General features: G+C 46.9%; 233 protein-coding genes, 6 tRNA genes, 1 other RNA gene and 1 riboswitch (2 of these 241 cut by a window edge). Of the genes, 99 read left to right on the top strand and 141 right to left on the bottom strand.

Going from position 1 to position 227,700, the window contains the following annotated elements:
• The 3 genes in view from ACZ5PW_RS11450 to ACZ5PW_RS11440 are tightly spaced (at most 9 nt apart) and all read right to left on the bottom strand, a layout consistent with a single transcriptional unit that may run on beyond the window.
• Positions 1-4,967, bottom strand: the 5' portion of a protein-coding gene (locus ACZ5PW_RS11450) for a PLxRFG domain-containing protein (protein ID WP_464553562.1). The gene continues 2,221 nt to the left of window position 1, outside the view; only the first 4,967 of its 7,188 coding nucleotides appear in the window; the start codon lies at positions 4,965-4,967; its stop codon lies off the left edge, out of view.
• Entirely contained in the window at positions 4,967-6,109 is a 1,143-nt protein-coding gene (locus tag ACZ5PW_RS11445; protein WP_464553558.1) for a hypothetical protein, read from the bottom strand. Before ACZ5PW_RS11445 ends, ACZ5PW_RS11450 begins: the two co-directional genes overlap by 1 nt.
• A gap of 9 nt (positions 6,110-6,118) precedes the next feature.
• Positions 6,119-7,006, bottom strand: a complete 888-nt coding sequence (locus ACZ5PW_RS11440) for a hypothetical protein (protein ID WP_464553556.1) — start codon at positions 7,004-7,006, stop codon at positions 6,119-6,121.
• A 137-nt stretch (positions 7,007-7,143) separates the two neighbouring features.
• On the opposite strand from ACZ5PW_RS11440, the gene ACZ5PW_RS11435 reads away from it, so the two are divergent.
• Complete coding sequence (locus tag ACZ5PW_RS11435; RefSeq protein ID WP_464553552.1) at positions 7,144-7,410, top strand: hypothetical protein; 267 nt, start codon at positions 7,144-7,146, stop codon at positions 7,408-7,410.
• A 47-nt stretch (positions 7,411-7,457) separates the two neighbouring features.
• Here ACZ5PW_RS11435 and ACZ5PW_RS11430 read toward each other — a convergent pair whose 3' ends face one another.
• The 3 genes from ACZ5PW_RS11430 to ACZ5PW_RS11420 all read right to left on the bottom strand — a co-directional run bounded on the left by ACZ5PW_RS11430 (position 7,458) and on the right by ACZ5PW_RS11420 (position 9,434).
• The gene (locus ACZ5PW_RS11430; RefSeq protein WP_464553551.1) at positions 7,458-8,549 is read right to left on the bottom strand and encodes a tetratricopeptide repeat protein; all 1,092 of its coding nucleotides are present in this window, start codon (positions 8,547-8,549) and stop codon (positions 7,458-7,460) included.
• Between the two features lie 163 nt (positions 8,550-8,712).
• Entirely contained in the window at positions 8,713-9,096 is a 384-nt protein-coding gene (locus tag ACZ5PW_RS11425; protein WP_464553550.1) for a hypothetical protein, read from the bottom strand.
• Complete coding sequence (locus ACZ5PW_RS11420) at positions 9,093-9,434, bottom strand: hypothetical protein (RefSeq protein ID WP_464553548.1); 342 nt, start codon at positions 9,432-9,434, stop codon at positions 9,093-9,095. Before ACZ5PW_RS11420 ends, ACZ5PW_RS11425 begins: the two co-directional genes overlap by 4 nt.
• A 204-nt stretch (positions 9,435-9,638) precedes the next feature.
• Here ACZ5PW_RS11420 and ACZ5PW_RS11415 point away from each other — a divergent pair, with 204 nt between their 5' ends.
• From ACZ5PW_RS11415 to ACZ5PW_RS11405, 3 genes are all read left to right on the top strand, one after another.
• Positions 9,639-9,800 (top strand): hypothetical protein, encoded by a 162-nt coding sequence (locus ACZ5PW_RS11415; protein ID WP_464553546.1) that lies wholly within the window; start codon positions 9,639-9,641, stop codon positions 9,798-9,800.
• A gap of 78 nt (positions 9,801-9,878) precedes the next feature.
• Positions 9,879-10,730: a phage antirepressor KilAC domain-containing protein gene (locus tag ACZ5PW_RS11410; RefSeq protein ID WP_464553543.1), complete on the top strand. Its 852-nt coding sequence runs from the start codon at positions 9,879-9,881 to the stop codon at positions 10,728-10,730.
• A gap of 1 nt (position 10,731) precedes the next feature.
• Positions 10,732-10,929: a hypothetical protein gene (locus ACZ5PW_RS11405; protein ID WP_464553541.1), complete on the top strand. Its 198-nt coding sequence runs from the start codon at positions 10,732-10,734 to the stop codon at positions 10,927-10,929.
• Positions 10,930-11,049: 120 nt separating this feature from the next.
• On the opposite strand, the gene ACZ5PW_RS11400 is transcribed toward ACZ5PW_RS11405, so the two are convergent.
• From ACZ5PW_RS11400 to ACZ5PW_RS11300, 21 genes are all read right to left on the bottom strand, one after another.
• Positions 11,050-12,210 (bottom strand): hypothetical protein, encoded by a 1,161-nt coding sequence (locus ACZ5PW_RS11400; RefSeq protein WP_464553540.1) that lies wholly within the window; start codon positions 12,208-12,210, stop codon positions 11,050-11,052.
• A complete protein-coding gene (locus ACZ5PW_RS11395; RefSeq protein WP_464553538.1) occupies positions 12,211-12,513 on the bottom strand; it encodes a hypothetical protein in 303 nt (100 codons plus the stop codon).
• Positions 12,500-14,293 (bottom strand): hypothetical protein, encoded by a 1,794-nt coding sequence (locus ACZ5PW_RS11390; RefSeq protein WP_464553535.1) that lies wholly within the window; start codon positions 14,291-14,293, stop codon positions 12,500-12,502. The genes ACZ5PW_RS11395 and ACZ5PW_RS11390 overlap by 14 nt, the downstream gene beginning before the upstream one ends.
• Positions 14,294-14,297: 4 nt before the next feature.
• Positions 14,298-16,634 carry a hypothetical protein gene (locus ACZ5PW_RS11385; protein WP_464553534.1) on the bottom strand — a complete coding sequence of 779 codons (2,337 nt, stop codon included), beginning with the start codon at positions 16,632-16,634 and terminating at the stop codon, positions 14,298-14,300.
• A 14-nt stretch (positions 16,635-16,648) separates the two neighbouring features.
• A complete protein-coding gene (locus tag ACZ5PW_RS11380; protein ID WP_464553532.1) occupies positions 16,649-17,374 on the bottom strand; it encodes a hypothetical protein in 726 nt (241 codons plus the stop codon).
• An 8-nt stretch (positions 17,375-17,382) separates the two neighbouring features.
• On the bottom strand, positions 17,383-17,682 hold the full coding sequence (locus ACZ5PW_RS11375) for a hypothetical protein (protein ID WP_464553530.1): 300 nt from the start codon (positions 17,680-17,682) through the stop codon (positions 17,383-17,385).
• A 6-nt stretch (positions 17,683-17,688) separates the two neighbouring features.
• Positions 17,689-18,111, bottom strand: coding sequence for a phage tail fiber protein (locus tag ACZ5PW_RS11370; protein WP_464553528.1), 423 nt, complete (start codon positions 18,109-18,111; stop codon positions 17,689-17,691).
• 12 nt (positions 18,112-18,123) lie between these two features.
• Entirely contained in the window at positions 18,124-18,789 is a 666-nt protein-coding gene (locus ACZ5PW_RS11365) for a hypothetical protein (protein ID WP_464553527.1), read from the bottom strand.
• Positions 18,789-19,460 (bottom strand): phage adaptor protein, encoded by a 672-nt coding sequence (locus ACZ5PW_RS11360; RefSeq protein ID WP_464553523.1) that lies wholly within the window; start codon positions 19,458-19,460, stop codon positions 18,789-18,791. The genes ACZ5PW_RS11365 and ACZ5PW_RS11360 overlap by 1 nt, the downstream gene beginning before the upstream one ends.
• A gap of 3 nt (positions 19,461-19,463) precedes the next feature.
• Positions 19,464-19,952: a hypothetical protein gene (locus tag ACZ5PW_RS11355; protein ID WP_464553520.1), complete on the bottom strand. Its 489-nt coding sequence runs from the start codon at positions 19,950-19,952 to the stop codon at positions 19,464-19,466.
• 59 nt (positions 19,953-20,011) lie between these two features.
• Complete coding sequence (locus tag ACZ5PW_RS11350; protein WP_464553515.1) at positions 20,012-20,932, bottom strand: phage major capsid protein; 921 nt, start codon at positions 20,930-20,932, stop codon at positions 20,012-20,014.
• Positions 20,933-20,967: 35 nt separating this feature from the next.
• A complete protein-coding gene (locus ACZ5PW_RS11345) occupies positions 20,968-22,143 on the bottom strand; it encodes a hypothetical protein (RefSeq protein WP_464553512.1) in 1,176 nt (391 codons plus the stop codon).
• A gap of 175 nt (positions 22,144-22,318) precedes the next feature.
• A complete protein-coding gene (locus tag ACZ5PW_RS11340) occupies positions 22,319-22,573 on the bottom strand; it encodes a hypothetical protein (protein ID WP_464553509.1) in 255 nt (84 codons plus the stop codon).
• 3 nt (positions 22,574-22,576) lie between these two features.
• Complete coding sequence (locus tag ACZ5PW_RS11335; RefSeq protein ID WP_464553507.1) at positions 22,577-24,778, bottom strand: portal protein; 2,202 nt, start codon at positions 24,776-24,778, stop codon at positions 22,577-22,579.
• Complete coding sequence (locus ACZ5PW_RS11330; RefSeq protein WP_464553506.1) at positions 24,778-26,286, bottom strand: hypothetical protein; 1,509 nt, start codon at positions 26,284-26,286, stop codon at positions 24,778-24,780. Before ACZ5PW_RS11330 ends, ACZ5PW_RS11335 begins: the two co-directional genes overlap by 1 nt.
• Positions 26,267-26,713: a terminase small subunit gene (locus ACZ5PW_RS11325; RefSeq protein WP_464553505.1), complete on the bottom strand. Its 447-nt coding sequence runs from the start codon at positions 26,711-26,713 to the stop codon at positions 26,267-26,269. The genes ACZ5PW_RS11330 and ACZ5PW_RS11325 overlap by 20 nt, the downstream gene beginning before the upstream one ends.
• Positions 26,713-27,171 (bottom strand): hypothetical protein, encoded by a 459-nt coding sequence (locus ACZ5PW_RS11320; protein WP_464553504.1) that lies wholly within the window; start codon positions 27,169-27,171, stop codon positions 26,713-26,715. The genes ACZ5PW_RS11325 and ACZ5PW_RS11320 overlap by 1 nt, the downstream gene beginning before the upstream one ends.
• Entirely contained in the window at positions 27,172-27,465 is a 294-nt protein-coding gene (locus tag ACZ5PW_RS11315) for a phage holin family protein (protein ID WP_464553503.1), read from the bottom strand.
• A 5-nt stretch (positions 27,466-27,470) separates the two neighbouring features.
• Positions 27,471-27,665 carry a hypothetical protein gene (locus tag ACZ5PW_RS11310; RefSeq protein ID WP_464553502.1) on the bottom strand — a complete coding sequence of 65 codons (195 nt, stop codon included), beginning with the start codon at positions 27,663-27,665 and terminating at the stop codon, positions 27,471-27,473.
• Positions 27,665-28,069: a hypothetical protein gene (locus tag ACZ5PW_RS11305; RefSeq protein ID WP_464553501.1), complete on the bottom strand. Its 405-nt coding sequence runs from the start codon at positions 28,067-28,069 to the stop codon at positions 27,665-27,667. The genes ACZ5PW_RS11310 and ACZ5PW_RS11305 overlap by 1 nt, the downstream gene beginning before the upstream one ends.
• Positions 28,066-28,233, bottom strand: coding sequence for a hypothetical protein (locus ACZ5PW_RS11300; RefSeq protein ID WP_464553499.1), 168 nt, complete (start codon positions 28,231-28,233; stop codon positions 28,066-28,068). The genes ACZ5PW_RS11305 and ACZ5PW_RS11300 overlap by 4 nt, the downstream gene beginning before the upstream one ends.
• A gap of 419 nt (positions 28,234-28,652) precedes the next feature.
• Between ACZ5PW_RS11300 and ACZ5PW_RS11295 the strand changes: the two genes are divergently transcribed.
• Positions 28,653-30,062, top strand: a complete 1,410-nt coding sequence (locus ACZ5PW_RS11295; protein WP_464553497.1) for a KAP family P-loop NTPase fold protein — start codon at positions 28,653-28,655, stop codon at positions 30,060-30,062.
• On the opposite strand, the gene ACZ5PW_RS11290 is transcribed toward ACZ5PW_RS11295, so the two are convergent.
• The 8 genes from ACZ5PW_RS11290 to ACZ5PW_RS11255 form a co-directional block, all read right to left on the bottom strand.
• Positions 30,046-30,267: a DNA-binding protein gene (locus ACZ5PW_RS11290; RefSeq protein ID WP_464553495.1), complete on the bottom strand. Its 222-nt coding sequence runs from the start codon at positions 30,265-30,267 to the stop codon at positions 30,046-30,048. The genes ACZ5PW_RS11295 and ACZ5PW_RS11290 overlap by 17 nt on opposite strands.
• The gene (locus tag ACZ5PW_RS11285; protein ID WP_464553494.1) at positions 30,267-30,671 is read right to left on the bottom strand and encodes a DUF5675 family protein; all 405 of its coding nucleotides are present in this window, start codon (positions 30,669-30,671) and stop codon (positions 30,267-30,269) included. Before ACZ5PW_RS11285 ends, ACZ5PW_RS11290 begins: the two co-directional genes overlap by 1 nt.
• Complete coding sequence (locus tag ACZ5PW_RS11280) at positions 30,671-30,838, bottom strand: hypothetical protein (RefSeq protein WP_464553492.1); 168 nt, start codon at positions 30,836-30,838, stop codon at positions 30,671-30,673. Before ACZ5PW_RS11280 ends, ACZ5PW_RS11285 begins: the two co-directional genes overlap by 1 nt.
• A complete protein-coding gene (locus ACZ5PW_RS11275) occupies positions 30,832-31,047 on the bottom strand; it encodes a hypothetical protein (protein ID WP_464553490.1) in 216 nt (71 codons plus the stop codon). The genes ACZ5PW_RS11280 and ACZ5PW_RS11275 overlap by 7 nt, the downstream gene beginning before the upstream one ends.
• Positions 31,044-31,487: a RusA family crossover junction endodeoxyribonuclease gene (locus tag ACZ5PW_RS11270; RefSeq protein ID WP_464553488.1), complete on the bottom strand. Its 444-nt coding sequence runs from the start codon at positions 31,485-31,487 to the stop codon at positions 31,044-31,046. Before ACZ5PW_RS11270 ends, ACZ5PW_RS11275 begins: the two co-directional genes overlap by 4 nt.
• A 213-nt stretch (positions 31,488-31,700) precedes the next feature.
• The gene (locus ACZ5PW_RS11265; RefSeq protein ID WP_464553486.1) at positions 31,701-32,111 is read right to left on the bottom strand and encodes a hypothetical protein; all 411 of its coding nucleotides are present in this window, start codon (positions 32,109-32,111) and stop codon (positions 31,701-31,703) included.
• Complete coding sequence (locus tag ACZ5PW_RS11260; RefSeq protein ID WP_464553484.1) at positions 32,071-33,195, bottom strand: hypothetical protein; 1,125 nt, start codon at positions 33,193-33,195, stop codon at positions 32,071-32,073. Before ACZ5PW_RS11260 ends, ACZ5PW_RS11265 begins: the two co-directional genes overlap by 41 nt.
• A 10-nt stretch (positions 33,196-33,205) precedes the next feature.
• Positions 33,206-33,742 carry a hypothetical protein gene (locus tag ACZ5PW_RS11255; RefSeq protein WP_464553483.1) on the bottom strand — a complete coding sequence of 179 codons (537 nt, stop codon included), beginning with the start codon at positions 33,740-33,742 and terminating at the stop codon, positions 33,206-33,208.
• Positions 33,743-33,790: 48 nt separating this feature from the next.
• Here ACZ5PW_RS11255 and ACZ5PW_RS11250 point away from each other — a divergent pair, with 48 nt between their 5' ends.
• On the top strand, positions 33,791-34,024 hold the full coding sequence (locus ACZ5PW_RS11250; protein ID WP_464553482.1) for a hypothetical protein: 234 nt from the start codon (positions 33,791-33,793) through the stop codon (positions 34,022-34,024).
• A gap of 78 nt (positions 34,025-34,102) precedes the next feature.
• Here ACZ5PW_RS11250 and ACZ5PW_RS11245 read toward each other — a convergent pair whose 3' ends face one another.
• Complete coding sequence (locus ACZ5PW_RS11245) at positions 34,103-34,276, bottom strand: hypothetical protein (RefSeq protein WP_464560395.1); 174 nt, start codon at positions 34,274-34,276, stop codon at positions 34,103-34,105.
• Between the two features lie 137 nt (positions 34,277-34,413).
• On the opposite strand from ACZ5PW_RS11245, the gene ACZ5PW_RS11240 reads away from it, so the two are divergent.
• On the top strand, positions 34,414-34,986 hold the full coding sequence (locus ACZ5PW_RS11240) for a helix-turn-helix domain-containing protein (RefSeq protein ID WP_464553479.1): 573 nt from the start codon (positions 34,414-34,416) through the stop codon (positions 34,984-34,986).
• A 94-nt stretch (positions 34,987-35,080) separates the two neighbouring features.
• On the opposite strand, the gene ACZ5PW_RS11235 is transcribed toward ACZ5PW_RS11240, so the two are convergent.
• Positions 35,081-35,215 (bottom strand): hypothetical protein, encoded by a 135-nt coding sequence (locus ACZ5PW_RS11235; protein WP_464553477.1) that lies wholly within the window; start codon positions 35,213-35,215, stop codon positions 35,081-35,083.
• 365 nt (positions 35,216-35,580) lie between these two features.
• Between ACZ5PW_RS11235 and ACZ5PW_RS11230 the strand changes: the two genes are divergently transcribed.
• From ACZ5PW_RS11230 to ACZ5PW_RS11120, 23 genes are all read left to right on the top strand, one after another.
• Complete coding sequence (locus ACZ5PW_RS11230) at positions 35,581-35,790, top strand: hypothetical protein (RefSeq protein ID WP_464553476.1); 210 nt, start codon at positions 35,581-35,583, stop codon at positions 35,788-35,790.
• Positions 35,783-35,986: a hypothetical protein gene (locus ACZ5PW_RS11225; protein WP_464553475.1), complete on the top strand. Its 204-nt coding sequence runs from the start codon at positions 35,783-35,785 to the stop codon at positions 35,984-35,986. Before ACZ5PW_RS11230 ends, ACZ5PW_RS11225 begins: the two co-directional genes overlap by 8 nt.
• Complete coding sequence (locus ACZ5PW_RS11220) at positions 35,974-36,237, top strand: hypothetical protein (RefSeq protein WP_464553473.1); 264 nt, start codon at positions 35,974-35,976, stop codon at positions 36,235-36,237. The genes ACZ5PW_RS11225 and ACZ5PW_RS11220 overlap by 13 nt, the downstream gene beginning before the upstream one ends.
• A gap of 1 nt (position 36,238) precedes the next feature.
• Positions 36,239-36,877: a lambda-exonuclease family protein gene (locus ACZ5PW_RS11215; protein ID WP_464553472.1), complete on the top strand. Its 639-nt coding sequence runs from the start codon at positions 36,239-36,241 to the stop codon at positions 36,875-36,877.
• An 11-nt stretch (positions 36,878-36,888) separates the two neighbouring features.
• Complete coding sequence (locus tag ACZ5PW_RS11210) at positions 36,889-37,812, top strand: DUF1351 domain-containing protein (protein WP_464553470.1); 924 nt, start codon at positions 36,889-36,891, stop codon at positions 37,810-37,812.
• A 12-nt stretch (positions 37,813-37,824) separates the two neighbouring features.
• Entirely contained in the window at positions 37,825-39,033 is a 1,209-nt protein-coding gene (locus ACZ5PW_RS11205; protein WP_464553468.1) for a recombinase RecT, read from the top strand.
• Positions 39,034-39,045: 12 nt separating this feature from the next.
• Positions 39,046-39,270: a hypothetical protein gene (locus ACZ5PW_RS11200; protein WP_464553467.1), complete on the top strand. Its 225-nt coding sequence runs from the start codon at positions 39,046-39,048 to the stop codon at positions 39,268-39,270.
• Between the two features lie 75 nt (positions 39,271-39,345).
• The gene (locus ACZ5PW_RS11195) at positions 39,346-40,470 is read left to right on the top strand and encodes a hypothetical protein (RefSeq protein WP_464553466.1); all 1,125 of its coding nucleotides are present in this window, start codon (positions 39,346-39,348) and stop codon (positions 40,468-40,470) included.
• 2 nt (positions 40,471-40,472) lie between these two features.
• Positions 40,473-40,685 carry a hypothetical protein gene (locus ACZ5PW_RS11190; RefSeq protein ID WP_464553464.1) on the top strand — a complete coding sequence of 71 codons (213 nt, stop codon included), beginning with the start codon at positions 40,473-40,475 and terminating at the stop codon, positions 40,683-40,685.
• Positions 40,686-40,687: 2 nt separating this feature from the next.
• Positions 40,688-40,945 (top strand): hypothetical protein, encoded by a 258-nt coding sequence (locus ACZ5PW_RS11185; RefSeq protein ID WP_464553463.1) that lies wholly within the window; start codon positions 40,688-40,690, stop codon positions 40,943-40,945.
• Positions 40,946-40,948: 3 nt separating this feature from the next.
• Positions 40,949-41,239: a hypothetical protein gene (locus tag ACZ5PW_RS11180; RefSeq protein ID WP_464553462.1), complete on the top strand. Its 291-nt coding sequence runs from the start codon at positions 40,949-40,951 to the stop codon at positions 41,237-41,239.
• Complete coding sequence (locus tag ACZ5PW_RS11175; protein ID WP_464553459.1) at positions 41,232-41,516, top strand: hypothetical protein; 285 nt, start codon at positions 41,232-41,234, stop codon at positions 41,514-41,516. Before ACZ5PW_RS11180 ends, ACZ5PW_RS11175 begins: the two co-directional genes overlap by 8 nt.
• Positions 41,509-42,528, top strand: coding sequence for a phage Gp37/Gp68 family protein (locus ACZ5PW_RS11170; protein WP_464553456.1), 1,020 nt, complete (start codon positions 41,509-41,511; stop codon positions 42,526-42,528). The genes ACZ5PW_RS11175 and ACZ5PW_RS11170 overlap by 8 nt, the downstream gene beginning before the upstream one ends.
• Positions 42,521-43,072, top strand: a complete 552-nt coding sequence (locus ACZ5PW_RS11165; protein WP_464553453.1) for a hypothetical protein — start codon at positions 42,521-42,523, stop codon at positions 43,070-43,072. Before ACZ5PW_RS11170 ends, ACZ5PW_RS11165 begins: the two co-directional genes overlap by 8 nt.
• Positions 43,065-43,787 (top strand): GIY-YIG nuclease family protein, encoded by a 723-nt coding sequence (locus ACZ5PW_RS11160; protein ID WP_464553450.1) that lies wholly within the window; start codon positions 43,065-43,067, stop codon positions 43,785-43,787. Before ACZ5PW_RS11165 ends, ACZ5PW_RS11160 begins: the two co-directional genes overlap by 8 nt.
• Positions 43,788-44,645, top strand: coding sequence for a hypothetical protein (locus ACZ5PW_RS11155; protein ID WP_464553447.1), 858 nt, complete (start codon positions 43,788-43,790; stop codon positions 44,643-44,645).
• Positions 44,645-44,986, top strand: coding sequence for a hypothetical protein (locus ACZ5PW_RS11150; RefSeq protein WP_464553444.1), 342 nt, complete (start codon positions 44,645-44,647; stop codon positions 44,984-44,986). The genes ACZ5PW_RS11155 and ACZ5PW_RS11150 overlap by 1 nt, the downstream gene beginning before the upstream one ends.
• Positions 44,987-45,007: 21 nt before the next feature.
• Positions 45,008-45,208 carry a hypothetical protein gene (locus ACZ5PW_RS11145; RefSeq protein WP_464553441.1) on the top strand — a complete coding sequence of 67 codons (201 nt, stop codon included), beginning with the start codon at positions 45,008-45,010 and terminating at the stop codon, positions 45,206-45,208.
• Positions 45,209-45,211: 3 nt separating this feature from the next.
• On the top strand, positions 45,212-45,373 hold the full coding sequence (locus ACZ5PW_RS11140; protein ID WP_464553438.1) for a hypothetical protein: 162 nt from the start codon (positions 45,212-45,214) through the stop codon (positions 45,371-45,373).
• Positions 45,352-45,585 carry a hypothetical protein gene (locus ACZ5PW_RS11135; RefSeq protein WP_464553435.1) on the top strand — a complete coding sequence of 78 codons (234 nt, stop codon included), beginning with the start codon at positions 45,352-45,354 and terminating at the stop codon, positions 45,583-45,585. Before ACZ5PW_RS11140 ends, ACZ5PW_RS11135 begins: the two co-directional genes overlap by 22 nt.
• Positions 45,582-45,803 (top strand): hypothetical protein, encoded by a 222-nt coding sequence (locus ACZ5PW_RS11130; protein WP_464553432.1) that lies wholly within the window; start codon positions 45,582-45,584, stop codon positions 45,801-45,803. Before ACZ5PW_RS11135 ends, ACZ5PW_RS11130 begins: the two co-directional genes overlap by 4 nt.
• Before the next feature lie 4 nt (positions 45,804-45,807).
• Entirely contained in the window at positions 45,808-46,179 is a 372-nt protein-coding gene (locus ACZ5PW_RS11125; RefSeq protein ID WP_464553429.1) for a hypothetical protein, read from the top strand.
• A gap of 156 nt (positions 46,180-46,335) precedes the next feature.
• A complete protein-coding gene (locus ACZ5PW_RS11120; RefSeq protein WP_464553426.1) occupies positions 46,336-47,457 on the top strand; it encodes a tyrosine-type recombinase/integrase in 1,122 nt (373 codons plus the stop codon).
• A 554-nt stretch (positions 47,458-48,011) separates the two neighbouring features.
• Here ACZ5PW_RS11120 and ACZ5PW_RS11115 read toward each other — a convergent pair.
• The 15 genes from ACZ5PW_RS11115 to ACZ5PW_RS11045 form a co-directional block, all read right to left on the bottom strand.
• Entirely contained in the window at positions 48,012-48,977 is a 966-nt protein-coding gene (locus ACZ5PW_RS11115) for an MDR/zinc-dependent alcohol dehydrogenase-like family protein (protein ID WP_464553423.1), read from the bottom strand.
• Between the two features lie 113 nt (positions 48,978-49,090).
• Positions 49,091-50,086 carry a DUF6976 family protein gene (locus tag ACZ5PW_RS11110; protein ID WP_464553420.1) on the bottom strand — a complete coding sequence of 332 codons (996 nt, stop codon included), beginning with the start codon at positions 50,084-50,086 and terminating at the stop codon, positions 49,091-49,093.
• Positions 50,087-50,094: 8 nt separating this feature from the next.
• The gene (locus tag ACZ5PW_RS11105) at positions 50,095-50,328 is read right to left on the bottom strand and encodes a hypothetical protein (protein WP_464553417.1); all 234 of its coding nucleotides are present in this window, start codon (positions 50,326-50,328) and stop codon (positions 50,095-50,097) included.
• 148 nt (positions 50,329-50,476) lie between these two features.
• Entirely contained in the window at positions 50,477-50,722 is a 246-nt protein-coding gene (locus ACZ5PW_RS11100; protein WP_464553412.1) for a hypothetical protein, read from the bottom strand.
• Between the two features lie 152 nt (positions 50,723-50,874).
• Complete coding sequence (gene hpnA / locus ACZ5PW_RS11095; protein ID WP_464553409.1) at positions 50,875-51,867, bottom strand: hopanoid-associated sugar epimerase; 993 nt, start codon at positions 51,865-51,867, stop codon at positions 50,875-50,877.
• A gap of 196 nt (positions 51,868-52,063) precedes the next feature.
• Positions 52,064-55,030, bottom strand: coding sequence for a diguanylate cyclase (locus ACZ5PW_RS11090; protein WP_464553407.1), 2,967 nt, complete (start codon positions 55,028-55,030; stop codon positions 52,064-52,066).
• 22 nt (positions 55,031-55,052) lie between these two features.
• Entirely contained in the window at positions 55,053-56,117 is a 1,065-nt protein-coding gene (locus tag ACZ5PW_RS11085; RefSeq protein WP_464553403.1) for an ABC transporter substrate-binding protein, read from the bottom strand.
• 671 nt (positions 56,118-56,788) lie between these two features.
• Positions 56,789-57,991: a [FeFe] hydrogenase H-cluster maturation GTPase HydF gene (gene hydF / locus ACZ5PW_RS11080; protein WP_464553399.1), complete on the bottom strand. Its 1,203-nt coding sequence runs from the start codon at positions 57,989-57,991 to the stop codon at positions 56,789-56,791.
• Positions 57,981-58,988 (bottom strand): [FeFe] hydrogenase H-cluster radical SAM maturase HydE, encoded by a 1,008-nt coding sequence (gene hydE / locus ACZ5PW_RS11075; protein ID WP_464553394.1) that lies wholly within the window; start codon positions 58,986-58,988, stop codon positions 57,981-57,983. The genes hydF and hydE overlap by 11 nt, the downstream gene beginning before the upstream one ends.
• The gene (locus tag ACZ5PW_RS11070) at positions 58,969-59,574 is read right to left on the bottom strand and encodes a hypothetical protein (protein WP_464553391.1); all 606 of its coding nucleotides are present in this window, start codon (positions 59,572-59,574) and stop codon (positions 58,969-58,971) included. Before ACZ5PW_RS11070 ends, hydE begins: the two co-directional genes overlap by 20 nt.
• Entirely contained in the window at positions 59,571-61,010 is a 1,440-nt protein-coding gene (locus ACZ5PW_RS11065; protein ID WP_464553388.1) for an aspartate ammonia-lyase, read from the bottom strand. The genes ACZ5PW_RS11070 and ACZ5PW_RS11065 overlap by 4 nt, the downstream gene beginning before the upstream one ends.
• 18 nt (positions 61,011-61,028) lie before the next feature.
• Positions 61,029-62,453 carry a [FeFe] hydrogenase H-cluster radical SAM maturase HydG gene (hydG, locus tag ACZ5PW_RS11060; protein WP_464553383.1) on the bottom strand — a complete coding sequence of 475 codons (1,425 nt, stop codon included), beginning with the start codon at positions 62,451-62,453 and terminating at the stop codon, positions 61,029-61,031.
• A gap of 14 nt (positions 62,454-62,467) precedes the next feature.
• Positions 62,468-62,710 (bottom strand): TM1266 family iron-only hydrogenase system putative regulator, encoded by a 243-nt coding sequence (locus ACZ5PW_RS11055; protein WP_464553379.1) that lies wholly within the window; start codon positions 62,708-62,710, stop codon positions 62,468-62,470.
• Between the two features lie 217 nt (positions 62,711-62,927).
• Positions 62,928-63,266, bottom strand: a complete 339-nt coding sequence (locus tag ACZ5PW_RS11050; protein WP_464553377.1) for an iron hydrogenase small subunit — start codon at positions 63,264-63,266, stop codon at positions 62,928-62,930.
• A gap of 12 nt (positions 63,267-63,278) precedes the next feature.
• Entirely contained in the window at positions 63,279-64,535 is a 1,257-nt protein-coding gene (locus ACZ5PW_RS11045; protein ID WP_464560393.1) for a [FeFe] hydrogenase, group A, read from the bottom strand.
• 796 nt (positions 64,536-65,331) lie between these two features.
• Here ACZ5PW_RS11045 and ACZ5PW_RS11040 point away from each other — a divergent pair.
• Positions 65,332-67,065, top strand: a complete 1,734-nt coding sequence (locus ACZ5PW_RS11040) for a methyl-accepting chemotaxis protein (protein ID WP_464553374.1) — start codon at positions 65,332-65,334, stop codon at positions 67,063-67,065.
• Positions 67,066-67,360: 295 nt separating this feature from the next.
• Positions 67,361-69,142, top strand: a complete 1,782-nt coding sequence (locus tag ACZ5PW_RS11035) for an SLC13 family permease (RefSeq protein WP_464553372.1) — start codon at positions 67,361-67,363, stop codon at positions 69,140-69,142.
• A 54-nt stretch (positions 69,143-69,196) separates the two neighbouring features.
• Here the strand turns inward: ACZ5PW_RS11035 and ACZ5PW_RS11030 are convergent, their stop codons facing one another.
• The 10 genes from ACZ5PW_RS11030 to ACZ5PW_RS10985 are packed head-to-tail and all read right to left on the bottom strand — an operon-like array spanning position 69,197 to position 76,742.
• Positions 69,197-70,957, bottom strand: a complete 1,761-nt coding sequence (locus tag ACZ5PW_RS11030; RefSeq protein WP_464553370.1) for a Na(+)/H(+) antiporter subunit D — start codon at positions 70,955-70,957, stop codon at positions 69,197-69,199.
• Positions 70,947-71,192 carry a hypothetical protein gene (locus tag ACZ5PW_RS11025; protein ID WP_464553369.1) on the bottom strand — a complete coding sequence of 82 codons (246 nt, stop codon included), beginning with the start codon at positions 71,190-71,192 and terminating at the stop codon, positions 70,947-70,949. The genes ACZ5PW_RS11030 and ACZ5PW_RS11025 overlap by 11 nt, the downstream gene beginning before the upstream one ends.
• Positions 71,193-71,206: 14 nt before the next feature.
• Positions 71,207-72,673, bottom strand: a complete 1,467-nt coding sequence (locus ACZ5PW_RS11020) for a monovalent cation/H+ antiporter subunit D family protein (RefSeq protein WP_464553366.1) — start codon at positions 72,671-72,673, stop codon at positions 71,207-71,209.
• Positions 72,674-72,682: 9 nt separating this feature from the next.
• A complete protein-coding gene (locus ACZ5PW_RS11015) occupies positions 72,683-74,158 on the bottom strand; it encodes a proton-conducting transporter transmembrane domain-containing protein (RefSeq protein WP_464553362.1) in 1,476 nt (491 codons plus the stop codon).
• Position 74,159: 1 nt separating this feature from the next.
• Positions 74,160-74,540: a cation:proton antiporter subunit C gene (locus ACZ5PW_RS11010; protein WP_464553357.1), complete on the bottom strand. Its 381-nt coding sequence runs from the start codon at positions 74,538-74,540 to the stop codon at positions 74,160-74,162.
• A complete protein-coding gene (mbhE, locus tag ACZ5PW_RS11005; RefSeq protein ID WP_464553354.1) occupies positions 74,541-75,302 on the bottom strand; it encodes a hydrogen gas-evolving membrane-bound hydrogenase subunit E in 762 nt (253 codons plus the stop codon).
• On the bottom strand, positions 75,299-75,544 hold the full coding sequence (locus ACZ5PW_RS11000) for a hydrogenase subunit MbhD domain-containing protein (protein WP_464553351.1): 246 nt from the start codon (positions 75,542-75,544) through the stop codon (positions 75,299-75,301). Before ACZ5PW_RS11000 ends, mbhE begins: the two co-directional genes overlap by 4 nt.
• A 4-nt stretch (positions 75,545-75,548) precedes the next feature.
• Positions 75,549-75,872, bottom strand: coding sequence for a monovalent cation/H(+) antiporter subunit G (mnhG, locus tag ACZ5PW_RS10995; RefSeq protein ID WP_464553348.1), 324 nt, complete (start codon positions 75,870-75,872; stop codon positions 75,549-75,551).
• Positions 75,872-76,174, bottom strand: a complete 303-nt coding sequence (locus ACZ5PW_RS10990; RefSeq protein ID WP_464553345.1) for an MrpF/PhaF family protein — start codon at positions 76,172-76,174, stop codon at positions 75,872-75,874. Before ACZ5PW_RS10990 ends, mnhG begins: the two co-directional genes overlap by 1 nt.
• A gap of 7 nt (positions 76,175-76,181) precedes the next feature.
• Positions 76,182-76,742: a Na+/H+ antiporter subunit E gene (locus ACZ5PW_RS10985; RefSeq protein ID WP_464553341.1), complete on the bottom strand. Its 561-nt coding sequence runs from the start codon at positions 76,740-76,742 to the stop codon at positions 76,182-76,184.
• Between the two features lie 326 nt (positions 76,743-77,068).
• Here ACZ5PW_RS10985 and ACZ5PW_RS10980 point away from each other — a divergent pair, with 326 nt between their 5' ends.
• From ACZ5PW_RS10980 to ACZ5PW_RS10970, 3 genes are all read left to right on the top strand, one after another.
• Positions 77,069-77,581, top strand: a complete 513-nt coding sequence (locus ACZ5PW_RS10980) for a hypothetical protein (protein WP_464553337.1) — start codon at positions 77,069-77,071, stop codon at positions 77,579-77,581.
• A gap of 379 nt (positions 77,582-77,960) precedes the next feature.
• Positions 77,961-78,266, top strand: a complete 306-nt coding sequence (locus ACZ5PW_RS10975) for a hypothetical protein (protein WP_464553334.1) — start codon at positions 77,961-77,963, stop codon at positions 78,264-78,266.
• Positions 78,267-78,366: 100 nt separating this feature from the next.
• On the top strand, positions 78,367-79,581 hold the full coding sequence (locus tag ACZ5PW_RS10970; protein ID WP_464553331.1) for an ISL3 family transposase: 1,215 nt from the start codon (positions 78,367-78,369) through the stop codon (positions 79,579-79,581).
• Between the two features lie 279 nt (positions 79,582-79,860).
• Here the strand turns inward: ACZ5PW_RS10970 and ACZ5PW_RS10965 are convergent, their stop codons facing one another.
• The gene (locus ACZ5PW_RS10965; RefSeq protein ID WP_464553328.1) at positions 79,861-80,040 is read right to left on the bottom strand and encodes an ATP-binding protein; all 180 of its coding nucleotides are present in this window, start codon (positions 80,038-80,040) and stop codon (positions 79,861-79,863) included.
• A gap of 78 nt (positions 80,041-80,118) precedes the next feature.
• On the bottom strand, positions 80,119-80,367 hold the full coding sequence (locus ACZ5PW_RS10960) for a hypothetical protein (RefSeq protein WP_464553325.1): 249 nt from the start codon (positions 80,365-80,367) through the stop codon (positions 80,119-80,121).
• A 176-nt stretch (positions 80,368-80,543) separates the two neighbouring features.
• On the opposite strand from ACZ5PW_RS10960, the gene ACZ5PW_RS10955 reads away from it, so the two are divergent.
• The gene (locus ACZ5PW_RS10955; RefSeq protein WP_464553322.1) at positions 80,544-80,747 is read left to right on the top strand and encodes a hypothetical protein; all 204 of its coding nucleotides are present in this window, start codon (positions 80,544-80,546) and stop codon (positions 80,745-80,747) included.
• Between the two features lie 206 nt (positions 80,748-80,953).
• Here ACZ5PW_RS10955 and ACZ5PW_RS10950 read toward each other — a convergent pair whose 3' ends face one another.
• Positions 80,954-81,175 (bottom strand): Nif11-like leader peptide family natural product precursor, encoded by a 222-nt coding sequence (locus ACZ5PW_RS10950; RefSeq protein ID WP_464553318.1) that lies wholly within the window; start codon positions 81,173-81,175, stop codon positions 80,954-80,956.
• Between the two features lie 693 nt (positions 81,176-81,868).
• On the opposite strand from ACZ5PW_RS10950, the gene ACZ5PW_RS10945 reads away from it, so the two are divergent.
• Positions 81,869-83,473, top strand: coding sequence for a SulP family inorganic anion transporter (locus tag ACZ5PW_RS10945; protein WP_464553314.1), 1,605 nt, complete (start codon positions 81,869-81,871; stop codon positions 83,471-83,473).
• A 155-nt stretch (positions 83,474-83,628) separates the two neighbouring features.
• Here the strand turns inward: ACZ5PW_RS10945 and ACZ5PW_RS10940 are convergent, their stop codons facing one another.
• Positions 83,629-84,219, bottom strand: coding sequence for a hypothetical protein (locus ACZ5PW_RS10940; RefSeq protein WP_464553310.1), 591 nt, complete (start codon positions 84,217-84,219; stop codon positions 83,629-83,631).
• 271 nt (positions 84,220-84,490) lie between these two features.
• Between ACZ5PW_RS10940 and ACZ5PW_RS10935 the strand changes: the two genes are divergently transcribed.
• Both ACZ5PW_RS10935 and brnA read left to right on the top strand, forming a co-directional pair.
• The gene (locus tag ACZ5PW_RS10935; RefSeq protein WP_464553306.1) at positions 84,491-84,751 is read left to right on the top strand and encodes a BrnT family toxin; all 261 of its coding nucleotides are present in this window, start codon (positions 84,491-84,493) and stop codon (positions 84,749-84,751) included.
• The gene (brnA, locus tag ACZ5PW_RS10930) at positions 84,741-84,977 is read left to right on the top strand and encodes a type II toxin-antitoxin system BrnA family antitoxin (protein WP_464553303.1); all 237 of its coding nucleotides are present in this window, start codon (positions 84,741-84,743) and stop codon (positions 84,975-84,977) included. The genes ACZ5PW_RS10935 and brnA overlap by 11 nt, the downstream gene beginning before the upstream one ends.
• Before the next feature lie 21 nt (positions 84,978-84,998).
• Here brnA and ACZ5PW_RS10925 read toward each other — a convergent pair whose 3' ends face one another.
• From ACZ5PW_RS10925 to ACZ5PW_RS10915, 3 genes are read right to left on the bottom strand one after another with little or no spacing between them, the layout of a single operon-like run.
• Entirely contained in the window at positions 84,999-85,673 is a 675-nt protein-coding gene (locus tag ACZ5PW_RS10925) for a hypothetical protein (RefSeq protein ID WP_464553299.1), read from the bottom strand.
• Positions 85,666-87,129: a phage portal protein gene (locus tag ACZ5PW_RS10920; RefSeq protein WP_464553295.1), complete on the bottom strand. Its 1,464-nt coding sequence runs from the start codon at positions 87,127-87,129 to the stop codon at positions 85,666-85,668. The genes ACZ5PW_RS10925 and ACZ5PW_RS10920 overlap by 8 nt, the downstream gene beginning before the upstream one ends.
• Positions 87,126-87,329 (bottom strand): hypothetical protein, encoded by a 204-nt coding sequence (locus ACZ5PW_RS10915; RefSeq protein ID WP_464553293.1) that lies wholly within the window; start codon positions 87,327-87,329, stop codon positions 87,126-87,128. Before ACZ5PW_RS10915 ends, ACZ5PW_RS10920 begins: the two co-directional genes overlap by 4 nt.
• 185 nt (positions 87,330-87,514) lie before the next feature.
• Here ACZ5PW_RS10915 and ACZ5PW_RS10910 point away from each other — a divergent pair, with 185 nt between their 5' ends.
• Together ACZ5PW_RS10910 and ACZ5PW_RS10905 are read left to right on the top strand one after the other, a co-directional pair.
• Positions 87,515-88,735, top strand: coding sequence for a DUF4145 domain-containing protein (locus tag ACZ5PW_RS10910; protein ID WP_464553290.1), 1,221 nt, complete (start codon positions 87,515-87,517; stop codon positions 88,733-88,735).
• Between the two features lie 14 nt (positions 88,736-88,749).
• A complete protein-coding gene (locus ACZ5PW_RS10905; RefSeq protein ID WP_464553286.1) occupies positions 88,750-89,160 on the top strand; it encodes a hypothetical protein in 411 nt (136 codons plus the stop codon).
• Positions 89,161-89,214: 54 nt separating this feature from the next.
• On the opposite strand, the gene ACZ5PW_RS10900 is transcribed toward ACZ5PW_RS10905, so the two are convergent.
• From ACZ5PW_RS10900 to ffs, 10 genes are all read right to left on the bottom strand, one after another.
• Positions 89,215-89,454 carry a hypothetical protein gene (locus tag ACZ5PW_RS10900; RefSeq protein WP_464553282.1) on the bottom strand — a complete coding sequence of 80 codons (240 nt, stop codon included), beginning with the start codon at positions 89,452-89,454 and terminating at the stop codon, positions 89,215-89,217.
• On the bottom strand, positions 89,447-90,019 hold the full coding sequence (locus ACZ5PW_RS10895) for a hypothetical protein (protein WP_464553279.1): 573 nt from the start codon (positions 90,017-90,019) through the stop codon (positions 89,447-89,449). Before ACZ5PW_RS10895 ends, ACZ5PW_RS10900 begins: the two co-directional genes overlap by 8 nt.
• A gap of 101 nt (positions 90,020-90,120) precedes the next feature.
• Complete coding sequence (locus ACZ5PW_RS10890) at positions 90,121-90,555, bottom strand: hypothetical protein (RefSeq protein WP_464553275.1); 435 nt, start codon at positions 90,553-90,555, stop codon at positions 90,121-90,123.
• Positions 90,556-90,966: 411 nt separating this feature from the next.
• Positions 90,967-93,333, bottom strand: coding sequence for a phage/plasmid primase, P4 family (locus tag ACZ5PW_RS10885; protein ID WP_464553271.1), 2,367 nt, complete (start codon positions 93,331-93,333; stop codon positions 90,967-90,969).
• A gap of 2 nt (positions 93,334-93,335) precedes the next feature.
• Positions 93,336-93,686, bottom strand: coding sequence for a phage regulatory CII family protein (locus tag ACZ5PW_RS10880; protein ID WP_464553267.1), 351 nt, complete (start codon positions 93,684-93,686; stop codon positions 93,336-93,338).
• Between the two features lie 507 nt (positions 93,687-94,193).
• A complete protein-coding gene (locus ACZ5PW_RS10875; RefSeq protein WP_464553263.1) occupies positions 94,194-95,600 on the bottom strand; it encodes a tetratricopeptide repeat protein in 1,407 nt (468 codons plus the stop codon).
• Positions 95,601-95,892: 292 nt separating this feature from the next.
• Positions 95,893-95,969: transfer RNA gene (locus tag ACZ5PW_RS10870), tRNA-Arg, on the bottom strand.
• A 140-nt stretch (positions 95,970-96,109) separates the two neighbouring features.
• On the bottom strand, positions 96,110-96,523 hold the full coding sequence (locus tag ACZ5PW_RS10865) for a MauE/DoxX family redox-associated membrane protein (protein WP_464553259.1): 414 nt from the start codon (positions 96,521-96,523) through the stop codon (positions 96,110-96,112).
• Positions 96,523-96,993: a rhodanese-like domain-containing protein gene (locus ACZ5PW_RS10860; RefSeq protein ID WP_464553255.1), complete on the bottom strand. Its 471-nt coding sequence runs from the start codon at positions 96,991-96,993 to the stop codon at positions 96,523-96,525. The genes ACZ5PW_RS10865 and ACZ5PW_RS10860 overlap by 1 nt, the downstream gene beginning before the upstream one ends.
• A 185-nt stretch (positions 96,994-97,178) precedes the next feature.
• Positions 97,179-97,274, bottom strand: an RNA gene (gene ffs / locus ACZ5PW_RS10855) — signal recognition particle sRNA small type.
• Positions 97,275-97,491: 217 nt separating this feature from the next.
• Here ffs and ACZ5PW_RS10850 point away from each other — a divergent pair.
• Positions 97,492-97,896 carry a cupin domain-containing protein gene (locus ACZ5PW_RS10850; RefSeq protein WP_464553251.1) on the top strand — a complete coding sequence of 135 codons (405 nt, stop codon included), beginning with the start codon at positions 97,492-97,494 and terminating at the stop codon, positions 97,894-97,896.
• A 55-nt stretch (positions 97,897-97,951) separates the two neighbouring features.
• Here ACZ5PW_RS10850 and ACZ5PW_RS10845 read toward each other — a convergent pair whose 3' ends face one another.
• Positions 97,952-98,665 carry a glycosyltransferase gene (locus tag ACZ5PW_RS10845; RefSeq protein ID WP_464553247.1) on the bottom strand — a complete coding sequence of 238 codons (714 nt, stop codon included), beginning with the start codon at positions 98,663-98,665 and terminating at the stop codon, positions 97,952-97,954.
• A 190-nt stretch (positions 98,666-98,855) separates the two neighbouring features.
• Positions 98,856-99,509 (bottom strand): 3,4-dihydroxy-2-butanone-4-phosphate synthase, encoded by a 654-nt coding sequence (gene ribB / locus ACZ5PW_RS10840; RefSeq protein ID WP_464553242.1) that lies wholly within the window; start codon positions 99,507-99,509, stop codon positions 98,856-98,858.
• Between the two features lie 109 nt (positions 99,510-99,618).
• Positions 99,619-99,772, bottom strand: a riboswitch (FMN riboswitch).
• Between the two features lie 304 nt (positions 99,773-100,076).
• Between ribB and ACZ5PW_RS10835 the strand changes: the two genes are divergently transcribed.
• Complete coding sequence (locus ACZ5PW_RS10835) at positions 100,077-101,930, top strand: methyl-accepting chemotaxis protein (protein WP_464553238.1); 1,854 nt, start codon at positions 100,077-100,079, stop codon at positions 101,928-101,930.
• A gap of 83 nt (positions 101,931-102,013) precedes the next feature.
• Here ACZ5PW_RS10835 and ACZ5PW_RS10830 read toward each other — a convergent pair whose 3' ends face one another.
• Positions 102,014-102,565 carry a hypothetical protein gene (locus ACZ5PW_RS10830; RefSeq protein ID WP_464553234.1) on the bottom strand — a complete coding sequence of 184 codons (552 nt, stop codon included), beginning with the start codon at positions 102,563-102,565 and terminating at the stop codon, positions 102,014-102,016.
• Between the two features lie 536 nt (positions 102,566-103,101).
• Between ACZ5PW_RS10830 and ACZ5PW_RS10825 the strand changes: the two genes are divergently transcribed.
• On the top strand, positions 103,102-103,275 hold the full coding sequence (locus tag ACZ5PW_RS10825) for a hypothetical protein (protein WP_464553231.1): 174 nt from the start codon (positions 103,102-103,104) through the stop codon (positions 103,273-103,275).
• Between the two features lie 80 nt (positions 103,276-103,355).
• On the opposite strand, the gene ACZ5PW_RS10820 is transcribed toward ACZ5PW_RS10825, so the two are convergent.
• Positions 103,356-104,771 carry an alpha/beta hydrolase family protein gene (locus ACZ5PW_RS10820; RefSeq protein ID WP_464553227.1) on the bottom strand — a complete coding sequence of 472 codons (1,416 nt, stop codon included), beginning with the start codon at positions 104,769-104,771 and terminating at the stop codon, positions 103,356-103,358.
• 197 nt (positions 104,772-104,968) lie between these two features.
• Here ACZ5PW_RS10820 and ACZ5PW_RS10815 point away from each other — a divergent pair.
• Positions 104,969-105,045 (top strand) — tRNA-Pro (locus ACZ5PW_RS10815).
• 193 nt (positions 105,046-105,238) lie between these two features.
• Here ACZ5PW_RS10815 and ACZ5PW_RS10810 read toward each other — a convergent pair.
• From ACZ5PW_RS10810 to ACZ5PW_RS10800, 3 genes are all read right to left on the bottom strand, one after another.
• Positions 105,239-105,508 carry a hypothetical protein gene (locus ACZ5PW_RS10810; protein WP_464553223.1) on the bottom strand — a complete coding sequence of 90 codons (270 nt, stop codon included), beginning with the start codon at positions 105,506-105,508 and terminating at the stop codon, positions 105,239-105,241.
• A 357-nt stretch (positions 105,509-105,865) separates the two neighbouring features.
• Positions 105,866-105,955, bottom strand: a tRNA-Ser gene (locus tag ACZ5PW_RS10805).
• A 562-nt stretch (positions 105,956-106,517) separates the two neighbouring features.
• Entirely contained in the window at positions 106,518-107,438 is a 921-nt protein-coding gene (locus ACZ5PW_RS10800; RefSeq protein ID WP_464553220.1) for a phospholipase D family protein, read from the bottom strand.
• Positions 107,439-107,815: 377 nt separating this feature from the next.
• Here ACZ5PW_RS10800 and ACZ5PW_RS10795 point away from each other — a divergent pair, with 377 nt between their 5' ends.
• A complete protein-coding gene (locus tag ACZ5PW_RS10795) occupies positions 107,816-108,001 on the top strand; it encodes a hypothetical protein (protein WP_464553216.1) in 186 nt (61 codons plus the stop codon).
• 104 nt (positions 108,002-108,105) lie between these two features.
• Here the strand turns inward: ACZ5PW_RS10795 and ACZ5PW_RS10790 are convergent, their stop codons facing one another.
• The 5 genes from ACZ5PW_RS10790 to ACZ5PW_RS10770 all read right to left on the bottom strand — a co-directional run bounded on the left by ACZ5PW_RS10790 (position 108,106) and on the right by ACZ5PW_RS10770 (position 110,773).
• Positions 108,106-108,288, bottom strand: a complete 183-nt coding sequence (locus ACZ5PW_RS10790) for a hypothetical protein (protein WP_464553212.1) — start codon at positions 108,286-108,288, stop codon at positions 108,106-108,108.
• A gap of 239 nt (positions 108,289-108,527) precedes the next feature.
• Positions 108,528-108,827 carry a hypothetical protein gene (locus ACZ5PW_RS10785; RefSeq protein ID WP_464553208.1) on the bottom strand — a complete coding sequence of 100 codons (300 nt, stop codon included), beginning with the start codon at positions 108,825-108,827 and terminating at the stop codon, positions 108,528-108,530.
• A gap of 49 nt (positions 108,828-108,876) precedes the next feature.
• Positions 108,877-108,966, bottom strand: a tRNA-Ser gene (locus ACZ5PW_RS10780).
• 94 nt (positions 108,967-109,060) lie between these two features.
• Entirely contained in the window at positions 109,061-109,978 is a 918-nt protein-coding gene (locus ACZ5PW_RS10775; protein WP_464553204.1) for a dihydroorotate dehydrogenase, read from the bottom strand.
• A gap of 3 nt (positions 109,979-109,981) precedes the next feature.
• Complete coding sequence (locus tag ACZ5PW_RS10770) at positions 109,982-110,773, bottom strand: iron-sulfur cluster-binding protein (protein WP_464553199.1); 792 nt, start codon at positions 110,771-110,773, stop codon at positions 109,982-109,984.
• 56 nt (positions 110,774-110,829) lie between these two features.
• Here ACZ5PW_RS10770 and ACZ5PW_RS10765 point away from each other — a divergent pair, with 56 nt between their 5' ends.
• Positions 110,830-112,806 (top strand): peptidase U32 family protein, encoded by a 1,977-nt coding sequence (locus ACZ5PW_RS10765; RefSeq protein WP_464553195.1) that lies wholly within the window; start codon positions 110,830-110,832, stop codon positions 112,804-112,806.
• 147 nt (positions 112,807-112,953) lie between these two features.
• Here ACZ5PW_RS10765 and ACZ5PW_RS10760 read toward each other — a convergent pair whose 3' ends face one another.
• Positions 112,954-113,298, bottom strand: a complete 345-nt coding sequence (locus ACZ5PW_RS10760; RefSeq protein ID WP_464553191.1) for a phenylpyruvate tautomerase MIF-related protein — start codon at positions 113,296-113,298, stop codon at positions 112,954-112,956.
• Between the two features lie 11 nt (positions 113,299-113,309).
• A complete protein-coding gene (locus ACZ5PW_RS10755) occupies positions 113,310-114,197 on the bottom strand; it encodes a helix-turn-helix domain-containing protein (RefSeq protein WP_464553187.1) in 888 nt (295 codons plus the stop codon).
• Positions 114,198-114,532: 335 nt separating this feature from the next.
• Between ACZ5PW_RS10755 and ACZ5PW_RS10750 the strand changes: the two genes are divergently transcribed.
• The 6 genes from ACZ5PW_RS10750 to ACZ5PW_RS10725 all read left to right on the top strand — a co-directional run bounded on the left by ACZ5PW_RS10750 (position 114,533) and on the right by ACZ5PW_RS10725 (position 120,587).
• Positions 114,533-115,552 (top strand): TRAP transporter substrate-binding protein, encoded by a 1,020-nt coding sequence (locus ACZ5PW_RS10750; RefSeq protein ID WP_464553182.1) that lies wholly within the window; start codon positions 114,533-114,535, stop codon positions 115,550-115,552.
• Between the two features lie 61 nt (positions 115,553-115,613).
• Positions 115,614-116,132, top strand: coding sequence for a TRAP transporter small permease (locus ACZ5PW_RS10745; RefSeq protein ID WP_464553178.1), 519 nt, complete (start codon positions 115,614-115,616; stop codon positions 116,130-116,132).
• A 20-nt stretch (positions 116,133-116,152) separates the two neighbouring features.
• The gene (locus ACZ5PW_RS10740; protein WP_464553176.1) at positions 116,153-117,430 is read left to right on the top strand and encodes a TRAP transporter large permease; all 1,278 of its coding nucleotides are present in this window, start codon (positions 116,153-116,155) and stop codon (positions 117,428-117,430) included.
• Between the two features lie 18 nt (positions 117,431-117,448).
• A complete protein-coding gene (locus tag ACZ5PW_RS10735; RefSeq protein ID WP_464553173.1) occupies positions 117,449-118,780 on the top strand; it encodes an allantoate amidohydrolase in 1,332 nt (443 codons plus the stop codon).
• Entirely contained in the window at positions 118,780-119,823 is a 1,044-nt protein-coding gene (gene pyrC / locus ACZ5PW_RS10730; protein WP_464553170.1) for a dihydroorotase, read from the top strand. The genes ACZ5PW_RS10735 and pyrC overlap by 1 nt, the downstream gene beginning before the upstream one ends.
• Positions 119,824-119,891: 68 nt before the next feature.
• The gene (locus tag ACZ5PW_RS10725) at positions 119,892-120,587 is read left to right on the top strand and encodes an orotate phosphoribosyltransferase (protein ID WP_464553166.1); all 696 of its coding nucleotides are present in this window, start codon (positions 119,892-119,894) and stop codon (positions 120,585-120,587) included.
• A 233-nt stretch (positions 120,588-120,820) separates the two neighbouring features.
• Here ACZ5PW_RS10725 and uvrC read toward each other — a convergent pair whose 3' ends face one another.
• A complete protein-coding gene (gene uvrC / locus ACZ5PW_RS10720) occupies positions 120,821-122,623 on the bottom strand; it encodes an excinuclease ABC subunit UvrC (RefSeq protein WP_464553163.1) in 1,803 nt (600 codons plus the stop codon).
• A 301-nt stretch (positions 122,624-122,924) separates the two neighbouring features.
• Here uvrC and ACZ5PW_RS10715 point away from each other — a divergent pair, with 301 nt between their 5' ends.
• From ACZ5PW_RS10715 to ACZ5PW_RS10650, 14 genes are all read left to right on the top strand, one after another.
• Positions 122,925-124,322: an outer membrane homotrimeric porin gene (locus tag ACZ5PW_RS10715; protein WP_464553160.1), complete on the top strand. Its 1,398-nt coding sequence runs from the start codon at positions 122,925-122,927 to the stop codon at positions 124,320-124,322.
• A 191-nt stretch (positions 124,323-124,513) separates the two neighbouring features.
• Positions 124,514-125,821 carry a histidinol dehydrogenase gene (gene hisD, locus ACZ5PW_RS10710; RefSeq protein WP_464553155.1) on the top strand — a complete coding sequence of 436 codons (1,308 nt, stop codon included), beginning with the start codon at positions 124,514-124,516 and terminating at the stop codon, positions 125,819-125,821.
• Positions 125,822-125,959: 138 nt separating this feature from the next.
• Positions 125,960-126,862, top strand: a complete 903-nt coding sequence (locus ACZ5PW_RS10705) for a phosphoribosylaminoimidazolesuccinocarboxamide synthase (protein WP_464553152.1) — start codon at positions 125,960-125,962, stop codon at positions 126,860-126,862.
• A 138-nt stretch (positions 126,863-127,000) separates the two neighbouring features.
• The gene (locus tag ACZ5PW_RS10700; RefSeq protein ID WP_464553148.1) at positions 127,001-127,765 is read left to right on the top strand and encodes an enoyl-ACP reductase FabI; all 765 of its coding nucleotides are present in this window, start codon (positions 127,001-127,003) and stop codon (positions 127,763-127,765) included.
• Positions 127,766-128,061: 296 nt separating this feature from the next.
• Positions 128,062-128,373: a 30S ribosomal protein S6 gene (gene rpsF, locus ACZ5PW_RS10695; protein ID WP_464553144.1), complete on the top strand. Its 312-nt coding sequence runs from the start codon at positions 128,062-128,064 to the stop codon at positions 128,371-128,373.
• Between the two features lie 2 nt (positions 128,374-128,375).
• Positions 128,376-128,636: a 30S ribosomal protein S18 gene (gene rpsR / locus ACZ5PW_RS10690; RefSeq protein ID WP_464553140.1), complete on the top strand. Its 261-nt coding sequence runs from the start codon at positions 128,376-128,378 to the stop codon at positions 128,634-128,636.
• Between the two features lie 9 nt (positions 128,637-128,645).
• Positions 128,646-129,179 carry a 50S ribosomal protein L9 gene (gene rplI, locus ACZ5PW_RS10685; protein WP_464553136.1) on the top strand — a complete coding sequence of 178 codons (534 nt, stop codon included), beginning with the start codon at positions 128,646-128,648 and terminating at the stop codon, positions 129,177-129,179.
• A complete protein-coding gene (gene dnaB, locus ACZ5PW_RS10680) occupies positions 129,157-130,578 on the top strand; it encodes a replicative DNA helicase (protein WP_464553133.1) in 1,422 nt (473 codons plus the stop codon). Before rplI ends, dnaB begins: the two co-directional genes overlap by 23 nt.
• Before the next feature lie 53 nt (positions 130,579-130,631).
• A complete protein-coding gene (locus tag ACZ5PW_RS10675; protein ID WP_464553129.1) occupies positions 130,632-131,930 on the top strand; it encodes a phenylacetate--CoA ligase family protein in 1,299 nt (432 codons plus the stop codon).
• 3 nt (positions 131,931-131,933) lie between these two features.
• A complete protein-coding gene (locus tag ACZ5PW_RS10670; protein ID WP_464553127.1) occupies positions 131,934-132,437 on the top strand; it encodes a DUF456 domain-containing protein in 504 nt (167 codons plus the stop codon).
• A 318-nt stretch (positions 132,438-132,755) separates the two neighbouring features.
• Positions 132,756-134,207: a threonine synthase gene (gene thrC / locus ACZ5PW_RS10665; RefSeq protein WP_464553123.1), complete on the top strand. Its 1,452-nt coding sequence runs from the start codon at positions 132,756-132,758 to the stop codon at positions 134,205-134,207.
• Positions 134,208-134,951, top strand: coding sequence for a TlyA family RNA methyltransferase (locus tag ACZ5PW_RS10660; protein WP_464553120.1), 744 nt, complete (start codon positions 134,208-134,210; stop codon positions 134,949-134,951).
• A 464-nt stretch (positions 134,952-135,415) separates the two neighbouring features.
• A complete protein-coding gene (locus ACZ5PW_RS10655) occupies positions 135,416-136,702 on the top strand; it encodes an OmpP1/FadL family transporter (RefSeq protein ID WP_464553117.1) in 1,287 nt (428 codons plus the stop codon).
• A 219-nt stretch (positions 136,703-136,921) separates the two neighbouring features.
• Entirely contained in the window at positions 136,922-137,317 is a 396-nt protein-coding gene (locus ACZ5PW_RS10650) for a hypothetical protein (RefSeq protein WP_464553113.1), read from the top strand.
• Positions 137,318-137,545: 228 nt separating this feature from the next.
• Here ACZ5PW_RS10650 and ACZ5PW_RS10645 read toward each other — a convergent pair whose 3' ends face one another.
• Positions 137,546-139,090 carry a DUF4139 domain-containing protein gene (locus ACZ5PW_RS10645; protein WP_464553110.1) on the bottom strand — a complete coding sequence of 515 codons (1,545 nt, stop codon included), beginning with the start codon at positions 139,088-139,090 and terminating at the stop codon, positions 137,546-137,548.
• Between the two features lie 363 nt (positions 139,091-139,453).
• Between ACZ5PW_RS10645 and larC2 the strand changes: the two genes are divergently transcribed.
• Complete coding sequence (larC2, locus tag ACZ5PW_RS10640) at positions 139,454-140,671, top strand: nickel pincer cofactor biosynthesis protein LarC2 (protein ID WP_464553108.1); 1,218 nt, start codon at positions 139,454-139,456, stop codon at positions 140,669-140,671.
• A 17-nt stretch (positions 140,672-140,688) separates the two neighbouring features.
• Here the strand turns inward: larC2 and ACZ5PW_RS10635 are convergent, their stop codons facing one another.
• From ACZ5PW_RS10635 to ACZ5PW_RS10600, 8 genes are all read right to left on the bottom strand, one after another.
• Entirely contained in the window at positions 140,689-141,423 is a 735-nt protein-coding gene (locus ACZ5PW_RS10635; protein WP_464553106.1) for a class I SAM-dependent methyltransferase, read from the bottom strand.
• A 12-nt stretch (positions 141,424-141,435) separates the two neighbouring features.
• Positions 141,436-142,182: a DsbA family protein gene (locus ACZ5PW_RS10630; protein ID WP_464560391.1), complete on the bottom strand. Its 747-nt coding sequence runs from the start codon at positions 142,180-142,182 to the stop codon at positions 141,436-141,438.
• Positions 142,183-142,340: 158 nt separating this feature from the next.
• Positions 142,341-142,775, bottom strand: coding sequence for an exosortase system-associated protein, TIGR04073 family (locus ACZ5PW_RS10625; RefSeq protein WP_464553103.1), 435 nt, complete (start codon positions 142,773-142,775; stop codon positions 142,341-142,343).
• Positions 142,776-142,943: 168 nt separating this feature from the next.
• On the bottom strand, positions 142,944-146,525 hold the full coding sequence (locus tag ACZ5PW_RS10620; RefSeq protein ID WP_464553101.1) for a PEP/pyruvate-binding domain-containing protein: 3,582 nt from the start codon (positions 146,523-146,525) through the stop codon (positions 142,944-142,946).
• Positions 146,526-146,827: 302 nt separating this feature from the next.
• Positions 146,828-147,751 (bottom strand): biotin--[acetyl-CoA-carboxylase] ligase, encoded by a 924-nt coding sequence (locus ACZ5PW_RS10615; protein ID WP_464553099.1) that lies wholly within the window; start codon positions 147,749-147,751, stop codon positions 146,828-146,830.
• 115 nt (positions 147,752-147,866) lie between these two features.
• Positions 147,867-149,006: a cyclic nucleotide-binding domain-containing protein gene (locus tag ACZ5PW_RS10610; RefSeq protein ID WP_464553097.1), complete on the bottom strand. Its 1,140-nt coding sequence runs from the start codon at positions 149,004-149,006 to the stop codon at positions 147,867-147,869.
• A 39-nt stretch (positions 149,007-149,045) separates the two neighbouring features.
• Complete coding sequence (locus tag ACZ5PW_RS10605; protein ID WP_464553095.1) at positions 149,046-150,221, bottom strand: cyclic nucleotide-binding domain-containing protein; 1,176 nt, start codon at positions 150,219-150,221, stop codon at positions 149,046-149,048.
• A 48-nt stretch (positions 150,222-150,269) separates the two neighbouring features.
• Positions 150,270-150,950, bottom strand: a complete 681-nt coding sequence (locus ACZ5PW_RS10600) for a TVP38/TMEM64 family protein (protein ID WP_464553093.1) — start codon at positions 150,948-150,950, stop codon at positions 150,270-150,272.
• A gap of 126 nt (positions 150,951-151,076) precedes the next feature.
• Between ACZ5PW_RS10600 and ACZ5PW_RS10595 the strand changes: the two genes are divergently transcribed.
• The gene (locus ACZ5PW_RS10595; RefSeq protein WP_464553091.1) at positions 151,077-152,204 is read left to right on the top strand and encodes an HD domain-containing protein; all 1,128 of its coding nucleotides are present in this window, start codon (positions 151,077-151,079) and stop codon (positions 152,202-152,204) included.
• On the opposite strand, the gene ACZ5PW_RS10590 is transcribed toward ACZ5PW_RS10595, so the two are convergent.
• Both ACZ5PW_RS10590 and ACZ5PW_RS10585 read right to left on the bottom strand, forming a co-directional pair.
• Positions 152,193-152,681 carry a hypothetical protein gene (locus tag ACZ5PW_RS10590; protein WP_464553089.1) on the bottom strand — a complete coding sequence of 163 codons (489 nt, stop codon included), beginning with the start codon at positions 152,679-152,681 and terminating at the stop codon, positions 152,193-152,195. The genes ACZ5PW_RS10595 and ACZ5PW_RS10590 overlap by 12 nt on opposite strands.
• 9 nt (positions 152,682-152,690) lie before the next feature.
• Positions 152,691-153,464, bottom strand: a complete 774-nt coding sequence (locus tag ACZ5PW_RS10585; RefSeq protein ID WP_464553087.1) for a hypothetical protein — start codon at positions 153,462-153,464, stop codon at positions 152,691-152,693.
• 411 nt (positions 153,465-153,875) lie between these two features.
• On the opposite strand from ACZ5PW_RS10585, the gene sucD reads away from it, so the two are divergent.
• The 3 genes from sucD (at position 153,876) to ACZ5PW_RS10570 (ending at position 157,881) form a co-directional block, all read left to right on the top strand.
• Positions 153,876-155,972: a succinate--CoA ligase subunit alpha gene (sucD, locus tag ACZ5PW_RS10580; RefSeq protein WP_464553084.1), complete on the top strand. Its 2,097-nt coding sequence runs from the start codon at positions 153,876-153,878 to the stop codon at positions 155,970-155,972.
• Positions 155,965-157,056 (top strand): glycosyltransferase, encoded by a 1,092-nt coding sequence (locus ACZ5PW_RS10575; protein WP_464553081.1) that lies wholly within the window; start codon positions 155,965-155,967, stop codon positions 157,054-157,056. The genes sucD and ACZ5PW_RS10575 overlap by 8 nt, the downstream gene beginning before the upstream one ends.
• 105 nt (positions 157,057-157,161) lie before the next feature.
• The gene (locus ACZ5PW_RS10570) at positions 157,162-157,881 is read left to right on the top strand and encodes a 4Fe-4S double cluster binding domain-containing protein (protein WP_464553077.1); all 720 of its coding nucleotides are present in this window, start codon (positions 157,162-157,164) and stop codon (positions 157,879-157,881) included.
• Between the two features lie 160 nt (positions 157,882-158,041).
• Here ACZ5PW_RS10570 and ACZ5PW_RS10565 read toward each other — a convergent pair whose 3' ends face one another.
• From ACZ5PW_RS10565 to ACZ5PW_RS10550, 4 genes are all read right to left on the bottom strand, one after another.
• Entirely contained in the window at positions 158,042-158,497 is a 456-nt protein-coding gene (locus tag ACZ5PW_RS10565) for a metal-dependent hydrolase (RefSeq protein ID WP_464553073.1), read from the bottom strand.
• A gap of 241 nt (positions 158,498-158,738) precedes the next feature.
• Positions 158,739-159,191, bottom strand: coding sequence for a YaiI/YqxD family protein (locus ACZ5PW_RS10560; RefSeq protein WP_464553070.1), 453 nt, complete (start codon positions 159,189-159,191; stop codon positions 158,739-158,741).
• Between the two features lie 150 nt (positions 159,192-159,341).
• Positions 159,342-160,502, bottom strand: coding sequence for a SufB/SufD family protein (locus ACZ5PW_RS10555; protein ID WP_464553067.1), 1,161 nt, complete (start codon positions 160,500-160,502; stop codon positions 159,342-159,344).
• Positions 160,503-160,526: 24 nt separating this feature from the next.
• Positions 160,527-161,291: an ABC transporter ATP-binding protein gene (locus tag ACZ5PW_RS10550; RefSeq protein ID WP_464553065.1), complete on the bottom strand. Its 765-nt coding sequence runs from the start codon at positions 161,289-161,291 to the stop codon at positions 160,527-160,529.
• 365 nt (positions 161,292-161,656) lie between these two features.
• On the opposite strand from ACZ5PW_RS10550, the gene ACZ5PW_RS10545 reads away from it, so the two are divergent.
• Both ACZ5PW_RS10545 and ACZ5PW_RS10540 read left to right on the top strand, forming a co-directional pair.
• Positions 161,657-162,409 carry a Smr/MutS family protein gene (locus ACZ5PW_RS10545; RefSeq protein ID WP_464553063.1) on the top strand — a complete coding sequence of 251 codons (753 nt, stop codon included), beginning with the start codon at positions 161,657-161,659 and terminating at the stop codon, positions 162,407-162,409.
• Positions 162,409-163,434 carry an STAS domain-containing protein gene (locus ACZ5PW_RS10540; RefSeq protein ID WP_464553061.1) on the top strand — a complete coding sequence of 342 codons (1,026 nt, stop codon included), beginning with the start codon at positions 162,409-162,411 and terminating at the stop codon, positions 163,432-163,434. Before ACZ5PW_RS10545 ends, ACZ5PW_RS10540 begins: the two co-directional genes overlap by 1 nt.
• A gap of 14 nt (positions 163,435-163,448) precedes the next feature.
• On the opposite strand, the gene priA is transcribed toward ACZ5PW_RS10540, so the two are convergent.
• The 8 genes from priA to ftsH are packed head-to-tail and all read right to left on the bottom strand — an operon-like array spanning position 163,449 to position 173,429.
• Positions 163,449-165,791 carry a replication restart helicase PriA gene (gene priA, locus ACZ5PW_RS10535; RefSeq protein ID WP_464553059.1) on the bottom strand — a complete coding sequence of 781 codons (2,343 nt, stop codon included), beginning with the start codon at positions 165,789-165,791 and terminating at the stop codon, positions 163,449-163,451.
• Positions 165,791-166,561, bottom strand: a complete 771-nt coding sequence (locus tag ACZ5PW_RS10530) for a hypothetical protein (RefSeq protein WP_464553057.1) — start codon at positions 166,559-166,561, stop codon at positions 165,791-165,793. The genes priA and ACZ5PW_RS10530 overlap by 1 nt, the downstream gene beginning before the upstream one ends.
• A complete protein-coding gene (gene galU, locus ACZ5PW_RS10525) occupies positions 166,552-167,421 on the bottom strand; it encodes a UTP--glucose-1-phosphate uridylyltransferase GalU (RefSeq protein WP_464553055.1) in 870 nt (289 codons plus the stop codon). Before galU ends, ACZ5PW_RS10530 begins: the two co-directional genes overlap by 10 nt.
• 54 nt (positions 167,422-167,475) lie before the next feature.
• Positions 167,476-168,825, bottom strand: a complete 1,350-nt coding sequence (gene glmM, locus ACZ5PW_RS10520; RefSeq protein WP_464553053.1) for a phosphoglucosamine mutase — start codon at positions 168,823-168,825, stop codon at positions 167,476-167,478.
• A gap of 34 nt (positions 168,826-168,859) precedes the next feature.
• Positions 168,860-169,780 (bottom strand): CdaR family protein, encoded by a 921-nt coding sequence (locus ACZ5PW_RS10515; RefSeq protein WP_464553051.1) that lies wholly within the window; start codon positions 169,778-169,780, stop codon positions 168,860-168,862.
• A 1-nt stretch (position 169,781) separates the two neighbouring features.
• Positions 169,782-170,528 (bottom strand): diadenylate cyclase CdaA, encoded by a 747-nt coding sequence (gene cdaA / locus ACZ5PW_RS10510; RefSeq protein WP_464553049.1) that lies wholly within the window; start codon positions 170,526-170,528, stop codon positions 169,782-169,784.
• Positions 170,528-171,370 carry a dihydropteroate synthase gene (folP, locus tag ACZ5PW_RS10505; RefSeq protein ID WP_464553047.1) on the bottom strand — a complete coding sequence of 281 codons (843 nt, stop codon included), beginning with the start codon at positions 171,368-171,370 and terminating at the stop codon, positions 170,528-170,530. Before folP ends, cdaA begins: the two co-directional genes overlap by 1 nt.
• Before the next feature lie 7 nt (positions 171,371-171,377).
• Complete coding sequence (ftsH, locus tag ACZ5PW_RS10500) at positions 171,378-173,429, bottom strand: ATP-dependent zinc metalloprotease FtsH (RefSeq protein ID WP_464553045.1); 2,052 nt, start codon at positions 173,427-173,429, stop codon at positions 171,378-171,380.
• Between the two features lie 191 nt (positions 173,430-173,620).
• Between ftsH and ACZ5PW_RS10495 the strand changes: the two genes are divergently transcribed.
• Together ACZ5PW_RS10495 and ACZ5PW_RS10490 are read left to right on the top strand one after the other, a co-directional pair.
• Positions 173,621-173,714 (top strand) — tRNA-Sec (locus ACZ5PW_RS10495).
• Between the two features lie 160 nt (positions 173,715-173,874).
• Complete coding sequence (locus tag ACZ5PW_RS10490) at positions 173,875-174,255, top strand: bacteriohemerythrin (protein ID WP_464553042.1); 381 nt, start codon at positions 173,875-173,877, stop codon at positions 174,253-174,255.
• Between the two features lie 47 nt (positions 174,256-174,302).
• On the opposite strand, the gene argH is transcribed toward ACZ5PW_RS10490, so the two are convergent.
• From argH to putP, 8 genes are all read right to left on the bottom strand, one after another.
• Positions 174,303-175,691, bottom strand: coding sequence for an argininosuccinate lyase (gene argH, locus ACZ5PW_RS10485; RefSeq protein WP_464553040.1), 1,389 nt, complete (start codon positions 175,689-175,691; stop codon positions 174,303-174,305).
• Between the two features lie 304 nt (positions 175,692-175,995).
• Positions 175,996-177,231 carry an argininosuccinate synthase gene (locus ACZ5PW_RS10480; RefSeq protein WP_464553038.1) on the bottom strand — a complete coding sequence of 412 codons (1,236 nt, stop codon included), beginning with the start codon at positions 177,229-177,231 and terminating at the stop codon, positions 175,996-175,998.
• 177 nt (positions 177,232-177,408) lie between these two features.
• Positions 177,409-178,386, bottom strand: coding sequence for an ornithine carbamoyltransferase (argF, locus tag ACZ5PW_RS10475; RefSeq protein ID WP_464553036.1), 978 nt, complete (start codon positions 178,384-178,386; stop codon positions 177,409-177,411).
• Positions 178,387-178,592: 206 nt separating this feature from the next.
• On the bottom strand, positions 178,593-179,051 hold the full coding sequence (gene ybeY, locus ACZ5PW_RS10470) for an rRNA maturation RNase YbeY (protein ID WP_464553034.1): 459 nt from the start codon (positions 179,049-179,051) through the stop codon (positions 178,593-178,595).
• Between the two features lie 2 nt (positions 179,052-179,053).
• Entirely contained in the window at positions 179,054-180,031 is a 978-nt protein-coding gene (locus ACZ5PW_RS10465) for a PhoH family protein (RefSeq protein ID WP_464553032.1), read from the bottom strand.
• Positions 180,032-180,118: 87 nt separating this feature from the next.
• Complete coding sequence (locus ACZ5PW_RS10460; protein ID WP_464553030.1) at positions 180,119-180,487, bottom strand: response regulator; 369 nt, start codon at positions 180,485-180,487, stop codon at positions 180,119-180,121.
• A 129-nt stretch (positions 180,488-180,616) separates the two neighbouring features.
• On the bottom strand, positions 180,617-181,780 hold the full coding sequence (locus ACZ5PW_RS10455) for a THUMP domain-containing class I SAM-dependent RNA methyltransferase (protein ID WP_464553028.1): 1,164 nt from the start codon (positions 181,778-181,780) through the stop codon (positions 180,617-180,619).
• A gap of 429 nt (positions 181,781-182,209) precedes the next feature.
• Positions 182,210-183,682 carry a sodium/proline symporter PutP gene (gene putP / locus ACZ5PW_RS10450; protein ID WP_464553026.1) on the bottom strand — a complete coding sequence of 491 codons (1,473 nt, stop codon included), beginning with the start codon at positions 183,680-183,682 and terminating at the stop codon, positions 182,210-182,212.
• A gap of 420 nt (positions 183,683-184,102) precedes the next feature.
• On the opposite strand from putP, the gene ACZ5PW_RS10445 reads away from it, so the two are divergent.
• The gene (locus ACZ5PW_RS10445; protein ID WP_464553024.1) at positions 184,103-184,468 is read left to right on the top strand and encodes a hypothetical protein; all 366 of its coding nucleotides are present in this window, start codon (positions 184,103-184,105) and stop codon (positions 184,466-184,468) included.
• Between the two features lie 96 nt (positions 184,469-184,564).
• Here the strand turns inward: ACZ5PW_RS10445 and ACZ5PW_RS10440 are convergent, their stop codons facing one another.
• On the bottom strand, positions 184,565-184,768 hold the full coding sequence (locus tag ACZ5PW_RS10440; RefSeq protein ID WP_464553022.1) for a hypothetical protein: 204 nt from the start codon (positions 184,766-184,768) through the stop codon (positions 184,565-184,567).
• Between the two features lie 129 nt (positions 184,769-184,897).
• On the opposite strand from ACZ5PW_RS10440, the gene ACZ5PW_RS10435 reads away from it, so the two are divergent.
• Positions 184,898-185,110, top strand: coding sequence for a hypothetical protein (locus ACZ5PW_RS10435; protein WP_464553020.1), 213 nt, complete (start codon positions 184,898-184,900; stop codon positions 185,108-185,110).
• Entirely contained in the window at positions 185,091-185,918 is an 828-nt protein-coding gene (locus tag ACZ5PW_RS10430; RefSeq protein WP_464553018.1) for a hypothetical protein, read from the top strand. The genes ACZ5PW_RS10435 and ACZ5PW_RS10430 overlap by 20 nt, the downstream gene beginning before the upstream one ends.
• A gap of 96 nt (positions 185,919-186,014) precedes the next feature.
• On the opposite strand, the gene ACZ5PW_RS10425 is transcribed toward ACZ5PW_RS10430, so the two are convergent.
• Positions 186,015-186,098: transfer RNA gene (locus tag ACZ5PW_RS10425), tRNA-Leu, on the bottom strand.
• 142 nt (positions 186,099-186,240) lie between these two features.
• The gene (gene thiD, locus ACZ5PW_RS10420) at positions 186,241-187,605 is read right to left on the bottom strand and encodes a bifunctional hydroxymethylpyrimidine kinase/phosphomethylpyrimidine kinase (RefSeq protein ID WP_464553016.1); all 1,365 of its coding nucleotides are present in this window, start codon (positions 187,603-187,605) and stop codon (positions 186,241-186,243) included.
• Positions 187,606-187,813: 208 nt separating this feature from the next.
• On the opposite strand from thiD, the gene ACZ5PW_RS10415 reads away from it, so the two are divergent.
• From ACZ5PW_RS10415 to ACZ5PW_RS10405, 3 genes are all read left to right on the top strand, one after another.
• Positions 187,814-189,754 (top strand): YgiQ family radical SAM protein, encoded by a 1,941-nt coding sequence (locus ACZ5PW_RS10415; protein WP_464553014.1) that lies wholly within the window; start codon positions 187,814-187,816, stop codon positions 189,752-189,754.
• Positions 189,755-189,791: 37 nt separating this feature from the next.
• The gene (locus ACZ5PW_RS10410; protein ID WP_464553012.1) at positions 189,792-191,231 is read left to right on the top strand and encodes a DNA integrity scanning protein DisA nucleotide-binding domain protein; all 1,440 of its coding nucleotides are present in this window, start codon (positions 189,792-189,794) and stop codon (positions 191,229-191,231) included.
• Positions 191,232-191,684: 453 nt separating this feature from the next.
• On the top strand, positions 191,685-192,614 hold the full coding sequence (locus ACZ5PW_RS10405; protein ID WP_464553009.1) for a hypothetical protein: 930 nt from the start codon (positions 191,685-191,687) through the stop codon (positions 192,612-192,614).
• A gap of 231 nt (positions 192,615-192,845) precedes the next feature.
• On the opposite strand, the gene ilvN is transcribed toward ACZ5PW_RS10405, so the two are convergent.
• The 5 genes from ilvN to ACZ5PW_RS10380 all read right to left on the bottom strand — a co-directional run bounded on the left by ilvN (position 192,846) and on the right by ACZ5PW_RS10380 (position 197,504).
• Positions 192,846-193,115: an acetolactate synthase small subunit gene (gene ilvN / locus ACZ5PW_RS10400; RefSeq protein ID WP_464553006.1), complete on the bottom strand. Its 270-nt coding sequence runs from the start codon at positions 193,113-193,115 to the stop codon at positions 192,846-192,848.
• Complete coding sequence (gene ilvB, locus ACZ5PW_RS10395; RefSeq protein ID WP_464553002.1) at positions 193,115-194,776, bottom strand: biosynthetic-type acetolactate synthase large subunit; 1,662 nt, start codon at positions 194,774-194,776, stop codon at positions 193,115-193,117. Before ilvB ends, ilvN begins: the two co-directional genes overlap by 1 nt.
• 303 nt (positions 194,777-195,079) lie before the next feature.
• A complete protein-coding gene (locus tag ACZ5PW_RS10390) occupies positions 195,080-195,532 on the bottom strand; it encodes a GNAT family N-acetyltransferase (RefSeq protein ID WP_464553000.1) in 453 nt (150 codons plus the stop codon).
• Between the two features lie 96 nt (positions 195,533-195,628).
• A complete protein-coding gene (locus ACZ5PW_RS10385; RefSeq protein ID WP_464552997.1) occupies positions 195,629-196,387 on the bottom strand; it encodes a class I SAM-dependent methyltransferase in 759 nt (252 codons plus the stop codon).
• The gene (locus ACZ5PW_RS10380; RefSeq protein WP_464552994.1) at positions 196,350-197,504 is read right to left on the bottom strand and encodes a glycosyltransferase; all 1,155 of its coding nucleotides are present in this window, start codon (positions 197,502-197,504) and stop codon (positions 196,350-196,352) included. Before ACZ5PW_RS10380 ends, ACZ5PW_RS10385 begins: the two co-directional genes overlap by 38 nt.
• A gap of 251 nt (positions 197,505-197,755) precedes the next feature.
• Between ACZ5PW_RS10380 and ACZ5PW_RS10375 the strand changes: the two genes are divergently transcribed.
• From ACZ5PW_RS10375 to ACZ5PW_RS10315, 13 genes are all read left to right on the top strand, one after another.
• On the top strand, positions 197,756-198,931 hold the full coding sequence (locus tag ACZ5PW_RS10375) for a glycosyltransferase family protein (RefSeq protein WP_464552992.1): 1,176 nt from the start codon (positions 197,756-197,758) through the stop codon (positions 198,929-198,931).
• Entirely contained in the window at positions 198,921-200,186 is a 1,266-nt protein-coding gene (locus ACZ5PW_RS10370) for a glycosyltransferase family 4 protein (RefSeq protein WP_464552989.1), read from the top strand. Before ACZ5PW_RS10375 ends, ACZ5PW_RS10370 begins: the two co-directional genes overlap by 11 nt.
• A 421-nt stretch (positions 200,187-200,607) precedes the next feature.
• A complete protein-coding gene (locus ACZ5PW_RS10365; protein ID WP_464552987.1) occupies positions 200,608-201,714 on the top strand; it encodes a glycosyltransferase family 4 protein in 1,107 nt (368 codons plus the stop codon).
• 12 nt (positions 201,715-201,726) lie between these two features.
• A complete protein-coding gene (locus ACZ5PW_RS10360) occupies positions 201,727-202,344 on the top strand; it encodes a histidine phosphatase family protein (protein ID WP_464552985.1) in 618 nt (205 codons plus the stop codon).
• Between the two features lie 164 nt (positions 202,345-202,508).
• Positions 202,509-203,684 (top strand): glycosyltransferase family protein, encoded by a 1,176-nt coding sequence (locus tag ACZ5PW_RS10355; RefSeq protein WP_464552982.1) that lies wholly within the window; start codon positions 202,509-202,511, stop codon positions 203,682-203,684.
• A gap of 3 nt (positions 203,685-203,687) precedes the next feature.
• Positions 203,688-204,476 carry a polysaccharide deacetylase family protein gene (locus ACZ5PW_RS10350; protein ID WP_464552979.1) on the top strand — a complete coding sequence of 263 codons (789 nt, stop codon included), beginning with the start codon at positions 203,688-203,690 and terminating at the stop codon, positions 204,474-204,476.
• 348 nt (positions 204,477-204,824) lie between these two features.
• The gene (locus ACZ5PW_RS10345; RefSeq protein ID WP_464552976.1) at positions 204,825-205,502 is read left to right on the top strand and encodes an ABC transporter permease; all 678 of its coding nucleotides are present in this window, start codon (positions 204,825-204,827) and stop codon (positions 205,500-205,502) included.
• Between the two features lie 44 nt (positions 205,503-205,546).
• Positions 205,547-206,281, top strand: a complete 735-nt coding sequence (locus tag ACZ5PW_RS10340; protein ID WP_464552974.1) for an ABC transporter ATP-binding protein — start codon at positions 205,547-205,549, stop codon at positions 206,279-206,281.
• Between the two features lie 17 nt (positions 206,282-206,298).
• Positions 206,299-211,158, top strand: a complete 4,860-nt coding sequence (locus ACZ5PW_RS10335) for an FtsX-like permease family protein (protein ID WP_464552971.1) — start codon at positions 206,299-206,301, stop codon at positions 211,156-211,158.
• A gap of 16 nt (positions 211,159-211,174) precedes the next feature.
• Complete coding sequence (locus ACZ5PW_RS10330; protein WP_464552969.1) at positions 211,175-213,148, top strand: DUF6785 family protein; 1,974 nt, start codon at positions 211,175-211,177, stop codon at positions 213,146-213,148.
• A 273-nt stretch (positions 213,149-213,421) separates the two neighbouring features.
• Positions 213,422-215,383, top strand: a complete 1,962-nt coding sequence (locus tag ACZ5PW_RS10325; protein WP_464552966.1) for a peptide transporter — start codon at positions 213,422-213,424, stop codon at positions 215,381-215,383.
• Positions 215,384-215,571: 188 nt separating this feature from the next.
• Positions 215,572-216,468 carry a hypothetical protein gene (locus ACZ5PW_RS10320; RefSeq protein ID WP_464552963.1) on the top strand — a complete coding sequence of 299 codons (897 nt, stop codon included), beginning with the start codon at positions 215,572-215,574 and terminating at the stop codon, positions 216,466-216,468.
• Between the two features lie 22 nt (positions 216,469-216,490).
• Complete coding sequence (locus tag ACZ5PW_RS10315) at positions 216,491-216,874, top strand: PqqD family protein (RefSeq protein WP_464552960.1); 384 nt, start codon at positions 216,491-216,493, stop codon at positions 216,872-216,874.
• 10 nt (positions 216,875-216,884) lie between these two features.
• Here ACZ5PW_RS10315 and ACZ5PW_RS10310 read toward each other — a convergent pair whose 3' ends face one another.
• Positions 216,885-217,313: a hypothetical protein gene (locus tag ACZ5PW_RS10310; protein ID WP_464552957.1), complete on the bottom strand. Its 429-nt coding sequence runs from the start codon at positions 217,311-217,313 to the stop codon at positions 216,885-216,887.
• 100 nt (positions 217,314-217,413) lie between these two features.
• A complete protein-coding gene (locus ACZ5PW_RS10305) occupies positions 217,414-218,355 on the bottom strand; it encodes a MerR family transcriptional regulator (RefSeq protein ID WP_464552954.1) in 942 nt (313 codons plus the stop codon).
• A gap of 423 nt (positions 218,356-218,778) precedes the next feature.
• Here ACZ5PW_RS10305 and ACZ5PW_RS10300 point away from each other — a divergent pair, with 423 nt between their 5' ends.
• Complete coding sequence (locus tag ACZ5PW_RS10300; protein ID WP_464552951.1) at positions 218,779-219,924, top strand: HD-GYP domain-containing protein; 1,146 nt, start codon at positions 218,779-218,781, stop codon at positions 219,922-219,924.
• A 9-nt stretch (positions 219,925-219,933) separates the two neighbouring features.
• On the opposite strand, the gene ACZ5PW_RS10295 is transcribed toward ACZ5PW_RS10300, so the two are convergent.
• From ACZ5PW_RS10295 to ACZ5PW_RS10285, 3 genes are all read right to left on the bottom strand, one after another.
• Complete coding sequence (locus tag ACZ5PW_RS10295) at positions 219,934-220,236, bottom strand: Hpt domain-containing protein (protein WP_464552949.1); 303 nt, start codon at positions 220,234-220,236, stop codon at positions 219,934-219,936.
• Positions 220,237-220,410: 174 nt separating this feature from the next.
• Positions 220,411-221,346, bottom strand: a complete 936-nt coding sequence (locus ACZ5PW_RS10290) for a Tim44 domain-containing protein (RefSeq protein ID WP_464552946.1) — start codon at positions 221,344-221,346, stop codon at positions 220,411-220,413.
• A 97-nt stretch (positions 221,347-221,443) separates the two neighbouring features.
• The gene (locus tag ACZ5PW_RS10285; RefSeq protein ID WP_464552943.1) at positions 221,444-221,854 is read right to left on the bottom strand and encodes a response regulator; all 411 of its coding nucleotides are present in this window, start codon (positions 221,852-221,854) and stop codon (positions 221,444-221,446) included.
• A gap of 161 nt (positions 221,855-222,015) precedes the next feature.
• On the opposite strand from ACZ5PW_RS10285, the gene ACZ5PW_RS10280 reads away from it, so the two are divergent.
• The 3 genes from ACZ5PW_RS10280 to ACZ5PW_RS10270 all read left to right on the top strand — a co-directional run bounded on the left by ACZ5PW_RS10280 (position 222,016) and on the right by ACZ5PW_RS10270 (position 224,125).
• Entirely contained in the window at positions 222,016-222,342 is a 327-nt protein-coding gene (locus ACZ5PW_RS10280; RefSeq protein ID WP_464552940.1) for an SHOCT domain-containing protein, read from the top strand.
• A gap of 4 nt (positions 222,343-222,346) precedes the next feature.
• Positions 222,347-223,108 (top strand): HD domain-containing protein, encoded by a 762-nt coding sequence (locus tag ACZ5PW_RS10275; RefSeq protein WP_464552938.1) that lies wholly within the window; start codon positions 222,347-222,349, stop codon positions 223,106-223,108.
• Between the two features lie 105 nt (positions 223,109-223,213).
• On the top strand, positions 223,214-224,125 hold the full coding sequence (locus tag ACZ5PW_RS10270) for an NAD(P)/FAD-dependent oxidoreductase (protein ID WP_464552935.1): 912 nt from the start codon (positions 223,214-223,216) through the stop codon (positions 224,123-224,125).
• Between the two features lie 283 nt (positions 224,126-224,408).
• On the opposite strand, the gene ACZ5PW_RS10265 is transcribed toward ACZ5PW_RS10270, so the two are convergent.
• The 3 genes from ACZ5PW_RS10265 to ACZ5PW_RS10255 all read right to left on the bottom strand — a co-directional run.
• The gene (locus ACZ5PW_RS10265) at positions 224,409-225,092 is read right to left on the bottom strand and encodes an HAD family acid phosphatase (RefSeq protein WP_464552932.1); all 684 of its coding nucleotides are present in this window, start codon (positions 225,090-225,092) and stop codon (positions 224,409-224,411) included.
• 180 nt (positions 225,093-225,272) lie between these two features.
• On the bottom strand, positions 225,273-226,397 hold the full coding sequence (locus ACZ5PW_RS10260; RefSeq protein WP_464552929.1) for a YibE/F family protein: 1,125 nt from the start codon (positions 226,395-226,397) through the stop codon (positions 225,273-225,275).
• An 84-nt stretch (positions 226,398-226,481) separates the two neighbouring features.
• Positions 226,482-227,700, bottom strand: the 3' portion of a protein-coding gene (locus tag ACZ5PW_RS10255) for an alkaline phosphatase (protein WP_464552926.1). The gene runs 287 nt beyond the window's last position; the window shows 1,219 of its 1,506 coding nt (coding positions 288-1,506); its start codon lies off the right edge, out of view; it ends in the stop codon at positions 226,482-226,484.

Raw genomic sequence — 227,700 nt, 5'->3', positions numbered from 1 at the left:
ACTTGGATAAAAGTCTTTTCTGCCTTATCACTCATGCCCTGAGTTTTGAGCCACTTTTCAAACTGCTCATAGAATTCAGGATTGGATTCCAGTACAACCCGTCCATTTTCACGTATCTTCTTGCCATCCTTATCCGTGGAAGCCACAAACTTGCTTTCAGAGACTTCCTTGATCTTTTCGCCGTCAAGCTTCCAGATCATATCAGTTACTTCCTGAAGTTCCGTCTTCTTGAGGTCGGTAAAAAAGTCCTCAACCTCCGCAAGGGAATCGCTAAACATGGCCGATCGTTTTTCCATGCGGCCAAGTTGAACTTCGTAGATTCTCTTAAACTCAGGGAACCGCTTTGCAATCCAGTGCGGCAAGCTGGTTACCTCCTGCAATCCAGACAAATCCTTCTCGTTTAAAAAATTGCGAATTTCAGGTTCGTTAACCGATTCAAGAACTTGCTGTACTGTCATCTCTCCACGGGAAAAACGTAGCGCGTCACCGGGCAAAACAGGCTTGACAATGTCTTTGTCTGTAATTATTTTCTTTCTAGAGCTTCTTGAGTGCATCTCCCCAGACAATTGGAGTCTGGATTGATCTCTGCCTCTTGAGGCTGAAAAGCTCCGCAGCCATGCGGGGCTTCTTTTTTTGTCCAGATACCTGAGCCTGCCTTCTTCCGCTTGCCGTCTTGCCCATGCTCCGGGATTGCCGTCCTTGCCATAAACACTGGCAACATCATTTACATTGATGCGCCCTTCATGAACGTCCATGTGAACCGCAACGACAAGCGGCTTTCCTTCATGCTGCATCTCGGTGATGACTACCAGACTGTTCGCCATGGTTGCAGAATCAAAAACCATGACCGGGGTAGCCATATGGCGAGGCAACTCTTTAAGTATGTCGATGGGGATATCGCGTTTTCCGCCGGTGATTTTTTTTACTATTTTCTGTCTCATAGACATAGGGAGATCTTTTGCCCCCAGTTTTCTCAAAACTTCCGGCGTCTGTCCGACATGAAGAATGTCGCGAGGCTTCAGCTTCCCAGCTTTAAAGTCATCAAGCTGACGCCCCCACTCTTCCATGTCTTCATGCAGCACTCTCCCCGCTTCAAGCTGTTCTTCAGTTACTTTTTTGGAGTATGCAACAGCCTGACTCGCGGTAAAATCATACTGACCTGCAGTTCCATGCACGGTCCATGAAATGACGTCTGCCACGGTCTGTTCAATTTCTTCATAAGTAAGTGTGGCATCCTTAGAAAATCCAAGCTGGTTAAGCCAACGGCGGAACATTTCAACTACCCGTTGCCAGATAGTTTTTTCCTGGCCGCTGAGGACTTCGCCGGAGCTAACCTTCTCTCCAATATGAGCAAGGTACTCTTCTGCCGCGATTTCACGATCCTGCGCTTTACTTATGTCTAACCCATAAAGGTCGACAATTGCCTTATACATAGGAGTCTTAGCTGCACTAAGGTGGACCTTGTTAAAGAGTTGCTTTAACTCTTTGGAGCTGAAGAAACCGCGTAAGCCATGGTGTACCCCCTGTTCATGCAGCCAAAGCTGAACAGCTCGCTTGTTGCTGTGGATGCTGTCGGACACCAAGTAAACTTTACCTTCAGAGTATGCCGCCTCAAGTGTTCCGCCACCCTGTTCATTAAATTCATCCTGGATATACTGGGGCAGATCCTTAATAGATTGCACAACCTCAGTTCGGCCGGAGTTGACTGCAGCGGCTTCCAGTTCGGCAATGGCAGACTGTACTTCGGATACGGTTGAGCCTGTGGAGGATTTGCTCTTGGAGAAGGATAAGCGGATTTTAGCCTGTTCAGATTTACTTACTTTCTTGTGAAAGTCGGACGGTGTCTCGTTTTCTCTTTCTTTGTTAGCCCCAGTGATATCCTCAGCAAGCCACATGGCCTGATTGCTTCGATGCCTCTGCCATGCTTTAGAGCTCCTTGCCCATTTAAAACCACTACGCTTCAACCGAGTTCTGATTTCCTCAGACGGCTTGTCATCAAAGAAAATTTGAAGCCTGTTCTCTTCTGCGTTGTCTACTATTCTTCCACCATTAAATCTGGTTTCGCTGGTAGTCACTGAGTCTTGAGCCTGCATCTGCTCAAGACGCTTTTTGGTGTTTCTGATCTTGGCAGCATTGTTGGTTAAAGAATAAGAAGGAAAACCGATTCGCCCGGCATAATCCGGTTTAAGAAGAGACCTGGCTTCTGACTCAGAGAATCCTTGTTCTACAAGTTGCTTGATCTTGATTGTGTCATCATGTTTCTTGCTGCGTAGAACCTTGTTAGCTGCTTTCATGCGCTCCTGAGCCTGCTCAAGACCCGAAATCTTCTCCTTAAGCTTAACTACAGCTTCAGGGTCGTCAGAGAAAATTGCTGTGCTTGATTTTGCGGACTCAGCTCTTTGTTCAAGTGTGTCCGCCTTCTTTCTTTCAGCTACAGATTGATCCATTTTACGGTGAGCACGCTCAATGGCTCTTCGATGTTTCCCCTCAGAATGATGTCCAACAAGAATAGGCTGCCCGAAAGGAATGCCCGAAACATCCTCTCTCAAGTCAGATTCATGAAAAAGACGCTCGGATTTAGCTCTTGATTTTGCTGCTCTTGATTCAAGACGATCAATCCGTGACTCTCTTCTTTGTTGAAAGTCAGCTCTTCCCCTTGAGGTTTCAGCTTCTTTGGATTTTTCTACTTCCTCCTGTATGCCCCACTTTCCCGGTTCATATTCCACTGGAACATACGGCTTACCTTCTTTGCGACTTCTCGCAGTTGCAGCAATCTTCGCCCCCTTGGGAGCAAAAGGTAACCCTTTATGACTAAGGATGATTTTGGATTTGCTAGTCTGACCTTTATACCCCACAGCCCGCTTAGTGTTCCCTTTCTTAATCCACTCCTTGAACTTTTCAGGCGACATTTCGGTAATTGCGCCAAGACCGTTCCAGTCTTCCTCGTAATTAGAAAGGTATCCTGCCCGGGCTTCCTGCTCGTTCTCAAATCCGGCCATGATTTTATGCTCATCAAAGGAGCCGTCTTCATTGATCTGGTCCACCACATAAACAGGCTTGCTTTCAAGCTGATCCGCTTCAATCCCATCCTTGATGAAAAGATCAAGGTGATCCTTGTCTTTACCCTCAGTGCCCTTGATGTAGCCGTAATGGTGCTGCATCTGAACAGACCAGCCTTTCCCTGACTCATCCTTACCGGAACGTTCGGAGCCTGCAGGGTTCTCGATGGTGATGTCCATTCCCAAAACACGGGCATGTCCCTTTTTATAGTTCCCGGCTTCCTTCTGGGCCTGAGTAGGTTCAGGCAGATTATTGACCGGGGAAGTTGCAGCTTCATGGGCGGCTGAGGAAAGGCTGTTAATGCGAGAGCGCTCCCTTTCATTCCACTCAGCTTCGAGAGGATCAAAATTAGGGTGTTCCCGTACTTCCGGAGCTTGTTCATCAAACATGCCGGAAGACTCACGGAACCGCTGCTCACGGTACTTGTCACCGAAACCGGGAATATTAATTGCTCTGGGGCTGCCGGGTTCAACATAGGCATCAGGGCCGGACAGAGAATAAGTCTCTTCTGCCGGAGTAGGGGCAAGATGCTCTACAGTCTTAGGAGACAAAGACTCTGCATCCTCAAAGCTTTCCGGCCTCCAACCACCTCGGAATTTCATTTCCTGTTCAATGCGCCCTTGCAAGGCAGAATCAGGACGGAACCGAGAGGAAGCGGGCGGTTCCTCAACAAAAGCCCTCGGTGCGCCACGGTCTGAAACAAAATTATCTATCCCTTGTTTTTCCTTTTCCCTTGCTGCCCACTCTGCTGCAAGCGGATCATAATCAGGGTGCGACTGAAATTCTCCGGCAGGCATGCCGAAAGAATCGGAAGCAGAAGCAAAGCTTTCAGGATTGATAGCCTGCACTGGTTTCTCTTCCAGTTTTTCAAGGTCTTCATTCAGCAGGTCGGTGGGCTTGTCCTGAGGGATGGGCTTGTGCCTTCTGGATAAAGTTCCGGCTCCGGCAAAGCCGACACCGGAGAACAGTGTGGGACGAATTGAAGCCTTAGCCGCCTCCCACGGACTTTGCTCTTTGAAGCCCGCCTTATTGCGTATAGCAACCCCTGCTGCGGACTGGGTCATTTCCGTGGGCACTTCAGACGCTACGGTGTTAACGTAGCTGGTAGCAAACTGCTTCAGGCGATTTGCGGCCGCGCTGGTGATGGGCTTACCGACTTTCATTAAAGCCATGTCCAGCAGATTGGAGACTCCTTCAAGCCCGCCTTCGGTTACCGCTGCGAGAATAGCTTCGTCTTTCACATCATCAGGGTTCAGGCCTGCATTCTTGGCTTCTTCCATGAAGCGGTCATATTCAGCCAGGCCATAGATAGTTCCGCCGGAAGTAGCATAGCCGGTAGCCATGCCCACCGGGCCACCAACGGCCCCGGCAGCAAGTCCCGGTATGCCAGTTACCATGCTTGCGGCGCTGGAGCTTGCCCCCTCTGTCATATCTCTGCGTAAAGGCTGGTTTAAGGCTTGAAAAGACTGCGGGAAGTTGCGTTTGCTGAAATCCTGTACTGCTTCAATTTCATCGTCCGTATCAAGTCCCAATGTACGGCCAGCGCGTAACATAGTTTCAGGAGCATCAGCCAATGCGCCACGAGTAAAGTTCAAAGCGACATCAGCTATCACGTTCCTATCAGGCCCCATAAACTCGTGAGGTCTGCGTCCTTGGTCTTCTGCGTTGGTGACGGCAATGGCGGATTGTGCGCGTTCTTTGTCGGAAAGCCCGGTATCAAAAAAGCCTGTGACCTTATCCAGTAACGACTGTTCAGGGGCCTGCTGAATAGTAGGAGGTGAGGGTACTAGAGTTTTCGAGACCTGCGCTCCATCCCAATACTTTCGCGAAGCCATCTGCATATCATGTTCGGACATCCCATCAGGAAACTCTAAAACAACACCGTCAGGCATTTCAACTTCATACATTATTCAAACTCTCCAGTTTGGAGGTTGTACTTAAACCTTTTCTTTACGGGTCCGTAATTTGATTTTTCTCCGGACTGCTGAAAGTTGCCGTCAGACCTCTTTCCATAGCCGTCAGCTTCAGGCGCGCCATATTTTGCGTCAATCAAAGCAAGTACACGGTTAGCATATCTCTGCGCACGGGGATTGCTTTCATCTGCGGCGACCTCTTCAACGTACTGAATAAGTCGCTGCCCTTTTTCGTCCTTGAAAAGATCATCAGGGTTGATCTGTCCTCCTCTAGCCATGGTAAACATCTCGGCAAGCCCCTTGTTATTGCTGCCTTCTTTGATGAACTTCAGTAGTTCAGGGATCTCTTTGTCGGCCTGTTCGCGGGGAACCTTTTCGCCCCAAGGAAGAACAAGTGTATCCTTATCGCTGCTGTCCATGCCCTTCAACGCGCGTTGGTTTGCACCTTTCTGTTTCTCAACTGCAATCTTGCCTTCATTCTCCTTACCTACCTTGTCCATGGCATTTTTGTGTTTGAGTATTTCGAGGTTGATAGCTGAACGCTGGGCCTTCCGGGCTTTCAGGTAGTTTGCAGGATCGGAAAGACCAGTGATGAGCATATCCTGAAGTTTGTCCATCATATCTTCGTGGGTCTGGCCTTGTGCTCTGAGGATCACTTTCCCATCACGGTTGATAATGGAAAAAGTCTTTTTCTCTTTATCCCACTGAGGAGTGTAGCTTTTGCCTTTCCCCAAAAAGGTTTGCCCCATAGCCCCGGTAAGAAAATTCGGATCGCCAGAGCTTTCGAACTGAAAAAAACCACGCGCCATAAGAGCCATGTCCTGCTGACGTTCACGCTCTTTCTGTGCATCAGCACGAGCGTCGTTTTCCTTCTGCGCCTGCATCTTGCCGGGGGATATATTTAAAGCCCCTCGGTATTCTCGGTCGTCGTTTTCTGCCCGCTCAAGGGCCCTGTTTTCAAGACCTCTGCGGGTCTGCAAAGCCTGATGAGTCTGCCCTGCCCAATTATGACGATCCCCGGCGCGGACATTCTCATCCCGAGCCCAATCGTGCTTTTCTTCAATACGCGCATCCTGATCATAAAGACGCTGCCCTTGTACAAATCCGTTTAGTGCTGATCCTGTAAAAGTTCCCATGATTCCCCCTTAGACCTGAAATGTAGGAACGGTCTGAATTGCTTTTTGTGATGCTCCTGAACTGCCACCCGAGAACATTCCGCTGATACTGCTTCCGATACGGCCCCAATCAACATTGCCGAGCGCGTTCGTTCCACGGTTAAACATATAACCCGCGGTCTGATTACTGGCCGTGGCAGCATTCGCAGCAGTTCCGGCAAGAGCCGCTGTGTTAGCCACTCCAGAGGAAAGGCCGGAGAGTGCAGAATTAAGAGTCGCGTTACCACTGGGGGTCTGCATCTGAGCCATAGGAGTGCCACGGCGATAGTTCAGAGCGTTAGTCTTACGGTTGTAAGCTGTCTGGTCACCCTGCCTGAATGCATCAGTGCGCCCCCCTGCAATTGCAAGGGCCTGCGAGTTGTTTGTGGATTTGTTGGTATTGGCAAATTTGCCGGAATTGGGATTGATACCCATACGGCCAAGGCTGCGTGTATTGATAGCCTGAACCTTTCCGAAAGACTGGTTTACATCAGCATTGGACCGGGCCGCGTATTCCTGCCCGAATTCCGCACCGGTCCGCTCAGCGTCCTCAACAATCTGATCTTCAATGGGGCGGTACAACTCAATGTTTCGCTGAGTCTCGTCAAGAATTGCGGCTTTGACAGGGCGGTAGGCCTCAATATCAAGCAAAGCCTCTTTGATCTGCGCCTCCTCAAGTGGGCCGTATACATCTTTGTATCGGGCCCACTGAGCCTTGCTCAGAGCGACCTGATCTTTTGCGGCATCTCCGGCTGCATTATAGTACTGTGCTGCGGTATCATTGGCTTGAGAGCCCTGATACATTTGGTAGGCGGTTCCGGCTAGGTCGGCAGCTCCAGAAAGGAGGCTACCCCAACTGCCAAGACTGTCCCATCCCATGATTCCTCCGGGGTTCGGATTATTGTGGAATCAAATAGGGGGTGTTTTTGATGAGGGGTTGCCTTTCGGCAGAAAAGGATACATATTTGTTTCGGATATAATAAAAACTAATCAAACATGATATTCGAGAGGCTTAAATGACATTGCTTTTTGATGATGCAAAAAAGCTTGAAAAGGCTATAGGTGAAGAAGCCGCTGAAGTTATTGCTCATGTATTGGAGAGACAGGACGAAGAATACAAAAAATCTCTTGCAACAAAAGCTGATCTTTTTGAAATGGAATCAAGACTTGATGTTAAGCTTGAAGCCAAGATCAATGCAGCTAAAGCAGATATTATTAAATGGATTGCAGGACTGTTGATTGTCCAGGCTGCTTCGATTGCCGCTCTGGTTAAACTGCTTTAGTCGTTAGCATAAAATGTTTGTTTGAATAACCCCGCTTAGGCGGGGTTTTATTTTTGGTGCTTGGAGATCCAGTCTCGGGCCATTTGCTGAGCTTGGGCGATTTGGGCGGGGGTCATATATCTTTTAGCTATTTCCATAGAAGACAATGCCTCATTGACTCCTTGGGAGTATGCTATAAAACTCCAATAGTAAGAAGAGGAATTGTCCTGTTTGACTCCGTCCCCTATAAAATACATGCAGGCAAGCATGTACTGGGCTTTTGCATACCCCTGTTCGGCTGACTGTTTAAGCCAATTACAGCCAAATTCAGAATCATAATATTCACTGTTTTTTGTTAAAAGTATTCCGCCCAACTCGCATTGACCTCGCGGGTCGCCTTGCACGGCAGATGCCATAAGCCAATAGATTGATTTTTTTATGTCTTTAGGTACACCGTACCCAAATTTAAACATATATCCGACGGCAAATTGTGCCCCAGAATCCCCCGCTTGCGCAGCCTCGTAGTACCATGCAAAGGCTTCTTCCATGTTTTGTTCCACGCCGTTACCTTCAAGCAGCATGGTTCCTAACTGAACTTTAGCCTGAACATTTCCCTGTGTCGCAGCTTTATGGAAATTAACAAATGCACTTCTAAGCAAGCGGGTCCGAACATACTCTGGGACTCCATCTTTCAGCTCATTATAAATAGTCATTAAAAGCTGCCCAAGGCTTAACTGGGACTCCATATCGCCGCTTTCCGCCTTCTCAACCAGCTTATAAAATTCATGATTTCCAGCAGAAGATTTTTGGTGTTGAGTTTTGTCTGATTTTTTAGAAGAGGGATAAGTATTCCTTTTCTGTTGTAGAGCAAAAACAATTTTCTCTAGCTTTTCTAGCCTTTTTTGCTGTTTAATAATCTCCTTTTTGGCAGCGCTGTCCTTCTGAATCTCCCCCAACCGCTTCTTAATGTCATCATAATCCAGCACAGCTCTTACTGTCATAGTTACAGCCATAGACCCGGACTCGTTAAAACGCCATTTCTCACCGGCACTCTCGACCTTGATCAAAGCCGCCGTGTAGCTATTAATCTCGTCCTTGGTCAGCATGCCCATATCCGCTTGGGTATGGCTCATGACCAGTGTCCCGGCTTTTTCCAGCATCTTGCGTTTAGCCTCAAGGAAACACATAGCCCGGGCGTCGTTCTTGGAGTCGTTGTCACCGAGAACGTAGGTGTGGGTTTCCGTTACCACCTGTGGGGTCGCTAGGGCCGAGGTAGCGAGGAGAAATATTGCCAGTATGGGGAGGAGGATTTTTTTCATGTTCTTATTGAATGTAAAGTTTGTGGCTTAAGAGTTCTGACTTAGTTTGATCAAGTTCATTTAAAGCTTTCGTAGATTCATTAGAGATGCCCTCTTCTACTGCACGCAAAAGGGTTCTTGCATCGTCATCCCCTTCTCTTTGGATACATTGCAGATAATCCTCAACTTCTCCTACGTAACTATTGAACTGCTGAACCGCCATATTATAAGATTCTACATCCGAGACATAGAAATATGGCCTTGAAGGTTTATAGCACTCTGTTTCCCAGTCCGTGAAAGAGTTTACAGAAGCCATACCGTATGATCCCGCATTGACTTGTGTAGACATTGCCAAAATAAAAACAACTACCAAAAGGATCTTTTTCATAATTAATTCTAACAGAGTCATTGTTGTGGATATCCCCATGTCTTCATTAGCTCTTCTATACATCTAGTAGAGGCTTTGTCTCTTTTGTCTAACAAAGACTTTGGGTAGCTCTTTTTCTTCACGAACGCTCTAATATCGTCATAGGTCAACATATCCCCAGTAAACATGGCACTACACTTACAAAATTCTTTTTTTTGCCAATCTTCAAAACCGTAGTCTTCTTTTTCGAACCCTTTCAAACAGCTTCTCACAAAAGATTTTTCAAACTCAACTCTATCTTTATATGACAACTCTCCCGCTACTGCCGAAATCGGCAAAATTAAAGAGAGTAAAACAAAAGCGACAACATTCTTACCCATTATCCTGCAATCCTTGTTTTTAAATTGATGATCAAGTTGGGTTATATCATCAACTATTATGAAGAAATTTATCCCAAAATCACAATTCCAGATAAAAAATTCGTACATCAATATATACAGAATCACAAGAAAGCTTAAATAAAAACTTGATGTAAATTTAGCTTTGGGGTTGACATTCAATACGTACATGAGTATGTACACAACATGCCCAAACAGCAGACAGCAGTATCAATACGATTGGATAAGGAAGATCACCGCAGATATAAAATGTATCTGGCAGAATTCGAAACAACCTTTAAAGCTATTTTGGTCGAGGAGATGGAAAAACGGATCAAAGAAGCCGAGAAAAAGAAGAAAGAAAAGTAAATTTCAGAAATTCGGCCCGGAAAGGTGCGCCAACACCCAACCGAGCCTAACCTTTAACAACCTACGACGGAGGTTGCCATGGCTGGACAGAACGTAGCCAATTCACCCACTTCTGACAATAGTTCAGTTGTCACCTTTTCATTTGAGTCTCAGGACCTGAGAGTTATCACTCTCAACGGCGATCCTTGGTTTGTTGCCAAAGACATTTGTAATTCACTTGGAGTCGATACCCGGAACTTGCGTCGGGACCTAGACGAAGAAGAAATCCAAACTCTCAATTTGAGAGGTTCGGGAAGAGATTCTTTAATCATCAACGAATCCGGCCTCTATTCCCTGATTCTTCGTTCCCGCAAGCCGGAGGCGAAGCGTTTCAAGAAGTGGGTCACTTCCGAAGTCCTCCCTTCCATCCGCAAGCACGGCGGCTACATGACGCCGGAGAAGGTAGAAGAGGTGCTTTCCGACCCTGATACCATCATCAAACTTGCGACCAACCTTAAGGAAGAACGGGCCAAACGGATTGAAGCTGAACAACGCATCGAGCAGGACCGGCCGAAGGTTGTGTTTGCCGAATCCATTGAGACTGCCGAGACCACTATCCTGATCGGCGAACTTGCCAAGCTCATTCAGCAGTCTACCCAGTACAAAATCGGCCAGAACCGTCTTTTCGATTATCTTCGCCAGAACGGTTACCTGCATAAGGGCGGATCAAGTCGCAACATGCCCACACAGCGTTCCATGGACTTGGGCCTGTTCGAGATTAAGGAAACTGCTATTTCGCGCTCAAACGGCACTCACATTGCCAAAACCACCAAGGTCACAGGCAAGGGGCAGCTCTACTTCGTCAAAAAGTTTTGCGATAAGATGAAGCTTAGGCGCATGGCTGCCGGAGAGCTCAATACCGGTGAAGACTGCTGCAAGGAGGCAAGCTGATATGCCTGAAACCAACTACACCGCCCATGTAACGGACATGTTCTGTGCACGGGATGCGCTGACAATAGTGATTGAAAGGCTGTGGGACGATGAAAAAAGCGGGGAGGCTTTTCTCCTTGAAAGGGTCAGGGAAGTTATGGGCAAGGGAGCGTCCGCCATGGACGAGCTCATATACTCCTGCAACAAGCAGAATGCATAATGTGATGATGGATTAGCCAAAAATTATTCAAAGGGCTGGCCCGGGCAATCCGGACCGGCCCTTTGTTTTTCTCATTCAAAAACACTCACTATTTGATTTTCAAAGACCAATTGTCGAAATTTAAAGCAGTGTATATCCGTATGCGCTGCGGGGAGAGTAGAATCCTCCGCCGCCGGTAACGGATGAAATAGCCCGTGAAATTGATGATGCAGGCGAAGACGACACCGATGCGGTCTGCAAAGTCTGGACAGGCAGAACACCGCCGGATTCAGTTCCGGCATCAAAGGTGTTTCGCTCCGGGGCTGCAACTCCTGCCACATGAGCGGTACGAGCCAGATCAAAAACGCCCCACATAGTGCTGAGGGCATTACCCGGAGTGAATGCGCTAGTTAACATCCCCTTCCCTAACGCTTGAGTAATTTTGCCGGGAAGTCCTGTCATACTCTGACCTGTGAGCATTGCCGCCGTGCCGAGTCCAGCTCTGGCGGGAACTTCATACCCTCTCTTTCCGCCAAAAATTTTGCCGAAAACACTGCTTGGTTTCAGCCCCATATCTCCACCCTTTTCAGGAAGGGTTTGCCCGTCTTCGTGATAATTATCCCCGAGGTTTACTCCTTCCAGATTGGAGAAGGTCAGGTCCCGGGCAAGGTCATTGGTCGCCTCGTATGGAGTCTGAGCCAGTCCTAAAGCTGACGAAAGGGGGTCATTCAATGCATCCAACGCAGACTGTGCCGCACTCTTTGCGCTGGGACTCAGGACGGAATCCGGAATTTGATCAAACCGCCCATGATCAAAAGCTGTTTGATATACGTCCCTCATGTGATGTGGCATGTTCTGATCAAGCATACTTTGCTGAAGCCCCGGACGAAGAACGTCATTCCACTGGCTAAGCGCATTGCTGCGACTCACCCCCCGGTAGTAATCCCGCTCCCGCTCATAAGCGTCAAAGTTTTTCCATCCATAGGGGGTTGCCATGCGTCCATTGCCGAACAGGCTGGGCTTGCTGAGCTGAGTGTTTACATCATGCCAGCCGTCAACGAGGTTCCAGGACCGTTCTGTATCGCCACCGCTGCCTCCACCGCTCCAGTTTCCATTAGCAATGGAATGCATATCGTCTTGAGCATGGGCCAGCCCTGAATGGCGAGTTTCCCCTCCCTTGGTGTCGGTTTTGCTTTTCGAATAATCTCTACCGCTATGTGTATTGGTCTTTGCGCTGGACCCTCCCAGAGAATCAAGGCCCTGCCCGCCTGCTCCACCATATGAAGAGTTGCCAAAACTCATTTACACACCCCACTCAGATTCAGAGGCTTTAACGATCCTGCCCGCCTTAACATCCATGGTCAGCATCTTCTTTTCGAGAACATCATCGACCAACCGGACATCAGCCACAGCCGAAACAGTGCCGGACTTCCCGGTCTCGATCTCACTTATGGCCGTAAACAAGTCCTTCTTCAGCGCGACCTGTTCGCCTCTGTCGAGACTGCCGTAAAAACGGATGCGAACCACGCCAATGAGCGCGGACAAAACCCGATACAAAGCCCGGTTGTCCATTTTGGGAAGAGAGGGAAGATCAGGAATACGCACGGTTTATCTCCTCGGTAGAAGTAGCAATGTGAATCTCTTTAACAGGCAGGGAACCGATCACTTCCAATTCCCACGACTGGGCCTCGTAGCCTTTGGGGAGCCTGAAAGGTGCAGCGTCCACAACTTCACGGGCATGGCGGAGAACGCCATTACCGTAGAGCCGGAATATGGTCGGGGTCGGAGGGCTGTAAGTTACGTCGATCAAGTCAAGCTGATTCCCGTTAATCGGGTACTGCCCCAGAACTCCGTCATTGAAAAAACCGCCAAGGCCGTACTCTTCAATCTCCCTGTCGTATTCCTCCAGTATCTCCATGCGCTGTTCTGCCCACTCTTCAGCGGTCAATAGATCCGGAGGGTCACACATAACCTTGGCAACAGAAAAATTAAGCGGCTGCGGGGTTCTGAAGTCCTTCGATCTCCATTGCAGCACATGGGGAGAAAGGGAGTTCCGGGCCCAGCTCAAGATGGTGTGGTCAGTGCCGGTCCGTACTGCCAGACAAAGATCATCATGAGGACGAACGCAACACGCATCAGCGTAGGTGGAAATATCAATGAGTCGCGCAGTAGGCTCTGCAGGGTCAAATATGAACCCTTTTCCACCGGAGTCCGGCTTATGGAACCCAATGTACTTATCAGCATGAATATAACCGTGCAGAGTTTCAGGCTTCATTGCCTCCCACTTTTTGCGGGTAAACAGATCACGGGTAGCCAGTTCAACACTGGAGAGGGTGACGCCAACGAGGCCTTGAGTAGAAGGATACAGGACGCCCCACTGGGTTGAGACAATGCCTCTCTTGCTTACACAGGGAGAGACGTCATCGAACGAATCCATGGTTGCAGAGTCAGGATCAGGACAGGACACCAGATAAACAAGAGCCGTGGTCAGCACCACCAGAGTTGAGCCAATATGTCCCAGCCCTACAATGTCATAATTAGTGGTCAGCTGGTATTTTCCCGGCCATGCGTATGGATGGTATGGCTCACAAAAACAAACGGTCTTGCCTGTGAATCCGGCCATGATTCCGCCGGGCAGCCCAATCAGTCCCTGCATATCCTCTGGCGGAGGAATAAACCCCTCAGTTGCCAGAGTTTCACCCAGATCAGCGGATGCAATTGAATCTGAATACCCCCCTGCACTAGCTTCAACCTCGGCAACAAACTGGAATTCTGTGGAGCTGCTGCCGGTATTGGAGCGGTATACTCTGATCTTCTCGATATGCCGCCCTGCCGGAGGAGCGGATAACCCGGAGACAGAAACGGTATCATCACTTTTCACGTCAATAACTGCCGATGCAGGAGATATGTCTCCCTCCTCGCCGAGGTCAGTAACATAGGTGTATCCGTAGGTACGGCCTTCGCTCACGTCCCCGGAACCTCCGGAAGCCGAGACAACCGGAGCGGAGACAGGAGCAGGAACACCGAGAGTGCGCAGTTCAACAGTCGCATTGCCGTTATCGTCGATGGAAAGTGAATCGTTTTTGAACATGGCCGGTGCTTGTGACTCAAAAGAGCAATACACCCGATTCATTGTGTCGTCGTAGATAGGGCCTTGCACAAAATCAGCATCCTCGTTGAAGCCCAGCCACTTGCCCTGATATGGATAGATCGACTTGATCTGTGCGGTGTTAACGAGCTTGCCGATTGAGGCGGTTCGAGCCATAGGCTGCAACTCACCGGAATACAGATCGCAGTTACTGGCAATCTGCGCCTGTTCAGCGCGTAGTCGCTGCGGTGCTAGTCGAGGAGCCTTCCCCATGAATGTTGTGATAGAGATACGCATGACATCACCCCATCCGTTCGGGAGATATCTTGAAATCACGCAGAACTGTTTCAGCCGGGGCTTTAACCGCCATGCACATTGCCTTGATATCTGGATTATCTTCAAAGATTATCTTCTCCCCGGTCAACTTTAGCCCTTCGGAAACGACTTCTGCCGAGATTGCACACTCCAGATCCAGCAACCTGGAAGGGATACAGACACTTTCTGTACCGGTGGGGGCTTGAGGGAGAGGATTCACGAGGGTTGCTGTGGTGGTGTATGAAGTCCCGTCAGACTCTTCGACTACCTGTGAGACCTTATGTCTAACACCATCCATCTGGATATCGTTGTGCTGTGAGGCGGGGTCGGCAGTGTACGTCAGAGAGGAAGCTTCCTCGAACTGTATCTTGTGTATGACGTTGTCTCGGTTCATCCACAAACGCCACTCTTTATAAGTAGCTATATCTGAAAGCGGATACCGGAATTCCTGCCAGTCGGAAGTCCACCTGTTTTCGGTGATATTCAAGACTTCTATCCAGGATGAACCATCAAAACCGTATAAAACCACCTGATCTGGAGCTGTGCAGTTCAGCCCGCCTGGATTCCCTCCAGCTAGAACTAAAGCTCCAACTGCAACAGGCTCCGGAGCAGTTATTTCTGCATAGCCTGCACTGGACCCCGTGGCCCATGAGGGCAGATAGCCGGGGACTACTGTTGCATTATCATTCTGCCTGGTTTTAAAGGCAGGGTAATTTTGGTTGATGCATTCCGTCTGACCGATTACCCATCCGTCAACTGTGGCGGTATCTGTTATCTCATCGTAGGTTGCACCTACAAATGAAGGGATAAGAGCAGCACCAGTGCCACCAACAGGCGGGCCGTCTGGCTTGATGATCTTTTCGGCTATTGATTCAGAGGATTCAAAGACGAGATCAGAAGTGGTCGATAATCCCGGGGCAAGAATCTCAATAGTATTACAACCTACATAATTACCCTCCAATGAATTTGAACAGGAGAGCTTCAACGTGCTGAATCTTTTTGTGCTGCTGAATGAAAATTCTTTTGTCTCCCCATTTACTGCATCCCAGTCACCTGTCAGCCACGTATCTTCCAAAGCCCCATCAAGATAAATACCGATCGTTCGGGGTTGGTAAGCAGAGGTATTTCCTCCGGAAGGAGCCGTTAAACGCAGTCTTGATGCTGTCTGCTCTGAAATAAAAGAGATAGTCAAATCGGCAGAGGGGGTAATGACGCTGGTATCCACAATCCACCATCCTCCCCCTCCGGCCCCAACATTCCATGCCGGGTAGGTATTGTGAAAACTGGAAGCAGTTATAGTACAGCCTGCTGTTGTTTGTGCATCCATTACCGGAATAATATTTTCACCCTGAGACAGGGTCAGCCCAACTTCCGGCCCCAGATACTCACCAGTTGCACCCGCACCCAACTTAAGAGCAAGACCGGTGGACTTTTTAAAAACTTTTGTTGGAGTTGTAGAAAAAGGCGGATTTACTGTAACGGCATACATACTCCCGTATTGATAACCTGTTACAGGAGCTACCGTGGTTGCAGCAAAAGTAAGAGTTTCCCCTACAACAGCGTCAACAGGATTGGCCCGTAGAGCTGAGGTGTCATACATATAAGCGCCTGCAGTATTAAAATTAGCTCCTGCAACATAGAAAACCCCTGTAGAGGGCACGTCATATGGGGTGTCTAACTCAGCGTATTCCAAAAGGCCGGAGCCGGAATGGGTTAGTTCCACTCGGGCAACACATGTGTATTCCGTTGCAGAATCCTGTCTGTAGACAAACAGAAATCCGGTCTGAGCCGAGGAGCTCTTCAATCCTAGAGCCTTTATCCTTTCCCCGTTCGGGAGGGGATATTTGTTATTCATAAAAGTGGCACCAAAACTATTACTGCCTCCAGCCTCGGAAGTCTCCACTGTGGTAGCACCTCCGCCCGACACACTGGCTACTGACGAGGACCCCACTTCCGCCACAACCACATCCCCAGCCTCAAGCGGGCTAGTGGTGTCAAATCCACTGACTGAAACGTTAGATAGATTCTCAAGTTCTCCACTGACCTGCACAACCTCAGGAACACCGCTGACGAGTTGCTTGCCTTCAGCATGTGCCAGACTCTTTGTGGCTATCCATGTATTAGCATCCTGCGAGACAACAGTATCCCCGACCACAATATACCCGTCAGACGGTTCCATTTCGTCCGGAATCAGAAAAGACATGACCACGCCAAAGACAATGACCAGAAAATCAATACTGATAATTCTGTTAATCCGGGACACATTGCAGATAGAAGCTATGCGCTCCTTCGCGATTCCGCACACTCTTACGACTTCAGCCATGTCTTACCTCTCTCTTACGCTGCGGACTTGGTTTCGATGGTGATCAGTGACGGATCAAAATCAATAACATTGGAAGCTATCGCCAGGCCAATGGGCTGCACGTATTGATTATCCGCATCTGGCGCAGTCTGAGTAAGTTCCCCGGTGGTCAGCGACAGAAAGACCATGCCTCCGGTCCAGTTCCAAGCCGGGCTGCATATGGTTCCCTCCTTTAAGAATTTACCTTTCTGACCTGCTGTCAGCCCCCCGGGCTCTGCGCAGGCGTAGAAACCAGGTAAAGAGCTTGCCACATCGGCATCAGCCTTGCGGATTTTGAAATCAATGGTGATATACCCTATCTCACCGAAACTCATGTCTTCATCGGCTTCCAGATAGAAAGTTCTTCCGGAGACAGTCCCGGGAGCAGGCGAGGAATCTATTTCAGCAATCGCCGCCAGAGATTCTGCGGGGAATCCCAGTAATACAATATCACCTGCGGCAAAGGCCTTTGCCGGATAATCCGAGCTGTGCCCACGCTCAACGGTCAGCACATCGCCCATTCTTTCCGTGACCTTGACAACCTCTTTTTCATACGTTGCCGCAGACACCTTGTGCATAATGGTAACAAGCATGTAGTCGTTGCTATTTGGCAAGGGTGGAAACTTATCCCCCTGCCCCGCGGAAAGCGAGATACTGGTCTGTGTATTATCAATGGCTCCGGACAGAGTCCCGATTGCATCATTTTTAAATTTAATGCCCATAATGACTCCTAGTAAAAGTCTGTTTGAAAATTAATCGGGATAGCCCCGTCTGCACCCTTTCTAAGGCCATCGGCAGACAGTGAACCACTGACCTTAATCTCGACCTGCCCCCCATGAAATGCATGCACACCGAGCCCTAGTACAACAGCGGTTTCCGTAATTTCAGAAGATCCGCAAGCAACAAGGTAACCTGCACAGTCAGCAGTGGAAGCTCCTGTAACGGAAGCACTCCCGATAAACTCACGATGGAAAACACCGCACAGCTCCGGCCATTCATCAACAGTTAATCCGACACCAAGACAAGGCATGACCGACTAACCCATAATCAGCCGAAGTTGCTCATCCCCGATCACGAACCCCAACGAAGCTTCAATAGGCCTCGAACCGCCAAGCATGGATAACGGGCCATAGGCGATCACATTCCCGTTTTCAGCCGCGTCCAGCAGCGCCGCATGAGTGGGAGTTCCTCCGGGTGTAGTAGCCATAGGAAAACTGTACGGGGTTTCGTTGGTGGCCTGCCCGTCAACCGCTGCAACGATGGACTGAAACTCCCCTTCGCGGACCTTGACTCGAGCATAGTTGCCGTAGGAGCACTCCTGAGCTGCAGCCAGATCATTTGCCGACAATCCGGCGTCCGAGGTGAACAGTCCCAGATAAAGAGCCGCAGGCGGAATAAAATCAACACCTCTTGCGATAGAGTCGCAAATCTGTGTGCCGATATATGAGGAAAAAGGCATATGTCACCCTCCTTAGAACCGCTTCCGGCGAACAGAGAGCCCTTTGCGAGATTGCGCTGTGTTCTGTCCGCGCTTAACGGCATTTATTATGTTTTGGAATTCTCCCCGGTAAAACTGCACCATGGACGGATTCGACCAGGTCTTGTTGGGGATTGCCGCCAACTTGGCCTTGGCTCCGTATCCGATTGCCTCCGCATAAGAGGAAAGTATAAATTGAGGACAAAACTTGGCATTGTATGCAGGTTTAACGGCCACACTCATCATCAACGAGTCGCTGATGGTTTCCGTGGGCGCTGGAATCAGTTGAACCCTATGCGGCTCATAAACCCTGTAATAGCGAGGAGTTCTGTCACGCAGAGTTTCCCAGTTGCCCATTCTGGCCAGATCGGAGTCATTAAGAGGCAGAAGCTCAACTCTGCTGTACTCATTGCCCTGCGCATCTCTCTGGATGAAATGGGCCTTGATGATTGCGGACACTTCAACGCCGTCCGGAACATCCGGGGTATAAATGGCATGATCAGCAAGGATTGCATTCTCCTCGCTGGTCATCACCCACAGCTGTGTCGCCTGGCAGAACTTAATAGCCGCGCTACGAGCTGCGTCCTGGATCGAACCCAGCGGACAGCCGGGCATGTCAGGAAGGATATGGTTTTGAAACTCACGCCACCGAACAGCCATTATACACCGCCTTGCCCGTAACCGGGCTGCAGTTGTCTGTTAGGAGTAAAAGCTATTTTAGCTTTGGCTTCCTCACCGAGAGACAGATAAAACTGGCTGAGGTAACTGGAAGCTTTATTCATGCCGTTTGAGTCAGCGTGATCCATGCTGAAGGCCAGATACATCATGTATTTGCGGATAGTTTCTTCAAATGCCTCGTCCACCTCGATAATCGCGTCCATAGATTCGATCTTGGCCGGAGCCTTGGAGTAGACCATCTCTACAAACACAGATTCCGCCGGGGGCGGAGTTACATAGAAAACAGTGGGATTGGCCTCGTCAAAGCTGAAATTATCAATTTCATCGGCAGGATCGTCCATGTGCCAGGAAGCATTTGAATCATCGAGGTCGTCACGGCCGGTAACCTTGACAGGATAACCCGGTGTGTTGCCGTCACTGCCCATGTTGCGCACTATATCCAGCAATCGAAATCCACCATCCGGAATGCTCTGGCGGGTAGAGTTATCTACCAGTTTGACTGACTCAGTCACCGCCCTTGTGTCCGGACGCAGGTTAACTACCTCCCTGCATGCAGCTGTCAGATAGTCGTACATATCACTGTCCTTCCACCTGACAGCATCTTCATCATGCAGGTCTTTGCGGACCCGGTTTATGATGTCACCGGCAATCATGGGTTACACGCCGTTAGCCATAGCTGACTTGATCTGGGCAATGGCTTCAACTTTCTTAATTGTGTTAGGCATGGTGATATTGAACCGGGCTTTTGCATGGCTACGAAGTTCCGGCACAGACATGGCTTCCAGATTGGCAAGATCGGCTTCATCAGCTTCGGAGCCTTCTTCGATTTCGCCTTCCTCGGTCTTCCTCACCCGCTTTGCAACTTCGGCCTGAGCCATAGTAAGAATGATAACCGTGTCTCTGGCGCAGACTTCCGGAGTCTTTTCGTAAAGCTCACCGTCAGTCAGATCGAGCGCAATATCAGACTCGGCCAGTTCTGCGGCATCGGCTGCGGAAGGGTCAGGAACGAACTTCTTACCGTCAGGCTTGAGGCTACCCATGTAACGGACCGCTTCTTCCTTGGACATAAGGCGCATGTCTTTGCGTTTGGCCGTTCTTTCATCAAAAGGGAAAACCGAGCCATCCTCGCGAATGAGATATTCCATATTTGCTCCTATGAACGGGAACCGGAATGAACCGGCTCCCGTTGTTAATTCTGAATCAATTATTTTCCGGTTGCGTAAAGAACGCCCAAGGCTTCGGGTTTGATCACCTCAAAGCCATAAACCTGCAGGCCGCGGAGGATATCACCGAAATCAGTGGGGTTTTTCAGGGTTTCGTTTTTGACCAGTTGAGAAGCGAAGGTCAGCGCACTTTTATGCCCGAATGGGATAGACGCGCACTGGTCAGTGCCGTCAGTAACGTGCTTGATGTTCAGAGACTCGTAGAGTTCAAAGTTTCCGATCATGCCCAGACGACCGGAACGCAGGGTTGACCTTCCGTCTCCGGTAAGGGAAGCATCTTTAAGTTCGGAAAGCAGGGCACGACTTACCATCCAGGGAGGAACTCCCATCCACCGACCTGTCGCGGGAATTTTCTGCTCAGACAGGACTTGTCCGCAGTAGACAATATAGTCGAGCACATTAGCTTTGGTAATTTCGACAGGAGCACCGGCAGTGCCAAGGTTGATATTACCGCACTGCGCACCTGCTGTTGCCCCCATGTTATTGGCGTGGGCATCTGCAGGAATTGCAGAGAGAACATCAGAGTCAACAACAATTTTCATTTGTTCACTGCCGTCCTCTGCCCACTCGTCCATAAAGGCAAAATCAGACTGGACCTTGTCCACATCGAAGATATTGACCCCGTAATACTTACCCTGATCAATATTCAGGGTTACAGTTGAAGAGGTCGGATTTTCGTAAACAAGCGGAGTTCCTTTCTCATAGTCGTTGATGGTGATGTCGGGGCGAACCCTGATTTCAACTTTATCTCCTTTATCCTTAATCTCGCCTTCATAATCAGTGTTGGCGATATGAGTAAGAATCGAAGCTTCGTAAAACTTTACGAGCAATTTGCCCGAAAAGATTACCGGGATATTGGTTCCGCTATGAGAGGGAACACCTGCGTTAGTAGGGAAAGCCATATATTACCTCTTTTGAGGGCCGCGAAATAGAAAGGCTAGCGAATTCGCCCTTCCTCGTTTGCGCGGGCTATGTCGTATTCAAGCTGGACCGCATCGTCTTTGGACTTGATTAACCGTCCGCATGCCTCAAACGGAAACCTGTTGTTTGAAGAGGCTTGGGCTAGGTCCTGATAAAAGAACTGCACTTCATCTCGGGTAAAGGAGGGTTCTGCCACAGGCACTTCTCCACCGCCTCCATTAACCTGTGGAGCCAGATGCTCTTCAAGATTGGGCTGATGAGGCTGCGGATTGACCGGAGATTCAGCCGGAGGAGTTTTCGGAGTATTTGCAGGAGATTCAGGGCTGGTTCCGGACTCCTTGAGGTAACGATTGAAAAAACTAGCAGTCTTTTCTACGTCGCCTTTCTGAGCATTGATATTCAGGGCTTCAAAAAAACCGTTGCCGTGCAACCAGTCGTTGAAGTCCCGATCATTATTCAGCCGAGCCCACTCCGGGCAAGCCTTGGTAAGCTTATCCTCAAAGGACATAGCTACCTGTTGCGTCTGCTTCTCCTGAACCCCCTGCACCTGTGCTGCGGTGTTCTTCAGTTGCTCTTTCAGATCCTCGATAACCGAGGCCTGTTTTTTGACGATGTTCGCCACTTCCACAAACTCCGGTCCGAAATCCTCAAGGGCTTCCGGGTCGAAATCAAAGGAAGACGCGGTCTGTCCATCCGGGGCATTCTGCTGCTGATTCTGGATCTGTCCTTCCAGATTCTCTACTTTCTGATGAAGGGAATTAATCTGGTTGTTCAGCTCCCGATTCTCAGCATGAAGCCTCGGAACCTCAGAGTTATACTTCCCCTGAAGCGTATAAAACTTCTGCTCCCAGTTCTCACCGGGCTCATTCTGCGGGGCAGGCTGGTCCTGCGGGGTCGGCTTAGGTTGCGGTTTAGCGTCAGGCTGGTCCTGCGGATGATTTTCTGGAGCCTGGTCAGGAAGAATGTCTTCCCCGGTCTTCCCGTTCTCACGCATCTGCTTTTCCAAAGCGTCAGCCTGTTCGCCCATTTTACGAACCTGATCCGGTAATCCTGCATATCTGTTCTCGTCAGCCATAAGTACAAACTCCTTCGGGAGCCATTCAGTCTGTCCGATCATTTTGCAGAGCCTGCCCGGATAGGTGTTCGGCGTTGGCGTGCCGAGCCTTCCGGTTAGTGCAGGTATTCCACTCAAAGTTCTTTCAGTTCTGTCCGGTATTCCCGGTCATGAGGGTTAATGTGAACCCTGAGCATGGAGATTGACTTGCGGGTGCGGGTATTGGATAGTTTAGGTTGCCACACCGGGCTACCCAGCCCGAACCGCGCAAGGCTCTCTAACACATGTGTTCAGGGGGCCTTGCCATTGAAATTTATTCTTTCAGCCTGCTGACTGTCTCTCTTGCCTTCTCCAGAGACTCAATGATCTCAAGCAGGCATTGAGCCCTGCCCTGCTTGGCCTGAACGGTTTCCATTTCCGCTATAGCCAAAAGCCCAAGGGTTTTAGCAACCTCTTTGTTCAGCAGTTCTAAAAATTCCTTCCCCTCGGAAGACTCCGCAACTCTTGCCAGCGTAATCGCCACCTGTAGCCGCTCATGCTTGTCAGTTCTGCTTTCCGGGTAAAACATCCATCAGCCTCCGGGAAAAAGGTTTGCGTCCATGCCGCCTTGAACCGCTCCGACCTCATTCACAGCTCTTCCCAAGGAGATCTGCTGCGGCTGCTCTTGCTGTATGTTCTGCTGCTGTCCGCCTCCAAGCATCTGCTGGAGCTGCTGTAATTGCATTGTCAGCTGCTGAATAATCATGTCTTTGTTGTTCTGGGCGGCTATCTCTTCCTTACGAGGAACAATGTCGTCAGCCCCGATATCCAGCGACTGAAAGAACTTGCGCAGGAACTCGGCCAACCCTTCAGGTCCAATCATTTGCAGTACCGGCGGGCTGTTAAGGACAATCTGCATGGCTTCATTGCGACGTACTGCCTGCTGCTCCTTGGCGACCAGTGCGGAAGATCCGCGGGCGACAACCTTGCAATCTCCCTGCAAGGCCGGATCAGGCTGATAAAGCATCACCCAATCATAAAGAGCTACAACCGGGGGCCTGATTACACCTTTATCCATGTTCCGGATTACAGCTTTGATTCCACGGGCAGCGTTACTGATCAGCATGGCAAGCCCCGAGCTTGTACCTGCTGCACCTTGAGTCTTGCCTGTGCCATAGGAATATTTTGGAACGCCCGACTGACTGTCGGCCTGCCCTGAATAGAACTCGTAAACCTTCATCAACTCAGAAACATTTGAATTCGGCTGAAAAAACCAGATAGGAGCCCGCCCGGTGGGGACATTTTTCATGTTGAACTGAAAGATTTTCCACGGATGCATGTCGGTGATGTCTTCGCCTTCGGGCATAGCGCCAACGTCAACCCCAGCCATGGGACCGGATGCCAGTCCCATATTATCGACCATGTTTCGCACGGCAGAGTTAGCTATACGCTGGCAGTCCTCGATCATCTCCGGGACACCCCGGCCCCAGAACGAACCTGCAACGTTTTCAAATGATGCCTTGTAAAGCGGCTTGCGGCCCAGAGGATCACCATTAAGAGTAGCCTTGAGTACGTAGGAACCACACAGCCACACTTCAGCGTCATACTCGGCCAGAGGATCAGGAACCCGCTCTATCGGTACGCCGTGCTGAATCAGCAGACGCCCCTGCACTGACCCGAAATATTGAAGGACATCTATTTTACCGGACGGATCAGAGACAACCTGCCCACGATCCTCAAGTCTTTCCCGGGTCTGTTCATTGTCCATGGCCAGCCAGTTGGTCATTCCATGGCCGTAGTTGTTAAGGACATTCCTGATTGCGCCGTCATCAAAGGACTTGACCCCGATCATGGCCGTCAATGCCTTGCGGGTCATACGGTGCTTGATAATGATATCCCCGTCCTCGATGCTGGTTGCAGAGGGTGACGGATACACATCAAAGGGAGAAATGCGCCGGAAGGTCATCACCAGCTTTTCAGTGACTTCGGCACGGGATTGCCCTGAGCCGTCCTGCTTCCAGTTCAACTGCTTCTTCTTGACCACCAGAGGTCCGTAGACGAACCCGGCCAGAGACCCGGTGATGTCGTCTATGGCTTCGTCCAGAGCATCGGAAAAATTGCTTTCGACCGCGATGTCCTTCATCCTGGCTTCCGCTCTGTTGGCGCGAAGCTTGGCCTCCTTGGTCATGGCCTGAAGCTGCTCATCATAAATAGTCTTGAACCGCTCCATAATCTGTGGCTGAACTTCTGCCAGATACTCCTCTACGTCCTGATGAGTAGCAGCCTGACCTGTGACCTGCTGGAACATCTGAACGTCCTGCTGAAGCAGACTCAAAGCCTCCATCTGGACACGCCGGGCAACGTCCTCGGCCACTTCGGGAGGAAGGTCCGGCATGGGAGTCGGGTCAATCCCCCAAGGCTCTTCGCCGGGCTGCATAAGAATGTCACGAATCCATGAAGAGGCCGCGCGACATTTCTCAGCAGTCAACATCATGTAAACCTCAGCGCCGCCCACCTCTTTGATATCCGCCAGAACCTCAGGTTCATATTCGCCCTTGATGGCACGGGCACATTTCAGCATGCGCTTTTCGATGGGCTGTTTTGCTTGTTTGGCGGCCTGCCAGCACGACTGAACATGAGCAGCCAGACCGACTATTTCAGGTCTGTTCTGGCGTATATCCGCCCTGCGCTGTGCTTCTGCCTGCTCCTGTTCAATGAGTACGGAGTTCGGCACAACGTTGAGCATGCCAAGCTTAAGCGCCTGCGGGGGATTCGTACTTCTTTGCTGTTGCATTATGTCCAGCCTCTCCGTGATTTTTTGACGACCTTACGGGCCATGCCTTTCGTCCCCTTCACCCCGAACACCGGGCAAGCCATTGCAAACTGCTGAAAGGCGTCTGCCCCGTTTGAGCAGATGTCATGCAGGGGGCTCGATGAATAAGTCCCGAGCACGTCGTTAAATTTCTTTCTGTATCCTTCGAGTCTCTGGAGCCCTAAAGAGCAATGCTCTTCATCAAACCAGCAAAGACTCAGGGCGTTACGGGCAGCCTCAATGGAGTCCGCCTTATTGCTGACCCGCTCAACCACTTCAAAGTCATATCCGAGCTGTTTCCACCGGGCGACTCTGCTAATCCCTGAATTCATCCCTTGAACTGCCAAGTCGTGAGGCCCGTAGTGGGTTCCGTAGAAGAAGTCTCTTTCGATTCGCTTCTCCTGAAGAACCCTTGCATAAAACTCCAAGCCTTCTCCGGAATTCTCGTAGTAATCAATGAACCTGCATTCCCTGCCTACGACCTGGACAAACCAGACTGCCATCAAGTCGTTCATTCCCAAGTCCCAGTAAGTATCAACGGCCACACCACCCTGAACAGGAACCCGACAAATCCGCCCTTCTTTCCGAATTTTCCTGAACTGACTGGTGAAGTAGGCGCCTTCAATGGTCTGCTCAAAAGCCTCTTCAGGAGTGGACGGAAACTCCTGTTTCATGTCGTCGCCAAGAATGCTGTATCGCTTGATGTACCAAGCCTTTTGTTCCGGACTCAGGGTTATGCTGGTCTTGCCTTCGATTTTCTCGAAGTAGTCCTGCATCTCTTTGGTTATCTGAACCCCTTTAGGATCCAGCCGATATTCGGGATGCTGGAACCAAGGGAAAAACCAGAACTTGAAATCCTCATCAGTCAATCTGCCGCCGGAAAGCTGGAGGTTTTCAGCCTCGGTGCAAAGCTCATAAAACTTACCGAGTCTCCCTTCAGCTGTAGACTCAATGTCCACCCGCATCCCGGTATGGACGGCGTTCAAAGCCCCGGTGATGATTTCCTTGGCCTTCTTGGGATACTTGGCGCAAATCTTACCGAACTCAGAGACATGCAGCCGTTGCAGTGTCCCTGAACGGAAAGAGGTCGAAACCCTGATCGAGGAACCGTTTGCAAAAGCCAGCTTCCCAGCCTTGTCCGTTGTTGCCGGATTTGCCGCCCTTATTTCTGCGGGCAGCTTGTCGTAGGCAAACTGGATCTTGTCTTCAAAGAACTCGTGGGCATCTTCCTTTATATGGGCGATGATCCCAGCCTTGAAATTTTTGGTGAACAGGCAGTCGTCTAAAGCGTCGATACAAGCAAAGGTTGTTAATCCGAGCTGCCTTGCTTTGAGGATGATGTTTCGGGAATGAGCACCGTTATTGAAACGGTTTTGCGCCCAGTTGGGCTTAAACTTGACCTCCTGCCCCTTTACGTCCTTGATGTAGTAAAGGTTCTCAAGTCTCCATTTCTTGCTCTGAACGTTCTGTTTAATCTCCTCCAGGGTCATCAGTAACCCCCATCATCCTTTCGAAGAATCCGACCACTGCTTCATCCTCAAATTCAATTTTCTTTTTCTCCGGCGCATAAAGGCCTTTCATTTTCAAAGCCATGTCCAACGCCTTTTGCTGAATAGCTAGATTCTCCACCTCAACTGTTGTTTTAACGAGACCATCCTTTTGAAAAAACTTTGTTTCTTTCGCCTCGAGCAGTGAAACAAGCTTTAGCTTTAAAGCACTCTCGGAAAGACCTGCATCATCAAGCCAGTCAGTGATTTGCTTCTCGCATTCCCGGCGGTTGATGTAGCCGATCTTCTTAAAGTTCTCCTTGGCGCACTTGTACCCGGCAGCCCTCGCAGACTCTGCGGCGTTGAGGTATGTGTCCGGGTTGCCCTGGTCGAGGTAGTGACCAAGCCATATTTCTCGCTTACTTGCCATTACTCAGCCTTCCACCAGTCAGCTTTAACCAGCCTTCCGCTAGTCCCTTTTTCAATCAGAAAATTAATGCCGTAGTCATGGGCAACAAGCTGACCGTCAAGCCAGCCGAAATTCTGTATTTTCAGATCAGTGAAAAAGTGCGGCATTTTTGCCGGCGCTTCGTTTAATCCAAGCGGCTCAGTCTTCTTCATGATGAGAACCTTGCCGTTATCGCTGATGCGCAGAACCGGAGCGAACCACTTGGCCGCTTCGGTGTCTTTAACCGTGCTCCAGATTTCGAACTCAAAAGCATTCTGGAAATAACCGGCTGTGGTTTCAAACTTGATGACAAGCGAAGGATCTGGACCGAACTCGAAAACCTCTCGACTCATGCCTGTGCCGACCTTGCGGCCTACGCACATATCCAGCAGGTCACGAGAAATGTTGTTGCCGAAATGGCCCCAGACGTTGATTGCCATCTATTCCCCCTTAGCTATTTTGCATGCCTTGTTTGAAAGCTCTCTGAGCAGGTCACCACCAGCAAAACTACTGATGCCAACGATCCCGGCTTTCACTGCGTCGGAAAGGTCCACCCCATCAAGGAGGAAATGGACACAAATGCCGGTGAAACATGATGTAAGGGTCCCGACGGCCAGAGACTTCCACGAACAATCACTGCTGCGCTGGAGGGACCGAACGATCCCCCCAAGCACAGATATGAGGATGGGTATGGACATTTTTATCCAGAAAGCGGCGGACGTTATTTTTTCCACCAGAACTACTTCCTTTCGATCCCGTGCGCGGCAAGAATCTCTTCGGTGCTGCGGTGGTCATCGATAAGCTGCTGTATATCGGCAACAGTGATAGGTTCTGCCTTTTCTTTCATAGCTTCGCAGTATGCTTCCAATCCTTCCTGGCCGAGTTTAACAACAGCCCTTCCGATGAGAATTGCTTCAGGTGCGCTAATGACCATCAGACTCCTCCTTGCAGTTCGAGCAGGACTTCATCCAGTTTTTTGAGGGCCGTTTCGACGAGGGATTTGTCAGGATTTTCGCCGCGATCAATAGCCAGTCGGTAGTCCATCAGGGCTTCACCGGCCTTATCGAATGCAAGATCAAAACTTTTGCTGGCCTTGATAGCGGTAGCAAAATCGTCCTCGGAAACTTCACCGGCCTTATAAAGACCGATAACGGTTTCAAAGGCGATATCCCTTGCGGAATCAGCCTTATCGAGAGTGATCTGGCTTGTACGGATAAAGCGCTCGGTTTCCTGCATCTCCGGGGAAACACCAATGATGTGAACAGGCTTGCTTGAGCAACCTTGGGCGAACATGGCAATAAGCAGGAGCAGCGTCAGAATGGAGTATTTACGCATCATTTATCTCCTTTATTCTTGGCCTTGCCTACATTTGCCCCGATCATGTTCACGATCTGCCAGACAGTGCGGAGTACAGGATTCTTGGGTTCAGGCCAGACAGCAGACACAACAGCGCAAATGGCGATTGCGGCTCCGGCAGCCTCTGCAACGTTAATTTCACTCACTTTGCCTTCTCCTGTAGATCAGGGGATGGACAGCCCGTTCCCATTTCGGAGCAAACCACGCAACAAAGCCCGGCCTGAATCCCCAATCGAGGAGTCGGGCCGAGACATGTAAGGCGTTGCAATGGTGCTGGAGGATGGACCGCATGTTATCCCCGCTAAATGTTTTCCAAGTTGCCCGTGCCGTTATCGTGGTCGGAACAGGTAGCCGGATGGAGAAGCCACCCAGAGCGAACCAGAGGAGGGTCACGGGCCTCTTGGATGTGTAGCGAAGATTATAACCTGTGGTTTAGGGACAAAGCGGAGAATTACCTTGTAAGGGTGGATAGTTACCTTGTGAGGACAACCATTTACCCTTGACAGCTATCGTGCTAAGTGAACCTTTGATTAAAAGATTAGCAACACTACAAGGAAGAGCAATAATGTTTGGAAGAAAAAATAAAGAACTCGACCCAACAAGAGATGACCCTTTTGGTGGAGATATGCTTGATCGAGAAGCTGACATCCGGAGGATTACCGAATTCACAGACCTCATTCGTAATCCATATGTTTTGACACTTAATTCACCGTGGGGATCAGGTAAGACATCGTATGTACGGATGTGGCACAACTATCTCCAAAGTCCATTTGAAAAAATTGCTAAGCCCAAAGAAAAAGACAAAACAGATGAAAAGTATCAGAGGGCAAGCGTGTTCTTTAATGCCTGGAAACATGACTTCTCAGGTGTACCAATGGTTTCACTCTTTGCAGAGATAGAAGATGAATTAAAAAGATTTGCAAAACTAACTACTGATGATTCGCCTATCTCTGATAAACTTAAAAAACTTAAAGATAAGTTTACATCGTTTTGCTCTAGAAACACCAAATCAATAACACCATATATAACTCCATCTGTAGCAGGAATATCAGAATGTTTTTTGCCTGGATCTAGCTCTATTAGTACCCCAGCGACGAAGATAGTCGAAAAGACAATCAACTCATTTACGACAAGCAAATCAGAATTAGAAGACTTTCGGACTCAACTTGCAGACATTGCAACAGAATTAAGAGGAGGTGAAGACACTCCTCCGTTGTACATATTTATAGACGAACTTGATAGGTGTCGTCCTACATATGCAGTAGAACTTCTGGAGTCTATAAAACATTTGTTCGATGTTGATGGAGTTATCTTTGTTCTTTCAACTGACAGAGAACAATTGTGTAACACAGTAAAGGCTCTCTACGGAGAAATCGATTCAGAAGGTTATCTACGAAGATTTATCGACTATGAATATTCTTTGCCCGATCCAGATAACAAAAAATTTATAAAATTCCTAGCAAAGTCAGTTTTTAGTGTAGTAGAAGAAAACTGCTATGTTAATCATGGTAACGTAAAGCCTTCTTCTTTCGAATTAGGACAAAGAAAATTTATAGATGAATTTTCAAAACTTGCGATCCTAAAACAACTGAGACTGCGTGATATCGAAAAAATATTTCAATCATCATCAATCTTATTTAGAAAAATAGAGTTCACCAGCTTCCCAATATCTATAATTGTTTTTATATGCGTAACCAAGCATACAGATCCTGCAAAATATTGTGACCTTAAAAAAGGGGCACTTTTAGAAGTTCCATCTGGAGAACTCAACCAAAGAGGAAATTTAAATGGCCTACTTTCTTTTTGTGAAGGCATCAAAAATAAAAATGTGCATACCACATATACTTTGAATGACAAACAACATGGAGATGCAGGTCCTTTCTATAGGCAATTCTACACCAATAACAAAGTAACATTCCAAGACTTTGTATTTAAAAATCTAGATTTGACGGATGAGTTTAAAAAGATTGAATAGCCCCCAAATACTTCCTTTCTTGCTCCTCAACCCAATCCCGAAGAGCCTCCGGTCTAGCTCTCCATGAATCCTTATCCGACCTACGCCAAGCAGGTAGCCCCTCATTTTTCACGAGGCAGGCTATCTGCTTGGGGTTCTCGTCTACCGCTTCACATATAGCTTTTGCCCCTTTTAGGACGAGAGGAAACGTTATGTTGTCAGTCATCACGCCACCTTCCGCACCAGAATTTCAGCTTCTTTCTCGTCTGCCATTCCACTCATGAACCGGATAAAAGCCTTCCTGCTGCCAAGTACCGCCCTTTTCCCGTTCAGTACACCGGGAGTTGATCCGGTCAGCGGACAGCCCTCGGTGTCGTCCACGGTGTTTCCCCGGTGGATTCTTACGTATGACCTGTCCGGAACGTCCTTGATCGTCCATAGCTTCTGCCTCTTGCTGGGGGAATATTCCAACACCAACGGATAGCGGCCTATAGGGATGCAGGAGACGTTCTGCTTGTTCTGTCGCCATGGTTCTTCAAGGGTCCAGCAGATGCTCTCCCCGTCAACAACAAGTACGCCTATGGTCGCCTCTTCAGTCTGCTCAACTCGGATTAATTCAACTCTCCGCATTACTTCCCTTCCTCCAAAACTTCCAAAACAGTTTCCCGAACCTGGTTCTCGAACATGACCTTGTAACTCACGATCCTAACGCCGTAGGTTGCGGACAGACAGAGCACGGCAGTCATTACCAGCAGCGTTATGTTGTGCAGGGTGTTAGGCATACGACCGCCTAGCACGGGTATCCTTCCCGCAGATCGTCCTCACGGTCCCGGAAGGTGTAAAAAGACCCTGCAGAATGGCATTCCGAATCGCAAGATCCGTCCTGTTCTGCTCCATTCGGGCATATATAAATATCGCCGAGGACTTTGCCGTCCTGATGACTGGCAATTCTGCCGAAGCTGTCATGGTGCTCAAGCTCTGCATCGCAATAAGGACATTCCATCACGCCACCTCCAGTAATCCCATCTCAGGAATCCACGGCCTCAATTCAATCTCCCACCTTGGATTGTCCGAGTAATATTTCCCAGTCTCCGGCAGGTAGCCAACGATCTGCATATCATTGCCGAAGAAGCCCATTTGCTCCATACAGTCCTTGAGATGCTTCATGGCATTGTCCAGATCCGGCTTTACAACGGGGCGAATAAGTCCCGCACGGGCCTGTTCTTTCCATTTCTTGGTTTTAGACTTAGGGATCGGAAGATAAACACGTGCCCCCATCAGCAAGGGGCCTTTCAAGGGCTCTGGAGGGCGATAGCGCTTGATAAGCAAATTTAAATGCTCTTCTCGCTGACGCTGCTTCGGGTCTTTGTATGTGCCTCTTCTCGAATGCCGTGCTCTCATTTGGCCCACTGGGGTTATGGGGATAGTGAATTTTAAAACTTGCATCTAATCGGCCTCCTAAGTTCAATCCGCTTTTCGCAGAGATATTTCGTTATCGCTTTCCGGCTCCAGCGACACTGATCTGCGTGTCTGTCCACTCCGTAACACCAAGGCCTGCCCTTAAAGCCTTTATTCCAGCAACAGCAATATTTCTCGCAAAAATCCGGATGTCTGGTTTTCATCTCCTCGACAGTCATGGTCTACAAAAGTCTAGCGGGACTAGGCCGCAGGGTAATCCCGACGGTCCCTCTTCTGCTCCGGTGACTTAAAGTCATTCTTCAATGCTTCCAACAGATTTCGGCAATGCTGAGCATTCCGTTTCCGCTGCTCTTCGCTGATCTGTGGCACAGGAAGCTCTTTCGGTTTGTTCACCGATCTTGACCCCGCCATGAGCTCACGGTGAGCTTTCACGACCTTGCCGACAGTGGGAAACGTGGGGCTGCTCCTGCGGGCCATAGAACAAGCGTCTTCAAAGTCTTTTCCGCTCATTCCCTCGTCCCGGCAGTCCTTGAGCCACATAGGAGCAGTGATTTCAATTGTCGCTGCAGTGATTTGCGAATGAGGATACATGAGCTTCATGTTCTCCAGCTCATCCCTGACCTTGTCCAATAGCAACGGTGCTTCCGTCATTTTGCTGTCTCCTGAGTTTTTCAAGTTTTCGCCTTGCTATCGCGTCATTCTCTGCCGTGAGGCCTTGAGCTACGCTGTTAATCCTCATGCCGTTGTACGTAGGACCGTCTCCTCCTTGCTGAACAACCTCACACGCCTTTGGTAGCTTGTCGGCCCACTTGCCCTTTTTTAGCCAATTCTCAGCCGAGGGAATGAATTGCCCTCCCTGTTTGGTCCACTGGTGGGACTCGGAATGGTTCATCAATCCGTCCATGAGGTCAGACAAGCCGGGGAGCTGTCGAAACTTCTCCCTTTCAGCCCAAACGAGCCAAGCAGCCTCCTTGCCTTCGTCCTTGCCTGATCCGTCAGGTCGATTCATTGCTGCTGCGGTAGCCTGTAGCCACACATCCCAAAACTGCTCGAAAGAGCTATTCGGATTCATCTGCACGATTCCCTGCGGATGCCCTTCACGGGGGACAACTGCAGGCTGTAAATTTCTTGGATTGGTTCCCTGTTGCCTCGGAGACTGCCCTTGGGCGCGAGGATTCGTTCCGCCTTCACGACTTCCAGCGAGAGAGGAATCTTCTCCCCCTCCCCCACAAAAATCTTTGTCGGTTGAAGGAGGTGGTATTTCCCGCGAACTCTGGGGACTATAGGGGTTCTTATTCTTAGTTCTTATATTCTTATCTTCTTGTTCTGTTGTTACAGTGGTTGCCCGGTGGTTGCCCACTGGTTGCCCGCTGGTTGGTTCATCGGTTGTTACAGTGGTTGCCCGACCGCCTGCTTTTGACTCTTGATAACTGTCCCAATTTAAAACACTTATTATTGAAAATCGGTTGCTCACGTTTTTGACTGAAATAAAGCCATCTTCGACAAGTTGGTTGCTCATTCTCTGGAGCTTCTGCCGACTTAGGCCTAATTCCTCACACCATGTGGACATAACGGTTCCGAACTGACCTGGCTGAATATCTTCACCTCGGAAAGCGGTCTTCTTGCGACTGGTTCTCACCAGAATTGAGCAGATCAGACCCCGATATTCGAGTCCGCGACTCCATGAAACGGAGTCCTCGATTTTACGCCAGAGCTTCAGGTAACCGCGATACATACCATCACCCCTATAAAAACCACGTTTTGATTCTCTGCCAGCGCGTGAGCGTCTTTTTAGTTCTGGAAAACCGCACATTGCCTCCACGCTTCTGGTAGTCAGCCATATAACGCACAAGAAAAGCCGACAGGGTATTAGCGACCTTGTCGGCATATGCTTCCACCACAAGTGGATCTTCATGATTCTGAGCGGCGGCCTGGAGTTCGTGCAGGCGATTGAAAAGCTCAAGAAATTCGGCACGAGGGCTGTCTGTTGCGGGCTCAGACTGCTCAATATCCACAACCTTGAAGCCGCAGTTGCTCCCCATGATATTAAGGGCAATGCGGGCAAGCTGACGCCCTTCTTCCTCGCCAGCCTCAGATATCGCGGAAAGCATGGCTGATACAGTGTCAATGGGATTACGTCTGGCATCATCGTAAATGGAAGGATCCTTACCCCATCGGTAAATCTGGGCGTGTTCAACGTTAAAGATCCGGTTCATTCCCGGCACGGACAGTAGTCCACGCGCAAATGTAAAGATTTCCCACGACTTGGAGGGTAGTTTCATATTCATCATATCCTCGTAAAATAGTTTGTGGTCACATATGTCTTAATCATGGACCGCAATCCAAAACCCGCAGCCTCAGCGCGGGTGCGACTGGTCCGGCAAAAGGATCAATCACTTCTGCTAACGGTTGCCATCATCCACAACGGCCAGCTTGACTGGCATCGAGAGCGTGTAAGCTCCACTTTATCGCTGTCTGATTCCCACGACCTTGCAATTTCAAATGCTGCGAAACGTTTTGGTTTGCAGGGCGTGCGGAGTCAGGCAGTTCTGCCGGGATTGTAGCAGGTGAATCTGCCGGAAAACTTTTGAATTGAGGCGACATTTGCCCCTATTTCGAGCAAAACTATGCAAAATTTTATGTTATGCCGCCTCGTCGTGGTTGTGGTCATGATCTGGATTCTCTGCAGGTTCGTCGGGGTAAAGAAAGGGAGCCAGTCTTTCTACTGTGTTAGAGTGACACCCTCTTCCCCTTGTTATTTTTGATAAAGAAGTTTGTGCAACCCCAGACAATTCTGAAAGCCTCTTCTGAGTCATTCCAGTTCTTGCAAAAAATTTCTTTAAATCTTCTTGAATGTTCATTTCACAATAATATTCCAGTTAGACTTTATACGTCAACATAAAAGTCGAACCAGACTGTGACACAAACTAGAACTTGGAGTAGTCTAAAGAGAATGAGTAGTTACGAAAAATTTATTCAAGACTTAGGGGTCTTTGCAAAGAAGTACTATGGGACACCATCCAAGATGGCTGACCAAATAGACTACTCACAGTCAACTTTGTCTAAAATTCTTGGGAAAAGATCGCGACCGAGGATAGACACAATCTGCGAGCTCCTAGACAAACTTGGCGCTCACATCGTTTTCCCTGGCCTTGAAGTGTATTCTCCCGCTAAAGAAGAAAAGGAAAGCCAAAGTGAAGAAGAGAGCTCTAAGATAGAAGATCTGCTAAAAAGAAATGCAGAACTGGAGAAAGAGTTGATCGAAGAACGCAGACTCTCCCGAGAACTGATGAAAGACAACAGGCAGCTGATGTGGGACTTGCGGGCAGCAGAGCAAAACATCCCGCTCCCATCTTCTCGTCAAGAAGAAAAAGACAAGCAAGCCGTAAAAGAAGGAAAAGCCTGCTTCCTGACGACCACTGTAAGCAAAAACGGTGTAGAATCAGACATTGTAGAGCTGGAGGACTGCAACACTCCCACCCAAACACTTCAAGACAAAAAAGCCCCCAAGTACAAACACTCCTGACAAAAAATATTTCCACCCTAAAACCGCCGCCTTGGCGGTTTTTTTTGTTCAATTTAATTCTAATTAGACTTTTTAGCTTGCACAACAAGTCTAGTTAGACTATTCTGTTTTCAACGACAGCGAGAAACGCCACCGCCGAAAGCTCTGCGGCATAGGACCAGACAGTAAGCGGAACGTTCTTGGCAGTTGAAATGACGGATAGCGGACCAGTCAAAAGAAAACCAACCAACTAAACACTTTAAAACAATTATCTTGTTTTTCTTGATCTTTGATTTTCTCCAGTAAGCACATTTCCCATTACGCAAAACTGGAAAACGCTTCGAACTCTGTGAAGGTGTACCCATCATCACACCTGACCCCACTCCCCTTGATTATGGGTTTCGGCGGGAATCTCCCCTTCCCGCCACCCTCTCAGGGTTCGAAGCAATCAACTGAGGCCCGGAGGACGGGTTTCGCATAATTTCCCGTCCTCCGTTTAAACCCGGCTACCGAGGACAGCATTATGAAAGGCGGACTTCATCTACTTATATCAATCTGGCTGCTTTTTCAGCTTCTCGTCTACGGTTTTGCTTTCGGGGCCTTGTGTGGAGGGTGATGAAGATGGATGCACTTGAAAAATTTTCAGTTCGCTACCTGCGGGCAGAGACAGAGATTGCAGTTCTCAACTGCGTTGTTGAGCCTACGCAGGGCAACAAGAATAGGGCCAATGACTACTGCGAACGCCTGGCCGGATACATCCTGAGCCAGTTCGGAGCTAAGTTTGCCGGACCTCAGACGGGCCCACGGAGGGACAACAATGGATAACCTGATGACATACGCAAACCTCAGACGGGACAACTACACCAAAGAGGTGTGTTTCAAAGGCCGTTGGTACACCGAAGAGGAATACTTTGAACTCCGCGAAGACATTGAGCACGACGAATCCCATCGCGACAAAGAAGCGGAAGAACGTGCGGAAGCCCGCGCAGAAATGGAAAGGGAGGAATCATGGGCGGCATAATTGATATTTTCAGTAACGGATTAGTAGAGCGCTACTGCGACGAATGTCAGAATTTTCGCGGCGCGTGTGGCGGAGGTCAGAAAGGCCAGTGTTTCGCACTGAATACAGTCATGAAAAAGGTCGGCGCCCCTGCAGTGCCAGCGGTTTATGCTCATTCTCGCGCTGACAACTGCAAATTCTTCACCCCCCTTGAGTTTGTTGACTACGCAGAGCGGGCCGTTGTGTCCGGCGAAGGTTTGGGGGCGGCTTAAGATGTCCACCCCATCCCGCAAAGAATGGCTTGAAGCCCGCAAAAAAGGACTTGGTGGCAGTGATGCTTCCAGTGTGCTGGGCCTTAATCCTTGGAAAACCAACGTCGAGCTATGGGAAGAGAAAACCGGCCGCAGAGAAGACGATGATATTTCCGACAAGGAATGCGTCAAGTACGGCGTGGCCTGTGAGCCTCTTATGCGGGAGATGTTCAAGCTGGATTACCCGGATTTTAAGGTTGCTCATGAAGAGAATGTCGTTCTGCAGCACCCTGAACACCCCCAATTACAAGCCTCACTAGATGGTCGTCTCTGGGACCAAACCGGAAGGCTCGGCATTCTGGAGATCAAAACAACTACCGTCCAGCGAGGATCTGACTACGACAAGTGGAAAGATCAGGTTCCACAGAATTATTTCATTCAGCTGCTTCATTACATGCTGGTTACTGGCGCAGAGTTCGCCATGCTTAAGGCCAGATTAAAAAATGAATGGGGCAGTGAAATCAGCATTACTGAAAAGCATTACCGGTTCGAAAGATCGGACCACACAGCTGACCTTGAATACCTGCTTCATGCTGAACTGGAGTTCTGGGAATACGTTTTATCAGACACAAGGCCGAATTTGATTCTGCCGGAAATATAAGGAGATTTCTTATGACTATGGAAATAAAAATCCTCAGTCCGAAAGAGGATGGATTCGTCAAGAAGATCGACTTCAACTTTGATGATCTTAAGACCGAAATTCAAGTCAAACTCGAAAAGTATCAGGGCCTTGCCTATACCGATGACACTATCAAGGATGCAAAGGCAGACCGGGCAACTTTGAATAAGTTCACCAAGGCTTTGAACAGCAAGAAACAGGAAATCAAAAAACAGTGTCTTGCTCCATACACCGACTTTGAAGCCAAAATCAAAGAGCTGACCGGACTCGTTGACGAACCTCTCCAGGCTATCGACGCTCAGGTAAAGGGCTACGAAGAGCGCAAGAGACAGGAAAAACAGGCTGCAATTGAAGAGTTCTGGGACAAGTTCGAATCAAACGTAAAAACCCTGGTTCCTCTGAACCGTATCTTCAATCCTAAATGGACTAATGCAACTTATGCCATGTCCAAAATTGAAGACGAAATCGAAACATTCTTCAAAAACACCGAAACTGAACTCGCCACCATCGAAGAACTGGAAACCGAATTCGAAGATCAGGTCATTCGTGTTTATCTGAACAGCTTCTCCATTGCCGCGGCTCTGGCTGAAAACAAAAAGCTTCTTGAGCAGAAGGCCAAGCGCGAAGCCTACGCCGAACAGCAGCGCCTCAAAAGAGAGGCTGAAGAAAAGGCCCGTCAGGAGGCAGTTGCAGCACAACCTACACCGGAACCAAAGCCGGATCCCGTTCAGCAGCCCGCGTCTCCGTTGCAGGAAGAACAGCGTCGTACTGTAAAAGTTCAGCGCAAACCGGAGATAGTTGAAGTAGACTTTCGTGTCCACGCTACCCGTGAACAGCTTCAGCTGCTGAAATCATTTCTTGCTGACAACGGTATCACCTTCGGTCCCGTTCCCTCTGAAACTAAAGAAGCAGCTTAAGGAGTATAGATTATGACTCGCCCTACTAATTCACTGGCCCCGCAGGGAAATGGAAACTCCCCGGCCAAGAGCAATACTTTTTCCGGATTTATGACTGGCCCGGCCATTAAGAGCCGTATCAACGAAATGATTGGCAGCAAGGAAGGCCCTCGCTTCATTTCTTCTATTGTTTCAGCGGTCAGTACCAACCCCGCGCTACAGGCATGTGAACATGGAAGCATTTTCAGCGCGGCCCTGCTCGGTGAAAGTCTCGGCCTTTCTCCCTCACCTCAGCTCGGCCAATACTACATGGTCCCTTTTAAGGACCGGAAAAACAATCGAACAGTCGCCACCTTCCAGCTCGGCTACAAAGGTTACATCCAGCTTGCAATCCGCTCGGGTCAATACAAAAAACTGAACGTAGTCGCAATCAAAGAAGGTGAGCTTGTACGCTATGACCCTCTTTTCGAAGAAATTGAGGTTCAGCTTATCCAGGATGATTCTGTAAGGGAAAACACCCCGACAATTGGTTACTATGCCATGTTCGAATACCTCAATGGTTTTCGTAAGACCATGTACTGGACCAAAGAAAAAATGGAAGCTCACGCCGACAAATACAGTATGGCTTTCAAGTTGGCGGATTATCGCCGCCTCCAGAACGGCGAAATAAATCCACGTGATATGTGGAAGTTCAGTTCCTTCTGGTACAAAGATTTTGACGGTATGGCCTTCAAGACAATGCTTCGCCAGATCATCAGTAAATGGGGAATCATGTCCATTGAAATGCAGCAGGCTATGGCTGGCGACAACGCAAGAATCCTCAATGACGGAACACCTCAGTATATCGATACCGATCCGATTCCAGGCGAACCAACTCAGGCTGAGCAGCCGGAGCACCCCGCAATGGACGTTGAGTCGAAACAACCTCAGAGCGAACAACCTAAGCAGCCGTCCGCAGAAGAAGAATTCTTCGATCAGGACAACTCTGTCGAGCCCAAGGAAGAAGCCCTCTCTCCCAACCTCGGCGACAAAGCCGAGGAATACGAAGCTTCTCAGGCATCCGTCCGGAACACAATCCTCGTGGACGTCATGGGGCCCTGGGGCGGGACTCTGAAAGACATGGAACGTCTAGTCGGCAAGGGTCAGAACCAGTGGACCAAGAAGGACCGCGCAAAGCTGCTTGAAGCTTATACCAAGCTGGCAAACGGTGCGGAGCCATCTGAAGTGTTTCCCACCAACTAACAGGGCGCAACCATGACCAGTCAGCAGCGCAAAACAATATTCCCAATGCTCCAAGAGTGCGGATGTCCCAAGGATAGAGATCAGCGCATAGCGTGGGTAAACGGGTTGTTGTGTGCTTTCAAGGCAAACATGGTCATCGCCAGTCTGAACGACCTGAACGACACCCAAGTGAGCTGGCTGATCGGGATATTGGGCCAGCGCATTCAGGAGGCAGGCGGATACAGAAACGCCGCCTAGCCCCACCAACTAAGTCAAGTCATCACACCCAACATATACAACAGGGGCGGGAAACCGCCCCAAGGATGGAACCCCATGGGCCGTTTATTCAAAGCACACCCCCTGACCATATGGAAGGTCGTCCCCGAAGAGCAGACATCTTTGCTTGAGGAAGAAAGGACCTACGACCTGCTGAAAAACGTATCTTTCCAGTCCATCGACAAAGAAGCGATTCAGAAAACATACGGAGCAGTAACATTTGAAGACTACCGCTCAACCGACTTCGGGCCGAGCACCACAGAATTTGGCGAATACGTTGTATTTTCTGTTCGCATCGACGAGCGCAAAATTCCCAACGCCGCCCTTCAGCGTCAGGTAGACGATGCTATTGATGAAGAAATGAAGCAGGCTAAAAAAGAAGGTAGAAACTTCTTAGGAAAAGAGCGCAGGAAAGAAATCAAGGATCAGATCAGGCTCAAGCTGCTGGCAATCACCCCGCCTTCCCCTTCTGTTGCGGACGTTTGGTGGAACACCAAAACAAACCTGCTGTTCCTGACCGACAAGAGTAAAGGATTTGTCGAAGCCTTGGAAAGAATGTGGAAGATCGCTTTTGGGATCAACTACCGCCTTGAGAAATTAGAGCTTGGCCTTGACGAAGAAAAAAATATTTTAGGACGGAACTTCCTTACCCGCATCTGGAATTCATTTGAACCCACTTTTGAATCCGCAGAAGGTTATAGCGCAACAGTCTGGTTTTCCGACAAGGTCAAAGCTGCTGATGCGCAGGAAACCATCATTGCGAATAAGATCGGCCAGCAGTCCGATTTTGACGACATCCGCCGCGCAGTGATGGATGGTAAGGTCATTATCGGCGGGGTTCTCACTTTTTCCAGTATGGATACTGTCTATGAAGTCGAAGTTGACCATCTGCTTACCCCTATCTCCAAAATATCCGTTCCCCCGGTAACCCATCACGAAGAAGACGACATTTACGGCGCCACGATGCTTCAGATTGATCGCGTTGAAACTGCCTTTGGTCTGCTCGTGAGTTTGTTCCAGTGGTGGAAGCAGCAGGATGATCTTGATGTGGATTCCGAGGAATTCAAGAGACGGTTGAAGGCTGGCGCCAGACAAGCAGCCGAAGACCTCAAAGGAACTCTTCCCGAAGGCACCACCATGACTATCGAAACCTCTGACGGCGAAAAGGTGGAGGTGGCGTAGTTATGAACGACACACTCGAAAATTTCGCCCGCAACGAACTCAAAAAAGGCTTGGCTCATTGCACTGAGGCAGAACAACTTCTTTTCAAGCGCATGTACGCAAACGGCAACCTTGAAATGGAGATAAATGGTCTCGTCGACACCATGCCCGAAGATAAGTTGGATTGGGCCATGCAACAGGTTGAACGCACTTTAGCTAAAAAGCAGGAGTCCTAACCATGCCCTTACTCACTGAAGCAGAAGCAAAAGAGAAATGGTGTCCGCAAGCGAGGGTTTTATCCATTGGGGTCTGTTGTAACCGTAGTCCAGGAGGGGAAGGAGATCGAAACAGCTACTGCCTCGCCTCCGGCTGCATGAGCTGGAGATGGAAGGATAAAGAGACTGAAAAGATGGTTTACCGCTACAAAGAAGATCATCCCGAAATGATGGAACACTATAAAGGTTACTGCGGCCTTGCCGGAAAACCGGAGGAATAGAAAATGAGCAATGACACTCCCGAATTCTGGCCCGAACGCACCGAAAGCCCTTGCACCTGCTCATGCGGCGGAATGCCCACAATGATTCTGGTGGGCACAGCTGGTGGTGAAGACAAGCGTCAGGTCATTTGCACCGTGTGCGGGACATGCGGACCGAGAAGCAGCAAAAAGGCCGCAGCTATCAACGAATGGAATGTGCAAGTTGAAGCCCTGACTACACACCGGGCGGTTGTAGAAATCATCCGTAATCGTGTTGAGATTGCGAAGGCCAAGCAGGAGGCGGACAATGTCTAAAATCGTAACCAAAGTAACTTGCCCTCATTGCGGACTTAAATTCAACAAATCCGTACTCGCTCCTGATTCCACAGACAAGGAACAGCTCACCCCTTTAGAGCTGATTTACTGCGATTGCGAAGAAGGCGGCTGTGGAGATGGTTTTCTCTTTAGGGCCGTTGTTACTGCGACCGCAGAAGTGGAAGTATGCAAACCCGGTGAGTTGATCAATCAGGAAGATATAGAAATCAAGCCTGAGGACCGCTGGGATTACAATGTGGAGGCTGACAATGTCTAAAATCCAATGGACCCAGCAGACATGGAATCCCATTATCGGCTGTAGCAAGAAAAGCCTTGGCTGCGAGAATTGCTATGCCGAGAAAATGGCCGCACGTCTGGCACGGATTGGAAAGACTGCCTACTACGGGGAAGTTGTGCAGGATGAAAAGTGGAACGGAAACATAAGTCTCATTGGCTCTCAGCTTAAAAAGCCAATGGAGCGCAAGAAACCGACTACCTACTTTGTAGGCTCCATGACCGACCTATTCCACAAAGCAACACCTATTCAGCATGTAAATAAGGTCTTTTTTATAATGGGCTTTTGCTCCCAACACCGTTTCATCGTTCTGACTAAACGGCCCGAAATGATGCAAATGTACATGGGCTTCCAGAAAGATTTTTGTGAACGCCATAATTTTACTTACCCCCTCCCTAACGTAATCCTCGGCGTAACAACCGAGAACCAAGAGCAGGCGGACAAGCGTATCCCTATACTGTTGGAGACTCCGGCGGCGGCGCGGTTTGTAAGTATAGAGCCTATGTTGGGGGCGGTGGATTTGACAGAAATAGCAATGTGGAACGGAACTAGAGAATCTGTTTTAGACCGTGAGTGCTGGGGAAATTGTGCCTGTGGGCTTACTAAGCTCGGTGACGAACCAGGATGCAAAAGAAACGGCGGAGACGGGAAATTAGCTAACCTTGACTGGGTAATCTGCGGAGGCGAGTCCGGTCCCGGTGCGCGGCCCATGCATCCGGATTGGGTGCGGAGCTTGCGAGATCAATGCAAGAGTGCCGGGGTTCCGTTCTTTTTTAAGCAGTGGGGGGAATGGAAACCATGGTCGAGAAAGCAGGCATCCCACATGATTCGCAGTGATTCGGGACATGTGATGAACTATGTCACCCCGGCAAAGACTACCGACGATTTCTGGGAGCCTGTTTCCCGTGTCGGAAAAAAGAAGGCAGGCAACCTGCTCGATGGTCAGGTGTACGAGCAGTATCCGGCGATTTTGCGGGAGGTGCAGGATGGTTAGCCTCTACTACATTCAAGATTCCCGCAAATGGGACGGCAACAACATGGTGTTCTGGAAGAAGAACGAGAAGGGATACACCATGCATTTGGATGAGGCCAAGCTGTGCAGCAAGGAAGAAGCCGACAGAATCCACGCAAACAGGAAAACCGACATCCCCAGACTGAAAGAAGACGTGGAAGAGTGCGCAAGTATGCAGGTCGACATACAAAGATTTAATAGCTCTGAAGACACAGAAAAGCCTCTCTTCATCCCCCTGAAGACCGAATTCTATAACATGTTTATCAGTGGCGAGAAAGGCGACGAGCTACGCAAATATGGCGCCCGCTGGAATGAAAAGACTTGCCGCGTAGGTCGTCCGGTCCTGCTTTCCAAGGGCTACGGCAAACACAGCCGCGCTCGCAGCAAAGTTACATCTTTCAAAAAGCAGCACGGCTCTCTCTTTGGATCGGGCTATCAGGGTCAGATTATGAAATGCTTCGGAACCCTTGATCTTGAGATTGCTGTGATTGGGTTGGAGCAGCCGGTGGAGACTCCAAATGTCTAAAGACTTCTATTACCAAATCAAGGGCCTCGCCACCGATCAAAACACCGGTTGTGAAAAATGGTCATGGCCTCCGCTATTCTCAGGCAAGGTTGAAGCCGCAAACAGCAAGGAAGCCCGTGCCGCTCTCGAAGGAATGTTCAAGCATAAGCTTCCGGGGAGCATCAAACGTGCCGATTTTTCACAGCCCTTCCTGATGCGACTTACCGAGATTACCGACGATCAGCCCTACCTGAAAAGGCTGTTCGAACTCAAAGAGTGCGAGGAATGCGGGAACCCGTTTCGCCAGATCGACCTCTATAACGATCCTCACGAAACCTACAAAGGTCCCCGGTTCTGCTGTCAGGTTTGCGCGAATAAGGCCAAGGCCGCCGAAATCATGGCGGGGCCGGATGATCCTTATGGAAACAAGTCTATCCCCTGCATTTACCGCATCACCAACAAGCGCACTAAAATGGTCTACATCGGCCAGACCACTCAAGCTTTTACCCTGCGTTGGTGGCAGCACATCAAATGGGGCGAGTCCGGTTGCAAATTTCATCAGGCCATGCGCAACAGTGAGCTTACAGATTGGACCTTCGAAGTCCTCGAAGTCTGCAAGGCCGAAGAACTGGACCAGCGTGAAGCCTACCATATCGCCGCTCATGATTCAGTTGAGCGTGGGTATAACAGTTTGAAAGGTGTGAAAAGCGCGGAACTGGAACGGGAGGCGGTTTAAGTGGGTAGCGACTGGCCCAAAGGCCCCACGTACTGGACTGAACACGGCATCCCACACGTATCCATACCGTTTACGTGGAGCCTGCCCGAAGTCCGTAAATGGCTGACCGGAAACCTGTTTCCAGAGGTCCGTATCGGTGGACCCGGTGCATACCTCATGCCTGATTTTTTCGCAGACATGCCAAATGTCACCATCGAATACAGTCACGCCGGGGTGCTTCAGCGAGTAAACCCCATGGCTACCCGCACAACAACCGGCTGCGTGAATAAGTGTAAATTCTGCGCGATTGGTGAAGGACTGGTGGAACCCGGTGGGCTTGTCGAGTTGGAGGACTGGCCTGATAAGCCTGTCCTTTGTGACAACAATATTTTAGCCGCATCCCAGCCCCATTTTGACCGGGTCATGGAACGGCTGGAGGCGTGGGATAAACGCAAGGTCCAGACTGATTTCAATCAGGGAATTGATGCGCGGCTACTTAATCAGCACCACGCAGAGCGCATCGGACGTTTAAAAAAAATGGTTGTGCGCCTCGCTATGGATCACTTCGACATGGCTGACAAATGGGAAAGAGCTTTCAAGCTGCTGACATCCAACGGAACCCCGAAAAGCCGTATCCGCTCCTATTGCCTGATCGGATTCAATAGCGATCCGTGTGAATGTTGGGAGCGATGCTTATGGGTAGAGAGTTACGGAGTCAAGGCTCTACCTATGTGGTTTCATCCGCTAAACGCGCTCACTGCTAATTCGGTTACGATGGAACAGATTGCTCTGGGTTGGACTGACAGTGAACGTAAAGGAATCATGCAATATTTCTATAAGCACAGGGGACAAATCCCTGTGGATGTGAGGGCTGCGTGATGGGTAGCGTGATGAAAAACAACCTCGACCCAAAAACAAAAGATCACCTGCACCGCCAACTGATCAAGCTGGGTGAAATGCTCGGTGATGGAGATTGCGACCCGTGGGTTGAAAAGGAATACGCGCGAGTCCTCAAGGCGCTAGGCATTGGCCCCAAGCCAAAGAAACGAAATTCCATCCATATTAACGCTTTGATGGCCCCGCGCCTGGAGGAAGTAAAGTGCAAGTGCGGTGGAGAGTTGAAGCAATCGCGCTCCGGTTCCATGATCGGGCAATGTGTGGAGTGTGGGAACAAATACCGGCTGCTTAAGAGGGTTAGCCGGAAAAAGAAATCCGCGTAAGCGGCGGGAGGGAGAAAGAGAATGCAGCAGTACATAGACGATTATCCCGTTGGAAACATCGAGCCGTATGACGGGGAAAGGATAGAATTCATGATGGAAGATCCAGATTGTCATGTCCGTGTTTTCAGCAGCATGAGCAAGGCTTGCGCGGCAAAGCGGGTAGCAAAACGCCGCATGAGGAACAAAAGAGCACGTAAGGCTCGTAAACAGGGAAGGCGTTAAGCCATGAACAACTACACATTCAAAGCCCCCGGAGAACAGGCCCGCAAAGTCTGCGCGGACTCCGTAGCCAACGCGATAAAAGTGATTGAGCGCAACTCCCCGGATTTTCCGTGGACTGAGTGCTGCAAGGGTAAGGCGGTTTTATGGAGAAGAAAAACAAAATGACCCCGGATACGGTAATGGCCGTTTTCTTCGGAGGCCTCTGGCTGTTCGCAATAGTGGCTATCCTTTGCGGTGTATTTGCTCCTGATCGCAGAGCCGACATAGTTGAAAAAGTCATCGAAGCGGCAAAGGAAATTGAACAGGACTGCCCCGTCAAGAAAGAGTTAGAAGAACTGCGGGAACGGATTAAGAAACTTGAGGGGATGAAGAAATGAGCGAAGACACTACCCTTTTCGTTTGCGAGAACATCGGCATGGATACCGAATCAGATGTCGAGATCACAAAGAAAGACGGCAGGTTCCAAGCACATCAGGAAGTATCACTCTTCGGTATGGGCGGATGTCATTTCTTTGGATACGGCAGCACTCCCGAAGAAGCGCGGACTGATCTGGAAAAGAATCTGAAGGAAACTTCGGAAGATATGTGGAGGTAAAGAAATGGCAGAATGTGAATTTCGCAAAGAACTGCGAGACGGAATCGGATATTGCGAAAACCCTGGATTAGACAATTTGATCGAAAGGAATGAAAAACTTCATGCCGAAAACGCCCGCCTCCGCACCCAGAACGCAAAGCTTGCCGGAGCCAATGCCAACCTACGCGAACAGGTCAGCGTCATGCGTTCAGCAGGGGAATTCATTGACTTTCCTGCCGAAACCGAGATTGACGATTGCGACTTCGCCACCTGTGCTTACGGACTTGAGGCTGGGAGTTCCGGTTTTTGTTCGGCAGATGATGCCACAGGCGAAGCCGGTTGTCCTGCACATCTTAAAATTTGTTCCGCTTGCGCCGGGTCTGGGGTTGAGGGGTAAGGATTATGGCAGAACCAGCACTTGTAGACCTTGATGGACTTGCCAAAAGCATCAGTATCAGCAAAAGCTACCTATCCCGTTTTTGGAAACAGCTGCCCCATGTCCGTCTCCCTATCTCCGAGGGATCTGATGGACGAGGAGTTCTTTTTTCGATAGATGATGTCAAGAACTACCTCATCAATAATCACGGGATCAACTATGTCGGTGGACAAATACAAAACCAAAGCCGGGACCAGATACCAAGCGGTGCTGTTTCTGAACGGCCAAAGAGTGGCGCGAAAGGCCGGGTTCAAAACAAAAAAAGAAGCAAAGGCGTGGGAGCACGAGGAGAGAAAGCTGTGGGAAAAACACGGCGACCAGACGAAGACCCGCATGGACTTCGAGTCATTAGCAACAAAATATCTCGATGAAATCCAAGACCGCAAAAAGCGCAATACATATATATACAAAAGAAGTACTTTCCGCAGATTTATCGAATACTTTTACCCGCAAAAGATAATTTTAAATGAACTGACGCTTGATGTTTTAGCGGACTATCACCGGGCACAAAAAGATGCACGTGGTCCCAAAGCAGCAAACTGCGACCTGCGCGAACTACGCACCCTTTTCACTTGGGGCATTAAGCGCGATCACATGTTAAAGAACCCCGCTCAACAGGTCGATTACTACGCCGAAGAGGATTATGTCCGCTACGTCCCTCCAGCAGAAGACATTGCCTCCGTCAGGATGGCTGCTACGCCAGAAGAAAGACTCTTCTTCGATACACTTTATTTCACTGCAGCCCGCCTTTCCGAAGTCCTGAACCTTACATGGGAAGATATCAACTTTGAATCCAAAGCTATTCGCCTCTGGACTTCCAAACGTAAAGGCGGAGACAGACAGCCTCGTGTGCTGGCTCTCCACGACGAACTCCACTCGCTACTTTTAAAAGCATGGGACAACCGTGATAAAGCCAGTTCCTACGTTTTTACTAACTCCCTCACGGGCAATGCCTACACCAGACACAATGCTTTCGTAAAAGACCTATTTAAGCGTCTTTGTCAAAAAGCCAATCTTCCCACAGAACGTCACTTCACTGCCCACTGCATTCGACACCACGTTGCCTCGCGTATCGTAGACTCACGAAAAGCTACCCTGCGTCAGCTTCAAAGCTTTCTTGGACATATGAATTCAAAAGTCACGGACAGGTACGTCCATGAACTGCAAGTGGACCACGATATCCTCGGTGCTTTTGACACTGATTCCGAAGACGAAAATCAGGCCGAAAACGATAGGTGATTTCATAGGTGATTCATAGGTGATTTGTAGCAATCTCTTACACGTTCTCACCTATTAGGTGATTTGGAAACCGCACAAACCCTTACGTATCAACGTCTAAGAAACCAGTTCACTAGGCTCGAAATCGAGTTATGGGAAACCATACGTGGGTTCGAATCCCACCCTTTCCGCCACAATAAAAACAGGGACTTAGATGCTTTTTCTGAGTCCCTTTTTCTTTTTAAATAGCCCACAATGTGCGTTTTAATGTGCGTTTGGTCCCAAAAACGTAATTATTCCCCATCAGCCAAAAATGAAATCTCGTTTAGCGTTGTTTGATTTAGTTCTTAATATCAAACCGCCTCAAAGCATCTCCCCGCTCAACGCCCTATCTTATTGGCAGTTCTCCCGGTTAACCAAATCTAATTCATCAGACCCAAAAATTAAAACCTATCATCATCGTTGTACCTCGAAGACCAGCATTGAAGCTATCACCCACCAGCGGGACCGGAAGGATGACCATGCCGAGGGATGAATCGCAATCACGATAGCTGAAGTTGGCCTGGCATCAAAAACTACATACGAACCAGAACCTTCATTGCTCCCTTGCTCATGGCCCGCTCAAAGGCCTCTCTGAAATCATTGAAATTATATTCAGCTTCGATCAATCCGCTTACATCAACAAGGCCCTGTTCCAAAACATTCATGGCCAACCTGACATCTCCACAGCGTGAACCTACGATTGAAATTTCGTCCACCACCAACTTTGCAAGATTTATGGAACTGGGCAGATGCGAAGTGGTCTTGGCCACAATTGTTCCCTCAGGGCGCACGAAATCCATAGCGTAATTGATTCCCTTTTCGGAGCCTGTCGCTTCCACCACCAGATCAAACTTATCCCACTCAGCGGCCAGTTTGGTAAGTTCTTCGGGTTTGCTGATGCAGTGGGTGGAAACTCCCTGAGATGCAGCGATGGACAGCTTCTCTTCATGCTTACCGACCAAAAGAATATCGGGATTGTAAATTTTAAGACCAAGTGCGGTTAAAAGACCCAGTTTTCCATCTCCGAGAACCATCACCCGCATATTCCCGGTGACATGTATCTGCTGACTAACCTCCAACCCCGCCGCCAGAGGCTCGGCGAAAACTGCAACATTATCCGCCACATCATCACTCACAACAACCAGATTTTCAGCTGGTGCTTTAAGATATTCGGCGAACGCTCCGTCATGATTAACTATTCCGATTACGGTGCGTGGCTCTGCATGGCGGCGATCCCCCCGGTATGGTCCGACAGGGCAGTTTATATCCGCCACAACACGCTTGCCAATCAATTCTGGCCTAGCCGGACACTCTTCTACCTCGGCAACAAATTCATGACCGGGAACTCCCTCAAATCCGTAATATCCCCTGTGCAATTCGATATCAGTATTACATATTCCCGCCACCCGAACCTTAAGCAATGCATCTCCATCACTCAATGATGGTTTGTCTCTGTCTACAAGTTCAATTATGCCTTCCTTAAAATATACACTGCGCATTATATCTCCTGATTGATATAAGGTTGTCCTGACACTCCAACAGGAAACCTGAAAGACAAAAAAGCCGCCCTTGGGCGGCTTTAATATAAAGAATATTGAACTATATTGAAATTCTATACATCGTGTATATCAATATATACCAGAGTCTGATTCAAAAGCTGATAGGCAATTTCACCGAAAGTAATCGGTCCCACAAAGGGATCCGTTTTCTTGCCTTCCAGTTCTGAATATAAATAGTTGAGGATGCAGTTGCATGAAAATGCGATTCTCTTACCCGAAACATTATTATCTTCAAGCTGCTTGCTGAATGCTTCTGCGTAATTATCAATCGCACTTGCATGCTTGTAACGGACCCCGGAAAAAACAGGTGCATAAAAACTTACACCATCCTCAGGGGAAACAGCCTGAAAACTTATATTAATCAATGCACCGTAATAATCAGCGACCAGAGGCAATTTAGTATCGAGATTTTTCTCGGTAATATATTCTGCAAAATTATGTTTTACGCCGTTAACCATAACTGATTCACTGACAAAAGTATCATTATTGAATGTTAAGGTATCACCGTCACCCTGCTCAAAAATATTGATAATACCAACATCAATAGTTTTTCCAGGCTTGAGGTCTATATGCATGACCAAAGCTTCATCTTCATAATTGTTGCCAGTGGCTCCGCTAAAAACTTTAGGCTTAACAGAACCAAGATCATCAAGCTTAACCCCGGAAATCCAACCGACAAGAGGCTGAGATCCGAAATCGCTGTAATTAGGGGCATTTAAAGCGAATGACACATGCGCAGGACTTGAAGCGGGAATTATAATGAAACTGAACCCGCCATCCCCGGCATCGGTATAAACGCTTCCCAAATCATCTTCGTTATACTTTTTAAGTTTCACTGAAGCGGCGACATCAGAAATATCAGTTACAAAGATATGATCCTGAGTTAAAAGCCCTCCCTTAGATGGCGAAACAAAATACGGTATTGTACCCCCGATCCACTTGCCCTTAGGAAGCTGGCTGAGAAGTCCCTCATCGCCAGCCAGAAGCAGGGTTTTACCATTGGCTATCATTTCTGCAGTCTCTTTGACACTATGAAGTACCTGTTGCATACCCCCTCCTACTTGAACATGTTTTGCAGATCTTCCTTAGCCGAGGCATTATCTGCGTTTTTTTCATAAATAGCACGAAGTTCAGATACCGCTTTAGAAACACTTTCTGCTGATCCATCTGAATTGACATGACGAATAATGCGACCAAGAAGAATTTTAGCCGCAAGAAATTTCAAAGTATAAGTCTTTTTGCCTGTTACAATTTCTTCCCACCGTGGATTTGTGCTCGGAGGAACACCCATAGATAAAACCTCCATTTATACTGATTAAAACAACTCAAGAGACATTCTAACAGCAGAATGTTCCCGGCTATAATCAACCCAATGCACCTTAACCCCGAAATAAAACCTAGTTAATGCACCCAGCATAACAATTAATATACATTAAAAATCACGGCAGTTCTACCCTGAACATGGTTTGCAGATCCTCCCTCGCAGAGGGATTATCGGTGTTCTTGATATAGATGGCATGCAGTTCACAGGCTGCCCGGATCGCCCTCTCCGGTGACGGATCAGCACTGAGACTTCTCAACCAGCGGCCAAGCAGAATTTTAGCGGCAAGAAATTTTAGAGGAAACCTTTTTCTACCAGTGACAACATCTTCCCACCTCGAATCAGTGTTCGGAGGAACTTCCATATATCCCCTCCTTTATGATTAACTGCAGCTTACGAACCCACACCCCAGCTATGCAAATCCGGCAACAGCATACTCTGAATTTCAAAACTGCCTATTGGGAGACTAACACAGCTATGCTGCCATGGATAGATGTAATTAACGTCAATTAAGGACTAATCGAGCATACTTTGTTCCCGGAACCAGTGCACAGCATCTTTCACGGCCTCTTCAGCGGGCCGGTGCGTATATCCCAGTTCTGTTTCCGCGAGATTGGAGTCATAGTACATTTTTTTTGATGCCATGCGTACGCTGTCCATGGTGGCGACAGGATTTTTCACCAGTCCCGCTTTTGCAAGCAACTCACCGAAAAATCCGGCCACGTACATGATTAACGGAGGAACCCTGAACCTTGGCCCCGGTTTGCCGGCCACACGGGAAGTGATGCTGAACAATTCTTTCAGACTGATATTATCACCGCCGAGAATGTATCTTTGGCCCACCTTGCCCTTTTCAAGCGCAAGGAGATGCCCAAGGGCAATATCATCGACATGGGCCACATTGAGTCCGGTATCGGCATAGAATGTCCCGCCGTCACGGGCACAGTTCAAAATCATGGTTCCGGTGGGGGTCGGGCGTGAATCTCCCGGGCCGACTGGGGTGGAAGGGTTGACAATCACTGCGGGAAGCCCATCGTTCCTGATCATCTCCATGACCACTTTTTCGGCAATAAATTTGGATTTTTTGTAGGGACTGATCATATCACCGATGCAAGAAGAAACATCTTCACCCACCGGTGACCCGTCAACATTGCAGCCCAGAACACAAACGCTAGAAGTGTAAACAATCCGCTCAACTCCGGCGGCAAGGGCCTTCTGCATGAGCAGTCTGGTACCTTCCACATTTGTACGGGTCATCACCTCGGGATCTGGAACCCAGAGCCGGTAATCCGCGGCAAGATGAAAGAGGTATCTGCAACCCTGCAAAGCTTCCTCCAGGGCATCGGGATCATTGAGATCACCGGTCACGAACTGGACAGGCTGGTCTATAAGCCGCCTGGCTTTTCCCGCATCCCTTACAAGGGCTTTGACTGAAAATCCGCGCTCGACGAGAATTCTGACAAGGCGGGACCCTATCAAACCGGTAGCTCCGGTAATCATTACATTCATGGTGATTGTGTTGTTAGCGGTAAGGTGTGGATATGATTAATATACTGGGCCGTATCAATATAAATCGGCTCTCAGGGAGGGCGAAATATCTGATGAAATTAATAAAATTAAATGATCCCCGTTCCTGCACTAATGAGGTATCGGCGTGTTTATGTCAATGATTCATAGCGGAGACTTAAAAATGCTAACAAAATAATCACTTGACATACTTAACTTTATTTCTGCCGGACTGTTTAGCCTGATACAAAGCATCATCTGCTATTTTAATCAATGAATCAGGTGAGTTCACAAGAGAAGATCTGAAAGCCACTCCGACGCTTACGGTGACAGTTCCGAGAGGGGAACTATTATGCTCAATTGCCATATCCATGATAATTCTCCGTGATTCTTCCGCAACTTTCAAAGCCTCATCCTGCTCACATAAAAGGATAATGGCAAATTCCTCGCCGCCATACCTGCCCAGAAAGGAACCATATTCTGTGGCGACTTCGTGTAATGCGTCAGCTATTTTCCTCAGGCAGCTGTCCCCCATCTGGTGACCATAAGTGTCGTTATACTGCTTAAAGAAATCAACATCAAAAATCAGGTAGCTTAAAGGCTCTTCAGCAGCTCTTTTCTCCCATGTCTCATTTAGATGGTTATCCAGTGCCCTTCTGTTGCCAACTCCGGTAAGTCCGTCAAGATTCGCAAGATTTTCCATATCAGCATAGGCTCTCTCCAATGCCTTGGTTCTCTCACTCACCCGTTCTTCCAACTCCTGATTCAAGGAATGCAGATCACGGTTCTGCCTTGACAGAGTTGTGTGCAGCCGAATGCGCGCCAACAGTTCATTATAGCTGAAAGGCTTTGGAATATAGTCATTACCGCCAAGAGCGAATCCTTGTTCGAGATCACCGTCCCGGGTCAGTGCTGTAAGAAAAATGATGGGGAGAACTTCCGCCCTGTATTCTTTACGCACCTCTTCGCAAACCTGATATCCCGAAACCCCGGGCATCATTACATCAAGCAGCACCAGATCGAATTCATCGCCATGCTCTTTAATAAGCCTCTGGGCCTCAACGCCAGAGCTGGCACTTGTAACCCTGTACCCGTTAACCCGGAGATGATTTTCAATCACCCGCAAGTTGACAGGCTCGTCATCAACCACCAGAAGATGCTCGCCGTACATATCATTTTCAGTTTCCGGGCTGGAATAAATTTCCATTTCAGGTTCAGGCAACGGCTCAATATGTAATTCCTTAACCGCTTCCACAGCCCGCTCATTCACTTCAGGCAGGATTTCGTCGTTACGCCTGTCTTCCAGAGCGCGAGGCAGGATGAAGGTAAAAACAGATCCTCCGCCATCGCGACCCCTGACAGAAATAGTTCCGCCGTGGCTTTCCACCAATTGACGGGTAATCGCCAAGCCAAGTCCGGTTCCCGATTTAGTTCTTTGCAGACTTCCATCAAGCTGCTCAAAGGAATCAAATATCAACTCACGCTGCTCTTCAGGAACCCCCACTCCGGTATCTTCAATCATAACCTGCACCATATCGCCTTTTTCAACAGCTGATACGGAGACATGACCTTCCTGAGTGAATTTTACGGCATTACCCAGAAGATTGTAGAGAATCTGGTGAAGCCTGTTTTCATCCGCCATAACCAAGGGGATATCCACAGGCACATTGTTATGAAGCTCAAGCTTTTTGGCATCGGCAAGCATTTTAACCATGGAAAGGACCAGCCCGCAGGCAGAATTCAAATCAACAGGCCTTTTAGCCAGCTTCAAGTCTTTGTGCTTCAATTTGGAAAAATCAAGAATATCGTTAACGAGATTGGCAAGGCGGCGACTGCTCACAATTATCATCTGCAGATTATCTTCCACATTATGAGGAAGAGGTCCCGCAGCTCCTTTTATAAGAGACTCAGCGATACCCGTGATACCATGAAGCGGTGTTCTGAGCTCGTGGGAAGTATTGGCTAAAAATTCATCCTTGAGCTTGTCAGCTGCCCGCAGAGATTCAATGGATGCTTCCTTAAGCCGCAGTGTTTCGGCTTGAGCCTCTTCACTTATTTTACGGCTTTCCAACAAACCTTTAGCCATATTGTTGAACTGTTCAGCAAGATGGGCCACCTCGTCATTCCCTTTCACCTGAAGCTTTGTTTCAAGATCACCGCTGCCGATTGCTTCGGCTCCCATTCCGAGCTGGCTTAAAGGATAAACAATAACATACTGTAAAATAAGCATGAGCATGACAACAGAAAGGACCACCACAACCGCACCGATGATGACAACCACCCGCACAAGCTCTTCACCTGCCTGCGCAAGCTCCCCGGAAGGCAGATAACTGACAAGAATAAGCCCTCCGGGAAGAGCTCCGGCTTTTATCAGAAATTCCTCATCTCCACTTTGAAAAACCATCTCCTTACCAGTTTTGACAGTAGTTCCGGCCAAAGCAAGCAGCTTAGCATCATCAGAAAAATGCACCCGCTGAACATCAGGAAAAAGAGAGCGTCCATGACTGTCAATAACAAACACCCCACCGCTTTTACCAATTCTGGTGTTCGCGACAAAATCCCTTATATTCTCCAGATTGGAGGTGATTGCCAGATAACCCCGTTTAGTCGGTTCTTTTGCTGTAGAGTCCTCAAATGTAGGATCAACAAACTTCAACGTCTGAACTGCAATCCATACCGGTTCACCTGTATCCGGGTTCCATTCAAAAAAACACTCGGTAGCTGCTTCTGATTGTTCCATAGACCTGAACCAGACCTGCCGGGATTCATCAACACTTATATTGGCAACCCCATCAGCCGAAAACCGAGCATCCTCATAACCATCGGGTAAAACGACCCGAATTTCCTCATAAGCGGGATAAGCTTTGTTATAGCTTGAAAAAAGATTCAACATAGGCAGCAGGGCAAAGTGATAGCGCTCCTCCTCCGGGGTAAAGAGGAACGTTTTTAAGAGTCCCGAGCCGGAAAACAAAATAGCATTCGCTTTCATCGTTTCACTTGCGGTCTGAGCACTGATCGAAATCTGACGCGTCAGCGAAGCCATCTGCCTCAAAATGTTTTCTTCAGCATTGGAACGCATGCGCTCAGCGGCTATCCAGCTGACCGTCAGCAGAGGAATAATGACAAGCGGAACAAGAAACAAAGGCAGTTTGTAACGCAGCTTCATTTATTATTAACTCTCAAAATCACTAATTATTCAGTTGAGTCCAGGCTTCGATCATCTGCCGCTTAATACGCGGATTCACATTTTTAACAGGCTCACTTGTCGAGAGCTGCTTTTCAGAAGGATAAATAGTCTTATTTTCTAACATATCCTGCGGCAGAAGCTTGCGCGCTTCCTTATTTGGAGTAGCAAACTCCAGCTCAAATGCAGCCTTGGCACTGTTTGATGCCTCGGAAAGATAGTTGACAAAATCATAAGCCAGTTCCTTATTTTTGGAATGTGCCGAAACAACCATATAATCCATCCATATCTCACCACCCTCTTCCGGAAGCACATAACGAATATGCGGATTACGCTTCTGAAGCAGCAATGCATCACCATTCCAGGTCTGGCCGATCCAGGTTTTACCGGAAACGATTCCGGATTCAGCATCGGTTTTCAAGTAACCGTAAGTCTGCACAAAAGGCTTTTGCTTTCTGACAAGCTGCACAGCTTCCCTGACCTGAGCCGGGTCTTCAGAATTAATGGAATACCCCAGAGACTTCAAGGCCAGCCCGATAACAAGACGGTGGATATCCACAAGCATTATCTTACCGCGCCACTCATCTTTCGGATTATAGAACTGCTTCCAGCTGGTAATATCCTCTTTTATGAGATCGGACCTATAGATAATCCCGAATGTTCCCCAAAGATAAGGGACCGCATATTGTGCAGTTTCCGGCCAGAAATTAACCCACCTTTCATCCATCTGGGAGAGATTGGGGATTTTATCAACACCCAGTGGAACGATCCATCCCCTTTTCCTGTAAGGAACGATATCATTTCCATTGACCATGATAACATCATAGCCTTTGCCCTTCCCTCTCATTATTTTTTCATCACGCTCATCTGAGGACTGATAGAATTTCTGATTGACTTTCACGTTGCGGGTTTCTTCAAATTTCTCGATGACGCCCTTTCCGACATAAGCTGTCCAATTATAAAAAACTAACTCAGGTTTTTCTTCAGCCAGGGAGGTTCCGGCAGAAAAAAGTACAAGCAGAAAAATAAAAGTCTTAAAAATACCATATGAAATCCGAACCGTATTCATATCTCCCCCTTTTTTAACATCATACGCATTCTTCTTAACTATCCAAGACCTCAACAAATCTCCATTAATATTGTAATAATCAAACCGTTTGTACAATACCATGTAACGCAGTTACTGAACATGGAAATAAAAGCGGTGACAGCATGCCCGCGTCCAACCTCTTATTTACTGGAAACATGATTGTTCCAATTACTCCATTTTGCTTATGGCAGACCAGCTGTCCCTTACCAAGTTTAAAAATCAATAAGAATTTAAGCGCATAAACGCAAAAAAACCCATTAAAGGAAGCTTCCCGGTATATATACTTAAAAAAGCCGACTCTGAAATTAAACAATTTTTAATTTATTAAACAAATCGTATTATCTTTTATTGACAAGTAACACGAAAACACCTAAATAAGGACTCAGGAAAAACGGCCCATGTTCGGAATTACGCACCTGCTCAGCGTCTTTTCCGACTTCTGGAACAAAGCCAGCAAGATCTACCTCCATCCCGGGCTTACTGTTTTTCAAATCCCACGGCGACTCGGATACAATAAATTCTGATTCGAACGCGGGCCTGATGGCGGCTGCTCCCGTCATCAGGCCTGTGGGTATAACAAAGCACGCAAAAAGGCCGGTGTTCATCTCAATCGATGAGACGGACGCCGGCCTTGATTTATTCTGTAATTATTAAATATTAAAGGGGCTGACAACCCTCTCAAGGACTCCCTGCACCTTGGATATCACAACACCGTAATTAGTTACCGGAACCCCGTTGCGCTGACATTCCCGGATGCGCCTGAGCATCTCACTGCGGTTAAGCATACAGGCCCCGCAATGGATCACCAGTTTGAATCGACCCAGATCATCAGGAAAATCGTGTCCGGAGTACATAACGAAATTAATATCCTTACCTGTATATTGACGAATCCAGCGCGGGATTTTGACCTTCCCGATATCATCGGCAACACAACGGTGCGAACAGGCTTCACCCATCAGCACGGTATCCCCGTCCTGCAAAGAATCGATAGCCTTGGCCCCTTCCACCAGACTTGGCAGATCACCCTTGTAGCGAGCGAAGAGAGTTGAAAAAGTGGTCAAGGGGATTTCATCTGGAACATCCCCGGCAACGCTCATCACAACCTGAGAATCGGTTATGACAAGGGCCGGACTGCGCTTCATGGAAGAAAGGGTCTCCTCAATCTCGCGCTCTTTAACAGTTACTCCCACGGCGTCGCTATCAAGAATTTCACGCAGCACCTGCACCTGGGGAAGGATCAACCTTCCTTTCGGGGCGGCAAGATCAATCGGAACCACGCATACCACCCAGTCTCCTTCGCTGAACAGGTCTCCGGCAAGAACAGGATCACGCTTCATTTCTTCAGGAGCCAGATCTATGACCGCTTCCTTAAGATCATCGATAGAACAGGCTTCCAGAACAGAAGTCCTGTAAAACTGAATCCCCCTCTGACGACAGTAATCCATATCAGCCTCAAGAGGTTCACACAGATCATTTTTATTGAAAACCACCAGGTATGGAATCTCCAGTTGGGAAACTCTGTTCATAAGCTCAACTTCATAATCAGTCAGCCCGCCTTCCCCCACTACCACCAGTGCCAGATCCGTGCGCATAAGAACTTTATTGGTGGCTTTTATACGCAGCTCACCCACTTCCCCGGTATCATCCAACCCGGCTGTATCGTAGAAAGTGACCGGTCCCAACGGCAGCAGTTCATACTGCTTAGCCACCGGATCAGTGGTGGTTCCGGGCTGATCGGAAACAATAGCCACATCCTGTCCGGCAATGGCGTTGATCAGTGAGGATTTACCGGCATTACGCTTGCCTACAAGAGTAATAACCAGACGGACACCCCTTGGAGCCTTATTCGACATTGCTAATTCTCCTTGAAGAACCTTTGCAAACTGAAGGGACAAAACCCAACTCACGGATTAATCCTTCAGTTCTGGAAATTGTATCACTCACATCAACGGACATGGAGTTCTTGCCGGGATAGATGTTGTAATCCTTTCGTTTGGCAGCTGGCGTTACCGAGGGCATGATTACATTGCAGCCACGTTTGAGAGCAGCCCCCCTGCCTGCTGAATCAAGAGAATCCAGAGCTGAAGTAGCGGGGATATTGGAAAAAGGATTGAGCAGACGAGCCAGAGCAGTAAACCGGAAGGACAGATCAACGTCCGCGCTACAGGCTGAATAAAGAGGGGTATCAGGGTGCGGTATAAAAGGACCCGCCGCAATCATATCCAGCTCGAGCCCGCTCAGGAAAAGCAGATCATTCGCCATCTGCTCCACAGAATAATCCGGCAACCCCACGATGATACCTGAGCCGACCTCATACCCTGTTTCCTTAAGGGACCGAAGAAGCTTCAACCGCCCGTGAAAATCCTCTCCGCTCCTGATTTCCCGGTAGGTATGGGGGCAGGTTGTTTCCAGCTTCAGCAGACAGCGGTCAGCCCCGCAGTTGAACCAGTGCTCATACTCGCCTACACTGCGGTCCCCAAGGGAAAGGGTCACCGCCACATCATGGGAATCCTTAATTCTACAGATAACCTCCTCGATCTGCGAGGGAGAGTAACTGAAATCATCCCCGGACTGCAGGACTATAGTTCTGGCTCCTGCATCGGCGGCAAGACAGGCCGATTCAACTATATCGTCCACGGTCATGCGGTAGCGGCTTACATTTGAATTAGGGGCACGCAACCCGCAATAATTGCATTTTTTATTACAGACGTTTGAAAACTCGACAATTGCCCGAAGAAAAACTTCACGTCCGAAGGAGTATTCACGCAGACTGTCGGCAATTGAATAAAGCTCGTCATCATTGCCGCCGTTAAGATAGTAAATCAGATCATCAAGCCCGAGCACTGCCATCAAAAATCCCTCCAGCGGCTTTCCCGCACTTAATTGCCCTTGAGCATTCGCTAACCAGCCGGAATGCTGCTATTTCTCTTTCATCCGCACCATAAGGAACTTCACCGGACTGCGCCCAGTTGAAAAGCTTCTCAACATCAGCCTCGACACATCCCCAGAATCCCTGCGGCGCATGGACGCATGAGTGGGCATACTGGCCAAAACAGATGATATCATCCACAATAACGAGCGGAAGGCATGGCAGATTGCAGGCAGGATAGACTTTAACCTTCTCAGGATAACGCTTAGCCAGTTCAGTCATAAAATTCCGCGAATAATCAATCTCATCCGCAACCGAATGCCTTGAAATTCCGAAACGAAGAGAAGCCAGAAACGAATCATCCCATGCATTTTCACTACCGGACTGCACAGCAATTACATCGAGACGATTGAACCCGGGTCTGTTCAGGGCCTTCTCCAACCCCCGGATGTGCGCTTCGGACTTTGAAAACGGGCCGTAAACCGCCGCATGAAGAACTATGCGCCTTTGCGCCTGAGCGAACATTTCAGGAATGCCCAGTTCTCCGGCTCCGCATACAAGTCTCATCTGCCGCCTCCCCCTTTGATTTCATCCGGAGTGAAGCCCTGCTTACAAAGACGCTGCGGAGATAAAAGTTCATCCACTTCCCCGGCTTCTGCAATTCCCTGAAAAATGATTTCATCCCGCAGAGAACGACCTGACTTCTCACAGGACGCAACCAGTTTTTCCACTGACTCATACCCCAGAACCGGGACCAGAACAGTGCCCAGAGCGTGGCTGGATTCCACATTCACGCGGCAGCGGTCGCTGTTTGCGGTGATTCCCTTGATGCAGGAATGATTGAAACTGGTAGTGGCGTTGATCAGCAGAGTCATTGAATTCAGCAGGTTGTGCGCCAGAAGGGGCATAAACTGATTCAGTTCCAACTGAGCCATAGATGCGGCAAGTGTTATGGTCTGGTCGTTTCCCATGACCTGCAAGGCCACCTGAGCCACAGATTCAGGTATGACCGGGTTGACTTTCCCGGCCATGATTGATGATCCGCATTGCCGGGCAGGCAGGTTTATTTCGCCTATTCCAGCGGCAGGACCGCTGCCCATTAATCTTAGATCATTTGAAATTTTTAACAGGTTTGCAGCATAGGACTTTAACATGCCGGAAACTTCCACAAAAGAATCGCTGTTCTGTGTTGAATCCATGAGATTCTCAGCCCTTGATACGGGCAGACCGCAGATATTTTTCAGCTCCCCGGCAGCCTGAAGAATATAATCACGCGGCGCGCCGAGCCCTGTCCCCACGGCAGTTCCGCCGAGATTAACTTTTTTGATCCTTTCCCGGCACTTGAAAATACGCCAGCGGTCACGGGCAACGGCATCGGCAAAAGCACCGAAAGTCATCCCCATTGTCATGGGAACAGCGTCCATCAACTGAGTCCGCCCCACTTTGACCACCTTTGACAACTCCGCTTCCTTACCCTGCAGCTCCTCCTGAAGTCCGGTAATCTCTTTCTCCAGATCAACGAGAAGCGAAAGGGCCGCGACCCTCAGAGCCGTGGGGTAAACATCATTGGTGGACTGATGCATATTCACATGATCCACGGGATGAACCATTCCGTAATCACCGGGTGTCCCACCGAGAATCTCCACCGCCCTGTTGGCTATGACTTCATTGAAGTTCATGTTTGTGGAAGTACCCGCACCACCCTGATAAGGGTCAACCACTATGCTGCTGTTTAATTTACCGGAGGAAACATCCCTGCATGCCGTAATAACCGCCCTTCCGATCCTCTCATCAAGAAAGCCGAGCTTCATGTTCACAGTTGCACACGCTTCTTTAACCTGCCCGAAAGAACGGATGAACCGCTCATGGATTCGGGCCCCGGAAAGCGGGAAATTAAGCATGGCCCGCCGGGTGTGGATACCGTAATAAGCACCGGCCGGAATCTCCAGTTCTCCCAGAAAATCCTTCTCCACTCGAAAAGCGCTGTTTCCGGATTCAGACATGTTTCCTCCGGATATCATTTACAGGTAAAGGTCCCGCTCGCCTTTTTCCATGCGGGCAAGACGATCGGTAAGCAGGTTGCGGCGGTCGGGGTCGGCGTAGCTCTCTATTTCATTTCTGATCAGTTCATCACCGACCTTTCTGGTTTCCTCGGAAGCATAATCTTCAAGGTATTCCTTAAAAGTAAGCAATCCATTAGACAGACAGAATTTCTGGATAAATCCGGTCTTGGCCAGCTCCATGAAATGCTCTCCCGTACGCCCCAGACGATAACATGCGGTACACCATGAAGGTACATAGCCATGCTCACCGACAATGGAACGGATTGTTTCATCAAGGGAACGGCTGTCGCCGATACAGAACTGCTGCACATCAGGCCTGTCATACTCAGGATCGCTGTAGGCTCCGGGGTAGGTTCTGGACCCGGCGGAAAGCTGTGAAACTCCGACTTCAAGAAGCTCTTTGCGGAATTCGGCATTCTCTCGGGTAGTCAGGATCAAACCGGTATAAGGCACGGCCAGCCGCAGCACTGCAACAATCTTTTTGAAATCATGGTCTGAGGAGAGGTAAGGGGGATTGAAAGCCAACTCGGAATTCTGGGCGGGCTCAATGCGGGGAAAAGAAATGGTATGCGGGCCGACCCCGTGATCAGCTTCCAGTTGAAGAGCATGGTAAAGCAGGCCCATAACCTCGAAAACCGGATCGAAAAGACCGAACAGGGCTCCCATGCCCACGTCATCAATACCTGCCTCCATGGCCCGGTGCATGGCATTCAGACGCCAGTGGTAATCGGTTTTTCGGCCCGCCAGATGGTATTTCTTGTATGTTTCCTGATGATAGGTTTCGTGGAAACACTGATAGGTTCCTATACCGACATCATGCAGCTTCCTGAACCCTTCCACATCCAGCGGCGCACAGTTGATGTTGACTCTGCGGATCTCACCGCTTTTGCGGGAAGTAACCGAGTAGACCTCCTTCACACTCTGAGCGATCCAGTCCGCGTCATACTTGGGATGCTCGCCGTAAACAAGCAGGAGGCGCTTATGACCGAGGTCCTCAAGAACTTCGACTTCTTTATGAATTTCATCCGCACTCAGGGTCCGGCGTTGAAGGTCATTATTTGTGGCGTTAAAACCGCAGTACGCACACTGGTTGACACATTCGTTTGAAATGTACAAAGGAGCGAAAAGAACCAGCCGATTGCCGTAAATACCTTTTTTTACTTCAATGGCCGCTTCAAAAATTTCATTATCCAGACCGCTGTGCTTGTTCTTTAACAGAACCGCGGCCTCGAAGGGAGAAAGCCCTTTTCTCTCTTTGGCCTTCGCGATTATCTCACGGACAAGTGAAGGGTCCGGGTCAGTTGCTTTTTCGATTTCCGACCAGATAAGCTCTTCATCGATAAATGACTCAAAACCGGTTTCAAGGGTGGCATTCTTATTCATGGTTATCTCCTTTCCTACACGAGAAGTGATTTGACTTTTACGCCTTGAAGCATGCCCAGTTGCCCGGTCAATGCTCCGACCTCGTCCGTGGTTGCCTCGATAATTATGCCGATGACATTCACGCCCTTTTCGCGGAAAGGAAGTCCCATGCGCCCTACAATAATATTTCCATGTTCACTGAGAGTCCTGTTGACTTTCGGTGCGGACTTGTATCTGTCCTTTATGGTTATTCCGATAATTCCCAAACGCTTATCCATTTAAAAAAACGCTCCGCAATGGTCGAAGTAAAGAAGCGGCTGACAGCTTCCGGAGCTTGCCGGGTAAACCCCTGCAGGAAGTCAGGACGAACCCTTTTCCCCGGTAATTTGCCGGTAAGAAAGACACTGGCTGTAAAAAAAGCAACAGCCTCCAACACTCGCGCCGACCCTTGGCTCAGATTGTCCTTACCTCAGGCAGACGCTTTTTAAGCTGATTTTAGAGGTTCAGCTCGATGCCTTTTTCTTTCAGTGCACTAATCTTACTGCTGCGGTCATAGTAATGAGTATGCAGAAGATGGTGGGACTCATGTCCGCAAGGACCGTCATGCAGGAAACCTTTTTCAGGATCGTAGATTTTCACGATCATGGGGTTATCCTGAGACTTTCTGTACTTATAGATGTTCTTGTCGGCATCAGCCGCATAAACAGAGTTCTGGCGGCGGGCGACAAAATCCATGACGTCCGCTACTGCTTCTTTAGCAACGTTGACACCCAGAACCGCATATCCGGCTACCGCTCCAGCGGCCTTGATGAAACTGCGTCTGCTTAATTTCATGTCAGTTTCTCCTTATGCCTTGATTTTACGGGCTCTGAACCGCTTGTTGATCTGAGCCACGGTAGACCTGAACAGAGAAGCCCTGATTTCAGGATCAAGCGGCTGTCCGCCACCGTTAACGCAACCGCCCGGGCAGGTCATAATCTCAATGAAATGATAAGGAGATTTGCCCGCACGAACTTCATCACAAAGCTTGGCTGCATTGGCGAGTCCGCTGGCGACAGCAACTTTGACGGTTCCGAAGTTGGGAACCTCCACATCAGCAGTGTTTATACCCTCATGGGTACGTACAACCTTGATGTCGGGATTGGCCAGTTTGGTTCCGGAAAGGACTTCGTAAGCGAGCCTCAAAGCCGCTTCCATTACACCGCCGCTGTTACCGAAGATGGTAGCCGCACCGGTAGATTCACCGAGAACCGGATCGGGGTCCTCATCAGGCAGGCTGTTGAAATCAATGCCAGCCTCCTTGATCATGTAAGCCAGTTCACGGGTGTTGATGGTGGCGTCGATGTCACGGTCAAATCCGCTGTCATCAAGTTCACTGCGCACACCTTCGTACTTCTTGGCAATACAGGGCATGATGGAGACAGTGTAAATCTTCTTACCGTCAGTCTTAGTCTCCTTCGCGCCGTATGTCTTAGCCAGGGGGCCAAGCATTCCGATGGGCGATTTACATGTGGACAGGTTGGGAATCAGGTCCGGATAAAAGGTCTCCGTGAATTTCACCCAGCCCGGACAACAGGAAGTGAACTGAGGCAGCGGCATGGCATCCTTGCTGCCCTGGCTCTTGACTCTATGGAGAAGTTCGGTTCCCTCTTCCATGATGGTTACGTCAGCGGTGAATTCGTTATCCCAGATGTAATCAAAACCCAGCTTTCGAAGTGCTGCGTGCATCTTCCCGCCGACATATGTCCCGGTTGGAGCGCCGAAACATTCACCAAGACCGTAACGTACTGCCGGAGCAGGCATGGATACAACGATAGTGTCCGGGTCCTTGAGTTTCGCGGCGAGTTCATCAACGAAAGATACCCCCTCGTAAATAGCACCGTAAGGACAGTTGGTGAGACACTGGCCGCAGTTCATACAGGCGGCAGGATCAACTATGCGGTGAGTGCCGTAGTCACTGATTGACTGGATAGCACCGCTTGCACAGTATTCCTCACAGGCTCCGCATCCTTCACATTTGGATTCGTCAACCCGCACAAAACGAACGGTATCCGCGTCCACCCCCACCGGCGGCGCGTAAAGGCTGTACTCAACCCCTTCCATTCGCTTGGCACTTTCATTAGCAGCAGGCTGAACCGCTGCCGCCCCGGCAGGCGGGGATTTGGGCGTGCATCCTGACATGCATGGCCTCCTTTGTTAAAATTTGCAGATAAAACACCACACTTAACCAAATACAAATAATAAAAAAGTAACACTAAAGAAGCACTAATACACTTCTATTATACATGTCAATTGATCATATAAAGGCAATACAGTTTGATACAAAGGATTGCCAAACATGCAGAATAATTCGAGTAGGACTTCATAGCCTAGTAATTAATTTATGAAAAATTTAAAATAATGATGGGATGGACGGTAATTTATCAGGTGAATAAAATGAGAAACGAGATAGAAATTCAAGATTGTTACAGCCTGAATAGTTTTCCTGACTACCCGGATTTGAAATACACACCGGGAATAACTTTTCTTATTCGACTGACTTTACGGCAACTAGAATGATAATTTTTCAATTTGGAGGTTTTAAACCCGGCAATGAAAATTTGTTCTTTTTGATCGAATGGTCAAGGACTGGTTTTGCCTCTCTAGGTAAGCAGATAGTGGGGGGCAATCACAATACACTTTTCAATTAAGAATAGCAGTCAGTCCCTATCGGTATTGGCTGCTTTTGTATTTCCCTGGTTCAAAAGCCCCCTAAGACAGGAGTAGAAAAGCATTCGCAAGACTTCCTGATTATTGAAAGCAATTCATCAAAAAACTTTTGAAAAAACCACACACGTTCTTGTTTCTCTAATTATTCCATGATAATTTCAATTATAAGACATACGTCTATGGAGGGAAAATGGGCTTAAGAATTAATTTTTTAATAGCATTTACATTGATGTCAATTGTGGTTGTATCCATGTTTGCAGGTACATTATTTATCACTAACGACCAAAAAACAGACGGCCTGGTTATCAACCTTGCTGGACGGCAAAGAATGTTGTCGCAGAAGATGTCAAAAGAGACTCTTGCGTTCATGCTCTCTTTTCAGAAAAATAAACGTATAGATCAAACTGCCATAGATCAGGTCAAGTCTACCATTGATCTTTTTGATATGACCTTGAAGTCACTCCTGATGGGAGGTGAAGCACCTATCACCTTTGATCCAAGAGGTAAAAAACGTACCCTCCCCAAGTCTTTGAGCCCTGCGAAAGAACAGCTTCATAAAGTAAATGTAAAATGGGTGTCATTCAAAAAGAACATAGATCTGGTTTTGCGAAACCAGGATGTGGAAGCGCTTTCCTTTGTTATGGCCCAAAATGTTCCTCTACTAAAAGAAATGAACAAAGCAGTACTTATGCTGCAAGAACAGAGTGAACATAAAACTTCCCTCATTTTATATATTCAAGCAGCTGGAATATTAATGTTTATCCCAATTTCCATATTGGCATATCTGGTTATCAACAAACAGGTTTTGATTCCGCTATCCAGAATCAGCCAATATGCATCCGAAATCAGGGAAGGAAATCTTGAAGCGGAACCCTACAATAAATGTGTGGGGGAACTGTTGGTTTTGAACGAATCTGTTGTCGGCATGGTGGACACCCTTAAAGAAAGCCTGCAGCTTGCCCGGGAAAAAGAATCGGAAGCTCTGCAGGCTGTTGAGGAAGCTTTTAAATCCATGGAAGCGATGGATGAGGCACAAGCCAATGAGATGGAAGTCAAAAACATGCTTGGAAAGATCAACATCATGATCCAGGATGCGACGAAAGTTTCACAAAACGTCAGCAAAGATACTGAACATCTGGCTGCTTTGGTAATGAAAGTAAATGATGGAGCAAGAATTCAGCTCACCAGAATAGAAGAGACTTCAACCGCAATGGAAGAAATGAATACGACTGTCATGGAGGTAGCCCGTAATGCTGGGGATGCTTCGTCATGCTCGGGAAATGCCCGCCAAAAAGCTCTTGAGGGGAAAACAGTACTAGAAAACTCTATAAAATCGATCTCTTCCCTGAATCAACTGAGTGACAAGTTGAATGACGATATGACTACCCTGGGCACGTTAGCAGATTCCATTACCCAGATCATCAGCGTCATTAACGATATCGCAGATCAGACAAACCTGCTTGCACTCAATGCAGCGATTGAAGCAGCAAGAGCAGGAGAAGCTGGCAGAGGATTTGCTGTCGTTGCAGACGAAGTCCGCAAGTTGGCAGAAAAGACCATGAATGCAACCCATGAAGTTGAACAGAGCATCCAGGAGATCCAAACTTCTGTTAAGGACAACATGCACAACATGAACAAAGCCTCAGAAGCAGCTCAGGATGCAAGCAACCTTGCAGATAAATCCGGAGATGTCCTTAACCAGATTGTGGAGCTGGTTAATAAAAGCTCAATGCAGATTGAAGAGATAGCCACTGCTTCTGAAGAACAGTCTCAGACTTTCGAAGAGATAAACCGAACAATCGTTGAAATAAACGAAATAGCGGGTGAAAATGCACATAGTATGGATGAAGCAAATAATTTTCTCCAAAATCTGTCTCGGGAAGCCGTGGATCTGGATAATCTGATCGGTACAATAAAAGAGTAAAGCAAATCATCACAAATAATGGAGCAGCAGAGAAAACAGTTTTCTGCTGCTCCACATTTTTTTATAAAATAGTATGAAATTCAAGATATTGCCCTCCTATATCATACTGGATAACAGCCTGTTTAATCCCCCTGCCCTTCAAGCCATTTTAAAACGAGATTCTCGATGCATATTCAGCAAAACTTTCGCTTATATCTTAACGGACACCTTTAAATGTATACCCAACTTATTGACATTTATTCTCCCCTGCAGGATTATGACATAATCAGAAAAATATCATAAAATAGGAATTCACATGCCCCTTGATGTTATTATTGTAAGCACAATACTCCTGATCTCTGTAGTCTTGCTGGTTACCGAAAAACTGCCGGTGGACCTGACCGGGCTCGGCATTGTCGTGATCCTTATGGTAACCGCTCAGCTCTCCCCGGTAGAGGCTGTAGCCGGTTTTGCCAATCCGGCCCCTCTGGCTGTGGGTGCTCTCTTTGTGGTGAGCCGGGGGCTGGTCCGTACCGGTTCTCTAAACTTCATTACGCGGACCACAATCAAATTCACTGCCGGCAGCAGCAAAAGGTTGCTTTTAATCTCCCTGATACTGGTGGGCACGCTTTCCGCGTTTCTCAACAACACTCCGGTGGTTATTCTGTTTATGTCCATCATCATGGCAGCGTGCAGCCGGTTCGGGTTTGCTCCTTCCAAGATGCTTATTCCCTTGTCATATGTCTCTATCCTAGCGGGAACCTGTACCCTTATAGGTACTTCCACCAACATTCTGGTCAGTGATACAGCATTCAGCCTGGGCGCTGATCCCATCGGCATGTTTGAACTCTCGGTCCTTGGCGTGCCTATCGCTATTGCCGGAGCCGTTTTTATGTATTTTTTTGCAGATTATCTCCTGCCGAAACACTCCTCTCCCTTTGGCGACTCCGATAATAAGCCGGATCAATACCTGTCTGAGTTGAAGATTTATCCGGACAGCAGGCTTGTGGGGTTGAATCCTGCAGAGGGCCTGCCTGAAAGGTATGAGTCCCTTAAAATTTATGAAGTTTTCCGAGGTAAGACTATCTATGATGTCAATCGGGCCAAAATAACCCTTCAGGCTGATGACCGCATCCTGGCCAAAGCCTCGGCTGACGACCTTACATCCATCCTGAAAAATGTGGATGCCGGCCCCCCAAGTTGCAGTGAGCCGGGTTTCGACTGTCCCCATCTAAGTGACACCCAGTTGGTGGAATTACTTATACCTTCGGGGTCTGACGTGCGCGGTGTCAAATTGGACAATCTTTCTCTGGTCGGCGGGCATGAATCCAGTGTAATCGGTCTGCTGCGGCGACATTCCCATTACTCCTGGAGAAAGGCTCATTCAATGGTTCTTCGGGTCGGTGATGTTCTTCTCGTACAGCTTAAACCCTATGCGCTTGACCGCATCCGCAAGAAAAACGATTTCATTATACTCAATGACAATGTAGCGAAGGATATCATCAACCGCAGCCGGGCGCCAATGGCCATCGGCATTTTCCTGATGATGATAGCTGCTGTAGCATCGGGTTTTACAAATATTCTGACAGGTGCTTTTGCGGGGGCATTTGCCATGATCCTCACTGGATGTCTCAGCCTTAAAGAAGCATACAAAGCGGTGGATGTTAAAATCCTCATGCTTATCATCGGTACTATTTCATTGGGACTGGCCATGCAGAAGTCAGGAGCCGATATGGTATACGCCAAGGCTTTTCTGGGGCTGTTCGCCGGGGCAGGGCCTCAGGTCATTCTAGCAGGATTTATTGTGCTCACCAGCCTTCTATCCCACTTTTTGTCCAACAACTCCACGGCAGTGCTTCTCGTACCGGTGGGAATGGCCACAGCCGCTACACTTGGGGTTGACCCCCGCCCGTTCATCATAGGCATAGCTTTCGGCGCCTCTGCCTGTTTTGCCACGCCGATCGGATACCAGACAAATCTCATTGTATATGGCCCGGGAGGCTATACTTTCATGGATTTCCTGAGACTGGGACTGCCCATGGTGATCATTTCATGCGGCGGGGCAGCCCTGTTTATTCCAACGTTCTGGCCCTTCTAGATTGAAGTAGTATTTTGTCCTCAAAACAAAGCCGCATTCATTTTGAGGACTCCACTAGAGAACATATGAAAGGACAAAGGCAAGGCCGAGTATAATGGCTACCAGAGTCGCCCCCACGCAAACAGTTCCTGTTGCAACTGCCTGCCGAAGCTCCTCTTTGCCCTTTCTGCCTGAATCATCACTAAATAAAAGGAATGGACCCGCAATCCATGACACAAAACGCTGGGGTAAATCCCGGCCCAGTTTATCCAGACTGCTGACCAGCTTACCGAAGAAGCCGGCTACCATTGTGTTCATTCCGTTAAAAAAGCAGTCCGCGCCGCGGTAAAGGAGCTTTCCGCCTTTGCGATAAAACCAGTCTATCTCAAGGGCGATGGTATCAGTACGCTTGAGCAGCTTGAGGAACAGGAAGAATACAAGTGCAGAAAACATCAGCAACTGCATCTGTGCTACAACCTTTCCGGCTTTGTAGACAGTGAAGGCGGGGTCCATTTCAAATGGCAGTATTGCGTAGAGAGGTTCCGGGTAAACACCCAGAAAGATGCACAGAAAAGCCAGGATACCCATTGCTCCGAGCATATGAAAAGGAGCTTCCTTGGGGCGCAATCCGCGGTCCACATTGAAAAAAACGAAATAAGGGAACTTAATACCTGCATGCAGGAAAACACCTGCCGAGGCTATTTCCAGAGCAGTCCATGCCCATACCCAGCCCTCATTTCCGGCAGCCATCATAATCAGTGATTTACTGGTAAATCCACTGGTAAGCGGCAGGGACGATATAGCCAGCGCTCCGATTGTTCCAAGCACCATGGTCCATGGCATGTATTTCCAGAGACCGCCCAGTTCGGTGCATTTGCTACGCCCTGTCTGAGCAAGTACAGCCCCAGCGGACATCCACAGGAGAGCTTTGTATATAATGTGGCAAAATGCGTGGGCTGCCGCACCGTTAATAGCCATTGAAGTTCCGATTCCGGCTGCGGTAACCATGAATCCAACCTGGTTGGTAATGGAGTAAGCCAGAATACGGCGCATGTCATTTTCAAGCAATGCGTAAACAATACCGTAAATAACCATGATACAGCCGATCACTATGAGAATTTCCCAGCCCGGGAAACCACGCAGCAGAGTGTAAACCGCAGTTTTGGTTGTGTAAGCCGAAAGAATGACTCCACCGGTAACGGTAGCTTCGGGGTAAGCATCGGAAAGCCAGCTGGAAAAAGGCACGGCAGAAGCATTCACCAGCACCCCGCCCAGAATGAGCCATGTGGCGAGAGTGGGTTCGGTAAAAGAATCGAACGCGGCGCTGCCAGTGCTTTGAATGTGAAGCAAAATACCGAGCAGCAGGAGCAGTCCACCAAACAGATGCACCAGAATGTAGCGCATTCCTGCATCATAGGAAGCTTTGGTATCTCTGGCGAGAATCAGCATGGTAGAAGCTACGGCCATTACTTCCCAGTAAACATACAGGGTAATCAGGTCTCCGGCAAAAACCGCTCCCAAAGACGCGCCGATGTAGAATAATGCAGCTATTTGCTGACGCAGATCTTCCATCCTGTACGCGAACAGAAAAGCCGCAAAGGCGTTAAGGGTGAAAATATAACCGAAGACCTTGCTGAGCTTGTCCACACGCAATGGAGCCATTTCAAGCCCCATAAAACTGAAGCCGCCGGTTACTCCGGTCTCAAGTCCGTATACCATTAACATCCCTGCGGCCGCTATGACCAGAAGAGCTTTGGTGCGCAGGCTTTTGGCCAGAAACGGTAGCAGAAGGCCCCCCGCCAAAAAGGGAAGCACTGGGCCAAGACTACTGATCATAGTAATCTCCTGGTTTTTTTAGGAACTTGCCCAATACAAATGCCAGCAAAATGAGCACGGCACAGGAGACGAATCCCAGAATGGCATAGAAACCGAAAAAGGAAGCAAAGCCAAAAGGAGCCTTGGTTTTGAAAAGCAGCCCCGCGATCAGCGTGGCTGCGCAACTTCCGTATAAAGCAGCCCAAAGTGCTCGTCTCACTTTCGGGCGGCTGAAAAAATCCTGTTGTCCGGACATATTAAATACCCTCTTTATGAGCCCGCAGCCATAGTGGCTAATTTAATCAGGGTTTCTGGGTAAAAGAATACCGCCACTGACAATGCGGCAGTGATCAAAAGCGGCACCAGGCACCAGGCCGGAGCCTCTCTGACAGGAGCGGCGTGCTGCGCTTCATCGGGTGCGCAGAACCATGCTTTGTAGACGATAGGCAGAAAATAAGATGCATTGAGCAAAGAACTGACTACCAACACTCCAGCCAATATCCAATGGCCGCCCTGCAGGCTGCCGCTGAGAAGATTCCATTTACTCAGGAATCCCCCGGTGGGCGGAACCCCGATGATGGCCAAAGAGCCGATCAGGAAAGCAAGCATGGTCAGTGGCATCCGGCGGCCTATTCCACCCATGCGGCTGATGTATTTTTCACCTGTGGCCACATAGATGGCGCCGGCGCAAAAAAACAGTGTAATCTTGCCGATTGCGTGCATGGCAATATGCAAGATGCCTCCGGTCGCGGCCACCACATTGAGCATACCCACTCCCAGAACGATGTAGGAAAGCTGGCCTATAGTAGAAAATGCCAATCTCCTTTTAAGACCGTCCTGAGTCAGGGCCGTGAATGACGATACCAGCATGGTAACAGCGGCAAGTCCGGTGATGATCTCTCCGATTCCGAGGGAACCCAGAAAATCCATTCCGAAAACTTCCGTGACTACCCGGACGGCGCAGAAGGCGCCAACCTTAACCACCGCCACAGCGTGCAGAAGAGCACTGACGGGAGTTGGCGCAACCATGGCGGCAGGCAGCCAACCGTGGACCGGCATAAGAGCCGACTTTGCAAAACCAAGCAGGAAAGCGACCAAAAGGACAGCTCCCGCAACAGAATCAACCTTACCCTCCAACAATGGCGCACCGCCGAAATCCAGAGTCCCGGACAGCATCGCTGTTACCAGCAGGGCGGGCAATGCCAGTCCTATGGAGGTTGAGACAAGGTAAGTCAGGTATTTGCGAGCTCCTTTCTTTGCCTCATCATTCTGGTGATGTCCTACCAGAGGGTAGGTGGAAAAAGAGAGCAGCTCATAAAAAAGGTAAAGTGTGAGCAGGTTGGCGGACATGGCCGCACCCATGGTGGCAAAAAGCGACACCGCGAAAAAAGCATAGAACCGGGTCTGATTCTTTTCTTTCTTGGCACGCATGTAGCCTATGGCATAAGCGGTGGTGACAATCCAAAGCGTCGAAGCCACAAGGGCAAAGAGCATCCCCGCAGGGTCCATGCGCAAGGCAATGGGCGCACCGGGTATAACATTGAAGAGAACAAGCTCTGGACTCTGTCCATTCAGGACACCGGGCAGCATAGCCAAAACGATGCCGAGTAACAGCAAAGCGGCCGCGAAAGTATATGCTTCACGAATATTGGGTCCGCGGGCACTCAGAATGCCGGGAATGGCAGTCAGGGGAGCAAGAAGGGCCAGAAGCGGTAGTATGGATTCCAGGGTAAGCATGTTAAGCACCTACATGACTCCCTTGATCGAGGGCAGGATGATTTGTTGGACAATGCCGCCCGTGAATAAACCGATAACGGGCAGTAATAAAGCTATGAAGCACAAAGGGACCATCTGCATCCAGTCGTTTTTGCCCGGAGCATTGATGGCGATGACGGGTTTACCGAAAAACGCACGTTCAAAGATGCGGAAAAACAGGAATACGTTAACAAGACTCGACATAATGAGCGCCCCGGCAAAAACATATTGACCGGCCTCGAGAGCTCCGCTCACAAGATACCATTTGCTGAAGAAACCGCAGAAAGGCGGTACTCCGATCATGCAAAGGGCTCCTGCTGCAAAGGCCAGCATGGTCAGCGGCATGGTTGAAAAAAGCCCATCCATATTGCGAATCAGACTGCTGCCTGTCCGGGATACAATTCTGCCTACAGCAAGGAACAGAGTCAGGGTCATAGCCGCGTCAGCCAGAATATGCAGAATGGTTCCGGTCAGTGCGGTTTCATTAATCAGAAATGCTCCGCCAAGCATGTATCCGACTTCAGCCACCAGAATAAAACAGAGCATGCGCTTGAGATCAGTCTGGGCGATGGCAAGTGCCGCACCGGCCACAATGGCCACACAGGCCACCCAGACCGCAAGGGAGGAAAATGCGGACATCTCATTGATCAGGTGCTGAGGAAACACCGAAATCAGCATCCGCACAATCACGTAGGCCATAACCTTGGTGGTCAACGGGGCCAGAAGACCGGAAACAGCGATTCTGGCATTGGAGTACGCGCCCGGAAGCCAGCCATGAAAGGGGAAGACAGCCATCTTGACCCAGAGGCCAAGCATGATAACGACAAATCCGGTCAGGACAGTCGTTGACAAGGGCATGCTAGGTAAGATCTCGGCTATATCCTGCATGTTGAGGGAGCCGCTCTTGATGTAGAGATAACCTACACCCAGCAGATACAACGAAGCTCCCACGGAACCTACCAGCAGATAATTCAGGCTTGCAAAAGCTGCCCTGCGGCCATCCATGGAAAGAAGGGCGTAACTGGACAGCGCAGCCACTTCAATGAAGACGAAAAGGTTAAAGATATCCCCGGTTGCCACGATACCAAGATGACCGGTCGTAGCCAGCAGGTAAAGACCAAGAAAAGCGGGAGTTTTACCCAGAGGCCAACCTCCCGGGTTGAAGCTGAAAGCCATCAGGTTCAATAAAGCTCCTACGGATACGATTACCAGCATGAGCGCCGAAAGCGGGTCCAAAACCAGAGTTATACCCCAAGGGGCTTCCCAGCCGCCCAGATGATAGGTCTGCGTTCCGGCACTGATCACCTCCACCAGAAGGACAACAGCACAAACAGCACTCAGCCCCAGTGATGCAACGGCAAGGGGCATGACGTTTTTCCTGCCACGCTCCTGGCTTGCCCAGGCAGCGGCAACGGTAAAAAAAGCGCCGAACAGCGGAAAAATTATAGTTAGAACGGATGCTTGCATATTAATTACGCAGCTCCTTGAGGATTTCGTCTTCCTCTATACTACCGAAATACTTATGAATTTTCTCTACCAAGGCCAAAGCCACGCCCAACGTGGCCACAGAGACTACGATAGCAGTCAACATAAGCACATGGGGCAACGGGTTAATATAGTCGTTCGGAGCTATTTCAGCCGCCCCCTTCAGCAGAATGGGAATGGTTGCACCCTGCTTGGCGCCTATGGATACGTAAAGCAGCATGATTGAAGTCTGGAATATCCCCAGACCGATAAGCTTCTTAATCAGGTTCCGTTTGGCGGCCATTGCATAAAGCCCGACCATCATAATGGCCACATAAGCTACGTAATTAAAATGCGATGCGAAAATTTCGCCAAGTTCATGCATTTAAAAGCCCTCCTCCACTGTTCCATGTGAAGACAGAAGTTTGAATATCATGATGAGAGCTGCGGTCACAGTGAGTCCTACTCCTGTTTCAACAAGCAGAATTCCAAAGGAGTGTCCCGTGGTAAGGGGCATCCCCAATATACCGGCCAGACCGTCATAATCCAGAAAGTTGTAACCGTTGATCATGCAGAGCACACCGATTCCGGCGAATATCAATACACCCGCAGCCGACAGCAGATGGGTTGCCCGCTCACTCATGTGAAAAAGGGCCGTCCGCATGTCATGGGATACGGCAAGCAGTATATAGGCAGCGGCAAAAATTACTCCGCCTTGAAACCCTCCACCCGGGCTGTAGTGTCCATGGGCGAGCACATAAAGTCCGAAGATCTGGATAAGCGGGATAAACGTCCGGGCCACGGTTTTTACCACCAGGTCGTCCCCGGCAAGATCCTGCTGTATTTCCTGGGGAGCGGCTTTACTATAAGATTTGCGGGTCATACGGGTACGCAGAATAAAGAAGCACGCCAAGCCTGCCGTAAAGACCACAATGGTCTCCAGCATAGTATCAAAGGCCCGGTAATCACCCAGCACAGCCGTCACAATGTTCGGTGTCTCCATCTCCTCAAGACTCTTTTGAATGAACTTTGAAGAAACGTGCATACTGGCCGGAGTGCGCGGATCGCCCCACTTGGGAAAGTCCAGGGTGGTACTTGCCAGCATGAACCCTGCTAAAACAACTGCTGCTAATACAAATTTCTTCAATCTTTTGTCCTCCTGGTGGTGCGAAATACAGCGGCCAGAAAAAAGGCCGTACTGATTCCTGCCCCGATGGCGGCTTCGGTGAACGCAACGTCTACTGCGCCCATGGCAAGCCACTGCAGGCACATCATAAAACTGTAGGCCCCAAAAAGGATCCCCGCCCCAAGCAGATCCCGCACATAGATAGAAGCAATAGCGCAGGCGATAATTACAACTAAAACTGCAAGCTTAATTTCCCAGATCATTTTATTACCTCCTCGGGTCGCCTTTGCGCCACGGAGTAAGTCCAAGCCAGACTCCAGCGTCTACCATGGAATGTGTGGCCGTGGGACTGGCTATGAAAACCAGCACTAAAATCAGAAGAATCTTGCCACTCACAAAAAGATCGGCAGTGCCCATTTGTGTGGCGTTGACCACTGCAAGTCCCAGGAGAAGGCACATGGATCCCAGTGTATCAAGTTTTCCGGCCATATGAAGCCGGGTGTACACATCAGGCAGACGCAAGATTCCTATAGTCCCGCCAAAGTCAAAAACCAGTCCCGTAAAGATTAAAATTACAGCAAGTATTTCCATTATGAATCCTCCTCAAGCTGGAGGTCATTATCGCGTTTTCTCATGCCTCGTGCCCTGAGGTAGCGAGAAGCTGTGAGCACGGTTATGAAGTTCAGCATGGCGTAGGACAGAGCAATATCCACAAACATATCCACTCGACCGAAGATGAATCCGATAAGCAGGATAAGCACAGTGGTTTTGGCGCCGATGGCATTCATGCCCATGAGCCTGTCCAGAGTACTGGGCCCTACTACCGTCCGGTAAAGAGACAAAACCATAAGAAACACGAGAAAGACGCTGGTGAATAAAATTATTTGTTCCATAGTATAACTATTCTCCAAATATGCGACCTATTATGTTTTCCATCTCGCCAGGAAGATTTTCAGCGGATTTGGCATCAATAGTATGCACACTGAATTCTCCTTCTCCATTGATGGTGACGGAAATGGTTCCGGGGGTCAGGGTGACGGAGTTTGCGAAAAGGGTCAGTGCCAGAGGGTTACGCAACCGGGTTTTCAAATGAATAATCTGAGGATCCATATGGGCTTCTATATCTTTACGGAAAACAAGCCTCAGCATTGCAAAATTGGCTTTAATGATCTCTATCATCAACCAGACTACATAACGGGTCATGGATATCCAGGACATGGGCTTTCGGCACAGGTCCAACTCCTTGGGAAAGAAATCAAATGACAACCAAGTGACAAAAGCACTTGAGAGTACCCCAAGAAAAAGATGAAAGGCATCGAGCATGCCTGAAAGAAGAATCCAAGTACCGAAAAGCAGAAAAAACCTCAGGGCGACTCCTATTGTGAGTGTCCATTTTCTTTCACGTTCCGAAGAAACGCACTCTTGCCCTTCTTGCGCAAACATCTCTTTTTTCTCTTCCATTTATTAGGCCTCACCATGATGACTCTGTAATTTTCTAAAACACGTAATCAGTATGTCATTTAATATTAAACCTAAATTTTATTTTTAAGCAACTTGTAATTTATAAATAAGATTAAAAGGCTAAGATCACAGATAAACCTACCGAGGTGTTTTTACCCACCAATGCTTCTTTTAGTACCACTTTTTTTAGCCCCCCAACACATAAAGAACGGTTTTGCTTGACTCATAGCCAGCAGATTCGTATATACAACATAGTGGATATTAAAAAATTTTGTTTTTAACATTGAACGACCTTTACCTACAACACTTTTTACGGAGATTATTCCATGCACAAAAGTTTTCTGTTCGCACTCATACTGATGTTTAGCATTATTTTGACTGCCTCTTCCGTGTTTGCCTCGGATAACTCCCACGACACAATGGTTCTCGCTAAAATGGAACGTATCATAACTTCCAAAGACATTGGAACCTTCAGAAAATCAAATGGAGATCTTGTACGCTACCGGGCTCTTTGGACAGGAAAGCTCCCCTCGGGCAAAGAGATTGAAGTGCGTGCCATGTCCAGCAAACATCGCGTGGATGGGGGCGGATATGCATGGCGTGATGTAACCAGTCGCACCAGTGGCACCTCCCTCTTCGTAGAACTATTGGTCGATGGTGAAAAACTGATGCAGTTGGAGACCCATGGGAATGACGAGATGCGCTTTGATGAACGCCTGCCTTCAGGGGAATTAATAGAAGTTTTCCTTGATGCCACGGCGGCCTCATCCGCAATGTTTGTGGATATACGCCTGCTCAAGGATTTTCCGAAGATCGAATTCCTGGATGATAAAGAATAGCAGCCAATGTTTATTAGCACGGGCAGGGGATTTACCTTATTAGAAAAAATCCCCCTGCTCGAAATCAAAAAATAATTAAAATTCAATAACACATTTATATACACCTAAGTGTATACCGCCCCCCCTTGGTGCAGACATAAAAGTGACAATTCATTTTGCCGCACCAGCCCCAGAAAATTCAATTCAGACAGTTAAACAAACAGTATAGGACTGTTCCGCTCGACCTCAGAGACACAGCCAATTAACATGCTGAAATAAAGAACATTTTCTATTCTCTATTTATGCTTTTAATTATGAACTCCACTATGTTATTTATCAGGCTAAAGCCAGCAGTTAACCTGAATTACGATTCAATAAATTCATAATGGAGCCACGTACAATGAAACCGAGACCATTGGGAGTTACCAAAGACCTACTGGAAAGCATTGGGCTGAATATTACACACGCATTTGATGATTTGGTTTTTGTCGAGCACAATCCTTTTCTAATCCAATTCGATGACAGATCTCCCGACACCCTTAAAGTATTTTATAATGTTGACTGCCCGACTGAAGCTGCTTCGGAAATCGAAAAACTATTAACAGATGCCGCAAAACAAAGAGACCTACTCATAGACATCAGTGGACGGTTTGACATGGAGCAAAAAGAGGGAACTGAAGAAATTGAATTAAAATTTCTCACATAATACTTTAGGTTCATCCGGCTCAAGCGTACTTTTGACAAAATGAAAGGACATGGCGTCCAATCGGTGAAAGAACCACCAATCATCGAAAGGATTTATCGCCATGTCCACGAGTTTTATCTACCATGCCTTGGGCCTGCCCGGCTATGACTATGTCAGGCAGGATTTTGTTGCCGGTAACGTGCTGATTTATGTGAGACCAAAAGCCAAGCTTGTTAAGTGCTCCCGCTGCAAGCATCGTCATGTGATTCATAAAGGAAGGAGCGAGCGTTGGTTGCGCACCGTTCCCATCGGTATCAAACCGATTTGGATTGTTGTAGATGTGCCTCGTGTTCAGTGCCGGAAGTGTGGTTGTGTCAGGCGTATCAAGCTTTCCATCGCAGACCCACGTCGCTGGTATACGCATAAATTCGAACGCTATGTCAGGTCACTGGTCAAGATGATGACAATGCTTGATGTCTCTACTCTGCTTGGAGTCGGTTGGGATGTGGTCAAAGACATCTTCAAGCGAGACCTGAAACATCGATTCGGACAGCCCAAGCTATCGAAATTGAAGTACATTGCAATCGATGAAATCAGCGTACGCAAAGGTCATAAATACCTAACGCTGGTCATGGATTTAAAAAGCGGAGCTGTCGTGTTTGTCGGTGACGGCAAAGGGGCTGACGCTTTGCTGCCTTTTTGGAAAAGGTTGAAACGCAGCCAAGCCGGGATCAAGGCTGTGGCAACGGATCTCAGTCCCGCATATATCGGTGCGGTTCTGAAAAATTTACCGCATGTTCCTCTGGTCTTTGATCATTTCCACGTGGTGAAACTCATGAACGATAAGCTCACCGAAGTTCGGCGCAAGCTTCATCGGGAGATAAAAAATACGATGGGCAAAGACGTGTTGAAAGGCACGCGCTGGCTGCTGTTGAAGAATCCTGAAAATCTAAACGCGGAAAGGGATGAACAGCAGCATCTGGAGGAGGCTCTACGGCTAAACAAGCCACTGGCGACAGCCTACTATCTGAAAGAAGACTTGCGTCAGATATGGAGTCAGCCAAGCAAGAAGGATGCAGCCGAGTTTCTAGAGAGTTGGATATCTCGTGCGAGGGCTTCTGGCATCGCTCCACTCGATACTATGGCAAAGACGTTGGCAACGCATAGCTTTGGGATACTCGCTTGGTTCGATCATCCCATTTCATCAGGGCCAATGGAAGGTACGAATAACAAAATCAAGACCATGAAAAGGCAGGCATATGGATATCGTGATCTGGAATTTTTCAAGCTCAGGATCATGGGTATTCATGAAGCGAAGTACGCTTTAACCGGATGAACCATACTTTAGTATTGCAGCACACTTACACTCCAGAGAATTAAAGGACTTTAAAATATATCTTCAATTCCTTTTTTCGTATGGGATACAAAATTGATTTACCCACTTGAAAATCAACCCAAAAAGGGCCTTACATCTCAAGATGCAAGGCCCTTTTACAGTGTCTAAAGGAACAATACGTATTTGCTCCACCCATGTGGAATTAGTTACAATTCTGCTCAGCTACGCTATATACATGATTAATAATCTTACGTTTTACTTCAACTTATCTCTTTAAACTTAAGATCCATCACTGATAATAGCATTAAAGCCGCATTCTGCTTCACATTCCCCGCAATCTGTACAATTATCATTTATTTCATAATAATTAGTTCCAGCAGAATGAATAATTGCCTCCGCAGGACAGGCACTCTGACATGCACCACAGAACTGACATTCATCAGGATCAATTTTACGCATTTTTCATCTCCTCACAAACTACAACAAGCATTTCGAAATTATAAAATTATTTAAGTAAATATTTTTGCCTATATAATACTATTCTTCAACGGGACTGTAAGTTCTGACAGACTGGATATCTTCCCAGTTGTAATAAGTATTAATACTTTCACCACCCTTCTCCTCTGTTACTCTAATAAAATCATCACCGAGAAATAAAACGGCTGTTTCATAGACAGGACCATCATTAACCTGAATCTTGAGGTTCTTCCGGAGTTTACGTGAAAGTGTGCCATGTAAAGGCATCGAGGCATATTCAAAGATTTTCTCAAGGGTTCCTTTTTGCATTTTTTAGTTCTCCGTTTGGATGTTTGTCAAAATTTAGGAAATACCATAAGACTCTCAAAACCATCACTTAAATAAATTTACAAAAAGATAAAATAAACCTTTTCAGCGAACACAAAGACCAGATATTTTCATCTTTATGTAAAATTAAACATTACAATATTAACAAGAGGTGAACCATGAAACTAAACTCTATTCAAATTGCCATTTTTAAAAAACTCAGCAATGAAACCAACCTTGACGTTGACAACTATATCTCCAAGTATTCCCTAATATTTCTGGGTATAAGTAAAAACAACCTTGCAGAACTCAGCCAACAGGAAGGCGACATCTGGATCAGCAAAGCCTATGTAGCATCGCTAGAAAACACTAATCCACTATAAGGATTGCACAGAATCAGAACAACAAAATCTCTTACTCTCCCCACATCCAGCACAAATACAGTATATCAGCTTTGAACTTCATCATGCTCGCATGGTGAGCCGGGATTACACTTCAGGGAGTCAACGATTCACACTCTGTAAAGTACAACCCCAAATCAAGTCTTTAATAACTTGAAATTACGGGATATTAATCCAATGGACAAATACTACGCCCACCAGATTGAACGGGCGGGTGGATTACCAAATGTTGTGAAGTCGTCACCAGATTCGCGGAGTACTGCGTCAAGCTCATCAGCAGTGAAGTCATACCCCTCTCCGTTGGCGGTGGAGACAAATTCTTCCTTAGTTCGAATAGCGTTGTACTTCAGTTTCACTACCTTATCCTCTCCGCCTGCGATCAACAATCGTTCAACTTCTTTTTTGGACATTTACGTACTCCTTTTTTGATAAAAAACTACGACTTTTAACAATTATGCTTAATTATCCATCGATTTCTGACGCTACAGATTCAGATTGCTATTTCTGTGCCGAAAGACTGCTAAGCCGAATCCACCACAATTGTCATACTCGGAGAACTTCATAACTTGACTGCATGCCACTACAACATTCACTCTCCATCCCTGACTACTGGCACAACATCACTAAATGTACGTACCGGACCGGACTGGATACATAAAAAAGTACTCACAATTCTGGAGACTGAGTAAAGATTTTCCAGGGAGATTCACTTGGATTTATCTGGATACATATAGAGAAAATGCCTTTGAGGTTCAGGGGCATTCTGGATTGTATTAGACGGTATTATTTTGAGAATATTTTTCGAGGGGGTGGGATTCGAACTTGTGGGGGGATTATCATACGAATTTCCCAATCATATTTTTAATAATTGTAATTAACTATTGACTCCGTCTCAATTCTCATAAATAAGAATCAGCCTTTGCCTAATTTAACGCCACAAACATTATCCTGACATTTCTTTTCGTTTTCTACTCATTACAGTGGAAAATCATAAACTGATTTATCAACAAACGACCAATGGACATTTAGTTTATTGCAGTAAGGCCGCACCTGCGGTCTCTTCTTTTTTGTTATATTAACTAAGCCCTTTAAAAGGATATTTCGTGAATTCAAACAATTCAATTGTTTCTCCTTCAAACGGAAGCGTAAGCGCTGATATATTTTCCGGACTGACCGTTGCTCTAGCTCTTGTTCCTGAAGCTGTCGCATTCTCATTTGTTGCAGGAGTTCCGCCGATGGTAGGTCTCTACGGCGCGTTTCTCATGTGTCTGATTACTGCGGTTCTCGGAGGACGCCCCGGTATGATTTCCGGCGCCACCGGTGCAATGGCCCTTGTTATGGTAAGTCTGGTTATGGAAGGTAATGCCCTTGGTGGGCCCGGATCACATGCCGGGGTACAATATTTATTTTTCACTCTCTTGTTAGTCGGAGTATTTCAACTGTTAGCCGGCTTTTTTCGTCTTGGTAAATTCATTCGCATGGTACCCAGATCTGTCATGATGGGCTTCGTTAATGGACTGGCTATCGTAATTTTTCTTTCCCAGTTGAATATGTTCAAAGCTGAAGGTGCATGGCTTCAAGGGCAGCCTCTTTGGATTATGGCCGGTCTTGTTTTATCAACCATGGCAATCATAACAATCATCCCCAAACTGCATCAAAAAGCACCGGGAGCACTTATTGCCATTCTCTCTGTTTCGGTTTTTGTGACTGTCATGCATATTGATACTCAAACAGTGCTTTCATTCATTCAATCCAACGGTGGAACCGGTATTCAGGGAGGTCTGCCAACCTTTGCTGTTCCCAATGTACCTTTCACTTGGGAAACACTGACCTTTGTAACCCCATATGCCTTAATTCTAGCTGCCATCGGACTGATTGAATCCCTGATGACTTTATCACTTGTTGATGAATTGACAGAAACACGAGGTAGAGGAAATCGCGAATGCCTGGCTCAGGGAGTCGGTAATTTTGCAAATGGGTTATTGGGCGGCATGGGAGGTTGCGCCATGATCGGCCAGAGTATGGTCAATATTTCTTCCGGTGGACGTAGACGTCTTTCAGGAATTGTTGCAGCCGGAGCCCTGCTTTTCTTCATCATGTTCACGTCAAAATATATTGAGCAAATACCCATTGCAGCTCTCGTGGGTGTAATGCTTATTGTTGTCATCAAGACTTTTGCCTGGAGCACTTTCAAGATCATAAATAAAGTCCCTAAATGGGATTTTATCGTAATCGTTGTGGTTACGTTTTTAACCGTTAAGTATGATCTCGCTATTGCAGTTATCTGCGGGGTATTGATTTCAGCATTAATTTTTGCATGGCAGAATGCACTACGGATTCGTGCAAGAAAGATTGTGGACGAACAGGGTATCAAACATTACCAGATTTACGGGCCTTTGTTTTTTGGCTCCACAACACTTTTCCTGAGCAAATTTGATGTTCAGGGAGATCCGGACAAGGTGCTGATTGATTTTAAGGAATCCCGGATCATGGATCAATCCGCCATTGAAGCGGTGAACAAGATAGCCTCCATGTATGAACGGGCAGGAAAGAAAATCTACCTGGTCCATCTCAGCCCGGACTGTGCGCGCCTGATTAAACGCGCTGAAAAAATATGTGTGGTAGATGTTCTTAAAGACCTGCATTATTTTGTAGGCATAGATAATTATCATCAATATCTTGAAAATCTGGAATATGAATCCCTGTAGGGTTTAAATCACCCAGCATACAGTAACAAAGGGTCAGCGCATATTGTGCTGGCCCTTTTGCTTTTGTGTGTGGAGGAGGGCGAAATATGAAGTGCCCTAATGAAATGAATTATTAACAGAAAGCCCTCCGGGAGACGGGCTTATCTTTTTTAGACTCAAACTATACACGACAGTAAAAATGAACCTATGCCTGCAATACTTCCAGCATGCGGTAAGCCTTTCAATAAAGTCCCCACTACTGACTTACTAGGTTGATCGGAGTTAAACTGGACATCAATTGCGTCGACTATTTCCAGTGCGTCTTTTCTTTCAGCATCGCTTTCGACAAGTCTTTCGATTTCACTCCTAAGCATTGCAAGATGTTCAGAAATTTCAGGGTTAACATTTACGGTATTGATTGAATTATCAACTGAATTATTGTTTACTCGCGCATTTGGTCCCGAAATATTGTATGTAATGCTCTTTACAGCATTTTCAGCTTCATCGATTCCAAGTTTTTTATATTTAATCTGATAATAAGCTTTCATTCCTCCAATTTTCTCATGGAAATTTGGGTCAATAACCTTATATGTTTCCTGTCCCCCATTTGACATATGTCTTCTCAGCAAGTCGTTGGGTTCAATTAAAACTTTAAAATTTGGGATTAAAATGGATTTTTTAGAAACGAGTCCTTTAATGGTAGTGATTTCCTCACCACTAACTTTCAAAACAGTTAACGTATCATTGCAAATACTATCGAAAGACATATTACCTCCACCCAATTTTCTCGTTTAAGTAATAACATTATAATCAAACAAAAACAGTCAATGATATAAATTAGTTACTCCCCCTGAATACTCTTAACCCCCTGCCCCATCTTAGCCAGCAAGCACCCCTCAGCCTTACACTCATAAGACCGAACCTTTATCCCCCATCCCACATGGGCGGTGAAGTAACCGGAATCCGCACGGCCCCGCACCACGGACATACCGCGCCATATAATCTTGACAACCACACACAAGAATATACAATACAAGTATGCACTTTGAATACGATGAAAACAAAAGCGCAACAAATCTAGAAAAACACGGAATTGATTTCAAGGCCGCGCAAGCCCTGTGGAATGACCCAAACTTGCTGAAAATCCCGGCCCGGACTCAAGATGAACCGCGCAATTTTTATATAGGGATGATTAACGGCAAACACTGGTCTGCCGTAACAACACCCCGCAATGGAGCCATCCGCATAATATCGGTGCGCCGCTCCAGAAAGAAGGAGGTAGAACTCTATGAAAGCTGAAGAATTCGATGAAGCCTTTGAATCAGATCAGGACATTACTGAACATCTGGACATGTCAAAGGCCAGCAGGCCCAACAAAGACATTAAACGGGTTAACGTTGATTTCCCCGCATGGATGGTAATAGCTCTGGACCGCGAAGCTGAAAGACTCGGCATTAACAGACAGGCAGTAATCAAAACATGGATAGCAAACCGCATTGACCGTGGTCATTCACCAGACGCATAACCCCGCCCCGGCGGGGTTTTCCTATTCCCCCTGAATACTCTTACCCCCCTGCCCCATCTGTTTCAGGTGGGTGCGGACTGAGTCCTCAGTAATATCTTCAAGGCCATTAGCCCGCAGGAAAGCTTTCAACCATGTTTTCATGACTGAGTCCTCCGGTTTAGGTTCAGGCCGTCCGGTCATGGCTACGGCCCCGGTTTTTCCATCCGCGCCAAGGACGCAGAAGGAAGTCTCGCGCACAAAGGATTTGCGCCACACATATAAAGGTCCGGTCAGTTCCATACCGTTAACGGTTACAGTCGCGCCGGATTTCACTTCTTCAACAGCTTCAGGCCAGACACCTATGGAAGCCTGATAGGGCCAACCCTGATCCGAAAGGCGGATAATCTCGTTGGCTTCGTCCGTATCCACAAAGGAGCCTTCAAGGACAAAGCCTTCCTTTTCCACCTTGCAGGAATCCGCAAGGCCGACCTTCTTTTTGACTTCATGCTCTTCAAGAATGGGCATGACCTTTTCGGAACGGATTCCGGTAAGATCAATGACGAAACGGAAATACCGCTGAATAACGGCCCCGATGTATCCGACAATGCGAAAGCGGCGGGCTTTACCTTCTTCTGCTTCGCTGAGTTTCAAATCGGCTGTAAGCTGAAGCGGTTCCTGTGCTTTCGCTGAAAGATTGGTAGTAAATTGTTTAAGCATTGTTTGCTCCTATGATTCCGCACTTCTTGAGGTCTTTGTTTTCACGGTCCAGTTGATCCACAACTTCATCGTAATCTTCGCCACGCTCCGCGCAGATTTTGCGGCGGGTGGTGCAGCCCATACCGAGCATTTTTTCAGCCGCGTTTGCATCCTTAGTGGGATCAACCCAAGGCCAGCCGGGGTACTGGCAACCAACCGGAACGCGCGGCCCGGTCATGGACTTTTCAAGCTGGCTTAACCAGAGCATGCGCGCGAACATGTGCCACGTAGGAACTATGGCCTTACGGCCCATCAGCACCTGTTGCACACGGTAGCCGCGCCGTTCTTCCAGAGTGGCGGAACGGGCGGACGCATAAGAAGCATCGGAATAGTCATTGGAAAAGGCTTCGTAGGACATGCCGAAACCAGTGGAAGAACCGCGCAAACTGGTTTTCACATACGGTTCATAGGTAGTGCCGGGGTGGTTGAATTGCGCTTCATTGACCTTGGAGCCGGAAGGCAAAGTCACGACCTGCCCCGGTTCTACGTAATCGGGAATAAAGGCTTCCGGTCTTTCCGGTGTGTCTGAATCCTCAAGGCCCAGCGGGTTCTGAAGTTCGGGATATGGCGTTTCAACAAAGAAGCCGAAAGCAGCCATGAGCCGGGCAACAATGCGGTGCGAATCCTGAAATTCGCTGAAGTCGCGCATTTCCATAATGACCGGAGCCATCCAAGATATACCCCTGTGCTGGCTGGCGCGCTTCGGCATGAATATATGGCGCACCCACATAGCCGGAACCCGCACGGATTCACGACTCATCAGGCGGCGCATATCGCCGGGATGTTCACTGAAAAGGTGATAGGCCACCGGGTGACCTTTGCGGTTGAATTCAACGCCACGGATAGCGAAGTTTCCGTTTTCGCGCAGGCCATCAACCGAAGAATCAAGGTGATCACATTCCAGAAGTTCCACGCCCAAAGGCGCAATCCCCTGTTTCATCAAGTCGGGGTCAGGATAGAAGCGGAGAAGGCATTCTCCATCCTGCCAGAGGTGATTCAGGATAAGCCGCTGAATATCGTCAAAGCCGACTTCATCAGCTTCGGCCCAATCCTTAAAATGCTGTTCCAGCTTGCGGTTGAAGCCGTGGTCCAGTTCGCCGGAATCGGTCAGGCGCGCGGCCTGCGGTTTGATTCCGGTATAGATAACGTTGTTCGCTATGCGCTCAAGCGCGCCGGAAACATGGGTGGAGTTGCGCACCAGATCACGCGCACGGGAAACGATTAAGGCATGTTCGTGCCGGGAAAGGTTATCCGCACTGCGGTTAGTGGGCCGCCAGCCCGCATTAGGGCCACGGGAAGTAGCCGCAGTGTATGCGGAAAGCTGCATACGGCTTTTAACCCAATTGGTAGCCATCTGCGGAGAGATAGCCCCGACACACTGGGCAACAAAGGAAGTCCAGCCTTCATACAGGTTCATGAACGACCCCTGTACTTAGCTTTAAAGCCCCGCCCGCCATTCTTTACAATGGCGATACGCATTTCCAACTTATCGCGCTGGTCATAAAGCCTGCCCAAAGAAGCACGGGTGAGAGTCCGACCATTCAAGGTATAGGACTGTGCGCCGTCTTCAATATCGGCAATCGCCTTATTTACAGAGTCCAGTTGTTTCTGGAGCATGAAAAAACCTCAATTGTTACTGTTTACCTACAGGGCGAACAATAACAATTGAGGTGCTTTGTTTGGAATGGGGTTGTTTACTGGGGAGTAAAATTTACTGGATATTTATCTCTATATCTTTACAGACAGAGTTGATCTTATTATCAAGTAAGCGTTATTGTACAACATCAAGTTTTGAGGCTTTAATGAACGAATTATTCAAAACAAAAATAGGATTTATAATTAGTCTGCTAGCGGTAGTTTTTACTGTTAAGCCGATCATTAATGATTACTCTGAATTTGGTTTCTCTATTCTAGAGTATAATATAACGGCATTACTAGCTTACAAAATTTTCACTATTCTACTATGTCTATCTGTATATTGCATTTCAATTCAATTTGTTTTTCCACAAACAAGAAAAATACTTATAGCTGCAACAGATTTGTTTTATGCTTTAAGCCTAACTTTACCCCTGCTATTTATAGCTCTATGGGGTTCACTTTCTATAGCAAATAACATTGATATACACCTCGAATTCAGCACAGAAACAATAGAGAGCATAACAGCTATAATTTCATTAATTATATCTTTTCTGTCCATAATAGGAACAACCTTATCTTATAAAAGACTTAATAAAACACGCTTAAAAACAGAAAAAACAGACTATATTAATAAGAATGTCACACAGCTTGAGCGAGCACATGAATTATTTAACGCACAGATGTATGACCTTTCCGTTTTAGAGGCATTTAAAGTCATCGAATCCATTTTGAGGGAGCTAGCCAGCATATTTGGTATAACAGAACATAAAAATATCATATCCCTTATTAATGAATGTCAAAAGCTAGAACTATTGGAATATTCAGATATAGAACTTATACATATGATCAGAAAAAAAAGAAATGCATCAGCTCACCTTGTAGACAGCATAGACAAAGATTCTGCGTTGCAAATTCTACAATTATCAAGCCTACTTATACAAAAACTAGAAATGACACAAAATTCAACGGCATACATTTGGTTAATGCGAAATAGGAAATGGTCTATTGATAGTCTAAAAGACAGCAAGTCCAATAGAAACAAAAAGGTCATTCAAATGCTTACAAAAGCATGGGACAATAGAGATGGGGCTATTTCAGGTGAAATTAGCTGTTTCTTTGAAACTGCATTAATCCATTCTCCCAAGTTGATTATAGAATCTTTTGCAATGGATTCACAAAGACTTGATAATTGGCTTGATGAAATTCAGTTGACACTCTTCACTGATTTTACAGGCAATTTACACGATAATATGTTGCGTACAAAAGATGACATTATTAAAAGTCTGGAAGGATATATTGAACATACAAGCAATTCTGAACACTTAAAAATTGCGACAACTATTTTGAACAAAGTCAAAGATATTGAAATCATAAAAATTGATTGAGGTCTAAAATTATCATGAATCATAATATAAAAAGAAAAAAAGTAATTAAGCACCTATCAGAAGAAAAATACCTTTTACCATCTCTAACCTTATTCTCAGCGACTTTTTTCTTGGTTAAAACGAGCATGGATCAAGGGTTGAGCAACTTCTATACTGAGGCTGCAACCTTCATGTTTGCTGTTGCAATTAGCATTTTTGGCCCTCTATCCTATGTTCTATTTTTTAGAAATGTCGATTTCGACAAAAAGACCTTCAATATCGAGTACTACAAAATAGCTTATTTAATTATCATGGTTGGATACATAAGTGTAGCATCAGGGCTACTGCTACTTGTTTTATCAACTTCATTTTTAGCAGCATGGGTTGCACTAATAATTTATGTATTCATAATGTTTACAAGTACCGAAGTCGTTCAAGATAAATAAACCTCAAAGAAGAAGCCCCGCTCACGCGGGGCTTTTCCTTTCCATCCTTAAAATCTACTCCCGCACCAACTCCAAAATCGCAGCAGGCTTCCCTTTCCGCTTCTTAGCCATCTGCACTTTCATGTCGTATTCATCAAAAGCGTTTGCACTGTCAGAAATTGTCCTACGGATGGCTTCTATCATAAAGGCTTCGCCCATCATGTCCATTTTTTCAAAGTAATCCCGCAGGACTCCAAGAGAGGAACACGCCGACATCATATCCGAAACATGGTGACAAAGATCATCGCTACTCATGGCCCACCTCCCCATTCAAACCCTGTTCAGCCTCAATCAAGGCATCATACGCCATTAACATTGCCTGCCGTTCTGCCCTTGGCATGTGATCCAAGTGTTTGATCATCAGTTCTTTTGCCGTGGCTATGTGCTGCTTTGGTGAGCTATGGCCATAGACTTCCGGCACCATTGCTTGCGCCGGATCAGGCGTGGCGGTTTTTCCTGCCATAATCATTTCTACATTTTCGCGGTCAATGAGCTTGCCGAGTTCTTTGTTTAATTTCAGTCGCTTAAGTTCGGCTTCGCATTCCTTGTCCTTGGCCTTGGCTTCCTGAAATCGTTTCGCAGAATCCCCGGTCAAACCTTCATCATCCGGCTGATCAGCTTCCGCAACCTGCCCGATAGGAACCCAGCCAAGTTGTTCAGCTACTTCGCAAATATCGTCTTCGTAGTATTTGCCGTTCAGCGGCGGTACTTGCTTGCCCTTGCCCACGTAATTGAAGAAGGTCCGGCGCGAAATCTGCCAGCCAACCTTGCCGAATTGCTCCCAAGCCTGATTTATGGATTTGTAAAATTTATCAGCCATTTAAGTAGCACCTGAATTAAATAGAGTGACACGATTGATGCAGCTTGTGCAGTGTGCATATTTATCAAAACTATCCGTGTGCAAAAGACTCGGAGTCAGCGTTACCCGTGATTCATGGATCGCCGAGGAGGACCCAAAGGCAACTGGCCTTCGACTAAACGCTTCGGCTTCTCATCTTCCACCAGCGGTAGCCGATCCATGTAGACCAAGTCGATAAGCGGCGTGGCCTTTTCGTATAAGCTCCACATCTGCCACAGGGTTTCGAAATTCTTCTTGCCCCATGCTTCGTCAATGATGACCACCAGTTCATTCTTTGCGTTCCGCTTGAGCTTGAAGCCCGTGCGGTGTTCACGCAAAAGATTGCCGAGGGTCTTCATTGCTTCATGCCCGTCTTCGTAAACCTTCCACTCCCGGTTGAACTCATCTTCCGGGATCGGTTCTTTACCTTCCTGCTTACATAACCGCTTGAATTTACAGTAAGGTTTTTCCGGTTCGGGCTTCCTGTATTTGTCCTGAAGCTTTGCTAATGCGTTCATACTGGTTCCGGTCCCAAGGTTTGTCCCGTGTTAGCCAACACTAAAAACCACCGAGAACATAAGTCTTTTTTCTTTCTGTCCAACTGTCCCATGTACCAAGCTTAAAAACCAAATGCTGGAAGCCTCGCGTGTACGCACGCACCCACGCACGCATATGAACCTCTTTTGCCCTGCACCGTGGACCGCTGGTACCATGTTGGACCGAGCCAGTATTCACGGGCTTTGCCAAGCTCTGACACGCGGGACGGGTGGTACCAATACGCTGGAACCACTTCACCGGGGGAAGTAGAGATTCCGAATAAGTATTGATTTGCCCGGCGGGTAAGGCGTGTCGCCGCAGGTCATTAGAAGGGGATGCGGGGGAAACAGAGCAGGCCACGCCGCACGGGTATATGCCAGTGAAGAAGGTCATTAAGCTTTCAACTCAAATCTGGTTTTAATGCCTGCAACCATGCGGCAACGCTTGCCATCAACGCGCGGGCGGGTTTCCTTCAAGGTCTTCACAGCCGCATAAAGCTCACGGAAGAAGTTTTCCTTATGCATGGCCTGATAGCCGTTTTCGGAACTGTATTCGCGGTAGGACTTATACAGTGAGTCCTTAGACTGCTTCGCGCCGTCCTCAAGCTCACACTTATCTTCCACGAATGCCTGAACAGGGTTATTAAGCCGCCTGTAATCCATAAGCAGTTCCCGTGTTTCGTCACAACTGGTGAACTTACCTTGCTCATACAGGCGATGCAGACCGACCAAAGCCCAATGGAAGATTTCGGAAAGCTCATGCTCAACGAGTTCTTCAAAAAGGTGCGGGTTGCGGTCTGGATCGTCTTCAAGAAACTGCTTCTTGAACTCAATGGGCAGCATGCGCCGGAAAAAGCCGTCCGTGTTATCCAGAACGCGGGGCAGCTTGTTAGCGGCAAAGGCCAGCTTGCAGAACGGTGTAAATTCAAAGCTGTCCTTATGCTTGAACGCGCCCTGAATGGCATCACCGGAAACAACGGCCTTAAAGATGGGTGTTTCCATTGCCGCCGATCCTATTTCCGTGGAAATGTTCAACAGCTTGTTATAGAGGCTGGCCCGGCGGAACTGGTCTTCCAAATCCTGAAAGGCCACCGCCGAGCAGTTAGCAGCGGATACAAGCTCACGCAGAACTTTGAGCAGTGTCGATTTACCATCCGAACCGGGGCCGAGCAGCAACAGGCATTTTTCAAAGCGAGTGTCGCGGGTAAGGCATAAGCCTGCGAATTCCTGTAGCTGGGCAATGGGTTCCGGGGTCTGGACGGTCTGTTGTAGAAACTTCTCCCAACGCTCACAGCGGGCTTCAGAATCCGGGTTAAAAGACACGTTCAGACATATGGTGGAAAAGTAATCGTGTTCGTGTGGTTTTAGCTCGAGCGTTTTAAGATTGAGCATGCCATTTTGCAGGCATACCCATTCCTCACGGTCATTGACCGCGCGCCCGTGCGGAAGATTGGAAAGATTGATAGCCAAAGACGTTGCATCGTTCACACGCGCTGTTGTGGCCTCGATGCCGAGATAATGCGTAGCCGACTGCTGAAGCGTACCGCGTGAAATCTGTTCCCAGTATTTAGCGTTCCAGCGATACAGCAACCCGGTCATGTCGTCAGCAAGCAAAGGCTGGTCGCGTAGAAGCTGATCCGCAAGCAAACGGGGCTTGAATTTGCCGTCATAGAAGAAGGCCCATTCGCTACCCATTTCGAACTCTTTGGGCGGTTCAATCCTGCGCGCCATGGCGATAAGGTCTTGAAAATCCTTCGCAGTCTTGCCGAACTTCATAAAGAAGTCAGTGAGGTCGTGACCGTCCTTTTCGGGCCAACTTCCATCCGGTTCCCGGCCCATGAAGTCGGGCCACTCAATGACACGTAGAGAACGCACCACCGGAAGCAAGGCGCGGATAGCTTTTTCCGCATGAGCTTGCCCCGGCTGATCGGCATCATAAGCAAGGATAACGTCACGGCCCACAAACGGCTCTAAATGCTCTTGTGACCATTTAACCGTCTTGGAGGTTTGCGTAGCAGTGTTGAAACCGAATGATTCACCGCACAGTGTGTCCGGTTCGCCTTCACACAGGACTATCGGCCCGGACTTGGCAATCATGGACGGAGCAGGAAACAACCGGGCGTTACCGTATCCCCTACCCCATGAAATGATCTTGCTCTTCAGGTTTGTGCCGGGCTTGCGGTAAAGCCGAATATTACGAAGCTGGCCTTGCGCGTCCCGGATCGGGATAGCAACGCGCATAGGCGCGCCGTTAATGGGCCTGATATTTTCGTCCCGGTCCCGATAGCACATCTGCATTCGCAGGTCGTGCCGCTTGATAACTTCCGGCGACCAGCCGCGCACCTTCCTGAACACTTCAAACCAATCATCAGGAAACAGGGCCATCCGGCCCCACACGCTTTCAGGGATAACCGGAGTACTACCGCCCTTCCCTTCCCTACGTTTCTGCTGGACAGTCTTTCGGGGCTTGGGTGCATCCTTTACGCCTTGTCCGTATTTATCCTTGAAGCTCTTGAAGGCTTCATCATTTGCAAGGCCATTAACCAGCCCGTAAAGCTTGATCAGGTCGCCGCAATCGGTACACCCGGCAAGGCATTTGAAATAGTCTTCTTCGAAATTGTATCCAAAGGATGGGTTATCATCGGCATGAAACGGGCATTTGCCGTTCAGCCATTTTCCTTCTTCCTTTGCGTCCTCAAACAATGAACGCGCAATGGTCTTGCGTTCATCTTCGGAAAGATGTGTTCCGGCCCAGCCCATCGTTACCCCTTCACAAGGTATTTAATACGGTTGCGCCAGAACAGAGCCGATGAAATCAGTTCCATGATTTCTTTATCGAACTCCGCGAATTCATCAGCCGTAACTTTGCCGTCTTCCATAATGGTGGAAAACTTGATCACCGCGTCACTGAATTCCTTAGTGGTGCGATTCATGTCGTCTTCCAGCGAGTCCGAAAAAATGCCCGCTTCGGGAAGCGGGACAACAACCATATTCATCTGCTGGGCAATGGCTTCAAGCGGGGCCACTGATCCGCATGTCTTCATGAGCGGTACGAGGTCCAGAACGCCCATTTTCGCAGTGGAATCTTCGGGGTTCAGTTCTTTAATCTTCATGACTTATCCTTCAAATTTTAGAGTTTAATATTTACTGCCCTCCTTTCATTGAACTAAAAACCGGACATAAAATAGGTAACTCAGGTCCGGGGTCTAAATTTTTCATATTTTTTATCTATTCGAGGACACGCGCGCCCCACGGCATTCATATCTATTGGAGAGACTCCCTATCCCGACAGTTAGAATCGCTGAACGCTACCAACGGACAGCGGCTTGAATTGGTATAGGGAGCAATTTTCACTATGATTGGAGGAAATTGGTTGCCGGACTGGATACATAAAACAGTACACACAATTCTGGAGACTGATTAACGAGTATCCAAGGAGATATACTTGGACTTATCTGGATGCAGATAAACGAAATGCCCCTGATGTTCAGGGGCATTCTGGATTGTATTGGACGGTATTATTTGGGGAGAATTTTTTTGGGGTAGTATCAGTTATTCCCATGTAAAAATAAAACAACATGATACATTGATTATGAGCATTTCGTAAGGACAATTATTTATTAATCAAATGTCGGCACATCTGCACTCGGATCAAGGTGGAGAGCTTTTTCTCTATCTGCTTTAGCTTCAGCAATTCGACCTAATTTCTTATATACTGCGGAACGTTCCGCATAAACCCCGGCAATGCTGGGATCAATGATTGTTGCTTTGTCAAAATCACGAATGGCAGCCTCAAGGTTATTCTTATTTTTCTGGGCTACCCCCCTGCCATAGTAGGCATGCGCATATTTAAGGTCCAGCTCAATCGCCATATTAAAATCAGCTATTGCTAAATCAGGACTGTCGTCAACGTACAACCATCCTCTGCCTGCGTAGGCGTATTGACTCTGCGGGTTAATTTCAATGAGCTTACTGAAATCAGCATTTGCACCATCAACATCACCTTTACTCAATTTGCTAATAGCGCGGTTTAGATAAACACTGGCATATTTGGGTCCACCAGCGATAGCTTTGGTATAATCTAAAATAGCCTCATCATAATCTTCATTCGCATCATGCGCCATACCACGATTGACGTATGCTCTTAAAAAATCCGAATTAATCTCTAAGGCTTTAGTGTAGTCTTTTATTGCATTGTTGAAATCACCATTAGCTGACAAACATAAACCGCGGTTAAGATAAGCTATAAAATCTGCGGGGTTGGTCCTGATGGCATCAGTATAGTCAGCAACCGCTTTTTTAAACTGTCCGAGAGCCTTAAAAACTGCACCCCGATTATTATAAGCCTTTGCATAGTTGGGATTGATTTTCAAAGCCATACTACAATCATCCAGAGCTCTATCAAGGTCTCCTTTTACACACAGAGCCTGACACCGATTGCTGTACGCTTCTGCAAATTCAGGGTCTATTCTTATTGCGTTGCTATAATCTGAAATTGATTTATCCAAATTACCTTTAAAATAGTAAGTTACCCCCCTATTATTGAACGCTGGCGCATATTTATGATCTAAAGACAATGCCTTATCGTAATCGATGATGGCTTTATCAAATTTGCCTATGTAATTTAGATAAACTCCTCTGCTGTTATATGCTTCCGATGACGGTTCTATATTAATAGACGTATTAAAGTCATCAAGTGCGCCTTCATAATCTTCTTTTGCATATTTAACGAGACCTCTGTTATGATACGATGGAGCATAATGCGAATTATTGTCAATCGCTTTGTTAAAATCCTGCAAAGCTTTAGCATATTCACCTTTTGAGTAGTATGCGAGTCCACGTGCGTCATAAATTAACGAATTGGATTCGTTCTCAAGTTTGCTTTGCAAGCACTGTTCAAAAAGTTCCATTTTTTTATCTAAGGATTTGCTATCAATTGCATCAGAACAAACTTGCGGTAAAGCAAATGCTTGCCCCGTAACTAACAGCACTAAAACGATACTAAAGAATACATTTTTTATTTTCAAACCACATCTCTCTGCTACATATTTATAAATAAATATTCTAAACCTATTGCTATTTCATTGCAAGCAACTGCGCAGGATGTTGAATCATCCCAACCCCCAAGCCCACCAGTTCCTTATATGTGTACTCTGATGTATACAGGGGAGTTGGGTGGGGTTAGCTACACACCAGAGTACACACAAGTGGTCCCGGTTTGAGCTGAATTACACTGGACAGCATCAGCCATAAAACGCAAAAAAGCCCCTGAAATTCAGGGGCTTAATAAACAGTATCGGACTGTATAGTTTCATATATTGGCGGGCAATACAAGATTCGAACTTGTGACCTTCAGCTCCGGAGGCTGACACTCTATCCAACTGAGCTAATTGCCCGCGCCGAGCGTTTTAGTATCCATCACCGTGCATTTCTGTCAAGAGAAAAATCTTTAATCTCACTATATTCTTACTCTATATCCAGATTAACACAATAGCGTTAGCAGTTCACGTGTAAGAGCAAAAGCCATAAACAGGGGCTACGGCAACTCTTTGTGACGAAACAGGAAAGTCAAACCTGCCGCTGTAAGCAGAACAATATCCCGGACTATAGTTTCCAGCATACCTGAACTCTGGGTTGCATTGGTTGAAAAACACCCGCAGGCCACGTCAATTCCACGATAAAGGTTTGCGGAAAGCGCGGCTATAAACACAAGCAGCATCGCTATCAATATAGTGGTAGCTGTCTCCAGCATTACGTTGCAGACAAGCATTGCCCCGCATACGAACTCAAGCCAAGGCAGAATAAATGCTACCGGGCCGATCATTACGTCCGGCAGTATCTGATAATTTTTAATAATCTCAGCAAATGCAATCGGATCAATAATCTTATCAACACTCGCAATAATGAACACAACGCCAAGAAAGATTCTGGGTAATGACCTTAAATCCATTAGTTCGCCTCCAGATCACGCCCGGCACTCAGCCAGCCGTCTATGCCGTCTGTATAAACACTCACTTCTCTGAATCCCAGTTCTATGAGCCTCTTGGCTACAATCAGACTTTTACCGCAAGTAAGCCCATCACAATAAACAATGACCGGCAGGCTCTTATCTAAAATATCTGAGAAGCCGACCGCCCCGCCTTCAGCTGTCGAGGATGGGACGTTTATCGCACCGGGTATATGCCCCATCGCGAAATCCATTTCGCTGCGCGCGTCAACCATCTGAACATTTCCGGCATCGTAAGCTGCCGTAACTGCTGAAGTTGAAATTTCCACAATCTCTTTAGACTGGGGGCTTAAAACATCATCCAGCGAATATGAATTGGGGCGTACCATATTGAACGCAAAAGCCAACCCAACCGACAGTATGGAGATAAATATTATTTTGAACAGGTACGATATTGTCTTTCCGAATTTCATTCAATCTTCCATGTTGAAGGTTAACTTAATGGAATCTCCTGAACCGCCCTTTCCATACTGCTTTAAGTAGCATGGACCAACAGGACTAAGCAACGAAGCGCCTGGAGCAATACCTGAGAAAATCTGTGGGAATAGATTAACCTTGATATAATAAAAAAGGGTGTGTTCAATTTGAACACACCCTTCTTTCAGCGAGACCGGACACCCGGGATAAACCGTTACCGCTGCTTCCTTTCGGACCTGACGGGGTTCACAGCGCACCCGCCATCCGGCCTCTCTGTAAAAGAATTCGTCCTTGCGACGAGGTGAAATATCTATTGATTCACAGCTGAACTGTCAAGCATAATCATAAAAAAAATGCATTTTTCTAAAAATAACCAGTCTATAAAGAGAATATCCGCTCCACCACCAGCCCCTATCCAGATTATAACTTTATCTCAATCTCAATTTCTGCTTATCCTGCGTAAAAGACCACAACCACAAAAACTTATGGAAATTATGATGAAAGCAAAAAACGTTAAAGACGTGGAAGGTGTTAAAGTAGCAAAGATAGGCTACAAAGGAGAGGACCACGAGGTCAAAGGGGTTACCATACGCTGGCTGTCCAAATCAGGACAGGATGCCAACGGTCAGCCCGAATATGGCCTCCGCCACTTCACAGTGGAACCGGGAGGAGAAATTCCCGCCCATAACCATTTCTATCTTCAGACAGTTTACATCGAAAAAGGCCGTTTTGAGTGTTTTACTTATGATCCTGAGACCGATGAAGCAACTGAGAGTCGAATCTGCGGCCCCGGCGACTTTGTGTATTCAGACTGCATGGAGCCTCACGGCATGCGCAATATAAGCGAAACAGAGGAAGCCACATTTCTCTGTTGTATCGGCTGTGTTTATGAAAAATAACAAAGAGATCCTTCCGGGGCCGTTGTGTCCCGGAAAATTTTCATCTGCAACCCCGCTATAATTCCAGATTAAAATCAGTAAGCAATTCGGGACCGCCTACTTTATCTCCTCTTATGTAATTGTAAACATTACCTTCATGCACATTCTGCAGGTAAATGGGATGTGTTTCTACCTGCGCAACCGGGGCCTTATCATATATTGCGGGGTGATCCACCCAGTACACAGTATGCAGCGTCCTGTTTGACTCAAGCAGACTGACAAAAGCATTTGTCAGATCCACGAAATCATAAACAGCTCCGTTGCAGTACTGATAGCCATGCGGGAAATTAATATAAAGCTCTTCGGTGGACCTATCAGACTTATTCAGAACATCGCCTACAACTCGATGCAGTGTGCTTACAAATTTTCTCGAAAGAGCATCATCATTGTCCAGCCTTGTCGTAAGTATATAATCATACCCTTCTGCCGCCTCAGCTATATAATGTTTTACCCTCGGCATTACGGTTGAAAAATCAGCGCAATATACTGGTTTGATATTTTTATACTTCTCGAACACCCTGATCATCTTCATGAACTTCTCAGGTGTCTGCTCATCAAATAAAATAATCCATTCAAAGTTCTGCTCATCCTGCGCAACAATCGATGGCAGACAAAAACGGCTGAAAAAATCGAACCTTTCAAAAAGCCAGGTGTCGTTTAGCCGCAGCTCATACTCTTCAGGATGAATATTCACGTTGAATCTTGTTATGATGAAATGCTTGAAATCCATTGGTAACTCCTGAACAAAATCTTGAAACATAATTATCCAGCACGAAGATTACGTATTTCTGGCAAAAAAACAATCGGCCTGCCTGAATATCAGGCAGGCCGATCTTATGGTGTCGGTGTTGATCCAAATTTGCCGGTTTGAATCAGGGGTTGAAGGTCAATCGGAAAAAGTTCTTAGTTATGACTATAGCTTAAGATGCTTTTTTTGCAAACTGAATTCTGTAGTTGATTATATCGTCCACGGTTAGTACCGGCAGATCGTTTTTTTCTCCGAAATCGATAATCTCGGGGAGTCGCGCCATGCTTCCATCCGGGTTAGTCAATTCGCACAAAACTCCACAGGGCTTAAGACCCGCAAGACGCATCAGATCTACAGTCGCTTCAGTATGCCCTTCCCTTTCAAGAACGCCTCCGGCCTTAGCCCTCAGAGGGAATACATGCCCCGGACGATGAAGATCAGTCGGACAGGCTCCATCGCAAATGGCCGCTTTTACAGTGGTAACACGATCTGCTGCGGAAACTCCTGTGGTTACGCCCTCTGCAGCTTCAATAGTCACGGTAAAACCGGTCTGATAGCGGCTTGAGTTGGCTTCAACCATCATAGGCAGATCCAACTGCTCAATCTTTTCCTCGGTTAGACAAAGGCAGACAATTCCGCTGCATTCACGGATCATCATTGCCATCTGCTCATCTGTAAGCATTTCTGCAGAGAAGATCAGATCACCTTCATTTTCACGTGACTCATTGTCGGTTACCAGAACACCGCGACCTTCACGCAGAGCCTGTAAACCTTTCTCCACTCTTTCAACCGGGGAACCGAATTGTGATAATAGATTCTGATTCATGGTAAAACTCCTTATAAAACTGTTACCAGAATCAGGGCGATAGAATCAGACAGCTGTCCGCAAGCGAACAGCCACGCATGGGGCAGGATGCCACTGCGGGGAAGTACTGTCTTACTCTCTTCCATCCGGACTTTAACCGTCGGCTCCGGATTCACACCGGATCTGCTGACCCTTTTCCACCATTTGGAAAAGGCGCTCGCGGGCTTATCTCCAAATGAAGACTTACCGCCGGTGGGGAATTTCACCCCGCCCTGAGAATAAACAAATTTTTTCTACACAAAACTATTCAACCTAGTCAAGTGCAATAAAATACAATCTTAAAGCATAATGATTAATAATTTTTCCATACTAAAGATGTACAGAATCACCCATTTCGATTAGCATGTAAATACTTACACAAATACTGCGTAGCGAATAACAGAAGGAGAATAAGTTATGAAACTTAAAAACATGCTTACTCTATTTCAGATTATAACCCTGGCAATATCGATAATTTCGTTATGTGTAATTTTTAATGTCCAATTAAGCAACTATTCTGAACATGAACAATTAACTTATAAAGAGGACATGTACAGGCAAAAAATCAAAGAGCTTACCGAACTGGTAAATATGGCAGATAAGACTATTGAGTCATACTATGACAAGTCACGGGACATTGAACTTCTGAAAAAAGAAAAAGCTGCCACACTAAAAAAGATAATTGATTCCATCAGCAGTCAGCTGGTCTCTTTCAACAAAATCAATTCTGGTAAATTATCACCGACAGAACTGCAGGAAAAACTCAAACAAATTGTCCGTCCCATTCGATATGATGAAAACAACTACGTCTGGATAAATGACATGGACGCAAGAATCATAATGCATCCTATATCCAAGGAACTGGAAGGACGTAATCTTTCATCAATGCAGGACAGTAAAGGTAAATTCCTATTCAGGGACATGGTTGAAATCTGCAGAAAAAATGGAGAAGGGATGGTCGACTACTGGTGGACCAAACCAGAGACCGGACAGGATACCCGCAAGGTTTCCTATGTAAAATACATCCCTGAACTTGATTGGATTATCGGCACCGGTGCATGGCTTGACGACATCACCTCAGAAATGAAGGAGAAAGCTCTCGCACAATTGTCCAGAATGCGAATGAAGGATGGTAACTACTTCTGGGTCAACAACCTTGAAGGCCGGATCATCATGCATCCTCTGAATGAAAATCTGATCGGTAAAGACATGGCAGGCGCAACGGACAAAAAGGGGAAATACTTTTTTAGAGAAATGATCGAGATAGCTAAAAGCGATGGTGAAGGGACCGTTGAATACTGGTGGGGAAAACCGGGGGAAACCGGAGAATATCCCAAATTATCATTTGTGAAGCTTTTCAAGCCCTGGGGCTGGGTAACAGGTATGGGTATCTATACCGATGATATAGACAAGACTCTTTCCGTTAAAAAGGCAGAGCTGCAAAAAACCGTTGACCACATGTTCTACCTTATAATTATTACGGCGATCGTACTTGGGGTGGTTCTTACTTTTGCTGCAACATATTTCGCCCGCCGCATTACCGGTAAAATCGGAGCAGAACCGGGAGAGCTTTCGGATATCGCGGAAAAAATGTCCCACGGAAATCTCAACCTCGGCCTGAACGAAAAGAATGCAACCGGAGCATTCAGATCAATAGTCAATATGATTGAAAGGATCAGGTCTGTAGTAGATGAAGTTCAGGAATCAACTGAGAATGTGTCTTCAGGCAGTGAAGAACTGTCAGCTTCTGCACAGTCGCTGGCTCAGGGGGCAACAGATCAGACCCATGCAGTGGAAAATCTCAGTCTCATTGTTCAAGAGTTGATAAGCAGCATTGAAGAAACATCACTACACGCCAAAGAAGCTGAGGAAATTACAAATATCGCTGCCAATACTACCCGCAAAGGGAGCCAGGCGGTTAAAGACAACCTCAACGCGATGTCTGATATTGCCAACAAAATAAACATGGTAGAAGAAATCGCCCGACAGACAAATCTTCTCGCACTGAATGCGGCAATTGAAGCTGCCAGAGCAGGTGAACATGGCAAAGGTTTCGCAGTGGTAGCAGCGGAAGTTCGCAAACTGGCAGAAAGAAGCCGCGTAGCGGCAAATGAAATCAGCGATCTTTCCACAAACAGTTTGAACATTGCTACTGAAACCGAAGAGAATCTGTCTTCACTGCTTCCGGAAATAGATAAAACAACTAAGTTGATCAAAGGTATCGCTACATCGTGCGAAAGACAGAATCATGAAGTGGAAAAAGTAAAAGACTCCATAAATCAGCTTGACTCGGTTGTGCAGATGAACGCTTCCTCTTCTGAAGAAGTAGCAGCAACATCAGAAGAACTTTCAGCTCAAGCCGAGCAGCTCAATTCGGCAATAATGTTTTTCAAATTGAAATAAACTGAAGTTCATAATCAAAAGAATAAAGCTCCCGCATCAAAAAATGCGGGAGCTTTATATTTGTGTCGTAGTATAAAGACAGATTAGAAACTGTCGGCAAAAAGCTGCTCAATTGCTTTCTTCCCATTCTCCTCAAGAAAACGGGAACCTGTAGCGGTAAAATGTCTATGGGTAATTTTAGGCGCTTCAGCACACTCAACCCATTTTTCCTTTTCCCAGCAGAACCATGTGTTTTTATCCTGAGAAAACACATAGAGAGGCTTGTTGCAGATCTTTGCAAACTCAGCTCCCCAACCGGTTCCGCCCTTGACGGTGCCATCTTCAAGGATATTGCCGATTATAAAAATCTCATGCCCGCTGTTCACCTGCCAGCAGATTGACTGCAGAACCTTGCGAAAGATAGGCGCACGGGTGAAGTTGCGGTTCATAAGCTTGGAAACATAGGTCAGGCTGACATCTTTGCTTTCGAGTTCTTTTTCAGTAAGAACACGCAAGCCGCGCTGACGGGCGTTCTGGTGACCTTCAAAACTGTAGTTGACTTCCTGAAGGCCATATTTTTCGGCATTTATTCCGAACTCACACTCAGTTCCGGGAGCTCCGCCGCTATATAGAACGAATTCTTTAGGATTACTCATTTCTTCCTCCAGTGTTGAGCTTGTGTAGGATTTCGAAACAGACTGATACATAAAAAAGATCAAGTCCACAATCAGGAATCCACGGTTTAACTACATATTTTGACTGTCCTTACCCATACGATAAAATCCAGTACATTTCTACATAAAAGCTTCAATTCCATACATTAATTAAAAAACTCTTAAAACATGCACATAAAGGGAATTTGAACTTAATTCTGTATAATATTCGAAATTGATCCTCAAAATAAAAATAAAAACCAACCAGAATAAAAGGATTACAGATTATAAACCGCTATTTAGCAATATAAAACAGAATTAAAAATCATATACAAAATACAATTATTTTTTACAAACAGCTAAACACCTATAATTAAAGCATACAAACTTTAATTCTTACATAAATAGAATCTTGTTCTTTTTTTATCATAATTACGGTCTAGACAAAGCTCTGGATTGGTGTATTATCTGTCTTGCTGATTCGGGCTGGAAAATCTCATAAACGAAAGTAGCTACGGCAAAACCGTATGGAGGTTTTTATGAACAAAAACAGCAATATCGGGGAAAAATCTGAAACTTTGATCAAAATGGAAAAGAACGATCCTCACAAATATCGTTCTGTAAGCAAAAACATTGCTGCCATGGTCAAGTCCCTTGATGAACAGGAAAAGGCTAACTCTTCCGAAGATAAGGGAGAAGAAGCCCCGGTTTAACCCCTGAAATCATTGAGTCATAGACTCATTCCCAGAACAGCAGTTTCTGATTCCGCAAAAAAAGTCTAAATGCGTCTGACCTACTGAGAATCAAGCCAAGCGGAAATACTGCTCACAAAATCGCCGGACACAGAATCAACCCAGTTTGCCTCCTTTTCCGGGCTCTTAAGAGTCTTCGGAGAACCGTTGAGAACGGTCAATTGATGAGGAGGAAACTGGAATCCGGCTTGCAGAACCGCAAGAACACTCTTCCAGTCACCGCCCACGTTCCTGAATCCGAGAAACACCGGAACACCGTCAGGAACTGCAGACGCAACACTCTCTGGATAAAGACGGTCCGAAGGACCGTCTATTGTCAGAATGACAAATCCAAGCCGCCCCGCATACATCGGTATGCGGGGTATTTTTCGTGATTTATAACTTCTCACCCAAAGACCTATTCTCTTCGGATCAACCTTTGTAAGCTTCCGCAACCCTTGAACCGCATTTCTAATTGCATCCGAGTTAAGTTCATCGATGATCTCGACAACAACCCCACGACCGCAAAGATGTCTTGCAATCTCCGAAAACCTTCCCAATGGAATAAACTTTCCGCTACTGACAAGAATCACCGCAGGATAGCGCCCATCACGCACGGGAACAAAAAGATTTTGAACATCACCTTTACCTCCCCCACTAAGAGTATCCAACCGCCCTTTAACAGGATACTCGGCCGACTCATCAGCAGGCAGCCACATGAATCGATGGATCCAGTGCTCATCTCCGGGCAAGAACACCACTGATCCCTCAACCGGCTCATCTTCATCAAAAGACGGGCCATAGGTATATATAAAATCTCCATACCCGGCTTTCTTCAACTTACGGGTAAGGCCTGTTTTTCGGTCATGCAGAACCAGCCTTCCGTGTTCAGCCCTTGCGTCTATCACAATGATCTGCCGCCCGCTCGATGTCTCGTAATGTCCCCGGAAATCATTTTCATCAAAATTATATCCGGCAATACTATCCATGGAACGGCTCTCAGAGCCTCTCTTCAGAACCACTGTACTATTACCAATAGTAACCCCTTTCCCCTGCCTGAGGACCAAAGCATTGGAATCAACTTCCGCATTGGATTCAACACCCTGCTGAACGGATGTTGGTGTAGGTTTGACATCTCTCTGATCCAACCGGGGACGTGCTCCCTTTTTTACATTTACACTTGGCCGAGGCTCTGAATAAATTTGGCTGCTTTGTACTTTTTTTGGAGGCTTTGATGAACGCTTGGGCAAAGACTTTGATACTTCCGGTGGTCTGGATGTTTCGAAATCATTTTTTTTTCTGATCTGTTTTTCAGGAAGAGAATGAGACTGCTTGGAATCCTGCTCTTTAACAATTGAGACAAGATCGATGCCGAGAACATTTTCCCGTACGCCAGTGAAAGTCGCTGTTGACCAGAAGATAATCAACACAAAAAAGATATGCACCACAAGTGAAAGGCTGGCAGCTAGGTAAAACAAAACTCCTCCTGTATATTATGACAATATTCCTGATTAATTGTTTTTTCAACATACAAGGTAATTTTTTATTTCATTCCAGCATGATATGATTTAGCAGACCGGCCAACTGAACCCACATTCAAAAGATATTAAAGGAATAATTGAAATTTACTGTTGACAGAGAAGAGGATTCCACATAGAACCCTCTTCACTTGAGTCGGGATGTAGCGCAGCCTGGGAGCGCACTTGAATGGGGTTCAAGGGGTCGGAGGTTCAAATCCTCTCATCCCGACCACAAGAAGGAACCCGGAAAAGACCACTGAGAAATCAGTGGTCTTTTATTTTTTGGTACGCTAAATATCTTTGAGGCGGACACAAAAAGAGATCTCGGGTCTACACCTGCCGTTAACAGAATTCATTTGTGACAACTGAAAGAGCCCCGCTGTCATTGCTGACAACGGGGCTCTTAAAATTTTACCTGCCATGCTTTATTCAGGCAAAGCGACCTTGCGAACAGTAATCTGATAATTCTCAGGGATACCATCCTTCGCCGGATTAAAAATATGGTCGAGCAGCAAGTATGCCTCCTGTCCAGCATCCCCCAACTCACGGATCATCATATCCTTGGGCTCAATTTCAAAATCAGTATTAAAGGTAACAATACGATTCATTGAGACAACCGCCTTCAACCCCTCAATCCTTTTTCCGTCTGCCTTGACAAGAGTCATGGTATCTTTGGCCATTCCGGGTAAAATCATTATATATCCTCACATTTTTACGGGTATAAGAACCGAGCCATCATATTCCTGTGTCAGGTAATGTCAAATGGAACTCCTTTCAATTTGACCACTCTGTCTGGATATTGATTCATGGATGAAAGCAACAGGTTTAAATTCAATAACCCCCTCGCATCCAGCACCCTGCTTCAACTGCCTGATAAGCCCAACCAGCCCTAACGAACTGAACCCACACAAATCATATACAGAGAGCAGGCAGGCCATGAAATGCCTAAAATGATCACTCAAAGATAATTCAATAAACAATATATTCATCAAGCGATCAAAACGCAAAAAGCCCCTCGCAACATTCATTGCAAGGGGCTTATAAATTCAAGCTGGCGGAAAGGAGAGGATTTGAACCTCCGGTTGCGTTAACAACACACGCTTTCCAGGCGTGCTCCTTAAGCCGGACTCGGACACCTTTCCGCTTGGGTGAGGAAGTGTTTAGCTAAATCAGTTTTGCTTGGCAAGCACTTTTTTCAATTATTTTAACTTAAATTGAAAATGGATGGTTAATCACTGAATTTCAGGTCAATCTAAACCCAGCTCTTATAATCATCAAACGACTGTCACCGTTATGACATTCGTTTTTAATTTAATACACAACATCTGAAATGCTACACGAAAAAGCCCCTCGCAACATCAGTTGCAAGAGGCTTATAAGTTCAAGCTGGCGGAGAGGAGAGGATTTGAACCTCCGGTTACGTTAACAACACACGCTTTCCAGACGGGTAAGACAACTGATTCAGTCAAGTAAATCCAAGCATTTTAGATAGTTTAAAAACCTCAAGTATAACCAAATGCATCTATTTGACTTATTTTTAATGAATTTTGGTGCATATTGGGTGCACAAATAATATCAAATAAGAAGTAAAATTAGTTTTACCCCGGTACAACCGTAAACTTGCGATCTTCAGCTCTGGAGGAAACACAATAGACCTGATTTACCTGAAAAGGTGAGTAGAAGGTAAGACCTTTTGTTCACTTATTATTTATTCCAGTGCATAAATAATGAATCAGATTTTTCACGGGGTAACAACCTCTCAACGCCAACCCCTCTGCCTAATCCATGTATACCTTCTTGTTTTGCCAATGCTACAAATTTTTCCCAGCTTAGCGGCTTTCCTGTTTTTATGTAATGTATAATTTTAACACCATTCTCTTCTTCTGTAATTTCTCTTATTATGGCTGGCTTATAAACATGTTCAGCATTTGTACTTTCTATCGATTTCCTATATAGGACTATCACAGAATCTCCAGCGTTAGCATTGCTAAACATTTTTCCACTTTTTCTTAACCAAAACCAATCTCTATTATCACTGTCGTCAGTAATCAATCGGTTACTATCGTCAGCTTCATCATAATCATTAGGATATTTAGCATCATCTCGGATAGAAATTAACCAACTTTGACTCTTTTTAAAATTAACTTTTCTTTTTTTACCTCTATTATTGGGTTGTTTTATAACCTCTATTTTCATCATATGATCAATATGGTTTTCTGTGATCAATATTGATTTCTTACTTAACAGATCAATAAAACTCATCGAATCGGCTACTACACTTGGAATGTCAGAAATTAAACCAAATTCATTTAAATTCTTTTGTGAATTAATCGAAATATTAGCTGATCCAATATACACGCTTGCGTCAAATACAATAACTTTTGCATGAAGACTTTCATTTGAATAAATTTTAACATCAGCATCGAAATATTTCTTTATAATTTTAGCTGAAGTCTTCCCCATGGAAATAGCTTGGTCAGAGGCATCAACAACCAAAACGTCATCAGCATAAAAAGATATGACACTATCATCAGTTATATAAGACACAGCAGCTATTTTAGACTGACTATTTCTTTCCAAAGAATCTAATTTTTCCCATAAATTATCACCGTAGACAGAAAGCATTACCACCCCCAGAAATGTATGAAGATAAAGAACATCTCCCAATATCACATAAGCACCAAACATAATTTTTTCAACAATTGAATTGACTATCTAATGCTAAGCGTCCTGCCCACGGGCAAATTTTACCGTCTACATGCGAATGCCAGAACCCAAAAACGCACTCATGCAATGCAAGCCACCAACTAGATCAGAGCCTCAAGCACGGACAGTCACCCCGGAAGTGCAGCCCGCTCGCACTGACCATAATTACATGACCACAGCAAAAGAAGTGATGCTCCGGGATATAGAAAGCCGCCCACGCGAAGAGCGGCAAGCACTGCTAGTGCCATATGATGCGTTGATTGAAGCTGAACAGATTTTAAGTGGGGAGGTTTGTAATGGCTGAGAAAGATTTAGGATGTTGCGTTTCGGATATGGTGTCGGCTGCATGCTCCCTTGAATATCTGCGGGACAAAATGGAAGAAGAACACCGCTACGGTGAGGCATATATTCTGGATTTGATCAAGAAGACGATTTCAGAAGGAGCAGAAGCATTTAGTACTTATGAGATGAAGGAACAGTAGAAGAAAACGCGGAAAGGAAAGCCTGCGGCGGTTTTGAGGCTGGTTAGATAAAGAAAGATTCCCCTAGAGCAATGCTCTAGGGGAATCTTCTAGTTAGACATGATCTACGCAAGCTTTTCTTTGCCAAATAAAGCCTTGTAGCCAAGTTCTCCAATTTTACACAGGAATCCAACATAAAGACCACACTTGACTGTTTCGCAAATCATTCCAACAATTGTTTTACAATCTTCTGATTTCAAATCCACATCACAATTTACTTTTGCGTCTAAGTTTACTTTAGGTTCCATTAAACCTCCGTCTGTTAAAGGGTTAGCAAAGAAAAAGGCGGTGCGCTCCCATTGAGCACACCGCCTAAATATAGCAAAAAAGACTGTAGACGCACCTATCCTGTCGGTTGCGTTTACAGTTCTCCATTGTTGCAGCTAATTGCTATTAAGTTAACACCACAAATGCTACATATCAAAGATCAAGGTTCTATAAGGCGGTGTTGACCTCAAGAAGCTGCTTTATTGCATAAATCAAAACTCTAGTCAACCCTCTCCCCATCAACCGAGGTAACATACCCCCCACTCCCCAGCTTATGAGTAGCGCGGGTAATAGACCAAAGCCCATTCTTTTCTTTTCGAAAGCCGGAAAGATTCAAGCGGCACTCTGCCCTTTGTTCCGGCCTACCGGGAAGACTACCCGAAAGGCTTTGTTTACCTCTTTGAAAAGCCTTCAGCTTGCCCTTTGCGGCCTTCTGGGCTGCTTCAGGGGTTGGATAAATATGTCTGATCCGGTGAACGGGTTCACCGCTCCCGGCTATCTCTTCCCTAAACCCCACCATAGAAAAAGCCCCTCGCAACATCAGTTGCAAGGGGCTTATAAATTCAAGCTGGCGGAGAGGAGAGGATTTGAACCTCCGGTTGCGTTAACAACACACGCTTTCCAGGCGTGCTCCTTAAGCCGGACTCGGACACCTCTCCGCTTGGGTGAAAAAGGGTTTAGCTAAATCAGACTTGCTTGGCAAGCACTTTTTCCATTTTTTCCCAATTATTCTAAATAAAATCTAGAAAAAAGCTATTTTGGAAGCCTCAGGCTGCCGATAAACTCATCAAGAGACTCTGCTTTCACCCTTTCGAGAACTTTGGGCAGCTCCTCCGCTATCTTGAATGCAGTATCAGGACTGATGAAGTTACCGGTTCCTATCTGCACCGCTCTGGCTCCTACCAACAGAAACTCTGCGGCATCTTCGGCTGTGGTGATACCGCCAAGCCCCATGACCGGGATATTAACCGCGTTCACGGCCTGATACACGCAACGAAGCGCCACAGGCTTAACAGCAGGACCGGACAAGCCTCCGATAACATTGGCAAGACGTGGTGCACGCCGCTCAATATCTACAGCCATCCCGGAAAGTGTATTGATTAGAGACAACGCATCCGCCCCGCCGTTTTCTGCCGCTTTAGCGCAGACAGTTATATCTGTAACGTTAGGGGATAGCTTTATGATCACAGGCTTGTTTCCGGCATTCTTTTTTACAGCCTCGGCAACCTTTGTGATCTGATTGGGGTCCTGACCGAAGGCAATTCCGCCTTCTTTAACGTTGGGACAGGAAACATTGACTTCAAGAGCGGCAACACCCTCTTCACCGGAAAGCACTCCTGCCAGCTCACCGAACTCTTCAGCATCTGTCGCATAGAGATTGGCCAGCACCGGAAGTTCTTTCCAAGGGAGCTTGGGCAGTTTTTGCTTTAGAAAAACTTCAACACCCGGATTCTGAATACCGATAGCGTTGAGCATTCCACAAGGTGTTTCCGCGATTCTGGGCATGGGATTGCCTTCCCTCGGTTTAAGGGAAAGTCCTTTGACAACTATGCCGCCTAACGACTCAAGATCGCCGAAACGCTTGAATTCCAATCCGAAACCAAAAGTTCCGGAAGCGGTAAGAATGGGATTCTTTAACTTCAGTCCGGCAAAATCTACTGACATATCCATTTATTAATCCTCCAGACTGATTTCATTTGCTTTGAAAACCGGCCCGGTAGTGCAGGCCTGAGTATGATGACCGGTATGATCTTTGGCAACACATCCAAGACACGCTCCAACACCGCAAGCCATACGGTTTTCCAGAGAAATCTCGACATCTGCCCCGAACTCCTGTGCAGCATTCCAGATGGTACGCAGGAACGGTGTCGGACCACAGGAGACAATCAAGCCGTCTTTTTCAGCGTACTCTTTAATCAGAGCACGAACTCTTTCAATGATGGTCGCAATATCTTCCGGTTTATTTTCACGGATATCTTCCACTTCAATTTTATCGGAAATGTATTTATAAGGGTAATTTTCAAGTGGCGGACGATGCGCAAAGAAAAGTTTCAGATTTTCAGGCTTAGGATGGGTGTCGACATAACCGCAAAAAGGCGCTAACCCCATTCCTCCGGCGAGCATGAGTACTGGACGGTCATCCGGCTTGGAGAAAAAAGTTCCCAGCGGGCCCCATACGTTGACCATGTCGCCTTCCTTGAGATCCAGCAGGCGCTCGGTTCCGCGGCCTACAACCTGAAAAAGGATGGTCAGACTGGTATCGTCTGCGTTACAAATTGAGAACGGGCGGCCCCAGATAAGATCAAGAGGCCATGATAACGGCCGAATCATTACGAACTGTCCTGCCCTCCAGGATTTCCATCCCGGATTCTCAAGTTTGATTTCAACAATCTCCTCACCGGGAGAAGAAAGTCCGAGGGCTTTGATATCAATGACTTTAACAGCCCTGCAATTATTTGCACCCATGATTTAATCCTGTAGATTTATGCTGTCCGCTCGGGGCGGCATCAGCGTGATACATTATGAATGAACATAAGCCAGAAATTCTTGCTCCGGCAGGCGACAAATCATCCTTTCTCGCGGCGGTTGCCGCAGGTGCGGACGCCGTCTATGCCGGACTGAAACATTTTTCAGCTCGCATGGAAGCCTACAACTTCGCTACCAGTGAGCTTGCAGCCCTTGCAGAACTGGGACGAGCACACGGCGTGCGCACTTACATTCCCATGAACACTCTCGTCAAGCCTGACGACCTGGATTCAGCCGCCCGCCTGATTGACCGTGTAGCCAGCAATGTAAAGCCTGACGGCCTGATCATTCAGGATCTGGCCATGGTCGAAATAGCCCGCCAGGTCGGATTTGAGGGAGAGCTTCACCTTTCTACCCTTGCCAATGTAAGCCATCCTGCTGCCCTCAAAATGGCTGCAGAAATGGGAGTCAGCCGTGTTGTTGTTCCACGTGAGCTCAACCTCGATGAGATCAAACAGATGGCTGAAGCCTGCCCTGAAAATCTCACGCTTGAGATGTTCGTCCACGGCGCCCTTTGTTACTCAGTCTCCGGACGCTGCTACTGGAGTTCCTACTTCGGCGGTAAAAGCAGCCTGAGGGGACGCTGTGTCCAGCCCTGCCGCAGGTTGTACGGCGGAGCAAAACGCAAAGACCAGCCCAAGCGCCTGTTTTCCTGCCTTGATCTGAGCCTTGACGTGCTCACCAAACCGGCCCTTTCAATCCCCAAAGTAACTTCATGGAAAATTGAAGGCCGGAAAAAAGGACCGCACTACGTCTATTACACAGTCGCGGCATACCGCATGCTCCGTGACAATCCTAATGATGCAAAGGTCAAAAAAGACGCCACAGAACTTCTGAATCTGGCACTCGGTCGCCCCACTTCACATTCAGTCTTTCTGCCGCAACGGCCATTTACACCTCTTGAGCCCTCGAATGAAACAGGGTCCGGACTGCTCATAGGAATCACCAAGCAGGAACAGAACGGCAAACCTTATTTCATCTGCCGCGAAGAACTTCTCCAAGGTGACTTTCTTCGCATAGGTTATCAGGACCAGCCCGGCCATCAGACCATGAAGATCCGCAAATTCACCCCAAAAAAGGGTAAAATTTCAATTCCGGTCAAAGGTAAAACCCGCTTGAAGTCCGGCACAAAAGTCTTCCTTATCGACCGCAGGGAACAGGGATTGGTCAAGGCCCTCAAGGACCTGGAAAATGAACTTTCAGGCATACGCACTCCGGAAAAGACCCCCAGCAACATCCAGCTGCATCTGCCCGGTACCTGCGATATTCCTGAGCGTGTTGCCCGCCACACCCTGCAGCGCAATCCGCCCAAAGGTAAAACCAGATTCGGAACTGATGTGTGGCTGTCCATGAATGCCCTGAAAAGGACCCCGAGGCCCGCTGTTTCAAAGATCTGGTGGCACATGCCTCCGGTTATCTGGCCTAACGAAGAGGCTGAAATACAAAAGCTCGTTGATATCTGTCTCAGCGGCGGCGGACGTGATTTCGTGCTGAACTCTCCGTGGCAGAAAGCCCTTTTCCCTAAAAGCCATGAGATCAGATTTCATGCCGGACCTTTCTGCAACGTTTCCAACCCATTGACTCTCGAAATTCTTGCAGATCTGGGATTCAAATCCGCATACGTGAGTCCTGAGCTTGCGCGGGATGATTTTCTTGCCCTGCCGGCAGCCAGTCCGCTTCCGCTGGGAGTGATCATCTCAGGCCTGTGGCCTCTGGGGATCTCAAGAATACTTTCCGAGGAAACCCAGACCATGAGCCCGATATACAGCCAGAAAAAAGAGATCTGCTGGGTCCGCCAGTATGGCCAGAACTACTGGATATACCCCGGCTGGCCGATCGACTTTTCCGCAGAACGCAAGGTTCTGGAAAATGCAGGCTATTCCATGTTCCTTGATATTCAGGAGCCATGGCCCAAGGCTGTGCCGGAACCAACCCGCACCAGCAACTTCAACTGGGACTTAAGTCTGATGTAGCTTTAAATGGCCGGAAAGTAGGAAGTATAGTTTATTTCCAACTTTCCGGCCCAATTGCTACAAACTCAGCTTTAAAAAATCTGGATTCAAAAAGTCCGGGACAACCTGCTTCAACACCCCCACGGAAATATCATCAACAGCTGAAATCTAACCGAAAGTTCTGCTGTCCCATCCCAGCATGGTCCTTTCGAGATCTGCGAAATCTATATAAACCCTTTTCCCGTGAATCCTTAGCTCTCTTGCAAAAAAAGCACAGAGTCTTTCGGAGAGAGATGCACATCTATCCTCTTCAAGACCTATGCTTTTAAAAGTCACAAGGGCCGCAGGCTCAGGGGTTCCCGCAAAGGACAGCTTGAGTTTATCCTGCAAAACAACCATCACATAGTTTTCCGGCTTACCCGTGGCTTCGGAAACCACCTTGGAAAGTTTTGCTGTAATTTCATCAGACTTGGCCCCTACATCAACATTGGTCTCAACTCTTATAAACGGCATCTCCGCTCCTTTTAGATTCCACTTTCACTTATCATTCTGCGCAGATAATCGGCAGCCTTGCCCCCCTTCAGGGCTTTCGCCCATAGTTCTGTCACCATCTGCTGATGCAGATCAAGGGCTTCAGGAGCTGATGTTAACATGCCCACGCCAAGTCGTACATTGGGAAAATCGGTCAACTTGTACGGGCTTAAACAGAGAGTGGATCGCCCCGGCTGGCGGAATATCTGGAAATGAGTGCTGGGAACAGAATCAACAAGTATACCGATCTGCACACCTATGGGCTGCTCTTCAAGAAGTGAGATAACATTCTCGACCTCACGCCGTGCTGCTTCACGCCTTTCCCTGATCACCTCATCGGGCAGATCAAAAGTTCCTACAAAACCATGCCGCAGAAATTGCTCAAGATTAGTGGCAGAAGCAAGGTTCACCATACCCGGACGACGGCTGTAATAACCTTTTTTCCGTTCCTTAAGAACTGAGAGGACCTCGGAAACATGTTTTTCAATTTCGGAATTCCCCCGCAGGTCAGCGGGCAATCCCTCTTTGATCGACAACTCAAGATATTTATCAAAATCGTCAGTAGTCAGGAGGTATGACACCAGTCCGAACATAACAGAAAGATGCTCGGACTCGGCTTCGTTCTGACGCATCCTCTCAAAAAAACTTATGGCAGAGGAGATATATTCAACACCGACTCCCATCAGAGAAGTCAAAGAGACTCCGAGTAATCCTGCTATGCTTTCAAGGGTTTCCAATTTTGGTGGATCACCCTTTTCATAACGGTAAAGAGCAGCGCGGGAAATACCGATCTTGGCCGCAATCTCTTCCGCACTGTATTTGCTGCCCAGCCTGAAGGCCTTAAGCCTCTGACCAATATCTTTCGGACTAAGTTCACCCATTTTTGCAGAACATCTCCATATTTATATGATGGGAATAGCATTTGCCATCTTTGTAAGCGACTATTACTCAAAATCTCATTTTTGTGAACATTTTTTTATATTGTTTCAAAAATGAGATTTTTCTTGACAATAATATGACTTTTAATCCATTTTCAACTCATCAAATACAGTTGCAGTGGTGTGCCTGAGCAAAACAGGATTCTACAGTGACTTTCATTTGAACAAAATCCCGCAAGCCAGTCGGGAACACCTGAGCCGGTCAAGCTCGGTTTCGCTCAGAAATGAATATGTGGTATCAGTAAATATCACCCATCCAAAATCAGGAGGCTTTCCAAATGAAATTTTTCGGACGCATTGTAGTTTGTGCTCTGGCAGTTTGCATGGTTGCAGGCAGTGCCGCTATTGCAGGCGCAGCCAAGTACGAAGCCCGCATCGGTCACCTTGAATCCCCTCTTCAGCCCCGTCATAAGGGACTGGAAAAAGTAGCCAAGCTGGTAAAAGAGCGTACAAACGGCGAAGTTGAGTTCAAACTTTTCCCTTCCTCACAGCTTGGCAACCAGCGCCAGATGAACGAAGGTGTTCAGTTCGGTACAATTGAAGGAACTGTTTCTCCCGCGGCATTCCTCGGCGGCTTCAACCCGGCTGTTTCCATCATGGATATTCCTTTCCTGCTGCCTGCGGACCGCGCAAAAGCACAGGAACTGCGTCAGGGAGCATTTGGTAAAGCTGTTCTGAAAACTTTCGACTCCAAAGGTTTCAAAGCAATCGCCACCTGGCCCAACGGTCGCAAGAACTTCACCTCCAACAAGCCCATCAGCACTATTGAAGACTACAAAGGCCAGTCTTTCCGTGTAATGGACTCCAAAATCCTGATCGAGCAGTTTGCCGCCATCGGTGCTTCCGCAATCGCCCTGCCTTTCGGTGAACTTTACACAGCACTCCAGAACGGTGTTGTTGACGGTGAAGAGAACCCGCTTGATACCATTCAGCGCATGAAGTTCTACGAAGTACAGAAATTCCTCGTAACTTCCGAACACGGCGCAATGGAAGACTACGTTCTTTTCAACCCCATGTGGTGGGAATCCCTCCCTGCGAATTACCAGAAAATCATCGTGGACACTTTTATGGAAGTGATGCCCGAAGTTGAAAAAAACAAAGAGCAGGCCCAGAAAGACGCTCTGGAAGTCATCAAAAAAGCCGGAGTAAAGGTTTCCCCCCTTTCCGAAGCTGACCGCGCTAAAATGCGTGAACTGATGTACCCCAGAACCAAGGCCGCCTACCTTGCCCGCGCCGGCGTTACCGGACAGAAGCTTATCAAGCTTTACGAAGAAGAATACGCTAAAATCGTAAAATAAGTTGCATTCACTTTGCGGCGGAAAAACTGATGTTTTTCCGCCGTTTTTTCAGGAGACCAACATGCGGAAGTTTCTCGGCTCCCTGCTTGACGGGATACGGATTATCGAACGGATACTGATCATTTCAATAAACCTGATAATGGTCGGTCTTTATACTTTCAATGTACTGGTGCGTGAAATCACCCCTCAGTATTCAAGCACTTTCGCATGGATTGACGAAGCTACACGCCTGTTGATGGTATGGGCACTCTTTCTTGCTCTGGGACTGGCTCTCGAAAGAGGGAGACAGGTTGCAGTGACTACACTTTTCCAGAAACTCCCGGACCTGCCGCGCAAAATTGTAGCCACCCTGATCAACCTGACCGGACTTGTTTTCAGCTGCTATCTTGTTGTGCTTGGCATCGAGCTTGTCAAATTCGTTATGCGGACAGGACAGTTAAGCCCCACTCTGGGACTTCCTATGTACTGGCTCTATGTGGCCCCTTCCGTCGGTTTCTCCCTGCTGGCTCTGCGTTATCTGCTTGAGCTTATCGGAGTTAATGACCGCCATAGCCGCCCTATCACCATTGAAAGCAAATAATAAAGGCAGGTAACATAATCATGACTCCCGTAATTATCATTATCGCCCTGCTGATGCTTGTATGCGGCTTTGAAATGCTGCTTGTCCTCGGCGTACCGGCACTCCTTACTAAATCTTTTCTTTTTCCGCGTATTCCTGACCCTGTACTGATTCAGAAACTGGTTGGCGGCATCAACGTATCCACCCTGCTGGCCATTCCTTTCTTTATTTTCGCAGCAGAACTTATGGCTTCGGGACAGATCGCTAGACGTCTTACCGACCTGATCAAACATTTCACAGGACACCGCCTCGGTGGAATCGGCCATACTACCATTGCAGGATCAATGGCTTTCGGTTCTGTTTCCGGATCTGCTCCAGCGACTGTAGCCGCAATGGGCAAGCTCATGTACCCGGAGCTTCGTAAAACCGGATTCAGCGAAAAATTCAGCCTCGGACTGATCATTTCGAGCGCTGAAACAGCTCTTCTTATTCCACCGAGTATCACTCTCATTATTTATGGATGGATGACCGGAACCTCCATCACCGGACTTTTTATCGGTGGCCTAGGAGTAGGTATCGCCCTTGGACTGGCTTTTGCCGCACTGGTAATATTTGAATCTGTCAGAAAAGGCGTAGGACGCGGAGAAAAAAGCACAACACCCTTCTGGACTGTCTTCAAGAATGCCGCATGGGCACTGGGGCTGCCTGTAATTATTCTCGGCGGTATATATTCCGGTCTTTTCACCCCCACTGAAGCTGCCGCGATATCTGTGGTATACGCGATTATCATTGAAGCATTCGTGTATAAAAACCTTTCCTTTTCAAGGCTGATCAACATCACAGAACGGGCGGTTATTTCTACCACCATTATTTTTGTTCTGCTGGCAATGGGAAGTGTTCTTTCCTATTTCGTAACCCTCGCGCAGGTCCCGGTTCTGATCACAGACTTCCTCACTGATATTGAGGCCGGACCAATTACCTTCCTGATGATCGTCAACATTGCCTTCTTTCTGGCAGGTATGTTTATTGATCCCAACTCGGCACTACTTATACTGGTTCCGCCCCTTTACCCTGTAGCACTGACCATGGGAGTAGATCCAATTCACTTCGGCCAGATCGTATGCCTGAACATTTGCATAGGCATGATCACTCCGCCTTTCGGGCTGGATATTTTTGTTGCCTCATCAACTCTTGAAAAACCGGTCATGTCAATTATCAACGGAGTCTGGCCATTCCTGTTCATCAACATTCTCGTCCTTATTCTGGTTACCTATGTTCCCGGTCTGGCGACATTTCTGCCGAGCCTCATAGCTCCATAAATCGAGGGGATTATCATTATGATGAATGTACCAGCACACGGTATTAATACAGCGGGAAAATCAATGACTCCGCACCCTGGGCCCCAGACAGCAGCGAGCCTTGAGCATCTGACCGCTGAAGCGGAAGAATTGTTTGAGAACCTGAGAGAACTATCAAAAGACAGAGCCGGGGTTTCCCGTCCATCCTATGGAACCGGAGAAAGTGAAGCCTTTGATATGGTTGAAAAATTCGCAAGATCCGAAGGCCTGCACACCTATCGGGACTCAGCAGCCAACCTTGTGATTGAACTGGAGAAAACTTCCGGCAATGATGAATATATACTCATCGGCTCACATCTGGACTCAGTTCCTCAGGGAGGAAACTATGATGGAGCCGCCGGAGTAATAGCAGGACTTTTATGTCTGACTGAGTTAAAACGTAAGGAAATTAAGCCTCAACTACCTGTAAAAGTAATTGCCCTGCGCGGTGAAGAAAGCGCGTGGTTCGGAGCCTGCTACCTCGGATCCAAAGCACTGCTCGGCAAACTCGATGAATCAGAGCAGGACCTCCTGCAGCGGGATGATGGGCGCAGCCTCCGTGAACACATGGCTGAATGCGGAGCCGATGTTGAGCGCATTGCCAGGAATGAAAAGCTGATCGATACTTCGCGCATCAGGGCATTTTTCGAGCTTCACATTGAGCAGGGTCCGGTAATGACCGCCCGCAACCTTCCTGTTGCCGCTGTGACAGGAATCCGAGGCAATATAAGACACCGCAGAATTTCCTGTCTGGGTGAAGCCGGGCATTCAGGTGCAGTTCCACGCTGGCTGAGGCATGATGCTGTTTTTGCCACCTCTGAACTCATAACCCGTATTGATGATCACTGGACTACAATTCTACAGCATGGTGGAGATCTGGTTGCCACCTGCGGGATTCTGACCACCAATCCCCAGAACCATGCCATGTCCCGTATTCCCGGAGAAGTAACTTTCAGCTTTGAAGCCCGCAGCCAGTATGAGCATACACTCGCAGCCATCGAAGCCCTGCTCCATTCAGAATGTGCGACAATAACCTATGAGCGCAAAGTTAAGTTCGAATTCGACAAACCGGTAAAGACTCCGCCCGCTGTTCTGGACGAAAATATCATTGAACAGATAAACAATGCTTGCATGGAAGAGGGCTTACCTGTAGAAGCTATACCCAGCGGTGCCGGGCATGACGCTTCTCTTTTCGCCAATGCCGGAGTCCCCACCGGAATGATTTTCGTGCGCAACCGCAACGGTTCGCACAATCCTGATGAAGAAATGGATATAGAAGACTTCATCCGCGGAACTTCGGTTCTCTACCGCACAATTACGGAGTTTGAATAATGAGCACAGAAATCACCATCATAAGGCCTGATGATTTTCATCTTCATCTGAGGGATGGAGAGCTGCTCAATGCGGTCCTGCCTTCCAGTGCAAAAATCTATGGCCGGGCAATTGTGATGCCCAATCTGGCCCCTCCGATTACTAACGCAGGAGAAGCCGAGGACTACCGTCGTAGAATCATCAACGCGCGCCCAGAAGGTTCAGACTTTGACCCGCTTATGACCTGCTATCTTACGGATAACACCAGCCCGGAGGATCTTAAGTCCGCTTTTGCGGTAAGAGCTTTCCATGCGGTGAAGCTGTTTCCGGCCGGAGCTACGACCAATTCCGAATGCGGAGTTACTTCCATAGATAAGGTCTATCCCGTACTTGAAACCATGCAGGAAATCGGCATGCCACTTTCCGTCCACGGAGAAGTGACCGATCCTGATGTTGATGTTTTTGACCGCGAGGCTGTTTTCATAGAAAGAGTGCTTGATCCTGTCCGCAAAGATTTTCCCGGACTCAGGATCATTTTTGAGCACCTTACCAGCAAGGCCGGAGTGGATTACGTTCTTGAGCAGGACAAAAACATGTCCGCTACCATAACTCCGCACCACCTGCTGCTGACCCGCAACGATCTTTTCAAAGGCGGTATGAATCCATATATGTACTGCCTGCCTGTAGCCAAAACTTTTAAGGACCGGGAAGCAATCCGCAACGCGGCTGTTTCCGGTGATGAAAGATTTTTCCTGGGCACTGATTCCGCGCCGCACCCGGCCCGCATGAAAGAAAAGTCCGGAGCAGCTGCCGGAATTTACAATGCGCCCAGTTCAATCGGCTATGTTACGCAGATTTTTGAAGAGCTTTCCGCTCTCGATAAACTGGAGGGATTCACCTCCATCTACGGAGCCAGATTTTACGGCTTGTCTCCCAATGGCAGCACAATAACTATGGTCAAACGAGATAAACCCGTTGAAATGGACTGGCAGATAAAAGCCGGGGCTGATGTCGTAAAGATATTCAAACCCGACACTCCCTTATATTGGGATTTGGTTGATTGATAAATGCTGAACCGTTATTATCCGGTTCAGCTTTTTTTTCGCGATAAAAACAACACAAGGAGAAAAAGATGGTTCCCGTCAGTTTTCCAAACAAAGAAACCATCGCTGAAATCACAGCGAAAATGCTCATCGAAGTGGAAGCAGTTCACTTCCGCGCTGATGAGCCCTTTAAGTTCACATCCGGATGGGCCAGCCCGGTCTACATCGACTGCCGCAAGCTTATTTCTTTCCCAAGAGTGCGTCAGACCCTCATGGACTTCGGCGCATCAACCATTCTGCGTGAAGTAGGCTTCGAATCCATTGATTGCGTAGCAGGTGGAGAAACCGCAGGTATTCCCTTTGCGGCATGGCTCTCCGACCGCCTGATGCTGCCCATGCAGTACGTTCGCAAAAAACCCAAAGGATTCGGCCGTGACGCTCAGATTGAAGGAGATTTCGCTGAAGGCTCAAAAGTCCTTCTCGTGGAAGACCTTACCACTGACGGACGCAGCAAGATCAACTTTGCACAGGCCCTGCGCCGTGCCGGAGCTGAAGTAACCCACACATTTGTGCTCTTCCATTACGGCATTTTTCCCAAGACCAAAGAAACCCTTGCTGACGCAGGTCTCGAAATGCTTTCTCTGGCAACATGGTGGGATATTCTCAATGTCGCCAAAAAAGAGAAATACTTTGATGTAAAGTCTCTTGATGAAGTAGAAAAATTCCTGAACAACCCGGTTGAATGGTCTGCCGCACACGGTGGAGTTTCTTCTTATCCTGAATAAGTCATGATTTCGGGTTCTTATTAAATAAAAAAGGCGGAGGCTAGAAAGACTGCTTTGCAAATCTTTCCTGTCTCCGCCCGATTATGATTTGAATTGATTGACCTATACCGACTTCACTGAGCTCCGCCTGGCCAGCTATAATGGGTTCTATGATAAAATCAGAATTCGCTGATCGGAACTAAGGCCCGCTTTTGAATTCGGCTTAAGCCTATAGCCTGAAAAGGTGACTGAAATCACATCTCTTTAAAGGCTTCAAAAATCTGTCTGGCTCTTTTTTTTCCGATTCCGGAAACCGCTTCAAGGTCTTTCAGCCCGGCCTCCCTCATTTTCTGCACAGATCCGAAAGCATCCCAGAGCAATCGCGCTGTTTTAGGGCCGATTCCGGGCAATGACAGGACCTCGCTCTGGAGCACTTTCTTCTTGCGGGACTTTCTCTGCCTGCCGATTACAAATCTGTGAGCCTCATCTCTCACCCGCTGAAGATAAAGCAGCTCCGGGCTGCCGCCTTTCAACGGCAAATGATTCTTACGCCCGGGTCTGAAGATGCGGTCCTCAAGCTCCCCCGCTTTTCTGGTGGGACCCTTGGCGATGGATGCCAGATGCGGAATCGGCTCCTCATAAGTCCAGTTATCTGCAAAAGCTTTTTCTACAGAAGCAAGCTGCCCCTTCCCCCCATCTATTAATATAAGGTCTGCCCAGGGCGGACCGGATTCGATTCTTCTAAGCACCCAGTGATAAAGTGCCGCATAGTCATCTGACGAATGCTCAAGCTCGGGAAATGTATAAGTGCGGTACTGGGATTTTTCCGGAAGGCCCTCCTCATAAACAACCATGCCCACACGCATCCCTTCTCCACCAAGATGTGAAGCATCGATACATTCGATGCGCTTCGGTGTTCCCGATAAGTGGAGCTTGGAAGACAGAACTTCCAGAATGTTGTCATTCTTCTTTTCACGTGCTCCTATTGCGGCGTTCCTGCGCGCTATCTCCAGCATCCGTTTTTCCTCCCCGGTATGGGGGGTGACAATACGCACGGGATTTTTACTCCGCTCCGAAAGGACTTCCATGGAGCTCTGCATGTCGAACTCGAAAGGAACCAGCAGCTTGGCAGGGATAAACTTCGTTGAAGTATAGAACTGAGAAACAAAACTGTGCAGAACCTCTTCCCCCTCTTCAAGAGTCAATCCGGGCCAGAAAAAATTCTTCTTATCGAGCAACCGCCCCTTCCTTATAAATAGAAGCCCCAATCCCAGCCCCTGTGAAGATTCAGCCAAAGCGATAACATCAATGTCCGACCTGTCATTCAATACTACGGACTGCTTTTCAATTGTCTTGCTGATGGCCTTGATCTGATCCCGGAATCTTGCAGCGGTCTCAAATTCCAAAGCTTCGGAAGCCGCTTCCATTTCATGACGTAGAGACGCAATCAGATCATTGGCCTTGCCAGACAGAAGCATTTCAACCTTATGCACCAGTTCCAGATAATCCTTACGGGGAACAAAATTCACGCAAGGTCCCAGACACTGGCCTATATCATGATATAAACATGGCCGGACCCGGTTTTTAAAAGAGGAATCCGAACATTTGCGAAGAGGGAAAACCTTGCCGAGAATTTTCCATGTTTCACGGGCAAAATAGCTCGAAGTATACGGCCCGAAGTACACCGAACCGTCACGGACAACCTTGCGGGTAAGCCTCAGCCGGGGATACTCGGACTTCTTATCCAGCTGAAACAACACATACTGCTTGTCATCACGCAGGACGACATTGTACCGGGGCCGGTGTTTCTTGATGAGGCTTGCCTCCAGCAGCAGAGCCTCTTTCTCAGTGGCGGTAACAAGTGTATCAATGGAATCAATTCGTGAAACAAGGACTCTTGTTTTAGGGGTGTGCCTTTCTATTGCCCTGAAATAGGATGAAAGCCTTTTTCTGAGGTCGCGGGCCTTGCCCACATAAATTACACGGCCGCCGGAATCTTTCATTAAATAGACTCCGGGAGATGTCGGATAATCGGCGCTTACAAATTCAAAACTCATATAATCAAATCCCGTATAATTTTTTAAACCGGCACTTTTGAACAGATTCCAGAACTATATCCGGCCTGAGTCCTTGTCAATAAAGGCTTTGAACACAAAACACAAAAGTCTAGACATTTTCTATCTTTTCCGGTCTAAACTAAAGGTATAATTTTTTATACGGTAAAAAATTTTTTACCTTAGTCAAAAAAATGTAATTTTTGACTTGCAATGCACCCCGTGAACAGCTAGAACTGTTTCTGAAGGTAGGTGTCAGGCAATCGTGCTAAACAATTATTCAGCAAAAGAAGGAATAATAACAATGAAAAAACTTACCATTCTTGCCATTCTGGCAACTCTGGTTCTGGGCCTCGCTGGTACTGCTTCTGCAGTAGACATCGAAGCAAAAGGTAAATTCCAGTTCCAGATGAACATCATGGACAACAACGACTTCCTTTCCGCTAAAAACAACGGTATCCAGGAAGACGACCTGAACTTCTACTTCCGCGCTCGTACTCAGTTCCGTTTCATCGCAAACGAAAACCTGATGTCCGAACTCTACGTTGAGTACAAAACTCGCGTAGGTGCTACCGATTCTGACGCAGAGTCCGATTCTACCAATCGCCATCTCGGCATCAAGAGAATGTTCCTTCAGTACCGTTTCCCCGGCACTGAAGTTCTGACCACCGCTGGTGTTTTCTCCATCAACCTTCCCGGCGCTGCTGCTGGTAACGTTGTTCTTGGCGATATCGACGCTGGTGCAATGGTTGTTGAAACCCCCATCACCGACCAGTTCGGCGTTGCTGCCGGTTTCATCCGCGCTTACGATGTTAACGCAGCTGACACCGCTGCCTACCAGGTAGCTGGTAATAACCAGAAAGATGAGCTCGACCTGTTCTACGCAGCTCTGCCCATCACCATCGACGGCATCGAAGCTACCCCTTACTTCATGTACGGCCTGATCGGTAAAGACACCTATGCTTCCATCTCTGACAACAGAGGTCTGACTGGTGTAATGCCTACCGCTTTCGACAAAGACAACACCGCATGGTGGCTCGGTACTTCCTTCTCCATGAACATGTTTGATCCCATCGTTTTCGATGCAGACATCGTTTACGGTTCTCTCGACGCTAACCAGAAGCAGAACGACCGCTCCGGTTTCCTCTTCGACGCTAGCCTCGCTTACACCGGCCTGGATATGGTTCAGCCCAAGCTGTTCTTCGCATACTCCTCCGGTGAAGATGATGATACCGACAACGGTTCTGAGCGTCTGCCCTCCGTTAACAACGACTGGGCTTTCGGTACTACCTACTTCGGTGGTTCCGCACTGACCTCTACCGACCTTAACAACCAGAACCAGCTCGGTCTCTGGACCCTCGGTATCGCTTTCGAAGATATCTCCTTCCTCGACAAGCTGACCCACGACATCATCTTCCTGTACGCTAAGGGTACCAACGATGATGACCTGATCAAGAACGCAGCTGCAGGTGCTTTCACTAACATCGCTGCTGACGGTCAGTTCCTGACCACTGAAGACCAGCTCTTCGAAATCGACTTCAACACCAACTACCAGATCTACGACGAACTGGCAGCTATCGTTGAATTCGGTTACGTAAATGTTGATCTCGACAAAGACACTTGGGATTCCTACAACACCACCCGCGACGGCAAAGACGATCCTATGCTGAAGTTCGCAGTTGGTCTTGTATACTCTTTCTAAGAAGACTTGATCAATTAAAGTCCTGACACCGGGGGCCGGAAGCAATTGCTTCCGGCCCTTTTTATTTATCCATTTCTCAAGATTCTAATCCCCTCGACTTTTGAGCCGCATTACGCTAAAGAAAAATCACATCTTAGATACACCTTTCGTAGCCATACATTTTTTCACCTCATCAAGTTAAGGACACTTCTATGCCTTGCAGAGACATCAGTTACTCCGGAAAGGAAGACTGGGGGAAAGTCAAAGAATGGCTTTCCGGCCGGGTTAATCCCGACAGTAAAGTAGATTCCATAGTCAAAGAAATTTTAAGCAGAGTAAAACAGGAAGGAAACAAGGCTCTGGTCGATTACACAAGAAAGTTCGACTGCCCTGACTTTACTCACGACATGCTGCGTGTTTCCGTTGATCATCTGCGCATGGCTTATACTGAAGTCAAAACCAATGATCTTGAAATAATCGAAGAAGCAATACGCAATATCAAAAACTACCACCGCAAACAGGTGGAAGAATCATGGTGGACAACCGGAGAAGACGGAACCATACTCGGGCAGCTTGTGCGACCTGTTGACCGCGTGGGGCTTTATGTTCCCGGTGGTCAGGGTGGCGAAACACCGCTTATCTCCAGCATGATCATGAATGCCGTACCCGCTCAGGTTGCGGGTGTAAAAGAGATTGCAGTAATTTCTCCGCCCAGAAAAGACGGGACACTCAATCCATATATCCTTGCCACAGCTCAGGAACTGGGCATATCTGAAATTTACGCAGGTGGCTCAGCATGGGCCATAGGCGCACTGGCCTACGGAACCGAAACCATTGCCCCCTGCGATGTGATTGCAGGTCCGGGAAATATTTTCGTAGCAACAGCCAAAGGACAGCTTGTTGGCGAAGTCGGTATTGACATGATCGCCGGACCGAGTGAAGTCGCTATTCTGGCTGATGAGCATGCAGATCCTGCATGGGTTGCCGCCGACCTGCTCTCCCAGGCTGAACACGATCCCCTCGCTGCATCAATTCTGATCACCTGGGACAAGGAACTCGGCCCCAAGGTAAAAGAAGAACTCAAAAAACAGGCAGACCTTCTGCCCAGAGGTAAAATAGCACTCAAGTCCCTTGAAGACTGGGGAGCTATTGTAAACGTTCCTGACCGGAATACCGGAATTGAATTTGTTAACAACATGGCACCGGAACACCTTGAACTTGCCTACGAAGATCCATGGAGCTCTCTTGGACTTATCAAGCACGCTGGTGCTATCTTCATGGGACATTTCACTCCCGAGCCGGTCGGCGATTACTTTGCAGGACCAAACCATGTCCTGCCAACAGTCGGTACGGCCAGATTCTCTTCCGCCCTTTCGGTAGAGACCTTTACCAAGAAGTCCAGCCTGATCTATACTGACCAGAATTACGTAAACCGCCACGGCGGAAAAATCGCAAGACTGGCCCGTCTTGAAGGACTTGAGGCTCACGCCCGTTCAGTCGAAACAAGACTTAAAGACTGATACGCTCTGCGCTTCGAAAAATAAAATTCAGGCGATCTATAAAAACGCCGCAGCGGAACTAAAAGGATTTATCTTTTTGTATTCCCTGATTGATTTAAGATATGACTACAACCACCATCATTATGGAGGGATAAACGGATGACCAAAACACATGTTATTGAAACCGATATAAAAGAACTCAAGCTCCTTTCCCGAGGCAAGGTTCGTGATATTTACGAAGTCGAAGACGACAAACTTCTGCTTGTCACCACAGACAGAATTTCCGCTTACGATGTGATCATGCCCACCCCTATTGATGATAAAGGAAAAATCCTGAACCAGATAACTTTGTTCTGGATGGATATGTTCAAAGATATCGTCCCCAATCATCTCATAGCATCCAAGGTGGACGATTATCCTGAAGTTCTGCACAAATACCGCGACCAGCTTGAAGGACGCTCAGTGCTTGTTAAAAAAGCCAAACCTCTGCCGATCGAATGTATTGTGCGCGGCTACATTACCGGTTCCGGCTGGAAAGACTATCTTGCCACCGGAGAGGTCTGCGGTCATAAACTGCCTGAAGGCCTCCAAGAATCCGAAATGCTCGAACAGCCTCTTTTCACCCCTTCCACCAAAGCGGAACTGGGTGAACACGATGAAAATATTTCCGTGGACAAGGCCGTAGAGATGCTCGGACCGGACCTTCTCAAAAAAGTACAGGACGTGACCCTTTCAATCTACAAGCGCGGACGCGATTATGCCCGAGAAAAAGGTATTCTCATCGCCGACACCAAATTTGAATTCGGACTTATTGACGGCGAGCTTATCCTTATCGATGAAGTGCTTACTCCCGATTCTTCTCGCTTCTGGCCGGTTGAAGGCTATGAAGCCGGTAAATCCCAGCCCAGTTTTGACAAGCAGTTCCTGCGTGACTGGCTGACCGAAATAGAATTCAACAAGCAGCCTCCCGCACCTGTCGTTCCCGAAGATATCGCAACAAAAACCCGTGACAAATACATGGAAGCGTATAAACTCTTGACCGAAAGTGAGCTTGACGCTTAATAGCTTGATGATTGATCCGACAGGCATCTTCAATAATCTTAATATCGTCTGGGACATATTCAATTTACTCAAGTTGGAAACAGAACAGACCTGCAGCCCTGTCACCAGTTAATGAAGTAGAAAAACAAGGAGAACCCAATGCTGCTGGAAGGAAAAAAAGCACTGATATTCGGAGTGGCAAACGATAAGAGCATTGCCTACGGCATCGCCAAACAGTTTAAAGAGCAGGGAGCCAGACTGGCTTTCAGTTATGTAAACGATGCGATCAAAAAACGTGTTGAGCCTATCAGTGAAGAACTTGGCGGTGAATTCACATTTCAGTGTGATGTATCCAGCGATGAAGATGTTGCAAACTCCGCAGCAACTGTAAAAGAAAAGTGGGGAGATGTTGACGTTCTCGTTCACTCCGTTGCTTTTGCCAACCGTGAAGATCTCAAAAAGCGTTACATAGAAACTTCCCGCGATGGTTTCCACCTTGCCATGGACGTTTCCGCATATTCGCTCGTCAGCCTCTGTAACGCCTACGAGCCCCTGCTCAAACCGGGTGCTTCCGTAATGGCAATGACCTACCTTGGTTCAAGCAGAGTCATCACCAACTACAATGTAATGGGTGTAGCGAAAGCAGCTCTCGAAGCAAGCGTGCGTTACCTTGCAGGTGACCTTGGTGAAAAAGGAGTGCGTGTAAACGCAATCAGCGCCGGCCCCATCAAGACACTTGCCGCATCTGGTATCTCCGGATTCAAGGACATCTTCAAACATATCGAAGAGAAAGCTCCCCTCAAGCGCAATGTAACCACAGAAGACGTCGGTAAATCTGCTCTTTACCTTGCGTCAGACCTCTCCGCAGGCGTAAGCGGAGAAACTCATTTCGTAGACTGTGGATATAATATTCTGGGAATTTAATCCCGTGCCCGGCAAGCCATCTAATCAGACCTTAACCGCAGACAAAAGCAGATAAGGTAATATTGGATGGCTGGCGGGAGTCTGCCAGAACTGTTTTCAATTTGAATCATTTGAAAAAACAGGCAAAGACGGCAAAACAAGAGAAGCCGGAAGTATTACTGCTTCCGGCTTTTTTATTTTTAAGATATAGTCTCATTCCTGCTTGACAGGACTGAGCGAAGGGAATATTCATCCCTTTTTGCCTTGCCCTTCTATTATGAAAGGAAAGGGCCACAGACCATAAGGAGGAGTTTATAATGCTCAGAAAGTATGAAGTACTTTTGCTTTTGAGCCCTGAACTTGCGAGCGACAGCCGCAAAGAAATCGTTGAGGGACTCATCGCAATCATTGACCGCGAAGGCGGCAAGATGGAAGAGATCGACGATTGGGGTTCCCGCCAGCTGGCTTACCCTGTCCAGGACCAGACCCGTGGGTACTACGTTCGCCTCGTTTTCAACGCACCCGGCCCGCTGGTTGCAGAACTCGAACGCAACATCCGTATCACCGACGGTATCTTCAAGTTTGTTACTGTCAAACTTGATGAAACTGCCAAGGCAGAGGAGGCTTAATCATGGCATTCAAGAAAAAATTCACCCCTAAAAGAAAGTTCTGCCGCTTCTGCGCTGACAAGAACCTTCCCCTCGATTACAAGCGCCCTGATGTCCTCAAGGACTTCGTAACCGAGCGCGGCAAAATCATTGCCCGCAGAATTACCGGTACCTGCGCTAAGCATCAGCGTCGTCTGACCACTGAAATCAAACGTTCCAGACAGATGGCTCTTATGCACTACACCACTGTGCATAGCACCGATGTCAAGAAAAAGAGCATCTAGGGGGACGATATGAAACTTATTTTACGTGCCGATGTAGACGCTCTTGGACGCCTTGGTGATATCGTATCCGTTAAATCCGGTTACGGTCGCAACTACCTTATCCCTCAGGGACTGGCAATGCCTGCTTCTGAAGCAAACATCAAGCAGTTCGAGCTTGAAAAGAGAAAGCTTCAGGAAATGGCTGACAACCTGCGCACCCAGGCTGAAGGTCTTAGAGACAGACTGGCTGAAGTTGAAGTTAAAATTGAAGTACGCGTTGGTGAAGGCGATAAACTCTACGGTTCCGTTACCGCAGTTAACATCGCTGAAGCCCTCGAAGAAATGGATTTCGAAATCGACCGCAGAAAAATACTGCTGCCCGAGCCTATTCGCGCACTTGGCGAATATGCAATCGAAATCAAGCTCCACCCCGAAGTTCGCGGTGAAGTAAAGCTGGTTGTTGCCAAAGTTGGCAGACCCATTGATGAAGAGCCTGCAGAAGAAGTAGAAGCAGAAACCGCAGCAGAAGACGTTGCAGCAGATGCAGAAACAGAAGAAGCATAAATCCGGCTCAGACTACAAATCGGGCGGAGCGTCTAATGACGCTTCGTCCGAACTTTTACGTAAAGTCCCCCCGAACAACCTCGAAGCTGAACAAGCCGTGCTTGGCGGGGTATTTCTAAGCAATACAATTTTCAACGACCTCGTTGATATCGTCAACTCAGACGATTTCTACTCCCCTGCCCATCAGGAAATCTTCCGCTGTTTTGAAGCGCTTTATTCCAAGAACGCCCCTATAGATCTGGTTACAGTCAACGAATACCTGACGGCCGGACAAAGAATCGACTCTGTAGGCGGACCGGTCTATCTCGCTGAACTCGCCAACTCTGTAGTAAGCTCTGCCAACGCAATTTACCATGCTGAGATCGTTGCTGAAAAATCAATTCAGCGCAAACTGATCGATACAGCTGCCGGGATCATCAACGAAAGCTTCGAAGCCCAGGATGTAAAAGAACTGCTGGACCATTCCGAGCAGTCCATCTTTGAGATCACTGACGCAAAAAAGAACACCACGATTAAAGGCAGTAAAGAGCTGATCAAGGACGTCTTTCAGGAACTTGAAAGCAGAGTGTCACAGAAGTCACTGGTCACAGGTATTACCACTACCTATCATAAGTTTGATGAAATGACCGCGGGTCTGCAGAACTCGGACCTGATCATTATTGCAGGACGCCCGAGTATGGGTAAGACAGCCTTCGCCCTGAACGTTGCCATGCGCGCGGCTCTTCATAGCGGAGTGACTACTGCCGTTTTCTCTCTTGAAATGGCCATGGGACAGTTGATGACCCGTATGCTTGCCTGCCACGGGAAAGTTGATCTTTCACGGTTAAGAACCGGACAGCTTGATGATGAAGACTGGGCAAAGCTATATGATGCAGCTCAGGACTTGACAGAAGCCCCCATCTTTATTGATGATACCCCAGCAATTTCCACCATGGAACTCAGAGCCCGCTGCCGCAGGCTCAAATCCCAGCACAATCTGGGGCTGATCATGATTGATTACCTTCAGCTCATGCGCTCCAGTGCCCGGACTGACTCCCGTGAACAGGAAATTTCCGATATTTCCAGATCCCTGAAGGCTCTTGCAAAAGAGCTGAATGTCCCTGTCATCGCCCTGTCGCAGCTCAACCGTAAAGTTGAGGAACGCACCGACAAACGTCCAATGATGTCTGACCTGCGTGAATCCGGAGCTATCGAACAGGACGCCGATATTATTCTCTTTCTGTATCGTGAAGATTTTTACAATAAAAAAGAGGATAAACCGCTGAACAACAAAGCGGAAGTAATCATCGGTAAACAGCGAAACGGACCTACCGGGATTGTCGAACTGGCCTTTTTTGGCAGCTATACTGCCTTTGAAAACCTTGCTGCCGAACCATACCCGTCTGAATATGATGAATAACGGAAGCATATTTATGGCGTGACTCACTGCTAACATTTATACGGAGAAAGTGTATGTACTTCCACAAAGCCGAAACACTCGAAAAGAACGAACTGGAAAAACTCCAGGTTGAAAGGTTAAAAGAAACAATCGAGCAGGCGGCAAACTCTCCGTATTACAGTGAAGTTTTCAAAAAGCACAAAATTGATCCTTCAATAATTTCCAGCCCCGCCGATATTACTAAGCTGCCATTCACCACAAAGGACGATCTCAGATCCCAATATCCTTATGGACTTCTGACTCAGCCGCTTGAAAATTTTGTGCGCCTGCATGCCTCTTCAGGCACCACAGGAACTCCGACCGCTATTCTTTATACCCAGAAAGACCTCGATACATGGGCCGATCTAATGGCCCGCTGCATGTATGCCGTAGGACTGCGTAACAGTGATATTTTCCAGAACATGTCCGGGTATGGCCTTTTTACAGGCGGGCTTGGAATACATTACGGTGCAGAAAGACTCGGCTGCCTCACAATTCCATCCGGAGCCGGCAATACCAAACGCCAGATTAAGCTGATACGCGATTTCAACGTGACCGGTCTGCACATAATTCCCTCATTTGCCCTCTACTTTGCGGCAAAAGTACGTGATGAAGGCTTTGATCCTGCGGATATGCCCTGGAAAGTGGCATTAATAGGTGCGGAACCGCATACTGAGCATACCCGCCGTAAAATTGAAGAGCTGATGCAGATCAAGGCCTACAACTCCTACGGTCTTTCAGAAATGAACGGCCCCGGGGTGGCATTCGAATGCACGGAGCAAAACGGTATGCATGTCTGGGAAGATTCCTACATTGCCGAAATAATCAATCCCGAAACCGGTGAGCATGTAGAGGAAGGCGAGATAGGTGAACTGGTTATGACCACCCTCACCCGTGAAGGAATGCCCATAATCCGCTACCGCACCCGGGATCTGACCCGCTTCCTGCCCGGAAAATGTAAATGTGGAAGGACCTCACGCCGCATTGACCGTATTATGGGCCGCGCTGATGACATGCTGATCCTTAAAGGCGTTAACATCTACCCCATGCAGATCGAAAAAATTATCATGGGAATCCCCGAAGTCGGTCAGAACTATGTTATTGAACTGATCAAGGAAGGATTGATGGACCAGATTAGGGTCAAAGTTGAAATCAAAGAAGAATTCTTTGTTGAAGACATGCGCGCACTTCAAGGGGTTCAGAAAAAAATAGCCTCCATGCTCAGGGATGAAATTCTCATCACCCCCAGAGTTGAACTGGTACAGCACAACTCAATACCCAAAACTGAAGGTAAAGCTCAGCGTGTAGTCGACCTCAGAGAAGTTGAGGACTAGCGAATGATCACAGCTCTCGCAGTGCTTGTAATCCTGCTCATGCTTGGGTCACTGGCTCTGCACATATTCGGACTGCCCGGCAACTGGCTGATACTGGCTCTTGCCACAGGCTGGAAACTGTATCAGCCGGAAGCAATGACCTGGAATTTTGTAATAATCCTGGGGGCAATTGCAACCGTAGGCGAAATTCTCGAATTTGTTACCCAGTATTTCGGAGGTAAGAAATATGGGGCAACCGGACGCGGAAACATCGGGGCATTTATCGGCGCCATTGGCGGAGCTATTTTAGGAGCACCCTTTTTCTTCGGCCTTGGTGCGCTCCCCGGAGCTCTGCTCGGTTCTTTCGGAGGCTGTCTTGTATTGGAACTGACCCACGGAAGAAGCCTCGAAGAAGCTAAACATTCTGCATGTGGGGCCTTTTGGGGCAAAGCTTTTGGAATGGCAATCAAACTAAGCCTCGGTGTATGGATGTTCGCCATGAGCATTCCCCGAATATGGCCTGCTTAAATTTGATGTGCTACGCACTAATTATAAATTAATTTCGCCTCCGGCGGCCAAAGGGGATAATCCCCTTTGGAATCCTTGAGGGTTTATTTTCATCTCTAAAGCTCATTTTGCTATTGATATGAAATCAGCCCTCAGTCCTGCTTTTTATAAATAATGCAGGTTTAAAGATTGATACTTTTCCCCACAAATTTCACACGGGGAAGAACTTTCTTTGATATCTAAATTTCAAACATCCCTATCGGCGAAGCCCTAATAAAAGTTTCTCTGGACCCCGGAGGGCCGCCGGCGGCAACAAAAATATCTCCAGCGGAGGAAACTATGAGTCTTGCAAATGATTTTCCGAAATATCGCGGCAAAATGGAATACCACTGTCTCGGTTGTAATGCCAGATACGATATCAACGAACTGCACTACACCTGTCCCGAATGCGGCTCCGTATTCATTCTTGAAGACCTGACATTCGATGAGCTCAAGAAAACCAGCGGCAGGGAATGGCGGGAAATATTCGATGCCCGTGCAGGAACCAAAAACGACAGCCTTCGTGGTATCTTCCGCTTCTATGAGCTTTTTGCTCCGGTGATGAATGAAGATGAAATACTTTATCTCGGAGAAGGCAACACTCCTATAGTAGCTTCCAGCAAAGCCATCAATGATGTAACCGGAATCAAAACCGCATACAAAAACGATGGACAGAACCCCAGTGCCTCCTTCAAGGACCGCGGAATGGCCTGCGCGTTCAGCTACATCAATGCCCTTCTCAATAAAAATGACTGGGACGAGATCCTCACTGTCTGCGCTTCCACAGGAGACACTTCAGCTGCGGCAGCTCTCTATGCCTCATATATGGATGGCCCGGTTAAATCCGTTGTCATCCTGCCTCAGGGCAAAGTCACTCCCCAGCAGTTGGCACAGCCTCTGGGTAGCGGCGCCAAGGTTCTGGAAGTCCCCGGTGTATTTGATGACTGCATGAAAGTAGTTGAACATCTGGCGGACAATTACCGCGTGGCTCTTCTCAACTCCAAGAACTCGTGGAGAATTCTCGGACAGGAATCCTACGCTTTTGAAGTTGCCCAATGGTACGATTGGGACCTCAAAAACAAGTGTATCTTCGTGCCCATCGGAAACGCAGGTAACATTACCGCGATAATGGCTGGTTTCCTGAAACTGTATGAGCTTGAAATCATAACTGATCTGCCCCGCATTTTTGGTGTACAGTCCGCTCATGCCGATCCGGTCTACCGCTATTACTCTGTTGAAGATCCTAATGAACGCGAATACAAACCCGTCAAGGTACAACCTTCAGTTGCTCAGGCTGCCATGATCGGTAACCCTGTATCCTTCCCCCGCGTCAAACATTTTGCAGAGAAATTCGAAGGCATAGGCGGCAAAAAATCATTTCAGGTTGTTCAGGTGACAGAACAAATGATCATGGATTCCATGCTTCTCGCCAACTCCCACGGCCATATCGCCTGCACTCAGGGAGGAGAATGCTTTGCAGGACTCATCCGTGCCAAGGAACTGGGACTGATCAGCGAAAGTGAATCTGCCGTTCTGGATTCCACAGCGCACCAGCTCAAATTTGTAGGCTTTCAGGATATGTACTACCAGAATGATTTCCCTGCAGAATACGAAGTCACTCCTGACGCGTCTAAAGCCAATAAACCCGAACTGGTTATCGAGGGTGCAGAAAAAGACAATCTCTCGGAGTCTGACTACATTTCAAAAGCAGCTGGCAACGTCGTTTCTATGCTTGGACTGGAGAAAAAATAAGTGGCAAAGAAGGAACGCGCCGACCAGATGCTATTTGCTCAGGGACTTTCAGAAAGTCGAGAGCAGGCTAAGCGTCTAATCATGGCCGGGCAGGCTCATTATCTTAAAGATGGTCAGAAACTCCCGGTGACCAAACCGGGAATGCAGCTTGATCCCGATTTAGAAATTGTAGTCAAAGGGCGTGACCGTTTTGTAAGCCGTGGTGGTTACAAGCTTTTGACTGCTATTGAAGAGCTGGGACTCGACCCAAAAGGCAAAGTGGCGCTCGATGCCGGAGCTTCTACAGGCGGTTTCACCGATTGCATGCTTCAGTTCGGTGCCTTGCGGGTCTATGCAGCTGATGTCGGTTATGGACAACTGCACTGGAAACTGCAACAGGACGAACGAGTCACAAACCTTGAAAGAATCAATCTTCGCCATGCTGAACAAGATCTGATCCCGGAAAAGGTGGACCTTGCAGTCTGTGATGTTTCCTTTATATCTTTGACTAAAATTCTTCCTGCACTGGTCCGCTTCCTGAAGGAATCAGGTGAAATAGTCTGCCTTATCAAACCCCAGTTCGAAGTCGGCCCCGGTCAGACCGATAAAGGCGTTGTACGTGATGAATCATTAAGAAAGCAGGCGGTTGATATGATCATCGGTTTTGCCTCATCCGAGTTGGGACTTCACCTTAAAGGACTGGTCCCTTCAAGTATTAAAGGCCCCAAAGGTAATCAGGAATACCTGGCTTATTTCACACGTTGATTCTGGCCAATTAATCCATAATTCATAAAAGCAGCCACCGTTGGTGGCTGCTTTTTTTTGTTTTAAACGACAAAGAAATATCATTATTCTCTTAAATTTTAATTTAATGAATCCAATATCATTCAAAGCTACATCTTGAATTGACGCACTGAGACACATTAAATACCAACACAAGACACATTACAATACAAAACCATAAATAAACAATTCATTAATAATCTTTTGCATTGTCACATGAAGATTAATACACAACATATCACTGCAACTATTTTACATACACACATGTATGAATACTTAATATGAATTACACCTTTTGTTATTTTCACAACAATTTACATTTGCGTTAAATTTACTTTACACAGTTTAACATTCAAGATAGTCAGTAAGCACTATTTCAGTAAGGGGAGACTTACAATTTTCTATATTGTAGTCATACGCATTTCCGTTTTTTTTAAGGAGTGATTATGAAGGCTAGGTTTACAGCATGCTTGAGCGTGCTCTTTATACTGGCGGGACTTGCAATGGTCCCAGGGATAGGCAGCAAAGCTGAAGCTTCCGCTTTTGCTCTCTATGAATGGAGTGCAAGAGGTGATGCAATGGGCGGCACTATGATCGCAAGAGCGGATGATCCATCAGCCGTTGCATGGAACCCTGCGGGCATTACACAGCTCAAAGGAACCCACACCCTTGTCGGTGCAGCAGCGATCTCACCCAAGAATACACTGACCACTACTTATGGCGGTGTAGACACAGATACAGATATTAAAGAAAAAACATTCGTTGTTCCTCACGCATACGTGACACACCAGATCAATGATAATGTATGGCTTGGTGTTGGTGCTTTTACAAGATTCGGACTTGGAACTGAATACAGTGAAAACTGGCAGGGCAGGTACTCTTCATATGATACTTCTATCGAGAGTTACTCCCTCAACCCGAACATCGCTTACAAATTCAACGAATACCTTTCTGTAGCTGCAGGTATCGAATTCATGTACGTCAAAGCCGATCTCCGTAAAAAGATCGATGCTTCAAGAACTTATGATCCCAACACCACAGCTTCCGATGTAGATCAGCGAATCAGAGTTGACGGTCTGACTCCCGGAATGAACGTTGGTATCAGGATCACACCTACCAAAGACTGGGCAATCGGTTTTTCCTGGCGCAGTAAAATGCGTCACAAAGCAGACGGGGAAGCAACCTATGAACGTCCTGCCAGTGTGACCACTGCCTTTTACAATGACACAGATATCACCATGGGTATGAAAACTCCCAACATGTTCATGTTCGGTACTTCCTATAACATCATGGACAACCTCAGCGTTGAGTTTGACGCTATCTGGTCTCAGTGGAGTGACTACAGCGAACTCACATACGAATTCAATGACACCGATGCAATTGGCTTAAACTCCGTAACTGTTCAGAAAAAATGGCAGGATGTTTGGAGATTCCAGTTCGGTGTTGAATACGAACCGATTGAGAATCTCGCTCTTCGCGCCGGTTACGTATACGACCAGAGCCCCATCCGTAAAGGATATGAGGACTACATGCTGCCCACAAACGACCGTCAGATCGTTTCCGGCGGTTTGGGCTGGACCTATGAAAACTTCTCTGTAGACGCATCCTACATGTACCTGTGGATGAAAGAGCGAAACATAGAAGCAAGATCTGCCAGTTCTGGTATCCTCGATACCAGCACCAAAGATGCAGTAACCCACATCGTTGGTCTGACAATGGGCTTCAATTTCTAAGCAGCACCAGCAGACAATCAAAATTAAGGCCGTAACTTTGAATAGTTACGGCCTTTGTTTTTTTATTACTATATGATTCACACAGTTGATCATCGAAACAACATCGACACATTTCGGTAACTTCTTCTACATGATTTAAACATTAACCACGGTTATTCTTCATACAAGCATAAGGAGAAAACCAGTCAGAATAACCAGACATAAGAACCGAGGTCATCTATGGAAAACTATGCAATAGCTAAGACAGCCAAGCCTGATAAAAGTTTATACCTGCTTTCGGGTAACACGAAGCCTCACAGAAGAAAAACATTCTGGACTACAGCAGGAACAAGCCTGCTGCTGTGGACTCTTGTCACCAATGCCCTGCTCATTGTTTCCATGATTCTTGCCCTGCAGACCGAAGACCTCGAATTCATCAAAGCCGCTTGCATAACTCTCCCTCTTCTTGCTGTCACAATTAATATTCTGGATTACAAATCTATACTGCCGACCTTTATCGCCAACAGACCAAAAGAGAAAATAGCAATAAACAATAAGATAAATACAAGCAGAATCTTCCGACTGCTGCCTATTCTACTGATCGCACCGTGGGTAGCAGCAATGATCGTCTTGTAGCCACATACCCCAAAAAAAATATCCCGCTTCATTGTATAATGAAGCGGGATCTAAACTGCTCATAAAGGCTTAACCAGCCTCTTAAAACTGAATATTAGATGAGCATTTAAGCTTACAGGACTTTGAAACCTCTTTAATCTCCAAGTGCCATATTGGCTAATATAGAGTTTCCTACCTGACTATTTCTAAAATAGCCTCTTAAAACAAATCAGATTCCCAATCAGCTGTTTACCTTCCAAGACCTAAATTTACATTCATGTCTTCAGGGGCTTTCATACCGACTGCATATTCAAGACTGCTTTCACTCTCAGAGGCAACACTTATTTTCCACTCAAAGTTATCATCCTTGATTTCAGCTTCCGGTGTTGATTCAACTTCAAGTTTAATTCTCTTATCGCCCGGGACAGGTGAAGGCTCCTGCACAAGAATCTCTACCGGAGCTTTCCGGTCATTTTTCAGTTCAACTCTATATTTCCAGTTGAATGTCTGCTTGGAACCGAACAACCCTTTTTCACCGGACTGCTTTTCAAGTATCTTACGTTCAGCTTTCAGCATCGGATCAGAACCAAAATACATGGTTTTCTCTTTACCCGAGAAATTAAAAGACTGTTTGCCTATCATAGCTCCTTCCATAAAAACAAGGACAGGTCCGGAGGGATAGTCTTTAGCAGTCTTCATTTCGGATTTAGCAGATACAAAGACCTCAGGAGTCAATGACGGACGGGCAAGGAAAGTGAAATCAGCTTTCCAACTCTCAGACTCAACTGCATACTTACGGGTGGCCCCGGCCGGAATAGTCTTTCTACCAAGCTCCCAGAGAGAATATGTAGCCTTTGTTACTCTTCTGGGCCTCCCTTCCGCTTTAAGCATACGCGGAGCAACGGCAGCTTCCATGGCAACATTTGCAGAATCCATCATCATCCTCTGCGGCGCAGCCTCCACTTCCGGCTCAGGTCTGATAACCCAGCGTCCAAGCTCGGGCGGAGCAATACGTGACCATTTCTTTACAGTAGCAAGAGCGACATCACAGTTCTTGAAATCAACACCACTTCCCTGATGTATCTCTGCCTCAAAAGTGAATTTCACAGTCTTCTGATCCGGATATGCGTCAAGTTTATACTTGGGAGTCCAGCCGCAATTTCTCAGCATGTAACTGATTCTGAAGTCCGCATTGTCAATCCCCTCAGCAGCTACAGAAACCTTGACTTTCCAGCTCATCTTATCTCTGCCGCTGACTTCGTTTAACTGACGCTGCAGATCAGCGATGAGTTCATTCAACTCACGAATCTTTACATCAAGTTTTGCCGAACTCTCATAAAGTCTGGAAAGATTGCTAACAACCAGATCAGCTATCTTACCCAGTTCAGAAGTTTTGGTTTCCTGCATTCGTCCACGCTCAGTCCAGAACAAAACACCACCTTGAACTGCTTGCTTCTGCGATTTTACAGCGGCAAGCTTGAATTTCAGCTGATCAATTTTCTTGCCTAGCTCCAAAGCAGCGGGTGATCTGGAAAGATCATTTCTGGTCCAGGCCACATCATTAACCGCAACTCCTTTAGAAAGAGCGGCAATACTGAAAGTATCCGGAACAGCCTGTCCAGACAGATTGAAAAGCACATATTTACCATTATCATCAGATTTAACCGGAACACTGACTTTCTGAGAAAAATCCGCACCGGAAGGGTAAAAAACAACCCTCTCCGCAGCCGCAAAAGCTAAACTGCAGCAACACAGTATCAGTAGTATGGACGTCAGAATTACTTTTCTAACCAAAACAATATCCTCATTTTACAGGTATGGAATTCAACTAGATTCAAATCGTTACTATGATTACTCTAGCAGAAGACAGCCCGCTACAACAACCATTCAGCGTAATCAAATAATTCAATATTTCAGCGCGCTGCAAAATGACAAAAGAATCCCCTGACATAAGCGACTCTCTGCCGTAAACAATTTGCCAGTAGCAGATGTCTGCCACTCTGCCGGAAGACTATAAACACTGGTTGCAGAGCCTAGAAAAGCTGTTACACTGAGATGGTCTCTATAATAAATGCTTTTTCTACGATCAATCAAGACCATTTACAGTTGGCAAGTCCACTCATTTAAAAAGTGATTAAGCTGAGGAGGTCTTACTCCATGAAATCCTTGATAATTGACCCAAGGATGTCCGGAATTGCCGGAAACATGATGCTTGCGGCACTTCTGGATCTGACAGGCGATGGAGAATGCCTCGCCCTGCTCAATAAAGCGGTATGTGAAGTAACCCATTGCACAGCCTCGATTAAATCCTCACAAACCAACTCTATGGGGCTTAAAGCCGTAAAAATGGATCTTGAACTGAATGATGAAGAGTTTGCTTCTCCTGAAGACCTGCGAAGTGCCTTTAAAAATATCGCCAACTTCATGGAAATCAGCCCTGATGCTCTTGAAAAAGGCCTAGAAATCATAAACACCATCACCAAAGTACGGAACACGGTGCTTCACTCCAGCCGGAAACCTGCCGGTAATCTCGAAAATATAATTGAGATCTCAGGTATAATCTGGCTTCTCGACCAGCATGGATACCTGAATGGAAAAATCATCTCCATGCCACCCGCGCTTGGTAACGGCAGTGTAAACATGGACTCGGTAGCACTCCCCTCACCTGCTCCAGCAATTCTTGAGATTATCACCCGTAACGCCATACCGGTAGTAGAGTCTTCAGAAAAGACAGAACTCAGCACTCTCACAGGCATGGCACTTCTTGCGTGCCTTGCAGATGAATTTTCTCCGGTTTTTCCAACATCAACACCTGTAAAAACAGGCTATGGGACCGGTGGTTCGGAGCTGAAAAGAGCACCCAATGTATTGCGCCTGATTGAAACAATACCATCCTTTGAGAACAATACTCACGCTATACTTCTGGAAACTCTGGTGGAGGATGTTTCGGGCAGAATAATTTCTCAAACCATTGAGCGGTTGCAGGATGCAGGTGCTTATAATTGCTACGTTACCCCCTCCTCTGCCAGAAAAGGACGACCGGCAAGCCTGCTTTCGGTACTATGTGCTCCGGGAGAAGAAAAAGAATTTAGTCTTATGCTGATGCAGAACATCGGCAGCACTGAAATATACAGTAAAGTTGTTGATCGGTATCTGGCTGACGTAAAGGTAGAAAAATACAAAGTGGAACTTGATGGAGAGAAATTTCCGGTACGCATCGAAATAGCAACATTCGATGGACACCTTATCAGTCGCAAACCGAATTTTGAAGACCTGTGCGATATTGCCAAGCAGGCGGGGCTTTCACCACGTATAATTTCCGAAGAAGTTAAACGGCAATGTTTCCTGCCCATAAAAGATACACATCCGCGTTGATGAAAAAAACACCCCAGCTAGCGAATCAAAAGTAGAATATCCTGATGGTTGGGAGCCTTACGCCCGCACCAGTCACCGTAACGGATCTCCTTCATAGAAAAATGGTGCTTCTCGAAAATATTAATAACAAAGCTCTCATCATAACCCACAGCATCCATCGGATCTTTGGGGTCAGCGGTGTAAAAAACTCCGTATTTATGAAAATCATGCACGCTTTTACCGGCTTTGATAAGCTCCGAAGATTCCTCATTAACAAGAAAAAAGGTGACGAAAATACGCCCGCTATCAGTAAGGACCCGGTCAATCTGGCTAATGTAATTGATAATGTCATCCGGCATCATATGGGTGAAAACAGAATTAAGCATGACCAGATCAAATGTATTATCGGCAAATGGAAAGACAAAATCCGATGCTTTTACCTGAGCGTACGGGTTATATGTTGAGTTGAAAATATCAACCAGTTGAAAATTAAAATTAGGGAATTCAGGAGTAATATTTTCAGAACACCAGTTTACGCCCACTGGAAAAGTATCAAACCCTTCATACCCTCCTTCATCGGATAGATACTCAAGCAAAGGAAATGCAAGACGGCCTATCCCGCACCCTATGTCGAGCACCATATCATCGGGACGCAAATCCAGTTTTTCTCGGCAGATGTTGATCATTTTATTGCCGACAGCTCTGAAATTTCCCCCTCCGAAACAAATATGCAGGTCCTCCGGAGGCATGGGCACATTAGCAATATTGCGCATTACAAGCTCCGGCTACATCTGATTCAAACAATCTTCACAAATCTCACCATCATCAGGAACAGATTCGGAAGACTTGACCAGAATTAAATCCACCATTTCTTCAAAACGCTGCTCCGGCATGTATCCCCTTATTGATACGCCATTAATAAGAAATGTAGGTGTAGCATCAAGACCGAATTCTCTTGCTTCACGTTCATCACTGAGCAGTCTCTCCCGAACTTCAGGGGATTCAAGCTTCTTCTGTAATGCGGCAAAATCAACCCCAAGCTGATCAAGGATTTTCTTCAGCAGAATTCCTTCCTTGTCATTATAAAGCGCTTTCTGGTTTTCAAAGGCCAGATCATGAAACTTATAAGCCATCTGAGTATCAATCATGGTCAAGGCTTCAAATACTGCAGCCAACTCACGGGACTGCTCGTGGAGCGGAAGATGTTTAAAAAGAAGTTTATACTTTGCAGGGTGTTCCTTCACCAACTTGCGAACAACCTTCGCACCTTTGCTGCAGTAAGGACAAAGAAAATCTGTATACTCTACGATTGTGACCGGAGCATCCTGATTGCCCAGAACTGCCCGTCCGGGGAGAAAAACAGGCTTATAAGGATTTGCGATCTCAGCTTCAAAACGGGCTTCGCGCTTTGCCTTTTCCCGGGCATCAATTCCATGCTCAACGATTGCAAGCACATCAATGCTGTTTTCCCGCATGGCCTCCAGAACTATCTGAGGGTTCTCCCTGAGAACTTCAACAATCTGATCTTTCATCACTTTTTTATTTGCACATCCTGAGAAAGCAAAAACGACCAATAACAATAGAACTATATTTCTTCGCATCTAAACAACCTGTGATTAGTATTTGATTTACCCAAAAAAACCTCCATCGGGTTACCTCAGGAGGTTTAAAGATCAAGTATTAAAGAGAATTATTCTCCAAGTCCGCTCACGTCAGTATAAGTTTTATCGCGGGCATCGACCTTATCCATAAACTCAGATGATACAAATTCTTCGTCCATGGTCGGGGCAGCAGGTCCACCGAAAGGTGAAGTCACAATGTCGTATGCCCCGGAAACAATCCTGCCCGCTCCATAGGCAATACCGACAAAAAAACCACCAAGATATCCGGCTGCCTGCTCTGCCGGCTCATCGGACTCAGCGGCCATATTCACGGGCTGGTTTACGATCTCCAGCGGAGCACTGAAAACATTTGTCACCCCTCTGCCGAGTTTTCTTGGAGCACGGTCAGCGTAGGAATCTTCACGCCCGACATAATTATTGGAATTCATGGAACATCCACTTAGCAACATGGAAGCCAAAGCCACCACTATCAAAAATATATTCAGCCTTTTCGAATTAATCATTATTACTCCTGTTAGCTTAAATATATGCCCGCGCACCAGTTCCATGTCAAGGATAAGCGTTGCAGGACAAGGCTTATATGTAATTCTTCAGGCTTCCATTTAGAATATTTTCGTAAAAAAAGCCGTCCCGAATCGGGACGGCTTTTGAATTCTCTATAGCAGTAAAAACTACCACTTTCTGGAACGCTGTTTTTCCAAAGCGGCTTCCTGTTCCTCAAATGAGGAAAATCCGGCATGGAGCAAGGCGTCTTTAACGGTCTGACTCCAATCCCAGGCTGAATAGATAACCGGCTTGTGGAAAGTTCCGCGGAAAGTATCCATTTCCTGACGATAAAAGTCTTCCTTGGGGGTATCAATGTTATCGCGGAGCTGTTCGTTGAGCCGCCTGATTTCACCCTCATACCAGTCTTCAAGATCTTCGGGAGTCTTGTACTTCTTGATAATATGGCTGTAACCATTGGCTTCCATCAGCTCAGCAAGCTTTTCGAAGTGTCTGGCCCTGATCCATTTACCAAGTTCGCTAACTTTTATGTTCTCAGCTTCAACAGCAGCCATATCAAGCTTAGTCTGCAGATAAGTATCCGGAACAACTGAAGCAGAAACAATACCCGCAATGCAGACAACTCCACGGAGAATCACGCTGTTTGAAACTCCCTGCCCGCAGAAACCGATTTTCTTACCGAACTTCTGACCGGTAAAAATGGTGGACAGGATAGCCCAGACAACCGCCGGGTCCTCTTCATCATAAATATGCTGGAGAGCGGAGTTATCACGGTCTGTGCCAAGCACAAGCTGTGTCATATCGTTGGAGCCGATGGAAAAGCCGTCAACTTCCTTGATAAATTCCTTACTGAGAACTGCATTGCTTGGAATTTCAGCCATGAGGATAAGCTTGAGACCGTCTTTGCCTGATTCAAGATTGTGAACCTGGGAAAGGTAACGCTTCATGCTGCGGGCTTCTTCAATGGTTCTTACGAAAGGCAGCATTATGTGCAGATTTTTACCGCCGAATACGCCGCGCGCAAGCTTGAAGGCTTCCAGTTCCCAGTCGTGAATATTTCTGGAAACACCACGGTAGCCGAGCATCGGGTTGTCCTCGTGATGCTCAAAAAGCAGACCGCCAAGCAGGTTGTGGTACTCGTTGGTTTTGAAATCCGTTGTTCTGTAAACAATATCTTTGCCGTAGAAGGCCAGGGCGAAGAGCGCAAGACCCTGTGAAAGAGTCTGGATATAGTTTTCTTTACCGGTCCGCAGTCCACGGGATTTGATTATATCAGAGATACGCTGTCTTAAAGTGGTAACCTCATCCATTTCGGACTTGAGTCCCATTTTAAGTGCAACCTCTTCACGCAGATCCTTGATCTTCTCGATGTGCTCAAGAACCATGGGATTAGTTCTGGCCTTTTCGAGGATCTCGGGGAGCTCATCCAGAGACTCTGTGCGCTTATAGATGAATTTTGAGTCTGCACTTTCCTCAACATGAGCACCGATTACAGCCTTTACATGCTCCTCAATCTTAACTGAGGTCTTAAGCGCGTAGAGGCTCTCAGTGGCATGCTCAAGATAATGGTCAAGCTTTTTGTCAAGCTCTCTGAGCTTGCGGTGCATAGCCAGAACCTCTTCAGTTCCCCGCGCGGTATTTGCCTCTGCGAGTGAATCCATTTCCTCGGTAAGTCCGGTCAGCGCTCCGACGTATTCCCTGAGCTTGAGATTAAGCGTAATCAACCCGGAATCCAACTGGGATTTCATCACTGCGGTCAGACGCGCATCCAACTCGTCCAGTTTGGCCTGAACCAGTTTGTCCAGCGTCCCATTGTCATAAGCTTCAAGGGCAAGCGGATGAACGCCCACGTTGGCAAGCATAAACTCAGCCCGAAGAAGACCTACTTCAAAATCAGGAACATCCCTTAGGCGGGAAAGAAAAAGAGACTGACCGACATCCGCAAGGATAAGGCCGACTTTGGTCTTGGTAGCGGGAAGCTCAGCTGTATTGATGGTTCCGCCAACTTCATTAAGCGGGAGGAGGCCGCGATAAACCTGACCGCGTGAACCGTCAACAGTGATTTCCTGCCCTTCAAGTGAACGGAGTATTTCAAGACGCTGAATACCGATAATGGCCGGAATCCCCAGTTCACGGGATGTGATTGCGGCATGGCTGGTGTCACCGCCCACATCGGCAAGAATTCCGGAAGCAATGCGCATTCCCGGAACCATGTCGGGATCAGTTCTTTCGGCAGCGAGAATATCGCCCTTGTGAACCTTGTTCAGCTCAAGAGCGGAACGCAGGTACTTGACTGTTCCCTGCCCGGCTCCCCGGGAAGCGCCATTACCTTCAAGAATAATTTCAGCATCAACCAGTGCAGCCGGATCAACCTCCAGCCTGCGCATGAAAATGGAATGCGGATGCTGTTCAAACTCCTCGTTCCAACGGGTTTCAGGACGGGCCTGAACAAACCAGAGGCGGTCTGCTGCATCAAGGCAGAACTCGGTATCCATGATCATCCCGCCATAAGCAGAACTGATGGAGCGTACTCCCTTGGCTACTTCCTCCGCCTGGGCCAGCGATAAGGCCCAGCGATAAACAGCACCTGCCTGAACCTTTTCAACCTTGGTACCACCCTTTTCGTTGTAAACGATCTTTTTATCTTTGCAGCCCATGTAACGGACAACAACTTCTGAATGATCATCACGCTGAAAAACATAGAATTTGTCGGGGGTAACCATACCGCCGACAACAGCTTCACCAAGACCGTAGCTTGCATCGATTGAGACCAGATCCTTACGATCAGTCCCGCGACAACCGGTGGCAGTATCTGCACTGAAAGCAGTACCGGAGATAACCGGGTTGATCATCCGCATAATGCAGACGGAAAGAGAGGTGTTTTCAATAGCCCATTCTTTCTTGGCATCTTCTGCAATTGAAGCGTCACCGGTGTTCTCAGCAAGCGTGACCGCATCAAGGATAGCCTCACGGCGGTAAGTCATGCTGCGCAGATTATATGCGGATGCGCAGTCCCAATGATACGCAGTGGCGCACTGGTCTTCACCCACAATATTAAGGTAAGTGTCCTGCAGGCCGGCAAAAGCTTTCTTGCGGCTGTCTTCACCTGCGGCAGATGAGCGGACCGCAACGGGTTCATTCTCAAGCCCCGCATCCTTGCAGATTGAAAGATAAGCTTCCCTGACAGCTGTCTCCACCTCTTTAGGCAGATCAACGGACAGAATTGCACTTTGCACAAGAACGGAGCGCTTACGAAGCTGGTCGATCCCCTCAGGAGAGGTTGCAAAACCCTCAACAACGTTGTTGATGAAGGTTCTTAGCTGAATCTGGGTGTCGTCAGAATGCTTACTGGCCTCTTCCTTGATGACACCAGCAATGGAGCGGACAAACTTCTGTAGAAATTCACTGTCGCTGTTTACTTCCTCACTGCTCCAGTCCACAGCATTGTATTCACTGTCAACAACAGATCTGACAACACTTGCGTGGACTCTGGTTTCATCGAGAAGTTTATGAAATGCTAGAGAAGAGACAGCCCTGAACTGTGGAGACCTGATACCCTCTACCTGACTGATCAGTGCGGTATTGTAGTTCTTTCCACCAACCAAAAGCTCAGCCTCTTCACCGATTGCAACTATATCGGCCCCTGTAAGAATCAGCTTTTGTTCAAGCTGCTTCTTTTTCTGAGCTTTCTTGGGAGCTGCGGCCACCGCTTTTTTTTCGGTGCCAGCTTCTTCCGTCTTACCAGCCATCGCTTCCTCCTTACGCGTCATGATCTTAACAGAAGGGCTTTACCTGGAAGACCTTCTGAATCAGGATTCCGTATTTGAATAGAAATTTTAGAACAGTTGATAAATAGAGATACCACCCTGCCAGAGAAAAAGACAGGGCTCAGTCAAAAAAGACATATCCAAAGATTATCCGGAAGAACTCCGGAACAAACTTCCCCTTCCCGGGAAGTGAATGAGACTGCTTCCCTTACAGCCTCATCCTGTAGAAGACCATTTCCTCAGCATGCAACGCATGTCAAGGAAAAATCAGGATTTAAGCAGATCTATAAAGGCATAATCGAGCCCGAATAGATACTGTGTTTTTCTCCATCCTTCTCAATCACAAGACCGCCGTCAGATCTCAGTCCGCAGATTACCCCCCGATCGACTTCTCCGGGGCCGTCTACTATGCGCACTTCTTCACCGAACCAGACCAGTTGATCAGCCAGCTCGTAGATGAAATTCTCAGCTTCCTGTGAGTTGATGATGGAATCGAAATTATTGCGGAAATACTTGACCAGTTCAATCCAGGTTTCCAATGGACCTATCTGCATTTCATCAGTATTTATCTTGCCCGCCGGAACAGCGTGATCAGGGCGCAGCAGCTCTCTGCCGGGAGCATATGACAGGTTAAGGCCGATCCCGACCATGATAACCCCGCCCCGTTCTTCAATGAGAATCCCTCCGGCTTTACGTCCGTCGATAAGGATATCGTTGGGCCACTTCAGTTGTATTTCAACCCCCAGTTCCTTGAGAGCATGGCATGTGAGATATCCCACAATAAGAGGCAGAATACGGTTCCATACCGGCCTTGCTTCACCGGGCTTTCCACTATCCATTGCAGGCCACCGTATGGTCCCGTACAAATTACCCGGAGGAGAAATCCATTCTCTGCGAACCTGCCCTCTGCCGGTCTGCTGCTCCTGAGCTATCACACTTCCCCACTCCGGAAGATCCTCAAGGGCGTTCAACCGCCATGCTACATCAAGGCTTGAAACACATGCCCCGCATACAGCCACGGGAACACCCGTCCTGGAACCTGAAAGCCATGTGGAATAGGTTCTGTACTCAGATTCCTCTTTATTCCAGGGACTGAATTTTTCAATATCTCTACCCCAGAGAGGATGACTCTGAAACAGTTCTTCCGGAGAAGTTTTAGGCAGGGGACTTCCTTCTTTACCGCTGACAATCGTAATTCTCGTAATCATACTTCATTATCCCATGTAAGGTGTTTGATTGGCAAGAGTTTACAGCCTGAATATACACGATTTATGAAATTTATACAGCGGTATACGTAAATTATGACCTTTACAAGCAGTGCCGTTATTGTCCCTCTCCCCCGGACTTGATCTCTCTTATCATTTCAATGAGCTCTTCTTCCACATCGTCAATTTCGCTTTGATTAATAGCATCCGAAGATTTTGCATCTTTCATAATAGCAGCGGCAATTTTCTTGGATATGGACATCAGAATCCTTTTCTTGGCATCCTCTTCAGCCACGGCGAGCAGAATACCGAGCTTATAGTATCCAAGTTTTTTAAAAACAGCCTTAAGAGTTCCGATATCCACAAAAATGATATCATCCAGTCCTTCCAGCTCATCAATGGACTTACGCTTGCGTTTGGCTTCCTTGAAGTAACGGTCACCTTTTTTCTCAGCCCATTTTATAGTCGCATCTTTGTGCAGAACACAGATATCCTCAGGAAATTCACCAACGCCTATTTTCTTGTAAATCATGTCCGGATTGGAATCGACCATTTCAGCAAAATCATCGATATCCATATAATCGGCAAGACGGGTTTTCCCACCGAATTTGTTAATATCTCCGGACAGATTCTCCGCAACGACCAGAAAATTATCAGGATCGGTTATGCTGATATAAGGGATATTACCCATCTTGGTCATTGATATCATGTTGAAACCAGTGGCATTCTTTACAAACCTATCAATTTCTGATTTCGGCATATTGGTGATATCAAGAAGCTCTTTAGAAAAATCTTCAAAATTCAATCCCAAAGGACGTGACTTTGAAGGCATTGTCTGGTGAATGCGGTGTTTCAAATGAAGAAGACGGCAGAAAGTCATCCATGAGTTATCACTACGATTATCGGAGATTGTACGGTTGGAATTGGCAAGGCGGGAGGCGAGTATTCTTGTGAGGTGAAAAACAGTCGGATGACTTTTTTTCAGAAGCAGCAGAAGAAGCTTGGCAGTCAGAACCATGACCTGACATTCTGAAGCTGCTTCAGCCCCGGCCACTCTGGGTGCTTTGGAAATAATAGCCATCTCTCCAAATATTTCACCCGGCCCCAACGTGGCCAGAACGCTCGATTTTCCATTAATATTTTTGATAATATTAACCGAGCCGGACTGGATCATATAAGCCAGGTTTCCGTGATCCCCTTCCTTGAAAATCACATCGCCTTTATTGAATGTCTTGGCTAGAGGTTTCTGGGAACTCATCTCCCGTCTCCTTCTGGCAAGTCTGTCCATAATTTCATCCTAAGCGGCACCTTTTAGTTTTCTGATGGAATCAAACAGTTCATCACAACACTCAAGAACCTCGGGGTCTGACATTGATCGATCCCGTGGTGGCTCGCTCAGCAGGATGTTAGCCATCTTACGACCGATATTACGCTTGATTTTTTCTTTGTTCTGATCATCACCGGCTGAATAAAGGACAGAAATCTTATAAAAATCCAACCCCTTAAGAGCCTCGGCAAGTGTATTGTTGTCGATGTAGATAAGATCATCGGCGTTTTCAAGGTCCTCAAGAGATTTTCTGGGCCTCTTGAACTTCTTGAAGAAATTATCATCCTTATCCTTGCTCCAATCCACTGCTTTTTCACGATTAAAAAACAGGAGATTTTCAGGCATTTCTTCCTTGATAACTTTCTTGTAAATCAATTCCGGAGTGGCTCCGGTCTTATTGGCAAGATCGGAAAAGCTAATATAACTCATCCGGGGCTCAACACTGGCCCCTATTTCCCGCATCTGTTTATACAGCCCGCGCAGGTTAGGCATAAACTCTTCAAAGTCATTGATATGTATATACTTTTCAACAAAAGCACTTTTATCCCCTTTTTTGGGGGTACGCAAATCTATTAGCCGAAGTTTGTATACATTATCCAGAAAGGCATCAATCTCCAGAGAAGAAAACATAGTCAGCCCTTTAACCGTTTTTTCAAAGGACTTAACAGAAAGACCAAGCTTATAATTTTCAATTTTGGCCTGCATACTCGGGGGAGTATAGGAGTATTCCTTATAGGCGAGATCCAGCATGGTCGCCAAAGAGATGAAAGCGTCACTCTGTTCCACGCCTGAAGACTTGCCATCAGTGGCAACAACACGCTTCGCAAGAAGCTCCACTATCTTCTTTACCGTCCCGGGAGAAGCGTCCAGAAGCTTGTGCATAAGCTCTTCTGTCAGAACAACAAGCTCACAAAAGCTTGAGGCTTCGGCATAAGCTGTGCGCTTCTGATCAGTCAGTAAAGCCATTTCCCCAAAAATATCGCCGCGCCGTAGAGTAGCCAGAACCGTTTTTTTATCATTAACCTTGCGGTAGATATCAACAGTACCGGTTTTGATCATATAAGCGACTTTGCTTTCCTGACCTTCCGCGAAAATGATCTTTCCCTTGTGGAAACTTCGTATACTTGGTGATGTTCTCGGTATCATTGCCTTATCTGGATTATGCTTAAAAATTGTTCAATATAGTTGCAGACACTACACATTTCTACGAGATTTGACAAAAGAAACTATCTTCCGGACAACTAGAGGAAAAATACCCAGAACAGCAAAGGAAAGAATAAGACTCGGCTGAACTATTCCGGCCAAAGAATCTATTTGCCCCAGTTCTTTTCCGGCATTGACATAAACCATGGTTCCGGGAAGCATTCCCAACTGAGAAACCCAGTAGAATGTACTAAGTCTCATGGGAGTCAGACCCATAATAAGATTGATGACCACAAAAGGAAACGCCGGAATCAAACGCATTGTAAAAAGATAGAATGCCCCCTCCTCGGCTATTCCCTTATTAACCCTTTCAAGTCGCTCTCCGAATTTTCGCTGAACGTAATCACGGAAAAGATAGCGGGAAAAAAAACATGCCAGAGTTGCGCCGATTGAACTTGCAAAAGAGATTGTCACAACCCCCACAGTAAAACCGAACAACGCTCCGCCCGCAAGCCCCATCACAGTCGCACCGGGGAGGTTAGCCCCCACAACAATAATGTAAAGAAGAAAAAAACTGAACACGGTCAGAAAAGGGTTCTGATCATAGAAAATCTGGAACTCATCACGCGAGTTCTTAAGGTAGTCCAGAGTCAGAAACCTATCCAGATCAAAAACAAAAAAGAGTACAACGGCAGCGGCAAAAAGAGTAACGATTAGGATTTTATTTTTCATTGCGCTTAAGATATCATTAACCGTAAATTAAGCAAGTAAAGCATTGCCCAGAAAGGAATCCGGATAAACAGCAAAAACATGGCAACCAGTAAGAATAAATTGAAATTACTCATAGCGGGGGGAGCAGTGAGAGACCTGCTGCTCGGCCGCAATCCTAAAGATCTGGATTTTCTTATCGCTTCAGGAGGCGTCAATGACTTCTTACGTATATTTCCAAAAGCACGTCCAGTAGGCAAATCCTATGAAATATTCTTTTTCAAAGGATTTGAATTTTCCTTTCCGCGCTCCAGAGGAAATTCAACAGAAGAGACCATAGACCTAGATTTGAAAGCCCGGGATTTTACCGTAAACAGCCTTGCCCTTGACGCTGAAGGAGAACTTTACGCTCATCCGCTGGCCCTTGAAGACTTAAAAAACAGAGTTCTACGACCATGCTTTAAAAATGTATTCCGCGAGGATCCACTCAGGGTATTTCGGGCGGCTGTTTTTCTGGCCAGATTTCCAGAATTTTCACCCCACCCGGAACTGACCGCTTTGATGAAAGAAGCAGCTGGTAATGACAGCCTTTCCCACATAGCTCCGGACAGGATAGGAGTTGAACTCCAAAAGGCTCTTAGCGGCGCAAAACCGGGAAATTTTCTTAGACTTATCATCGAAACAGGATGCCACAGGCACTGGTTGCCGGAATTAATGGAAGCGGATGAAATTCCTGCCGGACCGCCCCGGTTTCATAACAAATCGGTCAGCGGCCATATTGCCGAACTGATGGATAAAACTGCTGGAGATCCACTTACCTGCTGGATGGCCATGTGCCACGATCTAGGCAAAGTGCTCACCTCCAGGGACAAACTTCCATCCCACCACGGACACGATAAGACCGGAGCTGTTCCGGCAAAAGAACTCGGGGAAAGACTGCTGTTACCGAAAAGATTCATCCGTGCCGGGGAGACCGCGGCACTTCTGCACATGAAAGCGGGCAATTATGAAAGTCTAAAACCCGGAACAAAGGTAGACCTGCTTATGAAACTCCATGTAAGCGGATTACTGGAAAACATGCGACAGCTGTGCAAAGCAGACAGGAATGAGGATGTAATGAAAAACGCATCTTCCGATCTGGCAGAAATACTTAAAGTTACTCTTCCAATCAAAGAAAGGAATCTCGGCAGAGAATCAGGAGAGAAATTAAGGAGTCTACGTGCGGCCCGGTTGAAATCCTTCAGCCGAGCCCGCAACTGGCAGACCTTACTCAAATAAATATTTATACTCTTCCGCTATTTTATCTGTAAAATTCATAAGTGACGCGGCAGAGCTCTCTACACTTCGAGCATTTACCAAACCAAGCTTTTCAGAAAGGTAAAAAGGAACCACATCCTGACTTTCTGCAAATGTCCAGACGACAGCATACACGGAACCAATCTCGGGGCGGTCTGCGAATTCACTGCGCGAGAGGACTTTCACGCGCACAGCTTTCCCGCTTTTATCCGCCAGCTTGAATAATACGGACTTTCTGAAATTCTCTTTCAACTTGAGAGCAAGAGTTCCGCCCAGTTCATCATTTCCCACATGCTCAATAACAACAGGTACCCCCTGTTTTTCTACTTTCTTCTCCTCCACCGGAGTCGCGGGTTTTACCTTGGAGTCAGGAACATTTTTCTTTTCCTGAGCAACTGCCACTGAAGCCATACAAAACAATAAAGCCAGAAGAACCGTGAATCTCACAATGTTTTTCATATAAACTCCTTAATCAACACTGTCTTTTAATTCTTTTAGCAGCGCCTTAACACGATTTTTGTCACGTGAATAGGTTTCGGAGCAGAACTCACTTATATAAGACCCGACTTCCTTACGCTCAGGCAGATCCGGAAACGCGGGAAAATCTATGTCCTTTATGGTAATCACCTTGTAGGCCATTTCATCATCAATTGCCTTGCACTGCGGACCGACACACCCCGCGATATTTTCCTTCTGCAATTCTACTGGATCAAGGGATTTGGTAAACTTGAGAACATCGGACGCGGTTACATTATGGTTCACTTTGTCGATTTTCACATTGATTTCATCAGCCATGTTGAAAAAATCATCTCGATTGGCAGAACGGACTTTTCGGCCGCTGCCATCATCCTTGTAAATACCATGCATATAGTCTTTTATCCGATACTCCAGCATTTCATAAATTATGAAAAACCACTTCTTGTATTCCCCTTTTGAAGTCAATGACATGGAAGGAGAACTCAGCAGTCTGGCAGGCTCGACCCCTGCAGGATAATGAAACAGCTCACTGTCGATCCCTGCAGAAATCCAGAACTCGTCCATCCCCTTTCGCCCGAGACATATTTTCTCAAGAAGAACACAGGCCCGGTAGATGCTGTAAAGCTTGCCATGCAATTGCTCCGAAACTTCATGAAAAAAATCGAGAGCTTCATCCACATCGATACGGGCTCCGAAAAAGGAATCCGCCATTTCGCTCAGGACCTCATCTGTCAAAGCGTCTGACAAATCTTTAAAATCGGCCATAAAATTTCCTTTGCTGATTAATTTTCAAAATATTATACGGAAATTTTTTATTTGTTCCGTATCCATTTATTTACAAGGGTTCCCGGCCTCAGCAGCACCGAAAACCGTATATGAATTAACTAATTAAACTTGAGAGTGCCATATAATTGAATTATACGCTATGGGCACGAGTATCATCTGAAAACGATTTTGGAATGATATCTGGAAGATTCAGACGCGGTTAACCACCTGCTCAAATTAACTGCGTTTTTCGAAAAAATGTAACTCTGAAGAAACCTTTTAAGAAGTTAAAACGCGAGGAAACCCAAAAGGACTTACCTTCGACCGCCTGAGGCAAAATCATCAGCCAGAATAGTGAAATGCACCATCTGCTGATAAGCCGAATTCAACCGTAGACATACTGGAGGGAGTATGCTGCTCAATGAACACTTAAGTAAAATTCTACTCAAAGAGGCTGCCGGGCTTCCCGTGCCCACCGGAGTGAAAATTACCGAAAAAGATCTGCCGGAACTTGAACCCTATTTTCCTCTGCCCTGGATTCTTAAAGCTCAGGTTCCGGTTGGCGGACGAGGAAAGGCAGGCGGAATCCAGAAAGTTGACTCAAAGGACGAATATGAAAAGGTGGCCCGCCGGATTCTGGAAATGGAAATTAAAGGACACAAAGTTCCCTTTCTGAGAGCAGAACCCGCGGTTGACATTCGAAAAGAATTCTATCTGTCCCTTACCCTTTCCCGCCAGCGGCGCAAAGTTATCATGACCGTAGGCCGTGAAGGCGGGGTGGAAATTGAAAACATGGGCTCGAACAACCTGCTCATTCAGGAAATAAGCCTACCCGGCGGATTACAACCCAACCAGATCCGCGCAGCTTTTTTTCATATCGGCATAGCAAAGGAACTTTTCGGTGATTTCAGCAGTATCGTCAAAAATCTTTACAACACCATGATAGACTATGGACTCCTGCTGGCGGAAATAAACCCCCTTGCGCTTACAGGATACGGCAAACTCCTGGCACTGGACGGCAAAATTGAGATGGACGACAATATAGTCGAACTCAATCCCGCCCTTGAAAAATACTACCAGCCCGAGCACTCCACTCCGGTTGAAAACATTGCCCGTGATGCCGGAATGAGTTTCGTCTCTCTTAAAGGCTGGGTGGGACTTATCGCCAACGGAGCAGGTCTGGCCATGGCCTCAATGGACGCGCTGAACTTCTCTGACCTGCCCGCGGCAAACTTTCTCGACCTCGGCGGAGCGGCCGACCAGAAACGAATTGAAACCGCCCTGCGTCTGCTTTTTGATGACAAACAGGTTGAGGCTATACTGATCAACCTGTTCGGTGGAATTCTTTCCTGCGAGCTGGTAGCCAAAGCACTGGTCGCAGCGCTTGGCGGCAAGGAGCCTGAAAAGCCGATTGTTGTGCGCATGTCGGGAAACAGCGCGGAAGAAGGCCTCAAAGTTCTCAAGGAAATCAACAGCGAGAAACTCCACCGGGCCAGAAATATGCAGGAAGCCCTCGACCTGCTTACTAAGCTGAAGCCCTCCGGTGCCCCCATAATTGATTTCCCTGAACCCATTGCCGCAACTCCGGACTCACGTCCGGAAGACATTGGCTATAAATCTCAGCACTTATTTGAAATTGATAAAGATACACCGATCCTTGTTCAGGGCATCACCGGTTCCGAAGGGCGTCTGCATACCAGATTAATGCTTGAATACGGATCCAATATAGTCGCCGGGGTAACCCCCTTCAAAGGCGGTCAGGAAGTGCTCGGCGTTCCCGTTTACAATTCAATCAAAGAAGCCCAGCGCCACCATGAAATCGGAGCCAGCATAATCTTTGTACCCCCGAAACTAGCTACTGACGCAATTCTTGAGGCTGCATCCTGCGAAATTCCCTGGGTAGTCTGCATCACTGAAGGAATTGTCCAGTCGGCCATGCTTAATGTTCTTGAGCAGGTTAAAGGCGGCAAGTCCCGTATTGTGGGGCCCAACACTCCGGGAATGATCGTTCCCGGGCAGACGAAAATAGGAATCCTGCCCACCACCCCTTTCTCACCCGGACCGGTAGCGGTTCTTTCCCGTTCCGGAACACTGACCTACGAGGTCGCCGACCGCCTGAATCAGGAAGGAATAGGACAGTCACTGTCAATCGGTATTGGCGGAGACTCCTACATCGGCACTACTTTTGCGGATATTTTTGAAATGCTCCGCAATCACGATGAAACTAAGGCCGTGATCGTTCTGGGAGAAATTGGCGGAACCGCGGAACAGGATCTGGCGGACTACGTTATGGAAACCGGATTTGACAAACCCGTACTTTCCTTTATTGCTGGGCAGACAGCGCCTCCGGGCAAACGTCTGGGCCACGCTGGCGCAATCCTCAAGGAAGGAACCGGAGTTCAGGGTAAACTGGAAAAAATGCGACAGGCAGGTTTCACAGTATGCCCCAGCCTTGAATCAATACCACAGCTCACAGCAGACGCGCTTGGAATTAAATTAAGTGAATAAAAACGTATGTTTTTTCAATAGTAATAAAGCCTGGGGCGGTGGGGAAAAATGGAATCACCATTTTTCCCTGCTGCTGCGGGACAAAGGCTACAATGTCTTTGTGGTAACCAACCATAACTCTGAACTTGGTGACCGCCTGCAAAATGAACCCGGTATTAATCTCCATAGAGAATCCATCGGCAACCTTTCTTTCCTGAACCCTTTAGTGATGGGCCGCCTGAAATCCTTTTTCAGCAAAAACAAAGTTCAGACCCTGATCACAGCCCTGCCCTCGGACCTTAAAAGCGGAGGGATAGCAGCCAAACGGGCTGGAGTTAAACGGGTAATCTACCGCAGAGGAATTGCAGTTCCGGTCAAAAACTCCATGCTGAACCGTTACATTTTTTCCAATGTAGTCGATAGGCTGATTGTAAACTCCCTTGAGACAAAACGGACCGTCCTCGCCAATAACGCACAGCTGATTGATGAAGCTAAAATCCGCCAGATATACAACGGATTCGATGTTGAAGAGTTCGACAATCAGCCCGCATCTCCCCTGTATGTTTCTGAAAACAATGAAATCATAATAGGCAATGCTGCCCGTCTTACTGCTCAAAAAGGACAGAAGCACCTCATCGAAGCAGCCAAAATCCTCAAGGACAAGGGGTTGAATTTCAAAATCCTGATTGCCGGAAAAGGCGAGATGGAGGAAGAGCTCAAAAGATACGCGACTGAATTGAACGTGAAAGATAAGATTTCATTTCTCGGGTTTATCGGGGACATGAAATCCTTTCATATTTCGCAGGATATTTTCTGCCTGCCCTCTCTCTGGGAAGGATTCGGATATGCTTTAGTTGAAGCAATGACGCTCGAAAAACCGGTAGTAGGATTCAACATCAGTTCCAACCCGGAAGTGGTTTCCAATGGCGAAACCGGAAGACTTGTCGCCCCGGGCAACTCCATACAGTTGGCTGAAGCTCTCGAAGAAATGATCACTGACGAAAATTTACGGAAGAAAATGGGCAGAAAAGGAAGACTCAAAGTTCTGCAAAATTTCAACACCCCACTGGTTCTGGACAAATTAATTCGCCTGATTGAAGAATAATCTTCACTGAAATTAGCAGGAGTTTGTCGATTTTATTTTAAATTATTGAACTAATATGTCATAAATTCACGCAGCAGTTGAAACTCAAAATGGGTGAGGCGTGAAATGACAGAACTTAAAGAAGAACTGTTCAATAGTGCCAGAGATTGGGGTGCAGATCTTATTGGAATAGCAGACACCACTCCTTTGCTTGACATGGAAACAAGGCCGGAAGGACTACTTAATGGTTTTCCGAGAGCAATTTCAGTCGCGGTCCAGCTATCCCGGGGTATCATAGACCTGATTGAGGATACACCGACAGAGCTCTATTCTCAGCATTACCAGCGAATAAATGCACTCCTCGATAGAATAGCCTGTAGAATCAGTGGGTTTATCCAGAACAATGGCGGGAAAGCACTGCCCATTGCTGCAAGTCAAATCTTATGCGAAGAGCGCTATGTTTCATACATATCACATAAAGCGATAGCCATAAATGCAGGGCTTGGATGGCAAGGTAAGTCCCTGCTGCTTATCACTCCGCAACATGGTCCCCGAGTAAGACTGGTCACAATACTGACCGATCTGGAATTACCGGCAAACGCACCGGTAAAAAACCGTTGCGGCAAATGCAGTAAATGCAGTGAGGCATGTCCGTCAGGCGCAATCAAAAATGTCGGGACTTCATTTCATTACAAGTCCAGAAATGAAGCAATTGACTTTACTACATGTGTCAATCATATAAAAAAAGTTTCCGGATACGGTAACGTCGCCCCTTATATTTGTGGTGTATGTGTATCGGTATGCCCATGGGGTAAATCAAAGAAAAGACATTTGGAAATAGTCTAGCTCGTGCTAAATTCAACAACTCATATCAGCTCAAAGGCCTATACATTTTCGGCACAGGCAGTGGGCAGCTTTCACATTCAGTTGATTCGTTAATTCACGTCAGATGCTGAAAACACAATTCCAGAACCACATTATCACACCCCGATCATCCGGTAATCCGCTAAATACCGAACTCCCGATCAAGCAGCAGATGCGAGAAATATCCGGTCACAAAAGCCACATAAAAAGGAAGTAAAGTTGGAAAATCCTGCCCGTACACATAATAAGGCAGGATAAGCATGGGCATGGGCACAATGAGCATCGCCCACCAGGTGTGCGTCCAGCCGCGATGAGCACTTATGCCGGGTAGCATTGCAAGCACTCCGAGATACGCCGCCCACTTGTACTCCTTGAAATAAATCAAAGCCAGCGACAACCCCAATCCGGCAGTGTAAAAAAGCCTCTTTCCTTTTGAATCAGTATCTATATCCGGGAACAACGCTCCCAAAACACAGAGAATCAGAAGTACCGCGACTTCCTGCGGATCAATCACATACATACCGATGTTAACCAGTATGAGAAGCACCAGAACACCGGCAACTATTGATCCGCTGATATGAACTTTATATCCAGGCATTTATATAACCAACTATTTTTAAAAGAATTATTATCTAAACTTTTTCTCAACTTCTGCCTGAGCATATAAAAAAATATGAAGTTCATGTCCATTGAAAGAAACCGGAAAAAAGCTGGGCTTGCAGAGTGTATGCATTCAAAAGATCAGAAACATCTAACTTATTTGAAAATAACTCAATAAACTATCTGAAATTACGGACAAGCAATACGCCGCTGCATTTTTCTTCAACTTTCTCTGACAACTATCCATTCAAATTGCGGGTCAGGTACTTATCCAACTGATTCGTAAAATTCTGTTTGTCCTTGGGACTGAAGGAAGCCGGGCCACCTGAAACTGTTCCCGCACTACGTAACTCTTCCATCAGATTGCGCATACTGAGAATGGATTTGATGTTGTCCTCTGTGTAAAGCTCACCACGGGGATTGAGTCCAGTCGCGCCTTTCTCGACGATTTTATCAGCCAGAGGAATGTCTGCTGTAATAACCAGATCACCGGGTTGGCAGAGTTTGACAATTTCATTGTCAGCCACATCAAACCCGGACGAAACCTTTATCAGGTCAATCAGTGGTGAACCGGGTATTGATAAATACTGGTTGGCGACCAGAGTCAACTTCACTTCCCGCCTCATTGCGGTTTTATACAGAATTTCTTTTACCGCCCTTGGACAGGCATCGGCATCGACCCAAATATGCATATATCTTTCCTGTTTTGTTCTTAATGCTTACTAACCCCATACAACGGGTAAACTTACCACCTGATATTCAAGGGAATACACCAAAGCTCTTCAAACAAAAAGAGCCCATCCTTGACGGACAGGCTCTTGTAAAAACATATTTTAGTTACGCTACATTGCGTCACTGGCATCAAGCTCTTCGATCTGGCGATCGATTTCTTTCTGCAGCTTTTCAGGCAGTCCCATGATGTCGACATTGAGAAAGCCACGCACGATGGTTGAGGTCGCTTCATCCTCATCCATACCACGGGCCATAAGGTACTCAATCTCTTCCTGAGCGATTTTACCAACCGCTGCTTCATGGGAAAGTTCAACGCCTTCCACAGTACCTTCAAGCTCGGGTACAGCGTGAATGCGTCCACCACCGAGAATAAGTCCCTGACACTCAATGTGCCCGCGTGCGGGAACATGGTTGCCCTGAATGTGACCACGGGAAATGATGGTTCCACCAGTGGTAATTGTCCGGGAAATGGTTTCAGCTTTGGTGTTCGGAGCGTTCTGGATAATACGTGTTCCGGTATCGATATGGGAACCCTCAGGGGCTACCAGAACAGAATTAAAACGGGCAACAGCACCTTCACCGTTAAGGAAAATAGTGGGGTAAGACTGAAGGTCCTTAACTTTCTTCATAAGGACATAGTTGTTGATGAGAGCACCGCCCTCTTCAACTACTCCGACAGTCCTTGGACGTACAACCGTGTTTTCACCCCAGTTATGAACCATGGTGAAAGTCAATTTACCGCCTTTCTTGACATAAAATTCGGAAAGACCGAAATGTCCACCGGAAAATTTATCATGCGCTGCGGCACATCCGGTAATAATATGAAGTTCCGAATCTTCCTCGACAACCACAATATTGTGGATGTTCTGCCCTGAATTCTCGGACTTGAGGAAAAGACAGGACTGCACAGGTTTTTCGATCTTAGCACCTTTTTTGGTACGCACGAAATAACCGCCATGCAGGTTGTCGGCAGTGTTACGGGTAAATTCGTCTTTATCTTTATCAATCAGATTGAAGTAGTAATCAGGAAGACCATCGTATTTCTCGAGAGCCTTTTTGATATCCATTACTTCAACATCTTTATCATTGGTTCCGCAATGGACGTTGGAATGGTCCACCTGCATGAAAGTTCCGCTCACATCTTTAGCGTCAACATCCACACCGGCCATGATGAGCTGTTCTTTTTCATCTTCTTTAATTGCGGACAGGTCTTCGATAAAATCGTGCTCAAGACCTTCAAATTTAAAATCGCTCAGATTAACTTTACTCATGATTATCCTCCGTGGATTAGAACCCTAGTTCAGACACCTTACACATTCCTGGTATCCGTACTTGCGGATGTGCTCCAGAATATCGCGAGGTCTGGCTTCACAGCAGAGATGTCCGTTATAGAGGACCTGTCCACGGTCAGCATTTATATAATCCAGAATATGTCCGGTATGGGTAATGATCAGGCCGCAGGTTTTGGAGCCGAGTTTCTTTTTCTGCTCTTTCATGCTTAGATCAATATTGGGCTGAATATCTCCATCAAGCAGAGTGCGGACCATTTTACCAATGAGGTGCATATTTTCGAGGTCAACACCCGATTCAGGCTCATCAAAAAGCAACAAGCCGGGATTCTGCGCCATCAACTGCAGCAGCTCGGAACGCTTTATCTCCCCGCCGGAAAATCCAGAGTTGATATCACGGTCAAGGAAATTTTCCATATTCACACGCTGAGCAAGTGATTCAACATCAATATTGGATCCGTTACCGCACATCTTGACCAGATGGCGGGTTTTAAGACCATGAATAGTCGGCGGACGCTGAAAGGACATTCCAATACCGAGTCTTGCCCGCTCATAAATTGGGGCATAGGTGATATCTACATCCTTGTAGGTAATTTTGCCTTGAGTAACATTATAATTACTGAAGCCCATAAGGGTCATAAGCAGGGAGGTCTTTCCGGAACCGTTGGGTCCAAAGAGGATAAAAGTTTCCCCGTCTTTTATATGTAGGTTGAGGCCTTTAATGACCTCCTTGTCGCCAATACTGACGTGCAAGTCTTCTATCTTAAGCATTGAAATTCCTCACTTTATAAGCGAAAAGCCAAAAATGGAGTTATTTAGTCGAAATAAGTACGCCCTGAAGAGCTAATAAAATTCACTTTTCAAGTCCAGAATAAATCGTGATTAATTTAACAATATCATACAAAAGGCGTATCTGTTCTCAAACCTGACTATGAGAAAGACTCTGTCCGACTTTTCAATTAACAATCCGTTCATCGCCGGATTAGCGGATAAACGGCTAAAAAAAATCAAACATCATTTAAATGGTAATGGGACTGAAAAAGTCAAGCTATAAAAAAATAAATTTAACATCCACTAATATTTACTTCAACGAATTTTCTGACTAACTTGATGGCTCATTTTTCAGGAGATATATTATGGGCAAAAAAAAAATAAAATCCCTGTCCGACTTGAAGGGACTTAAATTCAAAGAGAATAAAAAAGAGACAGAAGATGCACATCTACCTAAGGCTGTGCGGAAAACACTTGAAGCAATAAAGAAAAAAACTGAGCCGGAAGTGAAAGAAGATAAGATTGAGGATATAGATGAAGAGCTGGCTTTCATGGCGGCAATGACCGGAGTAGAACGCATAGACAAACCCACCGTGGCTGCGGAAAAACCCAAACCGGCCCCGGTCGTTAAAAATGAAGACGACCTTGAAGGGAAAGCCTACCTCAGCAGCCTTGTTTCAGGAAAAATAGAATTTGAAATTGAATACTCAGATGAATTCATGTTCGGATTTGTTCGGGGTACGGACAGCAAGGTATTCCAGAAGCTCAAAAATGGTGCTTTCAGTTATGAATCACACATCGACCTTCACGGAATGAACTCAGACCAGGCTCTGGATAGTCTGCTTTTCTTTGTCCGTGAGTCTTTTCTGCAGGGTAAACGCTGCATACTAGTAGTAACCGGGCGCGGTAGAAACTCACCGGGCGGACACTCCGTGCTTAAACGAGAAGTTCAGGAATGGCTTACCCGTGATCCCTTTAAAAGAATCGTTCTGGCTTTCAGTACAGCTCAGCCCAAGGATGGCGGAGCCGGGGCAATTTATGTACTCCTCAGAAAACAGAAAAAAGTTCAGGGCAAAGTTCAATGGGATAAAGGCATGAACTGGGGCAAGGATTTATAGTGGAAAACGGTTACGCCCCTAACAGGACCAGAGTTTCCTTCGGCCTACCTTTTTTCAGTATGGACTTCAACGAGCTTACGCTGATGATTGAAGAGCTGGCAAATGCGAGAGGAAGTAATCTGATCTTTACGGCTTCGTTGCCCTGGCTTCTGGATTTTTCAAAGAATCCACTGCTCTGTCCTGCCGAAACTGATTATATTCTGGCTACCGATTCGAACCTCACCGCCATACTTAATAAAATGGGCATTAAAATTAAGATGCCGCTTGAGTATTTCGAATTCCCGGAACAGATCGCCCGCATCTGCGCTCACTACGGATACAGCATGATGCATGTTTCCGAGACTGGTTTAAAGTCGGATATTCTTGTCAGTGACGGGTATGTCCCTCTTTCATGGGATCTATTCACCCATTTCAAAACCAGTGGAGAACTGGACGAAATAGACGCCCGTTCAATCATAGACAGCGCCCGGGATTCAGCCCCGAATATTCTGCTGCTCAATGCCCCACCCGAAAGCCTGAAAAATTATGCTGCGACAATTTTCAGCAGCCTTGAGAACTGCATCATGATATGCGTCCCTCAGGATGAAGAGCGCAACAGGATACTGGAAAAAATGGATAATGTTCTAAGTCCAATGCTGATCATGTTTGAAGAAAATGATTTTATCGAACAGCTCAAACTATCCACATCAATAGCTCTGCCTTCTTCAATCAGCTACAATGATTCAAGTGATCCTGCTTCAATAAAAATCACCGGAACGCTTGATAGGCAGACAACCTCTGAATTGCTGAGAATGGGAAACAAACTATTGGACAATGGAATGGACATTGATCTGGATCTTTCAGACACCAGCGCAGTTTCGCTAAAAGGAATCGAAGCAGTCTATGGCCTACTACAGATGTCAAAACAAGCCGGTAAAAAACTGAGAGTGTCACAGATATCCGTAAATATCCAAAACACACTCCACAAAGCCGGAATGGCTCATTTTATCGAAAGCTTTCCCGGTATTATTTCAGAGCTGGATTAACATGAACAGCAAAACTAAAGCATGTTAACCGGGTCAAGATCCATAGTAATCCTTATATTTTTTTTATCCGGACACAACCGCATTATTCTTGCGTAAAGTTCCCTTGTTTTAACCCAGTCATCAGCCTTGAGCAGACAATTGAAACGTTTGCGCCCCCTAAGTTGGGCAAGAGGAGCCGGTACAGGTCCCATCGCCATTATTCCGAACTCTTTTGCCACGTCCCGAACGGCACTGAAAAACTGGGGACAAATCTGCTCGCCCTCCCAGTTCAAGGGGTAACTGATCCTGATCAGGGTGAGTTTGGTAAAGGGCGGATAACGGAACCGACGCCGTTTCTCTATCTCCTTCTCAAAAAAAGTCTTGTAATCAGCGGATGTCACAGCTGACCAGATCGGATTATCAGGGTTGCGGGTCTGGATTATAACTTCTCCCGGCTTATCTCCACGCCCGGCCCGTCCGGATACCTGCACCAGAAGCTGAAAAGTACGCTCGGCGGAACGATAGTCAGGAAGGTTCAACCCAAGATCCCCTTCCGAAACAACAACAAGGGTAACTCCCGGGAAATTATGCCCTTTGGAAAGCATCTGAGTTCCGACAAGAACCTGTGCGTCTCCTCTGGCGAAACTTTTGAGAATTTCATCAAGCTTTTCCTGCCTGCGGGTGGAATCACGGTCCATCCTCAAAATTTTCGTATCTTTGGGCAAAGCCTTCGCAACCTGTTCTTCAAGCCGCTCAGTCCCGCCGCCAAGAGGCAGCAGGTTGCTTCCTCCACATGTTGCACAAGGTAAAGGGAATGGATAGGCATTGCCGCAATAATGACATATCACCCTTTCCCGCGCTTTGTGATAGGTCATACTGACATTGCAATGAGGACACTTGAAAGGCTCCTCGCAATCCGTACAGTAGATAAGAGGGGAAAAACCGCGCCTGTTGAGCATGACTACAGCCTGCTCCCCTTTCTCGACCACTTCCTTCAACCTGGACTCTGTTTCCGGGGCAAATGGCTTTTCAGGATCTTTGATTGAAGAAGTGTCAACAACCCGCACAGCTGGCAGTACGGACTTACCGACCCTTTTCTCCATGGAAATAATATCAAAAGCCCCCTGCTCTGCTGCATGAAAAGTTTTTATATCAGGCGTTGCAGAACCAAGTACAAGGAGACTTTTATTCATAGCGGCCAGAAAATAGGCAACTTCCTTAGCCTGATAAGGAAGCCGCTCCTCCTGCTTGTAGGATTCGTCATGCTCTTCATCCAGAATAATCAGCCCCGGATTTCGTACAGGAAGAAAAAGAGCGGAGCGTGTTCCTACAATAAGTGCCGGACTATCATCTTCAGCAAGGGTGCGAAAAATAGCCTCTTTACGCACAGGAGTCTGATAGCCGTGATAAAGATATTTGCGGGCCTCGGGGAATAACGGGCAAACGCTGTTCCAAAGAGCATAGGCCAGAGCTATCTCCGGAACGAGAATTATGACCGAACGCCCTGATTCCAGACACCTGCGGGCTGCGGTCAGATAAACAAGAGTCTTCCCACTGCCTGTGATTCCATGCAGTAGCTTAACAATACTCTCATTCGCATCCAAAGCTGTAAGCAACTCATCAATTGCTTCTTCCTGCTGCTCAGAGGGGACAAAATCCCAATCAGCCCTGCCCACAGCACATTTCTCGGACGGGTTTCGCTCCTCTTCCGGAGGCGGTCCGATCTTAACAAGAGAATCGGAGTGCAGTTTCTTGATCACTCCCGCAGTCCAGTCCCCAAGTACATTACGGAGAAATCCCTTTTCACGAGGACCGTTCTCATAAAGATATTCAAGTATCTGTAATTGACGCGCTGCATTGGGCCGCACAGGCCATGGAGGATCAGAAACAAGGCTGACATATTCCTCTTTCTCAATAGATGAAGGAAGGGAAACACTCATCCGCCCTTCATTGTAGATCCCGACCAGTTCCATACGTTTTTCAGCAGGCAGACGCGCTATATCCATCCCTTTTAACCGGGCGGGGAAATTCCTGTCCGCCACACGGAATGATACGCGTGCACTGCGAAAACGGTTCGGAACTACATTTTCAAGGACTTTGCCCAACGGTTGCATCTGCCGGGCTCCAATATTTCTATAAAGTCTGAAATGATTTGAATTAAGAAGAGGCTCTTTCTCCAAAGGCCAGATGACTGATCTTAAATCCACGCCTTCTGGAGCGTTTTCAACAGTCTCGATGAGAAATGCGACACGAACAGATCGCCCGAGTGGAACAAGAACCCGCTGGCCTTCCATTAATTCGGGAAGATCAGCGGGGGCTTCGTAGGTGTAGATAGAATAAGGCGGGCTGGCCAGACAGGCCTGCCAGAGAACACTCATTATTGCGGCCTGAGTTTAAGCTTTAAGCATTTTTTCAGCATTTCAAAAACAGCTCCCGTAGGAACGGAACAACCTGCCTGATTCTTTAGAGCAGTCGCAGAAAAAACCGAAGGGGAAATCTTTTTCCTGATTCCTTTCCATTCAACCATAAAATCAAGAGATTCTTCACCAACCTGAAATTTACCTGTATGGGGAAGCATAAAGCCAGCAAATTTGGAATAACTACCTAGACTTACGCTTCTTCCTTCACCCAAAACGACTTTCACTGGAGCAAAGCTCTCATTATCAAACCAGACCTGAGGTGAATTATCATCACCGGCTTCAGCACCGAAAACAAAAACAGGGGTGTTCCGATAAAAACCATAGCTTCTCGTTGCATTGGATACTCCAATGGACTTCCAATCACTGACAGGATCATCAGGCGTCCATAATTGAAGAACGGAAACAGGCATTTCAACGTTCTGCGGACACTGGGCAATTGTTTTGAAATAATGCCCTACACTGCCGGCGGTTACGGTCGAATTGGAATCCGGCTGACTGATAAATGTCTGCTGCCAATGATCATGTCCACGGCGAATCGTCAGGCTGGTCCCCGGAGCGGAAGGAAAAGTAAGGACAGCTTCAAATGAGGTCAATGCACCGTAGTTGTGATACATTGTATCATCTATGTCAGCGTCTGAGGGAAAAAAAGCCCTTGCCGGACTGCAAACAAGCAGGCTCACGGCAAGGACTGTAAGTATCACATAAGAATGAATTGTTTTTAAGAACAAGACAGGAGCTCCCGCAATCTGGCTACAACGTCATCACGCAATTCTTCATCCTGAAGGGCGAAGTAGATATTTGCGGTAAGATAATCTACCCAGTCACCTGCGTCAAATCTCTGTCCACGAAGTTTGACCGCCAGAAGCTTATTGTTCTCAGCAAGTCCCTGCAAGGCGTCGGTTAACTGGATCTCACCGCCAACTCCGGGCTCAAGGCTTTCAAGGTGATCAAATATTTCAGGCAGAAGGACATAGCGTCCAACTATAGCCAGTCTGGAAGGCGCCTGACCGATTGCGGGCTTTTCCACCAGTGAACGAACCCTGTACATCCCGGGGGCGAATTCTTCGCCCTGGATAATACCGTAACGGTTAACCTTGCTTTCGGGAACTTCAATAACTCCGACAACAGCCATATTTTCTGTACGGGCCGCATCAATAAGCTGTTTGATACCCGGTTCGGCACCGAACATGAGATCGTCACCAACCATGACAGCAAAGGGATCGTTTTTACATACTTCCTTGGCACAGAGGACAGCATGTCCAAGGCCGAGCTGCTTTTTCTGGCGGACGGAAATAATATTCACCATCTCGGCAACTTTTCTTACTTCCTTAAGAATCTCTGTTTTACCACCGCGCTCAAGAACATCTTCCAAGGAAAGGTTGTAGTCAAAATGGTCTTCAATAATTTTTTTGTTCTGGTTGTTGATGAAAACAACATCAGTCAGTCCGCTGGACATGGCCTCTTCAACAACATGCTGAACAACAGGCTTTTTGAAGATGGGGAGCATCTCTTTCGGAATGTTCTTTGTCGCAGGCAATGATCTTGTACCCCATCCAGCAACCGGAACAACAACTTTCTTGATGACCATTGATCATAACTCCTTGAATAGATTCAGTATACAGCAGAGCAACTGAAATAGTTTTTAGCGTAAATGATCTTCCAGAACTTTCGCAAGCTCGGAAGTGTAAAGTTCAACTTTGGCACTGTCTTCAGCTTCAACCATTACTCTGGCGACTGATTCGGTGCCTGAATAACGCAACAGAACACGCCCCTTTCCGGACAACTCCTGCTCCACCTGCTTCAGGGCATCCTGAACAGCCGGAACCTCGTCAAACGGAACCTTCCTCTTCACATGAACATTCTGCAATTTTTGCGGATAAAGCTCAAGCAATCCGGAAAGTTCGGAAAGTGGCCTGTTTTTTGTACATATTATACGCAATAACTGTAACGCTGCAAGCAGTCCGTCGCCAGTGGTGCTATATTCCCTGAAGATAAGATGTCCGGACTGTTCTCCGCCCAGAACAGCACCTTCACGGCGCATGGCTTCAACCACATACCGGTCACCGACAGGAGTGCGAAGCATGGTTCCACCGCGTTCTTTCATGAAATTTTCCAGAGCCATGTTACTCATTACGGTGGAGACCAGCATATTATGGGTCAGCTTACCACGCTCCATAAGATCTGCAGCGCAAAGAGCCATTATCTGATCGCCATCAAGAACCTGTCCCTTTTCATCAACAACTATGAGGCGGTCACCATCGCCGTCAAGGGCAAGACCCAGATCTGCGTGCTCCTCAACAACCCGTTGCCCCATCACTTCAGGATACAGTGATCCGCATTTATCATTGATGTTCACTCCGTCAGGCTTATTGCCGATCTTTATAACTTCGGCTCCCAACTCTTCAAACATATGTCCCAGACTGTAGGTAGCGCCGTTTGCGCTGTCCATCACAATCTTGACGCCTTTGAGAGTCATGTCCTGCGGAAAGCTGTACTTGAGATAAACGATGTAACGCCCGCGGGCGTCATCAATTCTGAAAGCACGTCCAACCTTTTCAGCCTGAGGATATTCCCAATTGCTGTCACCGGACATTACCATTTCTGAAATTTCATCCTCAACTTCATCAGGGAGCTTGAAGCCTTTGGAATCGAAAAACTTTATACCATTATCCATGAACGGATTGTGTGAAGCAGAAATGACAATTCCGATATCAGCACGCATATTACGGGTCAGGAATGAAACCGCGGGAGTCGGCATAGGGCCGACCTGAAAAACATCCATACCCATGGCGCAAAGGCCAGAAGCGAGTGCATATTCGAAAACATATCCCGAAAGGCGTGTATCCTTACCGATAATAACTCGGTGCCGCTGCCTGCCGTTTCTGAAATAATGCCCGGCAGCAAGGCCGAGACGCAGAGCGATCTCTGCTGTCATAGGAAAAATATTCACCTGCCCGCGCAGGCCATCGGTACCAAAAAGGCGTTTACTCATTAAATTATCTCCAAAAAATAAACAGACTCTTACATTATTCTTCAGGTGGAATCTGTCTCGATACTGTTACTGTTATTGCTTCCGGCTTCCTTTTTGTGATGAAGCATCCTTTCGGAAGACTTACATCATACGGGACAAGGTTATCACCGACCGGTATGGTTGCGTTCAGATCAATAGATGCGATTATGTCATTTCTGAAACCGCTCTTACGAAAAAATGGTTTGGGAGCCTCCACAAGAAGCCTGACGTAATTCTGGCTGGCAGAGAAGTCAATATCCTCAGGGCCTAAAATATAAAGAGGGACTTTAACCCACATCTTACCCCTGCGTACAGCAAAATCGAGCTCAACCGTGACTATAGTGGGGTTGGCTTCAACTTCCTCAGGCAGGTCCAGAGGAACCTCCCTGATCCAATCCTCAGGAGTATTGGTATTAAGCATTACTGTCCGGGTACGAACCTGTCCCACTTTCTTGAGAATCGACGCCGGGCCTCTCAAAGTGACTTCATTCGGTTCACAGCTTTTACTTTTCAGTGTAAAATCGCGGTGGAGTTCCCCCTCCCAAGTGGGGATTACAGCGACCTTTTTCGTCACATACATATCCATTACAAGATTGATGTGCGAGGGTTTGATCTCGACAACTTCCAGAGCACTTCCAAGCCCCAGCCTCTCCGGTACGATATTAATCGGGTTGTTGCCGACCGAAAGATTTCCGGTATCCAGTGAATAGGCCAGTTTCTTTGTATCCAGATTACGGATTAACCCCTTGGGTCCCCTGACTCTTGCAGAAATCTTGGAAATCATCCCTTCCCTGATAATCATACCCTGAGGCGGATTGATTATTTCAAGGGGGAATTCCACCCAGGTTTCAACTAAGTCCCTACCTGTGACCAGATACCAGGTCAGCAGGGACATCAAGAGGGCCAGTGAGGCTATTTTCCAGCGTTGTATATTCATTTTAGTTCAAGACGTTTTGGAGAACCCGCTTAAGACGGATACTATCAAGATTGGTAGTTAATTTTCCACCTATTGCGGCAGAGATAGTACCCCGTTCCTCCGACACAATTATCGCAACTGCATCAGTCTCCTCGCTGATTCCCAGTGCGGCGCGGTGTCTGGTTCCTATAGCACTCTGGCGTGTTGATACCTGAGCAAGAGGCAGGATACACGATGCAGCTACAATCTTATCCGAATTAACTACGACCGCCCCATCATGCAGAGGGGTATCCGGCCAGAAAATATTAATTAGCAGCTGTTTGCTGACCTTGCCGTTGATTTCAACTCCCTTTTCAATAACATCACCCAGCGGAACATTTTTCTGGACTACCAGAAGAGCTCCTATTCTCTGCCGGGCCATGGCATCCACAGCGGAACAGATCTCATCCATGACAGCCATGTCATAATCTTTCTTACGCCATAAGCGACCGGCCCCCATCTGGGCCAGTCCCTTGCGTATATCACGCTGGAACAAAATAATTATCACCAGAAAAATGGAGCCAAGAAAGTTGGTCAGCAGCCAGTTGAGGGTATACAGGCCGAAAACATCAGATAGATAGTAGACCAGCAGCAAAAGCATCAGGCCCCAGATAACCGCAGCGGCACGAGTTCCACGTACCAGCAGTATCACTGAGTAGTACACAACTGCCACCAGACCGATATCCAGCAGCTCTTTCCAGGAAATCTGAAACCCGTAGAACTCGAACATCAATCAGCCCCGCCTATCTCCTGCACTATTTTCAATGTCTGAATTGTCAAATCCACCTCATGGACCCTATGAACTGGGACCCCCCTCATTCCGAGAACGGCTGTCGCCGCCTGAGTAGCATTCTGCCTTTGACCTTCATCAAGTCCAAGGAGCTTTCCCCAGAGAGACTTGTTTGAAAGTCCCATATATACGGGAAATCCGAGAGCCATAATTTGATCTATGTTCTTAAGAATTTCCAGATTATGCTCAAGCGTCTTACCAAAGCCAATCCCCGGATCAACTACTATACGATTCTCGGGTAAGCCAGATTTTGTCAGTTTTTCAAGACTTTTTTTAAAAAATGTCAAAATCTCTTCAAGAACATTATCATAACTGGGAGAAATTTGCATCTCTTCCGGGGTCCCCTTAGTATGCATAAGCACATATCCGGGCTTAATGTCCGCGACAACTTCCAAAAGGCGGGGGTCCTGTGAAAAAGCAGAAACATCGTTTACTATCGAAGCTCCGGCCTCAAGAGCTTTCCGGGCTACTTCACTTTTAACAGTATCCACAGAGACTACATAATTTTCTGCAAGCTCCCTGATTACGGGTATTACCCTCTGCAGTTCATCAGCTTCAGACACCGGGGCTGCGAAAGGCCTGGTACTTTCTCCGCCAACGTCCAGAATATGGGCTCCCTGATCAGCGAGCATGCGCCCATGCGCCACGGCCTGTCTTGGGTCATAATTTTTCCCGCCATCATAAAATGAATCAGGGGTTACATTCACAATTCCGGCGACGAAAAAAGGGGCAGGGCCTAACACCCTGCCCCCCTTTATGGTCCATGAATATTCTCTGGTCATAAAAACCTTATTCTGAACTCTTTTTATCCTCGGAAGCCTTGGCTTCTTCGGAACTTGTTTCTTCTGATTCTTTTTCTTCGGCAGATTCGGAAAGCTTGAACTCATCTTCAGAAGATTTCTCTTCAAAAGAGAACTCACCCTTGCCGTCAGATTTGTCATCACTGGGTTCGGAAACCGGTTCATAACCGGACTTTGAAGCCGAATCGTATGCTTTTGCTGCTGATGCCGGTTTGGCAGCAGCGACACTTTCAAGCGGAGGAAGGACTCCACCAGTCATCAGAATTTCAAGATCCTTAGCATCAATAGTCTCACGCTCAAGAAGAGCCTCTGAAATGGCATGAAGGGCAGCTTCATTATCAGAAAGCAGCTTGTGGGCAGTCTCATGAGCGGTATCGATAATTCTTCTGACCTCAGAATCAATGAGTCGGGCGGTATCTTCACTGAAATCCTTATGCTGTACAAGCTCCTTGCCAAGGAAGACCTGATCCTGGCTTTCACCAAAGGTCATGGGACCGAGTTTCTCACTCATTCCCCATTGGCAGACCATTGAACGGGCCATTTTGGTAGCACGTTCAATGTCATTGCTTGCACCGGTGGTCAACTGATTGAAGATAAGCTCCTCAGCCACTCTACCACCCAAAAGCATAACAAGTGTATCTTCGAGGTAATGTTTACTGTAGTTATGACGATCATCAACAGGCAACTGCTGTGTTACACCAAGAGCGCGTCCTCTGGGGATGATGGTCACCTTGTGAACAGGGTCGCAGTTTTCAAGAAGCTTTGCGACAAGAGCATGCCCTGCCTCGTGATAGGCAGTGGTTTTCTTCTCATCATCAGTAAGAATAAGGCTGCGACGTTCACGGCCCATGAGGACCTTATCCTTGGCTTCCTCAAAATCCGCCATCTTTACAGAATCCTGATTATTTTTTGCAGCATAAAGGGCTGCTTCGTTAACCAGGTTTTCAAGGTCGGCTCCGGAAAAACCGGGGGTTCCACGGGCAATGGTGTCAAGGTCGATTTCGCCGGCGAGAGGAGTCTTGCGGGTATGAACCTTAAGGATGCGAGCACGGCCCTGAACATCCGGAGTAGGAACAACCACCTGACGGTCAAAACGTCCGGGACGAAGCAGTGCGGGATCGAGAACATCCGGTCTGTTTGTCGCAGCAATCAGGATAACACCTTCGTTCGACTCAAAACCGTCCATTTCAACCAGAAGCTGGTTCAGAGTCTGCTCACGCTCGTCATGACCGCCTCCCAGTCCGGCTCCACGCTGACGACCGACAGCATCAATTTCATCGATGAAGATAAGGCACGGAGCATTCTTCTTACCCTGGGCAAAAAGATCACGGACACGTGAAGCACCGACACCTACAAACATTTCAACAAAATCCGAACCGGAAATTGAGAAAAAGGGGACACCGGCCTCACCTGCCACGGCTCGTGCGAGAAGAGTTTTACCCGTTCCGGGGGGGCCCACCAGAAGCACACCTTTGGGGATTCGACCGCCAAGACGAGTGAACTTTCTGGGCTCGCTGAGGAACTGGACGACTTCTTCCAGTTCATCTTTGGCTTCATCCACACCGGCGACATCTTCAAAGGTCACACGGGCAGTTTCTTCGTTGATCATCCGAGCCTTGGAGCGACCAAAAGACATGGCTCCACCACGTCCTCCACCGCCTCCCTGCATCTGACGCATGAAAAAAATCCACACACCCACAAGCAGCAGCATCGGAAACCAGGAAATAAACAAAGTCATGTACCATGGAGCTTCTTCTTCAGGCTCGGCCACAACTTCGATTTTGTTCTTGATCAGAGTCTGAACAAGAGATGGATCATCCGGGGTATAGGTCACGAAACGTTTGTCTCCGACCATGACACCACTGATTTTCTGGCCCTGCATCTTGACCTGTAGCACCTCTCCTTCATTAACCCTCATGAGGAAGTCGGTATAGGAGAGTTTATGCTGGGATGCCTGCGGCTGGTTGAACAGATTGAACAATACAATCATCACCAGCATAATTGTTACCCAGACCAAGAGATTCTTGGCAAAACTATTCAAATCAAATCTCCTTGATATTCTCCCGGCAGATCGGTGGAAAAGCTCCACCCGAATCCGGATTTAATTACTTTAATGTTCAGTTTCAATCAGCTATTAATAAGGCTAATTTTAGAAAAGGCAAGCCATTTAGAGAAATATTATTAGTGCTTGCCCTTTGCCTATAATCTTGGTAGCTGATTTCTCTCTTCAATGGAAGTGTATCGTCACCGGTGTGGCGCCTGGACTTCAAATCCAGTGGACGGGTTAACCCTCGTCGGTAGGTTCGACTCCTATACACTTCCGCCACTCTTATACCCTCTTCAGTGCCTACTTTACCAACGAGCAATTTGTGTCTATTTTTTGATGATACTCTCTTGCGTTGCGCTTTTAATAATGTATCCTTTAGGCATCAAACTAAAAACTTTTTTACCTGAAGCAGCGATATAATCAGCAACCGGGAATAATGATGGCAGATTATAATCTTCACATAGGCATAGGCGTTATTGACAGCCAGCATCAGACTTTTCTTACTATTTTACAAAAAATAAAAGAATGCAACTACCGCGAGCATCCTGAAGACCTGATTATGCTGGTTGACGAACTGCATCTGTACACTCTTTACCATTTTGAAACTGAAGAAAAAATACTCGAAGAACACAATGTTCCCAATCTCGAAGAACACAGGAAAGAGCATCATGCTTTGACAGAGAGGATAGAAGACTACAGGATGGATTGTTTATCAGATGTGTGCCTTCTGGCAGACAGAATGTCAGAATTTCTAGAAGAATGGCTGTTTGAACACATAGAAAAAATCGACAAGCAGGATTTCGCTATCGTTAAAAAATAAAACTCCATTCGCAGACGAATGGAGTTTTATTTTTTTAGTTTAATATCTTAAAGCTTACCTGCAAGCCATTCATTAAGCTCGGAGATCTGTGCTTCCACAGATTCCGGCCCCGTACTTCCGGGAGAAACCCTGCGTTTAACAGCAGCCTCATAAGACAGCACCTCAAAAACATCTTCTTCAATTTTATCGGAAAAGACTTTGAGATCTTCAAGAGTCATATCTTCAAGCCCCCTGCCCTCAGCTTCAGCCTTGGCTACAGCAGCACCTGTGATATGATGCGCCTCTCGGAAAGGTATTCCTTTGCCAACCAGATAATCTGCAAGCTCGGTGGCATTGAGGAACCCTTTCTTAAGTGCTGATTCCATATTTTTTGAGTTGAATCCCATAGCGCTCATCATATCCGCCATGATCTCCACTGAGGCATGAACTGTCTTGTCACAGTCAAAAAAAGGTTCCTTGTCCTCCTGCATGTCACGGTTGTATGCCAAAGGAAGACCTTTGCAGGTTGTCATGAGAGAAAAAAGATCTCCATAAACCCTTCCGGTTTTACCGCGCATAAGTTCGCAGACATCAGGATTCTTTTTCTGCGGCATAATCGAAGACCCGGTCGAGAATTCATCGGGAAGCTTAACGAAACCAAAGCAGGGATTCGACCAGATGATCAGTTCTTCGCAGATGCGGCTAAGATGCGTCATTATCAGACTGCCAGTGAACATGGCTTCCATAACGAAGTCACGATCGGAAACAGCATCCAGACTGTTGCGGAAAGTATCTTCCATACCAAGATGCTTTGCAGATGTCGCCGGAGAGAGCGGATAGGTGGTCCCGGCAAGAGCGGCAGCACCAAGGGGACAGACATTGGCCCGTTTAATACAATCACAGACTCTGCTGTGATCCCTTTTGAACATCCAGGCATACGCGAGCATGTGATGGGCAAGACTCACCGGCTGTGCGGGCTGAAGATGCGTGTAACCGGGAAGCAGAACCTCCCTGTTATCTTCGGCCTTGGCAACAAACACAGCTATTACTTTTTCAAGAGCTGCTTTCCATGCCTCCAGAGAACGGACTACATTAAGCCTGAAATCCGTAGCAACCTGATCGTTTCTGCTGCGCCCGGTGTGGAGTTTTCCTCCGACAGCACCGACAATTTCAGTCAGACGGCTTTCAATGTTCATGTGAAGATCTTCCATTTCGGTTTTCCACTCGAAATTACCGGATTCAATCTCCTCCAGAACCTGATCAAGACCATTGACCAGAGTTTCAGCCTCTTCAGCAGTCAGCACACCCTGTTCGGCAAGCATTTTCGCGTGAGCCTGTGAACCGGCGATGTCTTCGCGATACAGGTTCTGGTCGTAGCTTACTGATTCAGTGTACTCTTCTACGGACGCCGCTGTTTTCTGGGCGAATCTACCGCCCCACAACTTGTTGTCTGCCATTTTGATACCTCATATGCCTTCAGCGGCCCTTCAGGAGCCTCTAAGTCTTTCAATAAAGGGATTAAGCCCACAAAACTCTCTGATAGAAATTCGCCTCTGGAGACGTTTAATCTTGCGAAAAGATAAAACCGAGCCCCTGATCCGGGTGACACGGTACAAATTATTTAGCAAAGAAAAAGCCTGTCGTCAGCGTACGGGCCGGGAACAGGCATGAAAATTCATAAAAACGCATAAAGAAAGCGGGTAGTTTTTATCAGCAGTCTGCCCGGACAGACAATGTCCGCCCGGGCAGATAAAAACATTATTATTCTTCATCCTCTACGTCAGTCTCTTTGATCCACTCGGAACCGGAAGAAGTCTTTCCTTTGAGACGCAGGCCCACCAGCTTGATAAAGCCCTCAGCATCTTTCTGGTCGTATACTTCATCTTCTTCGAAGGTTGCTAGATCTTCACGATAGAGAGAATAAGGAGACTTACGGCCTTCAGGAATCACGTTACCCTTGAAGAGCTTGACTCTTACAGTACCGGTAATGGTCTTCTGAGTCTCGTCAATCATGGCCTGAAGTGCAATACGCTCGGGAGCATACCAGAATCCGTTGTAGAGCATTTCAGCATACTTGGGAATCAGGCTGTCACGCAGGTGCATTACTTCACGGTCCATGCACAACCCTTCGAGGTCACGATGTGCCACATGCATGATTGTTCCGCCGGGAGTTTCATAAACACCACGAGACTTCATGCCGACAAACCTGTTTTCGACCATATCCACACGGCCGATACCGTGTTTTCCGCCAAGTTCATTCAGTTTTTCAACCAGAGCTGCCGGTGAGTATTTAGTTCCGTTGATAGCAATAGGATCACCCTTTTCGAAATCAATAGTGATGATTTCAGGCTCATCCGGTGCTTCCTCAATGGGACGGCAGTAACGGTAAGATTCTGGGGAAGGTGCATTCCAGGGATCTTCAAGTTCAGCACCTTCGAAACTTACATGCAGCAGGTTGGCATCCATGGACCACGGTTTCTTACGGGTGGTGGGAATCTCAATATCGTTATCTTCAGCGAACTTCATGAGATCGGTACGGGATTTGAGATCCCATTCACGCCAGGGAGCGATAGTTTTGAGCTTGGGGTTCATACCCATTGCGCCCAGTTCAAACCGCACCTGATCGTTACCTTTACCGGTAGCACCGTGAGCAACGGCCTGCGCGCCTTCCATCTCGGCAATCTCAACCATTCTCTTGGCGATGAGCGGACGGGCAATGGAGGTTCCAAGCAGATAACGTCCTTCATAGATAACACCGGCCCTGAATGCGGGGAAAATAAAATCACGGGCGAACTCTTCACGCAGGTCCTCAACGAAGGCCTTTGCGGCTCCGGTTTTGAGAGCCTTTTCCTCAATACCGTCAAGCTCTTCACCCTGCCCGAGGTCAGCGGTAAGAGTAATTACTTCGCAGTCGTATTCCTGTTTGATCCATTTCAGGATGATGGAGGTATCAAGACCGCCGGAATATGCCAAAACTACTTTTTCAATCTTGCTCATTTTATTAATCCTTAAAAACTATGTCGATGTTGCGGCAATCACTCAAGGTCTTACCGCCTTTTTACGATAAATTTATATAAGCCTGACACTTTCAAAGTCCTATTAGTACTGAAATATCTGCTTTCAGCACAGGCAACTAACGCCGGAAAACAATCCGGCAGAATCGCCACAGGCTTTTTATTCGATGGTATGCATGTGCGGAACAGCCTGAACCGGTCCCATCACCTTGGCAACAGCTTCAAGGTCAACTTCAATACCGTTTACAGCCCACTCAAGAATTGCTTTTTGCATATGCAGCCTGTTCTCGGCCTGATCAAAAATAATGGAATTAGGACCGTCGAGAACTTCAGCAGTAACTTCTTCGCCACGGTGCGCAGGCAGGCAATGCATGATTTTGCATTCTGGATCTGCATGTTTCAGGAGATCGGCATTAACCTGATAGGGTGCAAAAGCAGCTTCACGCTTCTTCTGCTCCTCTTCCTGTCCCATGGAAGCAAAAACATCGGTATTGACATAATGCGCTCCCTTAACAGCTTCAGCAGGATCATAACTGAGGTTGATCTTGGCACCCATTGAAAGAGCCCTGGAGAGAATATCATGATCCGGCTCGTAGCCTTTAGGAAAAGCCATGGTCAGGTAAAACGGAAAGTAAATGGCGGCATTGATCCATGAATGGGCCATATTATTCCCGTCGCCAATCCATGCCACATGAACATTATTCAAATCCGGGGTACGCTCATAAATGGTCAGCATGTCACTGAGCACCTGACAGGGATGATATCTGTCAGTAAGCGCGTTGATGACCGGAATGGAAGCGTTATCCGCCAGAGTGCGGACTTTGTCCTGTCCGAAAGTCCTGACTACCAGCGCATCCGCATAGCGAGAAAGAACCTGTGCGGTATCTTCAAGAGGCTCGCTTCTACCGAGCTGCGACTCGGCCGGAGTCATGAAGATTGAGTGGCCGCCGAGCTGTTCAATGGCAACATCAAACGAAACTCTTGTTCTGGTGGAAGCCTTTTCAAAAACCATTATAACGGTCTTTCCTTCAAGAGCGTTATTTCTGATTTTGTTATCTTTGAGCTCTTTTGCCCTAAGCAGGAGCTGGCCGAGTTCTGAACGGGGAACATCATTTATCTTCAGAAGATGTCTGATCATCGTAAAACTCCAATAAAATTCTTGTGGTGAGCCTTGAATGACCGCTGAAAAACGGCAATCGGGGATTATTGCTCATAAGGCCCGCCATTGTAAACCATAAAATATGATGGTTACCAATTAACACACGGGGCAACTTGAGAATATTTCAGAGGCAGCACGTGGACGGTTCATGAAAAAAACCGTGCTGCCGGATACGGGCTGGTTTCTTAGCAGAACCAACCCGATATTCGCTGTCGGAACTCGGGAGCTACAGCTTCTACGGCCTTGTCAGTAAGAGAATACATTTCCTGGCCGTGATCATACCCCGCAAGGTGCAGCATGGCATGGGCCAGCAGCCTGACGGTATGCTCTTCCGGCAGCTGTCCGTAGAGCCTTGTTTCACGGGCAAGTGTATTTACTGACAAGACTATTTCTCCAAGAAAAATATTAACTTCCGGATCGGGAGTTTCTGAAAATGGAAAACTGAGGACATTTGTAGGGCCCACGCAACCAAGAAACTCTTCATTAATCACGGCAATGGCGGCATCATTGACTATTTTGAGCTCAAAGTCAAAAGAAGATAAGTCCAGAACATCCAGCAGCATTTCAGACATCAAAGAAATTTCACGCCGGGAAACAGGAAACCGGGCATCCGGCATGCATTCCACACTCAGCTTAACGCCCACGCTCAGTTCCCCTTGCACTCATAAGAATCATAGGCTTTTACAATACGGGCAACCAGAGGATGGCGAATAACATCAGCATCTTCAAATTTGATAAAGCTGATACCGAAAACATCCTGCAGAATATTGGCCGCGTCTACCAGACCGGAAGTTTCGTTACCCGGCAAATCAATCTGGGTGATATCTCCGGTTATGACCGCCTTTGAACCGAACCCCAGACGGGTGATAAACATTTTCATCTGCTCACGAGTTGTATTCTGGGCTTCGTCAAGAATGACAAAAGCATTGGAAAGGGTACGCCCGCGCATGAACGCCAACGGCGCGATTTCAATAACATTTTCTTCTATCATATCCTGAACTTTACTATAGTCCAGCATATCATAAAGAGCATCATATAAGGGGCGCATGTAAGGATTAACCTTATCAACAAGATCACCGGGCAGGAAGCCAAGTTTCTCTCCGGCTTCTACAGCCGGGCGCGTAAGGATAATTTTCTTCACTTCCTTACGCTGAAGAGCATAAACAGCCATGGCAACCGCAAGATAGGTTTTACCTGTTCCGGCGGGACCGATTGCAAAAACCATATCATTTTCCCGGATGGCCGAAAAATAAGCCCGCTGGGTAAGCGTACGGGGAGTAAGAGTCTTTTTGGGGGAAACCGCAAAAAGTTCATCGCGGAAAATCTTTATCAGATCGGCTTTCGGGTCCCTGCAAAGAATTCTGTATGCAGCTTCAACATCCTGCGGAAAAACCTCTTTGCCGGACTTGAGTAGTGAATAGAGCTGGGTGAAAGATTTGGCGACAGGGTCAATCAGTTCTTCACTTTCACTGATCAGCAATAAGGAATTACCCCTGCTCTCCACCCGCACACCGGACTGGCGTGAAATGAATTCCAGATTTGAATTCTGGGGCCCGAAAAGAACGCTAGCCAGCCCCACATCTTCAAATTCAAGTTTAACCTGTTTTTTATCTTTAACCGCCATTAATATTTCCCTGCTATTTTTTTTGAGGAAGGAATACGGGAGGAATAAAGAATATGCAACAGATCAAACTCCCAAAATCATATTTAATTACAGGGAAAGCAGATCGTCTACTGCAGCCAGAATGGCTTTTGAATTAAAAGGCTTTGTAAAAGTGTACTTTACGCCAAACATTTTAATCCAATCCAATGAGTCATAGTTTGCAGAAGAACTACCGCCGGAAACAGCAATTATCTTCACATCCGGATTTTCCTTCATAAGCTCGCGCACAGTCTGCACGCCTTCTTTTTCCGGCATGAAAATATCAGTAATCACCAGATCTACCAGACTGCTGTCATAGTTACGGATGGCCTTTGAGCCATCCTCTGCTTCAGAGACCTCGTGTCCCTCTTTTTCCAGCATTGCCCTGAGTATCTGACGTGAAATCGGATCATCATCTACGACGAGAATCCTGGGCATACACAAACTCCTTTATCACACAAAAACTGATGTAACATATTGAAATTTAAATACCTGCAAATAATGCAATGATAGCATAGGAATTAACCCCATAAAAAATAAATTTCAAGAGTTATAAAAAAAAACTTACTAACGTTTTTTAGAACTTCCCTCAAAAATTTCATACTCAAGCAGCCTGCATTCTATTTTGGCATTATAGAAGACAAGTCGGCTGGATGTTTTAAGACCTATTAATTTAGCCAGTTTAAGGTTACCCGTGAAGACAATCCCCCTGTACCCCTGACACTTATTTTTCAAGAAATCACCAATTGCGGGATAAATCTTCTCGAGTTTGGAACGGTTACCCAGTCTTTCCCCGTATTCAGGGTTCATTATCACAATACCGCCACCCTCCGGAATCTCTGTTTCCCGAAAATCACAGACCTCAAACTGAATATGATGCTCCACCCCTGCTGCCTGGGCATTTTCTCTTGCCGCTTCCACTGCAGCAGGATCAATATCCGTAGCAATGATTTTTCCACTGATGGAATTACGTTCCCTGTTTTCTGCATCAATGCACAGGTTGTCCCAGTACTCGGGGTTGTACCCAGGTATTTTCATGAACGCATACTCCTCCCGCATAAGACCGGGAGCACCGTTAAGAGCAATCAGGGCTGCCTCGACAGCCAGAGTTCCGCTACCGCACATGGGAGAAACAAAATTACCTTTACCATACCACTTGGAAGCCCGTATCAGGGTAGCCGCCAAAGTTTCCTGAAGCGGAGCCTTGTGGGGATTCTTGCGGTAGCCGCGTCTGGATAACGGCACACCGGAGGTGTCAAGATACACCGTACATTCATCATCACGCCAATGCAGAAAAACTATAATTCCAGACATATCGGGGCCTGAAGAAGGACGGCGACCCGTTTTTTCGCGGATGCGGTCAACAATGGCATCCTTCACTTTTACATTGGCAAAACGGGAATCATTGACAGTCTCAGTGCGCACAGAAGAGGTAATGGTCAGATATCCGTCAGGGGTGACAATCCGCTCCCAGATCATATCTTTAACCTGATTGTAAAGTTCATCAGGAGTGGACGCCTTGAAACGTTTAAGCTGATACAGAACCCTATGCCCGCATCTCACCCAGAGATTGAGGTGCATACAGTCATTGAGTGAAACCTTCAGTTCGACACCTGCTGCAAGCTCCCGCCGTATGTCATACCCCAACCGCTCAAGCTCTTCTGAAAGATAAGGAGTAAAACCCTTCGGACAGGTTACCAAAACAATACTTTTACGTTCAAAATCAAGCATATAAACCTCGTTATATCAATGGCTACAGGTGGTCATCTGCGGACCTGCAACTTTTAAATTGCCACTCACCATTACTACTCTGTAAAGATGTTGTTTTGGTAAAGTCCAATACAGCCATACTGCAGATTAAATTTCATTCTTCCTGAAGAATGCCAGCCCGAAATTATCTAATACACCGAGCAATCATATTAAAAAATTTTCTTTAAATAACCCCGCAAAATTCATTTATCTTAATTGGCCCGGAGTAACTGCGGTATTAAATTTAATTTCGACTAGACTGAAAGGGCAAATAGGGAGTCCCCTACATTGCCTGCTCTCAACTTCAGTTTTTAATCCTAATCATAAATTCCTCGTTTGAGAAAAGAAAAAAGGCCCTGCCTTTTCAGTGGGCAGAGCCTTATAAGCCTAACTTATTAAAACTACAAGTTTCTATTTTTTGAGTCCCAGCTTCATCTCATCAAAATCAGCCAGAATCTGCTCATCCTTCTGCGGACGAACCATATCTATCACAAAAATAGTCACAAAGTTGGCGATAAACCCGGGCACAATTTCATACATTGTTGCTCCGAGTCCGGCATCTTTCCAGAAAACAAGAACCAGAGTCCCCACAACCATACCGCAAAGAGCGGAAAGCCAGGTGGTTCTGCGGCTGAACAGAGAAAACAGAACCACGGGACCAAATGCTGCACCAAATCCACCCCAGGCATAGGCCACCAGACCAAGAATAGTATTCCCCGGAGTAAGAGCCATGCTCATTGCGATAATGGAAATTACGAGAACACAAAGCCGGCCGACCAGAATAAGCTCTTTTTCCGAAGCATCCCGGCGAAGAATCTTTTTATAAAAATCCTCGGTAAGAGCTGAAGATGATACAAGCAACTGAGAGTCAATAGTGGACATAATTGCCGAAAGGATGGCAGCCAGAAGAACTCCGCCCACCCATGGGTTGAAAAGCTTCGTGATCATGTAGATGAATACTTTTTCCTGATCACCGCCGGTCAATCCTTCAAACATGGGAATTGCGACCATACCCACAACAACAGCACCTGTCAGAGAGATCAAAACCCATATTATAGCAACCGCTGTAGCTTTAGGTAACTCATGGACAGAACGAATCCCCATGAAACGGGTAAGAATATGCGGCTGACCAAAATAGCCAAGCCCCCATGCCATGGTGGAAATAACCGCCACAATGGAAAGAGCCTTTCCACTGCCGTCATGAAAAAGACTTGTGGAAATATGCTTTGCTGCCATTTCGGCTTCAATTACAGAAATTCCGCCGTTATCAATAGTACCGAGAATCGGGACCAGAACGATAGCGAAAAACATCAGTCCGCCCTGAAAGAAGTCGGTCCAGCAAACCGCCATGAACCCACCGAGAAATGTATAGGAAACAATTACAACTGCCCCGGAAATAACTGCCACCGAATAGTCAATATTAAACATCGACTCGAACAGCTTTCCAGCAGCGACCAGTCCTGATGATGAATAGATTGTGAAAAACATGAGAATGATAACCGCAGAACCTACACGCAGAAGACTGGTCGGATCTTTGAAACGTTTCTCAAAAAAGGAAGAGATGGTCAGGGTATCAGTCATCTGGGTGTATACACGCAGACGGGCGGAGACAAAAATCCAGTTCAACGCGGTTCCGATGAACAGACCGATAGCAATCCAGGCCTCCGTCATCCCGCCCAGATAAACAGCTCCGGGAAGCCCCATGAGCAGCCAACCGGACATATCACTGGCCTGAGCGGAAAGGGCTGTGACCCAACCGCCGAGACCGCGTCCACCAAGGATATATCCCTCAATATCAGAAGTCCTTTTGTAGAAATACCACCCTACGGCGAGAAGAAAAACAAGATAAACGGCAAAAGTGAGTAAAGTCTCAGTTTGAATCACAATAAATCCTTTTTGAATAAGTAAACAACAGTAAAACGCACCAAATCGAAAAATGGGGCTACTATTTAACTACCCTGAAACTTTAGTACAAGATATTTTTTTTCAGCGTTGATTATACGGCTCAATCAAAAATAAGCATAAAAATATTCAGAAATAAGACATAAAAACTAATTATTAACTCCACAACAGCATTCACTTCTAACTATCTACACCCGAAAAAGATAGGATCAGAACATTCAGCAACATACGCACAGCACTCTTATCTTCACCTCATAATAAACTTACAGAATGGAAGCCGGAGTTTGAAAATACGACAGAGATATTAATGGTCTTGACACACCGGGCAGGCTATATTCAAACTTACCTTGTAACAAAAACAGGTTCATCCTACTTAACCAATTCAGATATATGAGGTGTTGAATGCTTCCGGTAATCTATGCAGGCATCGTTCTGGCTGTCATTGTAGGGGTATCTATTTATGCCCGGAAAAAAGGACAAAGTGGATTTGGAGTCTTTTTCCTGCTGTACAGCACGGTTTCAATCCTTGTGCATTTTGTAATGGCAGACGCATCCATAAAATACGATTTCATGAAAATACTTCCCCAGATCGGGGTTATAGTCAGTGCCGGTGGGGTTATTTATGCTCAGGCCAAAGGAAAAAAGAAAATTATCTACGCCCTACCCGGACTGATCATAATAGGAATAGCAATATTCCTGAACATGCCCGCAACCGGACCTCAAGTTGAAACAATGGTAAATGCGACCAACCAAACATCGGGGCAATAGCTGAAGCATATTCAGTCCGAAATCAGAACTACTATCCTGTAGCCCTGTTTTGAAATCTCGTTCAAGGCAGGGCTTTCATTATTTGCAGCTGATGCTCTACTGAACAGTCCTGCGGTCAGGCTGCATTTTCTCCAGCACATCATAAATCATATTAACAAAAGTTCGCATCCTGTCTGCATAACGCTCATCTTCAACAGTTTTAGCTTCCTGCTCCACAAGTACCGCAACGGCCTGCAACCTTACTGCTCCCTCTGCCATTGTAATATTCCCGGCTTTCATCTCATCAGTGATAAATTTCACCTGGTCTGCGTATCGTTTGAGTGGGTTCATTGGATCTATTAAATTTAGTTATTTTAAAAATAATCATTCTGAAGTATAATCACCGCATTGCCAATCAAAACATTAAACTAAGTATGAGGATTTAGAACCATGAATTTAGCTATTACGCTGTCTAAGCAGACAAAATGGCTTCTACTTTATATCCCGCTTGGAATGGTCATAGCCGATGAACTGCTGCAGGGCCAGCATATCAGTGAGAGCCTGGGGCCAGGAACTGCTTTGGGATTGTTTTTTTGGGGGATACATTCAATTTACAGTTTTCATATTAACAAAGGGAAAAAAGATGGAAAGAAAAATAAGTAATATTGTTCTAAACAACATTATATTTTTATTAGTACTTTTCTTTCTATCTGGCTGCAACTCGACAAAGGTTACTACTCAAGAAGATCCTTGGGCTACAGACATTATAGAAGAATGTGTTAGACCAATGTCAGCGCCCAAAGTAACTATAAACCCCATCAAAGAACATTTCTACAGACTATATTCCAATTCGAACAGACCTTCAGCCCAGTACGGATCATACACCTACGTACTGATTAATGAGTACCATAGCAATCCGACTTGTGATTACAGCCCCGCTGTTAAAAAACTATGCAGGATAATTAAAAGCATTTCATATCTCATAAGTCTGCCAAGCATGGAATATACCATTGAGCAGACAACCTTTCCAGAAAGAGACTTTGACTTTGAAAGTATGAATATTTTCTGTCTTCCGGCTGAAGAAACCAGCCGAGATGCCCATATAACAAAAATGACGATTGAAAACTACGATTTCTATACCGCCAAGAAAACCCTTGAATCTATAAAAGAACATTTAAGAGGGTCAAAATTTGCCAACAAATTGGACACTTCCGGACCTTTTCTGATCACGCTGCGCTACCCTGTTGAAAATCTTAATGACGCTGGAACTATATTGATATGTGACTTAAGCAGAAAAAATGAAACCTGCGTCAGAAGAATAGTTGATGGCTATAAGAAACACTTGCGTCAGGGAATTTCACATGATCAATATTCATATCCGGAAAGCATCTGTACAACACTTGCAAATTTTCTGTCCAAATTCGGAAGTGCATTTTACACGGTCTTCAGTTTCAAAATTGAATCAGGCTAAAGACCGTAGTTTGGAATAGGTTAGAAAAAACCACGAAAAACACCCCCTCACGACAACCAGCGCTTGGTCGTTGTAAGGGGGTGTATTTATTACTGATGGTGCGAAAGGAGAGACTCGAACTCTCACGGATTAACCGCTGGATCCTAAATCCAGTGCGTCTACCAATTCCGCCACTCTCGCAACTCTTTCAGAGCCTCCAGAATACCACCGCATGACCAACCGGACAAGCGACAACATCCTGTGTAGCCGTAGCGTTAATATAAGCAGTGTTACAGCTTGTCAACAAAAATTGACCTTATTATTCACAAAAATAGATATCTGTTTACTCTCGTTCAAGAACGCTCGTAAGCTTGAGCAGCTTTTGCTCCAGATCCTTGAAATCCACTCCCAGAAGCCGCAGCATAGGCTCACGTCCCAGAGCACCGGAATCGCAGATCACATCCACCATTTCAGGTTCGGGATGTTCGCTCATGGCTTTGCAAGTTCCCCACTCCAAAGTAGCCTCTTCGGTTCCTTTCAGGTCATCAGGTTCATCCTCACGATCAAACCATGCTTCTACAAAACCGCAGGAAGAAATAGCTGAAAGTATTTGTGCATCATGCCGGATATTTATTGCACAACCTACCTTCGGGCTGGATTTTCGGGCACACAAAATAGCCTTGCCCAAATACGAAGAAGCACCGAACTCGGGACATCCGCAGACAAGCACTTCCCCCCTGTGTGTTGCGGTTATTCCTCCGGAAAAGGCTGCCACCGCTCCGATATCTCCGGCAAAAGGAAGAGCTGCCACAACATTCATACCCACTTCAGGAATAAGACGTTTCAGGTTCTGCATATTTTTAAGACATACCCCGAAATCATACAGTTCGGTTAGCAATTCCTGCTTTCTTTTCTCTATAAGCATGGGAGCCAGATGATTCGGCGGTCCGCTACCTTCGCCTAAATCATACCCTGCTCTCAAGGCAAGATTCAGATATTCCTGAGCCTTGCGTACAGCGTTCACCATGTTCATGCCTTTGGCAAGATTGGAAGCAATTGTAGCAGACAACGTGCAGCCTGTTCCATGACTGTTTCTGGTTTTGACTCTCTGCTGCATCAGAGGAATGGGCTGCTGCCCCTTTATTCCAAGCCAGTCAGTGGCCGCCACAGAGTCAAAATGTCCCCCCTTGATCAGAACAGCTTTTGGCCCCATTTCCAGAAGTATATCAAGAGCCTTAAAGACATCCTCTCTTGAAGTGATTTCCATGCCCGCAAACAACTCCGCCTCGGGAATATTGGGAGTCAGCAGGTCCGCCATAGGAAAAAGTTCCTTCATGGCCTCCACCGCATCTTCCTTAAGCAGCTTGGCTCCACTTGTTGCAACACAGACCGGATCAAGTACGAGCGGGAAGTCCTTATTCTGAAGGGCCGCAGCCACAGCCCTGATAATCTGGGCTGAAAAAAGCATGCCGGTCTTTGCAGCATGGACTTTGATATCCTTGCATACTGTTTCAATCTGTAATGCGACAAACTCGGGAGATACAGCCTCAATACCGGTTACTCCGGTGGTATTCTGTGCTGTGAGCGCGGTGATGGCGCTAGCTCCGTAACAACCTGCCATGGAAATGGCCTTAAGATCAGCCTGAATACCTGCTCCGCCGCCTGAATCAGAGCCGGCGATGGTTAAAACACATGAAAGCGGTTCCATTGAATCTCCTATATATTTAAACACCTGATTACATTTAGGACACCTGAACTTTTACCCCTGCAAGGTATTACGGTCAACCAAGTCTAACAAAACATATTGTAAATCTAAGATTGTTTATTTTGTGCCCATGGCACATGGTTCATCACCTTGATCCAAAACCCGGCATTAGCTTCTTGCCAGTACGGGGGTTCGGCTATATGCTCCGCCCATGAAAAAAAGCATTATCGCTAAGAATGGTCCCCAGCCTCACTTTCTGCCAATGACCCGCAAGGAAATGGACAAACTGGGCTGGGACAGACCTGATATACTCCTGGTTTCAGGAGACAGTTACATAGATCACCCCAGTTTCGGAATTCCTCTGCTGGGCCGCGTACTTACTGCGCATGGTTTCAGAGTGGTTCTTGCCTGCCAGCCGGACTGGACCGACAGCAAGGCACTTGAAGAACTCGGCAGGCCACGGCTTTACGCCGGAGTATCCGCCGGGGCACTGGACTCCATGGTCGCCCACTACACTTCATTCCGTAAAAAAAGAAGCGATGATGCCTACACTCCCGGCGGCAAAAGCGGAGCGCGCCCAAACCGGGCAATCATAATTTACACCAACCTGATAAAAAAAGCCTTTAAAAGCCTGCCGGTCGTAATCGGAGGAATCGAAGCATCCTTACGGCGCATATCTCATTACGACTTCTGGACCGAGAAAATACGTAAACCAGTCCTCATGGACAGCAAGGCCGATCTTCTGGTCTATGGGATGGGCGAAAGAGCCATGCTTGATGCGGCCATCCGGCTTTCAGAAACGGAGGTGTATTCTCCCGATGTACTGAAAGGAATAAAAGGCACAGCCTTCATGGGATTACCTGAAGATATCCCTGCAGATGCGGAAGTTGTTGAATTACCCTCACATGCTGAAATAGCTTCTGAACCGAAACAACTGATGAAGGCCACAATGGATATGGAAGCCCAGGTTCATAAAGGAACAGAATGGAGCACCCATCCTGTGGACAACAGGCATGTCATAATGACTCCGCCCTCAGATTTCTTAAGCACGCAGGAACTGGACTGGCTCTATTCACTGCCCTTTGCCCGCCGACCGCATCCTTCATACAAGGACAGGATTCCGGCTGCGGAAATGATTGAATTCAGCATCACCTCTCACCGCGGTTGTGGAGGCGGATGCTCTTTCTGTTCCATAGCCATACATCAGGGACGACATATCCGTTCACGCAGCAAAAAATCCATCATGTCTGAATTAAAACGCATGAACGAACACCCCGACTTTCGAGGCTCTGTTTCGGATATCGGCGGTCCCAGTGCGAACATGTGGAATGCGGAATGCACCCTTGAAAGAGGCAAATGCAAGCGCAAAAGCTGTCTGGTTCCAAAAGTATGCCCGAACTTCAAATACGACCAGAAAGCCAATCTGCGACTTTTGCGTGATGCAGCAAAACAGGATGGCATCAAGCACGTACGGGTGGCCAGTGGAGTCCGCTATGACCTCGGCCAGCAGGACCGTGCCAGCCTGAAAGATATTTTCAAGGAATTTGTTGGCGGACAGCTGAAAGTAGCTCCGGAGCACATTTCTCCTTCGGTACTCAAGCACATGCGCAAACCGGACCTTCCAGTGTTTGAAAGATTTCTGGAAATGTTTGCGGTTGAATCCAAAAAAGCCGGGAAAGAGCAGTATGTCATTCCCTATCTGATGAGTGCATTTCCCGGATGCACAGATGATGACATGCGTATGCTTGGTTCGTGGCTGGCAGACAGAGGCTGGAAGCCGCGTCAGATTCAATGCTTTATTCCGACTCCGGGAACAGTTGCAACCGCCATGTACTATTGCGAATGTGACCCGGAAGGAAATAAAATATATGTTGCCAAAACCGATGCCCAACGTCTCAGACAACATCGAATCCTTATCCCGGACCCCGGGCAGGATCCGAGAGCAGGAAGAGGCGGTAAGCCCTCTACCCCCCGACATAAGGCGAATAAGAATACAAGGCCCCATAAAAAAGACGACAATTCGGAGAACAGCGGAAAGAAAACAGATAAGAAAAAAGCCAAACCAAACGGTTCAAAAAAGGCCGCCGGAAACAAAAATTTGAACCGCGATAAAACCAAAAAAGGCTTCGCAAAGAAGAAAAAAATGAAGTAATCCTTGTGAAAAATACAATTCAGCCAGGAAGATATAAATGAGCTCTGAATCTTTTGCCAACCTGTGTATTTTCCACATTATGGACGGCCTGCGGGACGGCTTGTCCCATTTTTCAAAAACAAGCCGGGCTGCACTGATTTATGCTGTGAGTCCTGATGATCCCTTGCGGATATACGATCCTCAGGATCTACTCAAAGAGCATGAACCCAAATTAAAAGAATACTATTTGGATTCGCAAGAATGGCGTGCAGGAAGCAATCATGATGACAACACCCGGCTTATTGAAGTCATCCCTTCCAGAGATCTGGCCCTTGCCGGACTTATTACCTGCAGTGCCCGCTCAAGCAGTATATTCTATCAGTGCTGGTTCACGGAACAGCATCCTGACATGTGTTCCACAGGACCGACTGAAAGCTGGATGGAATATGCCGCACTTCTGCTCTCGCAAGACTTCGCGACCCAGAATATTCTGCGTATAGACAGTTCCGGACACCTGCTTCGTGAATATTCCACACACGCCGTTCGTGATTACATTGTGGACCAACGCAACAGAATAATGGGCTGGGACACCCAGCTTCGAGTCTATCCAATCCTTGATGCGATACTCGGAATATCCAAAACACGTGAAGAAGGCGCATGGGCAAGAGGCGACCTGATTTTCATTGAGCCATCTGAACTGGACTCGATTCAGTACATGGCTAAATTTCCCGAAACGGAAAGACCGTCTCTTGTAAACCACAAGCACGTGCGTAAATTGCTGCAGTCTGTTGAAAGCTCAAGCCGAAAACTTGTTTCAGATGGCAAACGCGTTGTGGGGATAGCTTCCGTAGGTCCGACTAATAACTCCATTTCTGCCCATTTCAAGGGAGACTGGGGAGTTCTTCTTCTAGGAAACGACCCGGTATGCAGCTTTGCGGATGCCAAATATTCATCCACCAACTACAAGCCAAATCTTGTTCAGCTCGAAGAATACCTGCTTGAGCTTGATATGCCAGCCGACACCAGGCACAAACTTTTTCAGCTTGTAACCAGGATGATCACTTCGGCCAACCACCGTAGTCACGGTTGCACACTGGTTCTTGACTTCAATGATGAGCCTGTACAAATAGCCGGCCAGAAACTGGAAAAACCACTGGATTTAAGAGAGCCGGAAATGCGTGGGCTTGCCCGGTCACTTACAAAACTGGACGGCGCTGTGCATATTGGCAAGGACCTGCAACTGCACGGTTTTGCATGCCTTCTTGATGGAGAATCTGTTTTGGGCGAAAACAGGGCACGTGGAGCACGCTTTAATTCCGCACTGCGCTTCACCGCAAAGCATGACAACCTCATTGTAATCGTAGTGTCGTCAGACAAGCCGGTATCCATAATTCAACGAGGTGTTGAGCTTACCGCACATTGTGAATGGAAGCAGCTTTTCGCATGCGTGACAACGCCTCCCACTTTTGAAAAATGGCTGGAAGATTCAGCCTCTTAAACCAGCACCGTCAACTCCTTCCGTAGATTCCTATAATCCCCCTTCAATCAGGGGGATTTTTTTGGTCACTTATCCGCATATACAGTTAAACCCTTTAACTCAAACCATCTGCCAACTTCAAACAGTACGGGTTGATTAAAAATCAGAATAAATATACTCTCCATTTAGCACATAAACAAAAACAAAAAAAGTATTCTATAATTTTAAATTGTTTAATTTCAAGATGTTAAATTAAACACAAAATTAACTGATAAATTTCAAACACACGGTAAAAATTTTTATATAAATTATTTCAAAATATTACATAAAAACAAACCAGAGCATTAAATATGTCAAATTTTACACATATTAAAACTGGAAATAAACAAAGTTATCATATATAAGTTATCTTATTTTATATTCATCAATAACATATAAACCACTGAAAACGTTTTGGAGGATCCCATTAAACATATGCTAGCCCATCTTCATATGCTGCCCCACCCTCCATCTATAGCTAAGATTCTGCTATGTCTCTTTCTTTTTATTTTTTTCCTACCTCAAATGGGTTCTCCAAACACGAAAATCACAATATCAGTAGCAGCAACCCCTGATAAAATTGAAGCATACAATTCATATTTAAAATCTAATAAATATGACCAACTGAATATCCCCTCTTCCATTCTCAACAGCCCCTATCAGGATGCAGTTGAACTGATCATTATTGACAATGCTCTCAAATCCGGGGGGCTGGACGCAAATATTATGTTTCTGGAAGTTCCGAATATCCGCAGGGAAGCTGAAGAAGTAGCAAAGGGCAATGCCGTAATAGGCTCACACCTTATAAGTAATTCCAACCTTGAAATACCGGACTATAAGCTCCGCATGTATCTTATAATGACAACTGTCCAGTCTAAAAAACTATTTAAAGGGGTATTCTGCCTTCCAGACAACAGAAATCTACTGAAGGTAAGGAGTGCTGAAGAGTTGAATGACGCAGGAACCGCCTTGATAGCTCCGGATTGGGACAATGAACATATGGCCTTAAGAAAAATGGGCATTGAGCATATTAAGAGGTCCGCCCAATCTGAGTCCATGTATGAACTTATCAGATCAGGGCAGGCAGACTGGATACCCCTGAAATTTCAAAGAACGCCAGATATGAGCATAACCAGTGACGGGACAAGACTTGTTCCCGTTCCAGGGCTTAAAATCACGCTCGTGGAAAGTAAAAAATTCATAATTTCCAGAAGAAATATTCATGGCCAGATTGTACACCAAGCACTGGAAAAAGGTTTGGAGAGAATGCGCAGACGCGGTCAAATTCAGGAACTATTATCCTCGACCGGAGAGGTCATCCCCTTTTTGAAAAACTGGAAAAGCCTGAATTATCACCCTTCATAAACAACTCCGGCAGGACTTTCAGTTCTGCCGGAGTTGCCAGCCCCTCATAAAGGACCAGTAGCATCTAGAAATAAATTGTTGCGAGCCATAAAATCTACATCCCTTTGCTCCAGCAATGTGCAGAGCACCACTTGAGACTACTCACGCATAACTGTGCTTTGCTATGAATTTTTACAGCCCAGGCATTCAAAACTTTAATCATCAACTGCGGCAATGATTTGGCCATGAGAGCTACAAATCGGCCAAAACAGCAGTAAGAGGATGATTATCCACCTGCTTTACATCCAAAACATCGTACAGCTTCTCCAACTGAAGCAATATCTGCTCAAGCTTGCTGTCATCAGCGACGGTAAGTATCATCCTGCTCTTGCCACCGCCCTCAACAGGACCGCATATGATTCCCTCAAGGTTGAAATTACGTCGGGAAAACAGCCCGGTAATCTGGCTCATTACACCGGCATGGTTGCGAACCAGCAATTCTATTACAAAATTATGCATCATTAACCCCCGATCATTTCACGGTTTGCACATTCAGGAGGAACCATAGGAAGAACCTTATTTTCAAGACCTATGGGAATATTGATTACACAGGGTCCATCTTTCCCGAGAACTCTGCGCAAAAACATCTCCGGATTATCCTGTTCGGCAAGATCAAAAGAAGGAACGCCGAACCCTCTGGCAATCGAAGCAAAATCAGGATTGCTGTCAAAGCTCGAAGCGAAATAACGCTCCTCAAAGAAAAGCTCCTGCTGTTGGCGGACAAGCCCGAGACGATTGTTATTCATAATGACGACCTTAACATTGAGCCTATGCTCTGCAAGCGTGGCAAGCTCTTGAATATTCATAAGAAAAGAGCCATCACCACTTACACATACAACCTTTTTGTCCGGCTTTGCCAATGCCGCACCGATGGCGTTTGGAAGACCGAATCCCATTGTCCCGAGTCCACCAGATGTGAGCAGGGTTCTTGTTTTCCTGAACGGATAATACTGGGCCACCCACATCTGGTGCTGTCCCACATCAGTGGTTATAATAGTTTCATCAGAAAGGGACTCACCCATTACTCTGATCAGATTACGCGGGTTGAAAGTATCTGCCTCGTTGATTTCACTTTCAGGATACATCATGCGTAAAGAAGCTATCCGGGCACTCCAGCCGATTCTTATGGATGTTTCAACCCGGTCGGCAAACTCGCTCAAGGCATGCCCGACATCGCCGACAATTGAGAGATTGGAAGGTTTAATCTTGCCGATTTCCGAACGGTCAATATCAACATGGAGAATGTCAGCATGTCTGCAGAACTCACAGGCTTTTCCCACTGCGCGGTCATCAAAACGGACGCCGAGCGCGATAATCAGATCAGCTTCCTCCATTATCATATTTGTAGCCCTTGATCCGTGCATGCCGAGCATCCCCAGATAATTCGGATCACCATGAGGGAATGACCCCAACCCCATAAGAGTTGTCACCACGGGAATTGAGTTACGCTGGGCCAGACGCATAAGACTTTCAGAGCAGTCAGAGGCTACAACCCCGCCCCCGGCGTAGATAACCGGTCTGTGTGAACTCTGTATCATCTCAACAGCCTGCGAGATCAACTCCGGATCACAGAAACCGGGGGAATCCTTTCGGCCGGGCTCGGGTAAAGAAGATATTTCTATTATTTCTTTTTGGACATCCTTCGGAATATCTACAACAACAGGACCGGGACGGCCGGACTCTGCAAGCCTGAAAGCTTCGGGGATTACTTCAAGCAGATCGGCAGCAGACTGAACCAGAAAGTTGTGCTTGGTGATTGGAATGGTCAGTCCGTAAGTATCAACTTCCTGAAATGCATCTGTACCTATCAATGAACTTGTTACCTGCCCGGTAATCGCCACCACAGGAATCGAATCAAGTCTTGCATCCGCAATGGCTGTGAGAAGATTGGTTACACCGGGACCTGATGTGCCCATACATACTGCGGCTTTTCCCGAGGTCCGAGCCATTCCCTGAGCCATAAAACCGGCTCCCTGCTCATGACGCGCAAGAATATGCCTGATGGAACTGTCTTTCAGAGCATCATAGATCGGCAGATTGGAACCGCCGGGTATTCCGCATATGATATCAATCCCCTGCCGCTCCAACAACTTAACCACGAGTTTAGCACCACTGATCTCCACTTTCACACCCTCATTTTTTGATGAAAATAAAAAACCCCCGCCGGCTGGGCCGGCGGGGGTGTACAACTGCACCTGATTAGCAAACTTTAGTTTACAACCTTCCCTCCGGCCCTTTTAAGCCTCGCACGACCACGACAGTAATCACGACCATCACCACTGAGGTGACGGTTGCGATGACGCTGTTCATGTGATCGAGGGAAGATAGTATCATTCTGTGTTCGCTCTAATTTTCCAAAAAATTGTTTATTTTCTAGCTTTAGTATTCCAACGCGAAATTATATGCAAGCACTTTTTTAATAATTCCTATTTTACTCTTTTCATATCGATATGCGGGATATCATCTTCGAGATACATTTCCGATGTTCTAACAAAGCCGTACTGCCGGTAAAAATCTTCCAGATATTCCTGTGCTCCGACTTCAATATCATGCTCAGGCCACATACTTACACACTGTTTAACTGCATAATCCAGCAGCTTGTGCCCTAGCCCTCCCCCTCGAAAATCCTTTTTTGTAGCCACCCTTCCGATGCTTGCCCCGTTGTAGCTGATCCCGGGAGGCAACAGACGGGCACAGGCGACCAGTTCACCATCCTGATATCCAAGTAGATGATATACATCACCGACATGATCTTTATCATCCAGTTCAGGGTAAGGACACTTCTGCTCTACAACAAACACGTCTACACGCAATTTGAGGAGCTGATAAAGCTGCCCGGTAGTCAATTCCTCAAATGATAATTTCTGCCATTCAATCATAATATCCATCTTTCAAAATAAAACATTTAAATTCAGAGTCTACTGGAAACGTTCCGCCACGGAACAAGACTGCATCAACACAATTCCCTCAAAATATTAACTCTTCAGCTTATACAGTCCTATCCATCCGGATTTATACCCGACAGCAGAAAATGAAATCCTGAATGCCGCCGCGCAAAACAAATTGAACATCAACATTGGAAGATCATTCTTTTTCAGCAGGAGACTACGGTCGTTCTTAACTTTAAAGGGGCTTCTCCTGAAACGGATATCCCTTAGCTTCAAGCGATATTTTGAAGTAAACCCAACCTGTTCGTCTTCACCGCTGTAAAAATTCTTGATGCCTTGCGGATAGTAAGGCTTATAGTGGTCAAGATCGAGCCAGAAATGAGGATGAAGCATTGGAGTAGCAATAAGAAGCATTCCCCCCGGCCGAAGATGCTTTAGGTAGCCATCAATAAATTCTACGACTCCGTTAAAGTCGAAATGTTCAATAATATGGGACAGAATAAGCAGATCAAACTTATCTTCAGAATGCTTTTCGGAAAATTCATCTAGAGTCAATACATTCAAACCGCGCTTACGACACTCCGTGACCTGAAACTCATTTTTCTCCACTCCGATAATGTTATTAAAACCTTGCGAACGCAGAAAATCAGTTTTCACGCCCCTGCCGCACCCCACTTCGAGCACTGAAACATTGCGATCTACAGGAGACAGAATTCTCTCCCACTGCTTCATTTCATTTCTCGACATTTTTTTAGTCAGCAGGCGCAGACGTCTACGCACTTCAGGTGTTGCAGTCAGCATTTTACCCTCACACTCCAGCGATATCAGCCAGATACCGGGCAGCATTTTCTGCCCCTTTGAGATTTACATGGTCCGCAGCACAATCCGTTTCAAGACATTTCAGCAATGACGTTTCCAGAGAGTCTGCACTAACCCCCTGTTCCGGAAAAACATCCACAATAGCAGCAGAGTGGTTGGCAAGAACAGCTGCATGCTCCTCCTGTTCGCCGTCTTTCATACCCCTGAGAAGCACGATGGATGGAGTTCCACAGGCCATTACATCAGTCAGGCTGTTGTAGCCGCCGTATATGACTGAAGACCGGGAGCTGGCCAGTTCAGAGAAAAATTGAGACCCAACCTGTGAAAATGAAACATTATCCAGACCGGAAAAACAATTTCTCACTATATCAATCCCGGAAGCACTGAGATCCATAAAAATTTTCCATTCCCCGAGACTGCTGTCAATGTTCATCAGAGCTTTACTCAAATTCTCAAGCACAACCATGGTTCCTTCGCCGGACCATGGAATAGAAATGACTCCAGCATACCTTGGATTCATTCCACTGACGGATTCAATCATATCCATTTCCGAAAAACGGGAAACATATCCTGTTTCAAAAGGATCAACACCGTAACGGTCTGCCAAAGCATCAACCTCGGACCTTCCGGTCACTGAAGAATCGCCATACCACAAAATATCAGAGTAGATGCCATCAAAAACCTCGGCGGAATAATCCGACCAGACCTTGTCAACATCTCCCACAACGGCACGCACACCCAGAACACGCCTTGTATTCGGAGAAACAGAGTGCGACGGAACCAGCTCTTTGTGTTTGCCTTGCGGAGTATGATCGGCAAGAAAAACCTTAGGTTTATATGTATCTATAATATGTCGGATATTCTTAGCCCGGAGGCCTCCGAGAAGTTTATCTTCAATATTACTTGCCCCTGGAGCTCCGGAGGATTTTCCATCAGTGATCCGTGTTTTGTAGGAAGGCAGTTTTATCCAGTCCAGATCACCCTTTCCAACCAGTTCAGCCACACAGGAACATCCTGTAACAAGCAAAACCGACATTTCAGGGAAAAGCCTTCGCGCCGCAAGTCCTATGGCAACACTGCGGCTTACATGCCCGAGTCCCCGGCCGTCGTGGGCATAAATTATCAAATCGATTATAGAGTTCATCGATAATCCTTATAATTTGAACAAAAGTATGATATTATAAGTAGTTAAAAAAAGGTAGAGTCAGTAATAAAAGTTTAGAAAAGGGATTGCTTCTACGCAAAAAAAATAATAGAAATTACCACGAATGCACTGACCTTATTTTAAAGATTTACAGATGTATTGCTTTTCGCTAGATATTCCATCGTTAAAAGTGAAGCAAGACAAATATAAATCAGCCAAAGACAATCTAACCCCAGGTTCCGGTATTATAAATGGACAAGACCTTTAATATTTTGATGTATTCCCACGACACATATGGTCTTGGGCACATAAGACGCACAATGGCGATAGCATCACAACTTAAATGTAAAGGGGTCAACATCCTCATCCTTACCGGATCACCAATTGTGGGACGCTTTGAGTTCCCGAAACAGATTGATTTCGTCCGCATTCCCGGCATGATTAAACAGGCAAACGATATATATGTGCCTCATTCTATAAAAATTGAACCGATTCATGCCATGTCCATCCGCCAATCCATAATTGATGCCACGGCTAAAAGTTTTCAGCCGGACCTTTTTATTGTGGACAAAGCTCCACGTGGCCTGAAACGTGAGATCATGCCTACTCTTGAATGGATGAAAAAAGGCGGCAAGACACGCACCATTCTCGGACTGCGTGATATTATGGACGATTCTGAAAGTACAATCCGCGATTGGACGGCTAAAGGCATCTACGACGTGCTTGATGACCTTTACTCTGAGATCTGGGTATACGGACATAAGGAATACTACGATCCCATTAAAGAGTACCGTATTCCTGAAGCCATCAGTAACAAAATGGTTTTTACCGGATACATACCCCGCAAAGTTCATTCCCGCTCCACACCGGAAAAACGCAAGAACGGCAAGAAACTGGTAGTAATCACAGCCGGAGGAGGCGGTGACGGCTATCCGATGATGGATGCTTATCTAAAGGCTCTGGAAAAACACGGATCTGACAGTTTCAGGACTATAATGGTCACTGGTCCCTTCATGTCCAAGGAGCAGCGACTCGACCTTTCCAATAGAGCCAAAAAACTTTCTGTTACTTTCTACCATTTCTACAGACGTATGGAAAAGCTGTTCAGCAATGCTGATCTTGTTGTCTGCATGGGTGGCTACAACACATTCTGCGAAATTCTTTCACATAAAAAGACCGCACTTATCGTTCCAAGGGAAACACCGCGACTGGAACAGACAATCAGAGCGCAGGTACTTAAAGATCAGAACCTTGCAGACTATCTGCCCTGGCATCAACTTGACCCCGACAGTATAATGGAAAAGGTCGACAACCTGCTGAACAATTCCCAGAAAATCAGAGATGCAATTCATGATTTCAAATTCACCGGTCTGGACGTAATGCATCAGCGTGTGGACTACTTCAAGAAGTATTGCAATGAAAAATGATAACACCCCAGTCCTGGCGATGATCCTCAAGGGCTATCCGCGTATTTCAGAAACATTCATCTCCAATGAGATCAGACTCCTCGAAAAAAGAGGCGTAAAAATCCATATTATTTCCATGCGCAAGCCGCGTGAAGATTTCACACACAAATCAATTTCAGAGATTAAAGCCGAAGTTTCCTACCTTCCATCCACAGTTGAAGGCTGCCTTATTGAACTCTTCGGTTCTTCCGACATGGATGCAGGACTGAATGACCCACGCTATGGCGAGGACAAGGAGTTCACTTCCCGCATCGACAAAATATGGGAAGCATACCGCCAAACCGGAAGTGAAGCATCTTTCAAGCACATGCTGCAGGCTGAGTTCATAGTGGAAAAGGTTCTACCCGGATCAGATATCTTTCACTTTCATGCCCATTTTGCCCATTCGCCATGCTCGGTGGCAAGAAATGCGAGCCGCCTTTCAGGATTGCCGTTCAGCTTCACCGCCCATGCAAAGGATATCTACACCCAGAAGCCCGAGAAAATAACAGCCAAGATATCCGAAGCCAAATTCGCAGTAACCTGCACAGGATACAACTGCGACTACCTGCAATCCATTGCACCGGAAGGAAAACCAATCCACAAGGTTTACCACGGCATTGACCTTGATCTTTTCAGTTCAGACAAAGAACACGGCAGCAAAACTCCATACGAGATTTTCACAGTCGCCCGCTTTACGGCCAAAAAAGGGCTGCCTACAGTCTTTAAGGCCCTTAAAAAACTTGATGAGAAAGGGATAGATTTTTCTTACAAGATCGTCGGAGACGGGGACGAGAGAGAACAGACATTACCCTTGCTTGAAGAGTTCGGCATTGCTCATAAATGCTCATGGCTCGGGACCAAGCCGCATGAAGAAGTGCTTGAACTCTACCGCAATGCGGACCTGTTCGCCCTTGGCTGCGAAATTGCCGATAACGGTGACCGGGACGGAATCCCCAACGTTCTGGCCGAATCCATGGCCATGTCCGTTCCCGTTGTGGCAACCACTGTTTCCGGCATTCCCGAGCTGATTGATAGTGGGAAAACAGGACTGCTCGTTGAACCCGGCGACTACGAATCAATGGCTGATGCCATGAAAAAAATGCTCACCGATCAGGACTTCAGAAGATCCGTAATTCCCGCAGCCAAAGAAAGAGTACACGAGATTTTCGATAACAAGTACTGGATAAACAAGCTGGCAGATGTTTACGAACTATACGGTATCAAGGCCGGTTGATTTTATTTCAGAAGCTTGGGAAGAGATTATTTTGCATAATGAGATCTTCCCATCCCTTCCACTTTTCAGAACCAATGATTGATCACTGCTTCGCGTATTGCAATCGTTAGGACCAAATACAACAGATTTGATTAAGCGAACTGTATTAGGACACTTTTCAGAGTCAGTCTTGAAAAGCTCAGAGTATCCAGAAAAGTTTTTGTCTTTTCCCTTGCACTCTTTTACATAACTTAGGTTATTTTCAAGAATTAAAAATAAACTTTCCAGCAAAGCCTTAAGTTAACGACTTTTACCAATATTTTAGGAATTCTTAAGCATAGCAAAACTCATCCCTTTGACTTACAGAGCAAAAGTAATCTCCTAAACGCGAAGAATATCAAAAGAGCTTCCGCGAGGCCCGGCCTTACCGCAGGAGGAGAACATGAAGATTGCTTTTTTTGCACCACATAAACCCCTTGATCATAAAGTCCCTTCCGGGGACCTCATGATAGGGCGCAGCCTGCACAACTTTCTTCGTGACCGTGGTCACGAAATCATTACAGCCAGCCGGACCCGTCTCTGGAACATAATAAACAAGCCGCAAAAATGGCCTTCCACCTATCTGGAATATCAAAAAACCATGACACGGGTTCAAGAGTTCAATCCCGACCTCTGGCTCACTTACCACAGCTATCATAAATCACCCGACCTTTTTGGACCTAATATTTCTCAAAAACTGAGTATACCCTATGTCATATATCAAGGGGTTTTCGCGACTAAACATCGGCGCAGTTTAAAAAACTGGCCCGGATATATGGCAAACAAAAATGCGCTTATTTATGCTGAACATGTGTTTGCCAATAAAGAAATAGACTTTTGCAATCTCTCACGAATTATTATACCAGAGAAGCTATCCCGAACTCATCCGGGAATTGAACCCGATAAGTTTTCATTCTGCGAACAAAGCAGGCGGCAGGTCAGGAACGATCTGCAATTGCATGGGCAAACCGTAATCATGTCTACAGCTATGCTGAGGGATGATGTAAAGGCAAAAAGTGTAGCCGACCTGATCAACGCTTTCGGTAAAGCTGCTGCTGAAGAACCGAAAACCAGATTGATCATAGCCGGAGACGGAAGCGCAAAAAAACGCCTTGAACGCCTGGCCCGGGAAAAAGCTGGAGATAAGGTTTTGTTCCTGGGAAGAATCCACAGGGATGAGCTTTATAAATACTACAGTACAGCGGACATTTTTGCTTTCCCCGGAATCAACGAAGCCCTTGGCATGGTCTATCTTGAAGCACAGTCAGCAGGCCTGCCGGTTGTCGCATATTCAACCCGGGGCCCTGTTGAAACTGTCGCAGACCATAAAACAGGACTTCTATCTGCGGAAGGAAACATTATCGCCTTTGCCGAAAACATGCTCAAACTCATTCGGGACAAAGACTTAAGAAAGGAAATGAGTAAAAGAGCTCCCAGACGTATCGCGGAAAAGTTTGATCTCAGGAAGAACCTTTCAGAAGTAGAAGCACAATTACTAAAACTCATATAGCCGGAGGCCACAATGAAGAAAGTCAGCATCGCATTAATCAGGCACTCAGTTACAGAATGGAACGAACAGAACAGAATTCAGGGCCACATGGACTCTCCTTTAACAGATTACGGACGTGAGTTGGCAGCAAGCTGGCGCGAAACACTTAAACCGGAATCATTCGATGCAGTTATGACCAGCGACCTTGGACGAGCCATTGATACAGCTTCAATCATTATGGAAGGCTTTGAGCTCCCCGCCCTTCAACTTAAGGGACTGCGTGAACAGGATTGGGGAGAATGGTCAGGTCTCACAACAGATGAACTGCACATTAAATTTCCCGGCAAACTAGATGAAGAAATAGCCAAAGGCTGGAAATTCTGCCCCAATAACGGTGAAAGCCGTATTGAAACTTCCGAACGCGGCATAACAGCCCTAAAGGAAGGAGCCTGCAAAATTTCTGAAATTGTTAACAAAGATGAATTGAAAGTGCTTGCCGTGGTCCACGAAGGTTTACTCAAAACCATTATTTACAAGCTCGCAGGACACGACTTCATGGCTGACAAACCAAAACTGGTAAAACGCCGCCGCCTGCACTGGCTCCAATGGAACGGCGACCTGACCATCGACAGGCTCAACGATACCTTGTAGATAACACGGATATATGCCTGTTCCTGATAACGATACTGCCTTCTAAAGAATCCGTAACAAATACGATAAGGATTGCGCCTTGCGGATTCTGGCCACTGAACAGGCAAAGACTTTCATTGGAGCACCTGCCTATGACGATTGCCTTTGAGCACATTTAGGGGTATTTGCAACACAACATCATGAAAGTAATCCACTATTGTCAACACGTACTCGGAATGGGGCACTTCTTCCGAAGTCTGGAAATCGCACGTGCCCTTGACCGGGAAAAAGTGATTTTCGTTGCCGGAGGAGAGCGGCCTGATCAGGAACTTCCTCCGAATGTGGACTACCGCCAGTTGCCGGGGTTATGCATGAATGAACAGTTCGGCGGTCTGATGCCTACTGATGCAGGCCGCGAACTGGATGAAGTCAAATCAGAAAGGTCCAAAGCCATCTACCGGATATTTGAGAAGGAAAAGCCGGATGTTTTCCTGATTGAACTATTCCCCTTTGGACGAAAAGCATTCCGCTTTGAACTGCTCCCGGTACTTGATGCCATAAAAGGAGGTAGATTTGGCAATATAAAAGTAGTCTGCTCCCTGCGTGACATTCTGGTTGAACGCAATGACGGGGGCAAGCATGAAGCAAAGGCTGTTAAATATCTTAATAAATATTTTGATCTGCTTTTAATCCACTCTGATCCTAAAATATCTTGCCTGGACGAAACATTCAGCCTGATGAACAAGATTGAAATACCCTGCTGCTATACCGGATTCGCAGCACGTCACCCCAGCTCCGAAGCACGAGCTTCGATCCGTCAGCAAATGGATCTTTCCGGGGACGAGAAACTCCTCATCGCCAGTGCCGGCGGCGGCAAGGTCGGCGGCGAACTTATGGATTCAGTCTTGAAAGGTTTTTTGCGGTTAAAGAATGACAAAGCAAAGCTGCTCATGCTGACAGGCCCCTTCCTGAGTGAAGATGCTTTTTTGAAGTTGAAATCAGATGCCGCTGATAATAGCCGGATAACTGTCAAACGCTTCTCTCCGGATTTTACCGACCTGCTTTCAGCTGCTGACGCAATGGTTTCCATGGCGGGATACAACACCTGTATGGATATCCTGACAACAGGAATTCCGGCAGCAGTCATGCCCTTTGCCTACAACCACGAACAAAGCATGCGTGCAGAAAAACTCAGCAATTATATTTATCTTAATATCCTAAAACAAAAAGATCTTATTGCCTCAGGCATGGAAGATGTTATAAACGCTCTGTTGGATCGTAATCGCACTTCTCCCGATCATGGTATAGACTTGATGGGAGCGAGCAACTCAGCAGAGATCATCAGACAAAGCCGGAAGTAATTAATGTCTTACAGGACCGTAGCGTCAATCTGGAAAAATCCGATTTCCACACTGGTTGATTCATTTGATCAGTGGTGGAGTAAACTTGTTCCCGTAATTCCGAACAGTGGTTGCGATGTTTTTTTTCGTGCGGATGATATCGGTTATCCCGGCAGACAGTTCTCGGACATGATCTCGGTTTTCAAAAAACACGAAGTCCCGCTCTCTCTTGCTGTTGTCCCGGCTTGGGTAAATGAATCCCGTATCAATGAGTTACTGGAAACTCTCGGACCGGACCTTTCACTCTGGTGCATGCACCAGCACGGCTATCGCCACAGGAACTGTGAAAAAGAAGGTAAAAAATACGAATTCGGCCCCTCACGTGATAAGAAAGTGATCTCAAAAGAGCTCACCAAAGGACGCAAAAAACTGGACCACCTATTAGGCGATAATTTTTGTCCCTATTTCACTCCACCATGGAACCGCTGTACCAGCGAGGCCATGCACTGTCTGGCCGACCTCGGTTTCATAGCAATTTCCAGATCAATCAACGTCACCCCCTGTCCACTGGATAATCTTCCGGACCTGCCGATAAATATAGATCTGCATACTTTAAAGGAAAAGACTCCGGCAAACGGAATAAAGAGATTGCAGACTCAAATTGAAACGGCAGTTACAACCGACTATGCAGGCTTCATGCTTCACCATCAACGGATGAATCAGACCTCGCTTCTTTTCCTCGACTATCTGCTTGGAAAAATCAAAGACACCCCTTCTTTCAAGATAAAAGACATCAGAGAAATGCTCTCCTGAATCTTTCCCGAATATTTCCTCTCTGCAAATATTCATATTTAACCAACCGGATGAGAATTGCTTACTGATCTGTAACAATTTTTACGTCTATAAACTATATCTCTTCATTATCCCGGTCCTCAAGGACATGATCCCTTCTTTATATTTTTCTTTGCATTTCAGCGTATTTTAGCTATTTAATAGGTACATAATCGTAGAAAATGTAAATGTAATATTCACGAATATTCAGTTATGGCTGCCATAGCGGCTGTCTATAAAAAGAATGGCATACCCTCAGTTCTATAAAGCATTTCTATACTTCCAGCTGTGCAGGGCCATTCATCTTACAAAAAGGTCAGCTATAAATTTATGTCACAGAAGAAAATTCCATTCCAAGACCCGGACGCACCCACGGATATAGCCGCACAAGTCGTGCTGCCCTTTGACAAATCTTTTGAAATCAGCCTCAAAAGTCTTAAATCACGTTTTCTGCGTAACATGGTCACTGTGACCAGTCTGATTCTGGCGGTCTCATTTCTAGCCTATGTCCTTATTGGAGGAGACATCTCCAACGGACTTTATAACTCGGGCGATCCCGGTCTGATCAAGACCCTTGAAAATACGGGGTATGAACCGGGTGGCAGCGCCAAGGAACGCTGGATAGTCATTCTGTCATTACTTGTATGCACTGTCGGTATTATCAATGCCCAGCTTATGGCTGTTACCGAACGCTTCCGGGAAATCGGGACAATGAAATGCCTCGGGGCACTGGACAGCTTTGTACTCAGGCTGTTTTTGCTCGAAGCCTCAATGCAGGGGGTTGCAGGGTCCTTTCTTGGTGCATTCTTCGGTGCGCTCATAGCAATTCTAATAGGAATAATCCGATTCGGGTTTAACGCAATTACGATGCTTTCCCCCTCAGAAGCCGGGATTTCCATCATCTACTCCATCGGGGTCGGCTTCGGGCTGAGTCTGCTGGGAGTGCTTTACCCTGCTTTTATAGCCGCCCGCATGCGCCCGATCGAAGCAATGCGGGTTGAGGAATAAAATTTCACACAAACGAACAAGCAATCATTTAAAGGGCGAAAGATATGGCCGACAAGCACACCATAGTCCGGGTATCCGGGGTAAAGAAGAACTTCAAACTTGGAAGCACTGATGTTCAGGCTCTCAAAGGAGTAGATCTGGAAATATATTCCGGTGAATACCTTTCTATCATGGGACCTTCGGGCTCAGGTAAATCCACCCTGTTCAATATGATCGGCGGTCTGGATAAGCCTTCCGAAGGGAAAGTCTATATTGATGAAGTGGATATCGCACAGCTGGACGCTTTTGAGCTTGCATGGCTCAGAAACCGTAAAATCGGATATATATTCCAGACATTCAACCTGATCCAAGTAATGACCGCTCTGGAAAACATAACCCTGCCCATGATTTTCGCCGGGGTCCATAACGATGCCGCGGTAGCAAAAGGAATCGAACTGCTTGACCTTGTGGGACTGCATAAACGCTACAATCATAAACCGCAGGAGCTTTCAGGCGGACAGCAGCAGCGCGTGGCAATTGCCCGCTCCCTTGCCAACGATCCGGCAATCATCCTCGCAGATGAACCCACAGGAAACCTTGACCTTACAACAGGTGAGGAAATCATCAAACTGATGAACGATCTCTCCAAGGACCGGGGGGTAACTATCATCACAGCAACACATGACTATAAAATGCTGAACGCTTCCGACCGGGTTGTGTGGATTGAAGATGGCATGATCGGTAAAATTGAGAACCGCGACCAGCTTAACATCGATGTTGGCTGCATCCGCATGGCCTGATCGCCGGAGGCTACTTCATGTCCATGAAAGCATCAATACAGCGAAAAAGCATAAAACCGATTACGGCAGTTCTGGCTATATTTATGGTTTTAGCATTGTCAGCGTCTGGAAACGCTTCTGCTTCAACAGAATCGATCCGTCAGACGATTACAGACCTCTCACAGATGGGAGACCGATCTTTCGGTTCAGAAGGAAGCAGAAAAGCGGCCGACTACATTGAAAATAAGTTCAAGGAAATCGGCAAATTCAAAGTAGGTAAACACCTTTTTCTTGCACCGGCCATGAGCGGAGGGAAAGTCTCATTCACTCTGGATAACGGTAAAAGAGCTGAGATAAGACCTGCCAGATTCAACGCCATCACCCCGCCCTCCACACCTGAAGAAGGACTCAGGGGACCTGCTGTTTATGTCGGCAAAGGAGATCTTGATGACTTCAATGGCCTGCCAGTAAAAAATGCCATTGTTTTCATGGATATGGATTCCGGTAAGAATTGGTTGAATGCTGCCAGTCTTGGAGCCTCCGCACTGGTCTATGTAGACCGTGACAAAAGTCACAAAGGTTTCTTCAAAGAGAAGCTGGAATTGTCCCCTCTTGATTTTCCCCGCTATTACATTTCAGCAGACGATGCCCGAAATCAGCTGGATCTCATCAGTGACGGCCACAAAAAAATGCTTTCAGCTGCAGGGTATGTGCACTCGGAAAGCCGCTGGGATCGTGTTGAGGCTGAAAACATTTACTGCCTCATTGAAGGCAGTGATCCGGATATGGCTGAGCAACTCGTAATCATAGAGGCTTTCTATGACACAACCACTTACATCATGGGTAACGGGCCGGGAGCGGACGAAGCTCTGTCCGTAGCCTCTTTGCTTGAAATCGGCAGGAAGCTTGCCGAAAATCCCCCCAAACGCTCTGTTCTGCTTCTGGCAACAACAGGACACGGACAATCTCTACGGGGCATGCGTGAATTTGTTAAGGCTGTTGCAGGCAAAAGTAAAACACTGAAAATGCTGCAGGTTGATCTGCGCAAAAAAAGAAAACAGGCCACCCAGATTCTGCTAAGTCTGGAAAAGGACAACCCGCTTGCTCCCGAAGTAGCTGCTGAAGATCCCGAAATGTTCAGCCTGTTGCATACGGCACTGAAAAATCAGATTAAAGACGAAGTCGATATAATAAGTAAAAAGCTTATGAATCTGCGTCTGCAGGACGATGCGGACCAGCAACAAATTTCAAGTGTAGACGCCAGACGCAAGCTTCTGCGCCGGATTTCATGGAAAACCGACTACTCTACACTGCCCTCTGAAGAGCTTGCGGCATTGAAAGACCTTTTTCCCAAGCTGCACAAAAAAGTCGAGACCAGCAGGACAGATATTAAAAGACAGTTGGAAGCAATCCAGAGCGCCCGGGAGTTACGCAGGGAAGTCCGGGCCAAAGACATGGTTTGCAGTGTATCTCTCTACCTTTCCAGCCACGGGGAGGGAGTGGGAGCATTCGGCGAAGGCTGGTTTTACGAGTTAAGGCCCAGAGTCAATCTTTCCCGGACCTTCTCCCATATCAATAATATTTTAGGTAACGCAGTCCCGGAAGTGGAGAAAGCCACCGGAACAGAAGGGATGTACAAAGACACCCTCCGCCCGGACCGGACCCGCCCCTGGCAGACATGGCTTCTGGATAAGCCCCAATTCAGCAGTGAAATAGCGACAATGGCCGGAGATCTAAGCTTCACTTTTGCCACGGTCAATGATGGACGCCCTTACTGGGGAACTCCATTTGATACTGTTGAAAATGTAAACTGGGAAGGCATTGAAAAGCAATCCGCCCTTATTGAAGGACTGGTCAGAAAAATATCTGACACTGAAGGGGAATTGACAAACAAAAAACCGCGAAAAGGTTTCTCCATAGTTAAAGGCAAGGCCCGTTTCATACGGCAGGGAGAACTGTTCGCGGATCAGGGCGCTCCCGGAACCGTTTTCATGGGCTTTCAAGGCCTGACCAGATATTATGCCCTTGCGGACTCTGAAGGAGATTTCCAGTTCAGCGGGGTGGCTTCCAAAAAGCTCGTCCAGCACAAACTGATTATTGAGGGATACAAGTATAATAAAGACGGACGAATCATCTGGGCCATCGATAAGCAGCAAACGGGCAAATCAGCATACAGACTCAAAATAAGAAGACTGGACATGGAAACCAAACTGATCATGTTCGGTTGCCGCCAGACCACGCTCTTTGACCTGCTAACACCTCGCACATTCCGGTACATGACAAAAGTGGACGTGCTTGACGGAGCACGTGACGCCCAGCCGATGCACTACTGGTACAGCCGTATTGACACACGGACCTCAACAATTGCCAGTGTTTTTCTCGAACCTGAAGTGTCACTGAAAATGACTCTTTCCGATACGGTTCTAAACCGTAAGATGATTCTTATACACTCAAAACCCGGTGACCCCGCCGGGAATGGGTACGACCTCGAAAAGTGGCCCATAATTCCGGCTACCAACCACCGGGCCGCCAGTGACATGTGGAATCTGCTCAAACCCCGGCTGGACAACCTCGAAGAGCACGGCATTGTTAACCAACGCATACGCTCTCTTGAACAGCAGGGTTCACAGGCTCTAGAAAATGCAAGAACAGCATGGGAGGAGAAGCGCTACGATGACTTCATGAAAGACTCGCGGACAGCCTGGGCACTGGCTTCAAGAGTGTACCTTGATGTTGACCAGACACAGAAGGACGTGCTTGTAGGTGTTCTTTTCTATATCGCCCTGTTCATACCCTTTGCCTATTGCATGGAGCGGGTTCTGTTTTCTTTCGCGGACATCCATAAACGGATTATCGGTTTTCTGGCAATACTTTCTGCCGTCATTGCGCTTATATACTCCGTGCATCCGGCCTTCCAGCTAACATACAGCCCCATGGTTGTTATTCTGGCTTTCTTTATTCTCGGCCTCTCTGTCATGGTTTCACTGATCATCTTTTTCAGATTTGAAAAAGAAATGATCCTCCTGCAGCAAAGAGCCCACCGGACGCAAACCTCTGAAATCAGCAAGTGGAAAGCATTCACTTCAGCTTTTGTAATCGGTGTAAGCAACCTGCGCCGCAGAAAAATCAGGACATTTCTGACTTGTCTTACCCTGACCATCCTTACCTTCACAATTATGAGCTTTACGGCTGTCAAATCCCTGCGCCAGCATACCTATGTTTTATACAGCGACAGCACACCATACTTCGGTGTATTCATGAAAAACATAGGCTGGCAGGACCTGCCCCGGGAAACCCTGGGCATAGTCACTAACGATTTTGATGAGAGCGGAACAGTTGTTCCCCGCGGCTGGATGGAACTTAAAGACAGAACCACGTCCGCGGTCACCCCTGTAAGCTTCAATGGTAAACAGGAAGAGGTTAAGGGACTCGTGGGCCTGAGCTTCCGCGAACCTGAAGTTAGTGGAATTGATTCGGTGATTGTCGATGGGAACTGGCTGAAAAAAGGTCGCCCCGACCAGATACTGCTTTCCAAGGAGATGGCGGACCGACTCGGAGCTAAAGCCGGTGATACGGTTAATGTATGGGGAAGCAGTTTCATATTGACCGGTATTTTTGATGGACGGAAATTCAGTGAACATACCGATCTGGACGGAGAACCCATGACCCCGGTTATCTTTCCCTCCTCCGCCGCTCAGGAGCTTAGTGAGGTCGAAGCCGAAGCAATTGAGTCCGGTGAGGATATTGATACATTTCAGGGACGTTACACTCATATTCCCGGACAGGTTACGGCTATAATTCCTTACGATACCCTGATGGCTATGGGCGGTAATCTAAAAGCTGTGGCGATTGCGCCAGTGAGCGGTCTATTCCCGCAGGAAACTGTAAATGGACTGGTGGACCGCTACGGATTGCCCATATTCAGCTGTGACCGCAGCGGCACATATATCTGTCAGGCTTCAGACAGCATGAACTATTCGGGCGTGCCCAACATCATCATCCCGCTGATAATTTCCGCACTGATCGTGCTTAACACGATGATCACCAGTGTGTACGAGCGTAAAAAAGAAATCTCTGTCTACACCTCCATAGGTATGGCGCCAACCCATGTCTCTTTCCTGTTCATAGCCGAAGCTATTGCCTTCGCGGTAATCAGTGTTGTCATTGGTTATCTGATCGCCCAGACTGCTTCGGGACTGTTGGCGGGAACCCCGCTTTGGGCGGGAATGACTGCCAACTACTCATCAATGGCCGGTGTCGCTGCAATGATTCTTGTTATTGCCGTTACTCTGATCTCGGTCATATATCCATCAAAAGTGGCGGCCAATATCGCCATCCCGGACGTGAACAGATCATGGAAAATGCCCGACACGGATACCAACACTATTGAGGCAACCCTGCCCTTCCTGCTCAAACATGAAGAACAGAAAGACGCGGGCGGATTTCTGCTTGAATATATCGAAGCACATACAGATGTTTCGCACGGATTGTTTTCTTCATCCGAACTTGAGGTCAACTTCGGGCAGGAACCTTTACCAGAGTCAACCTGTGACCTGCTTGAGGGCTGTCCTGATCATATCACCTGTTTCCGTTTCAATACCCGCGTCTGGCTTGCTCCTTTTGACTTCGGAGTAAAGCAGCAGGTTGAACTGAAATTCAGACCGGCCAAGGTTCATCCTCAATTCCTTGAAGCAGTCCTGATCATAGAGCGCGAATCCGGTGAAATCGGCGCGTGGAAAAGATTGAACAAGGATTTCATCAACGACATCAGAAAGCAGTTCCTGATCTGGCGTTCCCTCGATCCGGAAAAACAGAAATCATTCCGTGACAAGATCCCGGAAATGATGGCTTTCGGCTTTACCGGCCTGAACACAAAGAAAACTCTCGCAGACCTGTAAATAAGGGATTTTTAATATGCATGGTAAAATACGTAAAAGGGCGGTAGTGCTGGGCATTGTCTTCGGACTGCTCATCTGTGCCTTCACGCCCTTCAACAATGCTTACCTGAATGCCACCCCGCTTGCGGGCGGACATTTTCCACTGGCACCTTTCTTCATACTGGCCTGGCTGACCGCAATTTCTGCACTGCATCATAAGCTGCTGCGCTCCCGCCCGCTTATGACCGGGCTTGACCTTATGACCATGTGGATTCTCACCGTTATTGTTTCAGGTATATCCTACACAGGTCTGGCAAGAACATTTTTTATCAATCTGACAGCTCCCTTCCACTTCGCGACAATCGGAAACAGATGGAAGGAAGTGCTGCAGCCGCTTATTCCGGAAGCCCTGCAACCCAGCGACCCTAATGCCGTGGAAGAACTGTATAATGGCATAAAGGGCGGACCTTTCATGGACAATGTGGAGATATTCGGCTCCATCCCCTGGTCCTCTTGGATAACACCGCTCATGTGGTGGGGGGCGTTCATTCTGCTCTGTTATTTCATGATGCTCTGCCTGACAAACATATTCAGCCGCCAGTGGGTAGAGAACGAACGGCTGAACTTCCCTCTGCTGCAGCTTCCCAGATTCATGGAAGAAGCACTTGATCAGGGACTTTACGGTTCATTTTTAGGCAACAAGTTTTTTCTTATCGGCCTGATTTTCTGCGTCTGTCTGCACCTGATGAACGGACTGCACTTCTATATCCCCTCGGTCCCTGAAGTGCCTACACTGATTCTTGCCGGTAAATACTTCGCCAAAACCGGACTGTTCTCCGGATTCTACAAGCTTAAAATATACTTTTATCCGGCCTTTGTGGGCTTTGCTTTTCTTGCCTCGCGCCAGATATCCTTCAGCTTCTGGTTCTTTTTCCTGCTGGGTGGGCTTTTCTACGGAATACTGAGTGTAGCGGGCTTGAACATCCCTGCTTCCGCACTGGGCGTAACCTTCGGTCCGACCCTGACCAGTCCAGAAGAGACCCAGATGATCGGAGCCTATCTTGTCTTCTTCATTTTTATCATCTGGCTGGCCCGTCAGCATCTCAGACAGGTTATACGTGAAGCATTCGGTGCTGAATCAACCAGAGGTGAGGCAGAATGGATGTCTCTGCGGTTTTCTTTCTGGGGTCTGTTCATTTCAGGAGGCCTGCTGACCGCATGGTGTGTTTATTTCGGTATCCCCATGCTGGTTGCGATCGTCGTACTGTTTTCCTTTTTTATTTTCACGCTAGTAGCCTCAAAAGCAATTTGCCAGGGAGGTATAGCTTACTTCACCCTCACTGCGGCACCGCTTGATGGAGTGACCACCCTTTTCGGAAGCAAATTTTTCGGAGCTGCTGGAATCGCTATCGCCGCAATCTGCCAGAAAGTGCTTTTTGTTGATCTACGGGAATCACTGATGCCTTCACTGGTACACGGATCCAAAATAAACGAATGGGTGCGTAACAAGCGATTGTTTCTGATCGGCATAACAGCAATTCTGCTGCTCGGCCTGATTGTGTCCTTTGGTTCCATGTTAATGGTCTGTTATAAATACGGAATTCGCGAACTACAACTTGACTGGGCTACCCGTACATCCATGACCGTCTATGACAACGTGGTACGCGTTATTCAGGAACCGGCTCAAGCCAGTCACTGGGTAACAACCTTCGCCACCCTCGGCGCAGTTATTATGTTCGCGCTTATAATCGCATACAACAGACTGCCATGGTGGCCTTTGCATCCTATCGGATATCTGACCGCATACAGTTCAGCCATGAGAATACTCTGGTTCAGTTTTTTTCTTGGATGGATCTGCAACCAGCTAACCCTGCGTTACGGCGGTGTAGGACTGTTCAAACGGGTACGATATCTGTTTTTCGGCCTGATCATGGGAGATTTTCTGATGGGCGGAGCATGGGCTCTGTATGGTCTCTATGCAGGACAAAGTTATCAGGTGCTGCCGGGGTAAGCTTGTAAGGGGATAAGCCATCTTGTGCTCTCCATAGCCCTAAGACTTGAGCAAGAAGCTCTCGCCGAAGCACTAATGGTCCTTTGGAATTCCTAATCGGTTTATTTCAAGAGATCGGTACAATAGCAGAATTTGATTAAGCCCACCTCCCTCGAGGGTAGGGCTTTAAGATAACCAGTTTTTTGTAACAAAATATTTAACGCAATAACGGCGAATCCCTATTAAAAGGGTTTAAGGCCCCTGGCTGGGTCGCCAAAGGCATTCAGGATACACATGTACGACGATAAAGAGTTACAAGAGTATCGGGACTTGTTGAAGACTCCCACCAAGTTTGAAGAGGGCTTTGACTGGAAAACCATTATCGGTGCCATCTTCATCGGTTTCCTGATGATGCCGGGAAGTATGTACCTTCAACTGGTAATCGGTCAGGGTATAGGTCCGGCTGCACGCTGGGTGACCATCATTCTTTTCGCCGAGATCGCCAAAAGGTCGTACACCGAGCTTAAGCAACAGGAAATATTTCTGCTCTACTACATGGCGGGAGCTGCACTTGCATCACCATTTTCAGGGTTGCTATGGCAGCAGTACCTTGTTCAGTCAGATGCAGCCCGAATGCTTGGGCTCACGGAATTCATCCCGACCTGGGTGGCTCCTCAACCGGGCTCTGAATCCCTGATAGAAAGGACCTTTTTCCATCGAGACTGGTTGATACCGGTATTATTGCTGGTTGGAGCCCAGATAGTTCAACGGATAGACCACTTTGGACTGGGATATGCTCTTTACAGAATAACCTCGGATGTTGAAAAACTCCCCTTCCCCATGGCCCCTGTTGGAGCATTGGGTACAATGGCCCTTGCGGAGTCCACTGAAGAAAAACAGGCCAGCTGGAAATGGCGGGTTTTCTCTGTCGGCGGGGTTATAGGATTGGCATTCGGTGCTGTTTATGTACTGCTGCCCGCTGTTTCCGGACTGCTCTTCACCGAACCTATCCGGCTGATACCGATCCCTTGGGTAGAACTCACGCCTTACACAGAAAAGGTACTACCTGCTGTAGCTACAGGTATACAATTTGACCTTGGCCTGTTTTTTATCGGAATGGTGCTGCCCTTCTGGGCTGTCATCGGCGGCCTGATCGGTATAATAATTACTATTGTTGCCAATCCATTTCTATATGAGCACGGAATCCTTAACCGCTGGCATCCGGGGATGGAAACAGTAGAGACTGTTTTTGCCAACAATTTTGACTTCTACATGAGTTTTTCAATCGGACTTGGGCTTGCAATAGGTCTGATTGGTATTTGGTATGTAGTTAAATCTTTTCGAGGTGAACACGCCAAGAGCCGTGAGTCATGGAGTAAACTTTTCGAGCCGCCTGAAGGCCGCGGAGATATCAATTTCTGGGTTTCCATTGCAATTTACGTACTTTCCACCCTTGCTTATGTGGGTATGAGTCTGCTGCTGGTTCCCAACTTTCCATGGATATTCTTCCTGCTCTACGGGTTTATCTACACCCCTGTAATATCTTATATTACTGCCCGAATGGAAGGTATTGCCGGACAATTCGTCAGTCTGCCTCTGGTTCGCGAGGCCAGTTTCATCGCCGGAGCAAAGTTTTTCGGATATCAGGGTATTGAAATATGGTACGCACCGATCCCGATACACAACTACGGTGAAGCAACTGTTCATTTCAGGGAAATCGAATTAACCGGAACATCCATAAGAGGAATCATCAAGGCGGAACTGGTTGTTTTCCCCGTTGTAATGATCGCCAGTCTTTTGTTTTCCCAGTTTATATGGCAGCTTGCTCCGATTCCATCTGCAAGCTACCCATATGCACAGGAATTATGGCATCTGCAGGCCCTGAATACGCTGCTGATGCAGACATCCACCCTAGAAGGAAATTCTTTATTCTTTCAGGCTCTGAGCGGCCCTGTAATCATGGGAGGAATCAGCCTCGGACTTGTGCTCTATGCGATACTCAATGCTGTAGGGCTGCCAGTACTGCTTGTTTATGGTGTTGTCAGGGGACTGGGACAAAGTACTCCCCACGGATTTATTCTTGAAGTTGCCGGTGCACTAATAGGACGTTTTTTCTTCCAAAAAAAATACGGGGCAATGTGGAGGCAGTACGCCCCGGTTCTGCTGGCCGGATTTTCATGCGGTATGGGTTTAACCGGCATGTTTGCAATGGGCTGTACACTTATCCTCAAGTCACTGGGAAAAATGGCCTATTGACCTTATCTTATTCTTATGATGTTTTGACAAACCTGCATGAGTTGGTAAACTTGTGCAGGTTATTTTTATCGTCTGGCGTACTAAACACCAGAACAGGCCATATCCATTCTGCCCACCGCACAGACGTACAAAAATCTACAGGCGATCCGGGATAAAACCGTTTCGCTTCCCATCAAGGAATATAATAAATGGACCATAAAAGAATTGCGTGGGATGGAATCAGCTTCGAGATTCCTTCCAATTTTGAAGTCAGCGGAATTGATAAAAAATTCCTGCAACTGGATAACGGCGAACATCCCTGCATTGAAATACGCTGGTATGATGCGGGCAAAACATACAAAGAAAAAACATACTTCAGGCAACTGGCCAAAAAGATTGAATCTAATTCCGGAATTAAGATTGAATCAACTGTCATGCCCGGATCATGGAAAGCTCCACTTAAAAAGTACGATTCCACAGCTTTTTACTGGCAATCAGATCTAGCCACCGGGCGCGGAGTCATGTTCTACAATAAAAAAGCAGCGCAGATCATGTTGATCCAGTTCATCAACAAATGTGACGAATGCACTGATAATGCAGCGGTAATATTTCTCAATTCCCTGCAGTTCCATAAGGGAGAAGAAACCACTAACTGGCGTATATATGATTTGCAGGCAACTCTTCCTGCCGGATTCAATCTTGAATCATACGAATTCAAACCCGGGCGCTTTAACATTACCGTCGGTGATCAGATTGAAACACTCTCACTATACAGATTCAGCCCTGCTGATATAATTCTGAAAAATTCTACTCTGGGAGAATTCTCGGAGGAAATTTTCAAAGACGAAATATCTCGCCTTTCCCTTTCAAAAGCTGAACTGGAATATGATGGAGGAGCGACCTGTATGTACGGACAGAAGGACAGACCTTCTATAGCAAAACTTGCTATCTCGAAGCTGAGTGCCAAAAATAAGCCTTATGCCCAGATAGAAGTACGCTATACACATGAAAGCAACCGGATTCTGGCAGTAATGGTTTGTTCCCGACAGGAAATCCCTGAAGACCGTGCTAAATCAATTTTCAATTGCTATGAAATTATTCAATAAAAAAGTAAAGATCGTCCCGCAAATGACAAGGGGTGAAGCATTGGCCTGCAAGCCGGTCAAAAATCTGAATGTGGAAGAATCCAGATCTGACGACGGGCTTATAATACTTTCCTACCCTTTGAGGTTAAAGCCTCTTTTTGCAGATGTGGCTAAACGCTTCGGCATGTGGAAAGACGGTGCTCCCCCCATTAAAAAGCTGCAGCTGGATGAAATGGGAACGCTTGTATGGGAAATGATTGACGGCCATAACAGTGTCAGAAAAATCGCAGCCGAATTTGCGGAGCGATATCAGGTTCTGCCACGTGAAGCAGAGGTAGCGACGGCCACTTTCATGAAGGATTTAGGGAAAAGAGGACTGATTGCCTTTACAGAAAAAGGCATACGGGCAGGGAACAAAAAAAATTAAATAAAATAAGTTAAGTGCAAGTCAGTTTAATATACTCTTCCAGACTGACTCCATTCCAGACTTTACTCACCCAATAGGCCGAAGCCCATATCATGAGAGATGATGCCTGAACATCGGTGAGCCGTTTCAGTTTAGCCTCAAGATTAGCTCTACTGACACCATGAACGACATGTACGTCTTCGTTTTCACAAGCCTCCTCAATGCGTAAATACAAGTAAGCACTCTTACACTGATTGGGTAATATCTTGATTCCCCTGTAAGCTTCCAGCACTGTCTTGAGTTCCTGAACATTGAGTTCCTGCGCAACAGAGCGCATGGACTTGAAAAACATATCAACTGCCCAGGGCAGAATAAACTCCGCTCCTGCACTTTTGGTCTTGAAATAGTTCTTAAGCCATTGTTCGTGGTCATGCGTAATTCTGGCTGCAACCTGCGGCATAAATCCCTCCCTAGGCTACTCCTCTACTAAATAATACAGTTTTTAATAACCATATTATCAAGACTTATCAAGACTTTTTCTAGATTTTACCGAAAGCCAGCTATTTATCGAAACTTTCTCTTATCTGTTTGAAAAGACTGAATAACAGAGCATCCGGGACCGTTTTATCATTAATTCCCATGCTGACAATTCTTACAACGGTATTTTTACTGGGAGTAATATTCTCTTCTGTGACCAGAACTATCTCTTTCTTTATTTCAACATTTTCTTCATGGGCTGAAATTACCAGTTTCCATTGACGGTCAATCTTTTCCCACATCAAATCAACACTTCGATGTGAATTGACACTGTTTTGCAGCAGCTTGACAAAATCCTCCAGAGAAAAATGCTTGCGATCCTTACCGGCTACTCCCAAGTAATCTCCATCTGAATTCTTGATTACCAAAGGCCGCCCAAGGTACTGCTCAGATGGGAACACCGAGACCTCAGGCCCTGCCTCATCTTCGTCCTTCCGGAGCAAGCGGAACAATTCGGCCCTATCCCGCTTGAGACGCCCGATTTCCATTGCCATATCCAGAATGCGCTCATTGGTATCTGCTGCCAGCTTACGCTTTTCCACCCTCAAATTTGACAACTCTTCTCGCAGGTCTCTTATCTCGGATTGGAAAAGAGCCTGATTTGACAGCAGATCAGAAACCTTTCCTAGCACATTTGACAGGCCGCTTATAACTGTCTGCATATCAGAACTTGGCTCAAGCCCCGCCTTATTGATCAATTGTTGATCATCATTAATCGATTCTATTAACATACCAAATTTTAATGTTAATTCATTCTCAATTTGTTCAGTTGACCAGTTCATTCCATACATTTCACGTATCCTCCTGAATATTTCCAGAACCTCAATAGAATACCTCTGCCTACGTCCTCGCCCCCCTACCGAAGGCAAGAACTTAGAATACTTGTCTTTATAGTAGACCACGGTTGACGGTGGAATACCTAACCGCCTGCCGATCTCTCTTAAACTCAAATACTGACTAGACATACACCTGCACAACTGTTGATCAATTCATATTTAACAAAATATAAACCATATAAAACAAGACTTCAAGATATTTTAATGTTCAATTGATCAACAAAAAACAAACAATAAGAGAAAAAACCTGTTTTTTCTACAGGGCGCGGACTGGACATCCCCCACAAGGGTGATTAAATTATAATTAAGACATAAAGGACATTGACGGAGGGTAAGTGGAAATAGAATCAAAATGCTATAAAATTTGCGAATTGAGTCGCCCTTGCAGAAACATTTGAGTGCGTAATTAGTGACGGAGTAACATCCCACAGCCGCGTAGCGCGGCATACGCACTTTTCTCTTGCCCTACACGGACTCACATGTGTATCATTTTGTAATATTTTCCGAACTACCGACTACGAATTAATAATCTAATTCCGGACCGCGACTTCAATGCTAGAAAAAATCAAGACAACAAATCTCCAGGAAGGCATGTTTGTTGTTTGCTCAGCCACCGGGCAGGCAAGTCTTCCCCAGGAAATCTCCAATACATATATCTCATCCAAGAACGATATAGCGACCATACTAAAACTGAATATTACAGAGGTTTTGATTGATTCATCCCAAAGCAGGACTGTCAGCTCCTTTCCACAGACATCATATTCAGAAGAAATCTTATTTGCGCGAGAGGCGTACAACAACGTACTGTCTTGCATACACAAGATATATGAAGCAATAGAAAGAAAAGACCCCCTTGAATTCTGTGAATACGAGAAAAACGTTGACCCGCTTATAGACTCCATAGAAAGAAACTGCAGTGCCTCGGCAAGTCTTACTGTACTAGCCAGAACTGACAGATATCTTTTCACCCACAGCCTAAACACAGCCATACTGAGTGCCATCCTTGGCCGTTTCATGGGACTGTCACGTGAAGCAGTAAAGGAAATCTCTATGTCCGCCATGCTGATGAACATTGGCCAGGTCTGGATTGATCAGGGTATTTTCAAAAAAAAAGGGAAATTAAAGGCTGAAGAATTCTCAGCCATAAAGAACCATCCGGTGAGTGGACAGGAGTATCTAGCCTCACAGAAGGGTGTTTCCGATAAAATAGTAACCGCAGTCGCCCAGCACCATGAGAAATACGACGGGACAGGCTACCCCAAGGGAGTTGCCGGAAATGAAATCACACAATTCGCCAGAATTATAGCTATTTGTGATTCATATGACGCAATGACAACCGAACGTCCATACCGAGAAGCCCTCACGCCGAACCAGGCTATCAAGCAGCTTTACAGCATGACGGACACATCGTTCCATCCACGCTATCTGGAAAACTTCATTAAATGCATGGGAATATATCCGGCGGGATGCTTTGTAAAACTATCGGACGGGAGATACGGTGTTGTTGTAGCAAACACACCCAAAGCCCCTCTCCTGCCAAAAGTAAAGATTGTTTTCAACAGCAGGTTCAGGGCCATTCATCCCGAGTTTGTAGATTTATCTAAAAGCTGCGATAGTGCTCATGGAAATAATCTGGAAATAGTTGAATGTATTCATCCAAAGACATTCAGGCTGGAACTGGAAAGGTTTCTGTGGTGAGGAAGCAGATCAGACAAAAGAGATTTCTACACGTTTAACATACATCCTTAACTCATCGAGCAAAGACAACACCTGGCCCCGGTCTTCGTTTCCTGCGGCAATCTCGATTTTACGCCCTATTTCTGAAAGATTCTTAAAGCCGTAATTCAATGCAGAACCTTTGATATTATGTCCTAACCGTTGCACGGTCTTCATATCTTCCGTGTCAACCGCGCCCTCCAGTAACGCAATTTCTGCATAGGTATTATCCATGAAGGATGGAATCAAAACTTCCAGATCCTCCGAAATATGCTCAACAATCACTCCAGTCATGTCCCCCCCGATGCATAACTAAGCATTTCAAGAATTAATATCAAATAAGCAAGTAACTCACATATAATACATTACAAACGCACCAAGTCAATTATAGCCGAAATAGATCGTAAAAAAACAGGCATTTCCCAATAGAAATGCCTGTGATGCAATAATTGTCGTAAAGGATATTAATCAGTCTTCAAGCTGTTGGATTCCATCCAGCTTCCACATGGATTCACTGCCGTGTTCCTTTACAAAATGCCAAACTTCCCGAACCTGTGAAGGCTGACTCTGGGAAGGATCTTCTCTCAAAAGGACATCGTAATAAACAGTAGCCATTGTTTTTCCACTTTCTTCCTTGGCTTCAAGAAGTCTCGCGTTAACCATCATCACTTCAGTCTGTGAGGGGCCGGGATCTTCCTGAGCCTGCCGACTAATCTCTTCAGCTACACCGGAAGTGGCAAACTGTGCAATGTCATTCATATCCCTTTTATCCCAGGATTTCTGCAAACGGTTGTATACCGCCTTCGCTCCTTCCAGGAATTCTTCCTCGTCAAAACCGTCGGGAGTGCTGACAGCAGGTCCCTGATCGGCAGAAGTTCCCGCCGCAGGGCTACTGGAAGACTTGGAGGACAAATGATCCCATGCATTTCTGGCATTATCCTCACGCCTTGCGAAAGGGTCACTGCTAACATTGCTGTTTCCATGTCCGGACTGAGTCGGTCCCCGCTGATAGTTGCCTTGCTGATACATCTGATCTGCTCCCCGGCTGCGGGATCTAAAGAACTTAAATCCAAGATAGACCAACAGGCCTATAATCAGGATATTGAAAAAACCGCCACCCATTCCTCCGAATCCGCCAAGCATGGAACCGAGAAAAGTTCCTGCCAGCAAACCGCCGAGTAGTCCCATGCCGGGCCGGGCGATTCCACCCTGCTGCTTATTGGCACCGGAAGCCTGCTTCTGATTGGTCGCGGTAGAAGCAGGTTTTTTGTAAGTGTTGGAATAAGATGGCTTGCTGCCGAAGGATCTACCGCCCCCCATCCTTTTAGCATCCGCATCTCCTGCCATTAAGGCCAGCAGGCAGATAACGGTTAGTGGAAGAGCCAAGTACCCGAGTAGTTTCATCTAATACCTCATATTCTATAAATTAAAAAAAGTGCGGTCAAAGACCGCACTTCAATAACTAATAACGTAAACGCCACCTGTCCAGTGAAACCGAACACTATTCTATGGATTTCTTCAAAAACCCAAGTTCAATCATACCTTCTCTGATTTTGGGAACATCCAAAGGTTTTGTAAGGTACACAGCTGCCCCTCCCTTGTAATAAGCATCCATTACAGTTGAGGGATCGCCCAGAGCAGTAGTCATCATGACCCGCACTTCCAGCCGCGGCTTCACTGAATTTTCATGCTCAATTCGACGAATCTCCTTCAACGCTTCGATACCGTCCATTTCGGGCATCATTATATCCATACATATCAAGTCATAGCGGGAACCGGATTCCAAGGCATCCCTGAAACGTTCAATTGCCTGAACTCCGTTATCCACAGAGTCGCATTCACCATAGCTTTCCATAACATGAGTAAGATACTTACGGCTTGCAAGCTCATCTTCAACAACGAGAATTTTCATTCGCTTCTCCATTAATGGCGTAGAAATCAAATTTAACCATGATTAAAACACAGCCGAATAAAAGTAACAAGCCGAAGGTGATCCTTTTCACCCCGCTGGAATATCTTGCGGAGACTTGAAATGAGAGTTACTTATTCGCAAAAACTAAACAGGAATATTTCATGATAGAATCAGTATCCTCCATTGCATCTTTTATTTTAGGCAAATACGAAAGCAACCCTCACTGGGACCACTGGCCCTTCGGTCCGGGGTATGGTGACTTCTGGGCTTCTGCACTTAAAATGCTTTTTGTTGCGGCAATACTTGGCGTTATCATCATTTTTCTGAGATATCTGTTCGGCCCTAACGGCCGTTTCCGCGACCATGAAATGGATCGCGAAGCAGAAGAAATGCGCGTAAAGGCACTTCAACAGCTTGATGAGGACCTGAAAAATGGAAAAATAACTGAACTCGATTATAAATTCATGAAGAAAAGAATCATGCACTAATAAAATGCGTAACTACCAGAAAATATTTCAAGATTTCGCTACCCCATATCTTGATGAGGCATCAGATAAGGAAAAAGGAGATTTTGAACTCAAATTCAAGCACTCTTTTGATTTGCTTGAAAACTGCTGCAAGATCTGCGAATCCCTTTCAATTGAAGGAATAGAAGCGCATACATACCAGATTGCGGCCCTCTTCCATGATACTGGGAGATTTCCGCAATTCAAAAAGTACGGAACTTTCAAAGACGCCGACTCATGTAACCATGCGACCACAGGAGTTCGATACATCCTGCGAAAAAGGCTTCTGGACGGTCTTGAATCAAAAAGGCTTAAAACTGTTCTGGCTGCAATTGCACTTCATAACAGAAAAATACTTCCTCCCAACCTTTCGCAGGAAATGAGAACCGCAACCTTAATAGTCCGGGATTCAGACAAAATGGACATTCTTAAGGTCCTTCTTGATCACATGACAGACACACGCCCTGAAAGCAGTGTCGCGCTTATGGGCCTTAAAGACATCCCGGAACTGATAAGTGAACCTGTATTGAGATCAATTGAAGCGGGAGAACAGGCAAACTACCTCGAAATGAAGAGTGTCAACGACTTCCGGCTGCTTGTCCTGAGCTGGGCGTATGATCTCAACTACCGCTGGTCCCGGCAACAGATGATTGCACTGGGGTATGCAGATAAACTGTTTGACCAGCTCCCCAGATACAAAAGGATAACAGATCTTTACGATCCGATTATGGAACAGCTTAACTCTTGACCATTTTTGTGGGATACTGTTCTTGGCGAACTTGCCTTTTACAAGATGAAACTTAATTTTATAGGGTATCATCAAACCATATCAACACAATAACGGATGCAGAAAATGACAGAAACCAACTACGACATTATCATCCTGGGAGCAGGCCCGGCCGGCCTGCAAGCTGCAATCCACTCCGCCCGCAAAGGTCTCAAAGTTCTTATTCTAGGCAAAAACGATAAAAGCAGTCTATGGTGGGCACACATTGAAAACTTCTGCTGCACACTTGAAATTTCAGGTGAGCAGATTCTTAAGACAGGACAGCAACAGGCTGAGAGCTTCGGGGCTGTCTTTTTTGATGAGGACGTGCTGAAAATTAAAAGTCCTGACCTGATGTCTTCTGATGGGAATGTTTTCACTGTGGACACTGAAACCAAAAGATTCAAAACCAAAGCGATAATTATCTGCACAGGAACCACCAGAAATAAACTCGGAGTTCCCGGAGAAAAAGACCTTTTCGGAAAAGGGGTAAGCTATTGCATTGAATGCGACGGCAACTTTTTCAGAAATGAGGAAGTCGCAATCGTCGGGGGAGAAAGCGCTGCTGCAGGCGGCGCGCTGCATCTTACCCACATCGCTTCTAAAATCCATCTGGTAGCTAAAGAGTTCAACTTTGCTCCGGAACTCATGGAGAGACTGAAAACCGAAAATATAATCATCCATGAGGGAGTTGAAGTAGAAAAAATAACTGGAGATTCCGGGGTGGACGGACTTGTGCTTGATGACGGAACTACTCTGAATGTAACCGGTGTATTCATAGAGCTCGGAGCCAAAGGGGTTATGTCTCTTGCTTCAGAGCTGGGAATCCAGTTGGACGACTCCATGAAATTTATTGAAACCGATAAGCAGCAGAGAACCAACGTGCCCGGCCTTTTCGCTGCCGGAGATATATGCGGCCCTCCTCTGCAAATGGCCAAAGCTGTCGGTGAAGGATGCGTTGCCGGACTGAGCGCAGCAAAATATGTCCGTAAAGCTTGATCCTTTTTAAACAGCAGCTCATTTCAGGTAAGCTGAAAAAGACCTCAACAGCTTTAAAACAATCTAAATAAAACCCCGGCATGAGATACTATTCATGCCGGGGTTTTATTTCTTTTTACCAAAACCAATCTAAGATCCACACAAGAAACTACCCCAAATTGATATAAATATTCGTACCCGGAAAAGTCGTGCAGAGACATTGCAGGATAATTTCAGCCTACCTTGTTAAAATACTTATTCTCGATAACATTACGGGCTGTCCAGGATGCCAGCATACAGATTATCACTGCCGCCGCTGATCATAAATATAGTTTGGGAACAAAACCTTTACTCCACTTGCATCCCCTGCAATATCCTCTTTAAGCACTCCCACGGTAGCTACAATATTGAACCCGGTTTTTTGCAATCCTTTACGGACTTCTTCACAAAAATTTCTGTCATCCGGATATGCTGCAGGAAACATAAAGATCTTATTCCACCCTGCAAAACCAGCTTTTGTAAGGTTTTCCATTATCTGAATCCTGAGACTTTCAGGCCGGTAAGAGACCAGAAAAACGGGAACATTACGGCTCAGCAGGTAATTATATAACCGAACTGAAGGTTCCATAGGTGGCAACGCGCTGAGAATAACATTTGAATCAAGGTCCTTACGGGCTTCGTCATTTGTTGAAAACCCCTGTCTTTTACGCGCCTGATATGTTGAAAGCAGAACATCCTCAACAACCATCACGACTGCCGGGTACTTAACCTTATCCGCAATGGCCTGATCAACGGCCTCTGCAACAACAACTGTTTTAGCTTTTACGTCCTTGTAATAGTCTCCGCCGTCATAATATTCTTCAATAATACTTCTCGCCTGAGGGAGCGAAATAATACCATCCGGGACTACCTGATAAGCTTTCCTCGACGAAACACATCCAGCAAAGAACAACATAACAACAACGATCAATACACAACGGACTTTCATGGTACTATCCTCAAAAAACGAATAAAACATTCTTATTTCAGGAAAAATACCACAAGACTCCAACATCAACAAGATACAGAACTACCCCGTGTTCGATATCAGAAACGTACAAATAAACCAGACCAAACCGCTTAGGCAACTTTCGTCCTCAAGCGGAAGGGAAACTTATTTTATTATCAGTTAATTCTTACGCATATAAATGAACGCCCCGGCCAGTGCCGTGAAAGGCGCGACGGTAACAAGCCCGAAACTTCCGATAAGTGTCTTGAGAACTTCCGCGGAGACGTAGACGAAATTGAAAGTGTTAACCAGAGGAACCCCCTGCGCCATGAAAGCCATAAGCAAAGTGATAAAGCCTCCTGAATAGGCAAGCAGAAGAGTTGTCGTCATCGTTCCTACAACCGCCCGTCCCACACGTATGCCGGAAGCTAAGGCCTCCATACGTGAAATTTCAGGATTGGCCATTACAACCTCATCCATACTTGCGGCAACATCCATTGCCAGATCCATCACAGCACCTGAACAGGCCAGAAAGACAGCAGCCACATAAACCTTGGTTAGGTCAAGATGTGCATACCCCGAATAAAGCAGAGTCTCTGCAAAGGGCATAACCGCACCATGCATGTGCAGTTTTCCCGTGAAATAGATAGCCAGTATACAACTGGTAAAAACACCTAGAAATGCCCCCAGAAAAGCCACAACTCCCTTACGGTTCAAACCTGCGACCATGAAAATAATCACCGCGCAAAGCACCGCCACTATGGCAAGGGTGAGCCAGACGGGGTCTACCCCTTCAAGCAGACCCGGAATTAGCAGCTTCCAGAGAACAAGAGCGGTAAACAAAAAGGAGAACATGGCCTTTGCTCCTGTCCAACCGCCAAAAACAAGCAGCAGAAAAGTAAACAAAAGCAGCATGGTTATTTCAAGACCGATGCGGTAGTGGTCCTGAGGATTAACATAAAGGACCTCTCCTTTACTATCCAGAGTAAGAACCGCCAGGGCTTCATCTCCAACTTCGAAAATTTTATCCTTATCCATCTGTCCCAGAATTTCATTTGTTCCAGTGAATTCCTGTCCTTCGAATTTACCTTCAAGCATTTCCATTGTCACAGTCTGAGGGCCTGTGCGGACGATACCGAATTGATGTACTTCGCTGTTATCAACTGCGGTGACTACAGCCTTGCAACGTATGGCGGTGTCATCAACCCGCTGGTCAAAGTCGGTTGGAATAAAATACAGAATAGCGGTCAACATGGCGAAAACCGAAACAAGGACAAATTCTCGATTCTTGATAATTCCGGGCATAAGCGGGCCTTTTTTTCAGTTCATAAGCTAAAGGCGGGACACTTCTGAAAGTGCCCCGCCCCATTGAATTGTCTTTCAGTTCAACTATTTTGCAGCAAACTTAGCATTCTGCATGGATGCGTGAATTTTAGGGGTGATTCCCATCACTGACATAATTTTGTAAGCGATATCAACGTTGTCATAGTATCCGTTGAAAGAAGTCGCGCCTACACCCATTGCTGAGGTGGCAACAGGAACTCCGGTATGCTTGAAGGAAGTCCAACCGATACCGGCATTGTTGTTGAGGATATGGGTGATGGTAACAGTCAGGGGATCGTAACCACCATAGAGGTTGTAAAGCTCGGGATCCTTAATTTCCTCACCTTTCATGGTGCGGGAGTAAGCATCTTTGAGCATTGCAAGCTGGTAATCTTTAACCACTTTGGGGTCTTTCTTGGCATCACCTTCGAACTCAAGTCCAAAAAAGTGTGTGATGGTAGGCTGGAAGTCTTCAAAAGAAGCCTTTTCGCCATGTTCTTCCTTCCAGAGCTTTACAACTTCATCAGAGAATTTCTGAAAGGACACATCCTGATTATTAAGAGCGTCAAAATGAGAAGCGTACTTGGTTCCTGCAAAACCGAGAGTCAGACCACCGCACTCATGGTCACCGGTAACAACGATGAGAGTCTCTTCAGGGTGCTTTTTGGCAAATTCAACGGCTTTGCCAATGGACTGATCAAAAGAAATGGTGTTGTGAATGAAAGCAGCAGCATCGTTGGCATGACATGCCCAGTCAATCTTACCACCTTCAACCATGAGAAAAAAGCCTTTGGGGTTATCAAGCATCTCAATCGCTTTTTCAGTGAATTCGGGCAGAGTGATATCCTTCTCGGTCATATCCATAGCGTAAGGAAGAGCCTTGGAATCCTGCAGCCATGCGTTCCATGCCAGAACTTTGCCGTCGGAAGGCTTTAGGCTCATGAAATTTTCTTTGTCGGAAACAACTTTGAAGCCGTTCTTTTTAGCAAGATCGAGAGCATTGCCTTTAAAATTTTTGCTGTTTTTCTTTTTGTTGGAAGGATCTTTCAATCCGCCACCGGCAAAAAAATCAAAGTTGCTTTCTGCAAGAGCAACGTCAATATCATAATACTGTCCGCGGGTGGGAACATGAGAGTAGAAAGCGGCAGGAGTAGCATGGTCGATTGATACACTTGATACGATACCGACTTTCATGCCTTCTTCTTTGGCGATTTCAGCAATGGATTTTACATGCTTCTGATTCGGAGCCATGCCGAGCATGCCGATATTGGTCTTCTGTCCGCTG

The sequence above is a fragment of the Maridesulfovibrio salinus genome, from assembly GCF_055394525.1.
This window is presented reverse-complemented; position numbering and strand designations above follow the sequence as displayed.

What these genes read in the sequence shown, in the direction of transcription:
- ACZ5PW_RS11010 (WP_464553357.1), bottom strand. Translation starts at nt 74,540, where the DNA reads ATGCATGAACTTGGCGAAATTTTCGCATCGCATTTTAATTACGTAGCT.
- ACZ5PW_RS11430 (WP_464553551.1), bottom strand. Translation starts at nt 8,549, where the DNA reads ATGCTGGAAAAAGCCGGGACACTGGTCATGAGCCATACCCAAGCGGAT.
- ACZ5PW_RS10635 (WP_464553106.1), bottom strand. Translation starts at nt 141,423, where the DNA reads ATGCGCAATATTGCTAATGTGCCCATGCCTCCGGAGGACCTGCATATT.
- ACZ5PW_RS10935 (WP_464553306.1), top strand. Translation starts at nt 84,491, where the DNA reads ATGCACTTTGAATACGATGAAAACAAAAGCGCAACAAATCTAGAAAAA.
- ACZ5PW_RS11025 (WP_464553369.1), bottom strand. Translation starts at nt 71,192, where the DNA reads ATGTCCGGACAACAGGATTTTTTCAGCCGCCCGAAAGTGAGACGAGCA.
- pyrC (WP_464553170.1), top strand. Translation starts at nt 118,780, where the DNA reads ATGAGCACAGAAATCACCATCATAAGGCCTGATGATTTTCATCTTCAT.
- ACZ5PW_RS10655 (WP_464553117.1), top strand. Translation starts at nt 135,416, where the DNA reads ATGAAGGCTAGGTTTACAGCATGCTTGAGCGTGCTCTTTATACTGGCG.
- ACZ5PW_RS11020 (WP_464553366.1), bottom strand. Translation starts at nt 72,673, where the DNA reads ATGCTTACCCTGGAATCCATACTACCGCTTCTGGCCCTTCTTGCTCCC.
- ACZ5PW_RS11150 (WP_464553444.1), top strand. Translation starts at nt 44,645, where the DNA reads ATGGGTAGCGTGATGAAAAACAACCTCGACCCAAAAACAAAAGATCAC.
- ACZ5PW_RS11390 (WP_464553535.1), bottom strand. Translation starts at nt 14,293, where the DNA reads ATGCGTATCTCTATCACAACATTCATGGGGAAGGCTCCTCGACTAGCA.
- uvrC (WP_464553163.1), bottom strand. Translation starts at nt 122,623, where the DNA reads ATGAGTTTTGAATTTGTAAGCGCCGATTATCCGACATCTCCCGGAGTC.
- hydF (WP_464553399.1), bottom strand. Translation starts at nt 57,991, where the DNA reads ATGTCGAATAAGGCTCCAAGGGGTGTCCGTCTGGTTATTACTCTTGTA.
- ACZ5PW_RS10265 (WP_464552932.1), bottom strand. Translation starts at nt 225,092, where the DNA reads ATGAAAGTCCGTTGTGTATTGATCGTTGTTGTTATGTTGTTCTTTGCT.
- ACZ5PW_RS10965 (WP_464553328.1), bottom strand. Translation starts at nt 80,040, where the DNA reads ATGCGTAAAATTGATCCTGATGAATGTCAGTTCTGTGGTGCATGTCAG.
- ACZ5PW_RS10745 (WP_464553178.1), top strand. Translation starts at nt 115,614, where the DNA reads ATGCGGAAGTTTCTCGGCTCCCTGCTTGACGGGATACGGATTATCGAA.
- ACZ5PW_RS11230 (WP_464553476.1), top strand. Translation starts at nt 35,581, where the DNA reads ATGAAGATGGATGCACTTGAAAAATTTTCAGTTCGCTACCTGCGGGCA.
- ACZ5PW_RS11035 (WP_464553372.1), top strand. Translation starts at nt 67,361, where the DNA reads ATGCCCCTTGATGTTATTATTGTAAGCACAATACTCCTGATCTCTGTA.
- cdaA (WP_464553049.1), bottom strand. Translation starts at nt 170,528, where the DNA reads ATGTTCGAGTTCTACGGGTTTCAGATTTCCTGGAAAGAGCTGCTGGAT.
- ACZ5PW_RS11340 (WP_464553509.1), bottom strand. Translation starts at nt 22,573, where the DNA reads ATGTTTTACCCGGAAAGCAGAACTGACAAGCATGAGCGGCTACAGGTG.
- ACZ5PW_RS10895 (WP_464553279.1), bottom strand. Translation starts at nt 90,019, where the DNA reads ATGGCTGATAAATTTTACAAATCCATAAATCAGGCTTGGGAGCAATTC.
- ACZ5PW_RS10675 (WP_464553129.1), top strand. Translation starts at nt 130,632, where the DNA reads ATGTACTTCCACAAAGCCGAAACACTCGAAAAGAACGAACTGGAAAAA.
- ACZ5PW_RS11045 (WP_464560393.1), bottom strand. Translation starts at nt 64,535, where the DNA reads ATGGAAGGGGTTGAGTACAGCCTTTACGCGCCGCCGGTGGGGGTGGAC.
- ACZ5PW_RS11250 (WP_464553482.1), top strand. Translation starts at nt 33,791, where the DNA reads ATGGACCGCAATCCAAAACCCGCAGCCTCAGCGCGGGTGCGACTGGTC.
- ACZ5PW_RS10925 (WP_464553299.1), bottom strand. Translation starts at nt 85,673, where the DNA reads ATGCTTAAACAATTTACTACCAATCTTTCAGCGAAAGCACAGGAACCG.
- ACZ5PW_RS10810 (WP_464553223.1), bottom strand. Translation starts at nt 105,508, where the DNA reads ATGATTTTACCCGGAATGGCCAAAGATACCATGACTCTTGTCAAGGCA.
- ACZ5PW_RS10920 (WP_464553295.1), bottom strand. Translation starts at nt 87,129, where the DNA reads ATGAACCTGTATGAAGGCTGGACTTCCTTTGTTGCCCAGTGTGTCGGG.
- ACZ5PW_RS11065 (WP_464553388.1), bottom strand. Translation starts at nt 61,010, where the DNA reads ATGTCTGAATCCGGAAACAGCGCTTTTCGAGTGGAGAAGGATTTTCTG.
- ACZ5PW_RS11265 (WP_464553486.1), bottom strand. Translation starts at nt 32,111, where the DNA reads ATGACGGAAGCACCGTTGCTATTGGACAAGGTCAGGGATGAGCTGGAG.
- ACZ5PW_RS11055 (WP_464553379.1), bottom strand. Translation starts at nt 62,710, where the DNA reads ATGGATAAGCGTTTGGGAATTATCGGAATAACCATAAAGGACAGATAC.
- ACZ5PW_RS11415 (WP_464553546.1), top strand. Translation starts at nt 9,639, where the DNA reads ATGCCCAAACAGCAGACAGCAGTATCAATACGATTGGATAAGGAAGAT.
- ACZ5PW_RS10765 (WP_464553195.1), top strand. Translation starts at nt 110,830, where the DNA reads ATGAATGAACATAAGCCAGAAATTCTTGCTCCGGCAGGCGACAAATCA.
- ACZ5PW_RS10705 (WP_464553152.1), top strand. Translation starts at nt 125,960, where the DNA reads ATGACCAAAACACATGTTATTGAAACCGATATAAAAGAACTCAAGCTC.
- ACZ5PW_RS11435 (WP_464553552.1), top strand. Translation starts at nt 7,144, where the DNA reads ATGACATTGCTTTTTGATGATGCAAAAAAGCTTGAAAAGGCTATAGGT.
- ACZ5PW_RS10700 (WP_464553148.1), top strand. Translation starts at nt 127,001, where the DNA reads ATGCTGCTGGAAGGAAAAAAAGCACTGATATTCGGAGTGGCAAACGAT.
- ACZ5PW_RS11140 (WP_464553438.1), top strand. Translation starts at nt 45,212, where the DNA reads ATGAACAACTACACATTCAAAGCCCCCGGAGAACAGGCCCGCAAAGTC.
- ACZ5PW_RS11355 (WP_464553520.1), bottom strand. Translation starts at nt 19,952, where the DNA reads ATGGAATATCTCATTCGCGAGGATGGCTCGGTTTTCCCTTTTGATGAA.
- ACZ5PW_RS10985 (WP_464553341.1), bottom strand. Translation starts at nt 76,742, where the DNA reads ATGGAAGAGAAAAAAGAGATGTTTGCGCAAGAAGGGCAAGAGTGCGTT.
- ilvN (WP_464553006.1), bottom strand. Translation starts at nt 193,115, where the DNA reads ATGATGCATAATTTTGTAATAGAATTGCTGGTTCGCAACCATGCCGGT.
- ACZ5PW_RS11295 (WP_464553497.1), top strand. Translation starts at nt 28,653, where the DNA reads ATGTTTGGAAGAAAAAATAAAGAACTCGACCCAACAAGAGATGACCCT.
- ACZ5PW_RS10545 (WP_464553063.1), top strand. Translation starts at nt 161,657, where the DNA reads ATGGGCAAAAAAAAAATAAAATCCCTGTCCGACTTGAAGGGACTTAAA.
- ACZ5PW_RS10415 (WP_464553014.1), top strand. Translation starts at nt 187,814, where the DNA reads ATGAAAAAAAGCATTATCGCTAAGAATGGTCCCCAGCCTCACTTTCTG.
- ACZ5PW_RS10445 (WP_464553024.1), top strand. Translation starts at nt 184,103, where the DNA reads ATGCTTCCGGTAATCTATGCAGGCATCGTTCTGGCTGTCATTGTAGGG.
- ACZ5PW_RS10300 (WP_464552951.1), top strand. Translation starts at nt 218,779, where the DNA reads ATGCTAGAAAAAATCAAGACAACAAATCTCCAGGAAGGCATGTTTGTT.
- ACZ5PW_RS11260 (WP_464553484.1), bottom strand. Translation starts at nt 33,195, where the DNA reads ATGTATCGCGGTTACCTGAAGCTCTGGCGTAAAATCGAGGACTCCGTT.
- ACZ5PW_RS10950 (WP_464553318.1), bottom strand. Translation starts at nt 81,175, where the DNA reads ATGTCCAAAAAAGAAGTTGAACGATTGTTGATCGCAGGCGGAGAGGAT.
- ACZ5PW_RS10280 (WP_464552940.1), top strand. Translation starts at nt 222,016, where the DNA reads ATGATAGAATCAGTATCCTCCATTGCATCTTTTATTTTAGGCAAATAC.
- ACZ5PW_RS10385 (WP_464552997.1), bottom strand. Translation starts at nt 196,387, where the DNA reads ATGCTGCCCGGTATCTGGCTGATATCGCTGGAGTGTGAGGGTAAAATG.
- ACZ5PW_RS10960 (WP_464553325.1), bottom strand. Translation starts at nt 80,367, where the DNA reads ATGCAAAAAGGAACCCTTGAGAAAATCTTTGAATATGCCTCGATGCCT.
- ACZ5PW_RS11365 (WP_464553527.1), bottom strand. Translation starts at nt 18,789, where the DNA reads ATGGCTGTTCGGTGGCGTGAGTTTCAAAACCATATCCTTCCTGACATG.
- ACZ5PW_RS10845 (WP_464553247.1), bottom strand. Translation starts at nt 98,665, where the DNA reads ATGGATTTCAAGCATTTCATCATAACAAGATTCAACGTGAATATTCAT.
- ACZ5PW_RS10570 (WP_464553077.1), top strand. Translation starts at nt 157,162, where the DNA reads ATGACAGAACTTAAAGAAGAACTGTTCAATAGTGCCAGAGATTGGGGT.
- ACZ5PW_RS11285 (WP_464553494.1), bottom strand. Translation starts at nt 30,671, where the DNA reads ATGCGGAGAGTTGAATTAATCCGAGTTGAGCAGACTGAAGAGGCGACC.
- ACZ5PW_RS10435 (WP_464553020.1), top strand. Translation starts at nt 184,898, where the DNA reads ATGAATTTAGCTATTACGCTGTCTAAGCAGACAAAATGGCTTCTACTT.
- ACZ5PW_RS10615 (WP_464553099.1), bottom strand. Translation starts at nt 147,751, where the DNA reads ATGATTACGAGAATTACGATTGTCAGCGGTAAAGAAGGAAGTCCCCTG.
- ACZ5PW_RS11195 (WP_464553466.1), top strand. Translation starts at nt 39,346, where the DNA reads ATGGGCCGTTTATTCAAAGCACACCCCCTGACCATATGGAAGGTCGTC.
- ACZ5PW_RS10285 (WP_464552943.1), bottom strand. Translation starts at nt 221,854, where the DNA reads ATGAAAATTCTCGTTGTTGAAGATGAGCTTGCAAGCCGTAAGTATCTT.
- ACZ5PW_RS10990 (WP_464553345.1), bottom strand. Translation starts at nt 76,174, where the DNA reads ATGGAACAAATAATTTTATTCACCAGCGTCTTTCTCGTGTTTCTTATG.
- ACZ5PW_RS11145 (WP_464553441.1), top strand. Translation starts at nt 45,008, where the DNA reads ATGCAGCAGTACATAGACGATTATCCCGTTGGAAACATCGAGCCGTAT.
- larC2 (WP_464553108.1), top strand. Translation starts at nt 139,454, where the DNA reads ATGAAATCCTTGATAATTGACCCAAGGATGTCCGGAATTGCCGGAAAC.
- ACZ5PW_RS11335 (WP_464553507.1), bottom strand. Translation starts at nt 24,778, where the DNA reads ATGCAACAGCAAAGAAGTACGAATCCCCCGCAGGCGCTTAAGCTTGGC.
- glmM (WP_464553053.1), bottom strand. Translation starts at nt 168,825, where the DNA reads ATGAGTAAACGCCTTTTTGGTACCGATGGCCTGCGCGGGCAGGTGAAT.
- ACZ5PW_RS10610 (WP_464553097.1), bottom strand. Translation starts at nt 149,006, where the DNA reads ATGAGTTCCCAGAAACCTCTAGCCAAGACATTCAATAAAGGCGATGTG.
- ACZ5PW_RS11410 (WP_464553543.1), top strand. Translation starts at nt 9,879, where the DNA reads ATGGCTGGACAGAACGTAGCCAATTCACCCACTTCTGACAATAGTTCA.
- ACZ5PW_RS10885 (WP_464553271.1), bottom strand. Translation starts at nt 93,333, where the DNA reads ATGGGCTGGGCCGGAACACATCTTTCCGAAGATGAACGCAAGACCATT.
- ACZ5PW_RS10620 (WP_464553101.1), bottom strand. Translation starts at nt 146,525, where the DNA reads ATGGCTGGTAAGACGGAAGAAGCTGGCACCGAAAAAAAAGCGGTGGCC.
- ACZ5PW_RS11125 (WP_464553429.1), top strand. Translation starts at nt 45,808, where the DNA reads ATGGCAGAATGTGAATTTCGCAAAGAACTGCGAGACGGAATCGGATAT.
- ACZ5PW_RS11115 (WP_464553423.1), bottom strand. Translation starts at nt 48,977, where the DNA reads ATGCGCAGTGTATATTTTAAGGAAGGCATAATTGAACTTGTAGACAGA.
- rpsR (WP_464553140.1), top strand. Translation starts at nt 128,376, where the DNA reads ATGGCATTCAAGAAAAAATTCACCCCTAAAAGAAAGTTCTGCCGCTTC.
- ACZ5PW_RS10305 (WP_464552954.1), bottom strand. Translation starts at nt 218,355, where the DNA reads ATGTCTAGTCAGTATTTGAGTTTAAGAGAGATCGGCAGGCGGTTAGGT.
- priA (WP_464553059.1), bottom strand. Translation starts at nt 165,791, where the DNA reads ATGAGTGTTCTCTGGCAGGCCTGTCTGGCCAGCCCGCCTTATTCTATC.
- ACZ5PW_RS10900 (WP_464553282.1), bottom strand. Translation starts at nt 89,454, where the DNA reads ATGAGTAGCGATGATCTTTGTCACCATGTTTCGGATATGATGTCGGCG.
- ACZ5PW_RS10865 (WP_464553259.1), bottom strand. Translation starts at nt 96,523, where the DNA reads ATGGATTTAAGGTCATTACCCAGAATCTTTCTTGGCGTTGTGTTCATT.
- ACZ5PW_RS10905 (WP_464553286.1), top strand. Translation starts at nt 88,750, where the DNA reads ATGAATCATAATATAAAAAGAAAAAAAGTAATTAAGCACCTATCAGAA.
- ACZ5PW_RS10360 (WP_464552985.1), top strand. Translation starts at nt 201,727, where the DNA reads ATGAAGAAAGTCAGCATCGCATTAATCAGGCACTCAGTTACAGAATGG.
- ACZ5PW_RS10670 (WP_464553127.1), top strand. Translation starts at nt 131,934, where the DNA reads ATGATCACAGCTCTCGCAGTGCTTGTAATCCTGCTCATGCTTGGGTCA.
- brnA (WP_464553303.1), top strand. Translation starts at nt 84,741, where the DNA reads ATGAAAGCTGAAGAATTCGATGAAGCCTTTGAATCAGATCAGGACATT.
- ACZ5PW_RS10370 (WP_464552989.1), top strand. Translation starts at nt 198,921, where the DNA reads ATGAAAAATGATAACACCCCAGTCCTGGCGATGATCCTCAAGGGCTAT.
- ACZ5PW_RS11110 (WP_464553420.1), bottom strand. Translation starts at nt 50,086, where the DNA reads ATGCAACAGGTACTTCATAGTGTCAAAGAGACTGCAGAAATGATAGCC.
- hydE (WP_464553394.1), bottom strand. Translation starts at nt 58,988, where the DNA reads ATGGCAGTGCTCGGGCTTGATGATCTGATTTACTATCTTAACGGCGGC.
- ACZ5PW_RS10970 (WP_464553331.1), top strand. Translation starts at nt 78,367, where the DNA reads ATGTCCACGAGTTTTATCTACCATGCCTTGGGCCTGCCCGGCTATGAC.
- ACZ5PW_RS11050 (WP_464553377.1), bottom strand. Translation starts at nt 63,266, where the DNA reads ATGAAATTAAGCAGACGCAGTTTCATCAAGGCCGCTGGAGCGGTAGCC.
- ACZ5PW_RS11220 (WP_464553473.1), top strand. Translation starts at nt 35,974, where the DNA reads ATGGGCGGCATAATTGATATTTTCAGTAACGGATTAGTAGAGCGCTAC.
- hisD (WP_464553155.1), top strand. Translation starts at nt 124,514, where the DNA reads ATGCCTTGCAGAGACATCAGTTACTCCGGAAAGGAAGACTGGGGGAAA.
- ACZ5PW_RS11170 (WP_464553456.1), top strand. Translation starts at nt 41,509, where the DNA reads ATGTCTAAAATCCAATGGACCCAGCAGACATGGAATCCCATTATCGGC.
- ACZ5PW_RS10365 (WP_464552987.1), top strand. Translation starts at nt 200,608, where the DNA reads ATGAAGATTGCTTTTTTTGCACCACATAAACCCCTTGATCATAAAGTC.
- ACZ5PW_RS10430 (WP_464553018.1), top strand. Translation starts at nt 185,091, where the DNA reads ATGGAAAGAAAAATAAGTAATATTGTTCTAAACAACATTATATTTTTA.
- ACZ5PW_RS10825 (WP_464553231.1), top strand. Translation starts at nt 103,102, where the DNA reads ATGAACAAAAACAGCAATATCGGGGAAAAATCTGAAACTTTGATCAAA.
- ACZ5PW_RS10910 (WP_464553290.1), top strand. Translation starts at nt 87,515, where the DNA reads ATGAACGAATTATTCAAAACAAAAATAGGATTTATAATTAGTCTGCTA.
- ACZ5PW_RS11190 (WP_464553464.1), top strand. Translation starts at nt 40,473, where the DNA reads ATGAACGACACACTCGAAAATTTCGCCCGCAACGAACTCAAAAAAGGC.
- ACZ5PW_RS10390 (WP_464553000.1), bottom strand. Translation starts at nt 195,532, where the DNA reads ATGATTGAATGGCAGAAATTATCATTTGAGGAATTGACTACCGGGCAG.
- ACZ5PW_RS11320 (WP_464553504.1), bottom strand. Translation starts at nt 27,171, where the DNA reads ATGGCAATCAACGTCTGGGGCCATTTCGGCAACAACATTTCTCGTGAC.
- ACZ5PW_RS11255 (WP_464553483.1), bottom strand. Translation starts at nt 33,742, where the DNA reads ATGAAACTACCCTCCAAGTCGTGGGAAATCTTTACATTTGCGCGTGGA.
- ACZ5PW_RS11425 (WP_464553550.1), bottom strand. Translation starts at nt 9,096, where the DNA reads ATGACTCTGTTAGAATTAATTATGAAAAAGATCCTTTTGGTAGTTGTT.
- thiD (WP_464553016.1), bottom strand. Translation starts at nt 187,605, where the DNA reads ATGGAACCGCTTTCATGTGTTTTAACCATCGCCGGCTCTGATTCAGGC.
- ACZ5PW_RS11165 (WP_464553453.1), top strand. Translation starts at nt 42,521, where the DNA reads ATGGTTAGCCTCTACTACATTCAAGATTCCCGCAAATGGGACGGCAAC.
- ACZ5PW_RS10405 (WP_464553009.1), top strand. Translation starts at nt 191,685, where the DNA reads ATGCTAGCCCATCTTCATATGCTGCCCCACCCTCCATCTATAGCTAAG.
- ACZ5PW_RS11370 (WP_464553528.1), bottom strand. Translation starts at nt 18,111, where the DNA reads ATGCCTTTTTCCTCATATATCGGCACACAGATTTGCGACTCTATCGCA.
- ACZ5PW_RS10295 (WP_464552949.1), bottom strand. Translation starts at nt 220,236, where the DNA reads ATGACTGGAGTGATTGTTGAGCATATTTCGGAGGATCTGGAAGTTTTG.
- ACZ5PW_RS11350 (WP_464553515.1), bottom strand. Translation starts at nt 20,932, where the DNA reads ATGGCTTTCCCTACTAACGCAGGTGTTCCCTCTCATAGCGGAACCAAT.
- ACZ5PW_RS11120 (WP_464553426.1), top strand. Translation starts at nt 46,336, where the DNA reads ATGATGTCAAGAACTACCTCATCAATAATCACGGGATCAACTATGTCG.
- ACZ5PW_RS10625 (WP_464553103.1), bottom strand. Translation starts at nt 142,775, where the DNA reads ATGATTAATTCGAAAAGGCTGAATATATTTTTGATAGTGGTGGCTTTG.
- ribB (WP_464553242.1), bottom strand. Translation starts at nt 99,509, where the DNA reads ATGAATCAGAATCTATTATCACAATTCGGTTCCCCGGTTGAAAGAGTG.
- ACZ5PW_RS10565 (WP_464553073.1), bottom strand. Translation starts at nt 158,497, where the DNA reads ATGCCTGGATATAAAGTTCATATCAGCGGATCAATAGTTGCCGGTGTT.
- ACZ5PW_RS10585 (WP_464553087.1), bottom strand. Translation starts at nt 153,464, where the DNA reads ATGGCCGATTTTAAAGATTTGTCAGACGCTTTGACAGATGAGGTCCTG.
- ACZ5PW_RS10320 (WP_464552963.1), top strand. Translation starts at nt 215,572, where the DNA reads ATGGACCATAAAAGAATTGCGTGGGATGGAATCAGCTTCGAGATTCCT.
- ACZ5PW_RS10790 (WP_464553212.1), bottom strand. Translation starts at nt 108,288, where the DNA reads ATGGAACCTAAAGTAAACTTAGACGCAAAAGTAAATTGTGATGTGGAT.
- ACZ5PW_RS10375 (WP_464552992.1), top strand. Translation starts at nt 197,756, where the DNA reads ATGGACAAGACCTTTAATATTTTGATGTATTCCCACGACACATATGGT.
- ACZ5PW_RS10725 (WP_464553166.1), top strand. Translation starts at nt 119,892, where the DNA reads ATGGTTCCCGTCAGTTTTCCAAACAAAGAAACCATCGCTGAAATCACA.
- ACZ5PW_RS11225 (WP_464553475.1), top strand. Translation starts at nt 35,783, where the DNA reads ATGGATAACCTGATGACATACGCAAACCTCAGACGGGACAACTACACC.
- ACZ5PW_RS10325 (WP_464552966.1), top strand. Translation starts at nt 213,422, where the DNA reads ATGTACGACGATAAAGAGTTACAAGAGTATCGGGACTTGTTGAAGACT.
- ACZ5PW_RS10785 (WP_464553208.1), bottom strand. Translation starts at nt 108,827, where the DNA reads ATGGTGGGGTTTAGGGAAGAGATAGCCGGGAGCGGTGAACCCGTTCAC.
- ACZ5PW_RS10340 (WP_464552974.1), top strand. Translation starts at nt 205,547, where the DNA reads ATGGCCGACAAGCACACCATAGTCCGGGTATCCGGGGTAAAGAAGAAC.
- ACZ5PW_RS10975 (WP_464553334.1), top strand. Translation starts at nt 77,961, where the DNA reads ATGAAACCGAGACCATTGGGAGTTACCAAAGACCTACTGGAAAGCATT.
- ACZ5PW_RS11015 (WP_464553362.1), bottom strand. Translation starts at nt 74,158, where the DNA reads ATGCAAGCATCCGTTCTAACTATAATTTTTCCGCTGTTCGGCGCTTTT.
- ACZ5PW_RS11090 (WP_464553407.1), bottom strand. Translation starts at nt 55,030, where the DNA reads ATGAAGCTGCGTTACAAACTGCCTTTGTTTCTTGTTCCGCTTGTCATT.
- ACZ5PW_RS11160 (WP_464553450.1), top strand. Translation starts at nt 43,065, where the DNA reads ATGTCTAAAGACTTCTATTACCAAATCAAGGGCCTCGCCACCGATCAA.
- ACZ5PW_RS11290 (WP_464553495.1), bottom strand. Translation starts at nt 30,267, where the DNA reads ATGACTGACAACATAACGTTTCCTCTCGTCCTAAAAGGGGCAAAAGCT.
- ACZ5PW_RS11380 (WP_464553532.1), bottom strand. Translation starts at nt 17,374, where the DNA reads ATGGGCATTAAATTTAAAAATGATGCAATCGGGACTCTGTCCGGAGCC.
- ACZ5PW_RS11325 (WP_464553505.1), bottom strand. Translation starts at nt 26,713, where the DNA reads ATGGCAAGTAAGCGAGAAATATGGCTTGGTCACTACCTCGACCAGGGC.
- ACZ5PW_RS11000 (WP_464553351.1), bottom strand. Translation starts at nt 75,544, where the DNA reads ATGATCTGGGAAATTAAGCTTGCAGTTTTAGTTGTAATTATCGCCTGC.
- ACZ5PW_RS10480 (WP_464553038.1), bottom strand. Translation starts at nt 177,231, where the DNA reads ATGAGCAAGATTGAAAAAGTAGTTTTGGCATATTCCGGCGGTCTTGAT.
- ACZ5PW_RS10860 (WP_464553255.1), bottom strand. Translation starts at nt 96,993, where the DNA reads ATGAAATTCGGAAAGACAATATCGTACCTGTTCAAAATAATATTTATC.
- galU (WP_464553055.1), bottom strand. Translation starts at nt 167,421, where the DNA reads ATGGTCATCAAGAAAGTTGTTGTTCCGGTTGCTGGATGGGGTACAAGA.
- ACZ5PW_RS10275 (WP_464552938.1), top strand. Translation starts at nt 222,347, where the DNA reads ATGCGTAACTACCAGAAAATATTTCAAGATTTCGCTACCCCATATCTT.
- ACZ5PW_RS10600 (WP_464553093.1), bottom strand. Translation starts at nt 150,950, where the DNA reads ATGAAAAATAAAATCCTAATCGTTACTCTTTTTGCCGCTGCCGTTGTA.
- hpnA (WP_464553409.1), bottom strand. Translation starts at nt 51,867, where the DNA reads ATGAATGTAATGATTACCGGAGCTACCGGTTTGATAGGGTCCCGCCTT.
- ACZ5PW_RS11420 (WP_464553548.1), bottom strand. Translation starts at nt 9,434, where the DNA reads ATGGGTAAGAATGTTGTCGCTTTTGTTTTACTCTCTTTAATTTTGCCG.
- folP (WP_464553047.1), bottom strand. Translation starts at nt 171,370, where the DNA reads ATGACCAGAGAATATTCATGGACCATAAAGGGGGGCAGGGTGTTAGGC.
- ACZ5PW_RS10270 (WP_464552935.1), top strand. Translation starts at nt 223,214, where the DNA reads ATGACAGAAACCAACTACGACATTATCATCCTGGGAGCAGGCCCGGCC.
- thrC (WP_464553123.1), top strand. Translation starts at nt 132,756, where the DNA reads ATGAGTCTTGCAAATGATTTTCCGAAATATCGCGGCAAAATGGAATAC.
- ACZ5PW_RS11210 (WP_464553470.1), top strand. Translation starts at nt 36,889, where the DNA reads ATGACTATGGAAATAAAAATCCTCAGTCCGAAAGAGGATGGATTCGTC.
- ACZ5PW_RS11375 (WP_464553530.1), bottom strand. Translation starts at nt 17,682, where the DNA reads ATGCCTTGTCTTGGTGTCGGATTAACTGTTGATGAATGGCCGGAGCTG.
- ACZ5PW_RS10260 (WP_464552929.1), bottom strand. Translation starts at nt 226,397, where the DNA reads ATGCCCGGAATTATCAAGAATCGAGAATTTGTCCTTGTTTCGGTTTTC.
- ACZ5PW_RS10800 (WP_464553220.1), bottom strand. Translation starts at nt 107,438, where the DNA reads ATGCTTTCTGTCTACGGTGATAATTTATGGGAAAAATTAGATTCTTTG.
- ACZ5PW_RS10715 (WP_464553160.1), top strand. Translation starts at nt 122,925, where the DNA reads ATGAAAAAACTTACCATTCTTGCCATTCTGGCAACTCTGGTTCTGGGC.
- ACZ5PW_RS10850 (WP_464553251.1), top strand. Translation starts at nt 97,492, where the DNA reads ATGATGAAAGCAAAAAACGTTAAAGACGTGGAAGGTGTTAAAGTAGCA.
- ACZ5PW_RS10650 (WP_464553113.1), top strand. Translation starts at nt 136,922, where the DNA reads ATGGAAAACTATGCAATAGCTAAGACAGCCAAGCCTGATAAAAGTTTA.
- ACZ5PW_RS11070 (WP_464553391.1), bottom strand. Translation starts at nt 59,574, where the DNA reads ATGAGACTTGTATGCGGAGCCGGAGAACTGGGCATTCCTGAAATGTTC.
- hydG (WP_464553383.1), bottom strand. Translation starts at nt 62,453, where the DNA reads ATGAATAAGAATGCCACCCTTGAAACCGGTTTTGAGTCATTTATCGAT.
- ACZ5PW_RS10750 (WP_464553182.1), top strand. Translation starts at nt 114,533, where the DNA reads ATGAAATTTTTCGGACGCATTGTAGTTTGTGCTCTGGCAGTTTGCATG.
- ACZ5PW_RS10345 (WP_464552976.1), top strand. Translation starts at nt 204,825, where the DNA reads ATGTCACAGAAGAAAATTCCATTCCAAGACCCGGACGCACCCACGGAT.
- mnhG (WP_464553348.1), bottom strand. Translation starts at nt 75,872, where the DNA reads ATGGAAATACTTGCTGTAATTTTAATCTTTACGGGACTGGTTTTTGAC.
- ACZ5PW_RS11445 (WP_464553558.1), bottom strand. Translation starts at nt 6,109, where the DNA reads ATGGGAACTTTTACAGGATCAGCACTAAACGGATTTGTACAAGGGCAG.
- ACZ5PW_RS10630 (WP_464560391.1), bottom strand. Translation starts at nt 142,182, where the DNA reads ATGAAAGATCAGATTGTTGAAGTTCTCAGGGAGAACCCTCAGATAGTT.
- ACZ5PW_RS11100 (WP_464553412.1), bottom strand. Translation starts at nt 50,722, where the DNA reads ATGGAAGTTCCTCCGAACACTGATTCGAGGTGGGAAGATGTTGTCACT.
- ACZ5PW_RS10835 (WP_464553238.1), top strand. Translation starts at nt 100,077, where the DNA reads ATGTACAGGCAAAAAATCAAAGAGCTTACCGAACTGGTAAATATGGCA.
- ACZ5PW_RS10880 (WP_464553267.1), bottom strand. Translation starts at nt 93,686, where the DNA reads ATGAAGATTAAAGAACTGAACCCCGAAGATTCCACTGCGAAAATGGGC.
- ACZ5PW_RS11105 (WP_464553417.1), bottom strand. Translation starts at nt 50,328, where the DNA reads ATGGGTGTTCCTCCGAGCACAAATCCACGGTGGGAAGAAATTGTAACA.
- ACZ5PW_RS11215 (WP_464553472.1), top strand. Translation starts at nt 36,239, where the DNA reads ATGTCCACCCCATCCCGCAAAGAATGGCTTGAAGCCCGCAAAAAAGGA.
- ACZ5PW_RS11130 (WP_464553432.1), top strand. Translation starts at nt 45,582, where the DNA reads ATGAGCGAAGACACTACCCTTTTCGTTTGCGAGAACATCGGCATGGAT.
- ACZ5PW_RS10290 (WP_464552946.1), bottom strand. Translation starts at nt 221,346, where the DNA reads ATGAAACTACTCGGGTACTTGGCTCTTCCACTAACCGTTATCTGCCTG.
- ACZ5PW_RS10465 (WP_464553032.1), bottom strand. Translation starts at nt 180,031, where the DNA reads ATGGCGGTTAAAGATAAAAAACAGGTTAAACTTGAATTTGAAGATGTG.
- ACZ5PW_RS11305 (WP_464553501.1), bottom strand. Translation starts at nt 28,069, where the DNA reads ATGATGCGTAAATACTCCATTCTGACGCTGCTCCTGCTTATTGCCATG.
- ACZ5PW_RS11310 (WP_464553502.1), bottom strand. Translation starts at nt 27,665, where the DNA reads ATGGTCATTAGCGCACCTGAAGCAATTCTCATCGGAAGGGCTGTTGTT.
- ACZ5PW_RS10410 (WP_464553012.1), top strand. Translation starts at nt 189,792, where the DNA reads ATGAGCTCTGAATCTTTTGCCAACCTGTGTATTTTCCACATTATGGAC.
- ACZ5PW_RS10590 (WP_464553089.1), bottom strand. Translation starts at nt 152,681, where the DNA reads ATGAAAAACATTGTGAGATTCACGGTTCTTCTGGCTTTATTGTTTTGT.
- ACZ5PW_RS11270 (WP_464553488.1), bottom strand. Translation starts at nt 31,487, where the DNA reads ATGCAAGTTTTAAAATTCACTATCCCCATAACCCCAGTGGGCCAAATG.
- dnaB (WP_464553133.1), top strand. Translation starts at nt 129,157, where the DNA reads ATGCAGAAACAGAAGAAGCATAAATCCGGCTCAGACTACAAATCGGGC.
- rpsF (WP_464553144.1), top strand. Translation starts at nt 128,062, where the DNA reads ATGCTCAGAAAGTATGAAGTACTTTTGCTTTTGAGCCCTGAACTTGCG.
- ACZ5PW_RS11030 (WP_464553370.1), bottom strand. Translation starts at nt 70,957, where the DNA reads ATGATCAGTAGTCTTGGCCCAGTGCTTCCCTTTTTGGCGGGGGGCCTT.
- ACZ5PW_RS10605 (WP_464553095.1), bottom strand. Translation starts at nt 150,221, where the DNA reads ATGATACCGAGAACATCACCAAGTATACGAAGTTTCCACAAGGGAAAG.
- ACZ5PW_RS10350 (WP_464552979.1), top strand. Translation starts at nt 203,688, where the DNA reads ATGTCTTACAGGACCGTAGCGTCAATCTGGAAAAATCCGATTTCCACA.
- ACZ5PW_RS10795 (WP_464553216.1), top strand. Translation starts at nt 107,816, where the DNA reads ATGGCTGAGAAAGATTTAGGATGTTGCGTTTCGGATATGGTGTCGGCT.
- ACZ5PW_RS10555 (WP_464553067.1), bottom strand. Translation starts at nt 160,502, where the DNA reads ATGAGTAAAGTTAATCTGAGCGATTTTAAATTTGAAGGTCTTGAGCAC.
- ACZ5PW_RS10760 (WP_464553191.1), bottom strand. Translation starts at nt 113,298, where the DNA reads ATGCCGTTTATAAGAGTTGAGACCAATGTTGATGTAGGGGCCAAGTCT.
- ACZ5PW_RS11040 (WP_464553374.1), top strand. Translation starts at nt 65,332, where the DNA reads ATGGGCTTAAGAATTAATTTTTTAATAGCATTTACATTGATGTCAATT.
- rplI (WP_464553136.1), top strand. Translation starts at nt 128,646, where the DNA reads ATGAAACTTATTTTACGTGCCGATGTAGACGCTCTTGGACGCCTTGGT.
- ACZ5PW_RS11175 (WP_464553459.1), top strand. Translation starts at nt 41,232, where the DNA reads ATGTCTAAAATCGTAACCAAAGTAACTTGCCCTCATTGCGGACTTAAA.
- ACZ5PW_RS10940 (WP_464553310.1), bottom strand. Translation starts at nt 84,219, where the DNA reads ATGTCTTTCGATAGTATTTGCAATGATACGTTAACTGTTTTGAAAGTT.
- ACZ5PW_RS10980 (WP_464553337.1), top strand. Translation starts at nt 77,069, where the DNA reads ATGCACAAAAGTTTTCTGTTCGCACTCATACTGATGTTTAGCATTATT.
- ACZ5PW_RS10770 (WP_464553199.1), bottom strand. Translation starts at nt 110,773, where the DNA reads ATGGGTGCAAATAATTGCAGGGCTGTTAAAGTCATTGATATCAAAGCC.
- argF (WP_464553036.1), bottom strand. Translation starts at nt 178,386, where the DNA reads ATGATCAGACATCTTCTGAAGATAAATGATGTTCCCCGTTCAGAACTC.
- ACZ5PW_RS11185 (WP_464553463.1), top strand. Translation starts at nt 40,688, where the DNA reads ATGCCCTTACTCACTGAAGCAGAAGCAAAAGAGAAATGGTGTCCGCAA.
- ACZ5PW_RS10890 (WP_464553275.1), bottom strand. Translation starts at nt 90,555, where the DNA reads ATGAACGCATTAGCAAAGCTTCAGGACAAATACAGGAAGCCCGAACCG.
- ACZ5PW_RS11200 (WP_464553467.1), top strand. Translation starts at nt 39,046, where the DNA reads ATGACCAGTCAGCAGCGCAAAACAATATTCCCAATGCTCCAAGAGTGC.
- ACZ5PW_RS10550 (WP_464553065.1), bottom strand. Translation starts at nt 161,291, where the DNA reads ATGCTTAAGATAGAAGACTTGCACGTCAGTATTGGCGACAAGGAGGTC.
- ACZ5PW_RS10380 (WP_464552994.1), bottom strand. Translation starts at nt 197,504, where the DNA reads ATGAACTCTATAATCGATTTGATAATTTATGCCCACGACGGCCGGGGA.
- ACZ5PW_RS10755 (WP_464553187.1), bottom strand. Translation starts at nt 114,197, where the DNA reads ATGGGTGAACTTAGTCCGAAAGATATTGGTCAGAGGCTTAAGGCCTTC.
- ACZ5PW_RS11240 (WP_464553479.1), top strand. Translation starts at nt 34,414, where the DNA reads ATGAGTAGTTACGAAAAATTTATTCAAGACTTAGGGGTCTTTGCAAAG.
- ACZ5PW_RS10560 (WP_464553070.1), bottom strand. Translation starts at nt 159,191, where the DNA reads ATGCATATTTGGGTCGATGCCGATGCCTGTCCAAGGGCGGTAAAAGAA.
- ACZ5PW_RS11135 (WP_464553435.1), top strand. Translation starts at nt 45,352, where the DNA reads ATGGAGAAGAAAAACAAAATGACCCCGGATACGGTAATGGCCGTTTTC.
- ACZ5PW_RS10775 (WP_464553204.1), bottom strand. Translation starts at nt 109,978, where the DNA reads ATGGATATGTCAGTAGATTTTGCCGGACTGAAGTTAAAGAATCCCATT.
- ACZ5PW_RS10740 (WP_464553176.1), top strand. Translation starts at nt 116,153, where the DNA reads ATGACTCCCGTAATTATCATTATCGCCCTGCTGATGCTTGTATGCGGC.
- ACZ5PW_RS10830 (WP_464553234.1), bottom strand. Translation starts at nt 102,565, where the DNA reads ATGAGTAATCCTAAAGAATTCGTTCTATATAGCGGCGGAGCTCCCGGA.
- ACZ5PW_RS10515 (WP_464553051.1), bottom strand. Translation starts at nt 169,780, where the DNA reads ATGAATATACAACGCTGGAAAATAGCCTCACTGGCCCTCTTGATGTCC.
- argH (WP_464553040.1), bottom strand. Translation starts at nt 175,691, where the DNA reads ATGGCAGACAACAAGTTGTGGGGCGGTAGATTCGCCCAGAAAACAGCG.
- sucD (WP_464553084.1), top strand. Translation starts at nt 153,876, where the DNA reads ATGCTGCTCAATGAACACTTAAGTAAAATTCTACTCAAAGAGGCTGCC.
- ACZ5PW_RS11205 (WP_464553468.1), top strand. Translation starts at nt 37,825, where the DNA reads ATGACTCGCCCTACTAATTCACTGGCCCCGCAGGGAAATGGAAACTCC.
- ACZ5PW_RS10335 (WP_464552971.1), top strand. Translation starts at nt 206,299, where the DNA reads ATGTCCATGAAAGCATCAATACAGCGAAAAAGCATAAAACCGATTACG.
- ACZ5PW_RS10915 (WP_464553293.1), bottom strand. Translation starts at nt 87,329, where the DNA reads ATGCTCCAGAAACAACTGGACTCTGTAAATAAGGCGATTGCCGATATT.
- ACZ5PW_RS10735 (WP_464553173.1), top strand. Translation starts at nt 117,449, where the DNA reads ATGATGAATGTACCAGCACACGGTATTAATACAGCGGGAAAATCAATG.
- ACZ5PW_RS11330 (WP_464553506.1), bottom strand. Translation starts at nt 26,286, where the DNA reads ATGACCCTGGAGGAGATTAAACAGAACGTTCAGAGCAAGAAATGGAGA.
- ACZ5PW_RS11180 (WP_464553462.1), top strand. Translation starts at nt 40,949, where the DNA reads ATGAGCAATGACACTCCCGAATTCTGGCCCGAACGCACCGAAAGCCCT.
- ACZ5PW_RS11405 (WP_464553541.1), top strand. Translation starts at nt 10,732, where the DNA reads ATGCCTGAAACCAACTACACCGCCCATGTAACGGACATGTTCTGTGCA.
- ACZ5PW_RS11360 (WP_464553523.1), bottom strand. Translation starts at nt 19,460, where the DNA reads ATGATTGCCGGTGACATCATAAACCGGGTCCGCAAAGACCTGCATGAT.
- ACZ5PW_RS11400 (WP_464553540.1), bottom strand. Translation starts at nt 12,210, where the DNA reads ATGAGTTTTGGCAACTCTTCATATGGTGGAGCAGGCGGGCAGGGCCTT.
- ACZ5PW_RS10490 (WP_464553042.1), top strand. Translation starts at nt 173,875, where the DNA reads ATGGCAGATTATAATCTTCACATAGGCATAGGCGTTATTGACAGCCAG.
- ACZ5PW_RS11385 (WP_464553534.1), bottom strand. Translation starts at nt 16,634, where the DNA reads ATGGCTGAAGTCGTAAGAGTGTGCGGAATCGCGAAGGAGCGCATAGCT.
- ACZ5PW_RS11440 (WP_464553556.1), bottom strand. Translation starts at nt 7,006, where the DNA reads ATGGGATGGGACAGTCTTGGCAGTTGGGGTAGCCTCCTTTCTGGAGCT.
- ACZ5PW_RS10315 (WP_464552960.1), top strand. Translation starts at nt 216,491, where the DNA reads ATGACAAGGGGTGAAGCATTGGCCTGCAAGCCGGTCAAAAATCTGAAT.
- ACZ5PW_RS10330 (WP_464552969.1), top strand. Translation starts at nt 211,175, where the DNA reads ATGCATGGTAAAATACGTAAAAGGGCGGTAGTGCTGGGCATTGTCTTC.
- ACZ5PW_RS10460 (WP_464553030.1), bottom strand. Translation starts at nt 180,487, where the DNA reads ATGCCCAGGATTCTCGTCGTAGATGATGATCCGATTTCACGTCAGATA.
- ACZ5PW_RS11085 (WP_464553403.1), bottom strand. Translation starts at nt 56,117, where the DNA reads ATGAATACGGTTCGGATTTCATATGGTATTTTTAAGACTTTTATTTTT.
- ACZ5PW_RS10455 (WP_464553028.1), bottom strand. Translation starts at nt 181,780, where the DNA reads ATGCTTGATTTTGAACGTAAAAGTATTGTTTTGGTAACCTGTCCGAAG.
- ACZ5PW_RS11245 (WP_464560395.1), bottom strand. Translation starts at nt 34,276, where the DNA reads ATGACTCAGAAGAGGCTTTCAGAATTGTCTGGGGTTGCACAAACTTCT.
- ACZ5PW_RS10955 (WP_464553322.1), top strand. Translation starts at nt 80,544, where the DNA reads ATGAAACTAAACTCTATTCAAATTGCCATTTTTAAAAAACTCAGCAAT.
- ACZ5PW_RS10310 (WP_464552957.1), bottom strand. Translation starts at nt 217,313, where the DNA reads ATGCCGCAGGTTGCAGCCAGAATTACGCATGACCACGAACAATGGCTT.